The sequence below is a fragment of the Marinobacter sp. SS5-14b genome, assembly GCF_030541005.1.
Taxonomy (GTDB): domain Bacteria; phylum Pseudomonadota; class Gammaproteobacteria; order Pseudomonadales; family Oleiphilaceae; genus Marinobacter.
This window is the reverse complement of sequence record NZ_JASSVM010000003.1, coordinates 1-230686: the sequence shown is the minus strand read 5'-3', so window position 1 is coordinate 230686 and position 230686 is coordinate 1. Positions and strand designations below refer to the sequence as shown.

At 56.8% G+C, this 230686-nt stretch carries 218 protein-coding genes and 5 pseudogenes (1 of these 223 cut by a window edge); 88 read left to right on the top strand and 135 right to left on the bottom strand.

All coding sequences use genetic code 11. From position 1 onward, the window contains the following. The 3 genes in view from QPL95_RS08690 to cmoB are tightly spaced (at most 21 nt apart) and all read left to right on the top strand, a layout consistent with a single transcriptional unit that may run on beyond the window. On the top strand, nt 1-79 hold the 3' end of the coding sequence (locus tag QPL95_RS08690; protein ID WP_303290592.1) for a kinase. Its footprint begins 293 nt before the window's first position; only the last 79 of its 372 coding nucleotides appear in the window; its start codon lies off the left edge, out of view; the stop codon is at nt 77-79. After that, nucleotides 69-824: a carboxy-S-adenosyl-L-methionine synthase CmoA gene (gene cmoA / locus QPL95_RS08685; protein WP_303290591.1), complete on the top strand. Its 756-nt coding sequence runs from the start codon at nt 69-71 to the stop codon at nt 822-824. Before QPL95_RS08690 ends, cmoA begins: the two co-directional genes overlap by 11 nt. A gap of 21 nt (nt 825-845) precedes the next feature. Further along, on the top strand, nt 846-1838 hold the full coding sequence (gene cmoB / locus QPL95_RS08680) for a tRNA 5-methoxyuridine(34)/uridine 5-oxyacetic acid(34) synthase CmoB (RefSeq protein ID WP_303290590.1): 993 nt from the start codon (nt 846-848) through the stop codon (nt 1836-1838). A gap of 67 nt (nt 1839-1905) precedes the next feature. On the opposite strand, the gene QPL95_RS08675 is transcribed toward cmoB, so the two are convergent. The 11 genes from QPL95_RS08675 to QPL95_RS08625 form a co-directional block, all read right to left on the bottom strand. Then, complete coding sequence (locus QPL95_RS08675; RefSeq protein ID WP_303290589.1) at nt 1906-3201, bottom strand: adenylosuccinate synthase; 1296 nt, start codon at nt 3199-3201, stop codon at nt 1906-1908. An 85-nt stretch (nt 3202-3286) separates the two neighbouring features. Then, nucleotides 3287-4468: an ATP phosphoribosyltransferase regulatory subunit gene (locus QPL95_RS08670; protein WP_303290588.1), complete on the bottom strand. Its 1182-nt coding sequence runs from the start codon at nt 4466-4468 to the stop codon at nt 3287-3289. A gap of 175 nt (nt 4469-4643) precedes the next feature. Beyond that, on the bottom strand, nt 4644-5519 hold the full coding sequence (hflC, locus tag QPL95_RS08665; RefSeq protein WP_303290587.1) for a protease modulator HflC: 876 nt from the start codon (nt 5517-5519) through the stop codon (nt 4644-4646). Between the two features lie 3 nt (nt 5520-5522). Next, on the bottom strand, nt 5523-6710 hold the full coding sequence (gene hflK, locus QPL95_RS08660) for an FtsH protease activity modulator HflK (protein ID WP_303290586.1): 1188 nt from the start codon (nt 6708-6710) through the stop codon (nt 5523-5525). Between the two features lie 78 nt (nt 6711-6788). Next, the gene (gene hflX, locus QPL95_RS08655; protein WP_303290819.1) at nt 6789-8090 is read right to left on the bottom strand and encodes a ribosome rescue GTPase HflX; all 1302 of its coding nucleotides are present in this window, start codon (nt 8088-8090) and stop codon (nt 6789-6791) included. A 92-nt stretch (nt 8091-8182) separates the two neighbouring features. After that, nucleotides 8183-8434, bottom strand: coding sequence for an RNA chaperone Hfq (gene hfq, locus QPL95_RS08650; RefSeq protein WP_303290585.1), 252 nt, complete (start codon nt 8432-8434; stop codon nt 8183-8185). A 34-nt stretch (nt 8435-8468) separates the two neighbouring features. After that, nucleotides 8469-9515, bottom strand: a complete 1047-nt coding sequence (gene miaA, locus QPL95_RS08645; protein WP_303290584.1) for a tRNA (adenosine(37)-N6)-dimethylallyltransferase MiaA — start codon at nt 9513-9515, stop codon at nt 8469-8471. Nucleotides 9516-9520: 5 nt separating this feature from the next. Further along, nucleotides 9521-11410: a DNA mismatch repair endonuclease MutL gene (gene mutL / locus QPL95_RS08640; RefSeq protein ID WP_303290583.1), complete on the bottom strand. Its 1890-nt coding sequence runs from the start codon at nt 11408-11410 to the stop codon at nt 9521-9523. 20 nt (nt 11411-11430) lie between these two features. Next, nucleotides 11431-12762: an N-acetylmuramoyl-L-alanine amidase gene (locus tag QPL95_RS08635; RefSeq protein WP_303290582.1), complete on the bottom strand. Its 1332-nt coding sequence runs from the start codon at nt 12760-12762 to the stop codon at nt 11431-11433. After that, nucleotides 12759-13256: a tRNA (adenosine(37)-N6)-threonylcarbamoyltransferase complex ATPase subunit type 1 TsaE gene (gene tsaE / locus QPL95_RS08630; protein WP_303290581.1), complete on the bottom strand. Its 498-nt coding sequence runs from the start codon at nt 13254-13256 to the stop codon at nt 12759-12761. The genes QPL95_RS08635 and tsaE overlap by 4 nt, the downstream gene beginning before the upstream one ends. After that, entirely contained in the window at nt 13253-14809 is a 1557-nt protein-coding gene (locus QPL95_RS08625; RefSeq protein WP_303290580.1) for an NAD(P)H-hydrate dehydratase, read from the bottom strand. Before QPL95_RS08625 ends, tsaE begins: the two co-directional genes overlap by 4 nt. A gap of 130 nt (nt 14810-14939) precedes the next feature. On the opposite strand from QPL95_RS08625, the gene queG reads away from it, so the two are divergent. Then, a complete protein-coding gene (gene queG, locus QPL95_RS08620) occupies nt 14940-16019 on the top strand; it encodes a tRNA epoxyqueuosine(34) reductase QueG (RefSeq protein ID WP_303290579.1) in 1080 nt (359 codons plus the stop codon). Here the strand turns inward: queG and orn are convergent. Further along, nucleotides 16014-16556, bottom strand: coding sequence for an oligoribonuclease (gene orn, locus QPL95_RS08615; RefSeq protein ID WP_303290578.1), 543 nt, complete (start codon nt 16554-16556; stop codon nt 16014-16016). The two genes, queG and orn, sit on opposite strands and share 6 nt — an antisense overlap. Nucleotides 16557-16982: 426 nt before the next feature. Here orn and rsgA point away from each other — a divergent pair, with 426 nt between their 5' ends. Then, a complete protein-coding gene (gene rsgA, locus QPL95_RS08610; RefSeq protein WP_303290577.1) occupies nt 16983-18038 on the top strand; it encodes a small ribosomal subunit biogenesis GTPase RsgA in 1056 nt (351 codons plus the stop codon). A gap of 34 nt (nt 18039-18072) precedes the next feature. On the opposite strand, the gene motB is transcribed toward rsgA, so the two are convergent. Both motB and motA read right to left on the bottom strand, forming a co-directional pair. Then, nucleotides 18073-19032, bottom strand: a complete 960-nt coding sequence (gene motB, locus QPL95_RS08605) for a flagellar motor protein MotB (RefSeq protein ID WP_303290576.1) — start codon at nt 19030-19032, stop codon at nt 18073-18075. Nucleotides 19033-19060: 28 nt separating this feature from the next. Next, on the bottom strand, nt 19061-19912 hold the full coding sequence (gene motA / locus QPL95_RS08600; RefSeq protein WP_303290575.1) for a flagellar motor stator protein MotA: 852 nt from the start codon (nt 19910-19912) through the stop codon (nt 19061-19063). A gap of 143 nt (nt 19913-20055) precedes the next feature. Here motA and asd point away from each other — a divergent pair, with 143 nt between their 5' ends. After that, a complete protein-coding gene (gene asd / locus QPL95_RS08595; protein WP_303290574.1) occupies nt 20056-20925 on the top strand; it encodes an archaetidylserine decarboxylase in 870 nt (289 codons plus the stop codon). Nucleotides 20926-20939: 14 nt separating this feature from the next. Here the strand turns inward: asd and epmA are convergent, their stop codons facing one another. Together epmA and efp are read right to left on the bottom strand one after the other, a co-directional pair. Further along, nucleotides 20940-21908 carry an EF-P lysine aminoacylase EpmA gene (epmA, locus tag QPL95_RS08590; RefSeq protein ID WP_303290573.1) on the bottom strand — a complete coding sequence of 323 codons (969 nt, stop codon included), beginning with the start codon at nt 21906-21908 and terminating at the stop codon, nt 20940-20942. A gap of 6 nt (nt 21909-21914) precedes the next feature. Beyond that, the gene (gene efp, locus QPL95_RS08585) at nt 21915-22490 is read right to left on the bottom strand and encodes an elongation factor P (protein WP_303290572.1); all 576 of its coding nucleotides are present in this window, start codon (nt 22488-22490) and stop codon (nt 21915-21917) included. A gap of 45 nt (nt 22491-22535) precedes the next feature. On the opposite strand from efp, the gene epmB reads away from it, so the two are divergent. From epmB to QPL95_RS08570, 3 genes are all read left to right on the top strand, one after another. Next, complete coding sequence (gene epmB, locus QPL95_RS08580; RefSeq protein WP_303290571.1) at nt 22536-23615, top strand: EF-P beta-lysylation protein EpmB; 1080 nt, start codon at nt 22536-22538, stop codon at nt 23613-23615. A 177-nt stretch (nt 23616-23792) separates the two neighbouring features. Then, nucleotides 23793-25604, top strand: coding sequence for a GTPase (locus tag QPL95_RS08575; RefSeq protein WP_303290570.1), 1812 nt, complete (start codon nt 23793-23795; stop codon nt 25602-25604). Between the two features lie 172 nt (nt 25605-25776). Beyond that, complete coding sequence (locus QPL95_RS08570) at nt 25777-27861, top strand: EAL domain-containing protein (protein ID WP_303290569.1); 2085 nt, start codon at nt 25777-25779, stop codon at nt 27859-27861. 57 nt (nt 27862-27918) lie between these two features. Here QPL95_RS08570 and serB read toward each other — a convergent pair whose 3' ends face one another. Then, a complete protein-coding gene (gene serB / locus QPL95_RS08565) occupies nt 27919-29151 on the bottom strand; it encodes a phosphoserine phosphatase SerB (protein ID WP_303290568.1) in 1233 nt (410 codons plus the stop codon). Beyond that, nucleotides 29144-31438, bottom strand: coding sequence for a DNA topoisomerase IV subunit A (gene parC / locus QPL95_RS08560; protein ID WP_303290567.1), 2295 nt, complete (start codon nt 31436-31438; stop codon nt 29144-29146). The genes serB and parC overlap by 8 nt, the downstream gene beginning before the upstream one ends. A gap of 207 nt (nt 31439-31645) precedes the next feature. Between parC and QPL95_RS08555 the strand changes: the two genes are divergently transcribed. After that, nucleotides 31646-31873: a hypothetical protein gene (locus tag QPL95_RS08555; RefSeq protein WP_303290566.1), complete on the top strand. Its 228-nt coding sequence runs from the start codon at nt 31646-31648 to the stop codon at nt 31871-31873. 105 nt (nt 31874-31978) lie between these two features. Then, a complete protein-coding gene (locus QPL95_RS08550) occupies nt 31979-33616 on the top strand; it encodes a methyl-accepting chemotaxis protein (protein ID WP_303290565.1) in 1638 nt (545 codons plus the stop codon). Nucleotides 33617-33647: 31 nt separating this feature from the next. On the opposite strand, the gene QPL95_RS08545 is transcribed toward QPL95_RS08550, so the two are convergent. Beyond that, nucleotides 33648-34229, bottom strand: coding sequence for a YceI family protein (locus QPL95_RS08545; protein WP_303290564.1), 582 nt, complete (start codon nt 34227-34229; stop codon nt 33648-33650). Between the two features lie 54 nt (nt 34230-34283). Beyond that, on the bottom strand, nt 34284-34832 hold the full coding sequence (locus QPL95_RS08540; RefSeq protein ID WP_303290563.1) for a cytochrome b: 549 nt from the start codon (nt 34830-34832) through the stop codon (nt 34284-34286). A gap of 571 nt (nt 34833-35403) precedes the next feature. Here QPL95_RS08540 and QPL95_RS08535 point away from each other — a divergent pair. Beyond that, nucleotides 35404-36687 (top strand): EAL domain-containing protein, encoded by a 1284-nt coding sequence (locus QPL95_RS08535; protein WP_303290562.1) that lies wholly within the window; start codon nt 35404-35406, stop codon nt 36685-36687. Here the strand turns inward: QPL95_RS08535 and QPL95_RS08530 are convergent. From QPL95_RS08530 to QPL95_RS08495, 8 genes are all read right to left on the bottom strand, one after another. After that, complete coding sequence (locus QPL95_RS08530) at nt 36675-38441, bottom strand: SLC13 family permease (RefSeq protein ID WP_303290561.1); 1767 nt, start codon at nt 38439-38441, stop codon at nt 36675-36677. The genes QPL95_RS08535 and QPL95_RS08530 overlap by 13 nt on opposite strands. 96 nt (nt 38442-38537) lie before the next feature. Continuing rightward, nucleotides 38538-40433, bottom strand: a complete 1896-nt coding sequence (gene parE / locus QPL95_RS08525) for a DNA topoisomerase IV subunit B (RefSeq protein ID WP_303290560.1) — start codon at nt 40431-40433, stop codon at nt 38538-38540. Between the two features lie 94 nt (nt 40434-40527). Continuing rightward, the gene (locus QPL95_RS08520; RefSeq protein ID WP_303290559.1) at nt 40528-41025 is read right to left on the bottom strand and encodes a protease complex subunit PrcB family protein; all 498 of its coding nucleotides are present in this window, start codon (nt 41023-41025) and stop codon (nt 40528-40530) included. After that, nucleotides 41022-43577: a S8 family serine peptidase gene (locus QPL95_RS08515; protein WP_303290558.1), complete on the bottom strand. Its 2556-nt coding sequence runs from the start codon at nt 43575-43577 to the stop codon at nt 41022-41024. Before QPL95_RS08515 ends, QPL95_RS08520 begins: the two co-directional genes overlap by 4 nt. A 188-nt stretch (nt 43578-43765) precedes the next feature. Then, complete coding sequence (locus tag QPL95_RS08510; RefSeq protein ID WP_303290557.1) at nt 43766-45817, bottom strand: TRAP transporter large permease subunit; 2052 nt, start codon at nt 45815-45817, stop codon at nt 43766-43768. A 15-nt stretch (nt 45818-45832) separates the two neighbouring features. Further along, nucleotides 45833-46843, bottom strand: a complete 1011-nt coding sequence (locus QPL95_RS08505) for a putative solute-binding protein (RefSeq protein ID WP_303290556.1) — start codon at nt 46841-46843, stop codon at nt 45833-45835. Between the two features lie 61 nt (nt 46844-46904). Continuing rightward, nucleotides 46905-47969 carry a hypothetical protein gene (locus QPL95_RS08500; protein ID WP_303290555.1) on the bottom strand — a complete coding sequence of 355 codons (1065 nt, stop codon included), beginning with the start codon at nt 47967-47969 and terminating at the stop codon, nt 46905-46907. Between the two features lie 279 nt (nt 47970-48248). Further along, nucleotides 48249-48893: a TetR/AcrR family transcriptional regulator gene (locus QPL95_RS08495; protein ID WP_303290554.1), complete on the bottom strand. Its 645-nt coding sequence runs from the start codon at nt 48891-48893 to the stop codon at nt 48249-48251. 132 nt (nt 48894-49025) lie between these two features. Here QPL95_RS08495 and QPL95_RS08490 point away from each other — a divergent pair, with 132 nt between their 5' ends. The 7 genes from QPL95_RS08490 to QPL95_RS08460 all read left to right on the top strand — a co-directional run bounded on the left by QPL95_RS08490 (nt 49026) and on the right by QPL95_RS08460 (nt 59755). Then, entirely contained in the window at nt 49026-50822 is a 1797-nt protein-coding gene (locus QPL95_RS08490) for an acyclic terpene utilization AtuA family protein (RefSeq protein WP_303290553.1), read from the top strand. Between the two features lie 187 nt (nt 50823-51009). Beyond that, complete coding sequence (locus QPL95_RS08485; RefSeq protein ID WP_303290552.1) at nt 51010-51876, top strand: SDR family oxidoreductase; 867 nt, start codon at nt 51010-51012, stop codon at nt 51874-51876. A gap of 9 nt (nt 51877-51885) precedes the next feature. After that, the gene (locus QPL95_RS08480; RefSeq protein WP_303290551.1) at nt 51886-53502 is read left to right on the top strand and encodes an acyl-CoA carboxylase subunit beta; all 1617 of its coding nucleotides are present in this window, start codon (nt 51886-51888) and stop codon (nt 53500-53502) included. 30 nt (nt 53503-53532) lie between these two features. Next, nucleotides 53533-54693, top strand: a complete 1161-nt coding sequence (locus QPL95_RS08475) for an acyl-CoA dehydrogenase family protein (protein ID WP_303290550.1) — start codon at nt 53533-53535, stop codon at nt 54691-54693. 174 nt (nt 54694-54867) lie between these two features. Continuing rightward, complete coding sequence (locus QPL95_RS08470; RefSeq protein WP_303290549.1) at nt 54868-55683, top strand: enoyl-CoA hydratase/isomerase family protein; 816 nt, start codon at nt 54868-54870, stop codon at nt 55681-55683. Nucleotides 55684-55913: 230 nt separating this feature from the next. Further along, nucleotides 55914-57878, top strand: coding sequence for an acetyl/propionyl/methylcrotonyl-CoA carboxylase subunit alpha (locus QPL95_RS08465; RefSeq protein WP_303290548.1), 1965 nt, complete (start codon nt 55914-55916; stop codon nt 57876-57878). A gap of 47 nt (nt 57879-57925) precedes the next feature. Further along, complete coding sequence (locus QPL95_RS08460) at nt 57926-59755, top strand: long-chain-acyl-CoA synthetase (protein ID WP_303290547.1); 1830 nt, start codon at nt 57926-57928, stop codon at nt 59753-59755. 395 nt (nt 59756-60150) lie between these two features. Here QPL95_RS08460 and QPL95_RS08455 read toward each other — a convergent pair whose 3' ends face one another. Beyond that, on the bottom strand, nt 60151-61131 hold the full coding sequence (locus tag QPL95_RS08455) for an NADPH:quinone oxidoreductase family protein (protein WP_303290546.1): 981 nt from the start codon (nt 61129-61131) through the stop codon (nt 60151-60153). A 166-nt stretch (nt 61132-61297) separates the two neighbouring features. Further along, nucleotides 61298-61867 (bottom strand): BLUF domain-containing protein, encoded by a 570-nt coding sequence (locus QPL95_RS08450; protein WP_303290545.1) that lies wholly within the window; start codon nt 61865-61867, stop codon nt 61298-61300. Nucleotides 61868-62052: 185 nt separating this feature from the next. Here QPL95_RS08450 and QPL95_RS08445 point away from each other — a divergent pair, with 185 nt between their 5' ends. The 5 genes from QPL95_RS08445 (at nt 62053) to QPL95_RS08425 (ending at nt 66752) form a co-directional block, all read left to right on the top strand. Beyond that, nucleotides 62053-62670 (top strand): trimeric intracellular cation channel family protein, encoded by a 618-nt coding sequence (locus tag QPL95_RS08445; protein ID WP_303290544.1) that lies wholly within the window; start codon nt 62053-62055, stop codon nt 62668-62670. A gap of 133 nt (nt 62671-62803) precedes the next feature. Further along, a complete protein-coding gene (locus tag QPL95_RS08440; RefSeq protein ID WP_303290543.1) occupies nt 62804-64102 on the top strand; it encodes an NCS2 family permease in 1299 nt (432 codons plus the stop codon). 23 nt (nt 64103-64125) lie between these two features. Further along, nucleotides 64126-64668, top strand: a complete 543-nt coding sequence (locus tag QPL95_RS08435; RefSeq protein ID WP_303290542.1) for an adenine phosphoribosyltransferase — start codon at nt 64126-64128, stop codon at nt 64666-64668. A gap of 21 nt (nt 64669-64689) precedes the next feature. After that, nucleotides 64690-65352, top strand: a complete 663-nt coding sequence (locus QPL95_RS08430) for a fumarylacetoacetate hydrolase family protein (RefSeq protein ID WP_303290541.1) — start codon at nt 64690-64692, stop codon at nt 65350-65352. Between the two features lie 59 nt (nt 65353-65411). Then, nucleotides 65412-66752 (top strand): AarF/ABC1/UbiB kinase family protein, encoded by a 1341-nt coding sequence (locus tag QPL95_RS08425; RefSeq protein WP_303290540.1) that lies wholly within the window; start codon nt 65412-65414, stop codon nt 66750-66752. A 90-nt stretch (nt 66753-66842) separates the two neighbouring features. Here the strand turns inward: QPL95_RS08425 and QPL95_RS08420 are convergent, their stop codons facing one another. Both QPL95_RS08420 and QPL95_RS08415 read right to left on the bottom strand, forming a co-directional pair. Continuing rightward, nucleotides 66843-67520 carry an NAD-dependent deacylase gene (locus QPL95_RS08420; protein ID WP_303290539.1) on the bottom strand — a complete coding sequence of 226 codons (678 nt, stop codon included), beginning with the start codon at nt 67518-67520 and terminating at the stop codon, nt 66843-66845. Beyond that, entirely contained in the window at nt 67520-68923 is a 1404-nt protein-coding gene (locus QPL95_RS08415) for an FAD-binding oxidoreductase (RefSeq protein ID WP_303290538.1), read from the bottom strand. Before QPL95_RS08415 ends, QPL95_RS08420 begins: the two co-directional genes overlap by 1 nt. 189 nt (nt 68924-69112) lie before the next feature. Here QPL95_RS08415 and serA point away from each other — a divergent pair, with 189 nt between their 5' ends. Next, complete coding sequence (gene serA, locus QPL95_RS08410) at nt 69113-70342, top strand: phosphoglycerate dehydrogenase (protein ID WP_303290537.1); 1230 nt, start codon at nt 69113-69115, stop codon at nt 70340-70342. Nucleotides 70343-70411: 69 nt separating this feature from the next. On the opposite strand, the gene QPL95_RS08405 is transcribed toward serA, so the two are convergent. Beyond that, the gene (locus QPL95_RS08405; protein WP_303290536.1) at nt 70412-71068 is read right to left on the bottom strand and encodes an OmpA family protein; all 657 of its coding nucleotides are present in this window, start codon (nt 71066-71068) and stop codon (nt 70412-70414) included. 54 nt (nt 71069-71122) lie between these two features. Then, entirely contained in the window at nt 71123-72112 is a 990-nt protein-coding gene (locus QPL95_RS08400; RefSeq protein ID WP_303290535.1) for an alpha/beta hydrolase, read from the bottom strand. Nucleotides 72113-72182: 70 nt separating this feature from the next. Here QPL95_RS08400 and QPL95_RS08395 point away from each other — a divergent pair, with 70 nt between their 5' ends. Next, nucleotides 72183-73076, top strand: coding sequence for an alpha/beta hydrolase (locus tag QPL95_RS08395; RefSeq protein ID WP_303290534.1), 894 nt, complete (start codon nt 72183-72185; stop codon nt 73074-73076). Here the strand turns inward: QPL95_RS08395 and QPL95_RS08390 are convergent. The 5 genes from QPL95_RS08390 to QPL95_RS08370 are packed head-to-tail and all read right to left on the bottom strand — an operon-like array spanning nt 73054 to nt 77119. Continuing rightward, a complete protein-coding gene (locus tag QPL95_RS08390) occupies nt 73054-73332 on the bottom strand; it encodes a GIY-YIG nuclease family protein (protein WP_303290533.1) in 279 nt (92 codons plus the stop codon). The two genes, QPL95_RS08395 and QPL95_RS08390, sit on opposite strands and share 23 nt — an antisense overlap. Then, the gene (locus QPL95_RS08385) at nt 73325-74230 is read right to left on the bottom strand and encodes a DMT family transporter (RefSeq protein ID WP_303290532.1); all 906 of its coding nucleotides are present in this window, start codon (nt 74228-74230) and stop codon (nt 73325-73327) included. Before QPL95_RS08385 ends, QPL95_RS08390 begins: the two co-directional genes overlap by 8 nt. Before the next feature lie 15 nt (nt 74231-74245). Beyond that, nucleotides 74246-75049, bottom strand: a complete 804-nt coding sequence (locus QPL95_RS08380; RefSeq protein ID WP_303290531.1) for a mechanosensitive ion channel family protein — start codon at nt 75047-75049, stop codon at nt 74246-74248. 6 nt (nt 75050-75055) lie between these two features. Continuing rightward, nucleotides 75056-76261: a helix-turn-helix domain-containing protein gene (locus QPL95_RS08375; RefSeq protein WP_303290530.1), complete on the bottom strand. Its 1206-nt coding sequence runs from the start codon at nt 76259-76261 to the stop codon at nt 75056-75058. A gap of 18 nt (nt 76262-76279) precedes the next feature. Beyond that, nucleotides 76280-77119, bottom strand: coding sequence for a 23S rRNA (adenine(2030)-N(6))-methyltransferase RlmJ (locus tag QPL95_RS08370; protein ID WP_303290529.1), 840 nt, complete (start codon nt 77117-77119; stop codon nt 76280-76282). Nucleotides 77120-77336: 217 nt separating this feature from the next. Between QPL95_RS08370 and QPL95_RS08365 the strand changes: the two genes are divergently transcribed. From QPL95_RS08365 to QPL95_RS08345, 5 genes are all read left to right on the top strand, one after another. Further along, complete coding sequence (locus QPL95_RS08365) at nt 77337-78632, top strand: imelysin family protein (RefSeq protein ID WP_303290528.1); 1296 nt, start codon at nt 77337-77339, stop codon at nt 78630-78632. A gap of 6 nt (nt 78633-78638) precedes the next feature. Next, nucleotides 78639-80042, top strand: coding sequence for a di-heme oxidoredictase family protein (locus QPL95_RS08360; RefSeq protein ID WP_303290527.1), 1404 nt, complete (start codon nt 78639-78641; stop codon nt 80040-80042). A gap of 9 nt (nt 80043-80051) precedes the next feature. Further along, on the top strand, nt 80052-81086 hold the full coding sequence (locus QPL95_RS08355) for an imelysin family protein (RefSeq protein WP_303290526.1): 1035 nt from the start codon (nt 80052-80054) through the stop codon (nt 81084-81086). Between the two features lie 12 nt (nt 81087-81098). Beyond that, nucleotides 81099-82193 carry a DUF1513 domain-containing protein gene (locus tag QPL95_RS08350; protein WP_303290525.1) on the top strand — a complete coding sequence of 365 codons (1095 nt, stop codon included), beginning with the start codon at nt 81099-81101 and terminating at the stop codon, nt 82191-82193. An 80-nt stretch (nt 82194-82273) separates the two neighbouring features. Then, nucleotides 82274-83587 carry an MFS transporter gene (locus QPL95_RS08345; RefSeq protein ID WP_303290524.1) on the top strand — a complete coding sequence of 438 codons (1314 nt, stop codon included), beginning with the start codon at nt 82274-82276 and terminating at the stop codon, nt 83585-83587. 16 nt (nt 83588-83603) lie between these two features. Here the strand turns inward: QPL95_RS08345 and QPL95_RS08340 are convergent, their stop codons facing one another. The 5 genes from QPL95_RS08340 to QPL95_RS08320 form a co-directional block, all read right to left on the bottom strand. Continuing rightward, nucleotides 83604-83972 (bottom strand): hypothetical protein, encoded by a 369-nt coding sequence (locus tag QPL95_RS08340; RefSeq protein ID WP_303290523.1) that lies wholly within the window; start codon nt 83970-83972, stop codon nt 83604-83606. Between the two features lie 61 nt (nt 83973-84033). After that, nucleotides 84034-85674: a methyl-accepting chemotaxis protein gene (locus QPL95_RS08335; protein WP_303290522.1), complete on the bottom strand. Its 1641-nt coding sequence runs from the start codon at nt 85672-85674 to the stop codon at nt 84034-84036. Nucleotides 85675-85904: 230 nt separating this feature from the next. Next, nucleotides 85905-87938: a PhoX family phosphatase gene (locus tag QPL95_RS08330; RefSeq protein WP_303290521.1), complete on the bottom strand. Its 2034-nt coding sequence runs from the start codon at nt 87936-87938 to the stop codon at nt 85905-85907. A 183-nt stretch (nt 87939-88121) separates the two neighbouring features. Next, the gene (locus tag QPL95_RS08325) at nt 88122-88448 is read right to left on the bottom strand and encodes a hypothetical protein (RefSeq protein ID WP_303290520.1); all 327 of its coding nucleotides are present in this window, start codon (nt 88446-88448) and stop codon (nt 88122-88124) included. A 79-nt stretch (nt 88449-88527) separates the two neighbouring features. Continuing rightward, complete coding sequence (locus tag QPL95_RS08320) at nt 88528-88779, bottom strand: hypothetical protein (RefSeq protein ID WP_303290519.1); 252 nt, start codon at nt 88777-88779, stop codon at nt 88528-88530. 178 nt (nt 88780-88957) lie between these two features. Here QPL95_RS08320 and QPL95_RS08315 point away from each other — a divergent pair, with 178 nt between their 5' ends. Then, nucleotides 88958-90229: an alkane 1-monooxygenase gene (locus tag QPL95_RS08315; protein WP_303290518.1), complete on the top strand. Its 1272-nt coding sequence runs from the start codon at nt 88958-88960 to the stop codon at nt 90227-90229. 239 nt (nt 90230-90468) lie between these two features. Here QPL95_RS08315 and QPL95_RS08310 read toward each other — a convergent pair whose 3' ends face one another. Both QPL95_RS08310 and QPL95_RS08305 read right to left on the bottom strand, forming a co-directional pair. Then, nucleotides 90469-91248: a crotonase/enoyl-CoA hydratase family protein gene (locus QPL95_RS08310; protein ID WP_303290517.1), complete on the bottom strand. Its 780-nt coding sequence runs from the start codon at nt 91246-91248 to the stop codon at nt 90469-90471. Between the two features lie 417 nt (nt 91249-91665). Then, nucleotides 91666-93468 (bottom strand): acyl-CoA dehydrogenase, encoded by a 1803-nt coding sequence (locus QPL95_RS08305; RefSeq protein WP_303290516.1) that lies wholly within the window; start codon nt 93466-93468, stop codon nt 91666-91668. 260 nt (nt 93469-93728) lie between these two features. Between QPL95_RS08305 and QPL95_RS08300 the strand changes: the two genes are divergently transcribed. Then, nucleotides 93729-94721: a GlxA family transcriptional regulator gene (locus QPL95_RS08300; RefSeq protein ID WP_303290515.1), complete on the top strand. Its 993-nt coding sequence runs from the start codon at nt 93729-93731 to the stop codon at nt 94719-94721. A 112-nt stretch (nt 94722-94833) separates the two neighbouring features. Beyond that, nucleotides 94834-94998 carry a hypothetical protein gene (locus tag QPL95_RS08295; RefSeq protein WP_303290514.1) on the top strand — a complete coding sequence of 55 codons (165 nt, stop codon included), beginning with the start codon at nt 94834-94836 and terminating at the stop codon, nt 94996-94998. A gap of 63 nt (nt 94999-95061) precedes the next feature. On the opposite strand, the gene QPL95_RS08290 is transcribed toward QPL95_RS08295, so the two are convergent. Then, nucleotides 95062-97116, bottom strand: a complete 2055-nt coding sequence (locus QPL95_RS08290) for an NADPH-dependent 2,4-dienoyl-CoA reductase (RefSeq protein ID WP_303290513.1) — start codon at nt 97114-97116, stop codon at nt 95062-95064. 344 nt (nt 97117-97460) lie between these two features. On the opposite strand from QPL95_RS08290, the gene QPL95_RS08285 reads away from it, so the two are divergent. Genes QPL95_RS08285 through QPL95_RS08255 form a run of 7 tightly spaced genes read left to right on the top strand, consistent with a single transcriptional unit; the run spans nt 97461 to nt 104922 of the window. After that, nucleotides 97461-100262: a monovalent cation/H+ antiporter subunit A gene (locus QPL95_RS08285; RefSeq protein ID WP_303290512.1), complete on the top strand. Its 2802-nt coding sequence runs from the start codon at nt 97461-97463 to the stop codon at nt 100260-100262. Further along, nucleotides 100262-100630: a Na+/H+ antiporter subunit C gene (locus QPL95_RS08280; RefSeq protein WP_303290511.1), complete on the top strand. Its 369-nt coding sequence runs from the start codon at nt 100262-100264 to the stop codon at nt 100628-100630. The genes QPL95_RS08285 and QPL95_RS08280 overlap by 1 nt, the downstream gene beginning before the upstream one ends. After that, complete coding sequence (locus QPL95_RS08275) at nt 100627-102144, top strand: monovalent cation/H+ antiporter subunit D (RefSeq protein WP_303290510.1); 1518 nt, start codon at nt 100627-100629, stop codon at nt 102142-102144. The genes QPL95_RS08280 and QPL95_RS08275 overlap by 4 nt, the downstream gene beginning before the upstream one ends. Next, nucleotides 102144-102632, top strand: a complete 489-nt coding sequence (locus QPL95_RS08270) for a Na+/H+ antiporter subunit E (RefSeq protein WP_303290509.1) — start codon at nt 102144-102146, stop codon at nt 102630-102632. Before QPL95_RS08275 ends, QPL95_RS08270 begins: the two co-directional genes overlap by 1 nt. Continuing rightward, nucleotides 102629-102898 (top strand): K+/H+ antiporter subunit F, encoded by a 270-nt coding sequence (locus QPL95_RS08265; protein WP_303290508.1) that lies wholly within the window; start codon nt 102629-102631, stop codon nt 102896-102898. The genes QPL95_RS08270 and QPL95_RS08265 overlap by 4 nt, the downstream gene beginning before the upstream one ends. Nucleotides 102899-102919: 21 nt before the next feature. Continuing rightward, the gene (locus tag QPL95_RS08260; protein WP_303290507.1) at nt 102920-103252 is read left to right on the top strand and encodes a Na+/H+ antiporter subunit G; all 333 of its coding nucleotides are present in this window, start codon (nt 102920-102922) and stop codon (nt 103250-103252) included. A gap of 23 nt (nt 103253-103275) precedes the next feature. Further along, a complete protein-coding gene (locus QPL95_RS08255; RefSeq protein WP_303290506.1) occupies nt 103276-104922 on the top strand; it encodes a fatty acid--CoA ligase in 1647 nt (548 codons plus the stop codon). A 63-nt stretch (nt 104923-104985) separates the two neighbouring features. Here QPL95_RS08255 and QPL95_RS08250 read toward each other — a convergent pair whose 3' ends face one another. The 4 genes from QPL95_RS08250 to QPL95_RS08235 form a co-directional block, all read right to left on the bottom strand. Continuing rightward, a complete protein-coding gene (locus QPL95_RS08250; protein ID WP_303290505.1) occupies nt 104986-106239 on the bottom strand; it encodes a D-amino acid dehydrogenase in 1254 nt (417 codons plus the stop codon). A 36-nt stretch (nt 106240-106275) separates the two neighbouring features. Beyond that, nucleotides 106276-106635, bottom strand: coding sequence for a translation initiation factor Sui1 (locus QPL95_RS08245; RefSeq protein ID WP_303290504.1), 360 nt, complete (start codon nt 106633-106635; stop codon nt 106276-106278). A gap of 21 nt (nt 106636-106656) precedes the next feature. Next, entirely contained in the window at nt 106657-107184 is a 528-nt protein-coding gene (locus QPL95_RS08240) for a DUF4136 domain-containing protein (protein ID WP_303290503.1), read from the bottom strand. Between the two features lie 72 nt (nt 107185-107256). Beyond that, nucleotides 107257-107862 (bottom strand): YigZ family protein, encoded by a 606-nt coding sequence (locus QPL95_RS08235; protein ID WP_303290502.1) that lies wholly within the window; start codon nt 107860-107862, stop codon nt 107257-107259. A 10-nt stretch (nt 107863-107872) separates the two neighbouring features. Between QPL95_RS08235 and QPL95_RS08230 the strand changes: the two genes are divergently transcribed. Next, on the top strand, nt 107873-108088 hold the full coding sequence (locus tag QPL95_RS08230; protein WP_303290501.1) for a hypothetical protein: 216 nt from the start codon (nt 107873-107875) through the stop codon (nt 108086-108088). Here the strand turns inward: QPL95_RS08230 and QPL95_RS08225 are convergent. Together QPL95_RS08225 and QPL95_RS08220 are read right to left on the bottom strand one after the other, a co-directional pair. Then, the gene (locus QPL95_RS08225) at nt 108065-109381 is read right to left on the bottom strand and encodes a HAMP domain-containing sensor histidine kinase (RefSeq protein WP_303290500.1); all 1317 of its coding nucleotides are present in this window, start codon (nt 109379-109381) and stop codon (nt 108065-108067) included. The two genes, QPL95_RS08230 and QPL95_RS08225, sit on opposite strands and share 24 nt — an antisense overlap. Next, the gene (locus tag QPL95_RS08220; protein WP_303290818.1) at nt 109378-110067 is read right to left on the bottom strand and encodes a response regulator transcription factor; all 690 of its coding nucleotides are present in this window, start codon (nt 110065-110067) and stop codon (nt 109378-109380) included. The genes QPL95_RS08225 and QPL95_RS08220 overlap by 4 nt, the downstream gene beginning before the upstream one ends. Before the next feature lie 165 nt (nt 110068-110232). On the opposite strand from QPL95_RS08220, the gene QPL95_RS08215 reads away from it, so the two are divergent. The 4 genes from QPL95_RS08215 to QPL95_RS08200 all read left to right on the top strand — a co-directional run bounded on the left by QPL95_RS08215 (nt 110233) and on the right by QPL95_RS08200 (nt 113397). Then, complete coding sequence (locus tag QPL95_RS08215) at nt 110233-110589, top strand: Spy/CpxP family protein refolding chaperone (RefSeq protein WP_303290499.1); 357 nt, start codon at nt 110233-110235, stop codon at nt 110587-110589. A gap of 58 nt (nt 110590-110647) precedes the next feature. Continuing rightward, nucleotides 110648-111814: a GNAT family N-acetyltransferase gene (locus QPL95_RS08210; protein ID WP_303290498.1), complete on the top strand. Its 1167-nt coding sequence runs from the start codon at nt 110648-110650 to the stop codon at nt 111812-111814. 47 nt (nt 111815-111861) lie between these two features. Then, entirely contained in the window at nt 111862-112527 is a 666-nt protein-coding gene (locus tag QPL95_RS08205; protein WP_303290497.1) for a hypothetical protein, read from the top strand. A 99-nt stretch (nt 112528-112626) separates the two neighbouring features. Continuing rightward, nucleotides 112627-113397, top strand: coding sequence for a DUF3750 domain-containing protein (locus tag QPL95_RS08200; protein WP_303290496.1), 771 nt, complete (start codon nt 112627-112629; stop codon nt 113395-113397). A gap of 135 nt (nt 113398-113532) precedes the next feature. Here QPL95_RS08200 and QPL95_RS08195 read toward each other — a convergent pair whose 3' ends face one another. From QPL95_RS08195 to QPL95_RS08185, 3 genes are all read right to left on the bottom strand, one after another. After that, entirely contained in the window at nt 113533-114891 is a 1359-nt protein-coding gene (locus QPL95_RS08195) for a hypothetical protein (protein ID WP_303290495.1), read from the bottom strand. Between the two features lie 86 nt (nt 114892-114977). After that, a complete protein-coding gene (locus QPL95_RS08190) occupies nt 114978-115289 on the bottom strand; it encodes an AzlD family protein (RefSeq protein WP_303290494.1) in 312 nt (103 codons plus the stop codon). Continuing rightward, nucleotides 115279-116019 carry an AzlC family ABC transporter permease gene (locus QPL95_RS08185; protein ID WP_303290493.1) on the bottom strand — a complete coding sequence of 247 codons (741 nt, stop codon included), beginning with the start codon at nt 116017-116019 and terminating at the stop codon, nt 115279-115281. The genes QPL95_RS08190 and QPL95_RS08185 overlap by 11 nt, the downstream gene beginning before the upstream one ends. A gap of 303 nt (nt 116020-116322) precedes the next feature. Here QPL95_RS08185 and QPL95_RS08180 point away from each other — a divergent pair, with 303 nt between their 5' ends. The 3 genes from QPL95_RS08180 (at nt 116323) to QPL95_RS08170 (ending at nt 122510) form a co-directional block, all read left to right on the top strand. Continuing rightward, nucleotides 116323-119835, top strand: a complete 3513-nt coding sequence (locus QPL95_RS08180; protein WP_303290492.1) for an indolepyruvate ferredoxin oxidoreductase family protein — start codon at nt 116323-116325, stop codon at nt 119833-119835. 69 nt (nt 119836-119904) lie between these two features. Then, nucleotides 119905-121005: a Glu/Leu/Phe/Val dehydrogenase gene (locus QPL95_RS08175; RefSeq protein ID WP_303290491.1), complete on the top strand. Its 1101-nt coding sequence runs from the start codon at nt 119905-119907 to the stop codon at nt 121003-121005. Between the two features lie 92 nt (nt 121006-121097). Further along, nucleotides 121098-122510, top strand: a complete 1413-nt coding sequence (locus tag QPL95_RS08170) for a sodium-dependent transporter (protein ID WP_303290490.1) — start codon at nt 121098-121100, stop codon at nt 122508-122510. 19 nt (nt 122511-122529) lie between these two features. On the opposite strand, the gene QPL95_RS08165 is transcribed toward QPL95_RS08170, so the two are convergent. The 6 genes from QPL95_RS08165 to QPL95_RS08140 form a co-directional block, all read right to left on the bottom strand. Next, on the bottom strand, nt 122530-123321 hold the full coding sequence (locus tag QPL95_RS08165; protein WP_303290489.1) for a sulfite exporter TauE/SafE family protein: 792 nt from the start codon (nt 123319-123321) through the stop codon (nt 122530-122532). Between the two features lie 44 nt (nt 123322-123365). Then, nucleotides 123366-124097 (bottom strand): spermidine synthase, encoded by a 732-nt coding sequence (locus QPL95_RS08160; protein ID WP_303290488.1) that lies wholly within the window; start codon nt 124095-124097, stop codon nt 123366-123368. Nucleotides 124098-124317: 220 nt separating this feature from the next. Continuing rightward, nucleotides 124318-124869 carry a DUF1415 domain-containing protein gene (locus QPL95_RS08155; RefSeq protein WP_303290487.1) on the bottom strand — a complete coding sequence of 184 codons (552 nt, stop codon included), beginning with the start codon at nt 124867-124869 and terminating at the stop codon, nt 124318-124320. Nucleotides 124870-125019: 150 nt separating this feature from the next. Continuing rightward, nucleotides 125020-126606: an ABC-F family ATPase gene (locus QPL95_RS08150; RefSeq protein ID WP_303290486.1), complete on the bottom strand. Its 1587-nt coding sequence runs from the start codon at nt 126604-126606 to the stop codon at nt 125020-125022. A 242-nt stretch (nt 126607-126848) separates the two neighbouring features. Next, entirely contained in the window at nt 126849-127133 is a 285-nt protein-coding gene (locus QPL95_RS08145; protein WP_303290485.1) for a hypothetical protein, read from the bottom strand. A gap of 750 nt (nt 127134-127883) precedes the next feature. Beyond that, on the bottom strand, nt 127884-128087 hold the full coding sequence (locus QPL95_RS08140; RefSeq protein ID WP_303290484.1) for a CsbD family protein: 204 nt from the start codon (nt 128085-128087) through the stop codon (nt 127884-127886). 325 nt (nt 128088-128412) lie between these two features. Between QPL95_RS08140 and QPL95_RS08135 the strand changes: the two genes are divergently transcribed. Both QPL95_RS08135 and QPL95_RS08130 read left to right on the top strand, forming a co-directional pair. Further along, entirely contained in the window at nt 128413-129006 is a 594-nt protein-coding gene (locus tag QPL95_RS08135; protein WP_303290483.1) for a cation:proton antiporter, read from the top strand. A 103-nt stretch (nt 129007-129109) separates the two neighbouring features. Then, nucleotides 129110-129658, top strand: a complete 549-nt coding sequence (locus QPL95_RS08130; RefSeq protein WP_303290482.1) for an outer membrane beta-barrel protein — start codon at nt 129110-129112, stop codon at nt 129656-129658. A gap of 287 nt (nt 129659-129945) precedes the next feature. On the opposite strand, the gene QPL95_RS08125 is transcribed toward QPL95_RS08130, so the two are convergent. Continuing rightward, nucleotides 129946-130464, bottom strand: coding sequence for a hypothetical protein (locus tag QPL95_RS08125; protein ID WP_303290481.1), 519 nt, complete (start codon nt 130462-130464; stop codon nt 129946-129948). 247 nt (nt 130465-130711) lie between these two features. On the opposite strand from QPL95_RS08125, the gene QPL95_RS08120 reads away from it, so the two are divergent. Then, on the top strand, nt 130712-130990 hold the full coding sequence (locus QPL95_RS08120; protein ID WP_303290480.1) for a peptidylprolyl isomerase: 279 nt from the start codon (nt 130712-130714) through the stop codon (nt 130988-130990). 46 nt (nt 130991-131036) lie between these two features. Here QPL95_RS08120 and QPL95_RS08115 read toward each other — a convergent pair whose 3' ends face one another. Next, nucleotides 131037-131858, bottom strand: a complete 822-nt coding sequence (locus QPL95_RS08115; RefSeq protein ID WP_303290479.1) for a DUF2059 domain-containing protein — start codon at nt 131856-131858, stop codon at nt 131037-131039. A gap of 167 nt (nt 131859-132025) precedes the next feature. On the opposite strand from QPL95_RS08115, the gene QPL95_RS08110 reads away from it, so the two are divergent. Next, nucleotides 132026-132676 (top strand): lysozyme-like domain containing protein, encoded by a 651-nt coding sequence (locus tag QPL95_RS08110; protein WP_303290817.1) that lies wholly within the window; start codon nt 132026-132028, stop codon nt 132674-132676. 2 nt (nt 132677-132678) lie between these two features. Here QPL95_RS08110 and QPL95_RS08105 read toward each other — a convergent pair whose 3' ends face one another. Continuing rightward, nucleotides 132679-133578 carry a LysR family transcriptional regulator gene (locus QPL95_RS08105; protein WP_303290478.1) on the bottom strand — a complete coding sequence of 300 codons (900 nt, stop codon included), beginning with the start codon at nt 133576-133578 and terminating at the stop codon, nt 132679-132681. 117 nt (nt 133579-133695) lie between these two features. On the opposite strand from QPL95_RS08105, the gene QPL95_RS08100 reads away from it, so the two are divergent. Next, entirely contained in the window at nt 133696-133890 is a 195-nt protein-coding gene (locus QPL95_RS08100; protein WP_303290477.1) for a hypothetical protein, read from the top strand. A gap of 72 nt (nt 133891-133962) precedes the next feature. Here QPL95_RS08100 and QPL95_RS08095 read toward each other — a convergent pair whose 3' ends face one another. Then, nucleotides 133963-135645 (bottom strand): AMP-binding protein, encoded by a 1683-nt coding sequence (locus QPL95_RS08095; RefSeq protein WP_303290476.1) that lies wholly within the window; start codon nt 135643-135645, stop codon nt 133963-133965. A gap of 351 nt (nt 135646-135996) precedes the next feature. Then, nucleotides 135997-136656 (bottom strand): protein-L-isoaspartate(D-aspartate) O-methyltransferase, encoded by a 660-nt coding sequence (locus QPL95_RS08090; RefSeq protein WP_303290475.1) that lies wholly within the window; start codon nt 136654-136656, stop codon nt 135997-135999. Between the two features lie 265 nt (nt 136657-136921). Here QPL95_RS08090 and QPL95_RS08085 point away from each other — a divergent pair, with 265 nt between their 5' ends. The 3 genes from QPL95_RS08085 to QPL95_RS08075 all read left to right on the top strand — a co-directional run bounded on the left by QPL95_RS08085 (nt 136922) and on the right by QPL95_RS08075 (nt 139340). Further along, on the top strand, nt 136922-138604 hold the full coding sequence (locus QPL95_RS08085; protein ID WP_303290474.1) for a murein L,D-transpeptidase: 1683 nt from the start codon (nt 136922-136924) through the stop codon (nt 138602-138604). Beyond that, nucleotides 138604-139056, top strand: coding sequence for a hypothetical protein (locus QPL95_RS08080; RefSeq protein WP_303290473.1), 453 nt, complete (start codon nt 138604-138606; stop codon nt 139054-139056). Before QPL95_RS08085 ends, QPL95_RS08080 begins: the two co-directional genes overlap by 1 nt. Nucleotides 139057-139163: 107 nt before the next feature. After that, the gene (locus QPL95_RS08075; protein WP_303290472.1) at nt 139164-139340 is read left to right on the top strand and encodes a DUF1328 domain-containing protein; all 177 of its coding nucleotides are present in this window, start codon (nt 139164-139166) and stop codon (nt 139338-139340) included. A 65-nt stretch (nt 139341-139405) separates the two neighbouring features. Here the strand turns inward: QPL95_RS08075 and QPL95_RS08070 are convergent, their stop codons facing one another. Beyond that, a complete protein-coding gene (locus QPL95_RS08070; protein ID WP_303290471.1) occupies nt 139406-139645 on the bottom strand; it encodes a TIGR02647 family protein in 240 nt (79 codons plus the stop codon). Between the two features lie 288 nt (nt 139646-139933). Between QPL95_RS08070 and QPL95_RS08065 the strand changes: the two genes are divergently transcribed. Together QPL95_RS08065 and QPL95_RS08060 are read left to right on the top strand one after the other, a co-directional pair. After that, nucleotides 139934-140584 (top strand): lytic transglycosylase domain-containing protein, encoded by a 651-nt coding sequence (locus tag QPL95_RS08065; RefSeq protein WP_303290816.1) that lies wholly within the window; start codon nt 139934-139936, stop codon nt 140582-140584. Then, nucleotides 140584-141372, top strand: a complete 789-nt coding sequence (locus QPL95_RS08060) for a spermidine synthase (RefSeq protein WP_303290470.1) — start codon at nt 140584-140586, stop codon at nt 141370-141372. The genes QPL95_RS08065 and QPL95_RS08060 overlap by 1 nt, the downstream gene beginning before the upstream one ends. A 24-nt stretch (nt 141373-141396) precedes the next feature. On the opposite strand, the gene yeiP is transcribed toward QPL95_RS08060, so the two are convergent. After that, entirely contained in the window at nt 141397-141963 is a 567-nt protein-coding gene (yeiP, locus tag QPL95_RS08055) for an elongation factor P-like protein YeiP (protein ID WP_303290469.1), read from the bottom strand. A gap of 74 nt (nt 141964-142037) precedes the next feature. After that, nucleotides 142038-142535, bottom strand: a complete 498-nt coding sequence (locus tag QPL95_RS08050) for an acyl-CoA thioesterase (RefSeq protein WP_303290468.1) — start codon at nt 142533-142535, stop codon at nt 142038-142040. Nucleotides 142536-142705: 170 nt separating this feature from the next. On the opposite strand from QPL95_RS08050, the gene QPL95_RS08045 reads away from it, so the two are divergent. Next, a complete protein-coding gene (locus QPL95_RS08045; RefSeq protein WP_303290467.1) occupies nt 142706-144934 on the top strand; it encodes a LemA family protein in 2229 nt (742 codons plus the stop codon). A 33-nt stretch (nt 144935-144967) separates the two neighbouring features. Continuing rightward, nucleotides 144968-146833 (top strand): alkaline phosphatase D family protein, encoded by a 1866-nt coding sequence (locus tag QPL95_RS08040; protein WP_303290466.1) that lies wholly within the window; start codon nt 144968-144970, stop codon nt 146831-146833. A 76-nt stretch (nt 146834-146909) separates the two neighbouring features. On the opposite strand, the gene QPL95_RS08035 is transcribed toward QPL95_RS08040, so the two are convergent. From QPL95_RS08035 to QPL95_RS08010, 6 genes are all read right to left on the bottom strand, one after another. Then, nucleotides 146910-147608, bottom strand: coding sequence for a crotonase/enoyl-CoA hydratase family protein (locus QPL95_RS08035; protein WP_303290465.1), 699 nt, complete (start codon nt 147606-147608; stop codon nt 146910-146912). Between the two features lie 87 nt (nt 147609-147695). Beyond that, on the bottom strand, nt 147696-150293 hold the full coding sequence (locus QPL95_RS08030) for a DUF2339 domain-containing protein (RefSeq protein WP_303290464.1): 2598 nt from the start codon (nt 150291-150293) through the stop codon (nt 147696-147698). A gap of 27 nt (nt 150294-150320) precedes the next feature. Then, nucleotides 150321-150695, bottom strand: a complete 375-nt coding sequence (locus QPL95_RS08025; RefSeq protein WP_303290463.1) for a hypothetical protein — start codon at nt 150693-150695, stop codon at nt 150321-150323. Between the two features lie 21 nt (nt 150696-150716). Next, complete coding sequence (locus QPL95_RS08020) at nt 150717-151511, bottom strand: SDR family oxidoreductase (protein WP_303290462.1); 795 nt, start codon at nt 151509-151511, stop codon at nt 150717-150719. A 27-nt stretch (nt 151512-151538) separates the two neighbouring features. Further along, nucleotides 151539-151847 carry a hypothetical protein gene (locus tag QPL95_RS08015; RefSeq protein ID WP_303290461.1) on the bottom strand — a complete coding sequence of 103 codons (309 nt, stop codon included), beginning with the start codon at nt 151845-151847 and terminating at the stop codon, nt 151539-151541. A 114-nt stretch (nt 151848-151961) separates the two neighbouring features. After that, nucleotides 151962-152726, bottom strand: coding sequence for a helix-turn-helix transcriptional regulator (locus QPL95_RS08010; protein WP_303290460.1), 765 nt, complete (start codon nt 152724-152726; stop codon nt 151962-151964). A 155-nt stretch (nt 152727-152881) separates the two neighbouring features. On the opposite strand from QPL95_RS08010, the gene QPL95_RS08005 reads away from it, so the two are divergent. Continuing rightward, on the top strand, nt 152882-153151 hold the full coding sequence (locus QPL95_RS08005; protein ID WP_303290459.1) for a YiaA/YiaB family inner membrane protein: 270 nt from the start codon (nt 152882-152884) through the stop codon (nt 153149-153151). Between the two features lie 4 nt (nt 153152-153155). Then, the gene (locus tag QPL95_RS08000; RefSeq protein ID WP_303290458.1) at nt 153156-153875 is read left to right on the top strand and encodes a PspA/IM30 family protein; all 720 of its coding nucleotides are present in this window, start codon (nt 153156-153158) and stop codon (nt 153873-153875) included. Between the two features lie 49 nt (nt 153876-153924). Here QPL95_RS08000 and trxC read toward each other — a convergent pair whose 3' ends face one another. Then, on the bottom strand, nt 153925-154362 hold the full coding sequence (gene trxC / locus QPL95_RS07995) for a thioredoxin TrxC (RefSeq protein WP_303290457.1): 438 nt from the start codon (nt 154360-154362) through the stop codon (nt 153925-153927). A gap of 161 nt (nt 154363-154523) precedes the next feature. Between trxC and arfB the strand changes: the two genes are divergently transcribed. From arfB to QPL95_RS07960, 7 genes and pseudogenes are all read left to right on the top strand, one after another. Then, complete coding sequence (gene arfB / locus QPL95_RS07990; protein ID WP_303290456.1) at nt 154524-154937, top strand: alternative ribosome rescue aminoacyl-tRNA hydrolase ArfB; 414 nt, start codon at nt 154524-154526, stop codon at nt 154935-154937. Nucleotides 154938-155178: 241 nt separating this feature from the next. Next, nucleotides 155179-155901 (top strand): annotated as a pseudogene (locus tag QPL95_RS07985) (cytosine permease); the annotation flags it as partial. Further along, nucleotides 155901-156431, top strand: a complete 531-nt coding sequence (locus QPL95_RS07980; RefSeq protein ID WP_303290455.1) for a PucR family transcriptional regulator ligand-binding domain-containing protein — start codon at nt 155901-155903, stop codon at nt 156429-156431. The pseudogene QPL95_RS07985 and the gene QPL95_RS07980, both read left to right, overlap by 1 nt. Next, nucleotides 156428-157684 carry a cytosine deaminase gene (gene codA / locus QPL95_RS07975; protein WP_303290454.1) on the top strand — a complete coding sequence of 419 codons (1257 nt, stop codon included), beginning with the start codon at nt 156428-156430 and terminating at the stop codon, nt 157682-157684. The genes QPL95_RS07980 and codA overlap by 4 nt, the downstream gene beginning before the upstream one ends. Before the next feature lie 11 nt (nt 157685-157695). Continuing rightward, on the top strand, nt 157696-157908 hold the full coding sequence (locus QPL95_RS07970) for a penicillin-binding protein (RefSeq protein ID WP_303290453.1): 213 nt from the start codon (nt 157696-157698) through the stop codon (nt 157906-157908). Between the two features lie 7 nt (nt 157909-157915). Beyond that, nucleotides 157916-158452, top strand: coding sequence for an RNA 2',3'-cyclic phosphodiesterase (gene thpR / locus QPL95_RS07965; protein ID WP_303290452.1), 537 nt, complete (start codon nt 157916-157918; stop codon nt 158450-158452). Between the two features lie 131 nt (nt 158453-158583). Continuing rightward, on the top strand, nt 158584-159168 hold the full coding sequence (locus tag QPL95_RS07960; protein ID WP_303290451.1) for a sterol desaturase family protein: 585 nt from the start codon (nt 158584-158586) through the stop codon (nt 159166-159168). Between the two features lie 54 nt (nt 159169-159222). Here the strand turns inward: QPL95_RS07960 and QPL95_RS07955 are convergent, their stop codons facing one another. The 10 genes from QPL95_RS07955 to QPL95_RS07910 all read right to left on the bottom strand — a co-directional run bounded on the left by QPL95_RS07955 (nt 159223) and on the right by QPL95_RS07910 (nt 166220). Further along, the gene (locus tag QPL95_RS07955; protein ID WP_303290450.1) at nt 159223-159546 is read right to left on the bottom strand and encodes a hypothetical protein; all 324 of its coding nucleotides are present in this window, start codon (nt 159544-159546) and stop codon (nt 159223-159225) included. A gap of 91 nt (nt 159547-159637) precedes the next feature. Continuing rightward, nucleotides 159638-160540, bottom strand: coding sequence for a hypothetical protein (locus QPL95_RS07950; RefSeq protein WP_303290449.1), 903 nt, complete (start codon nt 160538-160540; stop codon nt 159638-159640). Between the two features lie 183 nt (nt 160541-160723). Continuing rightward, entirely contained in the window at nt 160724-161419 is a 696-nt protein-coding gene (mtgA, locus tag QPL95_RS07945; protein WP_303290448.1) for a monofunctional biosynthetic peptidoglycan transglycosylase, read from the bottom strand. A 125-nt stretch (nt 161420-161544) separates the two neighbouring features. Beyond that, the gene (locus tag QPL95_RS07940; protein WP_303290447.1) at nt 161545-163284 is read right to left on the bottom strand and encodes an amidohydrolase family protein; all 1740 of its coding nucleotides are present in this window, start codon (nt 163282-163284) and stop codon (nt 161545-161547) included. 89 nt (nt 163285-163373) lie between these two features. Then, nucleotides 163374-163832, bottom strand: a complete 459-nt coding sequence (locus QPL95_RS07935; RefSeq protein WP_303290446.1) for a DUF4112 domain-containing protein — start codon at nt 163830-163832, stop codon at nt 163374-163376. A 37-nt stretch (nt 163833-163869) separates the two neighbouring features. Continuing rightward, the gene (locus tag QPL95_RS07930; protein ID WP_303290445.1) at nt 163870-164301 is read right to left on the bottom strand and encodes a DUF3010 family protein; all 432 of its coding nucleotides are present in this window, start codon (nt 164299-164301) and stop codon (nt 163870-163872) included. A gap of 28 nt (nt 164302-164329) precedes the next feature. Next, on the bottom strand, nt 164330-164674 hold the full coding sequence (locus QPL95_RS07925; protein ID WP_303290444.1) for a PBPRA1643 family SWIM/SEC-C metal-binding motif protein: 345 nt from the start codon (nt 164672-164674) through the stop codon (nt 164330-164332). 139 nt (nt 164675-164813) lie between these two features. Continuing rightward, the gene (locus QPL95_RS07920; RefSeq protein ID WP_303290443.1) at nt 164814-164993 is read right to left on the bottom strand and encodes a hypothetical protein; all 180 of its coding nucleotides are present in this window, start codon (nt 164991-164993) and stop codon (nt 164814-164816) included. A gap of 39 nt (nt 164994-165032) precedes the next feature. Then, nucleotides 165033-165671 (bottom strand): SDR family oxidoreductase, encoded by a 639-nt coding sequence (locus tag QPL95_RS07915; protein ID WP_303290442.1) that lies wholly within the window; start codon nt 165669-165671, stop codon nt 165033-165035. Nucleotides 165672-165764: 93 nt separating this feature from the next. Next, nucleotides 165765-166220 (bottom strand): GatB/YqeY domain-containing protein, encoded by a 456-nt coding sequence (locus tag QPL95_RS07910; RefSeq protein ID WP_303290441.1) that lies wholly within the window; start codon nt 166218-166220, stop codon nt 165765-165767. Nucleotides 166221-166282: 62 nt separating this feature from the next. On the opposite strand from QPL95_RS07910, the gene QPL95_RS07905 reads away from it, so the two are divergent. Then, nucleotides 166283-167176: a patatin-like phospholipase family protein gene (locus tag QPL95_RS07905; RefSeq protein ID WP_303290440.1), complete on the top strand. Its 894-nt coding sequence runs from the start codon at nt 166283-166285 to the stop codon at nt 167174-167176. Between the two features lie 90 nt (nt 167177-167266). Further along, nucleotides 167267-167935, top strand: coding sequence for a glutathione S-transferase (locus tag QPL95_RS07900; RefSeq protein ID WP_303290439.1), 669 nt, complete (start codon nt 167267-167269; stop codon nt 167933-167935). Nucleotides 167936-168060: 125 nt separating this feature from the next. Here QPL95_RS07900 and QPL95_RS07895 read toward each other — a convergent pair whose 3' ends face one another. The 3 genes from QPL95_RS07895 to QPL95_RS07885 all read right to left on the bottom strand — a co-directional run bounded on the left by QPL95_RS07895 (nt 168061) and on the right by QPL95_RS07885 (nt 169700). After that, the gene (locus QPL95_RS07895; RefSeq protein WP_303290438.1) at nt 168061-168714 is read right to left on the bottom strand and encodes a PEP-CTERM sorting domain-containing protein; all 654 of its coding nucleotides are present in this window, start codon (nt 168712-168714) and stop codon (nt 168061-168063) included. Between the two features lie 395 nt (nt 168715-169109). Then, on the bottom strand, nt 169110-169487 hold the full coding sequence (locus QPL95_RS07890) for a nuclear transport factor 2 family protein (RefSeq protein WP_303290437.1): 378 nt from the start codon (nt 169485-169487) through the stop codon (nt 169110-169112). Nucleotides 169488-169538: 51 nt separating this feature from the next. Beyond that, complete coding sequence (locus tag QPL95_RS07885) at nt 169539-169700, bottom strand: hypothetical protein (protein WP_303290436.1); 162 nt, start codon at nt 169698-169700, stop codon at nt 169539-169541. Between the two features lie 354 nt (nt 169701-170054). Between QPL95_RS07885 and QPL95_RS07880 the strand changes: the two genes are divergently transcribed. Continuing rightward, nucleotides 170055-170261: a cold-shock protein gene (locus tag QPL95_RS07880; RefSeq protein ID WP_303290435.1), complete on the top strand. Its 207-nt coding sequence runs from the start codon at nt 170055-170057 to the stop codon at nt 170259-170261. A gap of 134 nt (nt 170262-170395) precedes the next feature. Here QPL95_RS07880 and QPL95_RS07875 read toward each other — a convergent pair whose 3' ends face one another. From QPL95_RS07875 to QPL95_RS07860, 4 genes are all read right to left on the bottom strand, one after another. After that, a complete protein-coding gene (locus QPL95_RS07875) occupies nt 170396-170893 on the bottom strand; it encodes a PaaI family thioesterase (protein WP_303290434.1) in 498 nt (165 codons plus the stop codon). A gap of 158 nt (nt 170894-171051) precedes the next feature. Continuing rightward, nucleotides 171052-172155 carry an SLC13 family permease gene (locus tag QPL95_RS07870; RefSeq protein ID WP_303290433.1) on the bottom strand — a complete coding sequence of 368 codons (1104 nt, stop codon included), beginning with the start codon at nt 172153-172155 and terminating at the stop codon, nt 171052-171054. 16 nt (nt 172156-172171) lie between these two features. Further along, nucleotides 172172-172651, bottom strand: a complete 480-nt coding sequence (locus tag QPL95_RS07865; RefSeq protein ID WP_303290432.1) for a peptidylprolyl isomerase — start codon at nt 172649-172651, stop codon at nt 172172-172174. Between the two features lie 95 nt (nt 172652-172746). After that, nucleotides 172747-174519: a DEAD/DEAH box helicase gene (locus tag QPL95_RS07860; protein ID WP_303290431.1), complete on the bottom strand. Its 1773-nt coding sequence runs from the start codon at nt 174517-174519 to the stop codon at nt 172747-172749. Nucleotides 174520-174770: 251 nt separating this feature from the next. Here QPL95_RS07860 and QPL95_RS07855 point away from each other — a divergent pair, with 251 nt between their 5' ends. From QPL95_RS07855 to QPL95_RS07845, 3 genes are read left to right on the top strand one after another with little or no spacing between them, the layout of a single operon-like run. After that, a complete protein-coding gene (locus QPL95_RS07855; RefSeq protein ID WP_303290430.1) occupies nt 174771-175340 on the top strand; it encodes a hypothetical protein in 570 nt (189 codons plus the stop codon). Next, nucleotides 175333-176238, top strand: a complete 906-nt coding sequence (locus tag QPL95_RS07850; protein ID WP_303290429.1) for a hypothetical protein — start codon at nt 175333-175335, stop codon at nt 176236-176238. The genes QPL95_RS07855 and QPL95_RS07850 overlap by 8 nt, the downstream gene beginning before the upstream one ends. Next, complete coding sequence (locus QPL95_RS07845) at nt 176195-176527, top strand: hypothetical protein (protein ID WP_303290428.1); 333 nt, start codon at nt 176195-176197, stop codon at nt 176525-176527. Before QPL95_RS07850 ends, QPL95_RS07845 begins: the two co-directional genes overlap by 44 nt. Here the strand turns inward: QPL95_RS07845 and QPL95_RS07840 are convergent. Further along, a complete protein-coding gene (locus QPL95_RS07840) occupies nt 176524-176829 on the bottom strand; it encodes a hypothetical protein (RefSeq protein ID WP_303290427.1) in 306 nt (101 codons plus the stop codon). The genes QPL95_RS07845 and QPL95_RS07840 overlap by 4 nt on opposite strands. A 131-nt stretch (nt 176830-176960) precedes the next feature. Between QPL95_RS07840 and QPL95_RS07835 the strand changes: the two genes are divergently transcribed. Continuing rightward, nucleotides 176961-177560 carry a DUF938 domain-containing protein gene (locus QPL95_RS07835; RefSeq protein ID WP_303290426.1) on the top strand — a complete coding sequence of 200 codons (600 nt, stop codon included), beginning with the start codon at nt 176961-176963 and terminating at the stop codon, nt 177558-177560. An 86-nt stretch (nt 177561-177646) separates the two neighbouring features. Here the strand turns inward: QPL95_RS07835 and QPL95_RS07830 are convergent, their stop codons facing one another. From QPL95_RS07830 to QPL95_RS07815, 4 genes are all read right to left on the bottom strand, one after another. Further along, entirely contained in the window at nt 177647-178027 is a 381-nt protein-coding gene (locus QPL95_RS07830) for a ribbon-helix-helix domain-containing protein (protein WP_058092303.1), read from the bottom strand. A gap of 70 nt (nt 178028-178097) precedes the next feature. Then, on the bottom strand, nt 178098-178667 hold the full coding sequence (locus tag QPL95_RS07825) for a DJ-1/PfpI family protein (protein ID WP_064227501.1): 570 nt from the start codon (nt 178665-178667) through the stop codon (nt 178098-178100). A 66-nt stretch (nt 178668-178733) separates the two neighbouring features. After that, a complete protein-coding gene (locus tag QPL95_RS07820; protein ID WP_303290425.1) occupies nt 178734-179405 on the bottom strand; it encodes an ankyrin repeat domain-containing protein in 672 nt (223 codons plus the stop codon). A gap of 92 nt (nt 179406-179497) precedes the next feature. Then, on the bottom strand, nt 179498-179905 hold the full coding sequence (locus tag QPL95_RS07815; protein WP_303290424.1) for a glutaredoxin: 408 nt from the start codon (nt 179903-179905) through the stop codon (nt 179498-179500). Nucleotides 179906-180042: 137 nt separating this feature from the next. Between QPL95_RS07815 and QPL95_RS07810 the strand changes: the two genes are divergently transcribed. Then, complete coding sequence (locus QPL95_RS07810) at nt 180043-180675, top strand: NAD-dependent dehydratase (protein WP_303290423.1); 633 nt, start codon at nt 180043-180045, stop codon at nt 180673-180675. A 250-nt stretch (nt 180676-180925) separates the two neighbouring features. On the opposite strand, the gene QPL95_RS07805 is transcribed toward QPL95_RS07810, so the two are convergent. The 3 genes from QPL95_RS07805 to QPL95_RS07795 form a co-directional block, all read right to left on the bottom strand. Further along, nucleotides 180926-181855, bottom strand: a complete 930-nt coding sequence (locus QPL95_RS07805) for a M14 family metallocarboxypeptidase (RefSeq protein ID WP_303290422.1) — start codon at nt 181853-181855, stop codon at nt 180926-180928. An 18-nt stretch (nt 181856-181873) separates the two neighbouring features. Next, the gene (gene rho / locus QPL95_RS07800; RefSeq protein ID WP_303290421.1) at nt 181874-182926 is read right to left on the bottom strand and encodes a transcription termination factor Rho; all 1053 of its coding nucleotides are present in this window, start codon (nt 182924-182926) and stop codon (nt 181874-181876) included. A gap of 162 nt (nt 182927-183088) precedes the next feature. Next, nucleotides 183089-183355 carry a DksA/TraR family C4-type zinc finger protein gene (locus tag QPL95_RS07795; RefSeq protein ID WP_303290420.1) on the bottom strand — a complete coding sequence of 89 codons (267 nt, stop codon included), beginning with the start codon at nt 183353-183355 and terminating at the stop codon, nt 183089-183091. Nucleotides 183356-183577: 222 nt separating this feature from the next. Between QPL95_RS07795 and QPL95_RS07790 the strand changes: the two genes are divergently transcribed. Both QPL95_RS07790 and QPL95_RS07785 read left to right on the top strand, forming a co-directional pair. Next, nucleotides 183578-185062 (top strand): hypothetical protein, encoded by a 1485-nt coding sequence (locus QPL95_RS07790; RefSeq protein ID WP_303290419.1) that lies wholly within the window; start codon nt 183578-183580, stop codon nt 185060-185062. Continuing rightward, nucleotides 185059-186099: a succinylglutamate desuccinylase gene (locus QPL95_RS07785; protein ID WP_303290418.1), complete on the top strand. Its 1041-nt coding sequence runs from the start codon at nt 185059-185061 to the stop codon at nt 186097-186099. The genes QPL95_RS07790 and QPL95_RS07785 overlap by 4 nt, the downstream gene beginning before the upstream one ends. 17 nt (nt 186100-186116) lie before the next feature. Here the strand turns inward: QPL95_RS07785 and QPL95_RS07780 are convergent, their stop codons facing one another. From QPL95_RS07780 to QPL95_RS07765, 4 genes are all read right to left on the bottom strand, one after another. Further along, the gene (locus QPL95_RS07780; RefSeq protein ID WP_303290417.1) at nt 186117-186611 is read right to left on the bottom strand and encodes a gamma-glutamylcyclotransferase family protein; all 495 of its coding nucleotides are present in this window, start codon (nt 186609-186611) and stop codon (nt 186117-186119) included. A 406-nt stretch (nt 186612-187017) separates the two neighbouring features. Continuing rightward, the gene (locus QPL95_RS07775; protein WP_303290416.1) at nt 187018-187350 is read right to left on the bottom strand and encodes a tRNA-binding protein; all 333 of its coding nucleotides are present in this window, start codon (nt 187348-187350) and stop codon (nt 187018-187020) included. Nucleotides 187351-187371: 21 nt separating this feature from the next. Then, nucleotides 187372-188271 carry a DMT family transporter gene (locus QPL95_RS07770; RefSeq protein WP_303290415.1) on the bottom strand — a complete coding sequence of 300 codons (900 nt, stop codon included), beginning with the start codon at nt 188269-188271 and terminating at the stop codon, nt 187372-187374. 84 nt (nt 188272-188355) lie between these two features. Further along, on the bottom strand, nt 188356-189036 hold the full coding sequence (locus QPL95_RS07765; RefSeq protein WP_303290414.1) for an AraC family transcriptional regulator: 681 nt from the start codon (nt 189034-189036) through the stop codon (nt 188356-188358). A 432-nt stretch (nt 189037-189468) separates the two neighbouring features. On the opposite strand from QPL95_RS07765, the gene QPL95_RS07760 reads away from it, so the two are divergent. Further along, nucleotides 189469-189528 (top strand): hypothetical protein, encoded by a 60-nt coding sequence (locus QPL95_RS07760; protein ID WP_248185651.1) that lies wholly within the window; start codon nt 189469-189471, stop codon nt 189526-189528. A 270-nt stretch (nt 189529-189798) separates the two neighbouring features. After that, complete coding sequence (locus tag QPL95_RS07755) at nt 189799-189945, top strand: hypothetical protein (protein WP_286895402.1); 147 nt, start codon at nt 189799-189801, stop codon at nt 189943-189945. 558 nt (nt 189946-190503) lie between these two features. Here the strand turns inward: QPL95_RS07755 and QPL95_RS07750 are convergent. Genes QPL95_RS07750 through QPL95_RS07740 form a run of 3 tightly spaced genes read right to left on the bottom strand, consistent with a single transcriptional unit; the run spans nt 190504 to nt 196204 of the window. Next, nucleotides 190504-193629: an efflux RND transporter permease subunit gene (locus QPL95_RS07750; RefSeq protein WP_303290413.1), complete on the bottom strand. Its 3126-nt coding sequence runs from the start codon at nt 193627-193629 to the stop codon at nt 190504-190506. Continuing rightward, nucleotides 193626-194972, bottom strand: a complete 1347-nt coding sequence (locus QPL95_RS07745) for an efflux RND transporter periplasmic adaptor subunit (RefSeq protein WP_303290412.1) — start codon at nt 194970-194972, stop codon at nt 193626-193628. The genes QPL95_RS07750 and QPL95_RS07745 overlap by 4 nt, the downstream gene beginning before the upstream one ends. Before the next feature lie 5 nt (nt 194973-194977). Continuing rightward, a complete protein-coding gene (locus QPL95_RS07740) occupies nt 194978-196204 on the bottom strand; it encodes a TolC family protein (protein WP_303290411.1) in 1227 nt (408 codons plus the stop codon). 574 nt (nt 196205-196778) lie between these two features. On the opposite strand from QPL95_RS07740, the gene QPL95_RS07735 reads away from it, so the two are divergent. After that, the gene (locus tag QPL95_RS07735; protein ID WP_153741751.1) at nt 196779-196988 is read left to right on the top strand and encodes a hypothetical protein; all 210 of its coding nucleotides are present in this window, start codon (nt 196779-196781) and stop codon (nt 196986-196988) included. A 266-nt stretch (nt 196989-197254) separates the two neighbouring features. On the opposite strand, the pseudogene QPL95_RS07730 reads toward QPL95_RS07735, so the two are convergent. The 10 genes and pseudogenes from QPL95_RS07730 to QPL95_RS07685 form a co-directional block, all read right to left on the bottom strand. Further along, nucleotides 197255-198199: pseudogene (locus tag QPL95_RS07730) on the bottom strand (IS5 family transposase). 105 nt (nt 198200-198304) lie between these two features. Next, nucleotides 198305-199660: a hypothetical protein gene (locus QPL95_RS07725; protein WP_199458127.1), complete on the bottom strand. Its 1356-nt coding sequence runs from the start codon at nt 199658-199660 to the stop codon at nt 198305-198307. 80 nt (nt 199661-199740) lie between these two features. After that, nucleotides 199741-201159: a hypothetical protein gene (locus QPL95_RS07720; RefSeq protein WP_303290410.1), complete on the bottom strand. Its 1419-nt coding sequence runs from the start codon at nt 201157-201159 to the stop codon at nt 199741-199743. A 260-nt stretch (nt 201160-201419) separates the two neighbouring features. Continuing rightward, nucleotides 201420-202553, bottom strand: a complete 1134-nt coding sequence (locus QPL95_RS07715) for a hypothetical protein (RefSeq protein WP_303290409.1) — start codon at nt 202551-202553, stop codon at nt 201420-201422. After that, nucleotides 202546-205056 (bottom strand): FtsX-like permease family protein, encoded by a 2511-nt coding sequence (locus QPL95_RS07710; protein WP_303290408.1) that lies wholly within the window; start codon nt 205054-205056, stop codon nt 202546-202548. The genes QPL95_RS07715 and QPL95_RS07710 overlap by 8 nt, the downstream gene beginning before the upstream one ends. Next, a complete protein-coding gene (locus QPL95_RS07705) occupies nt 205056-205742 on the bottom strand; it encodes an ABC transporter ATP-binding protein (protein ID WP_092033491.1) in 687 nt (228 codons plus the stop codon). The genes QPL95_RS07710 and QPL95_RS07705 overlap by 1 nt, the downstream gene beginning before the upstream one ends. A 9-nt stretch (nt 205743-205751) precedes the next feature. Next, nucleotides 205752-206498 (bottom strand): outer membrane lipoprotein-sorting protein, encoded by a 747-nt coding sequence (locus QPL95_RS07700; RefSeq protein WP_273046268.1) that lies wholly within the window; start codon nt 206496-206498, stop codon nt 205752-205754. Nucleotides 206499-206516: 18 nt separating this feature from the next. After that, complete coding sequence (locus QPL95_RS07695; RefSeq protein ID WP_303290407.1) at nt 206517-207449, bottom strand: DMT family transporter; 933 nt, start codon at nt 207447-207449, stop codon at nt 206517-206519. A gap of 43 nt (nt 207450-207492) precedes the next feature. Next, nucleotides 207493-208143, bottom strand: a complete 651-nt coding sequence (locus QPL95_RS07690; protein ID WP_286715899.1) for an isoprenylcysteine carboxylmethyltransferase family protein — start codon at nt 208141-208143, stop codon at nt 207493-207495. Further along, nucleotides 208136-208357, bottom strand: a complete 222-nt coding sequence (locus tag QPL95_RS07685; protein ID WP_303290406.1) for a DUF2933 domain-containing protein — start codon at nt 208355-208357, stop codon at nt 208136-208138. Before QPL95_RS07685 ends, QPL95_RS07690 begins: the two co-directional genes overlap by 8 nt. 393 nt (nt 208358-208750) lie before the next feature. Between QPL95_RS07685 and QPL95_RS07680 the strand changes: the two genes are divergently transcribed. Beyond that, nucleotides 208751-210043, top strand: coding sequence for a hypothetical protein (locus QPL95_RS07680; protein ID WP_199453472.1), 1293 nt, complete (start codon nt 208751-208753; stop codon nt 210041-210043). Between the two features lie 156 nt (nt 210044-210199). On the opposite strand, the gene QPL95_RS07675 is transcribed toward QPL95_RS07680, so the two are convergent. Both QPL95_RS07675 and QPL95_RS07670 read right to left on the bottom strand, forming a co-directional pair. After that, nucleotides 210200-210895 (bottom strand): hypothetical protein, encoded by a 696-nt coding sequence (locus QPL95_RS07675; RefSeq protein WP_303290405.1) that lies wholly within the window; start codon nt 210893-210895, stop codon nt 210200-210202. A gap of 15 nt (nt 210896-210910) precedes the next feature. Continuing rightward, complete coding sequence (locus QPL95_RS07670; protein ID WP_303290404.1) at nt 210911-211645, bottom strand: HupE/UreJ family protein; 735 nt, start codon at nt 211643-211645, stop codon at nt 210911-210913. A gap of 512 nt (nt 211646-212157) precedes the next feature. Here QPL95_RS07670 and QPL95_RS07665 point away from each other — a divergent pair. Next, a pseudogene (locus QPL95_RS07665) lies at nt 212158-212259 on the top strand (metal-sensing transcriptional repressor); the annotation flags it as partial. A 45-nt stretch (nt 212260-212304) separates the two neighbouring features. Here QPL95_RS07665 and dmeF read toward each other — a convergent pair. The 4 genes and pseudogenes from dmeF to QPL95_RS07645 all read right to left on the bottom strand — a co-directional run. Beyond that, nucleotides 212305-213027, bottom strand: a pseudogene (dmeF, locus tag QPL95_RS07660) (CDF family Co(II)/Ni(II) efflux transporter DmeF); the annotation flags it as partial. A gap of 254 nt (nt 213028-213281) precedes the next feature. Next, a complete protein-coding gene (locus tag QPL95_RS07655) occupies nt 213282-214865 on the bottom strand; it encodes a BCCT family transporter (protein WP_008169995.1) in 1584 nt (527 codons plus the stop codon). 229 nt (nt 214866-215094) lie between these two features. Continuing rightward, a complete protein-coding gene (locus QPL95_RS07650) occupies nt 215095-216102 on the bottom strand; it encodes a hydroxyacid dehydrogenase (protein WP_091854530.1) in 1008 nt (335 codons plus the stop codon). Between the two features lie 99 nt (nt 216103-216201). Continuing rightward, on the bottom strand, nt 216202-218502 hold the full coding sequence (locus tag QPL95_RS07645; protein ID WP_303290815.1) for a copper-translocating P-type ATPase: 2301 nt from the start codon (nt 218500-218502) through the stop codon (nt 216202-216204). 374 nt (nt 218503-218876) lie between these two features. Between QPL95_RS07645 and QPL95_RS07640 the strand changes: the two genes are divergently transcribed. Both QPL95_RS07640 and QPL95_RS07635 read left to right on the top strand, forming a co-directional pair. Continuing rightward, the gene (locus tag QPL95_RS07640; RefSeq protein ID WP_053114010.1) at nt 218877-219917 is read left to right on the top strand and encodes a type II glyceraldehyde-3-phosphate dehydrogenase; all 1041 of its coding nucleotides are present in this window, start codon (nt 218877-218879) and stop codon (nt 219915-219917) included. A gap of 2 nt (nt 219918-219919) precedes the next feature. After that, nucleotides 219920-221035, top strand: coding sequence for a phosphatidylserine/phosphatidylglycerophosphate/cardiolipin synthase family protein (locus QPL95_RS07635; protein ID WP_303290403.1), 1116 nt, complete (start codon nt 219920-219922; stop codon nt 221033-221035). A 111-nt stretch (nt 221036-221146) separates the two neighbouring features. Here QPL95_RS07635 and QPL95_RS07630 read toward each other — a convergent pair whose 3' ends face one another. From QPL95_RS07630 to QPL95_RS07610, 5 genes are all read right to left on the bottom strand, one after another. After that, complete coding sequence (locus QPL95_RS07630) at nt 221147-221533, bottom strand: DUF302 domain-containing protein (protein WP_289102526.1); 387 nt, start codon at nt 221531-221533, stop codon at nt 221147-221149. 75 nt (nt 221534-221608) lie between these two features. Beyond that, on the bottom strand, nt 221609-223018 hold the full coding sequence (locus QPL95_RS07625; protein WP_273085713.1) for a hypothetical protein: 1410 nt from the start codon (nt 223016-223018) through the stop codon (nt 221609-221611). A gap of 31 nt (nt 223019-223049) precedes the next feature. Next, complete coding sequence (locus QPL95_RS07620) at nt 223050-223898, bottom strand: outer membrane lipoprotein-sorting protein (protein ID WP_273085715.1); 849 nt, start codon at nt 223896-223898, stop codon at nt 223050-223052. After that, nucleotides 223895-226357: an RND family transporter gene (locus QPL95_RS07615; RefSeq protein WP_303290402.1), complete on the bottom strand. Its 2463-nt coding sequence runs from the start codon at nt 226355-226357 to the stop codon at nt 223895-223897. The genes QPL95_RS07620 and QPL95_RS07615 overlap by 4 nt, the downstream gene beginning before the upstream one ends. 18 nt (nt 226358-226375) lie before the next feature. Continuing rightward, complete coding sequence (locus QPL95_RS07610) at nt 226376-226579, bottom strand: DUF2892 domain-containing protein (protein WP_053113999.1); 204 nt, start codon at nt 226577-226579, stop codon at nt 226376-226378. A gap of 224 nt (nt 226580-226803) precedes the next feature. Between QPL95_RS07610 and QPL95_RS07605 the strand changes: the two genes are divergently transcribed. After that, nucleotides 226804-227109, top strand: coding sequence for a helix-turn-helix transcriptional regulator (locus QPL95_RS07605; protein ID WP_008170014.1), 306 nt, complete (start codon nt 226804-226806; stop codon nt 227107-227109). A 43-nt stretch (nt 227110-227152) separates the two neighbouring features. Here QPL95_RS07605 and QPL95_RS07600 read toward each other — a convergent pair whose 3' ends face one another. The 5 genes and pseudogenes from QPL95_RS07600 to QPL95_RS07580 all read right to left on the bottom strand — a co-directional run. After that, nucleotides 227153-227506 (bottom strand): cytochrome c5 family protein, encoded by a 354-nt coding sequence (locus QPL95_RS07600; protein WP_008170016.1) that lies wholly within the window; start codon nt 227504-227506, stop codon nt 227153-227155. Continuing rightward, nucleotides 227503-227817, bottom strand: a complete 315-nt coding sequence (locus QPL95_RS07595) for a hypothetical protein (protein WP_008170017.1) — start codon at nt 227815-227817, stop codon at nt 227503-227505. The genes QPL95_RS07600 and QPL95_RS07595 overlap by 4 nt, the downstream gene beginning before the upstream one ends. A 12-nt stretch (nt 227818-227829) precedes the next feature. Beyond that, nucleotides 227830-229005 (bottom strand): porin, encoded by a 1176-nt coding sequence (locus tag QPL95_RS07590; protein ID WP_303290401.1) that lies wholly within the window; start codon nt 229003-229005, stop codon nt 227830-227832. Nucleotides 229006-229320: 315 nt separating this feature from the next. Next, on the bottom strand, nt 229321-229989 hold the full coding sequence (locus QPL95_RS07585) for an isoprenylcysteine carboxylmethyltransferase family protein (protein WP_008170021.1): 669 nt from the start codon (nt 229987-229989) through the stop codon (nt 229321-229323). 141 nt (nt 229990-230130) lie between these two features. Further along, nucleotides 230131-230686 (bottom strand): annotated as a pseudogene (locus QPL95_RS07580) (xylulose 5-phosphate 3-epimerase); the annotation flags it as partial.

Here is a 230686-nt window from a genome sequence, read left to right as displayed (position 1 = left end):
TGTTCGTTGCAGCCGCCCCTCACCCACCGACATGGACCTGGCATCCGAGCCTGCCGCTGAGGGCGACAATGAGCAGTAACAAATCAGCACCGCAACAGCTGACCGACCGACTGTTTGCCACTGAACGCAACCCCGAAGACTTTCGTTTTGACGCTTCGGTGGCACGGGTGTTTCCGGACATGATCCGACGCTCGGTACCCGGCTATACCACCATCATTCCGATGATCGAGGTCATTACCGAGCAGTATGTGCAGTCCGGCTCGAACTGTTACGACCTGGGGTGCTCTCTGGGCGCCTCCACCCTTGCCATGCGCCATGGCATTCCCTACGCGGATTGCGCCTTGGTTGGGGTAGACAACTCCAGCGCCATGATCGAGCGTTGCGAACATTACATCGCACTGGATGATCACGAATTGCCAATCACCCTGCGGTGCGAAGACATTCTGACCACGGAATTGAGCCGGGCATCCGTCACCACGCTCAACTTTACACTGCAGTTTGTGCCGCCTGAACAACGCCTGGCGCTGCTGAAGCGGATTGCGGATGCAACCCTGCCCGGCGGCGTACTGATTCTTTCGGAGAAAATCCGCTTTGAGTCGGAGCCGGAGCAAGACACCCAGACCCGACTGCACCACGAATTCAAACGCGCAAACGGCTATTCCGACCTGGAAATCAGCCAGAAGCGCGCGGCCATTGAAAAGGTGCTGATTCCCGAAACCCTCGCCGTGCATCGCGAACGACTGAACAGTGCAGGTTTTGATCAGGTTCTGGTTTGGTACCAGTGCTTCAACTTTGTTTCCATCCTGGCCATCAAGAGCCAATAACTCCAGGACAGACCAAAACCCATGGCCGTTTTTGACTGGCGCAATCACTTTACCCCGATACTCACCTACCTGAATCACAACGGCCATGAGGCCTGGGCCAGACTGCTCAGCAGTCAGCTGACGAGGCGCTTTGAGGAAAGTCCCCATGGCGACATGACGCGCTGGCAAGCGGCACTCGCTGCCCTGCCCAAGGTCAAGGGGACAACCGTTGAGCTGAACCGCTCAGCCGTGACCGTCACAGCGCCGGGCACCCTGACCGCTTCCGACGCCGCAAGCCTCGAACAGGGATTGCGAGGGCTGATGCCCTGGCGCAAAGGCCCGTTCGACTTCTTCGGCACTCATATTGATACCGAATGGCGCTCAGACTGGAAGTGGGACCGCGTAGCCCCTCATCTGGCCGATTTAAACGGGCGCACTATTCTGGATGTCGGTTGCGGCTCAGGCTACCACTGCTGGCGCATGGCCGGCGCCGGTGCAAAACGGGTGGTGGGCATCGACCCGGGGCTGCTGTTCATGTTCCAGTTCCTTGCAGTCAAGGGGTACCTTGGCGACGTTCCGGTAGACTTACTGCCCGTGCGCATGGAAGACCTGCCAGGAAACCTTGAACTGTTCGACACCACCTTCTCCATGGGCGTTCTCTATCACCGCCGGTCGCCACTGGATCACCTGCTGGAGCTCAAAGGCACCCTCCGCCGGGGCGGCGAGCTGGTGTTAGAAACGCTGGTGGTGGATGGCCCGGAAGGTTACAGCCTGATGCCAGAAGACCGCTACGGTCAGATGCGCAACGTGTGGTTTCTGCCCAGCTGCCCGACCCTGCTGCGCTGGATGGACCGAGCCGGGTTTATGAGCGCAAGGGTGGTGGACGTGAGCGATACCACAACGGACGAGCAGCGCCGCACTGACTGGATGCGCTTCAATTCGCTGGCCGACTTCCTTGATCCGGACGACCCGACTAAAACCGTCGAAGGCTATCCGGGCCCAAAACGGGCCACAATTATTGCCCAAAAGCCCTGACCGCCACACCAGAAGCAAAAAACCGCCTGCAGCATCAGCGACAGGCGGTTTTTGTTAGCTCTGAAACTTATTCCCCGAAAGGATGCCGCAGAGTAATCGTCTCTACCCGGTCCGGGCCGGTGGAGATGATATCAATCGGCGCTTCGATCTGTTCCTCAAGGAAGCGAATATACGCTTTGGCGTTCTCCGGCAGCTGTTCTACGCTGGTGAGTCCGACGGTGCTGTCACTCCAGCCCGGCAATTCCTCGTAGATCGGCTCAATGTCCTTGTAGCTGTCACAGCCGATCGGCGGGCGGGTGATCTCACCGTTCGGCGTTTTGTAACCCACGCAGACCTTAACGGTTTCCAGTCCGTCCAGAACGTCCAGCTTGGTCAGGCAAATACCGGAGACACTGTTGATCTGGATAGCATGGCGCAGCGCCACTGCATCAAACCAGCCACAGCGGCGTGAGCGGCCGGTGGTGGTACCCACTTCATTACCTTTGACGGCCAGGTGCTGCCCCATCTCATCAAACAATTCCGTCGGGAACGGTCCGGAGCCAACCCGGGTCGTGTAGGCCTTGGTAATACCCAGCACGTAGTCCAGATAGAGCGGACCAAAACCGGAACCGGTCGCAGTACCACCAGCCGTGGTATTGGAAGAGGTGACATAGGGGTAGGTACCGAGATCGATATCCAGCAAAGAGCCCTGCGCACCTTCAAACAGGATGTGCTCGCCGCGCTTGCGGTAGTCGTGCAGAATGTCGGTAACGTCTGCTGCCATGGGCAGAATCTCTTCAGCCATCTGCATCAGTTCTGCCAGAGCGGCATCAATGTCTTCCGCTTCTTCCTTGAAGTACTGGGTCAGCACAAAGTTGTGATAAGACATGATCTCACGCAACTTCACTTCAAAGTCCGCAGGGTTGCAAAGGTCGCCGAGGCGAACGCCACGACGAGACACCTTGTCCTCATAGGCGGGACCGATACCACGCCCCGTGGTGCCTATCTTGTCGATACCCTTGGCACGCTCCCGAGCCTGATCGATGCGAACGTGGGTGCGCAGAATGATCGGGCAGGCCAGACTGATTTTCAGGCGGTCGCGTACCGCCACGCCATTGGCTTCGAGCTCGCGTACTTCCTTGAGCAAGGCCTCTGGTGACAGCACAACGCCGTTACCAATCAGGCAGTGGACGTTGGTCCGGAGAATGCCCGACGGGATCAGGTGCAGGGCCGTCTTCTTGCCTTCGATAACCAGTGTGTGGCCTGCGTTGTGGCCACCCTGGAAGCGCACCACTGCCGAAACTTTATCCGTCAGAAGGTCAACAATCTTGCCCTTGCCTTCATCACCCCACTGGGTACCCAGCACAACAACATTTTTACCCATGATTCTCTCTCACGTCAGGCCGCCCGGAGGCTGGCGCCTTGCACATTTACTCAGGAAAACTCGTAAAACACTGCAGCAGAACGCGTCAGCCCAGCATTTCCACAACCCATTGCCCGTCTTGCTTAACCAGTTGACGATCGCAGCCCCTCTCTCGGGGCTCTGTCGTCGGGTCACCTGGCAACGCTCTGATGACGGTTTCAGTCATTCTCAACCCGGCAATAACGCCCTCCAGTGCGGAGTCGTCCACGGCCGGGGCCCAGATGGCGCCCAATCGCGTGTAGGGGCGCTCACCCAGAGCCACCAGAGCTCGTATATCGAGGCTGAAGCCGGTCGCCGGGCGGGCACGGCCAAAATCACTGCCGATGGCGTCATACCGACCACCCTTGGCCACTGAATCACCGTGGCCAGGCACATAGGCGGCAAACACCAGCCCGGTGTGATAGTTGTAACCACGCAGCTCACAGAAATCGAAACCCAGGCTCACTTCCGGGAAATCCCGACCCAGCATGTCAGCCACCCGGGCAAGCTGCTCAAGCGCTGCATCGAGCGCATCAGACGCTCCGCCCAGAATAGTCCGGGCACTGTCCAGGGCCTCAAGACCACCGCTCACTCGGGCCAGCTCGCGAAGGCGGGCACCGGCAGATCCCGGCGCACAAGCACCCAACAGCTTATCCAGCTCAGGTACCGACTTCCTCGTCATGGCATCAAACACCGCGGCTTCGGTCTCTTTATCGAAGCCAGAGGCCGCAATCAGACTTTCATAAATGGAAACGTGGGCCAAATCGAGGTGGACGCGCGGAAGGCCCGCAACCCGGAGTGTTTCCAGCATCAGGCTGATGACCTCGAGGTCCGCAGCCTCCGAGGTGCTGCCAAACAGCTCGCAGCCTGCCTGAATCGGGGTTCGACCAGTGAGCATGTGTCTGGGCCGGGTATGTAACACATGGCCGGCATAGCAAAGGCGGGTAATACCTTCCTGGCCCAGGGTGTGCGCATCGATACGGGCGGCCTGCGGCGTCATGTCAGCCCGCACCCCCATCATCCGACCGGTGAGCTGATCGGTCAGCTTGAAGGTCTGCAACTCCAGGTCATGCCCGGTACCGGTGAACAGTGACTCAAGATATTCAATCAGGGGCGGAATCACCAACTGGTAACCCCAGCGTTGGCAGGTGTCCATTACATCCCGGCGCAGGGACTCGATCCGTCCGGCCAGAGGGGGCAGAATGTCTTCTACTCCGTCTGGCAGTAACCAGCGATCAGATACTGTCATGAGATTCAGTTGTCCGTTTTTCCGTCACCGGCAAAAGTGCCGGGGGAATGACTCAGGGTTCAGGATGCCCGGGCATAAAAATGCCCGCACAAAACCGCCAGAATTCTACACCCTTGGCAGGCACAAAAAAACCGGAATACCTGAGTATTCCGGTTTTCGTCCTTCGCCAACGGACTTAGTTGGCTCCGGCAGGGTTCTTCAGGAATTTCATGAAGTCGCTGCTGGAGTCGATGACCATGATGTCATCCTTACCAGAAAAGGTATTCTGGTACGCCTGCAAGCTCCGGTAAAAACTGTAAAACTCCTCGTTGCTGCCGTAAGAATCCGCGTAGATCCGGGCCGCTTCACCATCACCTTCACCGCGGGTCGTCTCCGCTTCAGCAAAAGCATTGGCCAGGGTTACGGTTTGCTGACGATCAGCATCCGCCCGAATACCTTCCGCAAGTTCGAGGCCACGGGAACGGAATTCCTGAGCCAGCTTCTGGCGCTCGGTTGCCATCCGGCGATACACGTTCTCGCTGACCGATCCCGGGAACTCGATAGCCTTGACCCGGATATCAATAATTTCAATACCGAATTCTTTCACCGCTGTCTCGTTGGCACGATCGCGAAGTGTGTGCATCAGCTCATCCCGCTGACCGGAAACCACCTCGTGCATGGTACGCACACCGAACTCGTCGCGCAGACCGTTGTCCACACGTGACAGAATCAGCGTTTGCGCCCGCAACTCATCGCCGCCGGTCGCCCGATAGAACTGATCAACGTTACGGATTTTCCAGGCGACGTAGGAATCCACGTCGAGTGGTTTCTTCTCGATGGTCAGATACTGCCTTGAGGGCAAGTCCATCGTCAGAACACGGATATCAAACTCGCGGATCTGGTCAATAACCGGAACCTTGAAGTGGATACCCGCCTCGATGCTGGTCTCAACCAACTCACCAAACCGGAGCTTAACGCCGCGATGGGTCTCTGGAATGATATACACGCTGGACAATACGAGCAGGACGACAATGAGGGCGCCTGCAAGGCCCAATACACCTTTAGGTCCCATAACTTATCTACTCCTCCGGGTATTCACGTCCTGCCGGGTACGCAATTCCTGCAAAACCTGGTCAGTCAGCGTCTGGACATCGATCTGCTGGTTACCTGAGCCGGACGATCCGGAACCGGTGACGGGCAGCCGGCCTTGGGTTAGCCTGTCCAGAGGCAGATACATCATATTTCCACTGCTCTCGGCATCCACGAAGATTTTGCTGCTGCTACCCAGCACCTGTTCCATCGCCTGCAGATACATGCGCTCCCGCGTCACCACCGGCGCGCTCTCATACACGGCGAGCAGCTCGTTAAAGCGGGCGGTTTCACCACGGGCACGTTCGATAACTTCGGCTTTATAGGCATTGGCTTCTTCGATCATACGCTGGGCCTGGCCGCGGGCTTCCGGAACAATCTTGTTACGGTAGGTTTCGGCTTCTTCCTTCAGGCGTTGCTCGTCTTCCCGGGCACGCTGAACTTCACGGAAGGCATCCTGCACCGGTGCCGGTGGCTGAGTGCTTTCAACGTTGACCCGAACGATTTCGAGCCCGGTACCGTACTCTTTCAGGAAGCTCTGCAACCTTTGCTCAACCCTGACCGCTAACTCGGCACGACCTTCGGTTAACACGTCATCCAGTGAAGAGCTGCCCACTTCGTGGCGCAACGCACTGTCCGTCGCAAATGCGAGCGCCTGGTTGGAGTCCCGCACATTGAGCACATAGGCCTTGGCGTCGCCCACCCGGTATTGAACCTGAAGATCCACCGTAACCAGGTTTTCATCCTGGGTCAGCATCTGGCCGGATGACTGGGCCGTGCGCACACTGGTAACCAGAACTTTGGTAGCCGAATCGATCAGCGGCACCTTGAAGCGCAAACCGGGCTCCTCGGTACGATTGTACTCACCAAAGCGAAGCACTACGGCCCGTTCCTGTTCGTCTACTGTGTAGAACGATTGGTATATGACGTAACCAACCACCAGAATCGCCGCAATCGCAAGAATGGCACCGAAGCCACCACTGCCGCCGCTGGATCCGGAATTGCCGTTATTGCCTGAGCCACCCTTGCCGCCCAGCATGCGATTGAGTTTATCGAGCCCCTTTTTCAGCGCTTCGTCCAGGTCTGGCGGACCCTGATCATTGCCGCGACGACCGCCACCGGTTCCCCAGGGATCGTTGTCGTTACGGTTACCACCCGGTTCATTCCAGGCCATAGTTATCTCCGTTCGTGTTTAGTCGAATGGCTGCAAATACTAGGGATTTATCAAGCCCCCGGCAATAGCCGAGCCATTTCAGAGGGGTCTGTCTTCCAATCGGATTTCGTTCTGGCTCACGCCCGCCCGGCTAAGCAGCTGCAACCAGTCACGGCTTTGCAGCCGAACCTCAGCCACTGTATCTCCCGTTTCCCGGTGCTCTTCGCTCAGCACAGAGCCTGCCTCATGCAGCAACGCCCTCAGCTTGCCATCGGCGGGGCTCAGTAGAACGAAGTGATGAACGACGTCCTCTGCTAGCCGCTCCACAATGGCATCAAACAGCAAATCCATGCCTGCACCAGTAACGGCCGACACCCAGGCCCGGACCGGAATACCTTCTTCATTACGATCGACTCTTGGCTCGAAGTCGTCCAGCAAATCGATCTTGTTAAACACCTGAAGCTGGGGAATTTCATCCGCGCCGATTTCTGCCAGCACATTTTCCACCTGCTCGATATTCTCGTCCCGTCGGCCATCATGACAGTCGACCACATGCAACAGCAGCGTCGCCTGCCGGGTCTCCTCCAGCGTTGCCCGGAACGCCTCTACCAGTTTATGAGGCAAGTGGCGAATGAAGCCCACTGTGTCGGCCACTACGACCGGGCCAATGTCCGGAAGTTCCAGCCTGCGAAGGGTCGGGTCCAGGGTTGCGAACAACTGGTCTGCAGCATATACGCTGGACGTAGTAATTCGGTTGAACAGGGTCGACTTACCGGCATTGGTGTAACCGACCAGAGACAGCGTGGAAATATCCGCGCGTTTGCGTGCTCTGCGCCCCTGGTCCCGCTGTTTACGGACCTTTTCCAAGCGCTTGTGGATGGATTTGATTCGCTCCCGCAGCAGCCGGCGGTCGGTCTCGAGCTGAGTCTCACCCGGGCCGCGCAGGCCAATACCACCCTTCTGGCGTTCCAGGTGCGTCCAACCCCGAATCAGCCGGGTAGACATGTGCTCAAGCTGGGCCAGCTCAACCTGCAGCTTACCTTCGTGGGTGCGGGCCCGCTGGGCAAAGATGTCCAGAATAACGCCCGTCCGATCCAGTACACGGCATTGAAGCTCGCGCTCTATATTCCGCTCCTGGCTCGGGCTGAGGGCGTGATTGAACAGCACCACATCCGCCTCGTTGGCCGCTACAGCATCGCGAATCTCTTCAAGCTTGCCCTCTCCTACAAAAAAGCGCGGGCTCGGCTGCTTGCGATTGCCAGTCACCATCGTTACGGGCTCAACACCCGCAGAGGTTACCAGCTCCCGGAATTCACCGGGGTCTTCTGAACCATCATGGGCGGTGAATTCAATGTGCACGAGAACCGCCCGTTCTCCGACGTCAGGACGTTCAAACAAGATATTATCAGCTCCCTAAAAACAAACACCCGCGGCCATTCCAGCTCAGAGGCTGTCCTGGAACGCGGGTGTCAAAACCGGAAACTCCGGGGGTATTAATCTTCAGCCTCTTCCTCTCCTGTCGGGGTCGCCTGCGGCAGCCGTACATTGCGGGCAGGGACGACAGTGGAAATGGCATGTTTGTAAACCATCTGGCTTACGGTGTTCTTCAGCAGAATCACGAACTGGTCAAAAGACTCAATCTGGCCCTGAAGCTTGATGCCGTTAACCAGAAAGATAGAAACCGGAATGCGTTCCTTGCGCAAGGCATTGAGGTAAGGGTCTTGTAAGGAGTGCCCTTTTGACATGTGTATTCTCCTGTTTATAAGTAGGTGCAGATCGTCATTTTTCAGAATTTAATGTGGTGTGTAGACCGGACTTTTTCAAGGTTTCCAGCACCACTTGCGGATTACCGCTGCTCAGCCAGTGAACTTCCGGCCATTTTCGTAACCAGGTGAGCTGGCGCTTTGCCAGTTGACGGGTAGCCGCTGCTCCCCTGTTTACGAAAGTCTCATAATCACAAGTGCCCGACAGGTAATCCCAAGCCTGCCGGTAGCCCACGCAACGCATGGCCGGCAATTCAGGATTCAGATCACCCCGGGCCATCAGGCGCCGGACTTCTTCCAGAAACCCTGCCTCAAGCATCCCCCGAAAACGTTTTTCTATCCTGTTATGGAGAGTTTTCCGCTCGGGTGGTGCAAGGGCAAACTGAAAAACAGTATACGGCAGGTCTGCAGTTTCGTCTGCCTGCCACCGGGTAAAATACGTGTAATTCTCAATGCCTGACCCGTTTTCGCCCGAAGAAGTTCCCGAATCCATCTGCCACAGCTCTGAAATCGGCCTTCCAGTGAGCCGGATCACTTCTATCGCCCGCATCAGGCGTTGCCGGTTGTTCGGGTGGATAAGCCGGGCGGCAACCGGATCTTTCGCCAACAACTCATCGTGAATAGACGCCCAGCCACCCGCACAGGCTTCTTGTTCAATCTGCGCGCGGAGCTCCGGGCTGGCTGATGGCAGGTTCGACATTCCATGCAGCAGCGCCTTGAAGTACATCATGGTCCCGCCCACAAGCAGCGGAATACGTCCACGGCCTGAGATCTCGGCCATTTCCGCCAACGCATCCCGACGAAAATCGGCGGCCGAATAGGTTTCCGACGGATCGCAGATATCAATCAGACGATGCGGGGCCCTGGCCAGCTCCTCGGCGCTCGGCTTTGCGGTGCCAATATCCATGCCCCGGTAGATCATGGCGGAATCTACGCTGATGATGTCGCAGGGCAACAGGTCACACAGGGCAATGGCCAGATCGGTCTTGCCGGAGGCGGTCGGCCCCATAAGAAATATGGCGGGGGGAAGATCTTTCGAGTCTACTCCGGAAGCGCCTGACATGGCTTCTAGCGCCCCCTCAGGAACAGCTTGTCCAGTTCAGACAGGGTCACCAGCGTCCAGGTTGGCCGGCCGTGGTTGCACTGTCCACTGCGCTCGGTTGCTTCCATATCTCGCAAAAGGGAATTCATTTCCGGAATGGTCAGCTGCCGGTTGGCCCGAACCGAGCCGTGACAGGCCATGGTGCCCAGAAGTTCATGGGTCACCGCTTCCACCCGGTCGCTCTGGCCATTCTCGATCAGATCGGCCAGCACATCGCGCACCAACTGCTCGGTGTCGGCACCTCGCAACAGCGCAGGAATCTGGCGCACGGCCAGGGTTTCCGGACCAATACGTTCAATTTGCAGGCCCAACTGCTGCAATTCTTCACCGTGGCTTTCTGCCAGTGCTGCCTCTTTCTGACTGACCGCCAGCGACACCGGCACCAGCAAGGGCTGGCTTTTCAGATCCTGCTCCACCAGAGCCCGTTTCATGCGTTCATAGGTGATCCGTTCGTGTGCCGCATGCATGTCCACAACGATCATGCCTGAACGGCTCTGGGCAAGAATGTAGATGCCGTGCAACTGCGCAATGGCGTAGCCCAGCGGCGGCTCTTCCTCGCCGTCCTGAGGCGGCGTGGTCGCCACCGGTGGTGTAGAAAAGCGGTCAGCCTGGGGCTCGACCGCTACACCACCGCCCGAATTGAGTGAGTTGTAGAACGCCATCTGATCGCTGGCTTTCCACTCCTGTTGCGGTGGCGTAGGCGCGGAGCTTCCAAACCCGCTACTGAACGGGGATGGCTGAATACCGCCTTGGCCAGGCTGCGACTGAAATGGCGGCTGTCCCACGCCAGACTGGACGTTCTCAGGCTCGCGACCGAAAGACTGTGCCACCGCACCCCGCAGATGGTCGTCCGGGCGCACATCCGCCAGCGCACGATGCAGAGTGCGAAAAATGAAATCGTGTACCAGGCGGCCATCGCGGAAACGCACTTCGTGCTTGGTGGGGTGGACGTTGACATCCACAGTGGCCGGGTCAACTTCGAGGTAGAGCACAAACGCCGGATGGCGGTTGTTGTAGAGCACATCCCGGTAGGCCTGTCTCACCGCGTGGGCCACCAGTTTGTCGCGAATAACCCGGCCGTTGACAAAGAAGTATTGAAGGTCTGCCTGACTCCGGGAGAAGGTCGGCAGCGCCACCCAGCCCCACAAACGCAAGCCGCTGGCTTCGGCCTCAATCACCACCGCATTATCAATAAACTGTTGGCCGCAGAGGGCACTGATCCGCCGCTCTTTGTCGATATCCGATTCCGCAGGCCGCAGGCTCTGCACCACACGCTGATTGTGGCGCAGGGTGAAACCGGCATCAAAACGACTCAGCGCCTGTCGGCGAATGCATTCGTCTACGTGATTGAATTCGGTTTTTTCAGTGCGCAGAAACTTGCGACGTGCCGGGGTGTTGAAGAACAGATCCCGGACCTCCACCGTGGTGCCAACAGGGTGAGCGGCCGGGGAAATTTTGGCATCCATGTCTCGGCCTTCGACTTCTACCCGGGAAGCAGCTTCCTGTTCCGCAGTGCGTGAGGTCAGTGACAGCCGGGAAACCGAACTGATACTGGCGAGAGCTTCGCCCCGGAAGCCCAGCGTACCCACGGCCTCAAGGTCGTCCAGAGTCAGAATTTTGCTGGTGGCATGCCGGCTCAGGGCCAGCGGCAGGTCGGCCTCATGAATGCCCGAGCCGTCATCGCGCACCCGGATCAGCTTTACACCGCCCTGTTCCAGCTCGATATCTACCCGGCAGGCACCGGCATCCAGGGCGTTTTCAACAAGCTCTTTAACAACAGATGCAGGACGCTCCACCACCTCGCCAGCGGCTATCTGGTTGGCAAGCCGGGGCGAGAGCAATTGAATGTGGGGCATAGCCGGGAACTACCTCTTGATCAGGATGAGGGAATACGAATGGTTTGCCCTACCATAACACGATCGTCGTTCATCCCGTTAAACCGCATCAATTCACTGACGGTGGTCTGATTCTCCCGGGCCACGCCAGACAAAGTGTCGCCTCGCTGGATGCGATACTGGCTGACCCGGCCATCATCGCGATTGTTCTCTTTTTGCCAGGCGAGCAATGTACCCGGTGGCGGCGTGCGACGGAAATAATCATGGATACCATCCATCATGGCACTGGCCAGCCGGTCGCGATACCACTCTGACGCGAGATTTTTCTCTTCCTTGGGGTTTGAGATAAAGCCGGCCTCAACCAGGATTGAAGGAATATCCGGTGATTTGAGCACCGCAAAAGCGGCCTGCTCAACACCAGGCTTGTGCAGATTTGCCACCCCACCCAACTTACCCAATACCGAACTACCCACACCGAGGCTCGCGTTGATGCTTGCCGTCATAGACAGATCAAGCAACACGCCAGCCAGCATTTCATCCCGCCCTTCTAAAGACAGCCCGCCTGCGCCGCCGATAAGGTCAGAACGGTTTTCGCTCTGGGCCAGCCATCGGGCGGTTTCGCTGGTTGCCCCGCGCTGTGACAAGGCAAACACGGAGGCACCATTGGGCTGCGGCGTCCTGAAAGCATCGGCGTGAACCGATACAAAAAGATCCGCGTTGTATTTGCGAGCCAGAATCGTCCGATTTCTCAGGCCGATGTAGTAATCGCCAGTGCGGGTGAGCTTGGCCGTAAAGCCAGGCTGCTTATCAATCAGTGCCGCCAGGGTTTTCGCCATTTTCAGCACCACGTCTTTTTCACGGGTGCCACGGGGGCCTATGGCACCGGGGTCTTCACCGCCGTGACCGGCATCCACCACGACGATAATATCCCGCTTACCCGCCGAGTCTTTTGTGACGGTCGGGCTGGCTGCGCGTTCCAGTCGGCTTCCCGCTTCATCGATCAGATCAACAACCAGACGGTGGCCATATTGCTGATTAGGTTCCAGCACAAAGCTGCGAGGCTTGATATCGCTTTTCAGATCCAGCACCACGCGCAAATCCGTGCCATTACGGGGCGCGCTGCGAATACGTTGAATAGGGCTCCCCGACAGGTCAACCTGACTGAAATCCGTCTTCAAAGACGTATTTTTCATATCAATCACCAGCCTTGCCGGGCCGGAAAGCGAAAATACGTTGTGATCCACCGTGCCGGCGGTATCCAGCACCAAGCGGGTATGATCCGGCGCAGGCCATATCCGAAGGCCTTCGATCTGGGTGGCTGCATTGACGACACTGGCCATCAGCGCAAACAGTATGAACAGTGCGATTCTCATGAATCCGGCCCTATCAATTCAATCTGGTTCAACAGCGAGGCACCCAGCTCAGAGCGCGCCCTCAACACGACCGAGCGCCCTCTACCTTCCCGCTCCAGGTGCACCTCGATATCCGGCTCCGGCAACACGCCTTTGCCACGTTCAGGCCATTCGATCAGGCAGAAACTTTTACCCGAGAAGTAGTCGCGAATGCCCATATACTCCAGCTCTTCAGGGTCACCAAGCCGGTAAAGGTCAAAGTGGTAGACCGGTGGCTCCAGCTCCTCGTAGGGCTCCACCAAGGTATATGTGGGGCTTTTAACCGCGCCTTTATGGCCCAGCCCGCGCACCACACCCCGGCTGAGCGTGGTTTTACCCATGCCGAGGTCACCGTCCAGAAACACCGTCAGGCTCTGCTCCGACAATTGTGCCAGCCGAGCCAGCTCAGCGCCCAGTTTTTCTGTTTCAGACTCAGATTCCAGGAAAAGCCGGCGCTCATTGCCAAAAACAGTCATCGCTTCCCCCGATTGTTACTGGTGTATTGATAATCTGTGTCTTTTAACACAAGCGGCAAGGTTTCGATAACATCCACCGGCAGCAGGCCCATGTAACCGAGCCTCTCCACCGCCTTGTCGGCCGCGGCCAAGTGCGCTGCCGCCGCAGCCACTGTTGCCACACCGGCGTCCGCCAGCTGACCAATAAACGCACCAATCACGCCAGATAGCACATCACCCATGCCGCCCGTTGCCATGCCAGGATTACCCCCGGCAATAACAAAGGACTCACCGGCACGGTTAACGATGACCGTTCCTGCGCCTTTTAACAGCACCACACCGCCCCACATTTTTTGCAGGTTTTTTGCCGCAGCCAGCCGGTCCGCTTCGATATCTGCAACGGAGCATCCAAGTAAACGTGCAGCCTCACCCGGGTGCGGAGTCAGCACATGGTTACGAGCCGGAACCGAAGCCCGAGCGGCCATCAGATTCAGGGCGTCGGCATCCAGAACACGAGGTTTGGCACTGTCCAGCACCTGCTGCAACATTTGCTGCCCCCAGGCGGACTTGCCCATACCCGGGCCGCAGACCACGATGTCTGCCCGCTGCAGCAGAGGTGCCAGTTCCGAGCCATGAATCAGCCCGTGAGCCATCACATTCGGACACCGAACCAAAGCCGCCGTCACATGCTCGGGCCTCGTGGCCAGAGAGATCAGCCCAGCTCCTGCGCGAGACGCGGCTTCCGCGGCCATGATTCCGGCGCCCCCAAAGCCCCGGTCACCCCCGACGACCAGGACATGACCAAACCGCCCCTTGTGAGCGTTAAGCGGCCGTGCCGGAAACCAGGCCTGACAATCATGCCAGCATGTGAGCTGTGCCACCGGCTGTTCCGGACAACCTTGCATCTGCTCGATGGTCGCCAGTGGTTCGTAGACCACCTGACCACAGGTTGCGGGGCCGGTACCCGTAAACAACCCTGCCTTGGCACCGATAAAGGTCACAGTCAGCGCAGCACGAACAGCCTCACCCTCTGCCGCTCCGGTTGTCGCGTTAAGCCCAGATGGCAAATCAACCGCGAGCACTGGCACTTCGGCACCGTTCAGCTCGCGGATAATACTGGCAAACGGTTCTCTCGGCGCTCCGCCGGCCCCCGTACCCAACATGGCGTCAACAACCACATCGACTGAATCAAGGCAGGTTTTCACACTGCCATTCGGCAAATCGTCAAATTCGGTAACCCGCACCCCCTCCGCCTGGGCTGCCCGAAGTGCCTTGAGGGCATCGCCGGTCAGTTTTTCGCTTGGCGACACCGCAATACAAGTGACGGGAATACCATGACGACAGGCATTGGCGGCCATCAGATAACCGTCACCGCCGTTATTACCAGCACCACATAAAACCAGAATGGCGCCAGGTGTCGACCAGTGTTTCAGCAACTGACGGAATGCCGCCCGGGCGGCCGATTGCATCAACTCAAACCCATCAACGCCCTGCTGATCAATAAGATACCGGTCCATCGCCCGCACAGAGTCGGCGGAATACAGGGCTTCTGGTAGACTGTCCGCGTAGCGCATGGGGCATCCCGCTAAAGAAACCGGTTTAAGAAAATTGGCCAGATACCTGTAAAGCATAGCAAAATAGGAAAAAAGGTCATAACTTAATCAAATTAAATCTCTGCAGGCTTTCACCGCCGAAGGCTCCGTTATGGCCATCCGTCCAGATCACAGCACCCCAGACCCGGCCCTGGACGCCCTGCCAGACCAGATTCGCCAGTGGGCGAAGGAACTGGGATTCGCCGATGCCGGCATCACCCACGCCGATACAGGCCCGCACGCGGAGCGCCTGCAGCAATGGCTGGCCGCCGGCTACCATGGCGATATGGCGTACATGGCGGACCACGGCGACAAACGTTACACCCCGGAGTCCCTGGTGCCCGGCACCCTTCGAGTTATCTCAGTACGGCTGGACTATCTGCATGCCCCGGACAACCCGAAACAAGCGCTCACTAACCGGGAAACGGCTTACATTACTCGCTACGCACTGGGCCGGGATTACCACAAACTGATGCGCAAGCGCCTGGCCACGCTGGCCCAGAAGATTGACGAGGCGGTCAGTGGCTATGACTATCGGGCCTTTGTCGACAGTGCGCCGGTACTGGAGCGTGGCCTGGCCCAACGCGCCGGCCTGGGCTGGATTGGCAAGAACAACATGCTGATTCACCCTAAAGCGGGCTCTTACTTCTTCCTGGGGGAAATCTTTACCAGCGCCCCGTTACCGGTGGACAAACCTTTTGATACACAACATTGCGGCTCCTGCTCCGCCTGCCTGGAGGTGTGCCCCACCGACGCCTTTGTTGGCGCTCACTTACTGGACGCCCGCCGCTGCATCAGTTACCTGACGATCGAACTGAAGGGCCCGATCCCGGAGGAGCTGCGCACAAAAATGGGCAATCGGGTGTTCGGTTGTGACGACTGCCAGCTGGTATGTCCCTGGAACAAATTCAGCAAAGCCACCAACGAAGACGACTTCAAGCCCCGGCACAAGCTGGACAACACCAAGTTGGCGGAGCTGTTCTTGTGGACTGAGCAGGAATTCCTGAAACGCACTGAAGGCTCGGCCATCCGGCGTACCGGCTACGAGAACTGGCTACGCAATATTGCCGTCGGGCTGGGCAATGCCCCAACGACCATTCCGGTGATCGAGGCATTAAAACAGCGGGCGGAGCACCCTTCCGAGCTGGTGCGGGAGCACGTGGCCTGGGCGCTGCGCCAGCACGGTTTATAACTTGAAAAAGTGTTCGCGGTAGTGGCGCAGTTCGTCGATGGAGTCGCGAATGTCGTCCAGAGCCAGGTGACTGCCTTTCTTTTTCACGCCGTCGAGGACGTCCGGACGCCAGCGGCGAGCGAGCTCTTTGACGGTTGAGACGTCCAGATTACGATAATGGAAGAAGGCTTCCAGTTCGGGCATGTATTTGACGAGGAAGCGGCGATCCTGGCCGATGCTGTTGCCGCACAGGGGGGACTCACCGGCCGCCAGGTACTGCTTCAAAAACTCGAGGGTTTGTTGCTCGGCTTCGGCTTCGGTGGTTTTGCTGTCTTTGACGCGCTGGGTCAGGCCGCTGGCGCCGTGGGTGTTGGTGCACCATTCGTCCATGCCGTCGAGCAGACTGTCCGGTTGCTTGATGGCGATGACGGGGCCTTCGGCGACCAGATTCAGTTCCGAGTCGGTGATGATGGTAGCCATCTCGATAATGCGCTCTTTTTCCGGATCCAGCCCGGTCATTTCAAGGTCTATCCAGACCAGTCGATTGCCGTTACTCATTACGTATGAAACCTATGCCGTTATGTTTGGGGGCAGGTGCAGGTGTGGTGCTGCTTTCCGGAAAACGCTCCTTCGGCACATCCTTGTGACGCTTGGGCTCCGCCATCCCTGGCTCCGCACATTTCCGGAAAGCAGCACCACACCTGCACTTCAAGCTACATTACTGGCCGCCTGTCAATCTGAAACCCACTCTGCGGATCGGGGTGCTGGCCGGGTACACCTTTCCGGGAGTATCTGAAGCCATGGATGGCTTCAGCTAAGCGCACACGGATGTGCTCGTAGCGTCTCCCGGAAAGGTGTACCCGGCCAGCACTTGCACCCAAGTCGAGAGTTGCGCGGCCTTACTCGAAAGTCTAGAAACCCTGCCTATTGTCTATGATTCACGTATCATGTGTCACACCACTTTCCCGGAACACTTGAAACCAGATGGCCAAACGCAAATTGAACAACCGCCAGCAATGGCGGATTGAGAAAATTCAGAAAGAGCGGACAACCCGAATGGCCCGGAAAGAAAAGGCCATTGAAGCTCAGACCGAAGCGGGCGAACTGGGGCCGGAGCAAGAAGGGCTGGTGATTGCCCACTACGGGCAGCAACTGGACATTGAAGCCCTGCAGGGGGAGAACACCGGGCAGGTATTCCGGTGCTTTGTTCGGGCGAACATCAGCAGCCTGGTGACTGGCGACCGAGTGGTATGGCGACCAGGCAAGAGTGAGACCGGGGTCATTGTAGCGCGGTGTGATCGCGACAATTTGCTGCAACGGCCAGATAACTTTGGTGCACTCAAACCGGTAGCCGCCAACATTGACCACATCATTCTGGTGATCGCGCCGGAGCCGGAACCCCATGACAGTCTGATTGACCGATATCTGGTGGCGTCCGAAAGCTCTGATATTCCCGCCGTCATTTTGCTGAACAAGACAGACCTGATTAACGATCGTAACCGGGAACACATTGAGACACTGCTGGCCCGCTATGAAGCTTTGGGCTATCAGGTTGAGCGAACGTCTGCGGTGGCCTGTGAGGGCGAGCCGGCAGCGGAAGTCGAGGCGCTGGTCAGGGGCCAGACCAGCGTTTTTGTAGGCCAGTCCGGCGTGGGCAAGTCATCAATTATCCAGACCCTGTTGCCCGACGAATTATTGCGAGTAGGCGCGGTTTCCGAGAGCACTGGCAAGGGTGTACACACCACTACCACGGCCAAACTGTTTCACCTGCCGGCCGGTGGTGATCTGATTGACTCGCCCGGCATTCGGGAGTTCGGGCTCTGGCACATGACCCCTCAGGAAGTGGAGTACGGCTTCCGGGAAATCCGGCCTCTGATCGGCCTTTGCAAGTTCCGCAATTGCCGCCACATGGGCGACCCAGGGTGTGCGCTGGACGCTGCGGCTGAAACCGGAGCGATTTCGAGGGAGCGCCTGAAGAGTTTCCATCGAATTCTTCAGGACATGTCGGAGCAGCAGGCTCGCGGGCTTAAGCTGTCCTGAGTTATCGCTCGCCCTCAATCAGGCCGGCCTGGCCTCACCAGTTCAGCTCGCCCGGCGCTGGCTCAGGGCGTTCTTCGAACCAGTCACCGCCTTCCAGTTGTTCCAGCGCCTGTTCTTCCTGCTCCTCGGTCGGGCGGGTCAGATCGATAAGCGGACGATCTGAGCGGCCAGCACCACTCTCAATACCCTCGGCTGTTTTCTTGTTCAGAACGATGATGGAGATGCGCCGGTTCACCGGGGCCACCGGGTTGTCTTTGTCGAACAGTACCGACTCACTCAGCCCCACTACCCGGGCAATTTGTTCCAGCCTGACACCACCGGCCACCAATGCCCGACGCGCGGTGTTGGCGCGGTCCGCCGAAAGCTCCCAGTTGGTGTAACCGGGCCGGCCACTGAACGGGGTTGCATCCGTATGGCCGGTCAGGCTGAGTTTGTTGTTGACCGAGCCCAGCGTTTTGGCAAGTTCAAACAGAATATCCTGGGAGTAATATTTGAGTTCGGCACGACCACTATCGAACATGGGCCTGCCAGACCGGTCCACAATCTGAATGCGCAGGCCTTCGTCGGTAATGTCTATCAGCAACTGGTCCTTGAACTCCTGCAAGGTTTCATTCTGCTCAATACGTTCTTTAAGCTCCTGAAACAGCTGTTCCATACGGCGCTGCTCAAGGGTCTCGGCCAATTCATCGACAACCTGATCTTCAATCTGGATGGTGCTGGATTCAACGTCCTGCGAAGCCTCGTTGATCACCGATGCGCTGCCCTCCAGGTCGACCGGGTTTGCAGAACCGCCCTCCATAAAGCCGATGGGGTCCTTGAAATAACCTTCCACCGCCAGCTTCTGCTCCGGCGAGGCCGTCGCCGTCAGCCAGAGCACGAGAAAGAAAGCCATCATGGCCGTGGCGAAATCCGCAAACGCAACCTTCCAGGAGCCGCCGTGGTGACCTCCGGCGACAACCTTTTTGCGTTTTATGATAATCGGCTGCTCTTCCACACTTAACTCCGGCTACTGGCGGTCAACATCACTTGGAGCGAACGTGATCGTTCAGTTCCTGGAAGCCTGGCCTTTTGTCTGTGGGCAGGGATTTACGGCCGAACTCGATGGCCATTTGTGGCGCCTGGCCAGACACCGTAGCAACAATGGCGGATTTCACGCACTCGTAGGCTTTCAATTCATATTTCGCGGCGTGTTCAAGCGCAATGGAGGCCGGACCAACAAACCCATAGCCCATCCAGATTCCCAGGAACGTCCCCACAAGTGCCGCTGCGACACTCAGGCCAATTCTCTCCGGCCCTTCCGACAGAAAGTTCATGGTAATGACAATACCCAGCACCGCCGCAACGATACCCAGGCCGGGGAGCGCATCTGCAATCTTGTTGACAGCGTGGGCGGGTTCTTCCAGTTCGTGCTGGCGACTATCGATCTCGTTCTCCATCATGCCTTCGAGCTCGTGGGGCGCCATGTTGCCCGAACTGATAATTCTTAAATAATCCGTAATAAAATCAAGTAGGTGACCGGACTTCATGATGGCAGGGTAGCGGATGAAGATCTGGCTGTTTTCAGGGTTATCGATGTCTTCCTCAATGGCCATCACGCCCTGCTTACGGGACTTATCGAAAACCTCGTACAGCAAGCTGAGCAAATCCATGTAGTAGGATTTATTGAAAGGCGAGCCGGTCAACAATCTCAACAAACCACTGAACACTTCCTTTACGGTGTGCATGGGGTTGGCAATCACAAAAGAACCCAAAGCCGCACCGCCGATGATCAGGATTTCCGTCGGTTGCCAGAGTACAGCCAGGTTTCCACCGTGCAATACATAACCACCCAGAACGCTTGCAATGACAACTACCGCACCAATAATCAGCAGCATAGAGAAGAGTTAGCCTTTTTGTTGTCTGGTCGATAGACCGATAATAGCAAGCCTCTGCCCGAACAGCGAAGCCACGAAACAATTTCTATACACTCGCCCCAGTTTGTTAAACTGCGCCGTTTTAAACCCGAGAGATTTCTCAGATGCTTGATAAACTGTTTGTCCTGAGCCAATACGTCACACCTCAGCTGTCGGTTTCCCGGCTAGCCGGACGCCTTGCCGACAACGACAGGACACCTGCCCTGAAAAACCGTGTGATCAAATGGTTTATCGACCGTTACGGCGTAAACATGAGCGAAGCCGCTGAATCGGACCCGACCGCCTACCCCAGTTTCAACGCTTTTTTCACCCGCGCCTTGAAGCCTGGAACTCGCAGCGTCGATCAGAACCCGGCTGTTTTCGTAAGCCCGGTAGACGGCGCCATCAGCCAGCTTGGTCATGTCATTGCAGACGATCGAGTGTTTCAGGCAAAAGGCCAGTCGTTCAGCCTGACTGAGCTGTTGGGCGGCGATGAGGATCGTGCAGCACCTTTTCGCGAGGGTGAGTTCGCCACCATTTACCTGTCTCCGAAAGATTACCACCGCATCCACATGCCACTGGCCGGCACCCTGAAAGAAATGGTCTACGTGCCCGGCAAACTTTTTTCCGTGAACCCGGTCACCGCAGAAAATGTACCCAACCTGTTTGCGCGGAATGAAAGAGTGGCCTGCATGTTTGATACCGACGCTGGCCCTATGGCGCTGGTTCTTGTCGGAGCCATGATTGTGGGCAGTATGGAAACCACCTGGGCAGGCGTAGTTGCACCCAAGCCAAGCCAGATTACCCAGTGGCAGTATTCGGGCAACGAAGCCGTTCGCTTCGAAAAGGGCGATGAAATGGGACGATTCCGCTTGGGCTCTACGGTGGTTCTGGTGATGCCTAAGGGCTCCGTGGACTGGAATACCGACCAGGTAGCCGGCAAAACCGTACAGATGGGTGAAGCCTTCGGCAAACTGGGCCAGGCGACAGCCTGACCAGAGAGGCCCGGTCAGGCTCGCTCAATCGGGAAAGCCAGCACCTCCTCGATACTCTTCGCACCCACCTTCAGCATCAGAAGCCGGTCCAGCCCAAGTGCTACACCCGAGCAATCGGGCAGGCCGGCTTCGAGCGCGCCGATAAACGCCTCATCCAGAGCCATCTCGGGTTTGCCGGTGGCTCTACGCTGGCCATTGTCAGCCGCAAAGCGCTGCCGCTGCTCGGCAGCATCTGTCAGCTCCCAATAGCCGTTGCAGATTTCCAGCCCGCCGATGTACAACTCAAATCTGTGGGCTACCGGATGATCACCTTCAAGAGACACCTTGGCCAGCGCAGCCTGAGAGGCGGGATAACGCGTGATAAATACCGGCCGATCAAGACCCAGGCCAGGCTCAACAACAAAGCTCATGACCAGATCAAGGCAACCGTCACGGCCAAGCCCTGCAAGCTGCTCAGGCTCCAGCCACTGTTCGCAATACTGACGCAGGTTGTAATCGGACACCGTCATCGGGTCAAAACCGGCACTTGCGATCACCGCTTGCCGGTAGTGCAACTGCTCTGGCCGTTCACAATCCAACCAACCACAAACCAGATCTGACACCTCGGCCATCAAAGCCTGATCATCCAACCCCACCCGGTACCATTCGAGCATGGAAAACTCGGGATTGTGACGCCGCCCTCGCTCGCCGTTACGGAATACCCGGGCGACCTGATAAATAGAGCCAATCTCGGCAGCCAACAACCGCTTCATATGGTATTCGGGGGATGTTTGTAGCCAGCCGCCGTTCAGGCAACCGGCGCTGACTTGCGCAGGAATTCCGTCAAGATTCACATCAGTGACGCCGAAGCGGCCAAGCACCGGAGTTTCTACCTCCAGTACGTTGCGCGCATCAAAAAAGCCGCGCACATAAGCAAGCTGCTGTGCACGGCTTTTCAGGACGTCCCGCGAGGCAGTGGGCTGCCAGACAGGTATCTCAGTCACGAAGAATCAGCTGCTCTTGACGCGGTTAACGTACTCGCCGGTACGAGTATCCACTTTCAGAACCTCACCGATAACGATGAACAGAGGCACGCTCACCACGGCACCGGTAGACAGAGTGGCCGGTTTGGAGCCGCCCTGAGCGGTATCGCCCTTCATGCCCGGGTCGGTATCCACCACCTCAAGCTCAACAAAGTTCGGCGGTGTTACTGACAGTGGAGCGCCGTTGTATAGAGTAACGGTATATACATCCTGTTCTTTGAGCCATTTGATGGTATCGCCAACGGCCTTGGCATCTGCGGCGTACTGCTCGAAAGAGCCGTCAGTCAGCATGAAGTGCCAGAACTCGCCATCGGTGTACAGGTACTCCATGTCCTGATCCATCACATCGGCCGACTCCAGGCTTTCACCGGATTTAAACGTGCGCTCCCAAACCCGGTTGGTCATCAGGTTACGAAGCCTGACACGGTTAAAAGCCTGGCCCTTACCGGGCTTAACGAATTCGTTCTCCAGAATGATACAAGGGTCGCCGTCCAGCAAAACCTTGAGACCGCCGCGGAATTCGTTGGTAGAATATGAAGCCATGAAATGTCCACCTGACATACTGTCGTTAAAATTTCAAAGGTCGCTATGATACAGCGAACCCCTGCCCGTATAGAAGCCCGCGATGTCAGCCATCTGCCAACCAGCTTCTGCACCGCATCTGATGCACCCGCTGAAGGTCAGAGCTGGCAACAGATTCTCAGCAACTCCGTTTGCCGGCCCGAACAACTGCTGGAGCGCCTGGGCCTGCCTGTCGAAACGTGGCTTGAGGGCGCGAAGGGCGGGCACAAGCAATTTCCTGTCCGGGTGCCGGAGCCCTTCATCCAGCGAATGGAGCCCGGAAACCCAGAAGACCCCTTACTGCGTCAGGTTATGCCGTTTGCTGATGAAAGCCTTGAGCAACCCGGGTTTATCAGAGATCCCCTGGAAGAAACAACGGCATTCCAGACGCCCGGATTAATCCGGAAATACAAAAGCAGGGCCCTGCTGATGGTGACCGGCCAATGTGCCATCAACTGTCGCTACTGTTTCCGTCGGCATTTTCCATACGACGATCACAGGCTAAGCCCGAACGACCGGCGCGAGGTGATCACCGCCCTTTCAGCCAGCCCGGAAATCAACGAAGTTATCCTGAGCGGTGGCGACCCCTTGTCAGTGAACGACCGACTGCTGGCCCAGTGGGCAGAGATGCTCGATACGGTGCCGCACCTTCGCCGGTTGCGTATCCATACACGGCTGCCGGTGGTCATTCCCCAACGGGTTTGCAACGACTTGCTTGCCTGGCTGAACCGGAGCCGGCTGCAGAAAGTGGTGGTTGTACACGTGAATCACCCGGCCGAGATAGACAGCCCCACGCGCCAGGCACTGAAGCGACTCAAGGATGCCGGCGTCACCTTGCTCAACCAAAGCGTCATCCTGAAAGGTGTTAACGATTCGAGTGCAACGCTATCGTTGTTGAGCGAAACGCTTTTTGAAGCCGGCGTGCTACCCTACTACCTCCACGCTTTTGATCCGGTTGCCGGTGCGCACCATTTCAACGTGAGCGATTCCCGGGCCGCAGAGATAGTCGGTGAAATGCTGGAACACTTGCCAGGCTTTCTGGTTCCAAGGCTGGTCAGAGAGGTGCCAGGCCAGGCCAGCAAGACTCCGATTCCCGTCAATTCGTGAGACCTGTCGCAGATGTTGGCCCTTTTTCACTTGTTAAAGATTGTCAACTCGTGATTTTCTCGCTTTTTGTCTCTGCTTTGCTATTTTACAGTTCAATGTACAGAAACAATAACGGCCTGTATTTTCGGCGTTTTCGTCGAAAAGCACCTAACGCAATCCAGACACTGGCGTGAGAACATGGATGGCATGATCCTGAAACCCGAACTCAAGGTTCCCGAGCAAAAAACAGCTAGCCTGTCTTTTTGTGACACGACGCCCAAGGCTTTTCGTGCCTGGATTGACCAGCTACCCATGGCCAACATTGGTGAAGCTTCCCGACAGCTTTACCATGCCATTATTGAGCTGAATCACCTGTTCCTGACACCACAGCAACGCATGCAGTTCCTTGAACTGGTTCGGGACAAGATTCATTTCGTATGCAACGAACTTTCCAGGCATTTTCTGGGGCTGGCAATCGCCTTACCGGAAAAGCAGAAGAAAATCGCCAACCTCACCCAGGCACTTCAGCTCCACCTGGCCAGCGGCTACAAGCTCTGCGTACTGGAGTTCATTGATCACGGCGGTGTGGACAAAAACCGCAAGGCGATTGCCACCGCAATCCACCGGGCAATCGCCGAATTGGGCTCTACCATTCTGAGGTCCCACCAACTGTACTGCCCCAGCCCGGCCCAAAGCTGGCTGGAGTGTCACCGCCTGTTCCGGTTTGCCAGTCGCCACAAGCTTGGCACCCAGGATGTGGATGACGACACGCTGACACACCGGCGGTCCAGCACGGTGGCTGATAGCTACAAACGCATACTCTTACTGGGATGCTCACGCCCCAACCAGTTGCGGCAGTCCGAACTCACACACGTTTACGAACTGTTTGAATCCTGGACAACCTGGTGCGAGGGCGGCCCGGACGCAGGCTCGGACAGCCTGTTCATCGTCAACATGGAGAAGGATTCGCCACCGGTCTATCGAAGCCTGCTGGACAGCCAACCCGGCGACGAGAGCGTTGGCTTCGATACCCGGGTTCTGTCCTCACACCTGGCCGATGCTCTGCATGCACGCCGCGACCACAGAACGGCAGACACACCACTGAACATCCCCCCGGCTGTCAGCGATACCTTGCTGACTCACCTGAGCCAGGCACTCGGAATTCTGGCAAAGCGGAACTTCAACCGCATTTCCAGTCAGGGAACGCTCGAAGTGTGTGTCGGCCTGACCTCAGCCCACTATTTTGTGGCAGGCCAGAAAGCCTTTTCCGAGTTCCTTGAGGGCAACGAAAGCGATCACCACGAGCAGGACAACCTGTTTATCCGCAAGGCAAACCGGCAAGCCGATGCCTGGTCTGGCGCCCACGATGCCGGACCACAAGACGACCGACTGCACTCGGCAGATACCCCCATCAACTTTCGGGGTGCCGCCGGCAATGCAGTCACACCCGGGCAGGATCGGGCCCGGCCCAAATCCCATCACGCATTACTGATCAACACCAGCCCGGGTGGCTACTGTGTTGCCTGGGAAACCAATATACCGACCACCCTTCAGGCCGGAGAAGTACTGGGCGTCAGGGAACAACGATCGCACCCCTGGAGCATCGCTGTCGTTCGATGGTTAAGGCAGATTAAAAATCAGGGCACCCAGGTGGGTATTGAGTTGCTGGCACCCAGCGCGTCGCCCTGTGCGGTGCGGCTGATCCAGAAAGTCGGCAACAGCAGCGAATATCTGAGAGGCCTTCTGCTGCCGGAAATCAGCGTCGTCAATCAGGCAGCAACCCTCATTACCCCCCGCTTGCCTTTCCAGAGCGGCAGCCGCATCTCACTGCTGCATGACGGCCGCGAGGACCAGGGGCAACTGCTTAAAAAGGTGTCGGCAACGGGAAGCATCAGCCAGTTTGAACTCAAACTGCAAAGCCCGGTGGCGTTGACCAGTCAGAATGGCGCGCCATCTTCCGGCCCTGGCACTACCGAAGATGAGTTCGATTCCCTGTGGCCTTCGCTCTGATCCAGACGGTGAATGCAGGGTTTGCCAGGGTTGTTATTAAACGCTAACCCCTGCATCATTCAGCCTGAGTGATCAGCCGACTGCTTGTCGTTTATCAAAAACACAGCATCCACCGTCTTCAACAATGAAGGCGGGCCGGCACCATCAACGGGTACCATGAGACGTCTTACGAATGCAGAAAAAAAACGCCACCGTACACCTGCTGATTCTTGACCCAGACCAGAACGACGCCGAAACAATGGTTAGCTTGCTTCGGAACTCCGGCAAAGCCACCCGAGCACACCGCATTACCTCGGAAGAAGACCTCGAAGAAACGCTGAAGGCCTCGAACTGGGACTTGCTGCTTGCCCGGGATCTGGAACAGGAATTCGGGGCCGACGATGCCCTGGCCATGGTAAAACGGATGGACAAAGACATCCCGTTCATTCTTCTTACCAAAGAGCCCAACAGAGAGCGAGAGGTTGGCATCATGCGGGCGGGAGCCCAGGATGCCATCCCCTTCGACTACACCGACCTGCTGGTTCTGGCGGTCAAACGGGAACTGGCAGCGCTGGACGAGCGCCGCAGACGGAGGGTACTGGAATCTCACCTGCGGGAAGCCGAACAACGCTGCCAACTGTTGCTGGAAAGCTCGAAAGACGCCATTGCCTACATTAACGACGGCATGCACATTTACGCTAACCAGTCCTACATGGAATTCCTGGGTTATGAGGATATCGATGACCTCATCTGCATCCCGGTACTCGATACGCTGACACCAGAGAGCCAGGAAAAATACAAAGAATTCATGAAGTCCTTTGCCGAACAAGGCAAAGATGGCGTGACCCTCAATTGCACCGCACGCCGCAGCGACGACCAGGAGCTGAGCGTTACCATGTCAGTTTCGGCCGCCACCTACGATAGCGAAGTGTGCACCCAGATTGTGCTGCAGCCAGAGCACAGTGATGCAGAGCTCGAAGAGAAGCTGAAACAGATCAGCAGCCAGGATCTGCTCACCGGCCTGTATAACCGCCAGTACCTGATGGACGCACTGGCACAGACCATAGCCATCGCCGGTAAGAATAATCAAACCGGCGCCCTGGCCTACATTGCGCTTGATAACTTCCTGACCATGAAGAGCCAGGTGGGCATTTCAGGAGCCGATTTGCTGCTCGGCGACCTGGCAACGCTTCTGAAAGAAAACACCGATGAAGACATCACCCTGGCGCGCCTCAGTGACGATGCCTTCTGCCTGATGTGCCTTCCGTGCGACGACAAAACCATGGAAGCCCGGTGCGAAAAAGTTCGCAAGGCCGTGGAAGACCACCTGTTTGATATCAACGGCCGTACCGTTCCTCTGACGGTGTCCATCGGCGTGGCCGCTATCACCGAGAACTCACCGAAAGCCGAAGAACTGCTTGGCCGGGCCCACACGGCGTCAGCCGAAGTCAAAAAGCAGGCAGGCCACGAAGGCGGCAACGGCATTGTGATCTACAACCCGGCCAGTTATGAGAAGCTGGATGAATCCAACTCCGTTGAAGCCATCCTCAGGGCGCTGGATGACAACCGGTTCCGGTTGCTGTTCCAGCCGATCATTAACCTGAGAGGTGAAGGTGAAGAGCACTACGAAGCGTTTGTCCGCATGCTCAACAAGGACAACGAAGAAGTGTCACCCTACGACTTCCTGCCGCCCATGGGTCCGCAGGATACAGCGATCAAGATAGACCGCTGGGTGATACTGCAGACCATCAAACAGCTGGCCAGCCACCGCTCACGCGGCCACGATACCCGGCTGTTCCTGAACATCACCGCAGAAACCCTGCAGGACAAAACCTTCACACCCTGGCTGAGTGTTGCTCTGAAAGCGGCACGACTGCCCGGCGACTCCCTGATTTTCCAGATTCGTGAAGGTGACGCGAACAACTTCATGAAGCAGGCCAAGGATTTCACCAAAGCCGTTCATGAGCTGCACTGCAAGGTATCCATCAGCCAGTTCGGCTGCGCCATCAACCCGTTCAACACCTTGAAGCACATCGACACAGACTATGTGAAGATTGACGGCTCCTTCACCGAGGAGATCCAGAAGAGCGACAAGGTGAAAGATCAGGTCAAGGAATTGGTGAAGAGCCTACAGAACTCTGGCAAGCTCACCATCATTCCACTGGTGGAAAATGCCAGCGTGCTGGCAACGCTCTGGCAAGCCGGCGTGAACTACATTCAGGGCTATTACCTGCAGGCTCCGGTGCCGGAGATGAACTACGACTTCGGGGACCACTGACCGGAATCGGAAAATCTGAACAGGGGCGGAAGCAAACACTTCCGCCCCTTTTCGGTTTCAGAGGCTGGGATTTTTCAGGGTTTGATTGGTATCGCTCTCACGAAAACCAATCAGATACAAAATAGCATCCAACCCGAGAGTCGAGATGGAATGCCTGGCAGACTCTTTCACCAGAGGCTTGGCACGGAACGCCACGCCCAAGCCGGCCTGGCTTAGCATGGGCAAATCATTGGCACCATCGCCCACTGCAATCACCTGCTCCCTGGAAATGTGTTCTTTTTCGGCAATCTCCAGAAGCAACTCGGCCTTGCGCTTGCCATCTACAACCTGCCCTTTAACCTGTCCCGTCACCTTGCCATCCACAATATCCAGCTCATTCGCATAGACATAGTCGATGCCCAGCTTCTGCTGCAGATGACGAGCAAAATAGGTAAAACCACCAGACAGAATCGCGGTACGATACCCCAGAGCTTTCAGGCTTCGAATCAGGTGCTCTGCACCTTCAGTCATTCGCAGGCGGCTGGCCACGCCCTCAAGCACCGACTCATCAAGCCCCTTGAGCAGTGACAGGCGTTCAGCAAAGCTCTGGCTGAAATCCAGCTCCCCCTGCATGGCCCTTTCGGTGATCTCTGCAACCTGCTCACCAACACCCGCCTCCAGCGCCAACTCATCGATCACTTCCGCCTCGATGAGTGTGGAGTCCATATCAAACACCACCAGGCGGCGGTTGCGCCGGAAGATGGAATCTTCCTGAAAGGCGATATCCACGTTCATCTCGCCAGCGATGTGCAAAAAATCGGCACGCAGCTGCTCCAGATCCGATGGCGTACCCCGCACCGAAAACTCTACGCAAGCGATACGATTGTCAGCGGAATTCAGCGAAGGCCGCGCCGACAACCGGGTAATGTTGTCGATATTCAATCCGTGGCGGGCGGTAATCGCAGAAACCCTCGCGATTTGCTCGGCCTTGATGTCTCGGGATAACAACGTGACGATGTAACAGGCACGGTTCCGCCCCTCGGCCCAGGCCTGATACTCCTCCACCGTAATGGGCGCAAAACGTACCTGAAGGTCCAGGGCATGGAGGCGAAACAACAGATCCCGGATGACCGGAGACGATTTCGACTCGTCCGGAATCTCGATCAAGATGCCCCAGGTCAGATGATCGTGGATCACCGCCTGGCCGATATCCAGAATACGAACATCGTAGCGCCCCATAATCCCGGTTATTTCCGAGGTCAGCCCGGGCTTATCGCGCCCGGACACATTCACCAGTACCAGCTCACTCACTGTCCACGTTCTCCTCTTCCTCGGCTCTGGCAGCAGAGGGAATCACATCAATACCATCCACGCGCTGGAGGCCGCGGGGCAATTTATGGCCACGACGGCCACGCTCACCGAGATAGTGCTCAAGATCGCCAAACCTGAGACCCAGCTTGCGTTTGCCAGCCCGAACCTCCAGCTGATCCTCTTCACCAAACACCGCAACGGCAACCACGTATTCCTCGCGGTTCTGCACCCGCGCCGAGGGGATGCTGATAATCTTGTTGCCTTTCCCTTTGGCCAGCTCCGGCAATTCACTGAGCGGGAACACCAGCATTCGGCCCTCATTGGAAATGGCCGCCAGATAGAGCGTGGTGGCAGTTTCAGGCACCATCACCGGCGACATGATTCTGGCGCCTTTGGGCACCGACACGACCGCCTTACCCGCTCGATTCTTGCTGATCATGTCATTCAAGGAGGTAACAAACCCGTACCCGGCGTCGGTTACCAGCAAGGCCTTACGTTCGGGATCGCCCATCAGCAAGCCGGCAAACGTGGCACCGGGCGGCGGATTGATCCGGCCGGTTAGCGGATCGCCCTGCCCTCGTGCAGAAGGCAGGCTGTGAGCCATCAGCGCGTAGGCTCGCCCCGTTGAATCCAGGAAAATGGTTTGCTGGTTATTCCGGCCTTTGGCAGCGAGCGCGAAGCGGTCACCGGACTTGTAACTGAGGCCCACCGGGTCAATGTCATGACCTTTGGCAGCCCGCACCCAGCCCTTATCTGACAGCACAACGGTCACCGGATCATTGGAAACCAGGTCGGTTTCGCTGAACGCTTTTGCCTCTTCACGCTCAACAATGGGCGAGCGACGATCGTCGCCGTAGGTTTCCGCATCCTGCAGGAGTTCCGTTTTGATCAATTCGCGCAAGCGGTCTTGGGAGCCCAGAATCGACTGAAGTTCGTCACGCTCAATCGCCAGTTCATCCTGCTCGCCCCGAATTTTCATTTCTTCCAGCTTCGCCAGGTGGCGCAACTTGAGCTCGAGAATGGCTTCGGCTTGATCAGGCGACAACCCGAAGCGAGCCATCAGCTCCACTTTTGGCTTATCTTCGGTCCGGATAATCTCGATCACCTCATCAATATTCAGGTAGGCAATCAACAAGCCTTCCAGCAGGTGCAGGCGCGCCAGAACTTTATCCAGGCGATGCTGCAAACGACGGGTAACCGTGGTTTTGCGGAACGCCAACCACTCCGTCAGCATTTCGTGCAGGCCTTTGACGCCCGGGCGGCCATCATTGCCGATGACGTTGATGTTGACCCTATAGGTCTTCTCGAGATCCGTGCTGGCAAACAGGTGAGCCATCAGGCCGTCCAGGTCGACCCGGTTTGACCGTGGCACGATTACCAGGCGGGTTGGGTTTTCGTGGTCGGACTCGTCCCTTAAATCGGCCACCATAGGCAGTTTCTTGGCCTGCATCTGCTGAGCAATCTGCTCCAGCACACGGTTACCGGAAACCTGATGGGGCAAATCGGTGATCACAATCTCACCGCTTTCCTTTATCCAGCGTGCCCTCATCCTCAGGGAGCCACGGCCAGTATGATAAATCTGCCGAAGGTCTTTGCGCGGGGTAATGATCTCTGCATACGTTGGAAAGTCAGGGCCTTTGACGTGCTCACACAGCTCGTCAACGGTAGCATCCGGTTTATCCAGCAGGCGAATGCAGGCAGCCGTCACTTCCCGCACGTTGTGGGGGGGAATATCGGTCGCCATACCCACCGCAATACCGGTGGTCCCGTTCAGCAACACATGAGGCAACCGGGCGGGCAGCACGGAAGGCTCTTCCATGGTGCCGTCGAAATTCGGCGTCCAGTCGACCGTACCCTGCCCCAACTCACTCAACAACACATCCGAAAAGCGCGCCAGGCGAGATTCGGTATAACGCATGGCGGCAAAGGACTTGGGATCGTCCGGCGAACCCCAGTTGCCCTGGCCATCCACCAAAGGATATCGATACGAAAACGGCTGAGCCATCAGCACCATAGCTTCATAGCAGGCGCTGTCACCATGGGGGTGAAACTTACCCAGTACATCGCCCACAGTACGGGCCGATTTCTTGTACTTGGAGGTGGATTTCAACCCCAGCTCCGACATTGCGTACACAATCCGCCGCTGAACCGGCTTGAGCCCGTCACCCACATTGGGCAAGGCGCGGTCGAGGATCACGTACATGGAGTAGTCGAGATAGGCCTTCTCGGTATAATCCCGTAGCGCTACCCGCTCGAAACCTTCATCCGTTGTCTGAAACTCTGGCATGGATGCCCCTTTGCCTTAACTGCCTGTTTTAAAATGTCTCGATGATGCCCGAAAACAATACCGGGCACGTTGGCCGTCATTATATGGACGCCCGCTACGATACACCAATTTCCAATAGCGGAATTCCCGCATGGAGAGTCTGTAAGGTGCGCCGTATTCTCGCTGATGTAATTAGAAGGCCGTTTTTCTCTTAGCAAGCGGAAACCTATGACACCAAATCTCAAAGCCTGCGGGCACGCCATGATAACGGCACTGGTGAACGCCGTTCTCGCGGTGGTTCTGATGTTGCTGGTGGAGTTCGCCATCAGTGGTAACTTTCAGATCCCCGAACCCTATCTTTGGGCCGGACTCCTGATCTGGGTCGTTATTTTCGTGGGTCAGTTCCTGCGCCAACGCCACCTGTGCAAGACCGGTGAGCCGTCCGCCAACGGATAACGGGGCCTGGCGACACCCAGCCCGAAAGACAAAGCCCCATCAAAAGTGACATATTCGCGCCCCCTGCTACTCTTGTGATTAGAAAGAGAAAACCACGGGGGTGACATGAACGTATTAAATAACCTTGGGCTTCGTACCAAGATAGCACTGCCTTTTCTGATAACCGCGACTGCCCTGGTTATCGTAGGCGCATTCAGTGTTCTGACGGCACGAAACCTTGTGTCGGACACCGATGACATAGCCACAACCTACTTGCCCTCTGTGAGCGAAATCCTTAACGGTGACCGGGACTTATATCAGGCACTCGTCGCCCAGATGACACTGGTCGACCAGGCCTTCAATAGCGAAGACACCGCCGACTCGCTGAACGACTTCAATGAAAACGCAGAGCAGGCCAGAAGGCGCTACCAGGAAAGCGCTGAACGCCTGAAAGGCACCGGCATTTCAGATGTAACCCAGGGTTTTTCCAGTGCCTTTGATCGCTGGGAAATGTCCGCCCGCCGGGTCATTGACCTTGCCCGGAACGGAGACCCCGACGAAGCCAGAAATCTGGCCGCCAGTGAAACCGGCCCGCTTTTTGACCAGCTGAGAAACTTCTACGACCAGGCGGGCGCCCATGCCGATGAGCAAGCGCAAAAGCGCTCTTCAGAGGCGTCGGCTGAAGGCACCAGCAGCTCAGCCACCATTCTGACCATCACCCTGATTGCCATTATTCTGAGCGCACTGCTGTTCACTACCTTCCTCAAGCTGATCATTCAATCCATATCCGCCCTGCGCAAACAGCTCGACAACATAGCTCAGGGTGAAGGCGACCTGACCAAGCGGATCCCGGTGGAAGTCGAAGACGATCTTGGTCGACTGGCCATCAGCTTCAACAAAGTACTGGAAAACCTTCAAGGCATGATCGGTTCAATTCAAAGCCTCAGCCGAGACCTCGGTCAGGGCGCCGCCGAACTGGCCTCTGCAGCCAACGATAACAACGAGGGCGTAACTCGCCAGACCGACTCCATTTCCATGGTCGCGACGGCGATCAATGAAATGCAAAGCGCCATTGAAGAGGTGGCGGGTAATGCATCACGAGCCGCGGAAATTACACGAGAAGCTGAAACCAAGGGCAACAACAGCGCCCAGATTATCCGCAGTTCCTCCAAACAAGTGCACCGGTTGGCAGCCCAGATATCCAAAGCCGTTGAGGTCATCCGCAAGCTCTCTGCCGATTCCGACAATATCACGTCCGTACTGGACGTCATCCGAGGCATTGCCGAACAAACCAACCTACTGGCACTGAACGCAGCCATTGAGGCAGCGCGCGCCGGAGAGCAAGGCCGGGGCTTTGCGGTAGTGGCTGACGAGGTCCGCACCCTGGCGCAACGCACGCAGCAGTCTACAGAGGACATTCAGACCATGATTACCTCGCTTCAGACCGGAGTCTCCGATGTGGTGAACGTCATGGAAACAGGCAGTAAGGAAGCAGCAGAAACCGAAAAACTCGCGACCGAAGCGGAGCAGGAACTGCAGGCTATTCTGGAGGCCATTTCCAACATTACCGATGTGAACACCAGTGTGGCGTCTGCCACCGAGGAGCAAACCCAGGTGATCGATGAGATCAACCGCAGCATTACCGACATCAACGATCTGGCAGCGGCAAGCGCCGAACGTTCGCAGGCCATTGACGGCATCAGCAAATCACTGGAAAGCTACGCAACCGAACTGGAAAAACAGACAGGACGGTTCCGGGTATAGCCCGGAACCGCACTTTCAAGGCGGGAACCGATTACTGGCGAATGCCTTCCACCGAAATGTGGAGCTCGACCGTTTCAGAGGCTTTGCCCAGATCCATCGGAATACCGAAATCTTTCAGGCGCAACTCGGTTTCGGCCTCAAAACCCATCCGGTATCCACCCCAGGGGTCTTTACCGTGGCCCAGGAGCTCGGTGTCCAGGGTGACTTCACGGGTAACGCCACGGAGCGTCAGATCACCAATGATGTCGGCCTCGCCCTCTTCATCCAGAACGACCCGCTTGCTCTTGAAGGTCGCCTCACCAAACTCACTCACGTACAGGAAATCCTCACTCCGCAGGTGTTTGTCCCGCTCGGCGTGGTTGCTGTCAACGCTTGAGGTATCGATGGTTACGGAAACCGAGCTGTTCTCGGGGTTAGCGGCATCGTAAACAAACTGGCCGTCAAAATCATTGAACCGACCGTACAACCAGCTGTAGCCCAGGTGGGAAATTTTGAACGTGATGAATTGGTGTGCACCTTGGGTGTCGAATGCATAGGTACCGCTGTGGTCATCTGCCTGAGCGGACGTAATAGCGGCCAGGGAAACAGCGGAAGCCAGTATCAGTTTTTTCATAGTCTTCTCCTTTACGGGTAATTTGGCACTGCAAAATGGCCATTGCGCGGCGATTCAGGACTTCCCGAACATCCGCTTCAAGGTCTCGTCTCTATCAACAAAATGGTGCTTGAATGCGCCAAGGGCATGAATGCCGGCCAGAGCAACCAGAACCCAGGTAATCCAGTAATGCACTGCGCCTGCGGTGTCTTCCATGCCTTTCACGGTTCCGGTGACGGAAGGCACTTCAAACAGGCCAAACACGCTGATCGAAGAGCCGTCGGCGGTCGATATCAGGTAACCACTGATCATCGCCACAAACATCAACAGATACAGCGCCCAGTGCGCCACGTGGGCGGCGAACACTTCCCAGGGTTTATGGTTGGGCAAGGGCCGTGGTGACGGGTTGCTCATGCGCCAAACCAGCCGGACAACCACAACCGCAAACAGCAGAATGCCGACAGCCCGATGGATATCTGGCCCCTTTCGATACCACTCATCGTAATAGGACAGCTCAACCATCCAGAAGCCAAGACCAAACAGCCCAAACACGGCCAGGGCAACCAGCCAGTGCATTGTTATTGCTGCCCAGCCATATCGATTCTCAGAATTACGCATTGCCATTGCGAACAGTCTCCACGGGCAGCCGGCTCATTGATCGTCAATACAGTCTAGAAGCCCACTACGCTCAATCAAATCAAAATGTTTTGCGGCCGTGCATCAGTTTTTCTGAACAAAACCGGCTACCCCTAGCGAGGTATCGCCTCGGGCACTTTAGTCGTATAGGGGTTCTACGGATTGTACGAATCTCAATAGAAGATAAACTTTTCCCATACTTATCAAATGCCCCGTCGCGGGCCTCAGTGACCGAGAGGAAACAACATGGAACTCGAATTCGACGAATCCGTAGTCATCCCCAGCAACAACTGATACACCTGAAGCCCGGCAACGCCGGGTTTTCTTTTTTCTTCCTCCTTCCCCGCCTGCCTGTCGCGGCAGATACAAACTGTTTCCTGTTTCCACAATTAAGCAGTGGTAATCATTCCTGTTTTTTGGCAATCTGACTTCACGTAACTGAAATTCCTTGAAATACAGGTAGCTGTGCCAAGGAGATGGGCACCCTGGCTGACAATTCAGTGACTGTATTCGAGCCAGCACTTAGCTGTTGTTTTTGCTAGATGGTCCAGATTTGCCTATGTCACATAGCCTTACAGACATGCTGCCAGCACCCGAGGTTGACCTACTCTCTCCCATGCTCAGCCAGCAGGGAGACATGTGGACCGCCGATTTCAGGGGCCTCACCCTTCGAACAGCGCTGCAGCCGATCTACAGCATTTCTCACAAGCGAACCGTAGGCTACGAAGCACTGATCCGGGCATTCGACAACGATAACTCGGCCGTGCTGCCGCTCCACCTTTTTGACTTACCCTCATCCGAAGCCGAAAACCTGCTACTGGATCGTCTGTGCCGGTATCTTCACGTCCGCAATTACAGCGGAATTAAAGATCAATTGAACTGGCTGTTTCTGAACGTATCTCCAAGGGTAGTGACAAGCGGCAATCACTCTGACTCCTTTTTCGGGCAGCTCCTCAAGAAGACCGGCTTACCCGCTCATCGCATTGTGATGGAAATTGTGGAGCAGCCAACCGACGACCCGGCAAGGCTGAGGGACACGGTCGACTATTATCGAGAACTGGGCTGCCTGACTGCCATTGACGACTTTGGTGCCGGGCACTCGAATTTCGAACGGATATGGAATCTGTCGCCCGACATTGTCAAACTGGATCGGTCTCTGCTCACCCGGGCTTCCAACGACCACCGGGCCCGCCAGATTCTGAATGGCATGGTTGCTTTGCTGCACCAGTCCGGTTGCCTGGTTTTGCTGGAAGGTGTGGAAACCCGGGATCAGGTGATGATTGCGATAGACGCAGGCGTAGACTTCGTTCAGGGCTTCTATTTCCAGAGGCCCTGCATCAATCTGGGCGAATTGCCACACGCGCCTGCAGACCTGGAAGACCTGCTCACCGAATACAAAAAGAGAAAACAGATTACTCAGGACCCGACCCGGCAGCTGGTGAACTTTTTCAGCGGCCCGTTCGAGCGAGCAATTGATCGCCTCCGGCAAGGCGCGTCGATGCAGCAGGCCTGCACAACACTGCTCGAGCACCCCGCAGTATCCCGGTGTTATCTGGTCGATGACCGGGGCGTACAGATTGCAGACACACTGGTTTCAGACTTCACCATCCGCAACCAGGATCCTCGCTTCAGACCCCTTGAAAATACCGCAAGCGCTGACTGGTTCCGACAGCAGTACCTTCGCCAGGCGCTGGACCAGCCTGACAACCTGCACGTTACCACTCCGTACCTTTGCGTAACCGGTGCTTATATGTGCGTAACCCTCTCGCTCGCGTACAACCACCAGGGCACATTGAAAGTACTGTGCTGCGACATTCTCGCCAATGCCACTCAAACCCCGTAAACAAGAGCAATGACGGCCACCGTCACCCCGCCGATAAACAGGTTCATGGGTAAGCCAACCCGCAGAAAATCAGCGAATCTATAACCGCCTGGCCCAAACACCATCATATTGGTCTGATAGCCCAATGGCGTTGCGAAGCTGGCCGAAGCCGCCATCATCACTGCGATAATAAAGGGCTCTGCCGCCACGCCCATGGCCTGGGTCAGCGAAAGCACCACCGGCACAACCAATACAGCCGCGGCATTGTTGGTGATGACCTCCGTAAGCACTGACACCACCAGATAGACCAGCAATAGCGCCACCAAAGCACTGCCACTGCTCAGACTGAACACCGCATCGGCCATGTACCCGGCCGCCCCGGTATGCTCAAGCGCGCCACCGAGGGCAAAGGAGGCCGCAATGGTGAGAACCACCGGCACATCAACGGCCTTTTGCGCCTGCCCGACCGAACAGCAGCCCGTAACGATCATCAAAAAGGCGCCCACCAGGGCGGCGTTCAGCATGGTCATAATGCCGCAGGCTGCCAGGCCGACCAACACAACCAGAATCGACCAGGACAGCCAGGCACGGTCATGCCGGGGGGCTTCGGTTTCCAGGTCATTGATCAGCAGGAAGTCCTTGTTGTAACGCTGACGACTGACAAAGGCCGGCCGCGCTTCAAGCAACAGCACATCGCCTGGCTTCAGACGAATATTGCCCAAATTCCCGGGCACTCGCTCCCCACCACGAGCCACCGCCAGTACCACCGCACCATAACGGTCACGGAACCTGGCATCCCGAATGGTCTGGCCAAGCACGTCGCACTGGGGCGATAGCACGGCCTCAACCAGGCGCCGCTCGGCCCGGTCTTTGCTCAATGCCGGCTCATCATCGTGAACCGAAGGCACAATACCGTTGATGCGCAGCAAGTCTGAAATGGCCTGGGTATCCCCTGCAAACACCAAACGGTCACCACCTCTCAGGCGCTCCTCCGAAGGCACTGCAGTGACGACACTGCCATCCCTTTCGATTTCAACCAGATACAGCCGCTCCAACTCCCTCAGCCCGGCTTCACCAACGGACTTTCCTACCAACGGCCCATTCAGCGCTACTGCGACTTCCAGAGTGAACTCCTTCACCGAGCCAAACTTCTGGAGGTCTTTTTTATCGGGCAGGAATCTGGGCAAGAAAAGCAGCATCGTCACCACACCGATAATAGCCACAGGTAAACCCACCTGGGTGATGGCAAAGATCGAAAATCCGTCACTACCGGTTAACTGCTGGTACTGGCCATTCACCACCAGATTGGTACTGGTGCCGATCATCGTCAGGGTGCCGCCGAAAATGGCAGCGTAGCTGAGGGGGATCATCAGTTTGGAGGGCGCGATGCCAATTTTCCGGGACCAGGCGTGAACCGCCGGAATCATTGTGGCCACCACCGGGGTATTGTTCAGAAAGCCGCTGAGCAAGGTGACAGGCAACGCAATGCGGGCCTGAGCACCGCGAATTGTTTTCGGGCTGCCCAGAATATAGCGAACGAGGAGATCCACACCGCCTGAATGGTGCACGCCAGAGGCTACCACGAACAAGGCAACAACGGTGATCAGGCCTGGATTGCTGAACCCCATGAGCGCCTGCTCAGGCCCGATAATGCCAGTAGCACTCAACAGCACCAGCACCGCCAGCATCACCAGATGAGGCGCAAAGCGCCCCGATGTCATCAGCACCAGCGCTGCACCCGCCAGGCCGAGAGAAAACCATCCTTGCCAGTCCATAATCCGGTTTATTCCGATCAGAAAACTGGCAGGATAACGAGCTAACGCAATTCTGAGAAAGAATAAAGAACGATGTTTATAGCAGGTAAAGGAATATCAGCCTGCAACGTCCGCCATATTACCGTAGGCTTCAAGCCAGGCCCGGCGATCGGACGCCCGCTTCTTACCCAGCAGCATGTCCATGCACTCGTCGGTATCGTCACCCTCTTCAAGCGTGAGCATCACTAATCGACGGGTATCGGGCGCCATGGTGGTTTCGCGCAACTGCAACGGGTTCATTTCACCCAGCCCCTTGAACCGGGTCACCTGAAGCTTGCCTTTACGGTTCTCCGCCGCCAGGCGGTCAATAATGCCCTGCTTTTCATGTTCATCCAGAGCGTAGAAGGTTTCCTTTCCCAGATCGACACGATACAGCGGCGGCATGGCAACGAACACGTGCCCCGCCGAGACCAAGGGCCGGAAGTGCTTTACAAACAGGGCGCACAGCAAGGTCGCAATGTGCAGCCCATCGGAATCCGCATCGGCAAGGATGCACACCTTGTTATAGCGCAGCCCAGTCAGATCATCCGAACTGGGGTCCACACCGATCGCAACCGCAATGTCGTGTACTTCCTGGGAGGCCAGAATTTCGTTTGAATCCACTTCCCAGGTATTCAGAATCTTGCCCCGCAAGGGCATGACGGCCTGGAACTCCCGGTCACGGGCCTGTTTGGCAGAGCCGCCAGCAGAGTCGCCTTCCACCAGGAACAGTTCGGAACGATTGGTATCTGAACCGGAGCAGTCGGCCAGCTTACCCGGCAGCGCTGGGCCAGATGTCACTTTTTTACGAGCGACTTTCTTGCTGGCCCGTAACCGGCGCTGGGCATTGCTGATGAACAGCTCTGCCAGGGCTTCTGCAATATCCGTGTGTTGATTAAGCCACAGGCTGAACGCATCCTTCACCACACCGGAAACAAAGGCGGCCGCCTCGCGGGAGGACAGCCGCTCTTTGGTTTGGCCTGAGAACTGCGGCTCCTGCATTTTGAACGACAGTACGTAAGCGACACGCTCCCAGATATCCTCCGGGGACAGCTTCACACCCCGTGGCAGCAGACTGCGGAACTCGCAGAATTCCCTCATAGCCTCCAGCAGACCGGTACGCAGGCCGTTTACATGGGTGCCGCCCTGGGCAGTGGGAATCAGGTTTACGTAGCTTTCAAGAACCGCATCGCCACCCTCTGGCAACCATTGGATGGCCCAGTCCACCGCCTCTTTGTTACCGGAGAAACTGCCGGTGAACGGGTCCAGCGGCACCGCTTCGATGTCAGCCAGGGCTGTGCGCAGATAATCCCGCAGGCCATCTTCGTAAAGCCACTCGTCTTTCTCGCCGGTTTTTTCCTGCAGGAAGGTCACCGTCAGCCCCGGGCACAGCACTGCTTTGGCGCGCAGATTATGACGCAAACGGCTGACGGAAAAGTTCGGACTGTCGAAATACTTCGGGTCTGGAACAAACCGGAGGCGGGTACCGGTATTGCGCTTGCCAACCGTGTCGATCACCTCAAGCTCTGAGGCTTTCTCGCCGTCGGCAAAGGTCATCCGGTGCACCTGGCCATCGCGCCGGATGGTGACTTCAAGGTGTGTAGACAATGCGTTCACGACTGAAACGCCGACACCGTGCAAGCCACCCGAGAAATTGTAGTTGCCCTCGGAAAACTTACCCCCTGCGTGCAGCCGGGAGAGAATAAGCTCCACACCGGGAACGCCTTCCTCTTTGTGGATGTCTACCGGCATGCCACGGCCATCGTCTTCCACGCTCAGGGAGTTGTCACTGTGCAGGATAACGTCGATCCTTCGGGCATGGCCAGCCAGCGCTTCATCAACACTGTTGTCAATAACTTCCTGCGCCAGATGGTTCGGCCTTGATGTATCGGTGTACATACCCGGGCGCTTGCGCACCGGATCAAGACCGGTCAGGACTTCAATGGCATCGGCGTTATATTGTTGCTGGCTCATAGAAACGGCATGACTCCGCAAAGGATTGTTGCGCCATAGCTTAGGGATTCGCGCTGAAAGATCAACGGTTGATTTGTGGCTGCGCCAAACCGTTTCACTTTTCGATAAGCTTTACCAACGGCTTTTCAGTGACCCCGGTAACCTCTACCCGCTGCCAGCCACCACTCGCCACGGCCAGCACCACGCAAGGCGAGGTAATCACTTGCGCAACCATCATTCCGGGCGCCGGCTGATTTACCCGCATTTCGAGTTTCAGTGTCGTGCCCTCCTGCGCCGCTCGCTCCAGCCCCACGCTGTAGCCGGCTGTAGGCTTCTGCCCCAGGGTTACGATCACCAGCTGCTCGTTGTCCAGATTGACCTGCCGAATCGCGCCTGTCGACATATTCTGGCCGGCAACACCGAGCAGATCCTCCAGCGAAGCCGGTGAACGAACGTACGCAACACCCGGGCCGGTCAGTCCGCAGTGGGCAGATTGAGTGATCTGACGGACTTCCGGCACCGGTGCGGATGGTGCACTGCCGGTCGCGCTGCACCCTGTCATGGCCAAGGATACAAATGACGCTGCCAATAATTTTGATAGGTACGGTTTCATTGGAACACCTTCACTCCTTCATCGTAGGCTGCCGACCCATTGCGCTCGCGCTTCAACCGGTATCCCTTGAAGTCAGGGCGTGGCAGGACATCCGGAGTGGCTGCTGAAATAGTCGGGCGCGAAAACCCGGTGGTCATACGAACATCGGAAATGCTTTGCCCGGCGCTTATGGTAATGACTTCTCGCAAACCGGAAACCGGATACTCCGCACAGGACTCGCCCGGCTGGCAGATGAACCCGTCACCATCAATATCGGTACCGGCAACCAGATAATAGTCCCCCGGCACTACCTCGTTCAGTTGCCGAGGCTCTTCACCATCGTCTGCTTCAAACCGGAACGGGTATTGGCCGTTTTCAACCGTGGTGGTCACTTGCGCTTCGGCCCAATAGAAGCCATCGGCATCCGGTTCCGTGTTGACCAGCAGCACGAAATGGGCACCCGCGTTACGAGCCTGCTCATCGGTTATCAGCTGGCCAATCACCGGGATACGAAGTTCCTTTGTTCCGTTGTACGTAATCACGATGTCATCCCGTGCGGGCACGTCCGGCTCCAGCCTACTCCGAAGAAGGGTAACCTGAAGGGTATAGGGCAGCTGAGAAAAATCTTCGGTAACCGCCAGCCACTCAGGAAACGAGCTCAGGCTAACGCTGTCTAGACTCGCGGAGCCGTAGGCGTCCAACATCACGCTCTGTGTCTCAGTGCCTTCATTACTCAGCGACAGCACCGCCGGGGACGCCGACAACACAACCCCTGAAAAACCGTTTGTCGCAGCAGACACCGCCTTTGCCGCATCGAGCACCCCATAGCCCAGCTGAACAGAAGGGCTGCCGGAGTAATCCGTCATTTCGCCCTGCCGGAGCAAGCCCAGCACCTCGCCGTAAGTCAGTTGCTGATTCTCTGATTTCATCTTTTCTGATTTCATCAGCGCCAACACGCCGGCGACATGGGGCGCGGCCATGGACGTCCCTTGCAAGCCTCTGTAATCCGGCACATAGCCGTCGGACGTCTGGGTTGCGCTGGTGCTCCACACCAGATCGGCCTCGCCATCGCTGTTGGCATCCCGGCCGGCATCGCCGCCCGGGGCAGCCAAATCAATCCAGCTGCCGTAATTGGAATAGGTTGCGAGATTTCCGGCACCGTCTACCGCGCTGACCGCAAGGACATTCGGCGATGCCGCCGGGTAGGACTTCGCCGTGGTGGCGGAGTTGCCTGCCGCAGCCACAAAGATCATGCCTTTCTCCACGCCGGCCGCAATCACCGACTCCAGCTGTGCAATTTCGGGCAGGCCGCCGAGGCTCATATTGACAACACCGGCTCGGGGCGTGGCTCCGGAAGGGCCGTTGACCAGCCAGCTAATCGCCTCTATGAGGTCGGCGGACGAACCGGTGCCGCCCTCACCCAACACACGGACTGGCAGCAAAGATGAGCCGAACGCTACGCCACCACTGCCACTAGCATCAATCACCGACGCAATGGTGCCCGCTACATGAGTGCCGTGAAAAACATTTCCACCGACACTGTTGCCCGGGTCTTCCGGATCGGCATCACCATCGACGAAATCGTAACCCGCTGCAACGTTGGCTTGCAGGTCAGGATGCCAGGACGTGGGTGAATTTCGGAACAGCCCTGAATCCAGAACAGCAACATTGACCCCAGAACCACCCCCGGGCGCCAACTGCCAGGCGATCGGGCCGTTGATCAAACCGTAGTGCCACTGCCGGTTATACAGCGGCTCACTCACCGGTGAATGAGCCACCACCTGATAGTTGGGTGCAGCGGATTCAACACCCGGCGTTTGCCGGAGCTGCTGAATCCACGCCAGCGTGGCAGAAGATTCCCGCCCTGCAATGGCCGTTTTGGAAGTAGCTGCCATGGAAGCCAGCCAGGCCCGATCAGCGAGCCTGCGCGGACCCACGCCGTTGGCCTGGGCCATCGCCGACACCGGCCCCAGTTGGGTTTCAGCCAGAGTGATTATCGCTTCACCCTCAACGAAGCGATGATCCGGCCAATAAAACGCAGCGGTATCCTGCGAAGTGCCGGCGGTTTTCAGCAGCACGTAGCGCGCCGGAATTCGCCCGAGATTCCGTACGCGTACCCGGTAGTCCCGCTCGTCGCCAGCACTCAGGGTAAACTTCGCCACACCCACGCTATCGGTACCCGTCTGCGATAACGCCCCCTCTACATCAAGTTCCAGAACCGCTGCATTGGCACAGGTGCCAAAGCTCTGAAGCACGATGGTCTCCCCCGGGGCCATGGGCACCAGAAAGTCATCAAGGGGGTCGGCACGGTACTCAAGCGGCTGACACGCCGTTGAACCGTCTGGATAGAACCCACTGGCATTGCTCACATAACCGGCCAAAACAAAACTGGCAGGCAGGGTTTGCGGAACAACAGCGGGCGTGGCACCGCCAAGGCCCAGCTGATCCATCGTATCCTGGTCAACCCGGCTGTTGGCCTCAATCGCAATCACTCCGGACAGGGGACTGGCCGGCAAAAGGGGTGTGGCGGCACCAGAGCTGCTGCCACCACCACAACCGGCAAGCATCACCATCCCTGGTATCAGAAAACAAAGGGGAATCCGTACTCTCACTGGCGACTCTTTTTGTCAGGTGGCTTAAGGCTTCATTCAGATTATACGGTCTGACATCCGTGATCGACCCATTCTGAAGCAAGTCCGTTACCACATCACGAAAAAACCCGCGCAGCCGGGCTGTCGCGGGTTATTCCAGACTACTGTGCTTACAGCGCGTAAAACAGCATTGGCACAAACGCTGCCAGCAACAAGGTCGGGATCATTACCGCCAGCGGCAGCAACAAACGCTCATACCGGTGCCAGAAGGTTCCCGTGCGCTCGGCCGCCAGCACTTCAGTTTCACCCACCACCTGACGGGTAAGCAGATGGTTCAGCGCCACCGGAGGGCTCAGGTACCCCAACTCAAAGGCAACCAGGCACACAATCCAGAAGTGCAAAGGATCAATACCGATCTGAATCGCCGGCTGGGCGATGGTTGCAGACACCAGAATCACTGCCCCGAATGGATCCATCACCATACCGATGACCGTCAGCATCACCACGATAACCAGCATGGCCAACCACGGACTGGTCAGACTTTCCGGAAACAGATAGTGCACAATATCCGAGCGCTCCAGAATACCGCCCAGACATATTGAGAAACCGATCAGTGCCAGCAATGCACCGATGTGCACAGCGGAATCGCTGGCCGCTGCGCTGCTTCGGGCGAAAAAGGCCTGCATCCGCGTCTCAGACGTTTCATCCCGCTCTCTTCCTGCATCCAGCATCAGCAAGGCCAGCATGACCAGCGGTAGGATCAGCGGGGCGCTGTATTCATTGAATTGCAGACCAAGTACCGCCCAGATGGCCAGAATCACGGCCGAGCCAACCACCACATAAGGCAGCAGAGGCCGGGTTGCCCGCAATGAGGCACGGAACGCCCCTGGCGCAGGCCTGGGCTTCCAGTTGCCTTCGGTCTTGCACACGATAAAGGAAAACAGACTGGCCGACATAATGAACACCCAGAAGCCCCAGCCATACATCTCGGTTGTGGTGACTTCCTTGTTCAGTGCCGCAACCACAACGATCAGCAAGCACGGGTTCAGCACAACACCCAGGCTACCCGACATAGCGGTGGTCGCCAGAGAAAGCTGCCGCCCGGCACCGGCCCGGCGAAGCTCGTCGTACACCACACCGCCCACGGCGAGAATGAAAATACCGGAGGCACCGGTAAAGGCCGTGGGAAAGGCGGTGGCAAAGATAATCACTGAGGCCAGCATGGGTGCCGGCAAGTTGTACGGTTTGATCAGGCCCAGCAGCAGTTCCGGAACACGGGTCTGCTTCAGCATCATGCCCACCAGCACGTACAGGCCGATGTTGATGAACATCGAAGACAGGTTGGACATCATGCCAAAGTAAATGGCCAGCCCCGAGGAATAGCCGTCCACGAAAAAGAAGTAACTCATGGCAATCAGCCCCATGGTGCAGTACAGCGGCACCACAAGTCCGGAAGCGAGATCCAGGCTTCCCGCTCTCATCCGTTCCGGTATATAGAAGAAGCGTATCGCGTTGATCACCATGAACAACCCGAACACAAAGCCCCAGGCATACTGGAGATCCATGGCACTTGCCGAATCGGGCGTTCGCTCCAGGTTACCGAGATAGGCATTCAATGAAAGCAGCATAAGCCCGTTTACAACAAACTGAACACCCTGGCTCAAGCGCCACTCAGCCCGGTTGCGGGGCAACCTCAAAGCGATGTGATCGGCATCCAGTGCTGAAATGGCCGCGGCCATGGCAAACATACCAATAAACAGGAACTTGGTGAGATCAATGTTGCTGAGCAGGAAGTTAGCCAGGCCCTGCTCTATGTCCTTGAAAACACCCAGCCCCCATGTGGCATTTTTCTGGTTTTCAGCAAACTGCAGATGGCGCTGCTCACACAGTGCAAGATTGCTTTCCAGTGACTGACGGATTGCCTGCGGGTCCGGAGGTGAGCTGAAGAGATCGTCCGGGTCCGGCTGATAGGCCTGAACCCGGCGCTGCACTTCTTTGTCGACATCCATAACCAGATTGCAGGTGGGCTCAACCGCATCGGGATTGAGCAGGTAGTAGTTTGGCCACACCTGTTCACCCACCCACAGCAACCGGGAGTGAAGCGAATTACCCATCCCGAGCAACAGAGTCGCCAGGAGTAACAGCAGGAGGATAACCCCGTGCAACCTGTGCACGGGGTACAGTGTCCTTACGCCTGTCGCAGTCATTGCACGCCAGTTCATGGTCAGGGTCTCCGGTTATTCCCGATTTTCCGCAGTGCACTCGGATGCACCCGGATTACTGGCACACCGAATTTTGCTCAGCAGGCTCAACATCTTCGGGTGGTATACATCGGGTGCGCCGTTTACGCCGTCACGCATTTCCAGGCGGTTTTCCCGGAACATTTCCTGGTAACCGGTAATATCTTTGTCGGGAATACGGATCCACTGGCCATCCGGAATGGCCTTTTCCTGGGTATCGATCAGGTTCATGGCTTGTGGGTACATGCCCCAGGCGACTTCCCGAGCCTTCTGGGCGAGGCCGTCTTCAAGCACATCGTCCCGGGCCACCACCTGAATGGTCAGTTGCGCCAGCGGGTAGTCAACAATACCGCCCTTGTCACCAATGCCTTTATAGAGCTCCAGTGCCTCATAGGCGAAGGCTGGTGCGTAGGCAGTATCAACCGAGCCATTGTTGAACTTGCCGGCGAAATTGGTGATGTCCGAGGGCACGACAGTCGCCTTGACGTAATTCACCATGTGAATCGCGTCTTTCTGATAATCCAGAGTGGCAACACGCTTGCCGGCCAATTCTCCGGCGGTATCAATGCCCCTGTCGTTGACGAACAGGTAGCCCGCACCCGCAGGCACGATACCCAACACCTCGTAGCCGTTTTCCTTCATCAGGGAAGCTGCCTTTGGCTGCGCCAGTGTCGCCAGCAGGGTTTTGAGATCGTCGTAGGTTGGCAGCGCACCGACAGCACTGATGCTTCCGGTAAAGCGGTTGAACGGGCGAATCCGAATATCGGTCGCCGCCACTGCATCACACTGGCCGGCGTTGAAATCACCAACCGCAACACCTTCATCGGTATAGGGTTTAAGCTCGAAATCAACACCGTGCGCCTTCATTTCAAGGGCGTAGTCTTTGACCATGTTGAACACGTCACCGTTGGCACCGATCACATCGAACACGCACATCGAAACGGTTTGTGCAGAAGCCAGGGGGGCAGCAACTGCAAGGGTGAGGGCTGCAAGGGAATTGCGGATCATGACGACCTCCGGGTCACTCTTGTGTTTATCGGTTCAGTTAAAACGTTGCCGGGCGGCTCTGTCAGAGCAGGCCGTCCAGGCTCATGGTTTCTACGTTGCTGGTATCGCGCTCTGCGGTCATTTTCCCGAAGAAGCTTGCCGGTGTGCGATGGCCGTAGTTCCTGGTCCAGTGCTTATCCGATGAGAAGGTGACAACGCTGCGGGCAACATGGTCAACCAGCCGGTATGTATCCCACACATCGATCTGCTCTTCGGTTTCGGCAAATTCGGCTATGGTGCTCGCCAGAACGTCCGGGCGGCCAAAGGTTTCAGAGGCCACCACCTGAACGGCGTGGGACGCTCTGATGCCCGCTTTCACACCCATTTCGGCACTGTTCTCAAGCACCACCCATGGGTCGGGAGACAGCTCAGGACGGGTATCGGGAATCAGCAGCCAGACCAGGGCTCTGACAGCATTGGGCAGGCCACCCCATTTCTCGTTATCAACACACTGCGCGGCACGCTCGGCACGGGGCGCAATGTTACGGGGCACGCCGGCGAGGGCACCGGAATTGGCATCATTCACGATGGCCTGTAATCCGGTCAGCAGCCCCAGAAGAAACGTCAGCTCATCCTGATCGGTAAACAGGAACGGGCACTCCATGGGCTCGGCCGCCGGGTCAAAGTCATAGGCAGCCATGGCGCGCTGATAGGCTTCGTAGCGGCGCTCAGCCGTTATCGCGTAGAGGCGCTTCGACATTTCCCGGGCATCTTTGGCGGCGGGCACGTTGCCATGATATTCCGCCCTGAGGTAATCCAGCTCGGCTTCCCAGGCCCGGTATTCCATGCAGTTACCGGCCAGCAGCATCAACAAGGAACCGGTGCTGTCGGGTGCGTCGATGATTCTGGAAAAGGAATACATCAGCGCATCCGTGCCCTCACCCAGCGCACAGGCCATGCGGGGATCTGACATCTGCATCACATAGGGTGTAGCTTCAGATTCGGAGTAATTGGAGAGCACAATCCCGGTGGTCTGGTATATCGGATTGGCTGAGCAACCCGCCAGCAGAATAACCACGCTGGCAGCTACCATTGCGCGAAGGCGTGCCAGTACATGGCGCACCTGGGTGAGCATTGAGAAGATCATAATGTGACCCGTCTTTCTTTGTTTTTGTGTGTAAGGGATTGCGAGATGTTTTTTATCACATAAGGTTCTCGCCAATCCGTGAATCAGATCCCTTGGTTTGGGGAAACTGTATCCAGCGGAACGAAGAATGCGGGGAATCTTGTCAGACAGAAATGGCTTGATTGCCGAAACTGCCATGCCGATCAGGCCAATGGCTGGTATAAAATACGAGGGAGTTTGAAATTATTGATTTAAAACAATGCGTTCTGTGTGGGACATTTTTCGGGACAATCGTGCCATTTATGACAAAGCGGCATGACCATCCACAAAACCCAACATGGCCATAACCTGATCCGTCAGGCCGTCCAGTGTCAATCCGCCACGCTCAGGGCGATACCAGGTAACTGTCCAGCTAAGAGCGCCCGTTAGCATTCTGCGAACGATAAAGGCATCCGCTGCCAGGCGCCCTGACTGGCTCAGCTCCTCCAGTATGGAGAGCCACAGATTCTCGTATATGTCCCGCAGCTCAAGCACTTCCCCTTGCGAGTGATCCGACAAACTGCGCCACTCATACACGAGCACCGCCATGGCTTCGCCAGTCTGACCGTTAATCGACTCAAGCTCGGCACGGATCAGCGCCCGAAGCTTGCCCTGTGGCGAGTCCACCTGATCGGCTGCTGCTTGCATCACCGCGGTGTTCAACCGAATGGTTTCAACCATAACGGCTTTCAGTATTTCTTCTTTGGTCCGGAAGTGATGGAACAGACTGCCCGACTGAATACCTACGGCAGCCGCCAGGTCCCTGACTGTCGTGCGCTCATAGCCCTTGTCCCTGAACAAAGTGGCGGCTTCTTTTAACAAGCGTCCACGGGCACTGGCAGGATCAGAAACCAGCTGGTCTTGAATAAGGGACTGAAGAATCTCGTTCTGGTTCACAAAGGCCATCCGGTTGTCTTGCTGGGACTTTTTATTCTACCCGAGATTTGCCTGTTTACAAACCAAGCGCTTGCTTGGTATTGTCGATGACATCGTTGCACCAGTCCGCAATCGCCGGGCGCAAAGAACAAGGCAAACAACATGGCACAACCCGACAACCCTATCCGCATCGGCTGCTCCGCCGCTTTCTGGGGCGACACAGAAACCGCCGCCGCCCAGCTGGTTCATCAGGGCAACATTGATTACCTGGTGGCCGATTACCTGGCCGAGATCACCATGTCGATCATGGCCGGCCAGAAGATGAAAGACCCCTCTCAGGGTTATGCCCGGGACTGCGTTGAAACCGTCATGGCTCCGCTGCTGGGCGACATCAAGGCGCAAGGCGTCCGGGTACTGACCAACGCCGGCGGCGTGAACCCGGCTGCCTGCCGCGATGCCTTGCAGGCCCTGTGCGAGCAAGCGGGCGTGGACCTGAAAATCGCCGTAGTACTGGGCGATGACCTTCTGATGAAGAAAAAGAAGCTGGCCGATGCCGGCATCACCGAGATGACCACCGGACAGCCCTTCCCCGGCATGATGGTCAGCCTGAATGCCTATCTGGGCGCGCCCGGCCTGGTGGCCGCGCTGGAACAGGGTGCAGACATCATTATCACCGGCCGGGTGGCGGACAGCGCCCTGGTGCTGGCGCCGCTGATGCATGAATTCGGCTGGCGCTGGAACGACTACGACAAGCTGGCTCAGGGCAGCCTGGCCGGGCACCTGCTGGAGTGCGGTGCCCAGTCCACCGGCGGCAACTTTACCGATTGGGAACAGGTGGCCGAGGGCTATGCCAATATGGGCTTCCCGATTGCCGAAGTAAGCGCCTCCGGTGACTTTGTGATCACCAAGCCAGAAGGCACCGGTGGCCTGGTCAGCCGGGGTACCGTGAGTGAGCAACTGGTGTACGAGATTGGTGATCCGCGGGCTTACCTGCTACCGGATGTGACCTGTGATTTCACCCGGGTAACGCTGGAAGAGATCGGCAAGGACCAGGTTAGTGTTACTGGCGCGAAGGGCCTGCCCCCAACCGACAGCTACAAGGTGTCCGGCACCTGGCCGGATGGCTTCAAGTGCACGGTGACCTTCCTGCTGGGCGGCATCGATGCCAAGGCGAAGGCGCAGAAAGTGGCCGAAGCCATTCTGGCGAAGACATCCGCGATGTTTGCCGAGCGTGGCCTGCCGGACTATTCCGAAACCAGCATCGAGCTCTTGGGCACCGAAACCACTTACGGTGCCCACGGCCGGGGCGACCAGTGCCGGGAGGTGGTGGTGAAGATTGCCACAGCCCACCCGAACAAGAAGGCGTTGGTGCTGTTCTCCAGGGAAATTGCCCAGGCGGCTACGGGCATGGCGCCGGGGATCACCGGTATTGTCGGTGGCCGGCCGACGGTGTGGCCGAAGATTCGGTTGTATTCCTGCTTGGTGCCGAAGCCAGAAGTGGCGGTTTCGGTGGAGTTGGCTGGTGAGAAATCCCAAGTGGCCGTAGTTACCGACGGGGGATTTGATCCGGGTTCGCTGGCTGCTGAGCCAGAAGCCCGGATGGAGGTTTCAACAGACACCACGGTGCCGCTAATCAAGCTGGCCTGGGCGCGGTCTGGTGACAAGGGTGATCACAGCAATATCGGGGTGATTGCGCGGGAGCCGGAGTTTTTGCCGTTTATTGAGGCGGCGTTGACGGAGCAGGCGGTGGCCCAGTGGATGAGTCATACGCTGAATCCGGAGTCTGGCAAGGTGACGCGCTGGGCGATGCCGGGGTTGCATGCGTTCAATTTCTTGCTGGAGCACAGTCTGGGTGGTGGTGGCGTAGCTTCCCTTCGGATTGATCCGCAGGGCAAGGCCTTTGCGCAGCAGCTTCTGGAGTTTCCGGTGCCTGTGCCTTCGAATCTGGTGCCTCAGTGAACTTCGTAATCAAACTGTGGGGCAAGCGCCCCGATGGGGGAGAGCCCTACAAAAAACGCTCCTTCGGCACATCCCTGTGGCGCTTGGGCTCCGCCATCCATGGCTCCGCACATTTTTGTAGGGCTCTCCCCCACCGGGGCGCTCCGACTTTTTACGTGGATTCAGCTTATTTTGATAAGGATTTTTTATGAGTTATCAGTCTGTTCTTCGGCCGGGGCTGTTTGAAGGCCAGGTGTTTATTGTGACCGGCGGTGGTTCTGGAATTGGCCGTTGTACCGCCCACGAACTGGCGGCCCTCGGTGCTCAAGTTGCTCTCGTTGGTCGTAAGCAGGAGAAGGTCGATTCGGTAAAAGCCGAGATTGAGGCCGACGGCGGCATTGCCAGCGCCCACGCTTGCGATATTCGCGAGGAGGAATCGGTCAAGGCCACGGTGAAAGCCATTATTGCGGAACACGGCCGGTTGGACGGGTTGGTGAACAACGCCGGCGGGCAGTTTGCCTCGCCGCTGACGGGGATTAACCAGAAAGGTTGGGAAACCGTGGTGCGCACGAATCTGACCGGTGGTTTTCTGATGTCCCGGGAGGCCTATACCCAGGCGTTGAGCAAGACCGGTGGTTCGATTGTGAACATTGTCGCGGATATGTGGGGCGGCATGCCTGGCATGGGCCACTCGGGTGCGGCCCGGGCGGGGATGGTGAATTTTACCCAGACGGCGGCGGTTGAATGGGCGCCTTCCGGGGTGCGGGTGAATGCGGTCGCGCCGGGGTGGATTGCGTCCAGCGGGATGGATAACTACCCGGCTCATATGAAGTCGTGGATTCGTAGCCTGGCGGATGCGGTGCCGATCAAGCGGATGGGGACGGAGTCCGAGGTGAGTTCGGCGATCTGTTTTCTGCTTAGCCCGGGTGCGGCGTTTATCAGTGGTGACTGCCTGCGGATTGACGGGGCGGCTTCTCAGGGCGGGCGTGTTTGGCCGATGCCGAAGGCGAAGAACAACGAACCGTACAACGGTTTTCATCGGGCGGTAACGCCGAAAGTTTTGAGTGACGACTGAGGATTCCCCATGCAGGTACTGGAAACAACAATAACCCCCCAGTCCGACGAGTTCCGGGGCAATGTCGAGGCCATGGAAGCGCACATCACCACCTTCCGGGATGTGGAGCAGAAGGTTCTGGACCTGGCGGAATCGGCCCGGGAGAAGTTCACCAAACGGGGTAAATTACTGCCCCGGGATCGCATCAACCGTCTGCTGGACCGGGGCAGCGAGTTCCTGGAGCTATGTTCCCTGGCCGGCTACAAGATGCACGATGACAAAGACGGCTCCATGGCCGGTGGCGGGATTATTGCCGGCATTGGTCGGGTAGCGGGAGTGCGCTGCCTGGTGGTGGCCAGCAACAGCGCCATCAAGGGCGGAACCATTACCCCCGCCGGCCTGGACAAGACCCTGCGTCTGCAGCAGATCGCCATGGAGAACAAGCTTCCAGTCGTATCGATGTCGGAATCCGGTGGCGCCAACCTGAACTACGCCACCGACATTTTCGTGCTCGGCGCCCGGGGCTTTGCCAACCAGGCCCGCATGTCGGCTGCCGGTATTCCGCAAGTAACGGTGGTTCACGGCAACGCCACCGCTGGGGGCGCCTATCAGCCGGGGCTGTCCGATTACGTGATCACCGTACGTGAGCAGGCCAAGATGTTCCTGGCCGGCCCGCCGCTGCTGAAAGCGGCCACCGGTGAAATCGCCACCGACGAAGAACTGGGCGGTGCAGAAATGCACGCCACGGTAGCCGGCACCGCCGAATACCTGGCCGAAGACGACGCCGACGGCATTCGCCAGGCCCGGGAAATCCTCGGCGCCCTGCCCTGGAATGAAAACCTGCCGCTGCGCCAGGAACCCCAGTGGGATGAGCCGCTGTATCCGGCTGAAGAGCTGCTGGGCGTGATTCCTTCCGACGCCAAGAAGCCCTACGACGTGCGCGAGATCCTCGCCCGCATCGCCGACGGCTCCCGGTTCCTGGATTTCAAGAACGACTACGACAACCAGACTGTGTGCGGCACCATCCGGATTCAGGGCCACAGTGTAGGCATCATCGGCAACAACGGCCCGATCACCCCGGCCGGTTCCACCAAGGCGGCGCAGTTTATCCAGCTCTGCGACCAGGCCGGCACCCCCATCCTGTTCCTGCACAACACCACCGGCTTCATGGTAGGCACGCACTCGGAGCAGAACGGCATCATCAAACACGGTTCCAAGATGCTGCAGGCCGTAGCCAACTGCCGGGTGCCGAAAATCGCCGTGGTGGTCGGCGGCTCCTACGGCGCTGGCAACTACGCCATGTGCGGCCGGGGCCTGGACCCGAGATTCATCTTCGCCTGGCCCAACAGCCGCACCGCCGTTATGGGCCCCGCCCAGGCCGGCAAGGTGATGCGCATCGTGGCGGAAGACAAACAACGCAAAAGCGGCATAGAGCCCGACGAGAAAACCCTGGCGTTTCTGGAACAGGCCACCGCCAAGAAACTCGAAGACGGCTCCACCGCCCTGTTCGGCACCGCACGGCTTTGGGACGACGGTTTGATCGATCCTCGGGATACCCGGCGCGTACTGGCCATGGCGCTGTCGGTTTGCCGTGAAGCCGAACAAAGACAACTACGACCCAACGTTTACGGCGTCGCCCGCTTCTGATTTCCACACTGATTGACTGGGAGAACAACAATGAAATTCACAGCCGAACACGAAGCCCTCAGAAAAACCGTCCGCGATTTCGTGGAAAAGGAAATCAACCCACACTGCGACGAATGGGAAGAGGCCGGCGAGTTTCCGATTCACGACCTGTTCAAAAAACTTGGCAACCTGGGCCTGCTCGGCATCCAGAAGCCGGAAGAGTACGGCGGTATGGGCCTCGATTACAGCTACAACCTGGTGGCCGCCGAGGAACTGGGCATGGCCAAATGCGGTGGTGTGCCACTGGCGATCGGTGTGCAGACCGACATGTGCACCCCGGCCATTGCCCGCTTCGGTTCCGACGAACTGAAACGGGACTTCCTAGCCCCAGCCATCGCCGGCGACATGGTGGGCTGTATCGGCGTCAGTGAAGTGGGTGCAGGTTCCGACGTAGCCGGCCTGAAAACCACGGCGAAGAAAGACGGCGATGACTACATCATCAACGGCTCCAAGATGTGGATCACCAACTCCCCGAAAGCCGACTTCATCTGCCTGCTGGCCAACACCAGTGATGACAAGCCCCACAAGAACAAAACCCTGATCGTCGTGCCCATGAACACGCCGGGTATTTCCTTCAGCCCGCACCTGAACAAACTGGGCATGCGCTCATCGGAAACCGCCCAGGTGTTCTTCGACGACGTGCGCGTACCCCAGCGCAATCGCATCGGCGCGGAAGGCACCGGTTTCATGTGCCAGATGATCCAGTTCCAGGAAGAACGCATGTGGGGCGCCGCGAACGTGATCAAGGCGCTGGAGCACTGCATCGACCAGACCATCGAATACTGCCGCGAGCGCAAGACCTTCGGCCAGCCGCTGATCAACAACCAGTACATCCACTTCCGCCTGGCCGAACTGCAGACGGAAGTTGAAGCCCTGCGCGCCCTCACCTACCAGGCCTGTGAACTGCACATTGCCGGTAAAGACGTGACCAAACTCGCGTCCATGGCCAAGCTGAAGGCCGGTCGCCTGGGCCGTGAAGTCACCGACACCTGCCTGCAGTACTGGGGCGGCAACGGCTACATGTGGGAAAACCCCCTGGCCCGCGCCTACCGCGACGTGCGCCTGGTGTCCATCGGCGGCGGCGCCGACGAAATCATGCTGGGCATCATCTGCAAGCTGATGGGCACTTTGCCTGGCAAAAATCGCGACTAACGTTTGGAGTAGGGCCTCATGGGCAGATAGAGCTTTCCGGGACACGCTGTGAATACATCCATGTACGCTTGACTGCAGCATCCCTGCTGCAGACAGTCCCGGAAAGCTCTACCTGCCCACAAGGCCCCGAACATTGCCATTGGTACCCTATGCCGGCCTGAAACGGAGCCTGATATGGAAAAGCAACTACCACATTGCGAAACACTGATTCTCGAGAAACAAGGCCCGTCCCTGTTTCTCACCATCAACCGCCCGGACGTCCGCAACGCCATGAGCCTGCAGATGGTCGCGGAGTTGGCCGCCCTGTTCACCGAAGTTGAAAACGACAACAGCATCCGCGCCGTCGTCATCCGCGGCGCCGGCGGCCACTTCTGCGCCGGCGGTGACATCAAGGACATGGCCGGCGCCCGGGGCCAGAAAGGCGAAGGCAAGGACGACCCGTTCTACAAACTCAACCGCGCCTTCGGCCAGATGATCCAGCAGGTCAACGAATCCTCCAAAGTCGTCATCGCCATCACCGAAGGCGCCGTCATGGGCGGCGGCTTCGGCCTGGCCTGCGTCTCCGACCTCGCCATCGCCGGGCCCACCGCAAAATTCGGCATGCCGGAAACCACCCTCGGCGTCATCCCGGCCCAGATCGCCCCGTTCGTCGTCGAGCGCATAGGCCTGACCCAGGCCCGCCGGCTGGCGCTTCTGGGTTTGAGAATCGACGCAACGGAAGCCTGCGCACTGGGTATCGTTCACCAGGTTGCGGAATCCGAAGAGCAGCTGAACGACATGCTGAACCAAGCCCTTGAACGGGTTCGGCTGTGTGCCCCGAATGCCACGGCAGAAACCAAGGCGCTGTTACATCGAGTCGGCCATGAAGCCATGACCGGTTTGCTGGATGACGCCGCTGAAAAATTCGCCGCAGCCATCAGCGGGCCAGAAGGCACTGAGGGCACCATGGCATTCATGCAAAAACGTGAGCCAAAGTGGGCTGAGAGCTAGAAAACGACAACAAATAGACACTGTTCACTAACTGTTGAGCAGGCACGAACAAAGTCAGCGGAAGCGCCGCTGGCGGGGAGGGCCTCCGGAAAATCTCGGAGGCCATGGATGGCCGGAGCGAAGCGCCACAGGGATGTGCCGCAAGGAGCGTTTTTCCGGAGGCCCTCCCCGCCAGAGGTGCGCACGAGAACCCAAACACGCAGGCGCGTATCAAGGCAGGTGACATACAAATGCTAAAAAAACTACTCATCGCTAACCGAGGCGAAATCGCCGTCCGGGTCATCCGCACAGCCAAAGCGCTGGGCTATCGAACCGTTGCCGTCTACTCCGAAGCCGACGCCAACGCCCTGCACGTTGAACAAGCCGACGAAGCCGTCTGCATCGGCCCGGCCCAAGTCGCCGCCTCCTACCTGAACACCGAAGCCATCCTCGATGCCGCCGCCAAAACCGGCGCCGACTGCATCCACCCCGGCTACGGCTTCCTCTCCGAAAACTCAGGCTTCGCCAAAGCCATCAAACAGGCCGGCCTCACCTTCGTCGGCCCGCCCGAAAACGCCATCGAACTCATGGGCAGCAAACGCCGCTCCAAAATCGCCATGCAGGAAGCCGGCGTGCCCGTAGTCCCGGGCTACGAAGGCAACAACGCTAGTGATGATGAACTCATCGCCGCCGCCCAGGACATCGGCTACCCCCTCATGCTCAAAGCCTCCGCCGGTGGCGGTGGCCGGGGCATGCGCCTGGTCGAGAGCGAAAGCGAGCTGGCCGACAACATCAAACGGGCCCGATCCGAAGCCAAACAGGCCTTCGGCGACGACGAACTGATCATCGAAAAAGCCGTCATCGAACCCCGCCACGTGGAAATCCAGGTCTTCGCTGACCGCCACGGCAATGCCGTGTACCTCGGCGAGCGGGACTGCTCCGTACAACGCCGGCACCAGAAAGTGGTCGAAGAAGCGCCCTCACCTTTTGTCACCCCGGAACTGCGCAAGGCCATGGGCGAAGCGGCCGTCAAAGCCGCCCTGGCCTGCGGCTACGACGGCGCCGGCACTGTGGAATTCCTGGTCGACAAAGACCGCAACTTCTACTTCCTGGAAATGAACACCCGCCTGCAGGTGGAACACCCTGTCACCGAACTGATCACCGGTCAGGATCTGGTAGCCTGGCAACTGATGGTCGCCGAAGGCCGGCCACTGCCGCTGGCCCAGGATGAGATCGAACTCAATGGCCACGCCATCGAAGTGCGCCTGTACGCCGAAGACCCTGCCAACGGCTTTACCCCGCAAACCGGCACCCTGCACGAATTCACTCCGGCCGAGGGAGAAGGCCTGCGATTCGACACCGGCGTGCGCTCCGGCGATGTGGTCAGCCCCCACTACGACCCCATGCTGGCGAAAGTCATCGCCTGGGGCCAGAACCGGGACGAAGCCCGCCGCCGCCTGATCCGGGCGCTGGAAGACACCACCGTGTTCGGCGTGACCACCAACCGGCATTTCCTCAGCCGCATCATCGCCGACGACACCTTCGGTGCCGGTGAAGCCACTACGGCGTTCCTGCAGCAGGCGTTCAAAGATGACCCATCGCTGGCACCGCAAGCACTGAGCATCCGGGAACTGGCCCTCAGCGCCTGCGCCCTGAGCCTTAACAGCACTGGGCAGGAAGGCTGGAGCAACGCACCAGCGTCCATCATCCCCATGAAGCTCGAAGTGGACGACGAAACCACCGAATTGCTGGTGCGCCACACCGGCAAAACGCTCACGGTTTCCCACGGCGAAGCCCATTACCAACTGGTCCTGCAAAGCCACCAACCTGGCCTGTTGTGCATAATCGACAACGGCATTCGTCAGCGGTGCCAATATCACCGCGCCGGGGATTCCCTATATTTACAGGCGTTCGGGCGCTCCTGGTCGGTCACTGACCGAACCCACCAGCCAGCCTCCGGGGCCCAGGGAGCCGGCAGCGGCCGAATTCAGGCCACAATGGATGGCGCCATTATTGATGTACTTGTCGCCGAAGGAGACGCCGTAACCCAGGGCCAGACCCTGGTCGTGCTGGAAGCCATGAAAATGGAACATCCGGTAAAGGCTGACCGGGATGGCGTAGTCGCCGGATTACATACCCGGGCAGGAGATCAGGTGAAGCGCAGTCAGCTGCTGGTAGAGCTGGGCGCCCCGTTACAAACAGAAAAAACAACATAAACCGCGAACGTTGAACACCATCGCGTGACGAACGAAATGGAATCACCATGAGCCAAGACATAGTAACCGCCCGCGACCTGATCCGCAGCCTCCCTGCAGTGCTGCGCCGGTTCCCCTTCATTGCACGGGGGCTGTACTACTACGCCGTCAAGGATGGTAAAAAAGAGCTTACCCTTGGCAAACTGATCGCCCGCAACGCCACCAAGTATCCAAACAAACCGGCCATTCTCTTCGACGACTGCACGATCACATGGCGAGAGTTCGATGCCTGGAGCAACCGAGTTGCCCACTACCTGAAGGATCAGGGATTGGTAAAAGGCGACGCCATCGCAGTGCTACTCGACAATCGCCCGGAGTTACTGGCCGTCGTTGCCGGCGCAGCAAAAGTAGGTGTTGCCTGCGCCATGCTGAACACCTCCCAGAAAGGCAAAGTACTGGCCCACAGTATTAACCTGATCGAACCCAAAATGCTGGTGGCCGGAGAGGAACTTCTGGAACACGCCGAAGGCGTTCGCCCAGACATTCAGCTGCCTCACGCAAACCCGCTGCTGTACCTGGCCGATGCCAACACCCTGAACATTTTCGGTGATGCCCCGGACGGTTACGTCAACATGGCGGTGGAAGTCAGTCAGCGCCCATCGTCTCAGCCAAGCCTGAGCAATCCGGTGGTGATGGGCGACACCGCGGTGTATCTGTACACCTCCGGCACCACCGGACTGCCCAAGGCAGCGCCAGGATCGCATCGCAAATTTGTTCGCGCCTACGGCGGCTTCGGGATGCTGTCGCTGGCCATGGAGCCAGAAGACGTTCTCTACTGCACCCTCCCGCTTTACCACGGTACCGCCTTACTGGTGTGCTGGGGCTCTGTGCTGGCCGGCGGTTCCGCCATCGCCCTGCGCAGAAAGTTCTCCGCCAGTGCATTCTGGGATGACATCCGAAAATACAAAGCAACAACCTTTGGCTACGTGGGCGAACTCTGTCGATACCTTCTGAACCAACCCGCCAGCGATCAGGACCGGAACCATTCTCTCACCAAGATGATCGGTAACGGCCTTCGGCCTTCCATCTGGAAGGAGTTCAAAGAGCGCTTTGGTGTGGCCATGGTGGCTGAGCTGTACGCCTCCTCGGAGGGCAATATCGGCTTCAGCAACTTCTTCAACATGGATAATACCGTCGGCTTCTCCACCGCCCCCTACAAGCTCGTGAAATACCACGAAGGCACCCGAGACCCGATCCGAAACGAAAGCGGCCGCATGGAGGAGGTCGACAAGGGCCAGCCTGGTTTGCTGATTGGCGAGATCACCAAGAAGTGGGCTTTTGAAGGCTACACCCAGAAAGAGGCCACTGAGAAATCGATTCTGCGGGATGGTTTCAAGAAGGGCGACGCCTGGTTCAACACCGGTGATGTTCTGAAGGAAATTGGCTGCCGCCACCTGCAATTCGTTGATCGTATGGGGGACACTTTCCGTTGGAAGGGGGAGAACGTGTCGACCACGGAGGTGGAGAACATCATCGACGGCTCCGACATGGTGCAGGAAGCCATCGTGTATGGTGTGGAGATCCCGAACACCAACGGTAAAGCCGGCATGGTGACGCTGGTACCCCACGACCCGGATAAAGCTTTCGACGCCAACAGGCTGTTCGCCTATCTGCAGGACAACCTGCCGCCTTACGCGGTGCCGGTGTTTATACGAGTCACCCATGCCATCGAGAAAACAGGAACGTTCAAGTACCGGAAGGTGGATATCCAGAAGCTCGGTTATTCGCTCGACCGTCCCCATGAAGAGGTTTACGCATGGCTTCCGGGCACCTCCGGGTATACGCAGCTTACGCCTGAGTTGGTGGCCGATATCGATTCTGGCGGAGTTCGGTTTTAACGCATGGCATATGCCTTCAGGGTTCGGCCCTAGCCTTTTTGCGTCGGAGTTAGCCGGGTTGGGGACGTCTTCCAAAAAAACGCTACGAGCACATCCATGTGCGCTTCGTTCGGGCCATCCCTGGCCCTCAAGATTTTTTGGAAGACGTCCCCAACCCGGCACTCAAGCATCGAGTAATAGTCGGAAAACCCATTCTTAATTCAGTTTTTAGCCTGCGCGAAATGCAGACTACAACTGACCGGTTGAAGGGACGAGTGGGTGGCCCCTCCCAAAAATCTCGGAGGCCATGGATGGCCGGAGCGAAGCGCACATGGATGCGCTCGTAGCGTTTTTTGGGAGGGGCCACCCACTCGTACCCAGCACCAGAACTAACAGGCTAGGAGCCCAAGCCAGACCTAAGCGCCAACGCGAAGAACGATCTTGCCGGTGGCGCGGCGACCAGTCAGGGCACCGAGCGCCTCGGCGTACTGGTCGAACTCGAACACCTGGCTGACTTTCGGATCGATTTTACCCTCCGCGTAGAGTGTCAGAAGGTCCATCATGTTCTGGGCACTGGCTTCTGGTTCACGCTGGGTGAAGCTACCCCAGAACACACCTACTACCGAGCAACCTTTTAGCAGCATCAAGTTCGCAGGCACTTTCGGAATATCGCCAGCCGCGAAGCCAATGATCAGGTGGCGGCCGTTCCAGGCCATTGAACGCAAAGCCTGCTCGGTGAAATCACCACCGACCGGATCATAGACCACATCCACGCCCTTGCCCTTTGTGAGCTTCTTGACGGCTTCTTTCAGCGATTCTTCGGAATAGTTAATCAGCTCATCGGCACCCGCCGCCTTGGCCACCGCCAACTTCTCCGCCGTGCTCGCCGCAGCGATGACCCGCGCACCCATCGCCTTACCAAGCTCTACCGTTGCAAGGCCGACACCGCCGCTGGCACCTAGCACCAGCAGCGTCTCACCGGGTTGGATATTGGCACGTTGCTTCAAAGCATAATAAGACGTGCCATACACCATCATAAATCCGGCGGCCTGTTCGTAAGACATGCCATCCGGCAGCGGCAACAGGTTAGACTCCGGGGCAACCACTTCTTCCGCGAACGCGCCCCAGCCAGTCAAGGCCGCAACACGGTCACCCGGTTTAAAACGGGTGACCTTTTCACCGACCTCAATCACCTCGCCCGCCAATTCACCACCGGGTGAAAATGGCAGCGGCGGCTGCAGCTGATACTTGCCTTCAATGATCAAGGTGTCAGGGAAATTCAGACCGGCGGCCTTGACCCGGATTTTGACACCCCGGCCCTTGGCTTCCGGACTTGCTATGTCTTCGATGACCAGCTTTTCAGCAGGCCCGTGTTCCTTACAGAGAATGGCTTTCATGATCTCTCCTGGTATTTGGGGCCGAACCATCAGAGACACATCGTCCGAGGGGCACCAAATGCGATTTTGTTCAGCTTATTTTTGACTGACATCAAGCTAAACGCACTCGCACCGCGAAGCAAATCAAGATCGCTTATCGTTTCGTATAAACATCACTGATGGGACATCAGAGCAGGGTTGCGGCAACCGCCAATGCCACTACCAGGCCCACCGCAGCAACCACCAGTCCGACCTTGAGTCCCGAAGACAGTGTTTGTGGAGGCTGGGAAGCCATGCGAGTTGTCTCACCATGGTTCACCAGTTTCTGATCCTGGCTGGAGCGGCGAATCAGGCCGATCATCTCCTCACACTGGCTGCTGTCAAACGCCTGCGGATTGAATTCCGACAACTGATTGCGCTCGAGAAAAGCTTTTACATCGCCTGATGCGGGCACGTATTTCATCGACCAGTTGGTGAAGGTCCGATCTTTCAGCGGCTCTTCGATCAGCGTGCGAACGTTGTGGTGCCGGGAATCTTGTTGAATGCGTTCATAGGTTTCGCGAACAGCAGATTCATCGCCCTCAAGGTACTGAAAGAAACGGTTATCACCGTAATACAGCCCGCCCACAATGTTTACTTTGCCGTTGTTTCGCCTGGAGGCCATAAGAATTCGGGCAACGTGAGGCTCCACGCCTTGTTCGAGGGGCTGGGCCTCAAAGGTTGCATCACTGGCGTAGGCTAGGCGAATAAGTGGCATTTCAGGTACTCCGGTTCAATGGACACAGGGGGCGCCAATAACTACGCCCACATGTCTTCAAACAGATCACTTTTGACCGACCATCCAAAGGTCGGCCTGGATGAATCGATCCTCAATTTCGGCTATGCTTCGCGCACCTGATATGGACGCCATAGGTCCCGCAAACTTTATCCCCAGAGCCAGCCATGTTCGACATCATCTATATACTTGAAATGATAGGAATCGTGGCGTTCGCCATTTCCGGCATGATCGTCGCACGCTCGAAGAACATGGACCCTGTCGGGATATTTGCCATCGGATTTATCGCGGCACTGGGCGGGGGCACCTTGCGGGACTTGATCATGGATAATCATCCGTTGTACTGGATCAAGCACCAGGAACAGCCCATCCTGATTCTCGCTATGGCCATTATCTTCAGTTACTGGAGCCGTGCTCACAGCCTTAAGGAATCCCGCATTGTTTTTCCGGATGCCATCGGCCTTGGCATCTTTTCCATTCTTGGCGCCCAGCTGGCGCTGGACCTTGGCCACTCCTGGTTTATCGCATCCATGCTCGGCGTGATGACGGGCACGTTTGGTGGTGCGCTGCGCGACACCTTGTGCAATGAGGTGCCGTTTATTTTTCGGAAAGACCAGATCTACGCGTCCATTTCGTTTGCAGGCTGCTGGCTCTACTTTGTCTGCCAGTGGCTCCTGGAAAGCGAGACTCTGGCATTGACCATCGGCTTGCTGTTCATTGTGATTGTCCGGATGCTGGCGGTGCGCTTCGATATCCGACTGCAACGAGATCCGATCCAGAACTGAGCGGTGAATCATTCCTTGGCCTATGGCCTTCTAGCCGGTAACATTGCTGTTTTTTCACACAGTCCACATTTTCTGCACGCAATCAGACTTTCAAACCCCCAACTCAAGGCATCCCGAGAGGCAGCCCCCCGTCATGCTTGAACGACTGTTTCAACTCCAGGCCCACGGCACTAATGTTCGTAAAGAAGTGATAGCGGGCATTACCACCTTCCTGACCATGGCTTACATCATCGTGGTCAATCCCAGCTTACTATCAAACACCGGCATGGATTTCGGCGCGGTGTTCGTTGCCACCTGTCTGGCCGCGGTTATTGGCACACTGATTATGGGCCTGTGGGCCAACTACCCCATCGCCCTGGCCCCGGGCATGGGCCTGAACGCATTTTTCTCGTTCACGGTGGTCGGCAGCATGGGCTACAGCTGGCAGGTGGCGCTGGGGGCCGTGTTCCTTTCCGGCCTCCTGTTCTTCCTGCTCAGCATTTTCAAGGTGCGGGAATGGATCATCAATTCCATTCCTCTGTCATTGAGGTTCGGTATTTCAGCGGGTATCGGGTTCTTCCTCGCGCTGATCGCCCTGAAAAATGCCGGCATTGTGGTAGACCATCCAGCCACACTGGTCAGCCTGGGTGACGTAAAAGTTCCCGAGGCCCTGCTGTTCTTCGCCGGTTTCGTACTGATCTGTGCTTTGTCATTCCGTCAGATCACCGGCTCAGTGATGATCGGCATTATTGCCGTGACCGTTGTCGCCATGATGCTGGGCATGGTGGAGTACCAAGGCCTGGTGTCCGCGCCGCCAAGCATCGCACCCACGTTCATGCAACTTGACCTGGCCGGCGCCCTGAACGTCGGCATGATCAGTGTTGTGTTTGCCTTTTTGTTTGTGGACCTGTTCGACACATCGGGCACCCTGGTGGGTGCAGCCCAAAAAGGCGGCCTGCTGGATAAAGACGGCAAGCTGCCGCGTTTGGGACGCGCCCTGATGTCAGACTCCGTCGCCACCATGTCGGGTGCAGCCCTGGGCACGTCCACCACCACCAGTTATGTGGAATCAACCGCTGGCATCGCCGCCGGTGGCCGCACTGGCCTGACGGCTGTTGTTGTCGCCCTGTTGTTTCTGGCCTGCCTGCTGTTCTCACCCATTGCCAGCGTCATTCCGCCCTATGCCACGGCGCCAGCCCTGCTGTACGTGGCCTGCCTGATGGCCAGCGGTCTGAAATTAATCGACTGGGATGACATCACTGACACGGCTCCGGCCATCGTCACGGCCCTGATGATGCCACTGACCTTCTCCATTGCCCACGGCATTGCCCTTGGTTTCATCACCTATGTGGCAGTGAAAGCCCTGGCAGGCAAGTGGTCTGATCTCAACTGGAGCGTGACCACCATTGCCATCGTCTTCGTTCTGAAATTCATGTTCCTGGACCTGGCGTAAGCCACGTCCGCCATAGGTGAGTTATGGATTATTTTTCTCAGAGTATTAAAAAAGCCATTCGCACGGTTCCGAACTGGCCCAAGCCCGGCGTGTCGTTCCGCGATATCACCACCGTGTTGCAGGACAAAACGGCGTTTCGCAAGCTGATTGATGCCTTCGTTCACCGCTACCATGGCCAGCACATTGATGCTGTTGCTGCCGTGGATGCCAGGGGCTTCATCATCGGCTCTGCCCTGGCCTACGAGCTCAATGCGTCGCTGGTGCTGGTGCGCAAGAAAGGCAAACTGCCGTTCGACACCATGGTGGAAGACTACGAACTGGAATACGGAACAGCCTCCGTTGAATTGCACAAGGATGCCTTCAAACCAGGCGATAAAGTTGTGCTGGTAGACGACCTGATTGCTACCGGCGGCACCATGCTGGCGGCTACTCGCCTTATCCGCAGGATAGGCGCCGAGATCGTTGAAGTTGCAGCCATGATTGACCTTCCTGACCTGGGTGGCTCCCGCAAGCTGCAGGAAGAGGGCCTGCAGGTCTATACTGTGTGTTCGTTCGAGGGAGAATAATCACTGTTTCAGGAGGCGACCATGCCCGAGTATCAGCACCACTGGAAAGACGGCACACCGGTTCACCTGCCGCTGGGCAAAATCGTGTGCATTGGTCGCAACTACGCTGAACATGCCCGGGAACTGAACAATCCGGTACCGGATGAACCGCTGCTGTTTATAAAACCATCAACATCAGCGGTTTATATCACCCGCCCTCTGGACTTCCCGCGTGACCGGGGCGAGGTTCATTTCGAAACCGAGCTCGCGGTTCTGATCGGCCGCCCCCTCACCAACGCATCGGCCAGCGAAGCCGAGAACGCCATTCTCGGCTATGGCCTGGCGCTGGACCTGACCCTTCGGGATGTCCAAAGCCGACTCAAGGACAAGGGCCAACCCTGGGAGCGCGCCAAAGCGTTTGACGGTGCCTGCCCCCTGTCGCCCTTTGTCGGAAAGGACCGGCTTCCCAGAGACCGCATACACTTTACCCTGGACATCGACGGCCAACGCCAACAGTCCGGCGACACCCATGATATGCTGAACCCGATAGTTCCACTGATCGCCTTTATGAGCAGCCAGTTCACCCTGCTGCCCGGGGACGTTGTACTGACGGGCACACCGAAAGGTGTCGGGCCACTGGTGTCCGGGCAGACCCTGTCACTGGAACTGGAAAACGCACTGTTCGTCGAAACCACAGTGGTCTGATTTGTCCACCTGAACGCACAGTCAGGTGAACCATTTGTTTCAGGGATCCCAATGCCACCATGGCCAAAAAACCGGTAACCTCTCGCTCAGGTCGATTCTTCAAACTGGCAGGCATGACCGCCTCCGTAGCCGGTCAATACGCTGGCCAGAAAGCCAGGCGCATGTTCCGCTCTGTCGATGACGAAAGCGCCAAAAGTGAAAGCTATACCCGAATGGCCGGCCAGATTGCCGACACCCTTGGCGAGCTCAAAGGTGCAGTCATGAAGGTCGGTCAGATAGCCTCCCAGACTCAGGACTTCCTGCCTAAAGAATTCTCGGACGCATTGGAAAAACTCCAGAAAGAAGCGCCCCCCATGCCCTTCGAGGTCATTCTGGAGCAAGTGGAAAGTGAGCTCGGCAAGCCGGTGAGCGAGCTGTTCGAGTACCTTCAGGAGACACCCTACGCCTCTGCCTCCATCGGTCAGGTCCACCGCGCAAGGCTGTACGACGGCACCGACGTTATTGTCAAAGTCCAATACCCGGGCGTGGATGAATCCTGCGACTCCGACCTGAAACAGCTACGCCTGGCTCTGAAGCTGGGCGGCCTGCTGAAAATGCCCAAAGAAACCGTCGACCAGCTGTTCGGCGAGATCCGGGAACGCCTGAAAGAAGAACTGGATTACGAAAACGAAGCCCGTAACCTAAAGCTCTTCCACGAGTTCCACAGGGACCAGCCGTGGGTCATTATTCCTGAAGTGGTGGAAAGCCACTCGACCCGCCGGGTTCTGACCCTCGAACTGGTTGAGGGCGACCACGTCAGCAAGGTCACCCCGGATCGGTACAGCCAGGACACCCTGAACCTCATCGGCCACCGCATTTTCACCATCATGGCGGACCAGCTGTTTCGGTTTCAGTGCATTCATGGCGACCCCCACGCCGGTAATTTCGCCTACCGCCCCGATGGCACCATTGTCATGTATGACTTTGGCTGCGTGAAAAAGTTGAAACCGGAGATTGTGCAGGCCTACCAGAACGCCCTCATCGCTGCGCTGAATGAGGACTACCAGGCCTTGGACAAGTACCTGATTGATCTGGGTGCGCGCGTTGACAACCAACCCGCAGTTGATGAGGCGTATTACGCCATGTGGCGGGACATTCTGATCATTCCGTTTGTGGACGATGAGCCGTATGATTTTGCCGAGGCCGACATCCACAAGCACGTAGCCTCTAAAACCAGTACGGTGTTCAAGTACCTGGACTACTTCAAGCCACCGGTAGAGAGCATTTTCATTGACCGGATGATTGCCGGGCATTACTGGATGCTGAAGCGACTGGGCGTTCAGGCGGCCTTTCGCTCGGAACTGCAAAAGTACCTGAGTGAAACGCCGGGCAGCCACGCCCGGCACGACGTTTCTGGCTGACCAGACTGGTCAGGGCCTCTGCTTCAACAAATCCCGGATTTCCGGCGGGGCGGATGTACTGTTTCGGATAGGGTGCACCGAACTTCAGTATCACCCCAGCATTTTAACCCACTCAGCAACGCCTTCGCTGGCCCCTTTTCGGATGACTCTGGCCCGGGACACCGAGGCCGGTTCCCCAGGATCAATAACCGTGATGGGGACATCAATGTCGACTTCATAGACCAGTCCGGCGGCCGGGTAGACCTGCAGTGATGTGCCTACGATCAGCAGCCGATCAGCAGTGCGAACCACTTCCGAGGCCGCATCCAGCATGGGCACTTCCTCTCCGAACCAGACAATATGAGGGCGCAGCTGGGCGCCCCGATCGCAGGTGTCGCCGGGGTGAATGTCGCGATAACCGATATCGTAAATCAGGTCAGGATAGGCAGAGCTTCTGGCTTTGGTGAGTTCTCCGTGCAAATGCAGCACATGGCTGGAGCCTCCCCTCTCGTGCAGGTCGTCCACATTCTGGGTAACCACGGTAACCCGGTAACGGCGCTCCAGTTCCGCCAGCAAACGATGAGCCGGGTTAGGCTGCACCGACTGCAGCTGGCGCCGGCGTTCGTTATAGAACCGCAGCACCAGGTCACGGTTGCGCTCGAACGCCTCCGGCGTAGCCACGTCGTACACACTGTGCTGCTCCCACAACCCGCCGTTATCACGGAAGGTGGAGAGCCCGCTTTCGGCGCTGATACCAGCGCCGGTGAGTACCACGATATGCTCTTGCATCAGTCGAAGATTTTACCCGGGTTCATGATGCCGTTCGGATCGAATACCTGCTTGATGCCCCGCAAGTAAGCTATTTCAGTCTCGCTGCGGGTGTACTGCAGATACGGTTTCTTGGTCATACCAACGCCGTGTTCAGCGGACACGCTGCCCTGGTAGCGCTCAACGATCTCGAACACCCATTTGTTGACCTGCTGACACTTCTCGAAGAAATCTTCTTTTGCCAGGGTTTCCGGCTTGAGTATGTTCAGGTGCAAATTGCCGTCGCCGATGTGGCCAAACCAGATGATCTCAAAATCGGGATAGTGCTCGGCCACCACATTGTCAATTTCCTGCAGGAAGCCTGGAACCTTGGAAACTACCACCGAAATGTCGTTCTTATAGGGAATCCGCGGCGCGATAGATTCGGAAATCCGCTCCCGCAGCTGCCACAGATTCTGAGCCTGGGTTTCGCTCTGGCTGATCACGCCATCCAGCACCCAGCCTTCTTCGACGCAGTGTTCAAACAACGCCATGGCGTCGTCCATCACCTGGTCAGACACTGCCTCAAACTCCAGTAGTGCGTAATAAGGCGCTTCGGTCTCGAACGGTGCCTGAACCTGGCCATGAGCCAGCACATGCCCCATGGCCTGATGGGAGAAAAACTCGTAGGCGGTCAGGTCCAGCTTGCTCTGGAACTTCTGCAGCACGTCCATGGTGTTGGTCAGGTCCGAAAGGCCCAGTACCAGCACCGTCAGGTTATCCGGCTGGCGTGTGAGCTTCATGGTCGCTTCGGTAATGAACCCCAAGGTACCTTCAGCTCCGATAAACAGATGGCGCAGGTCATAACCGGTGTTGTTCTTGGCCAGATCTTTATTCAGATCCAGCACATCGCCCTTACCAGTGACCACTTTAAGGCCGGCTACCCAGTCCCGGCTCATGCCCCAGCGAATGACCTTGATACCACCGGCGTTGGTAGACAGGTTACCGCCCAACTGGCTGGAACCGGCGGAGGCGAAGTCCACCGGGTAATACAAGCCGTTTTCCTCGGCAAAATTCTGCAGCTGCTCAGTAACCACGCCGGCCTGACAGCGAACCAGCCGATCGCTGGCATTGAAATCCAGGATCTGGTTCATGTTATCGAAGGCCACGACCACCTCACCGTTTGCCGCCACGGCACCTGCGCTCAGGCCGGTACGACCGCCAGATGGCACCAGGGCGACCTGGTTCTCATTGGCAAACCGGACCACCGCCTGCACCTGCTCGGTGGTTTTCGGCAGCACAATAGCCAGTGGCCTCGGTGGATATATTTTGGTCCAGTCCTTGCCATAGGTGTCCAGGTCAGAAGGATCGGTCAATACCTTGCCCGGGTTTTCACCGGTAGCAACCAGCTCTTTGAGGGCAGCAATGATCTGTTCGGAACTCATGGGTGCGTCAGTCTCGTCAAGGTTGGGCCAGAGCCTGTTCAGAATCCGTGCAAAAAGAATTGATCCAGGCAAACCGGCGCGCTGTGAAAATCTGCGTTTATGGTATCATACCGCCCCTGTTCTGTGAGCCAGGCCGACGATCCCTGGCTGCAGGTCATTTCACGTGACGAAAGGTTCGGAAGCAAGCCCATGTCAAATACGTCTCTCGAAAAGAGCAAAATCCGGATCCTGCTGCTGGAAGGCGTTCATCAATCTGCCGTTGATACCCTGAATGCTGCGGGCTACACCAACATTGAGTATCTGAGCCATTCTCTTGGCGAAGAAGAGCTGATCGAGAAGATTGCCGATGCGCACTTCGTTGGCATTCGCTCTCGCACCCAGTTGACAGAGAGCGTGTTTGACGCCGCCAAAAAGCTGGTGGCTGTAGGCTGTTTCTGCATCGGTACCAACCAGGTTGACCTGCAAGCCGCCACCCGTCGCGGTGTCGCGGTGTTCAACGCACCCTTCTCCAACACCCGCTCAGTCGCTGAGCTGGTGCTCGCTCAGGCCATTCTGCTGCTGCGCGGCGTGCCTGAGAAAAACGCCAAAGCTCACCGCGGTGAGTGGCTGAAGTCTGCCAAGAACAGCTACGAAATCCGTGGCAAAAAACTGGGCATCATCGGCTACGGCAACATCGGTACCCAGTTCAGTGTTCTGGCCGAAGGCCTCGGCATGGATGTGTACTTCTATGATGTGGTTTCAAAGCTGCCGATCGGTAACGCAACTCAGGTAGGCTCCCTGCAGGAGCTGCTGAACATTGCCGATGTCGTTTCCCTGCACGTCCCGGAAACACCGGCCACCAAGTACATGTTCAAAGCTGAGCAGCTGGCTCAGATGAAACCCGGCTCCATCCTGATGAACGCTTCCCGCGGCACCGTTGTGGATATTGACGCGCTGGCCGACTCGCTGCGCTCCGGTAAACTGCTGGGCGCTGCCGTCGACGTATTCCCGGTTGAGCCCAAGTCCAACGACGAAGAGTTTGTGTCTCCGCTGCGTGAGTTCGACAATGTGATCCTGACCCCTCACGTGGGCGGATCCACCATCGAAGCGCAAGAAAACATCGGGCGTGAAGTGGCCGAAAAACTGGCGATGTACAGCGACAACGGCACCTCCGTCTCTTCTGTGAACTTCCCGGAAGTGGCGCTGCCGTCCCACCCGAACCAGCACCGCTTGCTGCACATCCACGAGAACGTGCCGGGCGTGATGTCCGAGATCAACCAGGTGTTTTCCGAGAACGGCATCAACATTTGTGGCCAATACCTGCAGACCAAAGAGGATATTGGCTACGTCGTTGTTGACGTGGACAAGGCTTACGGTGAACTGGCCCTGGAGAAACTGCGCCAGGTGAAAGGCACTATCCGCTGCCGCGTGTTGTTCTGATCTGATCAGCAGCCGTAAAAAAACCCCGCAGGCTTTCGCCTCCGGGGTTTTTCTTTGCCGGTTACGCTGTTACTGCATCGGCACCAGCGTCAGCTCAACCCGACGGTTCTGCTCACGGCCAGCTGGCGTGTCGTTGGACGCAACCGGGGATCGCTCACCGTAACCCGTGGCACGGGTACGAGCAGGCTCAATGCCCTGGTTCAGAAGGAAGTCACGAACCGAAGACGCGCGACGCTCACTCAACAGCTGGTTGTAGCTATCAGAGCCAGTGCTGTCGGTGTGGCCTTCAATCTGGATGATGGTTTTGTCGAACTCTTTCAGAACCAGACCAACAGATTCCAGTGTGCCGGTAAAGCCGGACCGGATCGTGGACTGGTCCGTATCAAACGTGATGTTGCCAGGCATAACGAGTTCGATCTGATCGCCATTTCGAACCACACGAACCCCGGTGCCTTCAAGCTTTTGGCGCAACTGCGCTTCCTGGCGATCCATGTAGTAACCGATACCACCACCCACAGCGGCACCACCGGCGGCACCAATCAGGGCGCCCTTACCGCGGTCACTCTTGCTGGAAGTGGCTGCACCAATTGCTGCACCGCCAATGGCGCCAATAATACTGCCCTTGGTGGCACTGGAGGTTTTCTCTTCCCCGGTGTACGGGTCATAGGTCATACAGCCACTGAGGCCAACTGTAGCGACTGCAAAGGCAAGGATGGTTTTCTTCACGGTAATCTCCTGCTTCGTTTTATTGCGACTCGACCCTATCCCGCGCCGGTCGTTTCACTCCGAGAATGTTTCAATAATGGTGTTAAACACCGTCGCCTGCAAATCCTGGGCTTCGTTCACTAAATGATGACGCCCGTCCGGAATTCTTCGTTCCCTTACGGATGAAAATTTGTTCCTGATGATCCGCAGATTGTGTTGCCAGTCCACCGTTCTGTCTTTTTCACCCTGCACAACCGTCACGGGGAAATCTACAGGCCGTGCGGACTCAATATGAGGCACCCACTTGCGCAGTGCCGTGACCCAGTCCACATGCACGGCCCGGGCCTGCAACGGGTCATGCTCCCGGAGGAAGCTCAGGAACCGGGTATTGCCACTGTTTGCGCCAAAAGCCCGCCGCCACCGGCTCAGAAAGGGCTTCATCACACTGTGAAGCACTTTAGCGCCAAGCCAGCCCATCGGGCGCACCAGTGGTGCCAATAAAACCACCTTACGGAACGCCGAGGTTTCCTGATCATGGTGATTGGACAGCAGGTAGTCGATCAGGATCGCGCCTCCCGTGCTCTGACCTACTGCAAACCATGGCCCTCGAAGCTTGTCATCCACCTCTGCCATCACTTCCGACAGCACGGCCTGATATTCCAGAAAACTCCCGATAGCCGCAGGCGTCCCACTGGAAAGACCATGCCCAGGCTGATCGTAGGCCAGTACATCAAAACCAGCCCCAAGGCAGCGATCAACCAACTGGGTATAGAGCCCCACATGGTCAAAATAGCCATGAAGAATGAACACGGTACCTTTTACCGGCACCGAGTCTGGCAGTTTGAAGTAATGCACCATGACTTCATGGCGGTCGGCCTTGATGTAGCCCTGATGGTAGGTAACGTCCGGGTGCTCGACCCAGAGATCCAGCCCATAGAACCGACAGTAGGCTTCCATTTCGGCACTCAATTCCCTGCGCACAGCCGGGTTGAACGGCTCCAGCCGTTCCAGCAAGGAATGTCTGTCCCAGTTCGGTATTTCTATGGTATCTGTTTTCCAGTACACGTAGAGTTAAACGCCTGTCATGAGTCAATATTTGACCGTCATCCTAACGCATTCACGAGGGAGAACACAGATGTTCCAGCCGCTTCTTGAAGCCGGGTTGCGCCAGACCATGTACCGCCTGGTGCGCCCCATGCTCTCGAACGCTGTCCCTTTGGCACTGCAACGCCGACTGATCCAACAGGCGTATCGCAGCTCCCCTCCGCCCCGCGACACCCGCTTCAGCAGGGATGATCTAGGCAATGTTCCAGTCCTGAGAGCCCGGGGCAAGGACGAGCCGGTGGGTACCCTGGTGTACCTGCATGGTGGCGGTTACATCATCGGTTCGGCAGCCACCCATAAGGGCATCGCCGGGCACCTGGCCAAACTGAGCGGTTGTGAAGTCATCATTCCGGATTACCGGCTGGCTCCCGAGCATCCCTACCCGGCAGCGGCAGATGACGCGGAATCGGTTTACCTGGCCCTGATCAGTCAGGGTAAGGCGGCCGAGAACATTGCGGTGGCGGGGGACTCTGCCGGTGGTGGCCTGTCGTTGGCTCTGGCCATGCGATTGCGCGCGCACGGCCACCCGTTACCTTCGTCGATTACCTGCTTTTCGCCCTGGACGGATCTGACGGAGCAACACCTCTACAGTCCAGAATGCGAACCGGTTTTGCACGCCAGCTGGACCCAGAACGCCGCCAGAATGTACGCAGGAGATACGCCGCTGACCAACCCGCTGATATCACCGGTGTTCGGCGACCTGACCGACCTTCCGCCCCTGCTGATTCAGGTCGGCAGCCAGGAAATCCTGCTCAACGATGCCACCCGACTGGCTGAAATTGCCAAACGGGATGGCGTGGCAACCACCCTGGAAATATACAATAACCTCTGGCACGTATTTCAGGTCCACGGCGGCCAGATGGACCGGGCCACCAACGCTCTAAAAGTCGCGGCGGAGCACATCAGGCATCATCTGGCAGGCTGATATCACCCCGGACCAGCGCCTCTTTACGAACCCGGGGCCAACGCTTGACCTGCCACTCCAGCCTGGACGCCCGGCTACGATCGCCCGCCGGCACCTGGAACTCCAGTGTCAGCGGGCCCTTACCGCGCAAACTGCGGGCACCTTTGGGCGCACCGGCCTGATGTTCACTAAAACGCCGTGCCACATCTGTGGTGATACCGGTGTAAAGGCTACCACCCGCGGTGCGCACCAGATACAAGTACCACTGATCAGCCATTGTCCAGGGCCTGCACCCGATCCCGGGTTTTCTTTTGCTGCAGCCAGAGCCCGGCAAGGATCAGCAGCAACCCCACGTAGGTGGACGGCAGAATGACCTCCCCCAGAATGAAATAGATAAACACCAGTGAGAGAAACGGTGAAATAAAAATCAGGTTGCTGACCTTTGAGGTGTTCTCCGCTTTTTTCATCGCCTGGGACCAGAGAACAAAGGCGATGCCCATTTCAATCACCCCCACATACAGCGCCGCGGCCAATGAGCCCCCTACAGGGAGCTCCAGGCCAGCCGTGTACCCGCACACCACCGCAATCACTGGCAGCCCGAACAGAAAGTTCAGGAACAGGCCAACAACCGGGTCCCGGGTATCCCGGGTGGCAATAATCCAGTAAGACGCCCACACCAGCGTGCTACCCAGGGCCAGCGAAACCCCGAGCGGGTCAGAGAACGTCAGCGAGGTAACCGCTCCCCGGGTGGCGATCACCACCACACCCGCATAGCACACGAGGCCGGCCAGAATATCGATACGGCGCAGCTTCTGCCCGAGAAACGGCACCGACAGGTAGGCCAGTACCAGCGCCCAGGTGTAATTCAAAGGCTGGGCCTCCTGAGCCGGCAGGCGGTCAAAGGCACCAAAAAGAAGAAAATAATACAGGCAAGGGTTGATCAGCCCCATGCCGACAGACTGCAGATACTGGCGCCTGCTGAGCTGGAACACTTGCTGCCAGCGCCCCATGATCACCAGCGCAATGGCCATGACAATGATCGAAGCGGAGCATGCCACGAGCAACATCTGCACCGGCGCCAGGTCTGCCAGCGCCAGCTTGAAAGCCGTAGCTACCGTAGACCAGAGCAACACCGTACCCAGGCCGTACATCATGGCGTGTTTTTGATTGGTCACTATCAGCATGCGCACCTATCGCTGTACATCCGGCCAGGAGATCATCCGGATCCCTTCGGCCCTGCAGATTTCGGCAGCCCGGGCAGTCAGGTCGGAGATAAACGGCACCTGATATTTCGGTTCCAGAGGATAACCTTTCAGGCGGTATTTCATACCGGTGTCCTGAGCCGCAACCGTGACCACCACCGGCTGATAGGTTTTGGTGAGCGGGCAGGCGTATATGGCATCACGGAAAAGTGACTGCATGCGCGCCACGTCGTGATTTGGGTCAAGATAGAGCTCCGCGACACACATCAGGTTATCCGTACCGTCGTTGCCGTTGGCCAGCAGCGTGTTCCAGAGCAGGCTGTGCGGAATCACAATCACGGTGTCATCGAGTGTGACAATCTCCGCAGCCCGGGTGCCGATCGACCGCACCTCACCGTACTTGCCCTCCACTTCGATCCAGTCGCCAGGCCGATAGGGCATTTCGTAGAGCGTAACGATGCCGGCAATCAGACTGTTGGCGTAATCCTTGAACGCAAAGCCCAGTGCCAGGCCCATGGCGCCAAAGATCGCAAGCATATTCTCGAACGAAGGCTCCACCAAAATCGGCACCACCATCACGATGGTCAGAATAATAATCAGCAATCTCAGTAGCGGCACCGACGCCAGCAGGTACAACCGCACCTTGCCGGACAACTTGCCCGCCAGCGCCGGCAGTAGTTTCTGAATAGCCAGAATCAGCAATGAGGCCGCAACAACAACGGCAATCGCCTCCAGTACCGCACCCGAGGTGATGGATGACAACGCATCCTTAAGCCCGAAATCTCCCATCATCTTCTCCTAGAAGCCATCAACCGGATAACCCCGGGATTGCAGGTATTTACGCACCGCAGGATACCCCAGGGGCGTAAGCCGGTAACGGTTGGCGGGTTCATCCCGGGTAATCAGCTCCGCCCGGAGACAGCGGGCCAGCGTGAGGCTGATTTCCGGCCCCGGGAGGCCCGTCACCAGCGCCAGCTGATCGGCGGTTAAACCACTGTGCAATAAAAGCGCATGCAGAATATGCCCGGGTTGGCGCCCGGCACTCTGGGGCACTGCAGGCAAACTCAGCTGCTCCAGCGGTGTTACCCAGCACTTGGGACCATTGGTGGGTGTTTCACCCTCGTGCTCGGCATTTTCTTCCGGCTTGGCCCGCAGAGCGCGCTGCCAAATCGCCAGCGCAACGCCCCGATTTCCTCGGGCCATGCAGGCCAGATCGTTACTGAAGCTACTGTATTTAACGCTGGGATCATCCGACGGCGGTGGCAATACATGCCGGCCATCGTGAGTCATCCGGGCAGTGAGCTGCCGCCTGCCGTCGCCGGCAGCCAGATAGTCCAGCCAGTGGGTGAGCCGCTCGCCGGTCAACGGCGCCAGGGTTATGGGGCCCACGTGAAGTTCCGGCAGATATTGGCACCAGAACTGCCAACACCAGCTGGAACAACCTACCAGGCCGTCACCGGCCTCTTCCACGGCCACCCGGGCGAAGAACGCCTTGAGCAGACTCAGGCCCGACCGGTGCCGCAACCAGAAATCGGCCAGCTCTGGCACCACCCAGCTGTCGCCGCCCAGTTGTTCATCCCACCAGCCCGATACATCTTGCTCAGACATCAGCAGGTTATCCGGTGGTGTGATCACCCGGCGTTTTGTGGTGGCCAGCGCTTGCGCAACCCCGGAAAATGGTGGCGCCACGATAAAAGACACTTTGCGGGGGTGGCTGCTGGCCATCTGGAGTTCAGCAATCTGCTGATTCAACGTGTCCGCCAACTGCCCGGCATCCGGTTCCGGGGCATAGCGACTGAGCTTGTGCGAAGACAGGGCTGGCAGATCATCCAGGCTTTCAAAAGCCTGCTCCTCCGGGCTGATCCCCACCCGGAGCTGACGAACAATATCCTTGAACACACCCCGCACGGTTTTATGCACGGACGTTTCGGGCATCTTCCACTGATCCAGCGGAATCAGCCCACCTGGCAGGCAAGGGTTATCCTGAACCGTTTCCGTAGTCAACGAATTACTCCAGCCAGATTATTCGGGAACCAGCCATGTCAAAGATGACGACAGGCCCAGTGCTTCATTGCCTTGCAGTTCATCCATCATCGCAGAAAAACGCTGCTCGAACCCCCAGGGCGGATTAATCATCAGCATACCGGACCCCACCATGCCCCGCTCAGGAGGATGGTCCAGCATCACTTCACTGCGCAGAACCTTGCGCACCTCGCCACTTTCCAGAGCCGTGATCAGCCGCTGCTGCAGGCCACTGGTGAGGATGGGGTACCAGACAAGATAGACCCCATGACGGCACTTTTTCCACGCCTTGATCAAGGTAGCGGCCACGTCTTCATAGTCGCTTTTGATTTCGTAGGACGGATCAATCAGCGTGAGCAAGCGGGGCTGGTGCGGCGGAAGCTTCTGCAGCAGGCCCTTCAAGCCATCCTGATGCAGCACGCGCACGCCGGCCCGGCGGGCCCAGGTGTCAAGCTGCTGGCCTTCAGCAGGGTGCAGTTCGAACGCGGTCACAACGTCGCCTTCGCGGGCGAAGTCGGCCAGCCATGCTGGGGAGCCCGGATACGTCGTCAACTCATCGGCATTGCGATTAAAGCTCGCCAGAGTCGACAGCATCGGCTGCCAGTCCGGTGACTTCAAACTGCTCTTGACCCGCCACAGGCGCTGCACACCGGCATCTGCCTCGGCGGTTTTACGGGCGCGCTCGCCGGTGAGGTCGTACACGGCACTGCCCGCGTGGGTATCGAAACAGGCAATCGGGGTTTTCTTGGTCTGCATCATAGCCAGAGTAAGGGCCAGAGCAGCGTGTTTCTGAACATCGGCAAAGTTGCCGGCATGAAAGGCGTGAAGGTAACTCAGCATAAAGGGCTCCTGCTGTCAGGGGCCCATTAAGCCGCAGTCGCCTTGCACGCGCAAGCAGCACCCGCCAGTAACCCATGACCGGCGCCAGCCTGAGCGCGATGACCCCAAGCAGGAATTATCAAAGATCAAAACCCTTGCTTCGCAGGCCTTACAAAAGCATAATCTGAACGCTAATCTTTCGTATTTGCAAAATCTTATCGATAACATGGAGTTTTAAATGAACACATTGTTTCGTCCGGTCCCGCTGGCACTGGCCATCGCCGTTACCCTGACCGCAGGCTGTGCCAATGCACCCTGGGCCGCAGACTCGTCCGGGCCTGCTACCAAAGCCGCTGTGGTAGACCACTACGCCGACCTGGCCCATGCCAACTTTGAAGACGCCCTGATCACCGCCAGGGCATTGGACGAAGCAACCGATCGACTGATTGCCAACCCGACTGAAGCCAACCTGAAAGCAGCTAAAACTGCCTGGTTAGCCGCTCGCGTGCCCTATCAGCAGACCGAGGTTTTCCGCTTCGGCAACGCGGTTGTGGATGACTGGGAAGGCCAGTTGAACGCCTGGCCGTTGGACGAAGGCCTGATCGACTACGTCAAAGCCGATGACTACCAGCACGAACTGGGTAATGCCGGTGCAACCGCCAACATCGTTGCCAGCAACAGCATTAATGTCGGCGGGGAAACTCTGGATGTGGCAACTCTCACCCCTGAACTGCTGGCCGACCTGAACGAAGTGGGCGGTTCCGAAGCCAACGTGGCCACCGGTTACCACGCGGTTGAGTTCCTGCTCTGGGGCCAGGATCTGCACGGTTTTGAAGGTGGCGCAGGCGAGCGCCCGGTTACTGACTACGCCAAAGGCAACGACTGCACCAACGGCAACTGTGAGCGCCGTGCCCAGTACCTGGATGCCGTGACTGATCTGCTGGTCAATGATCTGGAGTGGATGGTTGCCCAGTGGGCCCCAGGCACCTCGGATAACTACCGTGCCCAGCTGATGTCCGCAAACGCCGACGAAGGCATCCAGAAAATGCTGTTCGGCATGGGTTCCCTGTCACTCGGCGAGCTGGCCGGTGAGCGTATGAAAGTTGCTCTGGAGGCCAACTCCTACGAAGACGAGCACGACTGCTTCAGTGATAACACCCACAACTCGCACTACTACAACGGCCAGGGCATCCAGAACGTGTACACCGGCACCTATCGCCGCGTAGATGGTTCGGTGGTTTCCGGCCCTTCCCTGTCTGACCTGGTTGAGCAGACCAACCCGGAACTGGACGCTCGCCTTAACCGTCAGTTGGATGCATCGATGGAAGCCCTGGCGCTGATGAAAGCCCGCGCCGAAAGCAGCCAGAACCCGATGGCCTTTGACACCATGATCGCCCCGGGCAACGCGGAAGGCACCCGCATTGTCAACGGTGCCATCATGGCGCTGGTTGAGCAGACCGGCTCTATCGAGCAGGCTGCACGGCAACTGGGCATTGAAGCCCTGTCACCGGACGATGCGGGCCACGCGTTCTGAGGTAACATGAAATCACTTCTGTTATTGGGAACGCTGGCCTTGTCCAGCGTTCCCGTTTTTGCCGAGACTCACGCTGGTTACCCGATACAAACTACACCGGCCACGGGCGGTGAAGGCACGGTCAATCAGGCCGACACCAACGCCTATTCCCTGCCCCAGGGCAACCTGTCCATGACCAAACGCCTGGATTTCAGCGTTGGCAACAGTTTCTTCCGCAACCCCTGGGTGGAAGCGCCTGCCAGCACCGATGCCCGGGACGGGCTGGGCCCCCTGTTCAATACCAACTCCTGCCAGGGTTGTCACATCAAGGATGGCCGCGGACACCCGCCAGGCGTTGATGAACCCCCGGTCTCCCTGTTCCTGCGGCTGGCGGTACCCGCCGATCCAGTCAAGGATGCAGAGCTCCTTCGCAAGCACGGTTTCAAACCCGCACCGGTCTACGGCAGTCAATTGCAGACCGCGGCCCTGCCGGCGGCAAAACCGGAAGCGGATCTGGTGATTGACTGGGAGCCGGTTCAGGAAACATTTGGTGATGGAACCGTGGTTGAACTGCGCAAACCGGAATATCGCATCGAGAACCCCAACTATGGCCCTATGCCGGCGAATTTGCTGGTTTCGCCCCGGGTGGCACCACAGATGATCGGCATGGGTCTGTTGGAAGCCATCCCCATTGTCGATCTTGAAGCCTTGGCCGACCCGGAAGATGCCGACAACAACGGGATTTCCGGCAAGCTTAATCAGGTCTGGGATGTCGCCAGTCAGCAAACGCTGCCGGGCCGGTTTGGCTGGAAAGCCGCGGAACCGGATGTGCACCAGCAAAGCATGGGCGCCTTCGCCGGCGATATGGGCCTGACCTCGTCCATCAAGCCCACCACCGACTGCACCCCGGAACAACAGTGCGAACGGTTTACTCACGGTGGTGAGCCCGAAGTGAGCGACAAGGTCGCCAACTTTGTCACCTTCTACGCCAAGAGTCTGGCGGTACCTGCCCGGCGGGATCTGGACGCTGAATCTGTGCAGAAAGGCGCCAGGCTGTTCAATGAAACCGGCTGTGCCGGATGCCACACCCCGAAACACCAGACCGGAGAAGTGGCCGACCGCCCGGATCTGAGCAACCAGACCATCTGGCCCTACACCGACCTGCTGCTGCACGACATGGGCCCGGCCCTTGCAGACGGTCGGGACGAATTCCTCGCCAACGGCAACGAGTGGCGCACGCCCCCCCTCTGGGGCATCGGCCTGGCCCAGGTGGTCAACCCTCAGTCCGGTTTCCTGCATGACGGCCGCGCCCGCACGCTGGAAGAAGCCATTCTCTGGCACGGTGGCGAAGCCCGGCCGGCGGCTGACCGCTATCGTCAGATGGCAGAGCCAGACCGTAGTGCGCTGATCGATTTTCTGAATTCACTCTGAGGATCCACTATGCAACCGATCACCAGACTGTTCTGCACCTCTGCCCTGCTCGCCTGCACCACGGCTGCGTTCGGGGCCAACGCAGATACCCAGGCCCGCGAACAGTGGCATGGCGAAATTCAAAACGGATACGAATCGCTGGCAACCGAAACCGAACAACTCGCATCGGCGACGGCCGGCTACTGCAATGCGCCGACGTCCGGCAGCCGACCGGCCCTGAACGATGCCTGGCTCGATGCCTTCCTGGCCTGGCAGCAGGTCCGCTTTGTTGACTTCGGGCCGGTAGAGAACAACAACCTGTCCTGGCAATTCCAGTTCTGGCCAGACCCGAAGAACCTGGTCGCTCGCAAGGCCCGCTACCTGCTTGACACCGAAGCACCCGTTAACGCCGACGTGATCAACCAATCCGGGGTGGCGGTTCAGGGCTTTCCCATGGCCGAATACCTGCTGTTCGATGAGCAACTCAATAGCGGAGAAAACGCCCTGCCCACAGCCAAAAACTGTGAGGTGCTCTCGGCGGTCACCCGGCATATGGCACGTAATGCCCGGGATCTCGCAGACAGCTGGGTGAGTTTCAAACAACACTATCTGGACACCGAGCCGTACCGCGATACCACCATCAAAGCCGGCATGACAGCGCTGGAAATACTGGAAGAGCGACGGCTGGCTCAGCCCATGGGCCTGAGAGGCAATGGCAAACGCAATCCTTACATCACCGATGCCTGGCGCAGTGGCAAGAGCCTGATGGCGGTGGAGGCGACAGTGGCAGGGCTTGAGAAATTCTATCTGCCCGGGCTGACGACGTTACTGAAAGCCGCTGGCGAGGCCGAACTGGCAGATCGCATCCAGAGGCAGTTTGAGAAAGTGGCTGATAACTTTCCCGAAGCTCATGTTGCCATGACAACATTGATGGGAAGCGATGATCAGTTCCGAATCCTGCAAGGGCTCTACGTGGATGTTTCACAGCTTTCAACGCTGATTAATGACGAGGCCGCCGTAGCCCTTGGCGTGGTTCGCGGTTTCAATTCAAGCGACGGGGACTGAACAGGTATCAACATGCCCATCCATCGCAGAACCCTGATCAAAGCCGCAGTCGCCGGAGGTATAGCTGCCAGCCTCACCGGCTGCTCGTTGCTCCCCCGCAAAACCGGCCCTCAGCCCGAACGCTATGCCGGCGCGGTTGGCCTGCCAGGTGGAAGCTTTGGCGTGAGTGCCTTCGATCGCTCCGGTAATGTTCAGTGGCAGGCGCCGGTGGGTACCCGTTGCCACAGCGGCTGCAACCGGCCGGGACAAAAAGACATTCTGTTTTTTGAGCGCCGGCCGGGCTGGTCGTTCTATGTTTTCGATGCAGAAACCGGCCAACGCAGACACCGCATCATGGCCCCGGAAGGCGAGCACTTTGTCGGCCACGGCGTGTTCTCACCCGATGGCCGATGGCTCTATGCCACGGCCAGCCGCTACCAGCCCGGCGAAGGCATTGTCGCCGTCTACGACGCCGAGCAAGGCTACAAACGGGTGGACACCTTTGAACTGGCCGGCATCGGGCCACATGAGCTCACCCTGCATCCGGACGGCAACACCCTGATCATCGGCCTCGGCGGCATTCTGACCCACCCGGATTACGACCGCATCAAACTCAATCTGGATACCATGCAGCCGGCCCTGATCCTGATGAACCGGCGGTCTGGCCAGATCGTTGGCCGCTTTGCCCCTGCCCACCACCAGCAGAGCTCCCGCCACGTCAGCGTCAGCGCCGAAGGGAAAGTCTATGTTGCCTACCAGTATCAGGGGCCGCTCTACGAGACACCACCGCTACTGGCACGCATCGAAGATGGGCAACTCCGGGAATATCACTTTGACCCGGAAACCCAGGCCGCCCTCGGCAACTACATCGCCAGCGTGGTGGCCCATCCTGAAAATGATCTGATTGCCGCCGCTTCCCCCGTGGGCGGTACCGCCATCCTCTTTCGCGGCAAGACCGGAGAACTGATTGCCAAAGCCCGCATCACTGACTGCGCCGGCATTCAGACCCTGGCAGGAGGCGATTTCCTGGTGTCCTCGGGACAGGGCCGACTGGTGCAATTGAGCGCCGGACAACCTGCGAAAGACATCGCGCGGCTACCGGTTCAGTGGGACCACCACCTGGTTTAACGGGCACCGGCTGATCCTCCGGCTTAAGCACACCTGAGCTAACTGGTATGCTTGGCAAACATTTTCCGGAGGACGGCCCTTTGCCAGCAACCAAACCAGACACTATCGACCAGCTCTATGGACTGATTGCCAACGAAGAGGACGCACGGGTCTGCAAGGACATCCCGGAGGAAGCCTGTCGGGAAGTCCCCCGAAACTTCTTCCTGATTCTGTTCAGCAATGTGCTGACTAAGCTCGGGGATTTGCTGATCAGCCCCAAGACCGTGCTGGCCTGGCTGATGAGTGCCGTTGGCGCACCGGCACTGGTGGCCTGGTTGGTGCCCATCCGGGAATCCGGCTCCATGGTGCCGCAGATGGTGATCGCCGCCTGGGTGCGTCGCAAGGCGGTGCGCAAATGGTTCTGGACCCTGGGCAGTTTCGGGCAGGCGATCAGCGTGGCAGCGATGGCGGCAAGCGTGTGGTTTCTTGAAGGCTATGCGGCCGGTGGCGGTATTGTCGCGGCGCTTATTGTGTTTTCACTGGCCCGGGGATTCTGCTCGGTCTCCATGAAAGACGTTCAGGGCAAGTGCATCCCCAAAACCCGCCGGGGCCGGCTGTCTGGCCTGGCAACCACCATTGGCGGCACCGCCACGGTGGTGCTCACGGGGTTACTGTTCTGGGACCGGGGCGACCCCACCATTGCGTTCTATACCGTACTGCTACTGCTGGCCGCTACGCTGTGGGTGATTGCCGGGTTACTGTTCGCCAATGTGGAAGAATACGCTGGTGAAACCGGGGGTGGCGGCAACGCTATCGACGAGGCGTTTCAAAGCCTGTCGCTGTTGCGGGACGATGCGCCCTTCCGGCATTTTGTCATCACTCGTGCACTGCTTTTGTGTTCAGCTCTGGCGTCGCCCTATTTCGTGGTGCTCGCCCAACAGGAATCCGATATCGGCTGGATGTTGGGTGTGTTTCTGCTCGCCAGCAGTCTGGCCAGCTCTCTGAGCGCCAGCTTCTGGGGTTGGGCCGCCGACACCTCCAGCCGCCGGGTGATGATTCGGGGTGCCGCCATGGCCAGCTCGGTCTGCCTGGTGGTTGGTGTTCTGGCACTGGTGCTGGGCACCGGGTTTGGCGGTGCCTGGTTCTATCCGATCGCATTTTTTGTGCTGAGTGTGGCCCATGCCGGTGTGCGCCTGGGGCGCAAGACCTATCTGGTGGATATGGCCGGTGGTAACAAACGGACAGACTACACAGCGGTCAGCAATACCGTTATCGGCGTATTGCTGTTGGTAACCGGGGCCTTCACCGCGGCCATTTCCATGATCTCGGATGTGGCGGTGATTCTGGTATTGGGCCTGATGGGGCTGGCAGGCATGCTGAGTGCGTTACGCCTGAAAGAAGTGACCGAAGACTGAGCCAGTCAAGGCTCCGCTAAAGCGGAGTCTTGCCATCGTTCAGGGCCAGGGCGCCTTTGACGATGCGATAAATCACCCAGATCGCGATACCCAGCAGAATAAACCAGCCCACGATCAGCACGGTGGTAATCAACCCGATGACTGTCCACAGCAAACCAATCCAGAAGGTGCGGATCTGCCAGCGGAAATGGGGCTCTATCCAGGTACCACGCACATCATCCAGCTTGACGTAGTTGATGATCACACCCACCAGCGCCGTCACGCCTCCCAGGAAGAAAGACAACGCCTGCAGGATATAAACCACCACAGCCAGGTTCCTCGCGGAGCTGGGTTCCTGTGATTGCTGACCGTCAGGTTTTGCGGGGATGTACTCGGTTTCAGGCACGGGCGTTCTCCTTGTTACGTCCCCGGCAGTCTATCACAGCGTTTGCCAGTGCCCAGTGCGATCAATGCCTCGCCGGCCGGTAGCCCAGACGGAAGCCACCCCAGTGTTTGCCGTTCACAAACACAGGCACTGAGACGTCATGCATGATTTCGCCTGTGTCGCGCCGATAGGTTTGCAGCAGCATGTCGTCGGTATGGCGGCCGCAGCGAATGCCGGTGCGGTCATTGAAGAGCCGTTTACTCCGGCTTTTTAACAGGTCAACGTCATGATTACCGGTAGGCGCGTGCGCGAAGTCTCGGTTATGGGTCGGCACGTAGCCATCCGGCGCACAGGCAATGGCGAATACCACGGCATCGAGGGAATTTTTAATCGCTTCCTGCACCGCGGGCAGCGCCTGATCGGTAAACCAGTCAAAACTGCTGGCGTACTTTTGCGGATCGGTCTTTGGAATGGGCTCGCGCTTTTTGTCAAACAACGCCGCCTCCGTCAGTTTGCCGTCTCGAACCGCCTGCTCAAACAAATGGCCAATCTGGTCAGCGCCCCGTTTTGCCTGTTCATAGAACTGACGGTGGTAACTCTGGCTGCTGTTCAGCGCGAGTGCCGCATTGGCTTGCTCCGCCACCTCCATCAGCGTAGCGGCCTGCTCTGCCAGAGAGGCGACACTGTTATCACTCTCAGAAATATGATCCCGCACCGATTTAATCACCGAAAACATCTGGGCCAGGCTTTGCTCGTTGGACTGGTCAATCTCGGCAATCCGGGCAACCTGTTGCTGAACCCGGTCTGACTGATCTCGGATTTGATCAAGCTGGCCGCCAACACTCTCTACAGACTCAAGTCCCTGTCCGACACTGCGGGCCAGGCCCTCAATGCCAGCCACAATCGTTTCAGTATCGGCCTGAATTTCAGCCAGCGTGCCAGCCACTTCGCTGGTTGCCTGCGACGTTCTACCGGCAAGCTGGCGCACTTCGTCTGCGACAACCGCGAAACCCCGGCCCTGCTCACCGGCCCTGGCTGCCTCAATAGCGGCATTCAGCGCCAACAAATTCGTTTGTTCGGCAATGCCCTGAATGGTGGCCGTCACGCCTTGAATTTTGGTGGACTTCTCGTTCAACTGCTGAATAAGGCGCAGGTTTTCCTCGGATTGTTTGTGCACTTCCCGCACACTTTCAATGGCCGAAACCAGCGCTTCTCGCCCCTCAACGCTGACCTCACGGTTCTGCAATGCCATGGTGGCCGCATCGGTAGCCTGAGCTGAGGATTCGTGAACAGACTCCATAATCTGGCCGGCATAGTCCGCCAGCTGAGCGGTTTCCCCGACCTGCTGGTCGAGGCGCTTTTTGACCTGCTCTGCAGCAAAGGCTACTTCCGCAGCCGAAATGGCATTTTCATCGGCGCTACCTGAAAGGGTTTCCGCCAATACCCGGCCCGCACGGGCTTCGGTCAGCAGTTGATGACACTGCTTTTGAAGGGGGTGTTCTGCAGGCAGGGAACCATCGTTAAGCCCATCAATTCCCCGTTCAATGGGCTCGAGCACACGAATGATGAAATATCCGGCGGCGGCCACCAGCCCCACCACCAGGCCAATCATCAGTGATGCCAGGTCGAGGCCTAACATTGGCGCCAACAGAACGCCGGCAATGCCAAGTGCCAAGGCAATGCACGCTCCCCAAAAAACCACATTGCGATCGAGCAAGCCCATGGAGCCCTCGCTTTTATTGTTATGCCCGCAAACAGTCGGTGCTTCAAATCGAACCCTGAGAGTAAAGAATTAAAGTAAGTTTATAACTGCTACTTTAGTGGATTCGCCACCACTATGATCCGGTTATCGGCCATTTCCAGGATGACTGAAATCAAAAAAAGACAAAGCCCGCATTTCCTCCGTTGGAAAATGCGGGCTTTAGCGGGTTCTCAGCTTTGTGTTTAAGCGCCTCAGGCGCCGATCACACCACCATCATCACGGGTTACGATGACGACGGCATCACGGGGATGATCGCCCTCGGTGCCAAACGGCCAGTCCTTCTCCGGGTGCTGAATATTGACAAACATGGTCTTCGAATCCGGTGTTGTGACGACACCCGTCACCTCACAACCCTGCGGCCCGACGAAGAAGCGTTTGATTTCACGGGTGACCGGGTTTGCGGCGAGCATCATGTTGTTCTGATATGGCGCATCATCAGAACCGTCGGTCTGAATCCAAAGCCGTCCGTTATAGTCGAACCAGAGACCATCCGGGCTGTTGAAGATGTTGTCGTCGGTCAGCGCAACGATTACCTGGTCATCCACCACCGTTTCCGTGCCTTGCTCACCCGCAAACACAAAGATGTCCCAGTCAAAGCTGCCCGATGTGTGGTCATCTCCAGCCGGAGTCCAACGGATAATATGGCCCGTGGTATTGCCGGCAACCGGGTTTGCGCCGTTCGTCTGCGACTCCAGGCGTTCACTGTTGTTGGTCAGTGTGAAATAGACTTCACCACTGACGGGATCAACCGCACCCCACTCCGGGCGATCCATCGGAGTGGCACCGGCGATATCCGCCGCGAGGCGAGTATTCAAAATAACGTCAGCCTGATTTTCAAACCCGTTGAAACCAATACCTCCAACGGTTCCCCTTGCCGCAGCGGCATCGACCTTGGCTTTGAAACCGGCATCATCCAGAGATAACGGCAACCATTCACCGGAGCCGTCGTCGTTAAAGCGGGCAACGTAGAGCGTGCCGGTGTCGAGCAGCGAACCGTTCGCTGTGTCCGCGTAATAGGGCTGATCAGACACAAACTTGTAGATGTACTCGAAGCGCGAGTCATCACCGGAGTAGCAGACAACTGGCTTACCTTCTTCAACCGGCCCGAAAATCACGCCTTCGTGGCCAAAGCGACCCAGCGCTGTGCGCTTGACGGGGTTGGTCTCGGGAGAGAAGGGATCAATCTCTACCATGAACCCAAACGTGTTCGCCTCGTTGCGATAATCCGTTTCCGCACTGCCATTCTCAACCGGCGTAACATCAAACCGGATGTATTGGTCTTCGCCAGTATCTGCCAACTCCCAATCGTAGCGTGAGGCACTGCCGACACCATGGCGAACCTGCTCTTTCGGGCGAGATCCCTTATTGGCAAAGTAACCGTGCCAGTTTTCCTCAGCTGTCAGATAGGTGCCCCAGGGCGTAGCGCCCATGGCGCAGTTATTGAGCGTACCGCGGGTCGCAGTTGCATTCGGGCTAAAGGGTGTAACCAGCTTGCTATAGCCCTTCAGAGGGCCACTGATATCGATTTCCGTGCCACCGGTGACGCGACGGTTCAAGCCATTCCTGACCACATCCCAGACGCCGTTGCCATCGCGCTTGATGTGAACAACTGAAACGCCGTGAGCAGCAATTTCCTTACGCACCTGGTCGGCCGGGCGCACACCGCCGTTATCCTGAGCCTTCACCGGGCCGTTGGCATGAAGGGCTTTTTGATTAATGTATTCATGGTTCATCACCAACAGGCCTTCGGAAGAACTGTTGCCACCGGCCGGGAGGTCAATCGGGAAGAAGTGAACGCCATCGTGGTGCATGCCAACCTGCTGCTCCTGGTCTGCGCCACCGTTCGAGGCATCTGCAAAAAACTCCGGATAGCTGCCGGTTAAAGGCGTTCCCCAAGGCAAGAATGCCTCAGCAGTATACCCCTCCGGAACCACAACCGTATTGGCGTTGGACACAGGAACCGCCTTGAATCCCAGCGCTGTTGCTTGTGGATCCCGGGCCTCAGCGTTGATATCGCCGGTGCTGTCGTCATCACTGTCACTACCACAGCCAGCCAGCCCAAGCCCCATAACGCTTGCCAGCGCCGCGCCTACCGTACCTTTCATGACAGTTCGGCGCTGCATGCGTGTAGACAAGACTTCGTGGAATGGGGTGTTTTCGGAGTGATTGACAACAGGTTCGTAATTCGGATCCAGATAATTGGGATCAACGTCGTGCTTAGCCATGCTCTGTCTCTCTCAAGTCGTTGGGTAAACCAGATCGGTCGAGAGAACAGTCTCCGTGGCGTTTGTGTCAGAAAGACACAAGTTTTATTTCGCTTTCTTTAACATTATTTGACAAGGGGGCGAGAATGCAAAAAAGGGGCCCCCACACGGGAGCCCCTTTTTTCAAGGACCATCACCAGCGACTTATTTGGTGGCTTCGTCGTAGGCTTCGTCCATCGCTTGACCGGCTTCGTCCGCCGCTTCGCCAATGTTATCCGCTGCGTCATTGGCAGCATCACCAACGGAATCAGCTGCCTCTTGGGCGCCCTCTTTTACTTCACCCCAGGCGCTTTCATCCTGGCCGGTCGCTTCTTCGTATGTTTCCTCTGCAGAGTTGGCGGCGTCGTCCATCATTTCCGCAGCATTGTCACCGGCTTTTTCGAGGTCTACGCCTTCCTCATTTTCAGAGCTGCAGGCAGCCAGACCCAGAGTCATTAACAGTGCCAGTGCACTCAGCGAGAGCTTATTCATAACATGTCCTTCTGTTCGTAAGTGTTTACAACGCCTACAGAGTAGAGCCAGGGCGCGGCCATTGGCAATTACCGGGTGATTACTCTTTCGTTAACCGCTGGCCGTCAATCATGATCACATGCTCAGCGCCCACTACTTTGCCTGTCCCCAGAACAAGAAAATCATGGCCCGCCCGGCTCAAAAGATCTCGCACTACTTCGTGGACGATACAGACCTGTCCGGACGGATCCTGGTAAACAATTTCAGCCAGCTGTCTTGAGCGGATGTACTCCCGGAGCATTTCCTGAATGGTCCAGGAGATCGTCTCCGGCGTGGGATTGGTGGCACTCATCTCGGGTTCTTCCCTGTTTTTGTTGTTGCCGAAAGTCTGGACCAGAAATGCCAATTACGCCACTTACCAATGGCAAGTCATTTCAGGCCATCATCACGTGATTTTTCTCAATTTTGTTGTATTGCCAGATTGTCCGACATAAATTATTTCAAACAACGAACAAGATGGAGAATCCCGTATGAACGCCAAGGTCAACAAAGCGGTCAATCAACCACAGCCAGAACCCTCCGCCGCGCTGGAAGGCAAAGATTGGAAAGATCCAAAAAGATACCTTTGGCTGATGGGCCCCGCCCTGCCCGGCATCGGGCTTGCGGCGCTGACTGGTTATGCGCTGGCGCCCAAAAAACTCAAAGCCCTTGCCTGGACGGGGCCTGCCCTGGTGCACGGCATTATTCCAGCGCTTGACCGTGCGATTGGCGAGGACAAAAGCAATCCACCTGAATCCGCCGTTAAGTCTCTGGAGCAGGACAAGTACTACGACCGGATCGTGAAGGCGTTCATCCCGACCCAGTACGCTATGACGTTACTGGGTGCCTGGCTGGCCAGCCGCAAGAACACGCCACTTGAGGACAAGATCGGGCTGACACTGACGGTGGGCGCCATCAACGGCGTGGGCATCAACACGGCCCACGAGCTGGGCCACAAATCCAACAAGCTGAATAAACTAATGGCGATGGCGGCGCTGGCACCGACCGGTTACACCCATTTTGTGGTGGAGCACAACTTTGGCCATCACAAACGGGTGGCAACACCTGAAGATCCGGCCAGCAGCCGGATGGGCGAGAGTTTCTGGAAGTTTTTGCCGCGCACGGTGTTTGGCGGCATGAAGTCGTCGGTGAAGATCGAGAAGGCGCGGCTGGAGCGGAAGGGCAAGAGTTTCTGGAGCTTGGACAATGAGCTGTTGCAGGGCTGGGCGATGACCGCCGGGTTCTTCGGCGCGACCACCCTTCTCTGCGGCCCGCGTGCGGTTCCGTTCCTGGCTGCGCAGGCGGTTTATGGCGCCAGTTTGCTGGAGAGTGTGAACTACATTGAGCATTACGGTTTGCTGCGCCAGAAGGATAAGTCTGGCAAGTATGTGCGCACGCAGCCGGAGCACAGCTGGAACAGCAATCATGTGGTGACCAACCTGTTCCTGTATCAGTTGCAGCGGCATTCAGACCATCATGCGCATCCGTCGCGGAGTTTCCAGGCATTGCGCCACTTTGAGAAGGCACCGCAGTTGCCGGGCGGTTATGCGTCGATGTTGTTGCCGGCTTATTTGCCGCAGTGGTGGTACGAGACGATGGATAAGCGGGTGATTGATCACTATGAAGGTGATCTGACGAAGATTAACTGGGATCCGGATCGTAAGGACGAGCTGATGGCCAAGTATGCGGATTATGCTGCGAAAGTGGCGGCTGAGGCTGCGGCGCGACAAGCGGGAGACAAAACTGAGTCTGAGGCTGCCTGAGGTCTGACTATTTTATTGGTTTGATTGCCGGCCCTAGCCTGTTGGTTATGGTGCCGGCTTCGGGTTGGGGCCACCCTTCCGGGAGACGCCGTGAACCCATCCGTGGGGGCTTGAGCGCAGCATCCCTGCTGCGCACACTCCCGGAAGGGTGGCCCCAACCCGCCGCTTACGCTTCCGTGGGATAGTCACTGATTCAACAAATCGCTTCGAACGAAATCCCGATCAACGGGGCAAGCCCGCTACTTTCCCTGGAACACGGCTTCCCGTCTTTCCAGGAACGACTGGATACCTTCTTTTACATCCTCACTGGCCATCACCGGGCGTAGTTCCGGGAACAAGCGTTCCTTGGCCACTTCCTGGCCTTCGGACACGGCAATCTTGGACGATTTCAGACTGCCCCGAACGCCCAGAGGCGCAGCTTTGGCGATCTTTTCAGCGATTTCCATGGCTTTGTTGAGCTGTTCGCCGGGTTCAACCAGTTCCTGGATCAAGCCCCACTGATACGCCTGTTCGGCGGTCCATTCGTCGCCAGTGAGCAAGTAGCGCTGGGCATTGCCCCAACCGATTTCGCGCTGCAGGCGGATGGTGGCGCCGCCGCAGGCGAAGATGCCGCGTTTGACTTCCAGCTGGGCGAATCGGGTGCCTTTGGCGGCCACGCGAATGTCGGTGTTGAGCATCATTTCGACGCCGCAGGTGAAGCAGATGCCCTGGGCGGCAAAGACGACGGGTTTGGTGAGGCTTTCGCCGGTAATATCGAACGGGTCGAGTTCGCCTTCGCCGGGCTCGATGCCTTTGCCATTGGCGAACACGCCGGCCCAGTCGTCCAGTTGCAGGCCGCTGGTGAAGTGGTCACCTTCGGCGTACATGACGGCGACGCGCAGTTCCGGGTCGTTCTGGAGCTGAAAATAGGCGGCAGCAATTTCGTGGTACATGGCCCGGTTCATGGCGTTCATTTTTTCCGGGCGGTTCAGGCCTATCTTCAGGATGTGGCCCTGTTTTTTTATGTTTACCAGTGACATATGTTTGTCCTCGACTTTGGGAACCTAGCCTGCTTGTTTTGGTGGCGGCACGGTCAACGGGGTGGTCGTTCCGGGACACGCCCACGAGTACGTCCCTGTAGGCTCGTTTCGGGCCGTCCATGGCCCTCAACGGTCCCGGAACGACCACCCCGTCGCCCGCGCGTCGTGCTTATGCGATATATCAAACAGCAGGCTTAGAAATAGAAATCAAATTTTTTCGAATTCCGCATCACTAGCTAGCGAACCGCACCATTGTCTGGGTGTGAGCGGCTGGGCGCCCTTTCAGGGACCGTCTGTGGCCATGGATGGCCACAGTCGAGCGCACATGGACGTGCTCGTAGCGTGTCCCTGAAAGGGCGCCCAGCCGATCGCACTATCCCCAACACTCGCAGGCTAGTGATACAAAGAGCACCAAAACTAGAACCAATCGGCCTTCATATTCAGGCACGTATCATCCTGATTCCGCAGCAACACCAGATCCTGGGCCACAGTGGGTAATTCCCAGTGGAAGAAGTACTGGGCAGCCTGCAGTTTGCCCTGATAGAAGTTGCGCTCGCTGTCGCTGTTGGCAGACGCCAGAGCGTTGGCAGCCGCATTGGCCTGCCGCAACCACATCCAGGCGACGATGATGTGGCCGAACAGGTGCAGGTAGCAGCTGGCGTTGGCCAGGGTTTTGTCTACCTCGCCGCCCATCAGGGACTTGCCCAGGCTCTGGGTGACTTTCACGGCCTGCTGCAACGTCTCACTCAGAGACAATGCCCATTGCTGGCAGCGGTCGGTGGTGGCCGCTTGCAGGTCTAGCTGCATTTCCTGCATCAGCAGCTGCAGGCCGTGACTTTGGTCTTGCCAGATTTTACGGCCCAGCAGGTCCAGGGCCTGGATGCCATTAGTGCCTTCGTGGATGGGGTTCAGGCGGTTGTCGCGCCAGCATTGTTCGACCGGGTATTCCCTTGTGTAACCGGCGCCGCCATAGACCTGGATCGCCAAGTCGTTGGCTTTAGGGCCGAACTCGGAGGGCCAGGCTTTGATCACCGGGGTGAGCAGGTCCAGCAACTTGCCGGCTTCCATTCGTTTCTGTTCGTCCGGGTGGGTGTGCTGGTCGTCCATCAAGCGGGCGCCATACAGGCACAGGGCCAGGCCGCCTTCGCTGTAGGCTTTCTGAGCCAGCAGCATGCGGCGCACGTCGGCGTGGTCGATGATGGGCACTTGCGGGCTTTCGGGGTTCTTTTCGCTGGCTTTGCGGCCCTGCAGGCGGTCTTTGGCGTATTCCAGGCTGTGCATGTAGCCGCGGTAGCCGATCACCGCCGCGCCGAAACCGACGCCGATGCGGGCTTCGTTCATCATCTGGAACATGTATTTCAGGCCCTGATGGGGCTCGCCCACCAGGTAACCATGGCAGGGAGCATCGTCGCCGAAGCTGAGGGCGGTACTAGTGGTGCCGCGATAGCCCAGCTTGTGAATCAGGCCGGCGAGGCTGACGCCGTTGCGTTCGCCAGGGTTGCCGTTTTCGTCCACGTGGAATTTCGGGACGATGAACAGGGAGATGCCTTTCACACCCGCCGGGGCGCCTTTGATCTTGGCCAGTACCATGTGAACGATGTTTTCGGTGATGCTCTGCTCGCCACCGGAGATGTAGATTTTGGCGCCTTTTATCAGGTAGTGGCCGTCGTCGGTGGGCGTGGCAGAGGTGCGGATGTCCGCCAGGCTGGAGCCGGCGTGGGGCTCGGTCAGGGCCATGGTTCCGCTGTAGCGACCGCTGAGCATGTTGGGCAGGAATTTGGACTTCTGTTCTTCGTTGCCGAACACGCGTATGAGGTTGGCGGCCGCGGTGGTCAGAAACGGGTAGCCTGCGGTGCCGGGGTTGGCGGCGGTGAAGAAGCCGTTGCAGGCGGCCATGACAGATTCCGGGAGTTGCATGCCGCCGAGGTCGTAGTCGTATCGGCCGGCCAGGAAGCCAGCTTCGGCGTAGGCGTCAAAAGCCTGTTTGACCTCAGGGAGCATTTCGACCTGGCCGTTGACGAATCTGGGTTCGTCTTTGTCGGCAGCGCTGTTGTGGTTGGCGAATTTTTCTTTCGCCATTTTGTCGGCGGTTTCGATGACGGCGTCGAAGGTGTCTTTGCTGTGTTCGCTGAAGCGCTCGCGCTGGGTGAGGGCTTCGGTGTCCATGACTTCGTAAAGTTGGAAGGCGAGGTCGCGGCGGTCGATCAGGGTGTCGGTCATTCTGGGTCTCCTGTTTATTGCGTCTAGCCTCTCACATCCTCTGTAGTTGTTGGAATTGTCATTTCTGACTTATTCTTGGCCGATTCCGACACTTTTCGATATGGCAAGACGTCCACTGTCATGGGTACCGCCTTCCGGGAGACGCCGTGAACCCGTCCGTGGGGGCTTGAGCGCAGCTTCCCTGCTGCACACACTCCCGGAAGGCGGTACCCACGCCAGTGGCCTGATTGAGAGATTGCCGCCATACAGGAACCGAACCATTGAAAACCGTCACTATCATCGGCTTCAACGGGGCTCTCGCCAGCGCCATCACCGGGATGATCGATTTATTCCGCATGGCCGGGGTGACCTGGGCCCGGATTCACGGGGAGCAGCCCCATGCACAGTTCAGAACCCGGCTGCTGACCGAGAACGGCGAGCCCTGCCGGTGCATTAATGGTGTGACATTGCTGGCCGACGGTTCCTGGCAAGAGGTTGACGGGCTGGGTGCGGATGACTTGCTGATTATTCCGACCATTGGCGCGCCCATTGATGAGATTCTGCAAACAAACAACTCGTTAATTCAGTGGCTTTCACAGCTTCAGGACACAAATCCCGGCGATGTCCGCGTAGCAAGTAACTGTACCGGGGCGTTTTTGCTGGCAGCGGCAGGGTTGTTGGACGGACGGGAGGCGACAACCCATTGGGGCTTCAGTAATCAGTTCCGGGAGCGGTTTCCAGCGGTGGATTTACGGCCGGAGAAGCTGGTGACGGTTGACGGGGCGGTGGCCTGTGCCGGGGGCGGTATGGCCTGGTGGGATTTGGGGGTGTATCTGGTGGAGCGGCTTGCGGGGGCGCAGGTGGCCCGGGAGTTGGCGAAGGCGTTTGTAATTGATGCCGGGCGCACCAGTCAGGCGCCATACAGTGCTCTGCAAGCTCGGCGTTACCACTCTGACAAGCCGATCCTGAAGCTGCAGGACTGGCTGGATGATCATTTCCATCAGGCCGTTACTTTGCCATCGTTAGCCGCCATGAGCGGGCTGACGGAGCGTTCTTTGATTCGCCGCTTCAAAGACGCAACGGGCGATACACCCACGGGTTACCTGCAAACCCTTCGAATTGAGGCGGCCCGGCAGTATCTCGAGAATTCGCGGGTGTCCGTGGAGGCGATCACTCGTCTGGTGGGCTATGAGGACGTCAGTTCTTTCAGCCGTCTGTTCAGGAAACACACCGGCATGGCACCGGGGGTTTATCGGTCACGGTTTGGGCGCTGAGTATCGCAACGAGGCTTTCTGGCGCGGGTTATGCAGCGGGTTTGGCAGAAGGCCGGTGTTCCGGCCTGTAGCGTAAAGAATACCGACAGGTGCACATAGGGGGAGGTCCGCCATGAACGCACTGATGAGACAAAGCCAGTCAGACATTCTGAGCCGGCTGTACGACATGAAGCGCAAGCAGATTGAACATGCGCTTCAACAGGGTCAAAGCCTGCGGTGCCAGGTGCTCGAAGCAGAGGCGGAGGCCATTGCGAGCGCATTGAAATCCATTCGGTAGCCGGCTGACCCAGCCGGCTACCAAGTGCCTTTTACGGTCACCTTTTGCCGTTTTTCGGCGGCTTCAGATGCCCGCGGCCACTTCGGTGCCCTGACGAATAGCGCGTTTTGCATCAAGTTCTTCAGCCACATCCGCACCGCCGATCAGGTGCGCTTTCACGCCACACTCTGAAAGCTGGTCGAACAGTTCCCTGAAGGGCTCCTGACCCGCGCAGAGGATCACATTATCCACAGGCAACACCTTCTGCCCCAGAACCTTGCCATCTTTATCCGTCAGGGTAATGTGCAACCCTTCGTCGTCGATGCGGTCGTAACGGCAGCCCCTGAGCATTTCAACCTCCCGGTGTTTCAGGCTGCTGCGGTGAACCCAGCCGGAGGTTTTACCCAGGCTGCCGCCGACTTTGCCGGTTTTCCGCTGCATCAGGTAAACCTTTCGCGGCGAAGGCGTTGGCAGGCGCTCGGCGAGGCCGCCCGGCCCTTCGAATTCGGGGTTAACACCCCACTCCGCCTGCCAGTCCGCAACACTGACCTGCTCCCCTTCCGGGTGCCGGCCGAAGTTTTGGGTCAGGAACTCACTGATATCAAAACCGATGCCGCCAGCGCCGATGACCGCCACCGTATCACCTACCGGTTTGTTATGACGGAGCACATCCAGGTACCCCAGGACTTTCGGGTGGTCGACACCGGGAATGTTGGGTGTTCGGGGTTTCACACCGGTGGCAATAATGACGTCATCAAAGCCCTGATCTGACAAAGACTGTGCATCCACCCGGGTGTTGAGCTTCAGGTCGATTTCCAGCAATTCGATCTGGCGCTGGAAATAGCGCAGTGTTTCATAGAATTCTTCCTTGCCCGGAATGCGCTTGGCGTAGTTGAACTGGCCGCCAATCTTGTCGTCAGCTTCGAACAGGGTCACTTTGTGGCCGCGCTTTGCGGCGGTGGTAGCCGCGGCCAGGCCAGCAGGACCGGCACCAACGACCGCAACCCGACGCACGACCGGTGCCACGGTGAGCACCAGCTCCGTCTCATAACAGGCCCGGGGATTAACAAGGCAGGAAGCACGCTTGGCCTGGAACACGTGATCAAGGCAGGCCTGATTACAAGCAATGCAGGTGTTGATTTCATCACTACGGCCCTGTTCCGCCTTGCGCACAAACTCACTGTCCGCCAGCAATGGCCGGGCCATGGACACCATATCAGCCTTACCCGCGGCCAATATCTCTTCACCTTTCTCCGGCGTATTGATGCGGTTAGTGGTACACAAAGGAATGCCAACCTCACCGTAAAACTTGGCCGTCACGTCGGCGAAGCCACCTCGCGGCACCGACGTGACAATGGTGGGTACCCGGGCTTCGTGCCAACCAATGCCGGTATTGATTATGGTTGCGCCCGCCTGTTCGATCGCCTTGCCCAGTGAGACGATCTGATCCCAGGTTTGACCACCTTCCACCAGGTCCAGCATCGACAGGCGGTAGATAATGATGAACTCGGGGCCGACGGCTTCGCGCATACGCCGGACAATTTCCACCGGCAGTCGCATACGGTTCTCGTAGGGTCCACCCCACTTGTCTTTGCGCTGGTTGGTGCGCTCGCAAAGGAACTGGTTGATGAAGTAGCCTTCTGATCCCATCACTTCAACGCCGTCATAACCGGCAAATTTGGCCAGTTTTGCAGCATTCACGAAATCGTTGATTTGCCTGTCGACCCCTTTTGTCGACAAGGCCCGCGCCTTGAACGGGCTGATCGGGGCTTTCGTCGCCGACGCCGAGACAATCAGCGGTTGGTAACCGTAGCGGCCCGCATGCAATAGCTGCAGGCAGATCTTGCCTCCGGCTTCATGGACGGCACCCGTCACGTGTCGGTGCAGCAAGGCGCTGGCCCGGTTATTCATGGTTGACGACAGGGGAGCCAGCTGACCGACGAGATTGGGCGAGAACCCGCCCGTCACCATAAGACCAACACCACCTTCAGCCCGCTCGGCAAAATACCGGGCGAATTTGTGGATGTTCCAGAACCGGTCTTCCAGGCCGGTGTGCATAGAGCCCATCAACACCCGGTTTTTCAGCTCAGTAAAGCCGAGGTCGAGAGGTTTCAGCAGGTTGGGATAGGTTGCGCTCATAGGGCTCTCTCAAAAGAATATTTATGCGCAGTATACACTTGATCAATGGCAAGTTGACTTGACCTTCCGGACGGGGCACGTATCATCGGATTTCAAGTTTGACTGACGGAGCACCCATGACCGCAAGGTCCCACGGCTGCACAGATTCCCCGGGGTATCCCCTGACCGCCGATATCGTATTGCAGCGGGGGCGTCTCCCCTATTTCCCTGACCCGCCTTTCCACGGCTGACACCTGTCAACGCCTGGGCTTGCCCGGTTTCTGTGCAGGACGACAGACCGACCGCTAAACTTCTCTGGTCCGTCGTCTTAATTCACGCCTGAGAACACCAACATCGAGGTTGCGATGTCGCTACCGCTGGTTGTACTACTGCCTTTTCTGGGCGCGATTGCGGCCCCCCTGTTTGCACAGGGCGGGCGCACCGCAATTGCCATCGCGTCTTCCGTGCCGGCTCTGATTGCCCTGGCTGCACTGTTTCCACACTGGGATACACTGGCAGACGGCGGCGTGGTGCTGCACAGTTATGAATGGCTGCCAGCAATAGGGCTTTCGCTTTCATTCCGGCTGGATGGTCTGGCGCTGATGTTCGCGCTGCTGATTCTGATCATCGGGTTGCTGATCATTCTTTATGCCCGCTATTACCTGAAGCCCAATGAAAACGTCGGTAAGTTTTATGCTCTTCTGTTGTGCTTCAAGGGGTCAATGCTGGGCATTGTGTTGTCGGGCAATTTGCTGCTGATGCTGATTTTCTGGGAACTGACCAGCCTGACCTCGTTTCTGCTGATCAGCTTCTGGAGCCATAAACAGGATGCCCGCCGTGGCGCCCGGATGGCGCTTGCCGTGACCGGCGGTGGCGGTCTGGCGCTGATGGCCGGCATTCTGATCATCGGCAACATTGTCGGAAGTTTCGAGCTGGATGACGTACTTGCCGCCGGCGACCTGATCAAGTCTCACGCGATGTATCCAGTGGCGCTGACGTTGGTGCTGTTAGGCGCGTTCACCAAATCGGCCCAGTTCCCATTCCATTTCTGGCTGCCCCACGCCATGCAGGCGCCTACTCCGGTGTCGGCTTATCTGCACTCTGCCACCATGGTTAAGGCTGGGGTATTCCTGATGGCGCGGCTCTATCCGGCTCTGGCCGGCACCGAACAGTGGTTCTACATGGTGAGCTTTACCGGTATGGCCACCCTGCTTATTGGCGCCTATGTCGCGATGTTCAAGCACGATCTGAAAGGCTTGCTGGCACACTCCACGGTGAGTCATCTGGGCCTGATCACCCTGTTGTTCGGCATGGGTACAAATCTGGCGGCGGTGGCGGCGCTGTTCCATGTCATCAACCACGCCACCTTCAAGGCGTCCCTTTTTATGGCGGCCGGCATTATCGACCATGAAACCGGCACCCGGGATATGCGACGGATCAACGGTCTCTGGCGTTATATGCCGCACACCGCCACGCTGGCCATGGTAGCGGCTTCTTCGATGGCGGGTGTACCGCTGCTGAACGGCTTTCTGAGCAAGGAAATGTTCTTCGCCGAAGCCCTGGAGTTGAACCTGCCAGGCTTCTGGGCCTGGATACCCCCCATCGTCGCAACGCTGGCTGGCATTTTTGCGGTGGCCTATTCCGCCCGCTTTATCCACGACGTATTTTTTAACGGTAAACCGGTAAACCTGCCTATCTACCCGCCCCACGAACCCCCCAGGTACATGAAAATCCCAGTGGAAATCCTGGTTTTTGCCTGTGTCATGGTGGGCATGTTCCCCGCGATTTCGGTAGGCCCGCTGTTGTTTTCTGCGGCCCAGGCCACGCTTGGCGGTGAGGTGCCCGACTATCAGTTGGCCGTCATGCATGGCATTAATCTGCCTTTGATGATGAGCCTCGCCGCCTTTGTGGGTGGCTTACTGATGTACAGCCAGCGCCAGCGGTTTTTCGATTTTCACGCCCGGTTCAAGGAAGTGGATGAAAAAGCCGTGTTCGAGGCGGTGGTTTCCCGCTTTGTTGATCTTGCTCAGCGCTTCACTGCACTCGTCGAGAACGGTTCGCTGCAGCGCTACGCCGTGCTGCTGGTTGCCAGCGTTATAGCGGTAGCCGCTACGCCCCTGATTGACCTGGGAGTGTTCGTCGGTGAAAACGGCTTGTCACCCGTCGACTGGCCAACAGGCATCAGTGCCGTAGTCTTGATAGTCTCGGCACTGGCGACCGCCTTTCTGCACCGCGAGCGCTTTACCGCTCTGGTACTGCTGAGCGTTGTCGGGCTGATTGTAGCGCTGGCCTTCGCCCGGTTCTCCGCTCCCGACCTTGCCATGACACAGCTATCGGTTGAAGTTGTAACCATTGTGCTGCTGATGCTGGCGCTGTATTACATGCCCTCCTGGACGCCGCTGGAAACGTCACCGGGGCGGCGTACCCGGGATGTAGCCCTGGCTCTGGTGGCTGGTGCAGGTATGACCCTGATAACCCTGGCCATGCTGACCCAGCCGTTCTCGTCTATTTCCGAATTTTTCCTCGCCAACAGCAAGCCAGGCGGCGGTGGCACCAACGTGGTTAACGTTATTCTGGTGGACTTCCGGGGCTTCGATACCCTGGGTGAAATTACTGTGCTGGCCATTGCAGCCCTCGGAATTTACGCCATGCTCAAGAATACCGCCCTCACCCCGCCACCGGGGGATGGTCAGGGCCACACCTGGACCCGGGACGCCCATCCGTTGATGCTGAAACAGATCGCGCGCCCCATGCTGCCACTGGCCCTGATGATTTCCGCCTACATCTTCCTCCGGGGTCATAACATGCCCGGTGGTGGCTTCATTGCCGGCTTGATCACCTCGGTTGCGCTGGTCATCCAGTACATTGCCAGCGGCATGGACTGGACTCAGGACAGAATTCGCATCAAGTACCACAACGTCATCGGCCTTGGACTGCTGTTTGCCACCATTGCCGGAGCCGGCAGCCTGGCCTTCAGCTATCCGTTCCTCACCTCCACCTTCGGCTACATTACCTGGCCGGTGGTTGGCAAGTTCGAAGTAGCGTCGGCCCTGGTCTTTGATCTCGGGGTGTATCTGGCGGTCATTGGCGCCACCATGCTGGCACTGGTCAGCATCGGCCGGCTGTCGCCCCACTCGGCGATCAAAAGTCCAAGGGAGGATTCGTAATGGAACTGATATTCGCGTTGGTCATCGGCGCACTAACGGCGTCTGGTGTTTACCTCCTGCTTAGGGCCCGAACCTTCCCCGTGGTGATGGGACTGACCTTGCTGTCCTATGGCGTCAACCTGTTTCTGTTTGCCTCCGGCCGGCTCAGCACCGGCCAGCAACCGATCATTGGCAGTACAGAGATCTACGCCGACCCTCTGCCCCAGGCTCTGGTGCTGACGGCCATCGTCATCGGCTTTGCCATGACCGCATTTGTCGTGGTGCTGTCTTTGCGCAACCTGGCTGACAACGAAGACGACCACGTAGACGGCTGCCCGCCGGAACATCCTGCCGATCGCGCGCAGGAAGAGGAGGAACCCGGCAAATGAACCACTGGCTTATCGCACCCATTGTTATTCCGCTGCTCGGTGGCATCGTTCAAACCTTTATGGGTTATGCTCCGATCAGCCTGCGGCGCACACTGGCCATTGCCACCACCGTGCTGATTCTGGTGTCCTCCCTGATATTGGTCTCGCTGGCCAATGACGGCAGCTATCGCATTTACGCGTTCGGTAATTGGCAGCCACCCTTTGGCATTGTGCTGGTTCTTGACCGATTGGCGGCGTTGATGCTGGTGATGACATCCGTGCTGGCGCTGTTCGCCCACCTGTTTTCGATCGGTGGTGCCGATGAAGGCAACCGACAATTCCACACGCTGTTCCTGTTCCAGCTGATGGGCCTGAACATCGCGTTCCTGACCGGGGACCTGTTCAACCTGTTTGTGGCCTTCGAAGTACTTCTGATCGCCTCTTACGGATTGTTGATGCATGGTGGCGGCACGGTTCGCACCGTTCCAGGGCTTCACTATGTGGTGCTGAACCTGGTCGGCTCGGCCATCTTTCTGATCGCCGTTGGCATGATCTACAGCGTCACCGGCACCCTGAATATGGCAGACCTGGCGGTGAAAATACCGCAAGTCACCGGTGAGAGCCGGAACCTCGTCGAAGCAGGCGCCATGATGCTGCTGGTGGTCTTTGCCCTGAAGGCCGCCCTGTTGCCCCTGTGTTTCTGGCTGCCGAAGGCTTATGCCAAGGCTACCGCACCGGTCTCTGCGCTGTTTGCGGTGATGACCAAGGTAGGCGTTTACGCGATCATTCGCATTTATGTGCTGATGTTCGGGGACGATGCCGGCCAACTTGCAAATTTGGGCATGGATTGGCTATTTCCTCTTGCACTGATCACCCTGGCGATGGGTGTTATAGGCGCTCTTGGGGCGGACAACCTGAAAACCCTGATTGCCTGGCAGGTCATTATCTCGGTTGGCACGTTACTGGCCCCGGTGGCGCTGGGCTCTGAAAAAGGGCTGTCTGCAGCCATGTTCTATCTCGTCAGCACCACCTGGACAGTCGCCGGGCTGTTTCTGGTTGCAGAGCTGGTGTCCAGCCAGCGAGGCAGCGCGGGTGACCGGATCATCACCGCACCGAAAATGCGCCACCGGACATTCCTGAGCGTTCTGTTCATGATGGGTGCCGTAGCCGCCGCCGGGCTGCCACCCCTGAGCGGTTTCTTTGGCAAGGTGCTGATTTTGAAATCCGTGGAGTCCGGGCCGCAAATGGCCTGGCTGTGGTCGGTGCTTCTGATCGGCAGTTTCCTGTCGCTGATTGCCTACAGCCGCGCTGGCAGCATTGTGTTCTGGCGCACCGTGGATGGTCACCTGGAAAGCCCGCAGCCGCTGAAAGGCACGGTGTCTGTGTCTGCCGGTGCTCTGATCGCCCTGACGGTCGTTATTGTTGCTCTGGCCGGCCCGATTACCGAGTACACCGACGCCACCGCCGCGCAACTGTTTGATGCTTCGGCCTACACCGAGATTCTTCAGACCCGAATGGTCGGGGAGGACAACTGATGCTTGACCGTCTGAGTTTCCCTCAACCCTGGCTCAGCCTGATTCTCTTCACCATCTGGCAATTTCTGAGTGAAGGTGTCTCCGGCGCCAGCGTGGTTATGGGGCTGATCCTGGCATGGCTGATCCCGCAGATTACCCAGGGCTTCTGGCCGGAACGGCCGGCATTCATGAAAGCCTGGCGAATGCCGGTTTACCTGATTGTGGTCCTGTGGGACATCGTGATCGCAAGCTTTTCCGTCGCGAAGCTGATCCTGAGCCCCCGCAAACCGAACCCGTTTTTCGTCTGCTACCCGCTTCAGCTGGATCACCCACTGGCCATATCCATTCTTGCCAGCACCATTTCACTGACCCCCGGCACCGTAAGCGCCGACATCAGCGATGACAACAAAACGCTGCTGATACATGCTCTGGATGCCGACGACGATCAGCAGGTGATTGACGCCATCCACAAACGCTACGAAAAGCCGTTGATGGAGATGTTCCAATGATGACCATTGCACTTTATTTGACCATTGCCATGGTCATTGCCGCTGCGCTGCTCAACGTCTTTCGCCTGATCGTCGGCCCCGATGCCCCTGACCGGGTGCTGGCCCTCGACACTTTGTACATCAACGCCATTGCCCTGATTATTTTGCTCGGTATTGCACTGAGCACACGCATGTACCTGGAAGCCGCGCTGCTGATCGCCGTCATGGGCTTTGTGGGCACGGTGGCCATGGCCAAATACCTCAAACGCGGCAGCGTGATTGAATAACCGGGCCGAAGGAGATTTGCTATGAGTCAGCTTGCTGAATATGTGATATCTGCCCTGCTCGTCCTCGGCGGCGCCTTTACCTTGATCGGCGCCATTGGGCTGGCCCGATTGCCCGACTTCTTCACGCGGTTGCACGGGCCCACCAAGGCCACCACACTGGGGGTGGGCGCCATCATGCTCAGTTCCGTTATTTATTTCAGCAGTACCGGCCAGGGTCTTGGCATATCGGAAATACTGATCACCGTATTTCTGCTGATGACCGCCCCGGTCAGCGCGAACATGCTGGCCAAAGCCGCCATGCATATCGGCGTGAAATCCATGGAGAACACCCAAGGCAACCCCTGGGACCAATAACAAAAGACAAGAGGTATTCCGAGATGGCACAAACCCGAATTCTCCAGCCAGCAGACAATGCCTACCCGTATCCCCTTCTGATCAAGCGGTTGCTGATGTCCGGCCCCCGATACAACCCGGACCAGGAAATCATCTACGCCAACCGCAGCAAGTACACCTACACCGACCTCGTTGAGCGCATCCACCGGCTGGCCAATGCACTTACAGATGCTGGCGTAAAGCCCGGTGATACCGTAGCGGTGATGGACTGGGACACGCCCCGGTATCTTGAGTGTTTCTTTGCCATCCCGATGATCGGCGCCATTCTCCATACGGTGAACGTGCGCCTTTCCCCGGAACAGATTGTCTATACCATGAACCATGCCGAAGACGACGTAGTGCTGGTTCACGACGACTTCATGCCCATCATCGAAGGCGTTATAGATGAGGTCAAAACGGTCAAAACCTGGATTCAGGTCACCGACAACGAGACGGCCAAGGCAACGGCTATCAATACCCTGGGTGAATACGAAGCTCTGTTGGCCAAATCAGACAGCCGGTTCGACTTCCCGGATTTTGACGAAAACAGCGTGGCCACCACCTTCTACACCACCGGCACGACCGGCAACCCGAAAGGCGTTTACTTCAGCCATCGCCAGTTGGTACTGCACACGCTGGCCATGACCGGCAGCCTTTCCGCGTACGATGAGATGCCATTGCTGCGCTCATCCTCCGTGTATATGCCGGTCACGCCGATGTTCCACGTCCACGCCTGGGGCGTGCCCTACGCAGCCACCATGTTGGGAGTAAAGCAGGTTTATCCCGGCCGCTACGAGCCCGAATTGCTGGTTGACCTGATCAAGACCCACAAGGTGAGCATGTCTCACTGTGTACCGACGGTGATGCAGATGATGATGGCCACGGAGTCCATCAAATCCGCGGACCTGAGCAACTGGCATGTCCTCATTGGCGGCAGCGCATTGACCAAGGGCCTTTGTGACGCTGCTGCCAGGCTGGGCATCCGCATGTACACGGGTTATGGCATGTCGGAAACCTGCCCTCTGCTGAGCACCACCCATCTCACGCCGGAGGACCTGGAGCTACCCCTGGAAGAACAAACGGCCATTCGGGTGAAAACCGGTATTGCCGTGCCTATGGTCGAACTGGAAATTTTCGATCCGGATGGCAACCCCGTTGCCCACGATGGCGAAGCCAAAGGTGAAGTGGTTGCCCGGGCACCCTGGTTGACCCAGAGCTATTTCAAGGAACCCGAGAAAGGCGAGGATCTCTGGCAGGGTGGTTGGCTGCACACCGGCGATGTCGCATCCATGGAAGCGAACAACATGCTGACCATCAAGGATCGCATCAAGGATGTGATCAAGACCGGCGGCGAATGGTTGTCGTCACTCGACCTGGAAAACCTGATCAGCCAGCACCCATCCGTAGCGGGTGCCGCAGTCGTCGGCGTTCCTGATGAGAAATGGGGAGAGCGGCCCTATGCCCTGGTGACACTCAAGCAGGGTGAGGATGCATCCCTGGAAGACATCCAGAAGCACCTGAATCAATTTGTAGAGTCCGGTGAAATCAACAAATGGGCAATCCCTGAACACATTGATTTTGTTGAAGACATTCCGAAAACCAGTGTGGGCAAAATCAACAAGAAGCTGATCAGGGATCAGCTTAAAGACTGATCAGCCAGAAACGACAAAGCCGGCATCCTGAAATCAGGGCGCCGGCTTTTTTGTGGGTCTGGTTTACAGCCCGGAGAAAGTGAAGTCCACATCGGGTGTGCGCCCGGCAACAATGTCTGCCAGTGCCGCCGCAGAACCACAGGCATGAGTCCAGCCCAGAGTCCCGTGGCCGGTGTTCAGGTAAAGGTTATTGAAATGGCTTTTACCGATGTAAGGCACATTGGACGGTGTGGCTGGCCGCAGCCCTGTCCAGAACTCCGCCTGGTCCCACCACCCGGCCTCCGGCATGATTTCTGCTGCCCTGCGAACGATGGCCTGGCATCGGGTGTAGTTGAGGTCCCTTGAATAGCCATTCAGCTCGGCGGTACCCGCGATCCGAATGCGGTCTCCCAGCCGGGAATAGACCAATTTGAACTCATCGTCTGTCAAGCTGACTTTAAACGCTGCGTCCTGATTTTTGACCGGCACAGTGACCGAATAGCCCTTGGCCGGATAAATATTCAGAAAGAGCCCTAATCTACGGGCAAGCACGGCGCTGAAGCTACCCAGGCTCAACACATAACTGTCGGCCCGAAGGATCTGGTGTTTGCCCTCATTCAGGCACTGCACCCCCAGAATCCGGTCCCCGGCTTTGTCAAAACCCAGCACCTCGGTGCCGTGCACAAATTCGACACCCGCTTCCTGGCAGCGCTTGGCCAGAGCCTGGGTGAACTTCCGGGCATCGCCACTTTCATCTTCCGAGGTGTAGGTGGCACCGGCAATACGGTGGCGAATGGCGTTCAACGCCGGTTCCAGCTCCACAGCGCGATCAGCATCAATAACCTGCCGGTCGCAGCCGAGATCTCGCATGATGCGCGTCGGCTCCAGGGCTGCATCAAACTCCTGGGGATTGGTATAAAAATGCAGAATGCCGCGTTCAAGGTGGTCGTACTCCAACCCCGCATCCTTGCGCAAAGCTTGTAACTGGCTTCGGCTATAGGTCCCCAGGTTGACCATCTGACGAATATTGTGGGCTGCCTTGGCCGATGTGCACTGGGTGAGAAACGACAACGCCCATCGCCATTGGTATGGGTCTAACCGGGGCCGGAACAGCAAAGGCGCATCGGGCTGAAACAGCCATTTAAGCACTTTCAGTGGTGCTGAAGGATTTGCCCAGGGCTCCGCATGGGAGACTGAAATCTGGCCACCATTGGCATAACTGGTTTCCAGCCCGGACGCGTTTTGACGATCGATCACCGTCACCTGGTGCCCTTGCGCCTGAAGATACCAGGCCGTTGTAACACCAACGACCCCAGCGCCCAGTACCAGTACATGCATGCCTGACTCCCCTCGATAATCGCCTTTGATAAAGCCTCAGCCGCCGGAGCGTTTAACCGTCCAGCCTTTTTGCTGAAGAAGTGGCACCAGAATATCCCTCTGATCTCCCTGGATCTCCACCACACCGTCCTTTACTGTACCACCCGTGCCGCATTTCGCTTTTAACACTTTGGTGTAGGCTTTCAGTTCGTTGTCATCCAGAGGAATTCCGGTAATCAGCGTAACGCCCTTGCCTTTACGCCCCTTGGTTTCCCGGCTGACCCGAACAACGCCATCGCCCTGCGGCCTCGCTGGCTGCCCGCAGGAGCACTCAGCAACCGGGTTCCGGCACTCCGGACATATACGGCCCTGCTCAGTGGAAAAGACCAGGCCACCTTCCCGCTTTTTCATACCCATGAACGCAATCCTGTCTGGTAATCAGTTCAGGCCCGGAGGGTATTTGGAAAACATTTCCGAGACAACCTCGTCAATCAACTCGCGACGGGATTCCGGAGACTGGTTTTCGTTCAGGTACCGACGGCTGGCTGCACGCCAGACCACTTCAGAGCTTTGACGATCAGCTAACTCAACCACCAGTTTACCTTCGGTGATCTCGCGAACCGGCGGCGGTGCAGACAGCGCCCATCCGAAATTGCCTCGGCCGATGCCAAAACCCAGCCCTACGCCGGTCTGCTCCAGCCGCTCCTCCGGCACTATCTGCCAACTGACGAGCAAGTCCGCATCGGTATCAGACACTTGTTTCATGGCCTTCCGATTGAATTCCCGCTCAATCGCCGTGCGAACCCTCGCATCATCCAGCGACGTGAACGCGGCGTCCTGTTGCGACGGCGCATAAGCCCAACTGCTGTAATTGCCAAACACCGTCGCCGAGTTGTAATCGGTCACCACATTACCTGCACACCCTGCCAGCACGGCAACCATGGCAGCTATAAACAGAGCACGCATAAGTTTCTCCTGCATTGGCGGTTATGGATACAAGTATACGCCCGGAAGCGACGGTTCGGCGCACATCACGGATCAGGTTTCAAAACGGTAATCCAGCTTTTGCGCATCACAAAACGCCGCGAACTCACCCTGTCGGGTTTCAGGCACCGAAACAAGCGCGTTTACTCGGGCACTGTAGTCGATCGATTCGATGTTGCCATCATGCCCGTCGCACCAATGCCGCAAAGGCTGCTCATCGGCAAAATCCAGCTCGACCTGCGCCTGAACCCGCACCTGTTGAACAACCCGCCCAACCTCGGAAAGCACACTCTCGGCGGCACCGGCATAGGCCCGGACCAATCCGCCGGCACCCAGCTTGATGCCACCGAAATAGCGAATCACAATCACCAGAACATCGCCCATATCTTTGTGCTGGATTACATTCAGAATGGGCTTGCCAGCGGTGCCGGACGGTTCGCCATCGTCATTCATAGCGGCCTCTGCCGCCGCCCCCGGCCGGCCAATCTGATACCCCCAACAAACATGCCGGGCATCCGGATATTGCTGATGCGCCTCAGCGACCCGCTCTCGCACCTGATCACGACTGCTGACAGGGTACACCCGCGCAATAAAACGGCTTTTCTTCACTTCCGTTTCGCGCTCAAGGTATCCTTCAGGAACCGGGTAATCTTTACTCATGAGGCACCCTATGACATCCGACCATGACAACCACAAGCCAGGAACCGCCAGCCCGGCAAAAATCCGAAAAGCCGCCTGCGGCATTCGCTATGATGAAGACGAGTTACAGGAAGGCATCGACTTCTCAGCCGCCGTTCACCTTAAACCCGATGACGACGATGCCGAGCCAGAACACGCAGCGACGCCCCACCAAAAAAGATCATCAGCCGCCGATAAAAATCGGTAACTGAACAGTTACCTGCAACCCGCCATCCTGCAAGTTGTCCGCCGTAATAGTACCGTCATGGGCGTAGACAATATCGCGGGCAATCGCGAGACCAAGTCCCCAGCCCTTGCCGCCACGGGACTTGTCCGCTCGGAAGAACGGCTCGAACAAGTGCGACAACAGCTCGTCCGGCGCACCCGGGCCCTCATCGGCAATCGATACTTCGATCACCCCCTGCACCCTGGCCACCGACACGTGTATCGACTTGCCCGGTGGCGTGTGATCCAGCGCGTTCTGCAGCACATTATCGAAGGCACGCTGCAACAGGCCAGCGTCGCCCAGTACCGACACGGCCTTGGTATCCTCCCCGGCAATCAGCTCACAGTCCACGCCCCGATGTTCAGCATAATCGGCCGCATCTACCAAAACCCGGTTAACCACGGTTAATGGCTTGACGGGTTCTCTGGCAATAGAGCCACCGCTCTCCGAAACCCGGTACAGGGTCAGAATCTGGCCTGTCATAGTCTCCAGCCTTTCGTTCTGGCGCACGATGCTGTCCATCAATGCGGCATCGGCGCCGGCATCACTGGCCAGTTCAATGGCTACTCGCTGCCGCGCCAGAGGGGTTCTCAGATCGTGGGAGATATCCCGTAACAGGTGATTCTGGCGATCAAGTAACTGGCACAGTCGGTCTGTCATGGCGTTGAAGGCCGTGGCCAGCAAACCCACTTCGTCGCGGCGACCCGCAATCCGTTGGCTCACCCGCAAGTCAGTATCACCCTCGGCAATTGAGCGAGCAGTCCCTTCCATATGGCGGAGCGGCCTGGAGACCAGACGGGCAATCCACCAGCAGGCCAGAGAAATCAACACAAACGCCAGGCCCAGCTCGATGAACCTGAAAAACCGCGGGTCCAGCCAACCGTCACCCCCCATTCGGGGCCAGGCCACCAGTTGATAGCCCTCATCCAGGTCAATCACGGCAGGCTTGTTCGGATACCAGCCTGACTGAATGCGCTCCTGGATGCTGCGGGGCAAGCGGTGCTGCCCCTGCTCCTTCTCGATAAGCATCAGGTGCAACTCCAGGCGTTCGCCTTCGGATCTGAGGAACCGCCAGGCGTCCCCACGCCCTTGTCGCTCTCGCAGGTTCAGAGCCTCGCGAGCCAGCTCCTGCAGGCCCACCTGCCGTTCGATTGCTTGCCGCTCACGATCAAGCAGGTAGCGCGTGGCCAGGTTGCTGGCAATCACCGTCACCGCCATGGCCAACCAGATCGACAGAAAAATACGCCAGAACAGGGGGAACATGAAGCGCTTCATACGCCAGGCACCCGATAGCTATAGCCCAACCCCCGTACCGTCTCGATTCGGGGCGGATCATCGTTCCCCAGTTTCTTGCGCAGATTACTGACGTGCATATCCAGAGTGCGGTCATAGGCCTCAAGCCGGCGCCCCAGCGCCCATTGCATCAAATCCGTTTTACGAACAACGCTGCCCGCATGGGCCAGTAAAACCTGCAAAACCTCGTATTCAGTGGCGGTCAATTCAAGGGGGGTATCGTTTTGATAGATGCGGCGCTGGCCGGGTTCAACCCGAAGATCTCCGTAGGTACGGGTTGCATCCATATCGGCCTTCTGGTCCCAGGCAATCCTCCGCAACAAAGCCTGCAGGCGAGCAACCAGCTCCCGGGGGTTGCAAGGTTTTGGAATGTAATCGTCGGCACCGACTTCAAAGCCGACAATCCGATCTGTCTCATCACCCCGGGCGGTCAGCAGAACAACCGGTAAGTGGGTATGGGCACGCAACTCCCGCAGCACTTCAAGGCCATTGATGTCAGGCAACATGATATCCAGAACGACAATATCGCAATCCTGGCCCAGAGCAAGGGCAAGACCATCGCGACCATTGGCCGCCTCTCTGACACTGAAACCCTGCGTCGCCAGATAACGAGCCAGCAATTGCCTCAACTCTTCATCGTCTTCGATGAGCAATACCCGGTTCTGCATATTCATCCCTCTTTTAAGATCCGAACACAGTCTACCACGGTGTCCTGGCGCTTCTGACGCCCGGCATTTCTCCTTTACGGAACCTTTACACCGGCCTGACACTGCCTGACGCTGGTCAGGAGTACGATGGCTGCTATAGAACGACAACCCCGAGAGGTAACACCAATGAACGCTAAAACAGCTTTGCTTACAGCCGGTATTCTGATGACTGCCATGGTCACCGCCAGCCCTGCCGCCCTGGCACAAAACCAGGATATGCGGCAAAAAGGGGGCAATTGGCAGCAGAACGAAAGGTGCGAAAACTTCCGCGACGGTAAAGGCAAGTTCAGTAAGGAGTACCGTGCTGAGCGGCAGGCGGAAATGCAGAAGCGTCATGCTGAAATGGCCGACCGCCTGAAACTGACCGACGAACAACGCGAGACCTGGGATGAGATTCACCAGGAACGCAAGCAAAAGCATCAGGAGCGCATGGGCAAGTGGCAGCAGAAGATGGAAAAGCGCTGCGCTGATATCGAGAAGTGATCACAGGCTGGGTTCTGTCGTATGGTATGGGGACCGTTAACTGAGTCTGAACACCACCATGGCAGAACCCGCTTCACCCGAGATCACCCTGGAAACCTGCGCCAGCATTGCCGATATTCCGCAACAGGACTGGCAACGGCTGGCCGGCCGGAGCCATCCATTCCTGCGCTATGAGTTTTTCCAGGCTCTGGAAAGCTCAGGTTGCACCACCGCGGAGACAGGCTGGACGCCCAGCCATCTGATTTTCCGGATGAACGGTGACATCTGTGGCGTAGCGCCTGCCTTCCTGAAAAACCATTCAATGGGTGAATACGTTTTCGACTGGGGCTGGGCCGACGCTTACCAGCGCCATGGCTTGCCCTACTACCCCAAGCTGTTGATTGCTGTGCCGTTTACACCGTCCCAAGGGCCAAGATTGCTGCTGAGCGACAACCTGCGGGCACAATTATCACCCCGGATAATCGACGATCTCCTGACCAGGCTGACCGCCGAGGTTGGTGCCCATTCCTGGCACTTGCTGTTCCCGAACCAGGCAGATCAATCGCTGCTGAATCATGACCAGGAATTGCACCGCCTTGGCTGCCAATTCCACTGGCACAATCGGGGCTACCAACATTTTGATGATTTTCTGGCAGTACTCACCTCGCGCAAACGCAAATCCATTCGCAAAGAACGGCGCCAGGTTGCGGACCAGGGAATTCGGTTTCAACGCTTACATGGGCCCGATATTTCAGACCAGGCTCTGTCAGCCTTCTACATTTTTTATCAAGCCACGTATTTGAAGCGGGGCCGCCCGCCCTACCTGAACAAACCCTTCTTCGAACAGCTGCGAGAAGCCATGCCGGAGCATTTGCATCTGATTCTGGCAATCAAAGAGGGCGAGATCATTGCCGGAGCGCTATTCCTGGCCGGTGAAAATACGCTCTATGGCCGTTACTGGGGCTGCCTGGAAGAATACAATCATCTGCACTTTGAAACCTGTTACTACCAGGGCATCGAACTTGCTCTGGCGCTTGGCCTTCAGCATTTCGACGCCGGAGCCCAGGGCGAACACAAGCTGGTACGCGGGTTCGAGCCGGTCATCACCCATTCCTGGCACGGCATCCTGCACCCGGGATTCCGCGACGCGATTGCACACTTCATCAGCGAAGAATCCGAGCAGGTAGCAGGCTACTTTGAAGATGCACAATCGGTTCTGCCTTTCCGACAGCAAGACCAGGATTAAGCTCTATACTGTAGAACCAAGACAGGATTTCGACGGGGTCAAACACCATGGACACAGGCCCGCTTTGGAGCATGCTCTCATCCGATAGCGTGCCGCTTGCGCTTGCGACCGTAGCGCTGCTGCTTGCGCTGATTGCCATCACCCTTACTCTGGGCGCACGGCGCCGAAACCAGGCACAGCTGGCGACTCTGCGTGAGCGCTCTGACACACTCTGGCGGGAAGTGGACGACATCCGCGTGGCGCAATTCAATCGCCCCGGAGAACCCGGAGCTCAGGGCGAGAATTCGTTGCTGGACGAAGCGCTCTACCGCACCGAAAAAGAAGCCTATGATCGAATCTGGCCACAAGTTTGGCACCTGCACGAACGGCTGGGTATGTTTCTAAGGGCCGTTGAAGCAGGTGAAGCGACGGGGGAATTGCGACTCGAAGCCCGACATGCCGCCATCGAGGCCAGAAACCTCCTGAACCGCAACCGCCCATTCTGCAGCGAAACCATCGAAGGCCTGACCACCCAGCTGATCGATACCGAGATCAAGGCGCACCTGTCGGCCTGCCAGCATCTGGACCTGCAGAAGGAAGTGACCAGCGCCTCATCCAGTCACGACCGCCGGGTGCTTCAGGACAAATGCCACAGCCTGCACGAGGGTGATGCCCGAGAACTGATCAACCAACTGGCATCATCCATCCGCCGCCGGACCATTCGCAGCTCATAACCGCCAGCCCCTTTTGGAAAGTATTGTTTTCGGGTGATCCGGAACTTACCTGAGTGGGTAGAGTCTCTGTATTCTCCTATCTTTATCAGGAACCCATGAATGAAACGATTTGCCCTATATTCTGGCTGGATTCTCGGCGCGCTCCTGTTACTGCTGTCTGGTCCCATTTTGCTTGCCGCCAGCGGCAGCCAACCAGAACGCAACAGCTGGCAGACCGCAACCCGGGAAAGCGCAGGCATCGCGCCCGACCCGGCACAGGTTCACGAGGCAATCGTACAGGTCTATGGCGCCCGCGCCTGGAGCTGGCGTGGCTATTTTGCGGTGCATACCTGGGTAGCCACCAAGGAGGAAGGTGCTGATCACTTCAAGGTGCATGAGGTGACCGGGTGGCGCCGGCATGTTGTGAACTCGCGCCCGGATGATCCGGACCGACACTGGTACGGCGCAAAGCCGGAACTCTATGCGGATATACGGGGCAAGCAAGCAAAGGCCCTGATCCCCGACATTTACACGGCTGTGGCCTCCTACCCATATGCAACAGAGTACGAAGCCTGGCCCGGCCCCAACAGCAACACCTTTGTGGCCTGGGTCATTCGTGAAACGCCAGATTTGAATGTAGCCTTGCCCAATCATGCCATCGGTAAAGATTATCTCGGCAGCCGGATCGGCGCATCAACGCCGGGCGGTGGGGGTTATCAGCTTTCTCTGGGGGGTTATTTCGGGGTATTGGCGGGAGTGCGCGAAGGCGTGGAGCTCAACATTCTGGGCCTGTCTCTTGGTGTTAACCCTTTGGCCCTTGGCATCAAGCTGCCGGGAATTGGCGAATTGGCTCTGCGCAACACCAATCCGATGTCGGAATCCACTCCGTAGGTTCGGGAGAACCGGTCGGGTGGGCCTTCCCAAAAATGTGCGTAGCCATGGATGGCGGAGCCAAGCGTACACGGACGTATTCACAGCGTTTTTTGGGAAGGCCCACCCGACCGGTTCAGACTCCCAAGCTGCATATCAGAGCTTTGCGAATTCCAGGTAGCGACTGGCCGCCTGCTTCTTCTCATCCTGGCTGTTCAGCAGATGCTGACGTAACCGGTCGATGATATTGAGATAGTCATCCAGCGGGGATTTCTCTTTGTCTTTCCCTTGTGACGCTTCAATGAATTCCTGTTGTTTTTCGCGGATCTCGTTTAGCTTTTCCAGGGCCTTTTGTATGGCTTCAATGCGGGCATCTACCGGACCGGTACCGTCAGAATTACCATTGGAACCTGAATTACCGTTCGAGTTTCCATTACCCACGCCATTGTCGCCGCGAAAACCGAGCGACGTTATCTCTGCCGGAGCCTTCTCCGTGTTCTGCTCAGCCAGATCCAGTTCTTCCAGCGTGCGGACTTCACCATCGGTGGTCAGGTAAATGCCGGACGCTTTAATCTGCCCAAGGGGCACGCCTTGCGGATTAGCCAGAGTGAATCGGTCAGCCGCACTGTCTACATATAATGCCTGCACACCTACCTCATCCAGTGACCGCAGGGCACCGCCGCCGTCGGCCGTTTGTACCCAGACCGACAGGGATTTGAACACTTCGTCGTTAGCGTCGATCCAGCGGTTGCCGTCGTCATCAAAACTGGTCAGTTCACCAAAACCGGAACCGGATTGGGGGCCGAACAGTTCGGAGCCGTCGTCCACTTTGCCGTTACCGTTGCGGTCGAACACCAGGTAGCCACTGCCGGCTCCCAGACTGGCAAACTGGCTGGTCTGGCCGTCGCCGTTCATATCAAATTCAAACAGGGTATCGGTGAGGCGGGCGGTGGAGGCGCCGAAGTTGATCACCAGAGGGTCGGTGAGCGGGCGTTCCTGAATCTGAACCAGTTCGGAGTATTCGTAGGTTCTGGACTGAGACTGGCGCAGAGACAGGGTGAAATCGATGGTCTCACCATTCTCAAGGCTGATGCTGCCGGTTGACGCAAAACTGCGGCTTTCGCTCTCCGAGTAGAACATATACTTGCCTGCTGTCACCGACAAGCTGCCCTGGGCTTCGCCTACGGCGTCGCCCCCCAGTGCCGCACGGCTGACGGTCAGGGCTTGCTGGCCCAGGAGAAACAAATCGGCGGATTTCTCGATCAGTTCGGCGCTGGAAAAGGTAGCGGTGCGGTTATCGCCGTTGACCTGGCTTGCGCCGCTGAACGCCAGTTGTTCCTGGCTGCTGTAGCGATACGCCGCCTGCCGGAACAGCGACAATTCAGTCGCACCTGCCTGCTGTCCCTGTTGGGGCAAGCCGCCATTTTGCTGGATGATGCGCAGCTGGCTGCTGTCCATCGCCGAAACCTGGCGGGTGCTGTTCTGAAACAGGGAAATCTGACTGGATGAAATCATGGTTTGGCGCCTCCACTAACCTGACGCGGTTAACGGCACCAAACCGGAAAACTTGAGTGGTTTTTAATCAACCCTGAATCAAAACGTTACCCGAAATAACGCACCAGGGCGGCGGCCAGAAGGCCGATGGCAATGGCCGGCAACGGCTTGCGGAGCATCAGCATCGACACCCCGGTCGCGACCAGTGCGGCCAGGGCACCGAGATCACCGGATACCGCCATGGGCACAATGATCGCGATCAGCACCGAGCTGGCCATGGTGTTGATAAAGCTTTCAATCCGGGGACTGATACGCAGGAACGACATGATGAACACGCCACCAAAGCGGGTCACCAGAGTGGTCAGGGTCATGATGGCAATCAGCCCCAGTACGCCCAGGGTGGTGGTTTCAATGGCCATGATCACCCTCCGCCTCTGGCTGTTTTTCCTGAGGCTTTGGTTCCAGCCAGAACAAACCGATGACACCACCGGCAAGCGCGCCCACCACCACGTGCATATTGGGCGGCAACCATTTCCAGGCCGCCAGCGAGGCTACGCCGGCAACCAGCCAGGCCACCAGCACCCGCGGTGATTTCTTGCCACCCAGCGCCATGGCAAACAGGAAGCAACCCAGCACCATATCCAGCCCCAAAGCCTTCGGATTCTGCAACAGGCCGCCGAAATACACGCCCAACGCCGTGCCGGCGATCCAGGCCAGCCAGAGCACCAGGCCGCCGCCAAGAATCACCTCAAGGTTGCGCCGGCCATTCTGATAATCCTGGGCCGACACCGCCCAGTTGGCATCGGTCAGCAGTAACAGCAGTCCGTATCGCCGGCCTGTTGGCACGTCTTTCAGCATAGGATAAAGCGAGGCACCCATCAGCAGGTGCCGGGAGTTGATTGCAAAAACCACCGCCATCATCGGCAGCACAGACACCTGCGCGCCCCACATATCAACCGCCGCAAACTGCGAGGCGCCGGCAAACACAGTGGTACTCATAAGAATGGCTTCAAGCGGCGACAGGCCTTTCTGGATCGCCGCCAAACCAAAGGCAGCACCAAACGCCACCACAAACAATGAGATGGGTAATAAACGAAGAAACTCGAGGCGCACATTGCGCGACTGAAACTGGTATGGGTATGCAGGCATCTATTGAACTTATGACGTAACGCACAAAAACGCGAATAGGTATTAACCGTGACCCGGAAAATTTTTATACCGCAAGCTCAACCAGTTACATGAGGTAATCATATTTAAAGCCAGATGGAGCAATCGCCGCTTGTTGACGTTCACGTAAACTTGATCTAGCTTGTTTTCTGTCCAGCCCCACAAGGGCATCCCGGCCAATCCTTCGGGACGGACACTGAAATCGACACGCCGGTCAAAAGCCGGAACGACAAAAACAAGATGAGCCTACCGCCGAGATCCGGCCAGGTGGGAGAGGATTTCAAAATGTCTGATCTTTCACGCACCCTAACGGGGCTGCGTCCTGTCAGCCTTGACGACGTCTGGGAAAAAGACACCGGCTCTGTCTACATGAACGGCAGCCAGGCTCTTGCAAGACTCCCGCTACTCCAAGCCCAACTCGACCAGCAGAACGGACTGAACACCGCAGGATTTATCTCCGGTTACCGCGGTTCGCCCCTGGGTGGGTTCGACAAAGTCCTCTGGAAAGCCCGCGACTACCTCAGCAAAAAGAACATCCACTTCCTGCCTGGCGTAAACGAAGACCTCGGCGCCACCGCCGTCTGGGGCAGCCAGCAGGTGAATATTTTTGAAGGCGCCAAATACGACGGCGTATTCGCCCTCTGGTACGGCAAGGGCCCCGGTGTTGACCGCACCGGCGATGTGTTCAAACACGCCAACGCCGCTGGCACCTCCCGTTTTGGCGGTGTGCTGGCCGTCGCCGGCGATGACCATGCCTGCAAATCGTCCACCCTGCCCCATCAAAGCGACTACGGCTTCATGGATGCTTCCATGCCGGTTCTGAACCCGGCCGGGATTCAGGACATTCTGGATATGGGCCTCTATGGCTGGGCCATGTCCCGCTTCAGCGGCTGCTGGATCGGCTTCAAGGCACTGGCGGAGAACATGGATTCGTCCATTTCTGCCAATCTCGATCTCGGCCGCATCAACATCCGCATTCCCCGGGATTTCCAGATGCCCGAAGGCGGACTGAACTCGCGCTGGCCAGACAAGCCCATGGCGCAGGAAGAACGCCTGCAACGCTACAAGCTGGAAGCCGCCAAAGCCTTCTGCCGGGCCAACCGGCTGGACCACACCGTACTCTCCGCCAGCCGTCCAAGGCTTGGCATTATCACCACGGGCAAGGCCTACCTGGACGTTATTCAGGCTTTAGCAGACCTTGGCCTGGGCGAGGACGAGCGCGAGGCCATTGGCCTGGCCGTTTACAAGGTCGCGATGCCGTGGCCACTGGAGCCCGAGGGCATTTTCGAGTTCGCCACCGGTCTGGAAGAAATCTTGGTCGTTGAAGAAAAGCGCGGCCTGATTGAAGATCAGCTCAAGGCTCAGCTCTATGGCTGGCAGGATGCCAGGCGTCCCAACGTCATTGGTAAGCGGGATGAGCAGGGCAACGACCTGCTGCCCACCATCGCCGAACTGACACCCGCCATGGTGGCCCGCGCCATCGCCTCACGGCTGGACGGCCGCTACTGCAACGACACGCTGCAGAAGCGGCTCGACTTCCTGACCGAGAAAGAAAACAGCCTTGCCAGCCCCCGGGAGCGACTGGAGCGCACGCCGCACTTCTGCTCCGGCTGCCCCCACAACACCTCGACCCAGGTACCGGAGGGCAGTCGCGCCCTGGGCGGTATTGGCTGCCATTACATGGCCACCTGGATGGAGCGAGGCACCGACACCTTCACCCAGATGGGCGGCGAAGGCGTCACCTGGCTGGGCCAGGCACCGTTCACTCACCAGAAGCACGTGTTCCAGAATCTCGGCGACGGCACCTATTTTCATTCCGGCGTACTGGCCATTCGTGCCGCCATCGCTTCCGGTGCCAACATCACCTACAAGATCCTGTACAACGACGCCGTAGCCATGACCGGCGGCCAGCCGGTAGACGGCACCCTCACCGTGCAGCAGATCAGTCACCAGCTCTATGGCGAAGGCGTGCGCCGCATTGCCGTGGTCAGTGACGATATTGACAAATACCCGTCCCGAGCCGACTTCGCCGACCGCACCACCTTTCACGATCGCGACGATCTGGATGCAGTGCAGCGGGAGTTGCGCGACATCGAGGGCTGTTCGGTGATCATCTACGACCAGACCTGCGCCGCCGAGAAACGCCGCCGTCGCAAACGCGGCACCATGGCCGACCCGGAACAGCGGGTGATGATTCACTCCGACGTGTGCGAGGGCTGCGGTGATTGCGGCATTCAATCCAATTGCCTGTCGATCCTGCCCAAGGAAACCGACGCGGGGCGCAAACGCACCATTGACCAGTCCTCATGCAACAAGGACTTCTCTTGCGTGCGCGGGTTCTGCCCCAGTTTTGTCACCGTCAAGGGCGGAAAACTGAAGAAGCCGGCCGGTGTGCGATCGGATGTGGATTTCCCGACGCCGCCCGAACCCACACCGGTTTCCGGCAACAACCCTTACAGCATTCTGCTGACGGGCGTGGGCGGCACCGGGGTAGTAACCGTCAGCGCATTGCTGGGTATGGCGGCGCATCTTGAAGGTAAAGGCGTGTCGGTACTCGATCAAGCCGGCCTGGCCCAGAAATTCGGTGCGGTGGTCAGCCATATTCGCATCAGCGATCATCAGGAAGACATTCATGCCGTGCGCATTCCCGCTGGCGAGGCGGACCTGATGCTGGCGTTTGATCTGATGGTCGCCGCCACCGATGACGCCCTGGCCAAGCTGGACACCCGCTTCTCCCGCGCGGTGGTCAACGCCGAACCGTCTATGCCCGCGGCCTTCACCCGAGACCCAGACATTCAGTTCCCCGGTGAGTCCATGCAGCAGAGTGTGCGGGAAGCCTGCCGCACCGACGACAGCTGGTTCCTCGACGCCGGCGGCCTGGCCAAGGCACTGATGGGCGATGGCATGGCGGTCAACCTGTTCACCGTGGGCTTCGCCTATCAACAGGGCCTGCTGCCCTTGAGCGCTGAAGCCATCGAGCGGGCCATCGAACTGAACAACGTGTCCATCGACAAAAACAAACAGGCATTTCTCTGGGGCCGCCGAGCTGCCCATGACCTGGACAAGGTCAACGCCCTGGCTTTTCCGAAGCCCAAAGGCGCCGGGGTGCAAACGGTTCAGGTGATGGAAACCACCGATCAGCTGATCGAGCGCAACAAAGCGCACCTCACCGAGTATCAGAACGGAGCCCTGGCCAAACGCTACGAAACTCTGGTTCGCCATGCCGAGCAAACCATTACCAAAAGGCTGGGCCGGGACCCGATGCTGCTCCGGGCGATCGCCGAAAACTACGCCAAAGTGTTGGCGTACAAGGATGAATACGAGGTGGCCCGGCTGTTCAGCAACGGCAGCCTGCGCAAGCAGCTTGAAGCAGAGTTTGAAGGTGAGGTGGAACTGGAATTCAATCTTGCCCCACCGCTGCTGAGCCGCAGCAAAAACGGTGAACGCCCCAGAAAACTCAAATTCGGCCCCTGGATGGAAACCGCGTTCGCGCTACTGGCAAAAGCCCGGAGCCTGCGGGGCACTCCGCTGGACCCCTTCGGTTACACCGCCGATCGCCGGCTGGAGCGCAAGATCATTCGGGAATACGAAGCGGATGTGGCTTTTCTGCTGAAACACCTGAACCAGGATCAGGCCAACGCGGCCCGTAACCTCGCCACGCTGCCCGCGAAAATTCGTGGCTATGGCCCGGTGAAAGAGCACGCCTACCAGGCAAGCCGCAAGGAGCGCAGCCAACTGCTTGCAGAACTGAACCCGAATGCCCGGGCTCATCAGCGGATCGCCAACGCCGCCGTCTGACCAAAACAACAAACAGCCACGGCAGGCCTCACAAGGGTAGCCGTGGCCATCGAAGAGAGGCAAAACGCCATGAACGTATTCAGCCATCCCGAGTTTGACAACCACGAACACCTGTCGTTTTTCTGTGATCCGGAAACCGGTCTGAAAGCCATCGTCGCTATCCACAATACCTCACGGGGCCCTGCCCTTGGCGGTTGCCGGATGTTTCCCTATACCTCCGATGAAGAAGCCCTGCGCGATGTATTGCGCCTGTCCCGGGGCATGACCTACAAATCCGCGCTCGCCAATCTCGACCTGGGTGGCGGCAAATCGGTGATCATCGGCGACCCTCGCAAAGACAAAACCGACGCGCTAATGCAAGCCATGGGCCGACACCTGGAAAGCCTGGGCGGCCAATACATCGCCGCCGAGGACTCCGGCACCAGCGTGCCGGATCTCAAGGTGATGGGCCAGCACACCAGGCACGTAGCCGGCATTGCGGCCCGCACTGGCTTTGATGGCAAGCCCAGCAACGGCGACCCCTCCCCGGCCACCGCGTACGGCACCTTTATTGGCCTGCAAGCTGCGGTTCAGCACAAGCTGGGCAGAACCGATCTCACCGGTTTGAAAGTCGCCATCCAGGGCATTGGCAACGTCGGATACCGGCTCGCCCAACACCTTAAACACGCCGGGGCGGAGCTCTGGGTCTATGACATCCACGAAGACAACATGCGCCGGGCGGTAGAACAATTGGGCGCAAAACCGGCGACCGCCGAAGACATTCTGTACCTGCCCGTCGATGTGGTCGCACCCTGCGCCATGGGCGCGGTATTGAACGACGACAGCATCCCGCAGCTCAGGGCCACCATTGTCGCCGGCGCAGCCAACAACCTGCTCGCACACCCAAGGCATGACGCCATGCTGCAAGAGCGCGGCATTCTCTATGCCCCGGACTTCGCCATCAACGCCGGGGGCATCATCGATGTGTTCTACGAGCGCACCGGTGCGACACCGGACACGGTGCGCGCCCATGTTGAACGCATTGGCGACACCCTGACCGAAATTTTCAATCGTTCCGACCGAGCGGCCCGCCCGACCGGAGCCATCGCCAATGAACTGGCCGAGGAACGGTTTCAAAAGCATACCGCGGGTGCCGGGCTGGCGCCTGAGCGGTTGGCATGCGCCGGGTAACCTGACTCCGGCGCGCCTTCCTGGGTAGCTGTAAAGGTTTGCAGCTACCCCTTTTTAATTCCTGACAACAACAAGTACCGCAGGAGATTGTCATGTCTGTCACGTCATCAGGTTCGGCCACCTTTTCAGGTGAGCTTGAAGGTTCCAACGCCAAACGCGGCCTCTGGTCGTCACGCCTTGCTTTTATCCTTGCCGCTACGGGCTCTGCCGTAGGCCTGGGCAATATCTGGAAGTTCCCCTATGTTACCGGCGAGAACGGCGGCGGAGCCTTTGTTCTGGTGTACCTGCTCTGCATCGCCATCGTCGGCATTCCCATCATGATGGCGGAAGTCATGATCGGCCGCCGTGGTGGCCGCAGCCCGGTTAACAGCCTGCGCCTGATTACCGAACGCGACCGGCTGAAACCGGCCTGGAAACTGGTGGGCGTGGTGGGCGTTCTGGCCGGCTTCCTGATTCTTTCGTTCTATTCGGTGATCGGCGGCTGGGCCATTTCCTACGTCGGCACCACCGCCAGCGGCCAACTCGCCGGCCAGTCGGCCGAGACGGTTGGCGCGATCTTCTCAGGACTGCTCAGCGATCCGGCCACCCTGCTGACCTGGCACACCCTGTTCATGGCGCTGGTAATGGTCGTGGTTGCCAGAGGTGTGCGGTCCGGGCTGGAGCGGGCAGTGAGTATTCTGATGCCCGCGTTGTTCGTTCTGCTGCTGATCGTCGTGGGCTATGCCATGACCACCGGGCACTTTGGCCAGGCCGCGGCCTTCCTGTTCCAGCCTGACTTCTCCAAACTCACCACCTCCGGCATTCTGGTCGCCCTCGGCCATGCGTTCTTTACTCTGAGCCTCGGTATGGCGGTGATGATGGCTTATGGCTCCTATTTGCCCAAAAACATCTCCATCGCCAAAACCTCCATTACCGTATCCGTCATCGATACCGGGGTTGCGCTGCTCGCGGGCCTCGCCATCTTCCCGATTGTCTTTGCCAACGGTCTCGAGCCCGGCGCCGGCCCCGGATTGATCTTCCAGACCCTACCGCTGGCCTTTGGCCAGATGCCCATGGGTGCGCTGTTTGGGACTCTATTCTTTGTGCTGCTGGTGTTTGCTGCCTGGACGTCGGGGATTTCGCTCCTGGAGCCGATTGTGGAATGGCTGGAAGAGCAGAAAGGCATGAACCGCACCGTCAGCACCATCGCGGCCGGCACTGTCTGCTGGGCCCTGGGCATTGCCTCGATCCTGTCCCTGAATCTGTGGGCGGATTTCGCTCCGCTGGGCTTCGTGCCCATGCTCGAAGGCAAGACCATCTTCGACCTGCTGGACTTCTTCACCGCTAACATCCTGCTTCCGTTAGGCGGCTTGCTGGTTGCCCTGTTCGCAGGCTGGGTGATGTCGCGCCAGGCCATGGAGAACGAGCTGTCTTTGTCACCGGCGATGTTCAACCTGTGGTTTGTAACCGTGCGCTTCATTACCCCGGTGGCGGTTGCTGTGGTGTTTATCTACAACCTGCTGTAAACGGGCATCGGCGGGCGAGTCAGCCCGCCAACCCCCGCCACAATCCCAATGAACTCACAACCAGCAGTACAACACCCAGAAACCGGAAAAACATCCGGGGTTCAGACTTAAGCATGTGGTCGTGGAACCACAACCCCAACATATGCCCTACGGCGGCACATGGCAGCAGCCACAGGTGATGAATCAGCTGCAGGTCAATGCCCGCCCAGATGAACGCGGCCATCTTGATTGTCACCAGAATGAACCAGAGCGCAAACAAGGTGTCCCTTAAACGCTCTTTCGGAAGATGCTGGGCCACTACCGCAATGATCAACGGGGCCCCGATCAGCGAGGTACCACTGATATAGCCGCCCAACATCAAAAACACCGTGTCCACAAAGGGGCTTTTGCTGCGAAAAGGCCTGTTGAGGATGTAAGAGACGGCGTACACCGAAACAATCACGAAAATGATCGAGCTCATCACCGCTGATGGCAGGGTAATCAGACCGAACACTCCGATCAGTTTGGGCACGATCATGATGGCGAGAATTTTTCGCAGGTAGGTCCAGTCCACCGTGCCCTCAGGCCGGACACCATCACCCGGTGCACTCGGGACCGCACGCCTGCGATTGTTCATCCAGATGGTCAGGGAGGAGAACACCAGCAGGTGTACCGAAATGATCGGCAAATACACCAATGGATCGTTATGGATCAGCAACAGAAATGGCAGCGACAGCACCGCACCGCCGAACGCCAGCCCGGAGCGAACGAAACCGCTCCAGACAAACACCAGCGCAATCAGCAGATACTGGGTCAAGGAAAGTTCAGTCATTAACAGGTCACATATCGACGAATCAGGCGAGGGACGAAGGAGTATCAGTCCGGCTTGCGGGCCACGTAGACGGTATTGAACGATTCCCGGTTCTGGAACGGGTTAAAGAAGCTTACAACGTGGCAGTCTACCTCAATGAACACCTCCCTCAACACGGCCATGAACTCCTCATCTTCACCTTCGTTGGACCACATGGCAAAAATCCCCCGGGGCTTCAGTTGCCGGGCCATCAGTCTGATGTTGTGTGTGGTGTAAAAGCTGGCACTGGAGTCGTGCAGCAGGGCCCGGGGCGAGTGGTCGATGTCGAGCAGGATGGCGTCGAATTGTTTGCCAGGGGCTGCTGGGTCAAAGCCGCCGGTTTTGGGGTCGGCAATGGCCATGTCGAAGAAGCTGCCATGGATGTAGCGGCTGCGCGGGTCGGCATTAAGGTCTTTGCCGAGGGGCACGAACTCCTGCTGGTGCCAGCCGATGACGGGCTGCAGGTATTCGACAACGAGCAGTTCGCTAACACGTGGGTGTTTGAGCGCCGCAACGGCGGTGTAGCCGAGGCCCAGACCACCCACCACAACGCACAGGTTGTCGCCTTCGGTTTCTGCCAGCCCGAGGTCTGACAGGGCCACTTCGGCATCCACGAACATGCTGGACATGAGGAACTCTTCGCCCAGCTTTACTTCGTAGATGTCGCGGTCACCCAGTGCCGGAATCTTGCGGCGGCGCAACGTGATTTCCCCGATCACCGAGGGTTGGCTGTCAATTTGTTCGAAAAGCAGTCCCATTGGCTCTCGCTCTTATATTTGGTCTGGATTGCGGGCAAGGTTCTAGTTCGGAGTTTCTTACTCCAAGCCGTCTAGTCTGTGCGGTCACGGTTGGGGAGGCGCTTTCAAAACACGCTCCTTCGGCCCATCCCTGGGGCGCTTGGGCTCCGCCATCCATGGCTCCGCACAGTTTTGAAAGCGCCTCCCCAACCGTTCCTCTCTATTATTTTGCCGGCCGCCCTTAAACTGAACTCTTAAGGCATGCCGTAAGAATACTCCGCATCTTATCCGCACCAAGCTCATTCATCAGCGCGATGTTTCGGTCGGGAATGCCATCCACGTCCGGATAACTGTCAATCGCCGCCTCAAGACTCGCTTCCCGCAACAAGTGCAGCATTGGGTATGGAGAACGATTGGTGTAATTCTCCGCCGCATCTGTCTCGGTCTCGGCAAACTGGTAGTCCGGGTGAAAACTGGCGACCTGATAAACCCCTTCCAGCTCGAGATACGCCACCAGGCCTTCGGCGGTGTCCAGAAACTCGTTGTAGGTCTCAAAGTCCTGCAACACACCCGGATGAATCAACAGCGTGGTCTCGATATCCGGTTCGTCTTCAAGGCGCTGCAACTCGGCATGCAGGGCTTTCAGTAAATCGTCTTCGTTCGCCGCGTCCGTCACCACAAAGCGAACCCGGTCTTTCACCAGCTCCCGCTTCGCAAACGGGCAAAGGTTATAGCCAACCACAACGTCTTCAACCCATTTGCGGGTAACATTCACAATTTGAGCTTCGCTCATCTTCATTTCCTTAATTCAGTCGACGCCCACTCAAAAGCATGAGCGGGCGTGTGGGTAGAGCCTTCCAAAACTGTGCGGAGCCATGGATGGCTCTACCCACACGCCCGCCGGCACCCAAGTGGAGATGAGGCCGGGCTACCAAGCTAAAGCTTAGAAGTAACCCTGACTCCGAAGATAGTCATCATAGGTACCACTGAAGTCGGTAATGCCATCCGGCTTCAACTCGATGATCCGAGTCGCCAGCGAAGACACAAACTCCCGGTCATGGCTGACGAAGATCAGCGTGCCCGGATAGTTCTCCAACGCCAGGTTCAGCGCCTCGATGGACTCCATATCCAGGTGGTTGGTGGGCTCATCCATCAGCATCACGTTCGGCCGTTGCAGAATCAGCTTGCCGAACAGCATGCGACCCTGCTCACCACCCGAAATCACCCGTACCGATTTACCGATGTCATCGCCGGAAAACAGCATCCGACCCAAGGTACCACGCACCAGCTGCTCGCCACCGGTGGTCCACTGCGCCATCCAGTCAGACAACGTATCGTCCTGGGCAAAGTCTGCCGTGTGATCCTGGGCGAAATACCCCACTTGCGCACTGTCGGGCCATTTCACCTCACCGCTGTCCGGCTCGTAGGCTCCGGCCAGACACTGCAACAGCGTGGTTTTACCAATACCGTTGGGGCCGATAATCGCCACGCGCTCGCCGGCCTCAATCTGCAGATTCAGGTTCTTGAACAGAGGGCCTTCATCGAACCCCTTGGTCAGACCGTGCAGCGTCACCGCCTGGCGATGTAGCTTCTTGTGCTGTTCAAAGCGGATAAACGGGCTTACCCGGCTGGAGGGTTTGACCTCTTCCAGCTGGATCTTGTCGATCTGCCGGGCACGGGACGTTGCCTGCTTGGCCTTGGAAGCGTTGGCGGAGAACCGGCTGACAAACTGCTGCAGCTCGGCGATCTGGGCCTTCTTCTTGGCATTGTCTGACAGCATGCGCTCGCGGGCCTGGGTGGCGGCGGTCATGTATTCGTCGTAGTTGCCCGGGAACAGGCGCAGCTCACCATAATCCAGATCCGCCATGTGCGTGCAAACGCTGTTCAGGAAGTGACGGTCGTGAGAGATGATGATCATGGTGCTGTTACGGGCAACCAGAATGCTTTCCAGCCAACGGATGGTGTTGATGTCCAGGTGGTTGGTGGGCTCATCCAGCAGCAGCACGTCCGGGTCTGAAAACAGGGCCTGGGCCAGCAATACGCGCAGCTTCCAGCCGGGAGCCAAGGCGCTCATGGGGCCATTGTGCTGTTCCAGCGGAATGTCCAGGCCCAGCAGCAGTTCGCCGGCACGGGATTCGGCGGTGTAGCCATCCATCTCGGCAAACTCCACTTCCAGGTCCGCGACCGCCATGCCGTCTTCTTCGCTCATTTCCGGCAGGGAATAAATGCGGTCACGTTCTTTTTTTACGTGCCACAGATCTTCATGCCCCATGATCACGGTATCGATCACCGTGCAGTCTTCATAGGCGAACTGGTCCTGGCGCAATTTACCCAGGCGAACGTTTGGCTCCAGCATAACCTGGCCGGCAGAAGGCTCCAGGTCGCCACCCAGGATCTTCATAAGGGTGGACTTGCCGCAGCCGTTGGCGCCGATCAGGCCGTAACGATTACCGCTGCCAAATTTGGCAGACACGTTTTCAAACAGGGGCTTGGCCCCGAATTGCATGGTGATATTGGCAGTGGAGATCAAGAAAGGAACCTATCAACGTGAGGGCCGGCACCGCGCCGGCAAAAGAAAGCCGGCATTGTACAGGTTTGCACGCAAGACTGTGAGGCCGTAGAAGCACAGACAGGCAGTGCAACCACAAACTGGCCGAGTATAGCCGGAGTATGGTGTTATCGATCCGAAGTGTGATCTCCAGCTTTTAAACAAAAGCGAACGTTCGAGTCAGGTCTTTCCTCGGTCATCCTAATTGTCGCCGAACACCCCCGCTAACGCTGCCGCACCATCTCGCCCCACGGGCTGTCAAAGTTGCCATTTTCAAGGCGCGTCAGCACCACCCTTCCCTCCGGCGTAACCAACTTAATCTCGTTATCGGCAACCTCATAATCAAAATCGACAGCCTGATCAAAAAAACCAATCATCCGCACAGTTCCATCGCCATCAAAAATGAACTCAAAGCCCGATTGGTCAGCCACATAGGTGCCTTCAATACCCGGCCCGGAATCGCAGCCTGCCAGTAGAAACGCCAGCCCGAGTGTATATAGCGTTCTCATAAATCCCCCTACCCAGAGCCATCATAACTAAATACCTATGCACCACCCGTACCTTTTCCGAAAAGCACTTTACAGGCCACCGGTTACCGAGGTTCCAGAGGGGCTTTCCGGGGGTAAACGTAAAAAAAGCTGACAATACAAGCAAGCAACAAGCCAGTGCCTGTTTGGCCTTGTTGGAATTCAGGAAATAATCATACAGCGCCGCCTTCATGAAGCAGTTTCTGGAGTTAACACCCCTTAGTGATAAAAAGCCCACAACTAGCGCAGTTACCAAGATCCCCGCATAAAGCATAATGCCTGAGTAGACCATGATCCCTCTCACTGATAGCGCACAGTGCACCTTCTAGATGCTCTGTGCGGACCTGGCATCAGGGGCCAAGCGAGTCCCGGGTTCAACCGTTGACTTGTGCCCCTCTCAATCCGTCTCGGCTTAGCGAAAACCGAGGAAGGAGAGAATTGCCAGAACGATAACGACTGCACCAACGATATAAACGATATTGTTCATAAGTGATGACCTTTTCTAGAACCTGTAATTTTGGTTGCGCCGCGTTCCCTGCGGCGGATGATGCAACTCCCTGTACTGGCTGATCCATTGCCACATCGGAATTTAGATTGAGGTATCCGCGTTGTCGGGTCTGTACGCTGGCCCACAGAGCGGAAGAAAAATGCTGGCACGTATGGTTTGGTCGTTGAAATGCTGCCTGCGAAACAAGCCTGCAGGCAGCTAAATTAACGCAGGGTCCGGGTCTATCAGCGTTTGGAGAGTTGTTCGAAGTCTTTGATTTGCTTTTCCGCTTCGTCTCTGGTGACGCCATAAGCTTGCTGAATCTCGCCGGATAGCTGTTCACGCCGGCCAGCAATCTCATCGAGGCGGTCATCCGTTAGCTTACCCCATTGCTCTCTCACCTTGCCCTTCAGTTCTTTCCAGTTGCCTTCGATGGTGTCCTTGTTCATATCAGCTCCTTTGGCCCTCTGGCCAGACAATCGGTTCATGTGACGGTGGCCCATTTCGAGACAGAGCCTGTGCCACCGGTGTTTCATCGTGCGTAGAAACCGGGCCACGGTCTGTGCGTTAACAAACACAGCCCGGTTCAGGTGTGGTAGCGCACAGAGGCCGGACCTGCGTCTCTGGCGAATTAGTGACGAACTGCTTGGAAGATGGGTTCTTAAGGACGTCTTGTCGTCAACGGTGTCGGCCACTGTGGTCGGGCTTTTGACGGGTCGGTTGCTGGCTCAGCTTGTGCGAGGGCATCGATCCCTCGAGAGAACGGTTCCTTTGTTGGACGATTTCCTTGGTCTTGGACTAATTGGCCTGACCTATGGCGTATGCCTGCTGATCAATGCCTGGGTATTTTTGTTACCGCCATTTCCCTGCGACAATCCGAAATCACTCTGGCTAGGGATGAAGAATCTAACCAGCGCCGGTGTGCGTCTTCAGCCTCTTGAGCGCTTGTCCGAACTGGTCTTGGTGGTCTTGGTGGGTGGCATGTTGTTTACCGACTCCTGGAGCCTACGGGCTGTAAGCCTGGGGTTATTTTTTTTGGTTGTTCTGCCGGTCAGCGTATTTCTTGGTTTGCTTTGCTCTGGAGCACCTTGGCGGTTGCAGATGCTGGTGGGCTGGTTCGGGGTTCGGGGAACCAGTTCTCTCTACTATTTGATGTTCGCCGTTGTTTTCGGCCTGCCGGAAGAGCTGGCCCTGGAGCTTACCCATATCACGCTGGTGGTCGTTGTACTCTCGATAATCATTCACGGGTTGACCGTCAAACCGATGATGACCCGGTGGTGGGGGGCCCTGAAAGCCTTTCTTCACCCTGTGTGTGCTTGCGTACAGACAGCGCAGCTGTCCAAACCTGATCCTGGGAAGGTGGGCTAGCACCGAATCGACGTTACACCATTCGCTGCGCCACAACCCGCGTCCGATCTTCATTGACGCATTATGGAAATGCAATCTGAGTAATGTAAGCAAGGAGCTTCTCATGATCAGAATCAAGACTGCTGCGATCACTTTATGTCTTCTGGGTGCCTTGCCCCTGGAGGTATCTGCACAATCCGCCGAGTTTGGCCCGCGCGAGGGCGACCGTGAACTATCCCTCTCCGGAACAGGCAGCAACGACCGGGACTTTAACAGCGGAAGCTTCGGTGTGACCGGTGACTTGGGCTGGTATTTACGGAAGGATTTCGTCGCCGGTATTCGCCAGAGTCTCAATTACGCCGATATTGAAGGCGAGGGCGTCAATGATGATTTCTGGAATGGCTCAACTCGGGGCTACCTCGACTATCAGTTCCTTGACGATCGGGCCCGCCCCTTTGTCGGCGCGAGTCTAGGCGGCATTTATGGTGATGGCGTCAAGGATAGCGCCTTTGCTGGCCTTGAAGCCGGGTTAAAGTACTATGTGCAGACCAAGACCTATTTCCTGGCGCGCGCCGAGTACCAGTTCCTGTTCAGTGACACCGACGATGCCACGGACGCGTTCCAGGATGACGGCATTTGGGCCTATACCGTGGGCCTGGGTTATAACTTCTGAACAAGGTTACAGTGCTGATTCGGTAAGATCGTAGGTCTCCGTGTCGCCACCAAAGCGAACATTTGCCTTTCCATGATTTCGAAATTCAAGCGGGATGCAGCCTATTAGCTATTAGTGCAGCGGTGATAGGGGTAAGTTTGGATTTGTTCGCTGAAAACGCAACCTGCGCTGGTGGCAGCGTCACCACCTCCTCAATCTCGTTATTACTGAGCAGCGTTTCGAAAAACAGGGAGGGTGACTTCAGCTGCTTACGAAATTACTCTCGCTCAGGCTTTCCGTGAAACCACCTACTGGGGCGAGAGTTTTGCGAAATAGACTGGCTCAGCATGTTCCGGAACAGGCCAAAGAAGTGGTGAGCGACTATCCTTTGGATCTGCATCGACCAGCAAGCCTTGATCGCGAAGCTTTTTAAGTAATCGCCGGGCAGTCCGCTCATCACGCTCCCCAGTTAGTGTCAGGGCGTCAGACCGTGAGATCGATCCCTGAATGAACGCTTGATACAGAACCCATGTAGAAGCGGGTTTCAGGTCACCCCTGCTCGCCACGAAGTCTTCGATTCGACGTTTCATCGATTTCAGGTTCAGAAGTTCTGAAATGTAGCTGACTGGGTCACGGAGTCTGTCAACGTAGATGTCATCTGATACCTTAATTTGCGTGGTGATTCTGAGTTTCTGACCGGCAGTTTGTCCGGGTACTTGTCCGGTTGGTGGCGACGGCACAGGATTCCGGATGATGGCAATATATTTCCCTTGAGCCAGTATAGATAGGCACTTACACCATTTCCAGTTTTTGGAATTCAGTTTCATCGGGTCATACTTGCTGTTTTCCTGTCCGGCCAGGTGACCGGCAATTTGTCCAGCAAAATCTTGTTTGACTCTCTTGATCTTTTACGGAGGGAAAAATGCTCAACAGTTAAGCCAGAGGGGAGCAGGTTATAGTTTCAATAACTCAGAAACACGGATAAAAAGCACTTGCCTCCGGCGGGCTAGGCGGGCAGCATTCGGGTCTGACGTTTCCGTCCATTCACCACCATTCAACCACAGGATATTGATCATGGCACAAGCAACCGCACGCCACATTTTGGTAGACAGCGAAGCAAAGTGTGAAGAACTGAAAAAAGCCATTGAAGGTGGCCAGGATTTCGCAGAAGTCGCCAAGCAGCACTCTTCCTGCCCCTCCGGCCGCAGCGGCGGCGACCTGGGCTCATTTGGCCCGGGCCAGATGGTTCCTGAATTCGACAAAGCGGTATTCAGCAGCGATCTGAACACCGTTATTGGACCGATCAAGACCCAGTTCGGTTATCACCTGCTGGAAGTGACCTCCCGCAGCTAAGGTCTGTCAGCCCGCCTGCAGCCGATGGCCCGCAGGCGGGCTGCCTTTATCTTTGCCCGAGGCTCATAAACCGGCTTAGCTGGCTGCCAACATTCTCAATCGGTTCGGTCACGGCCTGCTGAATACTCTCTGTCACCACTTTGGTGAACTCTCGCCCCGCATCACTTTCCAGAAAGTTCAGATACAAATCCATCTCTTGTGCACTGATATCCTGGTAGGTAAACAGATAGCTGTCATAAACTTGCTGCCCCACCATTCCCTGCAAGGCCGGGCGTTGCGCTTCAAGCTGCTGACGCATTTGTTCATGATGCACGGAGTCACTGCTCAACGCGGCCATAGCCGACGAAAGCCCCAACTGAACGGCGATGGCGGTATCCACTGCACTTTCTGTCGCACGGGATGCACGGTCGAACCGATCAAAAAGCTTCTCCCGGTCTGTTCCCTTGTGGGCTTTGTTCAGCTCCGGTGCGCGACTACGAATTTCTGGCCAGACTGCCGGTGCGGAAGCGGCTATCTCGGCCCGGGCAATCTTTTTTGCCACCGGAGTCTGGTACCACTCATGCACTTCAGACAGCTGTTTGGCGGTCAGAGCAGCGTCAAGATTCGAGACGATTCGCTGTTCAATATCCTCTGCCCTGAAGCTGTTGCTCACCACATACCCGATGGTGTCTGCCACCATGGGCGGCACCTGGCCACTTTGCTTCAGACCATCGCGAATGCCGCGGCTCATCATCTCCGGATACTGAACAACAATGTCATCGACTGGCGATGCCTCAAGCACCGTGCGGGCCTCTGGCGCAGCATAGGTCAGTCCAGACGCATAAAGCCCCGCGATTAAAAGAGGTTTAATTAGGGTGGTCAATCTCATTTCACTATTATCCTGTGGCAGCAATAACCGTTTTTATGACACGCCGACAGGCTCTGCGGCAAGCATAGACAGGCCCTGGAGATGACAGTTTGGTAGGGATCTTTCGCAGAAAAACCCGAAAACGCCGAAAAATCCGCGACAAGCGATTTAATGTGTGGCGCGCTCGCCTGAGCTGGTACGGCCTGCCGCTACTCGGGTTGGTGATTGGCACCTGGGCGACACTGCGCTTCAGCCTGCTGGCGCCAGACCCTCCCGCCAATCCGGACGATATCTGTGAGATTTTCAGGGAGCATACCGAGTGGTACGACTTCGCCCACGACTCACAAGAAAAATGGGGCACGCCCATCGCAACCCAGCTGGCTTTCGTCTATTACGAGTCGTCGTTCCGAAGCCACGCCAGGCCACCCCGCACGCGGCTCTGGGGGCTGATCCCCTGGACAAGACCGAGTACGGCTTTCGGGTACGCACAGGCACTGGACCCGGCCTGGGGCGAATACCTGATTGCTAACGATAGCAACTGGACAACCGTCCGTACCGACATGAAGCACGCCCTGGATTTTGTTGGTTGGTACAATCAACTGAGCCACACACACCTCGGCATAGCGCTCACAGCGCCAAAACAGCTATACCTGGCCTACCACGAAGGCCGCGGGGGTTATGCGCGCAGGAGTTTTGATCAAAAGCCCGCAATCAAAACACTGGCACAACACGTTCAGAACCGCGCTTTTCGCTATCACAATCAATTGCAGTCATGCGAAGCCGAGTTCCAGTGCTGGCGCTGGTACCAGTTCTGGCCCTTTTGCAGCGCAGAAGGCTAGCCTCAAAGTGTGCTGCTGATCTCGATAGCCGACTCCAGCGCCTTTAACCGCTCCGCCAGAAACTCCATCACAATCCGCACTCGCGCCATCTGCTGGGTATCCTGGTTTACGTGCAGCCAGAGATCCACGCTTTCACCTTCAAGGGGATCGGAAATCCGACGCAGCTCTTTGGCAGGCTCACCGAGGTAGCAGGGTAAAACGGCCAGTCCGGCTCCCGACCTGGCCAATGCAACCATGGACTGCAAACTGTTGCAGCGAATCAGTGAGCTCGCGTTTTTGAGGTGCTTGCGGTACCACCTGCCAGTCGCCAGATGGCTGAAGGTTTCATCCGGCACAATCCAGGTGCAGTCTTCCGGGCGATTTTCGATGTCCATTGCCCGATGTTGTCGGCAGTATTTCGCTGCTCCGTAGACTGCCGAATCAATCGCCGCAATACGCTCGCCTTCCAGCGTAGCCTGGGGCTTGTTCTCCGGGCGTAATGTCAAATCCGCTTCTCGGTGGCTCAGGTTGGCGACGTCGTTATCGGTAAGCACCTCCAGCTCAATGTCCGGGTACTCACGAACCAGCTCAGCAAGAATCGGGCTCAGCAGCTCGTTCATCAACGTATCTTCAGCCGCAATTCTGACTTTGCCAATCGGGGCTCCGTCCTGGCCCACCAGCTTTCGCTCAAGGTTCTCCATGTCCACCGCCAGCCTTTCGGCCTCGCGGTAGGCCATTTCACCAACGGGTGTCAGCTGCAAGCCATCGCGATTTCGCTCAAAAAAGCGAAGCCCCAACGAGTCTTCCATCTGATCAAGTCGTCTTAAAACAGTGGTTTGATGCACACCCAGCAATTCACCAGCCTTAGCGAAGGTGCCGCCTATTGCCAAAGCTCTTATATATCGAAGATAATCCCAGTCCATAGTTACTGCATATTCGCAACATGAGTACGGATTTTAACGTATTCAAACTGCAAATAAGAACCCCTAAAATAGTTTGCAAGTTAACGATTCCAGCCACCCGTTAAGGAGGAAGGCGCCATGATTCAGAAGCACACCGCGAGCGTTAGCACGCTGCCATCCAGCATCCTCCACAATGGTGTAGAGATGCGGAGCCAGTATACCCGCGCTGCCGTAAAACAGGGGATCCAATTCATCAGCCGCAAGCTGAGAATTGCCAACCGCAAGGCTGCAGCCGTGGCTCAGGATCTGCCCCAGGTACAAGGCGGCGTCTGATTTCCATAGCGAACCCCAAAAAAAACGCCGGCATGAAACCATGTCGGCGTTTTTTTTGGCCAAAGGTCAGCCTCAAAACTCCCAGATCACCTTCCGTTTCTGAGCAAACCACTCGTCCATTTTCTGGTTATAGAAGTCTTCAATCACGTTACGCTTGATCTTCATCGTTGGCGTCAGCATTCCGTTCTCCATGGTCCAGGGTTCCCTGACCACAACCACAAACGCGACTTTCTCATGGGCTTCGCTGGCCGCGTTGACGGCATCCAGTTCTCGGGCGAGCTCCTGTTCCAGCTCGGCACGATCCGCGCCCCGGTCCAGCTCGCCCCGAACATCCTCTGACAACAATACCATCAGACATGGCTGGGGCTGATTGGCGCCAGCCACACACACCACCTCAGCCATCGGGTGATTAAAACGGTTTTCGATAGGCACCGGTACCACATATTTGCCCTTGGAGGTTTTGAACAAATCTTTTACCCGGCCAGTAATACGCAAGTAGCCTTCCTGATCAATTTCGCCCATGTCACCGGTTTTCAGAAAACCGTCGGCGGTAATATCTTCACGGGTTTTCTCTTCATTATTGAAGTAGCCGAGCATCTGCCCCGGGCTTTTCACCTGCACCTCGCCGCCCTCGCCAATCCGGTGTTCCACGCCCGGGTTCGCCATACCGACACTGCCGGCTTTGGCCTGGCCGGGGCGATTGGCATGGGAGTAACCAAAGTTCTCAGACATGCCGTACACCTCCAGCAGCTCTAACCCCAGCCCCCGATACCAGCTGATAATCTCAGCGGACAACGGTGCCGCACCCGTAAGCGCTGCACGGCAGTGGTCCAGGCCAAGCTGCCGGAGCACTTTCTTCTTCACAAGGGAACGGACAATCGGAATATTAAAAAGCACTTTCTGCTTTTTGGGCGGCAACTTGGCGTTCACCCCCAGATAGAACTTCATCCACAAGCGGGGCACCGAGAAGAACAGCGTTGGCCTGGCACGCTGCAGATCCTCCTGAAACGTTTCCAGGGAATTAGCGAAGTAAAGGTGAAAACCGTAGTACAACGATTGAGTTTCTACCGCTGCCCGCTCCGCCACATGAGCCAACGGAAGATAAGACAGCATGCGTTCGCTGGAAGAAACCGGAAACAATTGCTGTAATCCGTCCGCCACCGAAATCATGGTGCGGAAACTGTGCATCACGCCCTTCGGGCGACCGGTACTCCCGGAGGTATAAACAATCGTCGCCAAATCATCCGGATCAGGCAGCGTTGGCACCGCCGGCGATTGCCCGGCAACGATATCCAGCCATTTCGGCGTGTCATTCCGGGGCGACAAAGGCAGGGAGATAATCGGCAGTTCGGCCGGGATATAACCCTTGATATCGTTCCAGCCATCAGCCGTGCCATCCAGCTTACCGAGAAACATCAGCCTTGCACCGCTGTGCTCAAGAACGTAGGCCGCTGTTTCACCATTAAGGGTCGGATAGAGAGGCACACTCACGTGACCGGCCGCCCATATTGCGAGGTCGGCCAGAACCCAGTGGGCGCTGTTCTTTCCTAGAATCGCGATGCTGCTACCTTCTGGAAGATTGAGCGTTCCCAGGTAGGCCGCCATCCGGCTTACCTGATCGGCCGCCTGCGCCCAGGTGATGTCCTCAACGGAACCATCCGGGTATGGCTGAGTCAGATAAACCTTGTCAGGGGTCTGCTCTGCCCAATAGAACAGGCTGTGAACAGAGGTCTTTTTTTGAGGATCGATAGCCATTACGGCTCCTTATTATTGTTATAGGCACGTTGTCTGGAAGTGACTTCGTCAGGTTCATTCAATACTAGCCGACTTTGTGGCAGCCTCAATGACAATAAACGCCTCAGTCACTGACCATTTTGCTCCCAGATGAGACCTGCTGCTCAAAAACCAGTTCGTGACATTCGTCAATCCTGGTCTACAGTGAAAGGGTCAGCGTATAGATTAGCCATACCGAAGGAGGTAGCTATGAACAAGCCGACCCGTTCTTTGATGATCATCCCCGCCTGGACTTTCATTCTGGCCGGGTCCTGCGCGTTCTTCTACTCAGCCTATGCCGGCATGCTCGGTTCCTGATGGGCGGGCGGGCAACTACTGCCACCCCTCTTCACCCAATAACGGAACAAAGCGGACGCTACCGTAGTCTTCGCGGGAAAACTCGGTTTCCGAGACGCGACGAATGCACGTAAGCTGCTGGCCCGAGTACTCCTCTCCAATCGGAATAACCAGCCTTCCGCCGACCGCCAGTTGCTGTTTGAGAGCCTCCGGGATTGAGGGCGCACCCGCAGCCACGCAAATTCCATCGAACGGTGCAGCTTCAGGCCACCCCAGCGTACCGTCACCACAGCGTAGATACACCTGGCTAAACCCCGCGCAATCAAGATTCGCCCGGGCCTGATGAACCAGCTCCGGAATCCGCTCGATCGAGAACACTTCCAACGCCATACTGGCTAACACCGCCGCCGCATAGCCTGAGCCCGTGCCTATGTCGAGCACTCGCTCCCTTCCTTGCAGAGCCAAAGCTTCCGCCATCAGAGCAACAATGTAGGGCTGAGAAATCGTTTGCCCATAGCCGATGGGCAACGGATGGTCTTCGTAGGCCTCATCCGCCAGGTGCTTTGGCACGAAGAGCTCTCTTGGCACCCGCACCATTGCCTCAAGCACCCGTTTGTCACGTACGCCGCGCCGTGCAATCTGACGGTCAACCATAGATCGCCGCAAGGCGCTGAAATCGGGGTTATTTTCAGTCATCGACCTGCCCCCCACTATCATTCGTTACAAACCAATCACGCTTTTACTGCAGCGAAACCCGAGAAACTGATCACTTTTTAAACACAGGTTACTCCTCTGCCAGCCCGAGCAGAACCTGAAAAAAAACAATAACGGTAAAGCACCCCTTTCCCTCAACTCATCGGGTTACCACCATCTGGCACAAAGATGCTTGCATCTCAGGATATACTGAACAACAGTCAGATCAGACAGACCCACCAGCGAGCCAGCTCACAAGGAGAAAATCATGCAGGATGCCAGAGGCCGGATTCACGGGCCGCCCTATTTGATGCTATCCATCCTGTTGATGCTTACTCAGAACGCCTTCAGCGATGACAGCATCATCAATCGCATCGAGGCAATGCAAGCGGGCTACCCGGTTACCGTTCACGACGCACCCCTGTATGCACAAGAAGCCTTGACGAAATTCTACGAAGCCAGGAATTACGAATCCGCCTGGCATTCCCGGGCGGCTCAGGATGAACTCGTCCGTGCCATTAGCGAAATCGCAGACGAGGGCCTGAATCCTGCCGACTACCACCAGAAAACGCTGCAGGCGATTTCGCAGACATCATCGGACGATAGCGAACCGGAACTGCAGGCAGATATTGACCTGGTCTTCTCCGATGCTTTTCTGATACTCGCGTCGCACCTGCTGGAAGGCAAAGTTAATCCGCAAACCATTCATGCTGAGTGGACAGCCAACCGCAGAGAACGGGAAGTACACATCATCCTGAGCGATGCACTTCAAAGCGGCTCGGTCTACCAGACCTTACAGTCTCTCAAACCACCGGCGCCGGCCTACCAACGCCTGATCAGCTACCGGCGCCAGCTTTCAGAACTGCTGGGTCGACCCTGGCCACTGAATGAACCCGGAGTCACTATACGCCCCGGCGACACCGACCCACGCCTGCCCGCTATCCGTGAACAGCTGATATTGTTGGGTGATCTGCCCATGGCCGATAACGATACCCTACAGGAATCCGGCGAAAACCCGACCGACCACCTCTATGCAGGAAACCTGATCCAGGCCATTCCCGCCTTCCAGGCCCGTCACGGGCTGGACCCTGATGGCATCATCGGCCGCAAGACATTGGCCGCACTGAACCTGATGCCCATAGAACGCATCCGCCAGATCGACGCCAACCTGGAACGTTGGCGATGGCTGCCCGATTCGCTGGGCGATACCTATGTGCTGGTGAATATCGCCGGTTTCGAGATGATCATGGTAGAGAACGGTGAGGAAGTATTGCGCCAGAGAGTGATCGTAGGCGGCCCGTTTCGGCAAACACCGGTGTTCAGCGACCGTATTCGCTACCTGGTGTTCAACCCGACCTGGACCGTGCCACGCAAACTAATGATCGAGGACCAACTGCCGCTGATACAGTCAGACCCAGGCTATCTTGAGCGCCTGAACTTCAAGGTCTATCAGGGCTGGGGCGCAGATCGGGTGGAGATAGACCCCGCCGAGGTAGACTGGGCGGGACTATCCGCTAACAATTTCCCCTACCAGTTAGTGCAACAACCCGGGCGAAGTAATGCCCTGGGGCAGGTAAAATTCATGTTCCCGAATCAGTATGAGGTTTACCTTCACGACACGCCGGGGCAGTATTTATTTAACCGCATAGAGCGAACGTTGAGCTCGGGGTGCATACGGATAGAGCGGCCCTTTGAACTGGCCGAACGATTGCTGGCCGGCAACAGCGACTGGGACCGAAACCGCATTGAACAGGCGATTGACCAGGAAGAGCCCGCAAATGCTGTACTGGAAAATCCGGTGCCGGTACACCTTCAGTATTGGACTGTCTGGGTTGATAGCGCGGGCCGCCTCCAGATCCGGAGTGACATTTACGGGCGCGACCGCCGTTTGATTGATGCGTTAAGGTCTGACTCAGAAGGAAATCTGCAGCTAACCCCCAGGAGCCAATAATGATCAGAGCCACCTATACTCTCCTGCTGGCGCTCACCCTGACTGCCTGTCAAAGTATGCCCGGGCAGGATTCAGGAGTTGCCGAGGACATAATTCTGCTGAGCGCCCATCACTGCCTGGAGGAAACCGTGGGAGACAGAAACCGGGTTCACTTCGGGCCCTGCCTCAAGATCACGGATGTTAACGGCCGGGAACCCGTCGTCCGGGACGACGGCTTCATCGCTCTGCCAGCCGGCCAGGCATTGAAGCTGGGCACCTCCTGTGTATACCGTCACGCCGACGGCACACCCATTCCCGCGACGGTCGAAACCGAAGTCTTTCAGGTGCAAATCACGACATTCACCCGCGGAGGCCAACGTTGGTATCTTCACCCCCACAAACAGGCCCGGGGGGTTATAGGCTGTGAGCCTGTACTGTCCCGTTCCGTTTTTCCTACGGAAAAAACAGACTGAGAACCTGACACCACGATTACCATTCATCAACACTGACTGGTTCTCAATTGCACTATCGCCAACGGTGTGCCACGTTTAACGTGTAACCCTGAAACGGAGGATAGGAAATGCTCTACTGGGCTATAGTGTGTCTTGTTGTGGCTATAATTGCGGGTGTTCTGGGGTTTGGAGGCATTGCCGGAACCGCCGCAGGATTTGCGAAGATTCTGTTTTTTATCTTTCTGGTGCTGCTTGTTGTATCCGTGCTGTTTAACGTCATCAGAGGGAAAGGCCCCAAAGTCTAGGGGCTTTTCAAACCAGCTACACGTGGCCCTGAGTAACACAACAGGGCCACGCTAAACCCCTGCCTTCAGTCGCCTGCCAGCATTGACTGTAATTTCTGGGTCAGCTCAACAGCCTCACAGCCCATCGGCGTGAGATAGCCGCCATCATTCCGGGATATGAGCCCTTTAGCGAACAAGGATTCAGCTGCCGCAACGGTTTCTGCGGCTGCGGTGTGGGCGTGTACCTTAATGCCTTCCTGAGTTGAAGTGGAAGGAAACTGCAGTAACAGATTCAGTTCAGCAAGATGATCCGGAGAGAAAGGCATAAGAAACTCCTGTTTAGGTAACTTAACTGCAGTCTAGCGGAAATAAAGCCTGACGGGCGAAAATTCTCATCGGCCTGTCAGAATCTGGAGTCCGGCTGCGTGAAGGGTTTTGTGAAAGACAGAACATTCCGTATCATCCCGGCACGAAACTCCTACACAGGCGGCTACATCTGCCGCGATAATAGCGGTACATTGAAGCATCCGCATCTGAAGTCCGGGCCCGAAATGACGTTTGACCTTACAACACCACAAACCAGCGTAATAGCCGCCGTTGCCATATGGCTATGTATGGCCAGTGGCAGTGTAATGGCCGATACCATCAAGCGTGTGGTTCACCCGGATGGCCGGGTGGAATTTACCAACGTCAAAAGTCAGAGCCAGCCCCGGGCCTCAAGCAAGAACGAAACCGTTTATCGCTACACCGATGAGCACGGCGTTGTCGCCTACAGCAGCATGAGGCCGGCGGATTCAGATTTCGACGTCATCCGCTTCCATTGCTATGCCTGCGACCCGGGCTCAAAGGTCGATTGGCGGAAAACGCCGCTGTTTCTTCGCCCCTATCAGGAAGAAATCCTGACAGCGGCACAGGAGTTTGATGTGGATCCGGCCCTGGTGCGGGCCGTCATTCACGCAGAATCGGCCTTCAATCCCAAAGCACTATCCCCGGTCGGGGCCCAGGGCCTTATGCAACTAATGCCGGGAACCGCCAAAGAACTGGGGGTTCAGAATCCCCTGCAGGCTGCGGAAAACATCCGCGGAGGAGTGAACTACCTCGCCCAGATGCTGGCACGTTTCGGCGGCGACACCCGGCTCGCTACCGCGGCCTACAACGCAGGCCCCGGTGCCGTCGGTCGATACAAGGGCATTCCCCCCTACGCAGAGACCAAAGCCTACGTAGAGCGGGTAGGTATTTTGCACGAACGTTACGCTGCCAACTGATGGGCACCATCATCAACCACCTCGCCATTGCGGGCGACATTGTTCATGTAGACCGCGACAATTACGGAAATATCCTGGTTATTGATGATCGCAAACACCGCATACTGAGTTTTGACTCCATTTTCGAACAGAGCAAAATCGTCCGCTCGGCGCCCCACCTTCCTGTGCATGAATACAACCGAGCGATGCTGCTGCCCATTGCCTTTCGGGAGCCGGCACACATTACGGTACTTGGTCTGGGTGGAGGGGTTTTGGCGCACGGCTTACACAGGTTACTGCCGGAAAGCGATATTCAGGTTTTTGAGCTGCGGGAGAAAGTCGCGAGCATTGCCCGGGACTGGTTTGCCCTGCCTGAAACCGACCGGTTGAAAGTCACCATTCAGGATGCTCGCCTGGCGGTGGAAAATCTTCCGGAATGTGGCACTGAAATGATTCTGACCGACCTCTACAGTGCCGACAAAATGAGCCCGGCCCAAGCACAACGGCAATTCATCAAAGCCTGCAGTCAGGCTTTGACTGACAACGGCTGGCTGGTACTGAACTACCACCGCATGCCGGAACCTCAGGGCAACCTTGTGCGGGAACTCAAGCGTCAGTTCCCTCTGCTGCTGACCTTCAAGAGCAAAACCAACAACTGGGTGATTTACGGCAGCAAACAAGGTTTCGACCCAGCAGCGCTAAAGCCCTCGCGGCTGAACGAACTGGAGAAGCGACTGCCCATCGGGTGGCCCAAACTCATGAAAAAACTCGATAAGCTGACCCATTCAAGCTCACAATCCGGGGCTTGAACGGGTCGCCAAACGCCCGGGCAATTACGCCCGGCTCAGGAATCTGCGCTCTTCGACGTTCACCTTGATGCGGTCGCCCGTAGAAATATGCTCTGGCACCTGCACAACCAGCCCGGTTGTCAACCGCGCAGGTTTGGTGCGAGCTGTGGCGGAGCCACCCTTAACGGAGGGGTCAGTCTCCTCGATGGTCAACTCCACCGTCGGAGGCAGATCCAGAGCCACTGGCGTATCACTGACCAGAATGGCCATCACGCCCTGGGTGTCCTCGGTGATGAACATCAGCTCATCCTCGATGGCGCTTTTGTTCAGCATGTACTGAGTGAAATCTTCGTTATCCATGAAGACGTACTCATCACCATCGGCATAGGAAAAGGTGACCGCCCGGCGAACCAGATCCGCCAGGTTGAGCATGTCTGAATCCTTGAAGGTTTCATCGAGCTTCTGGTCGGTTACGACATCGTACATCCGCATACGGTAGAGGCTGCCACCGGCACGGCCCTGGGGCACAGAGCGTTCGATGTCCTTTACAAAATACACACGTCCGTCGTATTCAACAGCCTGGTTCTTTTTAATCTCACTCGCTTTTGGCATAACACCTGGTTCCAATTAAGTTGTTCATCAGTGGCGCTGATATACCACGACTGGCAACAAGATGCGATAGCTGCTCATCGGTTTGCACGGGAAAGTTCTTCACGAGTCTTCAGGCGCCCTGCCCGTCGAATCTCGGCATTGGCATAGCGCCGATTCTGTTCATCGGTTTCCGGCGTAACGGCCGGCACATCCACCGGCCTGCCATTCTCATCCAGAGCCACAAACGTAAAAAATGCAGAAAGGATATGGCGGGTATCCCCTGTGTAGCTGTTCTCGGCCTCCACCTTTGCCCCAATCTCCATGGAGGAGCCCCAGCTGCGGTTCAAAGCCAGGCTGAACAGTAACGTATCGTTACCCTTTGCCGGCGCACGAAAATGTATGGAGTCTACAGCCGCAGTCACACACACATGAGCTGAGTGCCTCTCAGCCACCACCAGGGCCAACCTGTCGCACTTGGCCATGATCATGCCGCCAAAGACGGTATTGTGTGAATTCATGTCGTTTGGAAACACTTTATAGACATGCTTCTCAATGGCTGAAGCGGAAACCGGCTTGGCTGACTTCCCAGACATGACATCAATTCCTTCTGTTACTTACCCACAGAAACTGTGGATAACTATGTTAGCAAGGTAAGGACACTCCGCTGCAAGTAGCGGCCCTGCTGCCTTCGAGACTCATGCAGGTAATTTGATCAGGTATACTGCACTTTTCAACCGCCAACAACAAAGGGATTTGAAACGGGATGCAGCGCAGGACGGCACTCAGTACTCCTGGCAGTCTTATATTGGTCATTCTCACCGTGGCATGTCTTGTCGGCAGTTACGATTTCATGGCCCGAGGCCTGAACGAACTGGCCGAAGCCCGACAGGTTCAACGCTTGCCCATTACCCCCTTATCCGCACTGGCCAAAGGCCCCTACCTTGTTGAAGGCCAGGTGACCGATGACCTGGGCACCCACACAGGGCCTTACTCAGACACCCCGTCTGTTTATGTGTTCTACAAAGAACAACGCGAGTACCGGGATTCAGACGGCGACCTGAAGCTGGAGACTGTGGACTCCGGACACATAGGCAGCCGTTTTCAACTCCAGGACGACACTGGCACCGTAGTGGTCAACCTGGGCGCCAATACCGGGGATATCGAGTGGCGCCTGCGCCGAACCTGGCACCATCGGTCCGGCTCTTATATTTATTCCGAATGGACCCTCAAGCCCGGAGACAACGCGACGGTTATTGGCCAGTTTGATCAGAAACAAAACGACCTGACCTTCTCCGCGCTGGATGCCTTTAACCTCCCGGCAGTGGTCTCCCGCTTCGGCCCGGACACTGACATCGGCGAACAACTTTACGACGCCGGCGCAAAAATTTCTCTCGCTACCGGTCTATTGGCACTGGGAATTGCCCTGGGCCTGATTATCCTGAGAATTCATCGCTTATGGGTGTACGTACTGGCCATGACTGTCGCCGTATCCGGCACCCTGACCATCATCGGTGTTTACCGGCTAACGGCAGAATGGTCTGCCATAGCCAATCTCTACGAAGGGCGTTACCAACAGCTGGCGAAAACAGAGCCTTCAATGGCGGCACTGGTTGATGTCGCTGCGCTGAATCATCGAATTCGCCAGAGCACCAGCGGCTGGCTCGACCGCTGGATGTTCCGGCGCTTGCTTGAGAATCGCCTGCCCTTGCCAGAACTGAACGTATCCGCTCGGGAACAGGTCCAGCAAATACTGGCCAACCACCCGCCCGTAAAACGCCAATACAGTGGTATCGGGCTGTTACTTGCCCTTGGCAGCCTGGTTCTGGCCATACTCCTGATGCGCAGGGTTATAAGCTCCATCAAGCTCAAACGGCTGATCGAAGCGCTGCCCACCAGCAGCACCCAGGGGCTCAGTTTCGGTCTGGCCGAGCTGAAAGGCCGTGTGGAGCTGGACAACAACTATCCACCGCTTCGTGAGCCCTTGAGCGGTCAGGACTGTGTAGCCTACCGCCTCGAGATCGAAGAAAAACGGGGGTCAGGCAACGACGCCAAATGGACCACGGTTGAAACACGCACAGAACATGTTCCCTTTCGCCTCAGAGACGACCAGCACCACGTTCTGGTTTACCCGGAAGGCGCACAGTTCGGCTATTCGGATGTGGATATCAAGCAACTGGGCAAACAGCGCCATACCGTCAAGTTTCTGGTGCCGGAAGCTAGCATCTATTGTCTCGGCTTTGCCGGGCTGGATCAGCACCAACCCGACCACCTGAGTATTCAGCACGAGAAGGATTTGCCGTTCCTGATCAGCAATTCCGATGAAGACGGGATCGTGATGCGCCGGGGAGCCTGGGGGTTTGTCGGCATAGCCGCCAGCCTCGGGCTCTTGCTGTTTACTGCCACCACCATGCTTGCGGCCGATGGCCGATTCAGCCCGGACAACCTGTTGATCTCGGCCTTGGTGGTACCACTGGCTCTGTGCGTTTACACAGGCATTCTGCATTACAACGATCTGGTGTTCCTGAAGAACCGGGTTAACCGCGCAAGGGCGAACATTGACACCATCCTGCAGCAGCGCCATGACCTGTGGCCCAGGCTTGAAGACACGGTCAAGGCTTCCATGGCCCATGAACGGGACCTGTTAACCGCGATCGCCACGCTCCGTTCCGAGCCGCCGGCCACCATGGACTCCACCAACAACGTTGGCCGAACCATCAGCCAGGAGCAGGCGGCCACTCAGTCATTGAAAGGCAGGCTTGAAGACTACCCGGAGCTGAAAAACCACCAGGTGGTCCGTCGCTTCATGGAGATCATGGCAAGCACGGAGAACCATTTGTCCCTGCTACGCAACAGCTACTCCGACAGCGCCATGATCTACAATACCCGGCTACAAACCCTGCCCGACTTGCTGCTGGCCTGGCTGTTCAGGTTCAGGCCGGCACAACAGTTCACACACAGTCATCAAGAGGCAGACCAGACACTGCCCCGCTAACAACGGAATCAAAACCAGGAAAAGGAGCTTCCAATGATTATCTGCGGCCCTGTGGTACGCCATGCCAACCGTTCAGAACTGAACCTGTGGCTGGCGCTCGATCAGCCACCAGAACATCTCACGCTGACCACCTACGCTACCGACAACAAGCAGCAATCCATCACCACAAGCTGCGAAACAACCGTTATCAAAGCCGGAGAGCGTTGTTACTTCTGCCTGGTGCATACCCCCCTGCCACTGGACAAGGCTCCGGAGCATCAGAGCCTGACCGAAGTGTTCTACGAACTCGAGCTCGACGGCCAGCCCTTCGGCGATTCTGACCTGCTCAAAACGCTCTGCCTGGGAAACGACAAGCTGCCTGGCGTCTATCTGCCACGGGAACACCGACACTTCCTCCAGGCGTCTTGCCGCCGGCCCCACTCACCCTGTCAGGTTAAGGGGCCGGACCAGCTGGCACGGGCCGCATCCGTATTGCAGGACAACCTCCGGCAAGACACCCGCCCAAGCCAACTGTTTCTGACCGGCGACCAGATCTACGCGGATGACGTATCGCCCCTGTTACTGGATTACCTGCGCAAACTGCAAACCGCTCTGGGCATGGAGGACGACCTGCCCAACATACCCTGCGGCAATGACCTCCACCGACTGTCCAAGCTGGATGACCGGCACTGGGTAACCCGCAGTCCATCGGGTTTCAGCTCCAGTGCGAAAAAATCACACCTGCTGACGCTCCAGGAATACCTCTGCATGTACCTGTTTGCCTTCTCCGGGGCCGGCCGGGAATACGGACTGACATTTGCTGACCACGATGCCCTGAAACCCCGTCTGGCACACCAACCCGCCAATACCCGGGATGGCCGGAACCCACCCACGCAGTACGTCTATACCGAATCCCAACACAAAGAAGACCTCGATAACCTGAGCCGCTTTGCGGCGTTCGCACGCAGCGACATCCGAAAACTGCTGGCCAACATTCCGACCTACATGATCTTTGACGACCATGAAGTCACTGATGACTGGAACATTTCCAAGAAAAACGCCCGCCAGCTCAGCAGTTCCGCCGTCGGACGTTATGTTCTGAGTAACGCCCTGGTGGCCTACTTCATTTGCCAGCACTGGGGCAATCAGCCCTCGCAGGTGGTCAACGAAGTCGCTGATATTCGCGCGTTACTGGACCGAAAATGCCCGGCGGGAAGCCCGGACTACGACTGGTTACTGTCAAGATACTGGGGCTATGAGCTGGCACAGGTTCCCCCGGTGGCGGTGCTCGACACACGCACCCACCGGGAGTTCAGTAAACGAGGCAAGCACTCCCTTGGCCTGATGTCCGACGACCAGATCGAGCAATTGGGTCAGCGGCTGTCTGCGCTTCCCAACTGCCAGACCCTGATCGTGGTCTCACCAACACCCACTTATGGTTTCAGCCATATCGAGTATCTGCAACTCAAATTCCCCACCTTCAAACGCACACTGGACCGGGAACCCTGGAGTGCCGACCCGGCCTCGCTGACCGCTCTGGAATCCACCTGTTGCCAGGTGCCCGGCGTTCAGCATGTGGTCATCTTTTCGGGTGACGTTCACTACGGCTTTGCCAGGCGCAGAGAAACCCCGGAGGGGGTGGTGCTGTGGCAGATCTGCAGCAGCGCCTGCAACAACGTACCACTGGGGGAAAGCATCGGGCTGAAGATGATCAATAAACTGGGTGAAATGCTGGGCAGGGACAAGGAGCGGTATCTGAAACCGGAAGACAGCAGCTTTTTTCTCACCAGTGACCGGAATATCGGAACACTGACGCTGGATGACGCAGGACTACCCCACGAAGCGGTGCTGTTGTGTGCCGGCGATGGGAAAACCTACCGCAAACACTACGACCTTAAACACGTCAAAGAGACCACCTGAAGGGAAATTCAACTGACTCTCTGCGTCAGACCAATACAAGAGGCGGCCAGCACAAGCGCCAGCCGCCTCTTGTCCATCAACCCAGTACGTCGAAGTGGGCAACGTCCTGTTCAATGCAGCGGTCCAGCAGTGCCAGATAATCCGCTTTTACCTTAAGCTTGGTTTGCTTATGGGCTTTCATGTTCAGCTGCTTGAACTGCGTGGCCACCGCCTTTGCACGTTCCATCAGCTGCTCCGGAGCAACAACCTCATCCAGGAATCCGGCCGAGATGGCACCTTCCGGATTGAAGATTTCCGCATTCACAACCGAACGATAGAAGTAAGGCGCAGGCATACGGTGGCGAGCGATTTCAATACCGGCGTGGTGCATGGTCATACCAATCGCCACTTCATTCAGGCCCAGCTTGAAGCTGCCTTCAACACCGATGCGATAGTCCACTGACAGCAGAACAAACGCACCTTTGGCGATGGCGTGGCCACTGCAGGCGCCGATCACGGGCAGCGGAAAAGCAGACAGGCGGCGAGTCAATGTTGAACCGGTTTTCACCAGCGCCATGGCCTCCTTCGGGCCCTTCTGCATTTCCTTAAGATCATACCCGCCGGAGAACATGCCTGGCTGGCCGGTAAGAATGACGATGGCCTTGTCCTGCTCAGCGCGGTCGAGCGCAGCATTCAGCGCTTCAAACACGTCATGGCTCAGAGCATTGGCCTTGCCGTTATTCAGGCTGATCGTGGCAATGCCGTCGTTCAGTTCGTAAGTTACGAGTTCTGTCACCTGGGTGTCCTCATCTACTGCTAATCAATTAAGTGAGTGTTTGTTAACTGTATAGATAACGCCTGCCATCGGCAACGCTGTCGGGCGTCAAGACACATCAGAGTTTTCTGCCAACTCTGGATCAGTGCGCCGGGTTCTTCGGTACATCCACGCCAGCCCCAGCAATGCCAGGCCAAGCCCCATAAAGGCGGCTACCCGCCAAAGCCCCTGCAGGCCGCTCATATCAATCAGGAAGATCTTTGCGATCACCACACCCAGCAGCGCCATTCCGCCCTTGTACAGCCATTCTCCGCCCGAACGGGTCGACCATAGAATGGCCGCCACGGCATACACCATACCGATCACAGAATAGGTATAAAGCTCGCCCTCACCCACTCCGTGCCACCAGGCCATGGCACTCCCCTGCCATAGCTGCCGGATTTCCAGAACGGTGAACAACAAAAAGCCTGCCGAAGCCACACACAGAACCCAGCGGCGTGGTACCAGGTCTGAAAACCGACTGATGGCCAGGGCCAGCACAACCGGTGCGCCGTAAGCCAGTAAAAGCAGGTTGAACACCGGCGTAGCGCCAATCGTCCCGCTATGCCACCAGGGGTTATGAACCGTCACCGCAACCAGATAACTGATCGCCGAGAGGATGGTCAGCACCGAAGCAAATAACCGGTATAACCAGACGAGAGACTGACTGGCGCGGGCGCGCACCACATAAACAATGCCCAGCGCACCCCACAGTACGGTATTAAGCGCCGCCTCGGTAAGGCTATACTCCCGCGCAAAAATGTCGCCATCGTAGAGCCAGTACCGCAATTCGGCGCCCAGAAACAACACCAGCAAATGCAAAGTGGCACCTTCCAGCCAGGGCCGGATGGCGCTATTTCTGCCCGCCATCCAGGTGGCGACCGCTGCAAACAGTGTAGTCCCACCGTAAGTCCACAAAGACCAGTGCACACTGGCATCATAGCTTTGCAACCAGGGGTTGAAGGTGAGCCGCGCAACGACCACCGCCAGAATCACTTTTAACAGCAGATGGAGCTCCAACGCCTGATAGCGCCGGGCCAGCCATACCAGGCTGACAAACTGGACAGACAAGGCAAGTGTCAGAGAGGCTTCCCGCAGCCACATCACCACTGCCAGGGAGTAACAGGCGTGGGCCGCCAGAATAGCCCACACAAGCCCCGACCGGTACGCTCCCCGGCGCTCCATCAACCAGGCCAATGCACCGTAAACAGCGCCAGCGAGGAGGGCAACAAGAGCCCAGGCACCCGAAGGGGAGCCGCCCTGCACCAGCAACCAGCCGACCACCAGCCACACCACAGGCGAAAGCAGGACCAGTGAGCCCCAGCGCCTGAGATCCAGCTGCTGCCGCCATTGCCATAGCCCGGACAACACGGTTGCGATCGCCGCAAGCACCAGATAGATCAGTAAGCCCGCATGATGTTCAGCGCCCAAGGGCAACAACAGAGCATGTCCCGAACTGCGTCCGGCATAGCCGAGCCAGCCGGCGGCGGTTGCCAACACGGCTGCCCAGGGCAGGTACCAAAGCGCACCGCGACTGACCGGCGTCAGAATTGCAACCGGCAGCAGCAATAACCATGCAGCAAACAAAGGCATTGCCAGCGGCTGCTGAGCGATGGAGGCACCCCAGGCCAGCAACAGAATAATGAAGATTTCCCGCCGCCGGCTGGCATCAATCCTCGGCTCTCCGGGAGCCACAGAGAACAACACGAACAAGGCAGACAGATAGCACGCCAGCGCCACCGCATCATGAGCGGCGGACACCACGAGCAACCACCACAACAAGGCACCTGCCAGCGTGGAGTACCAAAGCCAAGGGCGGAACACGAACCCCATCAGCAAGGCCGAACTGAGCGTGATCAGAAAGCTGTAAGTGAGCACAAACGCCGCACTGCCGTCTTCACCGCCCACCAGCACCGGCACCAGATAGGCACCACCCAGACCCATCACTGCGAGCAAAGGGCCGTGCAACAACGACAGCACCATGGTGACAAGAGATACCACAGCGAGGCCCACCAGAGCGGTGACCGGCCCGATCAAATCATAATGATGGACACCCGCCAGCAGAGCCGCATACAGCGTAATACTGCCGCCACCCGCCAAGGCCGCGAACACCTGATCGGTGCCCATATGGCGACGCCGAAACACCTCTGCAGCACCGTGCAATGCCAGACCACTCAAGATGGCCAGCAGGAACTGCTGCACCGGGCCGATCAACCCGGCATTGATGGAGTGACTGACCATGAAGATGCCCGCCAGGCTGACACTCAGGCCACCAAGCCAGACCATCCAGTTTTCTTTAAGCGCGGCAATAACCCGGCTTTCGATAGTGGGGGATGAGCGCAACGACTCAACGGGCACGGGACTGGATACCGGCGCCGCCTCTGACGATTCAACCGGCTCCGGATATGAAGAAGGGGCGCTCGCAGTATGCACTGAAGGCAGCGGAGCAAGGTCAGCAGCGTGGGGCTCGGGATCAGCAGAGGAAGGCTCGGGAACCGCACGTTTCAGGTCAGCAACCTGACTGCGCAAGTAATGAACTTCACGCCCCAGTTCTTCGATCCGGAAATCCTGTTGTTTGCGCTGGCTGAACGCCAGAAGCCCCAGCAATGAACCGATGGGAACGAGCAGGGCAATACCTGCAAGTGCGAGATAGAGAATGGCTTCCATGCGTATATCCCGAATCCTTTAACAACCTCAGGGCTGAACAACCCCGGAGTGACGTACCAAACAGTTCATCATGGTAATCGATACATCCCGGAATACCGCATCCGATGTCACGTTATCCGGAAAGTTGTCGTACACCAGTCTGCGGCAGGATGATGTGCGGGAGTCGGCGAGCTCAACGCACTCGGCATAGGCTTGCGAATCACGGCCTTTAGTGGCTTGCGCGCACAGCTCGGGGATCTGGGCAATGGCCAGATCCACCACATCGCTGCGCTTGGCCGGCTTTGTTGCAAGCTCTGTGAAACTGGCGGGATCGGCAGGAGCGGAAGGCTCCCGAGTCTGGCTCCAGAGTACATAAATAAGTGCACCAGTAACCAGAGTCACCGTAACAACAGGAAACTTCATCAGCACAACTCGCCTTGTGGGTTATTTCATCGAACGGGTGAGCCGGAATATCAGCTCCGGTGACAGGCGCTTCACCCAAAGTGCCGCCATTTCTTTGCCTTTGCCGACAGGGATTTCGCGCTTTCTGGCTTTCAGGCCTTTGAAAATCACCTCAGCACAATCATTCACATCCATGCCCCCGGCAATGTCATCATCCAGCTTGCCGTACACCGAGCCGTCTGCCGCCAGGGCATTCCTGGAAATGTCGGTTCGAATAAAGCCCGGCACAATGGTCGATACATAAAGCCCTTCGTCTTCTACCTCAGCCCGCAGAGCATCGAAAAAACCCATCACCGCGTGCTTGGCCGCGCAATAACCGGACCGCTGAGGCACGCCAACCTTACCCGCGACGCTGGCGGTTACCGCCAGGTGACCGGAACCGCGGTTCAGCATATGCGGAAGCACCGCCTTGGTCAGGGCAATCTGGCCCATGACATCCACATCCATCAGCTTCTGATAGACCGCCAGTTCGGTATCCTTGCAGAGTGACCGCTGAGACACCCCTGCGTTATTCACCAGCAAATCAACCGCACCAAAACGATCCAGAACGGTTTGCACGGCGCCGGGAAGAGCGTCCCACTGGGTCACATCCAGCGGTAACACCAGAATGTGATCCTCCGGCAGCCCCGCTTCAACACAACGGTCTGCCACTCGTTTCAACTCGTCTTCGCGACGGGCAGACAACACCAGCCCGGCGCCATCTTTGGCGAACTGGAGGGCCAGGGCTTCGCCAATGCCAGATGAGGCACCGGTAATCCAGACAGTTTGAGACGACATAAGCTGACCCTCCAATGGGTGAAACGATTAGTTGACCGGCTGGCAACCGCGAACGGCCAGCGCAATATTCGCACTGGCTTTGATCTGCTCATAGTACTTGGACGCCTGGTTCACACCCATTTCGGCATATCCGCCGGCGGTGGGGTTCACTAATTTGCCAAGGTCCGCCAGTGCATCGGCAGATTGCCGGTCTCGGCTGTAGGCATCAAAGGCCTGGTAGATTTCATCACAGGTTACCCCGTCGCCATCCGTTGCGGCAGAAGTCATGTAGGTTGAGGTCTGGCATCCCGCCAGCAGGGATACAACGGCAAGTACTGCAAAATAAGAGGTTTTCACGTAGTAGGTTCTCCGAAGGCCTGAATGGTCTGTTCAGAAGGTTCACGGATACTAGCAGAAAAGGTTCCCGATCACCGAGCACAGCCGCGCCGCGCAAAACAGCCCGCACTGACTTTAGCGGGTGGGGCCAGGATAGGATTTGCCGGCCTCAGGCCGTCGAAGGCTGGCGAACGCGTCTATCTCCCATGGCCGCATCGCCATCAACAGGCTGACGCCAAAACGCTGGTCCAGCGGCAATGCCAGATCCTCTTCATGGCAGTGCCGGAACTCCAGCGCCAGTCTCTTCAGTTTCTGCTGAACCGACTCATTGGACTGCGGCGAAAGCATACCGCTCACAAACAGCCTTAACTCACCGGGCTGGGTGAACCGGCACTTGAGAAAATCCTGCTGCACCTCGGTTTCAAAAAAGCGCTGTATCGGCCCGCCGGGCTGCCACGTGAAATCATGACTCACCAGCAGCTTGATCCGATTGCCAGGCAACAACTCCACCACCCCCATTCGATCAAGGCGGGCGAGATAGCGAATGAGATCGGTCTCCGGCAGTTCATAATTCCGGTGAATCTCATCAAACTGCCACCGATTCATCGCACACACGGCAGTCAGCAACAGACGCGCATCCGACACCAACTCCCGTTCCTGCTCCAGAGTCAGCTGCTCTACTCTCGGCTCTGGTGCCAGCTTCCGTACCAGATCACTGATTTCCATGCCCATCAGGGTGCAAATCTGGTCCAAACGTTTCAATGAAAACTGCTTGTCGGAAAACAGGCGCTTAACACTCGCTTCCGAAAGCTCAAGCGCCTGGGCAACATCCTGGTAGGTCAAACCGTGAGACCTGAGCTGCCGCTTGAGTTCACTGACAATCGCACTCGTTTGCGCCATCGCTGCACCTCCTTGTTTGTGCGGGACCGGTCAAACGTATCATTATTCAATACGCCACGCATAGACTACCAATACCTTTCTGGAAGCGCTCGCACCGCCCGGGGCGATATCGCAAAGTTCAGTCGTCCCAACCACATGGTCAAAAGGAGCTCATCATGGACAGCGAACTGAAAAGCAATTCCGCATCCTGGGTATTTTTTGTGAAAGTTTCATTTGCCGTTGCGCTGTTTGCCGCCGCCGCTGGCGTGGTACTCGCCCCGGTGGACCTGGTGCTCAAGGGCTACATGGCAATCAGCGCCCTCTTTCTGGTGAGCACCACTATTACTTTGTCCAAAACACTGCGCGATGAGCACGAGCAGCACCGGATTGTTAACCGCATATCCGAAGCCCGAACCCATCAGCTACTGAAAGAATACGGGGAGTAATCTCATGAGCATCTGGCGCAAACTGGAAACCCTGTTTCGGGCCTCGGCCCACGAGCCGGTGGCGAAACTGGTCGATGCCAACGACATCCGTATCTTTGAACAGGAACTAAGGGATGCCGAGCAGGCCATTGCACGCTCCAAACGTGAGCTGGCTTGCCTGATGGCTGAGAAAACCCGCCTGGAGCGCGATAACGAAGCCTTGCAGTCGGTCGTTAACAAGCGGGAGCTACAAGCCAGCCAGGCCCTGGAAAAACGCCAGGACCCACTGGCCCTCGAACTGGCCAACCTGATCGCCGAAGATGAAACTCTGCTACAACGCCAGCAGCAACAACATGCACGGCTGCAACAGCAGGAAGCCCAGCTCCGGCGCCAACTCCGGGACTCCAGCCGGGCACTGAAGCACTTCTACAGTGAAATGCGCCTGGCGAAGGCAAACCGGCATGCCGAACTGGTCACCCGCCAGCTACAAGGCCACGCACGAGGCTTGCACAGCCATATGGAAGAACTGAACCTCTCGGCAACCCGGATTCGAGCCAGGCAAACCGAAGCCGAAGATGTCCAGGCAGCATTGACCGAACTGGAACACGAACAGCAAAACGGCGATCTGGATGCGCGCCTGAAAGCTGCCGGTATCGACAACGGCGCCAGTGATGGCGAGAAAGTACTTGCCCGACTCAGGTCGGCACAAAAACCTAACCCTGAAGGTCATCAACCTCAGCCCTGATCCCCAGGTCAGGCCGCAGAAAGCCGGCCTGACCTGCCCCCCATAGGCTTTACAGCTGACTTTGCAACCACTGGTTGATCTGGGATTCGCTCATGGCGCCGCTCTGGCGGGCGACTTCCCTACCGTTCTGAAACAAGATCATGGTGGGAATACTGCGAATACCGTATTGCCCGGAGGGCCCCTGGTGTTGCTCGGTATTCAGTTTGGCGAAACGCACTTTACCCTGCCACTGTCGTGATGCCTGCTCGAACTGCGGCGCCATCATCTTGCAGGGGCCACACCAGCTGGCCCAGAAATCCACCAGCACCGGCACATCACTGCGCCCGGTATGGGCTGCAAAGTTCTGCCCGGTCAACTCCAAAACCCGATCCGGCCACAAGGGTTGTTTGCAGGCTCCGCAGTTGCCACCGGCGGCCAGCTTGTCCTCTGGTACTCGGTTTACTTTGTGGCAATGGGGGCAGACAACATGTTTGATATCAACTGACATAACGTTTCCTCACGAGCATCTGTTCTCTTCAAGATCGAGGCTGAATACCTAAAAATCAAGCACTAGCCGCTGATTCATCACTTCTGATCGGGTGATTGATTGCGTAGGATGAGACCCGCAAGAACCCGAAGATAAACATCACTCCAACCGTGTGCCCGATTATGCTGAAAATTTCCAATGCCGTAGAACTTGCCGACTGGGAAATCGAAATCACCCAGATTCGTGCCCAGGGAGCCGGCGGCCAGAACGTCAACAAAGTGGCCTCAGCAGTGCACCTGCGTTTCGATATTCAACGCTCCACCTTGCCGCCTTTTTACAAAGAGCGCCTGATGGCACTGTCCGATCAGCGCATCAGCAAAGACGGTATTGTGGTGATCAAGGCGCAGTCATTCCGCACCCTCGAACTGAATAAAGAGGATGCCTTGGCGCGTCTGCGAGAACTTATTCAGGAAGCGGTAAAGTTTCAGAAAGCCAGGCGCCCAACCAAGCCTACGAAAGGCTCCCAACGGCGACGTGTTGATAGCAAAACCCAGAAGGGAAAAACCAAAGCACTCCGCGGCAAGGTGAAACTATGAAGGAAACCAGAGATTACGCACCATTACGGAGAATCCTGCATTAAACCGCACCAATACAACGCAAAACCCAATCAATAACACGTTCACAGCGCCTGCCATTGTGCAGAATGCACATTAGCGGCTTCGTCATCTGAGTCCTTTCACCCAAAAGACCGCCTCATGGCACAAAGGTTGCGATCTCCTCATGCGTTGACTCATGATACGGAGAGATCCCAATGACTGCTCAGGTTACCCCACAAGAACAGGATTACTCGCCATCACTCCGACCAGCGACATGACTGTCGCCGCAGCCATCACCCTGGTGTTCGGCACCTTTGTCAGCGGCGGCACACAGGCTACTAACTGGACCCGTTTCGCCAAATCCGGCAAAACCGCGGTCATCGCAACCCTGCTGGCGTTTTTTCTGGGCAACGGCCTGATGACCCTGATCGGCGCCTTCGGCGCACTGGTGTATCAGCAGGCCGATATCGTGGACATTATGGTTGCTCAAGGGCTCGCAACCCTCGGCATCCTGATGCTGTTCCTGAACCTCTGGACCACTCAGGACAACACCGTCTACAACTTTGCCGTAGCCGGCTGCAACCTGATCCGTACACGTCGGCGCAAGATGGTCACCGTTGTTGGCGCTGCCATTGGCACCGTCCTGGCGGTAGCTGGCATGTATCAGTGGCTGATTCCGTTCCTGGTACTGCTGGGCACCTTTATTCCGCCCATCGGCGGCGTGATCATGGCCAGTTACTTTATCGGCTACAAACGCCAATACCCGAACCTGGCTACGACAACACTGCCAGCATTCAACGTGCCCGGCCTGGCGGCTTATGCCATAGGTTCCGCTGCAGCCTATACCTCGCCGTGGATCGCCCCTATTGTCGGCGTACTGGTGGCGGCCTTTAGTTACAGCGTGGTTTTGGTGGTCAGCCAGGCCGTGCGTGAACGCCGTGCGCTGGTTATGGGAGCTGCCTGATGGTACTTCGATGCCTGGACGTACCCAAACTGCCGGGGCTCAACGCCATCCGGCTTCGCGGCGGGACCGCCGCCGCAAACAATCCGGTGCGCTGGCCCTATCTGGCCGAGAACCGTTCCTTCAAAGATTGGGTCAAAGGTGGCGAACTGGTGTTCGTCACGGGCATCAGTCGGCATCGCAGCCCCCAGAATCTGGCCGAATGCCTGTATGAGGGCAAACAATGCGGAGTTTCCGGACTGGTGATGCTGACCGGCGACGCGTACATTGGTCAGTTACCGAATACTTTGTGCCATTTGGCCGACGACCTGGCCATTCCATTGTTTGAACAGCCCTATTCCCTGCCCATGGTCGAAGTCACCGAAGCCATCAGCAGGGCGATTGTCTGGGCTGAGCACACCGGTCGCGAGCCCCTCGATGCCGATACACTGCCCGACGAGCCCGACCGGGCAGAGCGCTTTAAAGCACAGCTACTGGCTCACCTGCTGATGAAACCAACACCACCCGTGAGCCGTCATCAGGAGACACTATGACTGAACAACTGACCGCCATCGTAAATGCCCGCCTGCCCGGCCGCGAAGGACTGCACAAGCTTAGCATCGCCAACGGCTGCTTCACCGACATCACCGCCTTGTCCGAACTGACCACCGCCGGCAGCAACGAACTGGACGCCACCGGCAATCTGGTCACCCCGGCCTTTGTCGAACCCCACATCCACCTGGATGCCGCCATGACCGCTGGCGAGCCACGATGGAACCAGAGCGGCACCCTGTTCGAAGGTATTGAGTGCTGGGCAGAACGCAAATCCACCCTCACCCACGACGATGTGATCAAGCGCGCCACCCAAACACTCAAATTGTTCGCCGCCCATGGCATCCAGTATGTGCGCACCCACGTGGACGTAACCGATCCCAGCCTGACCGCCCTCAAAGCGATGCTCGAGGTACGTGAGCAAACCGCCGGGTTCGTCGATCTGCAGATTGTCGCGTTCCCTCAGGAAGGCATCCTGTCTTTCAAGAACGGCCGTGAACTGATGGAAGAAGCCGTGCGCCTGGGCGCCGATGTGGTAGGTGGCATCCCACACTTCGAATTCACCCGGGATTATGGCGCAGAGTCTGTTCGCTGGCTGATGGAGCTGGCCCACAAGCACGACCGGCTGGTCGATGTGCACTGCGATGAAATCGACGATCCGGAATCCCGATTCCTGGAAGTGCTCGCCGCTGAAGCCTTACGCCTGGATTACGGCTCCAGAGTAACCGCCAGCCACACCTGTGCCATGGGTTCCTATAACGATGCTTATTGCAGCCGCTTGTTCCGCCTGCTGAAAAAATCCGGCCTGCGGTTCCTGTCCATGCCCACCGAAAGCCTGCATCTGCAGGGCCGTTTTGATGGCTACCCAAAGCGCCGGGGCCTCACCCGCGTACCCGAACTACTGGACGCTGGCCTGAAAGTCGCCTTCGGCCAGGATTCCATCCGCGATCCCTGGTACCCCATAGGCAACGGCAACATGCTGCGCACTCTGGATGTTGGCCTGCACGCCTGCCACATGCTGGGCATGAGCCAGATTGAACGGTCGCTGGAACTGATTACCGACAACGGTGCCGCCGCACTGGATCTGAAAGACTATGGTATCGCCAAAGGGCTGCCTGCACGGTGCATTGTTCAGCAGGGGCAAACGCCCTATGAAGTATTGCTCGGACAACAACCCGTGCTGGCATCTGTCCGTGACGGAAAATTGCTGATCAAGAGGGATATCGTAAAATACGAGACTGACCTGACTTTTTGAGGAACAGCCCAATGACTGACGAAGACACACTCACCGCCCTGAAAACCGCATTTACCTTCATGCCCCAGCCGGTGGAGGTGAATCGGTTCGAATACGGTGACGATGCTGATCGCATTCTGGCGCAAGTGAATTTTGTGCGGGAGGTTCTGATCAGCCACGGGATTGACCCGGAAGAAGTCGCAGGCGACATCAATCCGGACTCTTCACCGAATTCCTGTTACTGAAGGGCTTATGCCAAAACTGTTTTTCGGGCTCGATATCCCCGAAGCGCTCAAGCCAAGCCTGCTACGCGTTCAAACGCCGATTTGCGGAGCACGCTGGCAGAGCGAACAACAGTTGCACCTGACGCTGGCCTTTCTTGGTCAGGTGAAGGAGCAGCAAGTCGCCCTCGCCCTTGCTCTGGCCCGGAAGGTAACCGCCTCATCGCTGGAACTGAACGTGCGGGGCGTAGGTTGCTTCGGTTCGCCAGAACACCCGAAAATCTTATGGGCCGGTATAACACCGGAGCAACCGCTGAAAGAACTGCAGCAAAGCCTGGCAACACAGCTGACCAACGGCGGGTTCAAGCTCGAAAACCACCCCTTCAAACCCCACATCACCCTGAGCCGCTTCAAAGCCCAGGCAGGCTCCGTTGCAACTTTGCTGAAAGCCCACGAAAACACGTTCTTCGGAAGACTGCCGGTTCATGATTTCGTGCTTTTTAGCAGCACGCCCGGGCCAGACGGGTCGGTTTATACGGTGCTTGAGCGGTTTTCTTTGGCGCCCTGACTGGCACCAACGAAAACCGCTCACCAATGTCCATTCCCGCCAACCGGCCGGAAAATCTGACGTAAAATAGCAACCGGCTTTGCCCGGCCACGTGGCAGGATAGCACTACACTGTCCGTAGGATGCGACCCCATGATTGGTTTTCCCATTGCTTTGATCTTCGCCAATGGCTTCGAATGGTACGCGCACAAGTACATCCTGCACGGCACCCCTCGTCCGGGCCAGCCTCGCTACAGCCCGATCCCCAAATCCATGAAAAGCCACTGGCAACACCACAAAATCGTGCGCACCACTGACTACCAGGATGAGGGGTACGAGGAGGGGCTCGACAACTGGCGCACACGGGATGAAGTCACGTCACTGCTCAAGCTGACCGCCATTACCTCACTGGCCATGCCGGTTGCACCGTTCTTCACTCTGGGCACCTATTACGCAGCGGCGCGCTATTTTTACGTTCACAGGCGTTCGCACCTGGAGCCGGAATGGGGCAAAAAAACCATTCCGTGGCACTACGACCATCATATGAACACCAACCAGGATGCCAACTGGTGTGTCACCCGCCCGTGGTTCGACTACATTATGGGCACCCGGGTCATTGCCAACCCGTCTCTCGCCGAGAGCAACCCACTGGGCATTCCGATGCCCAAGGTCATTGAACGTCCGTTCAACAGCATCTGCAGGAAGCTGCTCCCTGACCGCTGCATTGAAGCCGTCTAGGTCTCAGTGTGGCCAGGGGCCGTTCACTGGCGAGGGGCACCAGCAGGTATAGCCTTAGCCAAAGTAATCCTGCATCCAGTCGACCAGCATGCTGGCGTTCATATCGGCAAGAGCCATCTGCTTGAAATCGTTACCCACCTCGTCCTCCATGGTGACAAACTGGTAGAGCAACACACCGGGTTGCTCATCATGGAGAATAAGCGTGATACGCCTGCGAGTGCGCAGGCAGTCAATCGTCATCACATCCGCAGGAATGCCGGCATCTCGCATGCCTCGGCGCACCTCCACCACCGGATTGATAGACTGATGCGCCGCCTGGATTCGGGCATGCGCATCGCTGGCCATGTCGGAGAGAGACTTCAGGGGATCTTCATGCATGGGAACCGGCTCACTCTGAAGCTATGTGATTGGCGAAAAGCCCATACTAGCCCAATCGTGAGCGCGGATAAAAAACTGTTCAACAGCCCCTTCAGGCCAGAGCAGCATCCCCTGCTTCTGCCTCATCTGCCGGCAGAGGGTCTGCCAGCAGAATATCGCGGAAAGACAGGTAGTAGGCACCACTAATAACCGCTCCGGACACGAACAACACGAGGAATGCCATCACGGTGATAAAGATCGCCGAAGCGCTTGATGCACTGACCAGAATGAATGGAGCAAACAACAGCTGGCTGAACGCCAGCGCATTCACTGCAAAAAACATCAGTACGAACAGGTTCTTGAAACTGGCACGGAAGCTGTTAACCGTGGCATTCATCGCCCCCTGGCGCGAGACAACAATCAACGGAATCGCATAGCAAAACAGTGCGAAAAACACCGTTAGAGCAGCAAAGCCGGCAACGACTGCAAGCACCACCCAAACCATTCCGCTCTGCCCGCCGGAACTCGGTCCCATATAGCCGCCGTATTGCCCCATGCCGGACATCCAGCTCGATATATCGATAACACTGAATACCCAGTAGCCGACGCCCGCCATGGCTAATGATGCCACTGCCATCAAAACGACCATCAGGAGAATATGAAGTAACGAATGTCCTCCGAAGCCTGCAAACACCTGAGAGAATCGGGGACGACCTTCAGCCACCGAATGAAACATGGCGATCAAACCCGCATTGAGCAGCAGCGTCAGGAGTATGATGGCCGCTACGATCAGGACGATCGTGCCGAAACCACTTCTGGAGATAGTACTGAACAGCCCGACTTGTGCCAGAACCGGTGCCAGAATAACCAGAAAATAGGCGGGTAGAATCACGCCCCAATTCTCGCGAAGTAACCGCAAAGACCCTGAAATCCAGCTCAGCGGTGGTCCGGCCTTTATTTTGCGCGGTGTCACAGGGGGGCGTTGGGACAAATAGGTTTCAGATTGGGTAGTCACAGCAGGAAGTCCTTAATTTGTTTTCCAAAATCAATGACCAGAACTCTGGTCGCTCCAAGAGGCCGCACGGTAACAAATCATGTCCCGGATGGTTGCGCAAAATTGTCCCCTACCAGTGTGAGATATTGCCCCACCGGCATCGGGGATCGCATTTCCGGTTCCCTGCTTTGCATTGATCACTGACTAAAGCCCTTCGAGATACCGCAGCCCGGACAGCTGATCCATCTGCCCGAGAATCCAATCTACCCGCTCCTGCACATAAGTCGTCGGCGAGGTAACACTCAAAACATTGGGGTTTGGCAATACCGCTGCCAACCGGGCGGCCTGATTTTCCGAGAGAAACCTCGCCGGAATGCCGAAGTAAACCTGACTGGCGGCCTCCACCCCATAGATGCCGGGGCCGAACTCGGCAATGTTCAGGTACACCTCCAGCACCCGCTGTTTTGACCACAGGCCGTCGATGGCCACGGCCAGGCCGGCTTCGATGGCTTTGCGAACAAAACTGCGGCCATTCCAGAGAAAAAGATTCTTGGCCGTTTGCTGAGTGATTGTACTGGCACCACGAAGCCCCTCACCCGCCTTGTGTTCCGATACGGCCTTACGGATGGCCTCAAAGTCCACCCCCAAATGGTGCGGGAACCGCTGATCTTCACTGGCAACCACCGCCAGAGGCATCCAGGGCGAGATCTCGGTCATCGGCACCCACTCATGCCGTATTGGCTGGGGCGCACTGCCGACCTGATAAGCCAACATGAAGGCCGATGTGGGAGGATTCACAAATCGCAACAACAGGATCAGCACGAACAACAGCGCAATCAAGCCTGCGAATGTGAGCGCGAGCCAGCGCACGGATGTGCGGACCAAAGACGTTTTCGCCATTAATTGAACCTATTGAACCACGGATGAACCGAACAAAGCCGAGTAAATCGCAGATGTTAGCGGATGAGACCAGGGCCAGCCGTTACGAAATGGAAAGCAGAACCCCTCGCCCCCCGGTTTCAGATCTATTGGGCGGGAATAAATGCACCAAAACCCATAGCGCGACCAAACTCCGGCGAAAACTCCTCCTCATCCACTGCCAGCTTTCCGTTAATCAGCACCGTCTTCACAATGCCCGGGTTGCGGTTGACCAGGCGTTGCAAGTCAAAATTTTCCATCTCGCCCCAGTACACCGCTTCCAGGTTCTGGCCAAAGCCTGCCGGGTCCAGCACTACCACATCAGCCCGATCACCTTCGCGGATCTTGCCGGCGTCTATGCCGAACCAGTCGGCCTGGTCACCGGTAAGCCGATGTACGGCCTGCTCCATGGTCATTATCGGATCGCCTTCCTCGATGGACTCGTGCACCAGCTTCAGCATTCGCAGTGGCAGGTTGTAGAACGCCATATTGCGGATATGGGCACCGGCGTCGCTGAAAGTGATCAGAGAGCGAGGATCTTTAACGATGCGTTTGAGCACCTGCTTACGATGGTTACCCACGGTGGTATACCAACGAATTTTCTTGCCAAACTCCACCACCAGATCCAGGAACAGATCCACCACATGAATGTTGCGAGCCCTGGCGACCTCTTCAAAATTTTTGCCGATCAAAGATGAGTCCGGACAATCAATGATCGTGGCGTCGCCGAAATCCCGCTGCCACACCCGGGGGCTAAGCTTCTCGCCGTAGAATTTTCGGAACTTTCGGCGGTAAGCCTCATCTTTCAGCAACTCATTGCGCTCGACAGCGTCTTTCAGGTCCAGAGCCATTTCACCAGCCCCAAACTCTTCGAAAAAGACCACATCAATGCCATCGGCATAAACGGTGAACGGCGTGGGTAATACCTGCCACCGAAAATCACCACGCAGGGCGTTGGTAAACAGTGACGTCAGCTTGGTGAGGTTCGTCAGGTAGGCGCTGCCTTTGAGATCCATCTGGCTGATCAGGGTGGTTTTCAACGGTCGACGCAGCCAGCCCAGGCATTCACGCACATACTGAAGAATCTGCAACGGTGTGGCGGCATTCGGCGCGCCCTGATGCACCCGATTATACTGGCGCACCAGCTTGTTCAGACGGGCGATTTCCGCCCACTGAGCGTAGGTGCTGGGCAGGCTCTTGGACCACTCCCGGTCGCCGTCGATTTTGTCCCACTTCAGACACATGGTCGACAGCCCCAGAAAGCCCTGATCGAGGGCTTCCTTGAGATGCGTCTCCATGGCCTGCATTTCCGCTTCGGTTGGCCGGATTTCAAGATCGGTGGCCCGGCTCAACCCCATCACGCCAACCCGTAAATCACTGTGCCCCAGAAAGCTGACCACGTTCGGGCCGAGGGGCATCTGTTTTATATGCTCCACCCACTGTTTCGGAGTGGACCAGGTTTTGTGGGCTTTCAGGATGGGGAGCACACGCTCCCGGGGAACAGTTTCCACCCGGGTAAAAATGTCGGAGGCATCTTCGTAATCACTGCAAATCATGCTCAGAGAGCAACTGCCCACGAGCACCGTGGTCACTCCATGGCGCACAGACTCCGACAGGCTCGGGCTCACCAGCAACTCAGCATCGTAATGAGTATGGGTATCCAGAAACCCCGGGGTGACCCACTTCCCCGTAGCATCGATCACACGTTTGGCATCAGTATGAGCAATGGGGGCAGCGGTGACCTTGGCGATACGGCCATTTTTGATTGCGAGGTTACGAATAGCAGAAGGAGCTCCGGTGCCGTCGAAATAGCGGCCGCCTTCGATGATGACGTCGTATTGAGCCATGACTGTGTCCCTTCAGGGTCTTGTTATTGTAGGAGTTCAGCGCTTTCAGGATAGACGAAGACGAAAAAAATAGCCCCGCAAAAAAGGCCTTACAGAAAAAGTGTGAGTCCGCCGGTCACAACGGCAAAAAGAATGGACAACCAAATCAGCGTCACCCAGGGAAATGGCGGTGGAGGCGGCTCTATCTCCAGCTGTTTTTCGAGGTAGTTCTTCAACAAACGCGTATTACGGGTATTGGCTTTGAAAATGGCGTCAAACGCATCACCCACCACCGGCAGCATCCCGCCAATAAAATCGACTCCCATGTTACGCAGCATGTTCAATTTGACGGCCTTGCTGGCTCCAGCGCGCTGCGCCTCGACCAGCACGTAACCGGACAGCACCAGGCCCGCCAGGTCGCCCACCACCGGAACCAGACCGATGATTGCTTCCACCCCGAACTTGAAGCGTGTGAAAGGAATACCAATACTGCTATCCGTGAAACGGCTGAAGGTCTCGAGCCGTTTCAGGATTGCCCTTTGCCGGGCTTCGGTGGGTGGTTGTGCCATGCCGTCTCCAAGTGCCACTCAACAAAAGGGTTGCGGGTTATTTCGCCATCAAACCAACATACGCGGCGATAAAAGCAGTTTCCTGAAATACCTTCAGGCCGGTCTCAGAGAACGGAATGGGCAGCGGTTTGGCGGCCAAGGTGGATTTGATCAGCGCAGGTGTCAGCAGCCTTACGTCCAGCTCAGGATCGGCAATCAGCTGAATAGTCGCTTCCAGCTTGAAGCTGATGGCGCCACCGGCAAATTTACCCTTCGGCATCCGCTCTTTGATCGCGACACTGGACACCTCATGCTCCACCATCAACGCCGCGAACGCCGCCTGAAACTGTTTCAGATCCTCCCGTGTGTGGTTCTTGCTCAAAGAGAGCTTGCGTACCTTGCACTCCGGCAGGCTGAACTGCCCACGGTCCAGGCTCAGCAAACACACCACGGCATCACTGCCCGTCAATTCAACACCACAAATAGTCATTAGAATTCTCTCATTAACCGAAAAACCATCAGCCGCAGCACTTCTTGAACTTAAGGCCACTACCGCAACTGCAGGGGTCGTTCCGGGAAGGTGCTTTGGTTGTGGTAATGGTCGAAACCTTGTTCAGAATGACGGTCAGCTCGGCAATGGATTCAACTGCGCCTTCACGGGTATCCACTGTAATAGTCGCGTAGAGACCTGCCTCAGCCACCTGGGCTTCAATCTCTTGTTTGCGCGCCTCACTGGTCACCACCAGCGTTAATGGGTACTTCTTACTTCCACTTTTCTGGCTGGCCTTGGTCTTGAAGCCGCCGTGGGCGGTGTGGTGCTGGCGAGCGTCCTGCCGACCCTTGTAGAAAAATTTGTCTGACATGCTGAGATCCTGATGAATGGAAGAATACCCGGTTACTCCAGGAAACACTGGCGACGGCTGGGCGACGACGTTTTAGCATGCTTACGGGGCCGGAGATATAGGCGTTACCCTTTAATTCTGAGGCCGGCACCAAACAACATCACATAAAGTAATGCCGAAGCAGCTGCAGCACTAGAGCCAGCGCCATCAAGGGTATAAACCACCGCGTGATCTTTCCGAAGTCCCGGGCTTCGCCTTTTGGAGCATACTTCTCCACCAACGGAATAATAACGATGAGAGCAAGAAACAGAAGCGCCAGAATGGTCAGTAAGGTGCCCATCAATATCTCCCGGTTGCTTTCATTTGCCAGCTGACATGGTTACAAACTTGCCAGCGCATCTTGTACCGGCGTACCCCCCGCCACCACATCAAACACCCGGTTATCGGTATTGTCGGAGTCCAGAACCGCCAGCAACACACGGGCAACATCCTGACGTGGAATTTCACCAAACGTCTCCAGCCGGGTGCTCACTTCCACTTTGCCACTGCCATCATCATTGGTCAGCCGCCCCGGGCGCACGATGGTGTAGTTCAGACCGCTGCTCTTCAGATGTTCATCCGCGTTCCGTTTGGCCTGAAGGTAATGGCGGAGTTTTTCGGGCCCTTTCTCGGGCTCTTCCGCTCGCATAGTGCTCACCATAATAAAGCGTTTAATACCCATGGCCTTGGCAGTATCCACCAGCTGGATGGCACCGTTCTGATCCACATCAATGGTTTTATCCGGCCCGGTATGGGGCCCGGAGCCTGCAGTAAAAATAACCGCGTCGCAGCCTCTCATGGCCTCGCTGCAATCGTGCTCCAGATCACCCAGTACCGTTTCTGTGGCGCCCAGCTTTTGCAAGTCGGGCCCCTGGTCCGGGTGCCGAATCAAAGCCCGCGCCTCATGACCGCTGTCTGCCATTTCCTGCAACAAGTGCTGCCCAATTTGTCCATTGGCTCCTGCGATAAATACGTGCATGGCGGATCTCCATATTGGCGGATTTGTGTCACTAACTCCTGGAGCTGAGTGCGCTGAGCACTCAATTCAAGGCATCGAAGACCGGTGCTCGCATCAGCCTGCCAGCGCCACCCGCACTTTCTTGCTCAGGTGCCCCATATCAACCCTGCCGGTTACCTGCGGACGCAGCTCATTCATCACACTACCCATGTCCTGCATACCCTGGGCGCCGGTTGCGCTGACAGCCGCACCAATCAGGCCGTCCAGTTCATCATCAGACAACGCAGCAGGCATAAACTCTTCAATGATCAGCATTTCTGCCCGCTCCTTGTCGCCCAACTCCTGGCGACCGGCATCGTCGTATTGACTGGCTGCATCACGGCGTTGTTTGAGCATCTTGTCCAACACCTTCAGAACATCGTCATCCGTCAGTTCGCGGCGCTCATCAATTTCAATCTGTTTGACGGCGGCTTGCGCCATCCGCAAGGTGACCAAGCGAACCTTATCCTTGTTCCGCATCGCATCTTTAACTGCGTTGCTCAGTTGTTCCTTGAGTGATAGATCCGCCATACTCCACCTCCGTTAACATTAATTTGAAGTTTTTAATCTGTAATATCATCAGGCTCTCATGCATGAAACTCAATCCCTTTAATACCCGCATCGGCCTGGCTCTGGGTGGCGGTGCCGCCAAGGGTATTGCTCACATCGGCGTTCTTAAAGCCTTTGAAGAAGAGAACATTCCCATTCATTGCATTTCAGGAACCAGCGTCGGAGCACTGGTCGCAAGCTATCACGCCTTCGGTCGCCCCGCAGAGTCGATACTGTCCATCTGCTCCACGTTAAACCTGTCCAAAATCCTTAACTTCACTCTCGAACGTGGCGGGCTGTTCAGCACCAACGCCATTCGCGACATGATCCACCGGGACCTGGGGGATGTCCGGATCGAAGATGCCAACATTCCCCTGGCCATTTGCGCAACGGATATCGAAACCGGCGAGCAACTGATCTTCCGGGAGGGAAACCTGGCAGATGTCGTCTGTGCATCCATGGCGGTGCCTGGCTTGTTTGTGCCCGTAGAGATCAATGGCCGGACCTTGGTCGACGGTGGGTTGGTCGAAAATGTCCCCATATCCCCATTGGCTAAAATGGGTGCTGGCATTACCGTGGCCGTTGACCTTAGCCATGTCAGCCGGTACCCAAAACCGGACAACACTTTTGATGTGATCACCAACGCCATCAATATTGGTATCGACTTCAACACCCGAAAACAGCTGAAAAACGCCGATATAGCAGTGCCGTTGGATCTGAGTGGATACAGCCTCACCAACAATGCCGACCGGGTGGACGAACTCTACCAGGAGGGCTACCAACCCATGAAAAAAACGATACGCCGAGTACTCTGGTACAAGCGGATGAATGTTGTTATCAACCTGATAAAAGCAGCCAGAACCCTGTTACCGTTTAAAGTGCCTGAGATTATCAAGGATCTGAAACGCCATATCTTTGCGGCAAAAAATCACAGTTAAAGCGGCAGAGCACATTATTGGTGAACCAAAAAGCCGTTTTAAGACTACTTTACTGACGTGCCCATTTTCCAATGCGAACGGAGTTTCTGCATGATTACACTTCACCACCTAAACAATTCACGCTCACAACGTATCCTGTGGATGCTGGAAGAGTTGGGTGTGCCCTACGAAATCCAGCACTATGAGCGTGACCCCGAAACCATGCTGGCCCCTGCCAGCCTCAAAAAAGTTCACCCACTGGGCAAATCACCGGTGATCACCGACGGTGATCTGGTGGTGGCAGAATCGGGCGCCATCATCGAATACCTCGCCCACACCTACGGCAAAGACACCATGCGGCCCGAAGGAAGCGGCCAGGCCTGGCTGGATTACACCTACTGGATGCACTACGCCGAAGGCTCTTTGATGCCGCCGCTGGTCATGCGCCTGGTATTTGAGAAAGTAAAAACCAGCCCGATGCCGTTCTTCATCAAGCCCGTGGCCAAAGGCATTGCCGACAAAACCAACCAGATTTTCATCGGCCCGATGATCAAAACACACCTGGATTTTGTGGAAGCCCACCTAGCGAAAAATACCTGGTTTTTGGGGGATAAGCTGAGCGCGGCCGATATTCAGATGAGCTTCCCGCTCGAGGCGGCCGTAGCCCGGGGAACTGTTGGTAGCAGCCGGCCCCACATCACCGCCTGGGTTGATCGGGTGCACGCCAGACCGGCTTATCAGACGGCTCTTGAAAAAGGTGGTGAGTACGATTTTGCGTGAGTCATGACAGATTTAAGTCATGAGCCGATAAAGGCGACTATTCTGATCAAAAGCCAGCACGGACTCATCAACAGCTTCGGGGTGCTTCGCCAGTACGGGCAAAGCACCCTTCACCTGTCTCATTCTCAGGTCGCGGACTTCCTGCGGCGCGACAAAGCCATACCGAACAGCCCTAGACCAATCAGCCCCAAGGTAGCCGGTTCCGGTACCTGAACAGCTTCTGCATTCACTTCAATAGCATAGCCGGTGCTTCCGCCATGGTCAGCGCGGAGAATTTGCAGCGCGTGATTGCCAGCGGCGATGCCCGAGAGGTTAATGTCGTACTCATTTAGGTTGGCGCCGCCAGAAGCCGTTGCGCCAAACAGGAATGTGCCGTCGAGCCACAAAACGATGCCGTTATCCACGCCCACGTCTATGGTCAGGTCAGAGAGGCTACCAAGAAAGAAGTCGTAAACGATGGCGGTTTCAGTATTGACCGTCCAAGAGCCAGGAATAGCTGCGCCCGCAGCACTCCAGGTACCGCCGGTGTAGTCGCCATTCAACCAATCCGCACCAAACTCCGGAGTAAAGGTAAAGCCGGGGTCTGCCGCCAACACAGTCGTTGGGTCACCCTCACTGCTACCCGCCCCCAAAAGAAAGCCGCCCGGGCCATCCATAGCAGCAAGATCACCGAGCCCTGAGTTGTACCGCCCGGTCGTTGAGTTGTCGATGATCAACACCGCATGAGCCTGAACTGAAGCCGCAAACAGAGCACTGGCAATCGCAATTTTAAGTTTCATCGGTTGCTTTCCTATAAGTGGGCGCCAAGTAAGGCACAAGACAAAATATGATCAAGCAACGCGCATACCAAAAAATAACTTTAATGAAACTAAAAGCTTGCCGGAAAGCAAAATTGATTCTGCAAAATAGCCTGACACTTTGAGCGCATCGTAGATGCGACTCATTTGCAGTAACGAAACCATTTCAATTGCCGACCCTATCAATCTGGAGACTCTAAACGGAGTCACCTTTCACCATTGACCACGGGAGCTTTGACAGAAGGGTTGTGGGCGGACACAGCATCATCGATATTGACGACGTGAAGCAAGAAAGCCAGACAGGAAGCGTCGTTAGAACCAGCGAAGCTTCCGCCTGCACGCGCGCGGAGGATATCCAGAGAGTGGTGCTTTGGTCTTCACCCCGCTGACGGCAGAGTACCTCCCAACATGTTTTCAACCACTGCGGCATTGTAAAAAGTTTCGACGCTCCGGATTTTACCGTCCCGAACCCGAAACCACACGGCAAGGCGCACGTCTCCGATGGGTTCGAAGTGGGTGCGGTAATCAAGAATCGCAAACACATGTTCACCGTCAGCACTCAGGTGGCGGAGAACCAGATCCTTCTGGATAGCAAACATACCAAACTGATAAGTCAGCATATCGTCCCGACTGAGGAACCGCATGTTCGGCCCCACATATTCAAAGCCTTCCGCCGCCAGCCAGTCTTTCGCCTCATCCAACCGCTGCGCACGAATATCGGCAATGAATTGGGCCACCATCTCCTTTGGCTCCATACACACACTCCAACTTCAAGAATGCCAAACTGACCGCCGGCGCCAGCGGTTTTAGCTGGTTTTAAGGTTAATCTGTTTCGAACCTGTAGAAGCGTATTGCCCACTCTTACCTTTAACAACCTGCTCAACAACGCCGCCAGATTTCAAAAAAGCAGCCGTTTGCTCTTCAATCATCGCAGTCGTTAATGTCGCTTTTGCGGGTTTCTTACTCATAGTGTTCTCCAGGTCAACGGTTGGCTTGGTCGCCAACCTGAGCCATCCATCATAGCTGAAATGGGGAAAAATTGTTTGGTGTACGCGTTACTCATTGGGCGCATCCTGCACTCCACCTTGCAAACCATTCATAAAATAAACTACAACTTCGCTATGCACAGCCCATTAATTAGCGTACTGTCTCAGTTGTTGGAAAGATTTAGCAAAGCATTTCACGAATAAGACCTTTTGAGTTGACATACTTCTCGTCCTGTTTTTGATCCTGCACGTTTTTTTGTTTCCCGCATATCGCTGATCAAAGATCACAACGATCTTTTGACGGCACTTTAATGATTAATTTCAGGATATCTATTTATGTCGACAATTACTGGCAACGTTAAGTTCTTCAATGAAGCAAAAGGTTTTGGTTTTATTACTCGTGAAAGCGGCCCGGACGTATTTGTACACTACAGTGCGATTCAAGGTGGCGGTTTCAAAACTCTGGCCGAAGGCCAGGAAGTTGAATTCAGCGTAACCGAAGGCCAAAAAGGTCCTCAGGCAGAGAACGTTATTGGTCTGTAAATCACAGCCAATACGTGATTAAAAAAGGCGGCCTCTTCAGGCTGCCTTTTTATTGAGCGCAAGAAAACTTCAACCCACCAGGAAGAGGGCAGCATCCAGCCTTCGCCCCAATCCGGATTCATACCTCCAGTTCATCAGGCCCGCCCGTGAGCCTGCGATTTCAATTGCTCAGTGTCTACCCGAACAAAGATCGAGTCAGCGGTTACCGTAAGAACGTCACCAGCCCACACCTCGCAAATCACCCGGCTCTTGCGCCCCACCTCACCCTCCACTCGGGCCTTGAGCGTCAATTCCACGCCCATGGGAGTAGGCTTAAGGTAAGTCAGGCCCAGCTTGCCGGTGACGCAATCAATGCGCGGCAGAGTGCCAGGCTCACGGCCTTCGGCACGGTAGTGATAGGCCATGGCAGTCCAGTTAGAGTGGCAATCCACCAACATGGCCAGCAAACCGCCGTAAACCAACTCCGGCCAACCATGGAATTTCGGGTCAGGGGTGTGAGTACACACCACGTGAACACCGTCCTCATGCCAATAACTCTTTATCTGCAGGCCCTCAGGGTGCGCACTTCCGCAACCGTAGCAAACCCCGTCTGGGGCCGCCATGTCCTGCAAGGCGATGGAAACGTCGTTCATGATCACAGGCTCCTTCATAAATCTACTTGCTATAACGGCGAAAAAGCCGCAACCGGGTTGAATCATACCCAAATAGAAAGAGCCACAGCGGGACACTAGACGGAAGTATAAGAAGGGAATGATTTTCTCTACCTGAACGAGCTCTCTTGCTGAGCCGCCTAAAGAGCACCAAGGGCAATCGCAATGAGCCAACCACCCAGCAGGGCCGGGACCGACCAGTAGTGAAACTCCCTCCACAGGCCCGGCTGTCGGGCTAAGCGAAGGGCGATCAGGTTGGCCAGCGAGCCGATTGCCAGGCCGAACCCACCTACCGTTACGCCCCAGGCCAGGTCACGCCACTCCTCAGAAAAAGACGTCAGGAAAATAGCGGCAGGCACATTGGACATAACCTGGGAACCGAGCACAGCGGCGGTCAACGTCTGCCCGGGCATCTGCAGCAAACCATCGGCCGCATCGCGAACAACTGGAAGCCTGGCCAACAAGCTCACATCGATAAACATCAGGGCAAAAACCAGCAGCAACAACCAGTCCACGCCCGCCAGCAAGCGCCTACGGTAAACCAGAAAAAACACTATGAGGCCAACTGCGGCGAAGGCGGCATAACCCTCATCTGCCAACAGTAGAAACGGTGAATACAAAAGCAGGGAAACCCAGAACAACCCGCGCTCCCGCGGCACATCAACAGCCACACCACACACTGAAATCACCCCGCCAGAAAAAGCCAGTGGAACAACGATGATCAGCAGCACCGTGAGCGCCAATGCCAAAGGCGCCATCATCAGCATGAACTCCAGGAACCCGGCTCCGGATGCCTGCCATAAAAAAAGATTCTGAGGATTGCCTACAGGGCTGAGTGCCGATCCTGCATTAACGGCAAGCGCCTCGAATATCACCAGCCGCCCCACCGGAATATCGGCGATCCGACGAAGACTCAGGGTAAGCGGCACCACAATGAATAACGCCACATCGTTAGTGATAACCGCAGCGAGGCACGCCGAGAAAAGCACCAGAACAATCGCCAGCAACCGCACTCCCCGGACCCGCTGCAGGAGCCACTGCCCCGTGTACGCGAGATAGCCACTCTCCTCCAGCCCGCGGCTGAGCATCATCAGCCCAGCCAGCGCACCCACAGTTTTCCAGTCGACAAGTTGATGCAGGGCCCAATCAGACTCTGGCGTAAACCACAGCAAGGGGACCAGAGCAGCCAGGAGGACAAGCAAAAGCCGATCTTCACTGGCCCGTGCCAGCACACGCCGGAACATGGAGTATGGGGGCGCCTTAGTGGTGACCACCCGGCCCATGGGCGTGGCCGTGCGCTAACTCTTCCGCATCGGCAGCGCGGACTTCGAGGATTTCGATATCAAAGGTCAGGGTTTTGCCGGCCATCGGATGATTGGTATCGACATCGGCAAACTTGTGGCCAACCTTGGCGACAACCACATGGCGCCGGCCATGCTCGGTTTGCACCTGGGCAACCATGCCCGGCTTCCAGCGCTTGGCACCCATCAAGTGCTTTATGGGCACCCGCTGAACGGCGTCCGGCTTGCGAGGCCCGTAGGCTTTATCCGGAGATACGGTAACACTGAAGGTATCGCCAGCCTCGCGGCCTTCCAGAGCCTCTTCCAGGCCCCGGATAATGCCGCCATGGCCATGCAGGTACGCGTTCGGCTGGCCGCCCCGGGAGGTTTCAACAACGTTGCCCTGTTCATCACTGACGTTGTAATGAAACAGGACCACTTGATTTTTTTCTATGGGCATAGGGTTCTCCGCCACGATTAAAAGTACGCCATTATAGCCGGCGGACAGGCTCCGGTATCTATCGGGCTGATCGCATAAGGCGGCCCGCTCACTTTTTAAAGGCCTCTCACCTCATTCGCCTTGCGATACGGCCCCCGATAATCAAACACCCGCTCCTGCACACGCCAATAATGCTTCTGCTTCCGCGCGATCACAAAATCCGGCGCCGGCAACAGGGCTTGCATCTCAAGCACCTCATCTGCCTTGCCGAACGTTCTTGGGGACTGGCCATTAGCGAACCTGCGGCCAAACAGCTTGTTGAACACGGAACGCTGAGCAGGCTTGGTGAAATCAAAAGACTCCTTCAGCTCTTCGCCGTCCTCACCGTGATAGGTAATCCTCAGCTTAGAGGCTTCCGCACTCATCGAGATCCCGGCACAACGAATCACCATGGCATCCTTCAGTTTCAGGGCATCCCGAAGCTGATCATCCGGATCAATAATCGCTAGATGACAGTGCCCGCAGTTACGGGCCGCAATGTCATTCTCACCACCACAGTGCGGGCACTCTTTGAAGCGGAAACGGTAGTCACATTGTTGGGCACGCGCGCTATCCCCATCCGCAGGCTCCAGCAGCCCCTGGCAACGGCGTCCGTAGTGTTCGATCACCCGGCCGTCGCTATCGGTTTTGCCCCAGAAGATGTTGGCAAACCCACAGCCCGGGCAGAACACCTGCACCGGTTCACTGTCCGGGTTCGGTTTCGGCTCCCCCACCTCCGGGTGATGCAGATTCACATGGTTACCCGCGTAATCAATCACCAGGCAATCGTATTTGCCCTCGTCCAACCGCAGGCCGCGGCCCACTATCTGCTGGTACAGACTCACCGACTGCGTAGGCCGAAGAATGGCGATAAAGTCCACATGGGGCGCATCAAAGCCGGTGGTGAGCACCGACACATTCACCAGATACTTAAGTTGCCGCTGTTTGAAGCGCTGAATCAGCAGGTCCCGATCTTTCATATTGGTGGCGCCAGTCACCAGAGCGGTTTCGTGCTCCGGCAGATAGCCAGTGATCTCCCTCGCATGATCCACCGTGGCCGCAAAAATCATCACTCCTTTCCGCTCAGTGGCCAGCTCCATCACCTGCTCAATAATGGCGCGGGTCACCCGCTGGTGTTTGCTCAGCAGCTGATTGACGTCTTTCTCGGCGTATTCGCCAAAGCGGTCCTGAGCCAACGCGGAGAAATCGTATTGAGCCACCGCCGCGTTCACCAACTCCGGCCGAGTGAGATAGCCCCGGTTAATCATGTAGCTCAACGGCAGTTCATAGATACAGTGTTGGAATGGCTTATCCTGGTCTTCACCGGTGCCCCGCACAAAACCCCGGTAGTGGTAGCGATAGATCCAGCCCATAGCCAGGCGGTAAGGCGTGGCGGTCAGCCCGAGCACTTTGAGGGAGTCGTTCTGCTGTTTTAGCAGGTCAATGATTTGTTGATACTGGCTGGTTTCTTCACCGCTGACCCGGTGGCACTCATCAATGATGACCAGCGAGTACTCATCCCGGAATTGATCCAGGTTCGCCGCGACCGACTGCACACTGGCAAAGGTCACCTGATGCTGGTTTTCTTTACGCTTCAGCCCTGCTGAAAAAATGCCGCCCGATAACCCATAACTCTGGTACTTGGTGTGATTCTGCTCAACCAACTCCTTCACATGAGTCAGTACCAGGATTTTGCGTCTGGCAAGGCGTGCCAATTCGGCGATGACCAGGCTTTTGCCTGCACCGGTCGGCAGCACAATAACCGCCGATTCATCGGATTTTCGGAAATGCCTCAAGGTGGCATCGACAGCTTCTTGCTGGTATGGCCGCAGCTTGAAAGGAGCGTTCATTTGGAGGGGCTTAACCATTCAGTGGGAACAGAATTCTCTGCAGCGGAACAAAGTGCACCATTATACTCAGCAGCGACCCTGCCTGCAGAAACGCAAAACCCTGCAACACAATTGCAAAACCCTGCAAAAACCTCACCGGGTTCGAGAAAACGCCCTGCAAGCACAGGAAATTACTGATAATCTCCCGAAAACTATGACAACTGCCGCGATCTTTTTCGCGCGCATACCGCGTTCCTGACTACAAAATAGCCATGAAAGTAGCCCTGAAGATCACCGAAAGTATTCTTGCCTGGATTGTCACCCTGATCGTCGTGCTGGCATTTTCACGTAAAGTTCGATTCGATCTAGCCTCAGAAATCATCATTGACGCCCTAATGTTGCTAGCGCTGCCGTTGGTCTGGGGCGTGAGCTCACTAACCTTCTGGCATCGCGAAGAAACAGCTTTCTCCTATTCCCAGGCACTCGCCTTTCCGGCGTCGTTGGTATTGGGTGTGATTTTGTCATTGTTGATCGGATTACTGCCTGGTATCGATCTGTCATCAATCGAGTACCTGTTATCTATCGTCGCGTTCGTGATCATTGCGGAGACTTATATCGAGAAGCGCATAGCGCAAGGTCGGCAACCGGTAGCAGACCCGCTGTCCAAGACCTTTTACGTCGGCGCTTGCACCGTCATGCTGGGAGGACTCGTCGGTCTATTCAGCGCCCTACTGTACGGCCGCCTGCGGATGGAAGGCCTAATCGCGGGCTATCCGACGGCAGATAGCATCTCCCTGTTTATTTTCAACGATGCCTACGATTGGTTTTTAAACAATGGTTAGATTTCTGATTCTATGCGCCCTTCTCTCGATTGGGGTTTACAGTTACTCCGCCTCATTGATCAGTGCCGGTCGGCAAATTTTCGAGGCGATTCCGTTCCCCAAAGCAGCAAGAGCCGTGTTCCAACAGGTGCATGAGCTCATCGAGCCGACGAAAATCAAGTTTCCGGAGACCAAATTAAAAGATGCCGTGCGTTCCAGCTTGCGAGAGGGCGTTTCAGCTGTAGCCTCTGCGGGGGCAACCAGGGCTTTGGCAAATACCACCCCGGAGACCCACGAGTTGAGCGTAAACACCAATGTCGACAACCCTGATATCAAGATTATGAATATCGGCCCCAAGTATAGGGATGGGATAAAACTGCCCCCGGGTGATTACGACATACTGGTCGAGAAAAATGGCTATCGTTCCAGCCGCTTCTGGATCGAACTCGAAAACAGCAAAACCAGTGACAGTAAAGTTGCTCTGGACGTCACACTCGATCCACTCGGGCTGCCCGGTTGCACAGACAAGCTGGTCATCGGCAACCATGCCGGTGCATTCTCGGGTGATGGCGGAAACATAGTTCAGTATCAGGTGGTGTTTGAGAACGTCGACATGAACGATCTCTATCAGTCATATGCAAATACGGCTAAAACAACGGAATACTACTACGTGTACGACACGGTCGTTTTCTCCGACTATGTCGAGTTTCACATTGCCAGCCCAACAAGCCTGAGCAAGAGCGACATCACAGGAAACCTGTCCATCAATGTGGATATGGATCGGTTTATTGTCAATAAGGTCATCTTTGAGCAGCAAGGCTCAAACGTGCTGTTCACCACACAAATGTTTATGCCGCCCGGAGTTGCCATAACCGATGTTGATAAAGGTTTCATCTGCGAAAATGTGTTCACTTTCTAAATTCAGCATTGTTCTTCTGATGGCGCTGCTGTCTTATGGATGCGCGTCTCAAAACTTTGTTTCCAGTGACGGTTTTGAAGTGTATGTGCCTGAGAAGCGCTACCTGAATGAATCGTGCAGCAACCTTGAACTGATGAAAAAAGAATTCGACAGCAATGCCAGGCGCGCAACCCGCAAACACCTCGGGCTAGAGCCGTTCAAGCATGATATTGCAAGCCAGCACGAACGCGAAATGATCAACAAAAACGGCCGCTATATAACCTATGCGCTGGCTACCAACTGCCGTTAAGCTTCTCGCTCAATAAACAGCTTGATGTATACCAAGTACCCCGAAAACAAGAACAACGGTGCCGTGTACCAAAGGTACGCTAACTTACCCGCCCCCATTCGATATAGCACAATCACAACGACAGCACTGACAATGCAGCTTGCCGGCACGGAATACATGGCGGAGTCCAACACCGAAAAGTCAAACGGCGTGGGTCGGTGGGAGTTACCTATCGCACTGAATCCAAAAACCACCAACATAAACATCATGTACGCCAGTAGAACCTGACCAACGGTACCGGCTACCACCCATCCTAGAATCATCCGTATTTCCTTTTACTAATAGATCGATCGGCAAAGCCCCAACGCTTGTGCTTTCTGTAGTGGTTCAATTATACCGGCCTCATTGGCCGAACACGGTTTTATGATACCGTTCCGGAAAAGGAGACGCACTGATGACCACCCACCTGCCCTTTTCCCAAGCCTGCGAAAACAATAAAAGCCCCATACTGGAAAGACTGCGCGAGATCTTCAATGCACCGGGCACCGTGCTGGAGATAGGAACCGGCACCGGTCAGCACGCCGTGCATTTCGCAGCGGCCATGCCCCACCTGCAGTGGCAACCAACGGACCACCCCAGGGCCGCGCACCTGGCGATTGCCCGGCTGGAACAGGCGGCATTGCCCAACATACTCCCCATGCGTGAGTTGGACGTGAGCACCACCCCGTGGCCCTCGCAGGCATTCAGGTGGGCGTTCTCGGCTAACACGGCCCACATCATGTCGTGGACAGAAGTGGAACAGATGTTCCGGGGCATCGGAGCAGGCCTGCCAGAAGACGGCGCGTTTTGCCTGTACGGACCGTTCAAGCACGAGGGCAAATTCACCAGCGAAAGCAACCAGGCGTTCGACCAGTCGCTGAAATCCAACGCGCCCCACATGGGCATTCGCGATATCGAAGACGTGTCTGCGCTGGCCACGGAGGTTGGCCTGGTGCTGCGAGAAGACTATGCAATGCCGGCTAACAACGAAATGTTGGTGTTTACTCGAGGGTAATCGCACAGGACAAGACCGATACCTGATGATCGACGGCTTTATCCGCGAATAAGGCAATCGGGATCGCCTCGCCAACGGTCACACAGTCAGTGGCTTGCCTTGCTCACGACTTTCGGTGTTGCCGATTTACCGCGTTTACCAGCAAGAATACGGTCTGCATCCAGCGAAGCGATTGGCACCCGGGTATCCCTCGGCACGTCGCCACTCAGTTGTAGCTCAAGATAGCGCAACGCGCAGACCCGAAGGAAGGATGTGAAATTGCCAAGATCATGGCCGGCATCAATGGACTCGTGATAAAGCCGGGTGATCATCTGCGGCAGATTCATACCATCCCGCTCAGCCAGCTCCGACAGTACCTGCCAAAAGGCGTTTTCCATCCGCACACTGGTGACCATGCCGTCAATACGCAAGGAGTGGGTCCGGCTGACCCAAAGCTCCGAATCGGCGTTGATAAAGAGCTTGCACATGACGGCCTCCCCGAGATTGATTGATGGCACTTGAGTGTGCCAAGGAGCCAGCGGCCTGGCGCCTGCAGAGTTACTGATCCAGCAATTTGAAGAACTGTGCAAGCCAGGCCGGATGGGCAGGCCACGCAGGTGCTGTTACCAGATTAGCATCGGTGACCGCCTGATCAACCTCGATAGCAGCAAAGGTACCACCGGCCAGCTCCACTTCCGGCTGGCAGGCCGGATAGGCAGAGCACTTACGGCCCTCCAGAACCCCCGCTGCGGCCAATAACTGAGCGCCGTGGCAGATCGCGGCCACCGGCTTGTTGGTTTCGAAGAAATGGCGAACCAGATTCTGCACATCCTTGTTGAGCCGCAGGTACTCGGGAGCGCGGCCGCCGGGTACCACCAAGGCGTCGTAATTCGCGGGGTCCAGTCCGTCAAAGTCTGCATTCAGGGCAAACCGGTGGCCGGGCTTTTCAGTGTAGGTCTGGTCGCCCTCAAAATCATGAATGGCGGTGGCGACCGTGTCACCCGCCTTTTTGTCCGGGCAAACGGCGTGAACCGTATGGCCAACGGCCTGCAGTGCCTGGAACGGCACCATGGTTTCGTAGTCTTCGGTGAAATCACCGGTAATCATCAGAATCTTCTTCCCGCTCATGGCTGTCTCCTTGTGCTTGTGTTTCCAGGTCAGGAAACAGTAGCAGCGGCGATGGCCGGGCGGGTATTAAGGGGTTACTACAGGCATCTCCCGCTCTCCACTCTCGCCAAGCTCATATAACGCTTCAAGCTCTGCCTGGATATCCAGATAAATTTCTTGATTACGGGACTCCAAAAACGTCGCGAATTCAAACGCGTCAAAGCCGTGGTAGTCCTTTTCCGGCATATCAATCGGCAGGTTCGGGTCCGCACCCAGCTCCAGCAAAGCGCGAAGGTAGTCCACATTGGCATAGAGAACGGCTTCATGTACCGGTGTAAACCCTTTGTAATAGCCGTTAATCGGCTCGCCCCTTGCCGCAAAATGTCGGAGTAACCCGTAGCCTCGGCGCGTCATGACCGAATCAGATTCGTGCGCATCCAACGTCGTGCCCACGAAATTGATCAAAGGTTGCGAACAGCCATCCATCGCAGTCATTGCCCTACCGCAGCGTTCATAGGGCCAGTCGAAATGGGTCAGAAGCCAATAAGCCACTGCAGGACGGATCGCCAGACTGTTGAAATCCGAGGGGCTCCACGGCACTTCTTCGGGATCAAGAACCGCTATGACGGACAGGCCCCAGGCATCCGAACCAAAAGCCCAGGTGCGATAGATCATCGGGTACAGCGTCAGGGCGATCACCAGGACACCCCCGCACAGAGTGAGTGCCTTTTTGTGACCCTGGAAATATTTGATAAGCACGTTACTCCTCCTTGAGCATTGTGTGTTGCAGGATTAACCCTCTCGGGCAAAAGATTTGCCGTCAACAGGTACATCAGGGCTACTCTGGGCAATCATGCCCGGCTTACTGCACACGGCTCGAATCGTTCCTGCAGCCAGGCCTTGATGTCATCAGACTCGTACAGCCATTGCTCACTGCCGTCATCCTGACGAATCTTCAGGCAAGGCACCTTGATCTGGCCACCGCCAGCTTCCAGCGCAGAGCGGTGCTGCGGGTCATGCTGGGCGTCCCGGGTTTCAATGTTCAGACCCAGCCGGGCGATTTCTTTACGTACCTTGATGCAGAATGGGCAGGCCTTGAACTGATACAGAGCGAGGTCCTTACTGGCCTCATCGACGATGGCCTGCTGTTCAGCACTGCGGGTGATGCCTTTGGGCGTGCTGAGTTTTTCGCTGAGCAGCATAAATGGCGTCAGGATAAGGCGCAGAGCGCGGAAAAAATAACGAATAATGATTCTCATGGGTAATACTCAAACTTCGGATTGAAGGTAACCTACCGGGTGCCGGCACTTTGGCTTGATTTACAGACTTCACAGTCGGAGCTGAGGATACCATTTCCGCCGGTAGGCCCGGTACCACTCACTAAAAGGAGTTCCCGATGAAGCTGATGATCCTTGGTGCCACCGGTGCCGTTGGCAGCCAGGTGCTGAACCAGGCCCAGAAGGACTGCCGCTTTGAAACCATCGTGGCGCCCACACGGCGGCCTCTGGCGAACTCCGGGCAGGTTCATAACCCGGTCATTCCGTTTGATTTGCCACTGCCGGAGGCCGACTGGTGGGCGGTCGATGCCGTTATCTGCTGCCTTGGCACCACACTCAAACAGGCTGGCTCAAAACGGGCCTTTTACCGGGTTGACCACGACCTGGTACTTGCCTGCGCAGCGCAAGTCCGGGCCGCTGGGGCCAGCGTGTTTGTGCTGAATTCGTCGCTCGGCGCGAACGAGAAAAGCCGGACTTTTTACCTACAAACCAAGGGCGAGGTGGAGTCGGCCGTCGCCCGAATGGGTTTTGAGCGCGTGGTACTGGCAAGACCGTCGCTGATCGATGCCGAGCGGGAACACAGCCGCCCAGCCGAAAAAATGGGCCTGATCACCAGCCGTCTGCTGGCACCCATCATTCCGAAACGCTATCGCCCGGTCAGCGCCGCCACCATCGCTGCCGCACTCTTACGCGAAGTGGCGGGAGCGCCAGGAGTCATCATCCTGGAGTCCGAACAGCTCGCTCCTACCTGAGCCAACGGCCGCCACAACCCGCCAATCGACAGCCATAACAAGAAAAAAGCACTCGCAAGAAGCACCACAGCACCATGAACAACCAGGTTCTTCTGAGTAGTTGGGGCTGGTTTGGGGGCGAAGTTGAAGAAATCCTCACCAAACAACCCCACACCGCAGCCCTCGCAGTAGTTTTTTGAGTAAGAAACCCTCAGCGCAGATGGCTCAAACTTCTTCCGACAGCTGTAACAACTCGGCTTAAACATCTGGGTTACGGCTTCCCTGCTGACAACGCATAGTCAATCGCCGCACACACCGCGGCAACCTGCGCGGCATTGCATTGCTCCGGGGTCGCTCGGTCGCTGTCCGGGTATACCTCGGTGGTGGTTCTGTAGCGAGCGTTGGTCATGCTGGTGCAAAGGCCAAGCTGCGCCAGCGGATACTGAATAACGCCCCGGGCGGCCGCCGGCGAGCCGAGAATCTCGCCCTTGTCATCCGCCGGCGCGATATGGGTGATCTTCTCCACCGCCTCAATCACTGCCTGCTGGAATTCAGGCTGCGGGCTCTCGGTGTCATCCACCAGATAGAAGCCGTCTGGAATGTCACACGGTTCAAACGGTTTGCCGTCACGGGCCGCAAGGGCTGGGCGGAACTCGGATTCGTCGGTATCGGTGGTCTCGTGCAGGTCGATGTGTAGCAGTATTGGCTCGTCTATCGAAGCGACCAGTTGCATGAGCGCCGCAGACTCCCCGGCCTGGCCGTCATTACGAAACGAGCGGTTGGGATCAATCGCGTTCGCGTTCCAACGATGAATACGCTCGTAAGCCCAGGGGCTGACGCAAGGCGCGACCAGCAGGTTTACACGGCGCGCATAATCCAGTGCATGTTGCTCCACGAACTGCAGCGCTCCATGGACACCGCTGGTTTCATAGCCATGCACGCCGCCCGTAATCAGCACCACCGGCCGATCGGCACGCCAGTCGCGGCTGCGGATTGCCATCAGCGGGTAAACGTCCGGGCCGTATTCCAGACGGCCATACTCTTGCACGTCGAAGCGCGAACACAGACGCTCGATCACGCTCAACACGTCGGAATCGTAACTGCGTTGACGGGTCTGCCGTGACAGCCACTGGGCACGTTCCGCTTCGCCCCAGGGAATGCCGGGTGTGCCGATTGGATAGGCCGCTGAAGCGGTGCTCATATCACTTTTCTCCTTCGCTTAGTCACTAATGCTGTTCAGAAGCTCGGCATTTGTGGGGTACATCTCAAGCAACTCAACCAGCTTTCTCGCGCCCTCTAACGGTTTGAGGCCGCCAAGCGCCCGGCGCAACACTCTTACTTTGCTTAAATATTTCGGATCTAACAGCAGCTCTTCGCGGCGGGTACTGCTTTTCGAAATATCCAGCGCGGGGAAGATTCGCTGGGTCGCAACGTCTCTGGATAGAACCAGCTCCATGTTCCCCGTGCCCTTGAATTCCTCAAATATCACCTGGTCCATACGGCTGCCGGTATCCACCAGAACGGTGGCCAAAATGGTCAGCGAGCCGCCATTCTCAATGTTTCGTGCCGCGCCAAACAACCTGCGCGGGATCTCCATCGCTCGCGCATCCATCCCGCCCGACATGGTGCGGCCGCTGCCCTTGCGCTCCGCATTATGCACACGCGAAAGCCTCGTGAGAGAATCAATCACAATCATCACGTTGTGACCTTCGCCGGCTTGTTGGCGGGCGATATCAAGAAGCTCATCGGCAACGCGAACGTGATGAGCATAGCTTTCATCAGAAGAAGCGTGGACCTCAGCCGGGACGCTACGCCTGAAATCAGTAACCTCTTCGGGTCGCTCATCGATCAATAACGCGTAAAGTTTAATGTCGGGATACGCCTTTCCCACCGCCTGACAAATGTCTTTTAAAATCGTCGATTTTCCAGACCCCGGCGGTGCAACGATCAAACCTCGCTGCCCCATGCCAATCGGCGTGATCAAATCCATCGCACGAACCGTGAGTTTTTCTGAACCTGACTCCAAACGAATCGCCGGCGCTGGATTAATCGCCACACCGTTTAGAAAACGTTTTTGTGGATCAGCCTTCATCTCAACCAAAGCTTCGGCTTTCTCAGCCACTGGTTTAGGGTCTTTATTTCGTGTTCCGGTTAAACCTAATGTCTTTCTCGTCATGTCTGTTTGATAGCTCTTGGTTGATTGATATTTTTCGACATGGGCTGATAACGCCAAAAAACAGAGTGCATGAAATAAGTTTGTTCCGGCTTCCACATCGCTTCAGCTCGCTAGCCGTCGCGGTCATGGCGGCGCTGACGGATGGGTTGGATGCGTTGTATGGGATTATTGATCGGGTGTGAACAAACGCCGAGAAACGAAGCTGATCAGAAAAACAGTACCAGAGACACCCCAAACCGCTTTTCGCAGGAAAGGAAGTCACCTCAACTGGCTATCTTTGCTGCCCCGTCGATTAATCCCTCGCGACGTCGACTGCTGTTCTTCGCGGGCAGACTGGCAGGCAATACAAAGCCTCACCCCCGGAATAGCCTTGCGGCGGGCTTCAGGAATAGCGCGGCCGCATTCATCACAATCGACGGCGCTCTCGCCACCGCTGAGCTGGCTCCGGGCACGTTTTACTTCGTCATCAATACTCGCGTCAATCTGATCCTGAACGGCACCATCCCGCGACCATCCGCCTGCCATAGCGTTCTCCCCTCAACAATTGATTGCTGCCTGGCACTGAGTGACATACATCATAGTCCTTGGCTTCAATAATCTCACCCAACACACTGGGGTAACGACCTTAAGGATCAAACGCGCGGTTTTTAGCCCTTACTCATATCGCTTTTACCCTTCGATCAGTCACTCGCGCACCCTTCATTTCCGCTACTATCAAAGTAAGCCAGCGCCAAAGACACAACCGCTATGGGACTGTCGATACAACAATCGGAATTTACACCGGAAGAATTTGACCGGTTTGCGGCCAAGGTGCGAACGGACCTGACCGCACTCACCCGCCTTCTAGGCCGGCCCGGCTTTGGTGAAGGAGAATCTTCCATTGGGGCCGAAGTCGAGTTCTACATCGTTAACCCGGACCTGCGTGTTCAGCCGATCAACACAGAAATCGCCGCCAGCGTTCAGGATCCGCAACTGACGGTTGAGCTCAATCGCTTCAATCTTGAATACAACCTCAGCCCCCAGGCCTTCAAAGGCACCCCCTTTGCCAGAACCGAGCAGGAACTGCTCGAGGCCATGCAGCGAATCAACCAGCACGCCGCCCCATTGAATGGCGAACTGGTCCCCATCGGCATTCTACCTACCTTGCGCCAGTCCGATATGGGCGCGAAAGTGATGACAGACGAACCCCGCTACCACGCGCTATCCAATGCATTGCTCCAGCAACGGGGAGAGCCCTTCAGCATCCATATCGGTGGCAATGACGTCATCGACCTGGAATCAGACGACGTCACCATGGAAGGGGCGAACACCTCGTTCCAACTGCACTGGCGCGTTCCTGCCCACCGCTTTGCCGACTACTTCAACGCCGTGCAGCTGGTGACGCCCATTGCGCTGGCTCTGGCCAGCAATTCGCCCAGCCTGTTCGGCCACCACCTCTGGGACGAAACCCGCATCGCCCTGTTCAAACAGTCCGTCGACAGCCGGTCGCCCAATCACAGAACCTGGAAACACCCGCCACGGGTCTATTACGGCAACGGCTGGGCGCGCAGCGCCTGGGAACTGTTTGCGGCCTCGGCCTCCCTGTATCCCCCCATCCTTCCATTGATGTCGGAAGAAGATCCGATGGCGGTGATTGATCGGGGAGAGGTACCGGAACTGGCCGCACTGCGACTGCACCACGGCACTACGTGGCCCTGGAACCGGGCCATCTTCGATCACACAGACGGCGGCCACCTGCGCATTGAGATTCGGTCCATGCCGGCCGGGCCAACGGCCGTGGATATGTGCGCGAACGGGCTATTCGTGATCGGGGCGGCGTTGGCGGTGCTCGAGGATATACGTCACCTCACGTCGATACTTCCCTTTCACTACACCGAACACAATTTCTATCGTGCCGCCAAATACGGCATCGGTGCAGACATTATCTGGCCCCACAAAGACCAGGTACAGTTACAGGATACCCCCCTGTTGAACGTTGCCCGTGACCTGCTGCCGCGCGCCCGGGAAGCCTTGCAACGAACCGCGGTGGACGAGGCGGAGATCCACCGCCTGCTCGGAATCATCGAAGGCCGCATTCAAACCAGGATGACGGGCGCCCGCTGGCAGCGCCAGATCACCGAGTCTTTTTTCCGGTCCCAGACTCCCGACGAGGCGTTCAAGAGTATGCTGTCTCTCTACATGGGCAATCAGAAGACAAACACACCATTGCACGAATGGACCTTGTCACCATGAGCCACTCGAACATCTTTGATTATCTCAACAACCCGTCACCCCAGACCCTGGGCCGCGCGCCCCTGGAGTGGCTGGACCGGCTGCAACGGCCCACGGTGATTCGCGTTGCTGGCCGCGATCCGTCAAGAACCCGGGCCATGGCAACGCTGCTTCACGGCAACGAACCCTCAGGGCTGTTCGCGATTCACCGATGGCTACTGGAGCAGCACACCCCGGAGGTCAACCTGCTGTTCCTTCTGGGCGGCGTCCACCCCGCGAAAATCCCGCCGGTATTGTCGCTGCGCCAGGTGCCCGGCGGGCGTGATCTGAACCGGTGCTTCAAAGAGCCGTTTGAAGGCGAAGAAGGCGACATTGCCAAGGCCATGCTGGCCGAGCTTCAGACCGCCAACCCTGAGTGCCTGCTGGACGTGCACAACACCTCCGGCACCGGCCCTGCCTTCGCTGTGACCATCACCAACGATGCTGCCCATCAAGCGCTGGCGTCGCTCTTTACCGACCGGCTGATCATGACCGATCTTCGCCTGGGGGCACTGATGGAATATTCCGAACAGGAGGTGCCCACGGTGACCATCGAGTGTGGCGGGGCTCAGGATGATCACGCGCACCAACTGGCGTACGAAGGGCTTGTTCGGTATGCCTCGCAATCTGACGTGCTATCGCTGGAAAAAACGGAATGGAACGTTGCGGTACTGCGCAATCCGATTCGGGTGGAATTGGCACCCGATGCGACGATCGAGTACCGATTAACGCCCAGCGGACAGGCGGACCTCACGTTTCCGCCCGACATCGAACACCGCAATTTCGGGATTGTGTCGCCGGATGAGCCTCTCGGATGGGTTGGGCAAAAAGGCCTGGACGTGCTCACGGCCATCAGCCACAACCGGGCCGAGAACATGGAACAGGTACTGCAAATCCGGGATGGGCGAATCTACCCTGCCCAGGCCATCAAGACCTTCATGATCACCACCAACCCGGTGATTGCGAAGAGCGATTGCCTGTTCTATGCCGTCAAGGCAACGGGCGATCCTATTTTTTAGACCCTGGCGAGGCGCTTTTAATCGTAGATGGCCCGCTCTCTCGCATCCCGTTTTCGATCAGGGTCTTCCTGGCTTCGCGTGGCTGAAATGGCATCGAGGTAGTCAGCGGGAACGCCGGTTTCTTTCGCACCAACGATAACGTGATTCAAATACCAGGAGTGAGGCAGCAAAGATGGATCCGTTGACGTTGCAAAGTAGGTAAAAGCGTCAATGGAATTGCCGAAAGCATCCGTAACAGTGACCCGCTTTTCGTCGTAACCGAAGCCCAAACCCTCAGCCCTGTCCAGCGGGCCTTTCTCGTCACGCGGTATCTCAAACAGTGCGCCAATGACGAAGTCCTCCGGATTGCCGGTAAACAGTGCGTCGCATTTTGCGGATTGGTCTTTCCTGCTCCACTTATGAAACCGAAGGGCATGCTCAACCAGCGTGAACATACCGATTCGCTCCGCGTTTGGAACCCTCGCTCTTAATCTGAGGAGTGACATATTCGATCCGTAGGCAAAATACTTCATGCTGGCTCCGTGTCTGCACTGTTCACTCAGGAACTGGGAGTCATGATCTTAGCAAAACCGGGACAGGTCTATTTTTCCAAATTCATCTATGAATTTGTTACCGACGGTCCGGGAAAATAAATCTGTCCCGGTTTATCACAACAGACATCGTACTAACGGGCACCTAACCTGCTCTCCTCTAGCCAACAATTCATCGTTCGGTTAGGTCGCAAAGCGGACATTTGGATTTGACGATTACGCGGAGCTTTGCGGCTATTTTGGATCCGCGAATCGGAGGGAAGTGCATTGGAGCGCTGCAACGGTGAGCTTTCCGCTCACCATTGCCAGCACAAGAGACTCTGTACCATGCATCACCCTCACTTGGACTCGAATACCGGTTGGCCTGTGATGTGTAAGCCGCCGAAACTCAGAACAAGCGTTCCCCGTTATCCACCTGCGCGTCCGGTCTTACCAAGGTAACTGCGCCCTTCTCCGCCTGCACGCCAGTGACCAGGCACTCCGACAAAAAAGGGCCGATCTGTTTAGGCGGGAAATTGGTGACGGCAAGAACCTGCTTGCCGATGAGATCCTCCTTGCCATATTGGTTCGTAAGCTGTGCACTCGATTTACGAATACCAATGTCCGACCCGAAATCCACTCGCAACTTATAAGCAGGTTTGCGCGCCTCGGGAAAATCCTTCACGTCAATGATGGTCCCGATCCGCAGTTCAACCTTCTCGAAATCGTCCCAAGTAATCATCTCACTGCTCCTTCGACGTAGTTAGTCTGTTAACAATTCTGGCTCGGCGACCGTCAAGCTTTTCGCACGACCCGCGATCAAAGAACCAATGACGATCAGAATGCTGGCACTCAACACCGCAACCGTAGCCTCGCCGAATCCGGCAAGGATCAAAAGGATCACTGAAATGAGTGGCGCACTGTATGCCAGGGTTCCCAGTAACTGGATGTTTCCGTGTTTTACACCATGGTCCCAGGTGAAGAATGCTACGCCCACCGGTCCGAGGCCCAGTCCGACCACGCCAATCCATTGAAGTACGCCTTCTGGCCATACCGTTTCCTCCCACAAAAGGTGGCAAATCAACGCCAGAATGGCCGTAACACCGCAGAACCAGCCCACTGCATCGGTCGGTACCGAGCGAACCAGTCTGCTAAGAACGGAATAAGATGACCAGATCAGAGTACAGGATAGAGCCACCAGGTAACCCGGCAGGTTTTCCCAGGCAAATCCGTCGGCATTACGGCTGATCAACAACCAACAACCTGCCAGGGCAACCAGGGCCCCAACGATGTACTGAGCTCGTAGTTTCTCGCCCGGCAGGAAGGCCGACAGCAGGACGATCAGCAGCGGCCAGAGGTAAGCCAGCAGGCTGACTTCAACGGCCGGGGCCAGTGTCATGGCCTTGAAGTAGGCAAAGTGATAACCGAACAAACCAACGATGCCGATGCACCATGCAAGCGGCGATTGCCGTAAATAATGCGCACCGGAATGTCCCGAGAAGACCCAACGGCCGCACATCAACAGGAAAGCGATGCCGAAGGTCATGGCCATGAGCTGGAACTCTGGAATCTCGCCACCGGAAAGCTTGGTCAGCAATGCCAAAGTGCCCCATAACAGAACGGAAATCGACCCGATCCAGGTTGCCGCGTTAACGGATGCCATGAAACCCTCCCAAAATTCTCACGGGTGAATGATTTCAGAAGGGTATCCAGTGCGAAGGAGAGGAACTTTCAAATCCTGGCGGAACTATTTCGAAATACGGCGGAAGTGGCTGGGCGCTTTGCCGAAGTGGGCTCTGAACCGGTCGCTAAAGGCCGATAACGATGAATAGCCGACAGCGTCGGCAACTCGCTGGACGCTGAGCCCCGACTGCTCCAAAAGCCGCCAAGCTTCTTTCATTCGTATCTCTGTGAGGTATTGATGCGGCGTCATGCCGACCTGGCGCCGAAACAGATCGTTCAACTGCCGAATGCTCAGATGTGCCACGGCAGCCGCCTCGGCCAAGGACAGCGGTCGGTTGAAGTGTTCGTCCAGAAATTGTTTCGCGGCGTGGACTCTGCGGTCCAGCTTCAGCTGACTTCCATGGCGCTCCTGAAGCAACTGAATCAGCAGGAGTAGCATTTGATGTTGGGTAAAATCCGACTCTGTCCCATTATGGAGCTGTGCGTGAAGGAACTGGATGTAGTGGAGCAATGCTGGATCCAAGTCTACGAAACAAGGTAGCTTGTCCAGCGCCGCGGCATACCCATGGCCAATTCCCGCGGGAATAATTGCCGCTCGATGCTGAGCCACTTCCCCTTCGATGGCATCTACCGACAGAGATAACGTTCCCACCAACGGCAATACCAGTTGATGATGGTCGTGGGAGTGGCTTTTTCCCTCATCCTCGTAGGTTCGTATATGCAAGCCGATCTCAGAATGCTTCATGCGACCAGTATAATCAGGAACATTTGAAAATCCTCACAGAACGACCCTTTCATTCATCTCTCATCCGGGATCGGACCGGTTCATAGTGAAAACGCGGGAAACTGGCAGTGACGAAGTATCTTGTGAACCACGCCTAAACGGTTTATGGCTAGAATTTCCGCTTTTTTTAGGAATTGCCTGAGATGCGGGACGGTCGCAATGCGAACATTGGAAGCAACCAATTAACGCTTCTTCCCGCATTACTTCGAAACCTATATGAGGGAAAGCACACTTTTTCAGTATACAGCTATTTCACATTCCCCCTGAAACCAAGCATAAACGGGTTGCAGTAGCCATCTGGGCAAACGGCATCCTGACTCTCGTCCAGATCGCGGAAAGGACTTTGCCGGCAGCTTGGCGCTGATTGCCGATGCTATACATAACTTCTGGGACATGGCATCGCTGATTATCGCGTTCGCGGCCCGTAAGATTGCGCGTCGCCCGGCTGAATAAAAGCTGACCTTCGGCTACGGGCGAATAAAGGTAGGTGTTGCGCTGTTAAATACACCACCTTGATCATGATAGGGCCCTACCTGATATACGAGGGTGTCATGCGGTTCCCAGATCCGCTGGAACTCAAGGGGTGTTGGGTAGTCTGACTTACATTGTTGCACTGATAATGGACGCGTTGAGCGCGCTGCTGACCTACTCAATGCAGAAGGGCAGCGTTAATATTCATGCGTTGTTTTACACAACTTGTCTGATGCGTTTGCGTCAATAGCAGTGTTTATAGGCGGAGCTCTTATCTTGCTCTACGACATGCGCTGGGTTGATTCCGCAATCACCATTGGCATGGCCAGCTATATTCTCTACCTGGACCTGACAGAAATTGGCGGGACCATCAGAACACTCATGCTGGGGAGTCCCTAGGATATCGGCACAGATTCCGTCATTGGGGCAGTATCAGACTTAGAAGGAGTTATCGACTTCACCCCGTACATTTTTGGCAGGTGGGTGAGCATGATGCCTCGCTCGACGCCCGTGTGGTTGTCGAGATGAGTGCGTGGAATGAACTTGAGAAACTCAAGGACAGGATAAAACAGGCTCTGGTGAAAGAATTCAACATAACTCATTCAACACTGGAATTTGAACACCCTGACTACAAGCACGAGGGAGCTCATACCTATGGGCATGGTTAACAGACGCGCTACGTAACATACCTTATCATGCAGAATCCAAACGAATGGCGAATCACAAAGGCACGAGGACTTCATGCAAGACATGATTGAGCGCCATCAAGTTTGCCTACCTCATCGCTGTTGTTCTCGGCCTTTTAGAGGGCCGGAAACCTCCCCAAGCAATATGATGCCAGAATATCTGCCTGGGACAATACCCAGGCTCTTGCTTTATAACAACATTACCCAGACACCAATGCATCATCAGACCTCGCCAGAATCTCGAAAGCAATATGGCGAGGTCTAGTTTTCTTTACCCTTCGGAAATACTCCTGCATTTCCAGAGATAGTAACCTACCGGTATCACCAACAGCGCCAAAATCACAGCAGATATCATCCCACCGACCATTGGTGCAGCTATGCGCCCCATGACTTCGGAGCCGGTACCAGTGCTAACCATGATAGGCACCAAACCTCCGATAATAGCAGCAGCAGTCATCATTATAGGCCGCACGCGCAATCCGGCACCATGAAGCACGGCAAGGCGCAACGTCTCGCGTCTTGGAGTCGCCCCCTTCTCCTTACAGGTTTGCAACATTTCCTCGTAAGACTGGTTCAGATACACCAGCATGATCACACCAATCTCCACGGCAACGCCGGCCAGCGCAATGAAGCCTACACCGACCGCAACCGAAAAGTTATAGCCCAGCAGATACATCAGCCAGATTGCGCCAATCATGGCAAACGGCAGCGTACCCATGATGATGCCCACTTCCGCAAAACGGCGGAAGTTCAGGAACAGCAGAATGACGATAATCGCCAGCGTCAGCGGCACCACGTAGGTGAGCTTTTCCTTGGCACGCAGCATGTACTCATACTGGCCAGACCAGGTAACCGAATAGCCCGCAGGCAGATCGAGCTCCTCGTTAACGGTGGCCATGGCCTGCTCCACATAAGTGCCGACATCGACCCCTTCAATATCCACGAAGGTCCAGCCATTGAGGCGGGCGTTTTCACTTTTGATGGCGGGAGGACCGTCTTCAACCCGAATATCGGCGACGTCGGCCAGCGCAATCCGTTGCCCCGTTGACGTAACGATTGGCAACTGCTCGAGCTTCTCTGGGGAATCCCGGTAGTCCTGGGGATAGCGCAGATTGACCGGGTAGCGCTCAAGCCCTTCGATCGTCCGTGATACATTAATACCGCCGATCGCCGAAGCAACAATCTGCTGAACATCCGCTATGTTCAGTCCGTAGCGGGCTGCTCGCTCGCGATCGATATCCGCCTTGATGTATCGACCACCGGCAACCCGCTCTGAATAAACAGAGGCGGTGCCGGGAATATCAACGATGATTTCCTCAAGCCGTTTGCCAATGTCCTGGATAATGGCAAGATCCGGACCTGCCACTTTGATACCGACTGGCGTTTTAATACCCGTCGCCAGCATATCGATGCGGGTTATGATGGGCATGACCCAGGCATTAGTTACCCCCGGGAAACGGATCAGGGTATTGAGCTCCTGCTTGAGCTTTTCCGTCGTCATCCCTTCCCGCCATTCATCCCTGGGCTTTAACTGGATAAATGTCTCGATCATCGTCAACGGTGCTGGATCGGTCGCGGTATCCGCCCGCCCGACTTTGCCGAATACCGTTTTTACTTCCGGTACCGTGGCAATCAGTTTGTCGGTTTGCTGCAGCAGCTGCCGGGCCTTGCCAATTGAAATACCCGGGTAGGTGGTTGGCATGTACATCAGGTCGCCCTCATCCAGCGGAGGAATGAATTCACTCCCGATTTTGGTGGCCGGCCACAGGCCCACAACCAGTGCAAGCAGTGCGGCCATAACCGTACTTTTCGGGAATCGAAGGACGAGCTTCAGCGCCGGCATATAGGCACCGACCAGCAGACGATTCACGGGATTCTTGTGTTCCGGCAGCACCTTGCCGCGAATGAAATAGCCCATGAGCACGGGAACCAGCGTCACCGCCAGGGCCGCACTGGCTGCCATGGCGTAGGTCTTCGTGAAAGCCAGCGGTGCAAACATCCGGCCTTCCTGCGCTTCCAGCGCAAATACCGGCACAAAACTGACGGTGATGATCAGGAGCGAAAAAAACAGGGCTGGCCCGACCTCGGAGGCCGATCTGGCCACGACCTCCCATCGGTTCTCAGGGGTTAACGGGGTCCGCTCCATATGTTTGTGCATGTTCTCGATCATGACGATGGCGCCATCGATCATCGCCCCGATCGCAATCGCAATCCCCCCGAGGGACATAATATTGGCGTTGATTCCCTGCCAGTACATGACAATAAAGGCCGCCAGAATGCCAACCGGCAGGCTGAGAATCGCCACCAACGACGAGCGAACGTGGAACAAAAAGATGATGCACACCAGGCCCACCACCAGAAACTCTTCAAGCAGCTTGAACCCGAGATTATTCACCGCCCGCTCAATCAGACCGGAGCGATCATAAACCGTTACCACCTCGACACCTTCCGGCAAACTGGATTTCAGTTCCTCCAGTTTCGCCTTCACGCCATTGATGGTTGCCTGGGCGTTTTCACCGAAGCGCATCACTACTATGCCACCGACGGTCTCGCCTTCGCCATTCAGCTCAGCCACCCCGCGCCGCATCTGCGGCCCAATCTCAACAGTGGCCACGTCTTTCAGGAGCACGGGGGTGCCGTTGTCATCAAGCCCCAACGGAATCGACAGCAGGTCCTCACGGGACTGGATGTAGCCGGACGTGCGCACCATGTATTCCGCCTCCGCCATCTCGATGACGGAGGCGCCCACTTCCTGGTTTCCTCTCTTGATGGCGTTCTGGATGTGAGCCAGAGGAATACCCAACGCCCTGAGTTTTTCCGGGCTGACCTTGACCTGATACTGCTTCACCATGCCACCAAGCGCGGCCACTTCGGACACGCCTGGCACTGTTTGGAGTTCGTATTTCAGAAACCAGTCCTGCAGGCTGCGCAGCTGGCTCAGATCGTTGTTCCCGGTGCGATCCACCAGAGCGTAGAGGTAAACCCAGCCAACCCCGGTTGCGTCCGGCCCCAGTTGCGGGCGGGCCGAGTCTGGAAGGCTCGGGGCCACCTGGGACAGGTACTCCAGCACCCGGGAGCGAGCCCAGTACATGTCGGTGTCTTCATCGAAGATCACATAGACGTAGGAGTCCCCAAAGAAGGAGTAACCCCGGACCGTCTTGGCACCCGGCACCGACAGCATGGCGGTGGTCAGTGGATAGGTCACCTGGTCTTCCACCACTTGTGGTGCCTGGCCCGGAAAGCTGGTTTTGATAATGACCTGCACATCCGAAAGATCCGGCAGCGCATCTACCGGCGTCTTGCTCAGCGAGTAGAGGCCAAGCCCTGTAATAAGCAAGGTGGCCAGCAATACCAGAAATCGATTACGAACAGACCAGTGAATGATGGCTGCGATCATGATTCGCCTCCGCCATGATTCATGGAACTATGGTCCATCGCCTCAGGTTCGCTTTTGGGCTCCGCTTTCTCCGGATCCATGACGTGCCCCGAATGATCCATCTGTGAATCCATGGCGTTGCTGCCTGATGCCGACATTCGCTGGAAATCCGAAGTCTTGCTGGACTCGGAGTCGATCAGGAACTGCGCAGAGGTCACCACGGTATCGCCAGGCTTAATGCCTTCCAGTATTTCTGCGTACTTGTCGCCAATCCGCCCTACCGTGACGTTGACGGACTTGAAGGCACCCTGTTCCAGCGCCACCACCAGACGGTCGCTTTGTCCAGTGCGGATGATCGATTCACGCGGCACCAACAGGCGTCTTTGCCCACGATCCCCCTGGACCTCCAGGCGAGCAAACATGCCGGGCAGCAAAGCTCCGTCGGAATTGTCAAACCGCATCCGGACCCGGGCCGTCCGGGTTTCCGGATTAACCTCGGGATACACATAGTCCACTTTTCCGCGCCACTGGCGCCCGGGCATGTAATCCAGGGTCATCATCACCCGGCTATCGCCCTCCACGGCCGAGAGCTGGCTTTCAAATACCTCGCCAATCACCCAGACTTCATCCAGTGCAGCAATCGACAAAACCCGGTCTCCGGGCTTTATGAACATGCCCTCGCGAACGTTCAGATTGTCGATAACGCCCGAGCTTGGGGCGTATACGGTCATCGTTCTCTGTATGTTTCTTGTCTGGCGCAGCTGCCGTATCAGGCTAGCCGGCACATTCAGAGCAGCCAACCGTTCCTCAGCGGCATTGATCAGTCGCTGATTCCCCCGGTTCAGTGCCAGGAGCAACTCCTCCTGAGCATTGACCAATGTGGGTGAATAGAGGGTATACAGAGGCTTGCCTTTTTCGACTGGTTCCCCCTCAGCTTTCACGTAGAGCGCTTCGATCCAGCCCTCTACTCTGGGATGCACGTGGGCCATCTCATCTTCGTTATATTGGACGTAGCCCACAGTAGTGATGGTGTTCGGCAAGCGTCCCTGGATGACGGGCTCGGTGCGAACTCCCAGGTTGTTGACCACGGCAGGCGAAATACGAACGGTACCGGCCGGGTCGTCAGCTGACCCGGCATCCTCAAACACTGGAATCAGGTCCATCCCCATAGGTGATTTCCCGGGTTTGTCGCTTTTAAAATTAGGGTCCATGGGCGCCACCCAGTAGAGCGGCTCCTTTTCCTCGTTACCGACCCCATCTACGGTTGGATCTGAAACCATTCCCGGTGCCAGCCAATAGGCGGCACCGACGCCAGCGATCCCGCCGAGCACTATAAAGCCCAATGGACGAATGAAATTAGCCATGATGATCAATCCTGCAAATCGGTCATTGAAAAGGAGGGAATGTTTGAGGCTTCCGTGGTCAAATAACGGAAACTTGCCAGAGTTTTGGCCCGCTCGGCCATCATCTGGATCAATTCGACCTCGGCATTGAGTTCGGAGATCCTTGCGCGTACCGCCTCAGCAAAATCACCGTCGTCATTGTTATAGGCGGTCAGCGAGGCATCGGCCTGCTCTTCCATCTGCGGAAGAAGAGTTTGCTGATACAAGTCAATCCGATCATCCAATCGCTCAATGCGGGCCAACGCCGAGCGCGCCTTCGCCTGGAGCGATCGGATTCTCAGAACCCGATCCGTTTTTTCGGCTTCCAGTCTGGCTGCAGACGCGTTGAGCCGTCGGTCTTGCCGGTTTCCTGTGAATATGGGCAGGTCAAAACCGATACCAATAGAAAACAGGTCTGCCCTGTCCTGGCCGTTCGGAGCTCGGTCACGGTAACCATATTGTGCGAAGACCGACCACTCTGGTTTGTAGGCTTCCCTGGCAAGGTCTACGTCAATGTCCTGTACATCAATCAGTTGATCTGTGGCGCGAACCGACGGGTGACGGATGACAGACTCCACACTGGTCTCCGGCCAGCTGCTGGAAACATCTGCCAATAACAGAGGAGGAATGTTTTCGGCGACCGAGAGCTGGGCCCGCCTGGAACCGATCCATTCCCCTAGAGCTTCTCTGCTGGAAGCCAACTGAGTATGCAAAGCGGTCAGCCGATCTTCAAGCCGAGTCAATTCCAGCGAAGCACGAATAACATCTTGTTGTCTGGAGCCCATTGTCGCGGAGGTATATCCAGCTTCCGCAACATCCGCCAATTGCTCGAACAGCCCCCGGTTCTGTTCAATGAGGCGGATGCTTTCCTGGGCTTTCCAAAGATCGAGCCATAGGTGGGTCGCCGTTTCGGTGACCTGCGCACGACGATTCTGTCGGAGGTAAGGCTGTACACCGGCCAGTTCTTCTTTCTTTGCGCTAGCCAAGCGGCGGCTGTCTCCACGAGGAATTCGCTGTGTAATGCCAATCATGCCCTGGGTCATGGGCTCTTGCCCGGTATCAAAAGTATCCAGAGGCAGATTTGCCGCGCCGATCGTTACCCGGGGATCGGGAAGCGCGCCCTCAGCAACAGACTCCTCCATCAACGCATTTTGTTTATAAGAGCTTTGGCCAAGCCAGGGATCGTTTTCAGTTGCTGCTTCGATGACACTCATGAGCTCCAGTCTGGGCTGGGCCCACGCAGAAATGCTGCTAAACAGCAACACACCCAAAATAGTCTGCTTAGTAAAAAAGGTGCGGATGGACAACTTGAGATCTCCGTGGAAAGCATATAAGAGCGCTTATATTAGATCTCAAAGCTGAAACGAAGCTGAAATTAAGTGCGCACAAATTTTATATTGATCTGGCTCAACTATTTTTATCACTAACAAAAGTTATCAAATCGTTAATAAACTTTTTTTGTTTTTTCAGTCAGGTTTCAGGAACTAATGATCTAATGAAACCATCAACCAAACAGGAGGTGAAACTATGAAATCATTAATAGTATTCGCCGCAGCAGCGACTCCACAAAGAAATGACACGCTATGGATTGTCAGAAGTTGGAATGGAGGCGCGAAGACAGATGATAAGTGAAGAAGGACGAGCCTACCATCGTGCTTTAGAGAAGAAACAAATGGAGCAGAAGGTAACGTACAGCAAATGATAACAGAAATACCGCTGGTGGGCATCAGCGGTATCTACTAGAGGCCCAGTTGCATGGGCCTGGAGCAACAAATCAAGGAGTTCGTCATGAAGAGCATCATTACAGCCATAGCAATGACAGCACTGTTTAGTTCCTTTGCCTACGCCGATTCTGGCTTAGCCGACAGGATTAACGAGGCAAGGAGCTATCCGAACAAGACCGTGGAAACCGTTGACAGGCAAGAACTCTGCCTGAAACATCAAAAATTACACAAGCAGATGAAGGAGGCGGGAATAGCAGATTCAAGTGACGACTAGTACGTTCCGCTTAGGCAGAGCTAACAAGCGAAGCTTGCTTCTCATACAAAGAACGTTGCCAGTCATGAAAATAGCATGACTGGCTATAGTATTGATTTACTGGAATCTCGGCGTAAGGAGGGTCTGATTAATGCCTGATTTCTTGCCGAATAACTTTATTAGCTCAAAAAAAGCTATTCAAAGGCAATTTAGGCACGATCAGCCCCTCTATTTGTTCATTTTTTGCCCGTTTCCCGCCATTCCGGCGGAAAACAGGCGCACTGGCACTACGCCAGCAGGTATTTTTCACCCATCAGCAGGTTGCTGAACGCGGCCAGCAAGTGTAATCGGTTACTGTTTTTAGCCAGGCCGCGATAGCGAACCTTGCTGTAGCCAAAGACCTGTTTGATGTACCGGAACGGATGTTCCACTTTGGCACGGGCGCTGGCTTTGAGCTTTTCAGCCTTCAACTTTCGGTCGTCCAGTTTTTTACGAGAACCGGGGCGTTTGGCAATGAACCAAGAGACGTTTTTGCGATCCTTATGCTCATCCCGCTTTTGAATGCCAAGATAACCGGCATCACCGAACACGCGCTGCTCGTCACCGTGAAGAAGGTTGCCGGCCGGCACAATGTCGTGGACGTTGGCGGCCGTCGTGTCGATGCTGTGGATCAGTCCGAGCGTGTCATCAACGCCGATGTGCATCTTCATGCCGAAATACCATTGATTGCCCTTCCTGGTTTGGTGCATCTCTGGATCCCGCTGACCACTTTTGTTCTTGGTGGAACTCGGTGCCGAAATAATGCTGGCATCCACAATGCTGCCTTCGCGCAGCATCAGGCCGTTCTTTTCCAAGTGCTTGTTAACTTCTTTGAACAGCACCTTGCCGAGTCCGTGGCGTTCAAGGAAATGGCGGAACTTGAGAATGGTGGTTTCGTCCGGCAGGCGGTCCAGCTTCAGACCAGCGAAGTGCCGCATGGATTCGATCTCGTAAAGAGCGTCTTCCATGGCTGGGTCGCTGAGGTTTTAGAACAACTGCATGCAGTGGACTCGCAGCATGGTCGGCAGCGGATACGGTGGTCGGCCGGTCTGGCCCTTGGGATAATATCGGGCTACCTTCTTCTCCAACTGCTTCCACGGAATCAGCTTGTCCATCCGCTCCAAAAAGATCTCGCGGCGGGTCTTGCGCTTCTTGGTCTGGTACTCAGCTTCGGAGAAGGTAATCTGATCCATGGTGGCAACGAATCCTGTGCGGTTGACGGTGACCGTATTATCGCTGATTTTGAGACTTATTCAGAGCCTCCCTAAATTTATTACCGTACCGCAAACCTTAAAATGTCAATAGATGTATATTTGACTTGCGCCTTGACTATCATCTTCTTCATTAGTCAATATTAATAATCGAGATTCTCCTTTAGATTTAACATACGAAAAATCAATAATAAAGGAACTTAACTCATACATGGGGAAAACTGTAAACCCCGATTCGAGCTCACTATTATCCCAGCGGGCTCTGATTAACATATCTGACCCTGAAGCGGGAGCTAACCCAGAAAAACCCGACCTTCTCTTTCTGAGATAGGTCAAAACAGATCCATTATTAACGACCACCTTCCTGGGAATAGACAGATGCTCCTCGTTAACGGAAAAGGCGTAATCAGGTGATGTAGTGATTTCCCTATCCTCCAAGCGTTTAGTTAGCCTTGGCGACGAAACCTTGCCCAAGTCTAGCCGTGGCCAGGACTCCCAGCCACGGTCCCGCAATTCAAGACTGTCTTCATTCACCACAATAGAGACTGTGCTATCAATAGGGAAAATGGAGAAAATCATATTCTCAGCATTAGACAAAAACATTGAATCATCCAGAACATCCTTTCCCTCCTCAGAAGCTGATGTTAGTTTTCCAATGTCACCATGCAAAAAGTCGTATCGCTGGGAGTACAGTCGATTGTTGATAAACCGTAAAGCAGTGTTCTCCGATTTTTTGGTTTCTTCCTGCAACTTTTCCCCAGATATTTCAAAGAGTTGAGAGAAGACCTTCGTATATTGCCCCTTGCCTGCAATATCTCGGTCCTGACCCCATACTACAGCGACCTCCGGATTCGGATCTGAGTCTGACTGACCAACCGACAAGAAAATCGCTTTCGAATTTTTGATGTTAGATGTTAGCGCATCAACTCTTTTTATCCTGTTTTCATCGAAGACGCCGAGCACCAATGTGGAATCTGACAGAAAAACCAGTTCACCGCCTTCGCGGTTCGACGTGGGGAGCGCCTCAACCATTTTCGGATTGAAATCTGCTGGCAAAGGAAGGACGCCGCGAAAATCACCCCCCTCTCGCACTTCACCTCCACTTTGATCGCCCTCGTCAATCAAGACGGAAAGTAAATATCTTTGAGCATCGGTGGACTTAATTGACACTGCAATCTTATCGCTGACCTGAAGAACCTCCAGAATCAGCCCTTCATCGGTGGATCCGGAATCGCCAAACTTAACATCGAATCCCTCAACATTGAGCCGACCCAATAGTGCAAGAAACTCTTTGTCGGTATTCAGGCCATCAATATTCGATACGACCCTGATACTCCTCTCTCCCGCCCATTCCGACAGCGAGTCCAAGGGTAAGTCGTAGCCTTGAGCCTGAGCACCTGACACTGCAAAAAAAACAAGAAAGATCACGGAAATTGGCTTCATAATATGCCCCTCAAAAAAATTGAGGCCCCGTCTCCGGCGCCTCAATCACATTACCTCCAGTCGCAATTAGTTCCCTGGGATCAGTAATTCCAGTTCAGTTCGAGCATTGCAACATAAGCTGCATCGTCTGCACCAGTTGCGTCCTCAACGCCTTTGCCTGGCAGGAAACTGGAGAGCACCAGTCTTGGAGCAAAATACTGGTTGGCCTGGTATTTTACAGCCACATCCAGTTCGGTACCGGCATAACTATCCACAGACCCACTGGCAGTGCTGAGCGTCTCAAGCCCCCCCGTTTGCTGGAACCACATCGGGAAAATCTGCGCCTGATAAGACAGCTTTGGCGAGATCGACGCCAAATTTCCCGAACTGCCAACTGAGAGCATGATCTGGCCCGGGTTGTTACCAGTACCGGCATTGGAGATACCACCGTACCCTGCGCCACCAGGACCAGCTTGATCAAGAGCGAGACCGAAAAGGCCTGATGCTATCGCTTGGTTTGAGTTGGGCTGCCACCCCAAGAACTGGCCATCAATACCAATCAGGGGCGAGTATCTACCGATGTCTGTAATACCCAGCCAGCCCTCTACATCATTATCGGCAGGGTCGTCATCCCCACTGGCAACTCGTAGTGCAATAAAGGGATTAAAGGATTCACTAAGCGGGTACTCAAGCCCGGCGTAGCCAGCAAAGGCGCTTATGTCATCACCGTTGTCGAAACTCCCGGTCACACCTAGTGCCTCGGCCCGAATCTTCATGGCGCCAATATTCCCGATGTATTCGACACCATAATAGGTTGCTTTCGCACCTTGCTGCTGGTTGTCGCTATAAGTCAGGATCGGAGAAATACGACTACCTCTCCCCAGATCGATATCAAACTTTGAAGCAAACACATCCCAATCCAACTCTCCGTTGGCGGGGTTGGCCCCAGGGGCCTGGATGTCCGAAATCAATCCATCTGTAATTGGCATCCAGTAAACATCGTAACTGCCCCACGAGGTTTTTCCCGTGGCGCCGAACAGCGGATGGTCATCACCGTAAAGCAAACCGCCGGAGGCCATGTCCAGATTCTTGAAAGTCCAGCCACCCTGAAGTGTAAAGGCCGGATCGAAGGTGTAAGTGAAGAAGGCCTGCTCCAAGCCAAATCTCTCGCCTCGGTATGCGCGATCGACCGAATTGGCATCAAGGGCAAAGTCATTCTCGAGAAGCAGTTTACCCGTCCAGTTATCGCCAGTCGCCACTACACCAAGCCTGACCTCAGCCCTGACGTGCTCATCTCCAACCTGAACAGCACCCGCAGACGTTCCTGTGGCACCATCATCGACGCTGCTGTCCAAATCGAAATTAGAGAAATAGGTTGGTTGAAATTTGCCCTGGGTAAGAATATCTAGCTTGATTCCTGAGGCTGTGGGAACCTCCACCGCTAATGCTGCAGGCACTCCGTTTGCGGCTATCAGGACCCCCAGAACTCCCTGGCTGATTCGCTTTCGTATTATTGTCATTGATCCTCCAACGTCTCTGGTATGAGATCTTAGTTGTTGCAGCCCAATCGCTATAGACTTTTTAACGAATACCACAGAAGCCTGAAATGAACCTGAATTCCAAGCATTTCTTACACAATATAATTTAAATCTTTCAATTGCCTAGTCTAAAAGTGTTTACTTAATTGATCAAAGCCCGTCCGTTGAAAGTGCTTCTCCCTACAGACTAAATAGATGCCAACGCGGTCATCTTCACGTTCATGGCACACTCGATAAATATCTTAGAAAAACCACTGCAGCTCCATCAGCCCTAATGGCTCCAACGCCCCATACTCGCTGTCGTCGCCACCCCCAAACCATTGGGCCCCGACAGTGACATAGATCTCCCGATCAAGTGGCAGTATCCATGTGGATCTCGGATAAAGTACCCAGCTGGCATCATCGGCATTCAGGATGGTCACCACCCGGTACTGCCAGAACGGGTTGATATCCTGCCATACCAGTAGTCCGGCATAATGACGACCGGCATACAGGGGCCGTGCGGACACAAGATTGGCCAGGCCTGTCGTTCCCGGCGGTACCGGCTGACCGTTATAGAAATATTCAACGGCCAGATTGAGCCCGTTGCGAAACGCCCAGTTCAGATCCGCGACTCCCTGCCAGTAACTGTCTCCCGCGCCTGGCTTGCTCCAGACGAGTTCTGTGCGCCAACCGGTGCCAGCCACGGAGCCACTGCCGCTGACACCCGCTTTGGTGACGTCGGCGAACTCGCCCATCATCACGCCGGCATCGACCCCGGCAACGAAGCGCTTGGCCCGTGCCGCCGTGCTGGCATTCTGGCCCCCGTGTTGCGGCGCATGCACGGCGCTTACCCGGCCCGTTGCACCCCAGGATCTGTCCCATAACAGCGCGTCCACGCCAATGCGCTCGTCCGGCTCCAGTTGGAGTGGGCTGACAGGATTGAGAATGTCCATGGGGTTCCAGATCAGGGCGGTTGACCAATTCACCTGCTGGCGACCAAATCGGAAATCACCGACCGGTGAGCGCCACTGTATCGTGCCACGATAGAGCTGATGGCGCGCCAACATATCTCCCGATTCATGGACGTCCCCCTGAAGATCCCAGTAGCGCGGATCAGGAGCATCCCTGAGCAGGGCAAACTCCGGGCTGTCCAGGAAACTGCCAGCCACCAGTTCCAGATCGTAGGCCGCATCCACAACCCAGTCCTCATATCGGTAACGGGGCTCAATACGCAGGCGGGTCAGGTTCGAGAAGTAGGGATTGTCGTCAATCAACGAGCGCGAGCCAACGCTCAGGTTCTTGAGCGATCCCGAATAGCTGTACTCCGCCTCAGCGCCTGAAGCCAGCACCAGCCAGGCCATCGCGACCAGCATCAATGGAGATCGCCTAACCATGGCGGATGGCCTCCACCGGATCCAGTCGCGAGGCCCGCCAGGCCGGATACAGAGCCACCAGCACCGAACACAGGAACAACAGCAGGCTGGGAAGCCAGACATGATCGAAAATCAGCACCGGATAGATACGGTCAGTGATACCGGGGATGGCTTCCAGAGCGCCGCTGATCGAGGACAGATCAATGCCGGTAGTGCCAAGCCAGACAACAAGCAGTCCGCCAACCACCGTTCCTACCAGCATTCCCAGTATTGCCAGGAAAAACGCCTCAAACAGAATAGTCAGTTGCAGCTGCGACCCTCTGGTGCCCAGTGCCAGCATTACGCCCAGTTCCGGGGTACGCTCCATCACTGACATCACCATGGTGTTCATGACACCTATGGCGACCACAACAAAAACCACCGACAAGATGAGATAGAAATCCACCTGACTCATTTCCACCATCTGCACCACCACCGGAAGCAGGCTTTCCCAGCCCTGGGCCACCAGTCCGTCGTTGGTCAGAAGCGGCGACTGATTCAGGATTCGCGCCAGGCCGGCACTCTTCGCCCGATCTGAAAGCCTCAATACGATCCGTGAAACTTCACCTTTCAGCAGGCCACCCAGGCGGCGCGCGGCGTTGATATCGGTGAAGACATACTCGGTGTCGAACAGGTCACTGCCAGTGCGATAGATACCGCGGATGGCCTGGGCACTGGAGGCAAGATCTCCGCCAGCCTGCTGGACCGTAATGACCAGCTTGTCCCCCAGCCGGGCGCCCAGCTCCTCAGCCAGCTTCTGGCCAATGACAATGCCCGTCTCCCCGGATTGAACGTAAGTGCCCTGCTCCATGTACCCGGAAAGCTCGGTAACCGCCCTTTCCTGCTCCGGTGCAATACCCACCAGCTCCACCGGCAGGCTCTTCCCGGGGTTGGCCACCATGGCACGCAGCAATACCCTGGGCGCGGCCGCCTCAACCTCAGGATGCTCCTGCAATCGCTGTTGCAAGGTTCGATTGTCGGCAATACGTAAATCTGGCGACAGATCCACGTCGTGACCCTTTGCCATCACCTGCACATGCCCGCTGAGCTGCTGGGTCGAGTTCTGGATCATCTGCTCGAAGAAACCATCGGCGAAGGCGTACAGGAATAGATAGGCCGCCAGCCCGAATGCAGTGGCCGAGGCGGTAATCATCGACCGTCGCGGGTTTCGGAATACCGAACGGAGTGCCATTTGTGCAAAAATCAGCAGCCGATGATCAGACGTCACCTGCCAGTGGATCCGGCGGATACGGTTGATCATAGTTCGCCGTGCGCCCATCGCCTCCAGCGGGCTGTTGCGACCCGCGTTCCAGGCCGGGAGGGCGGCCGCCAGCAGGGCTACCGACACCACCACAATGCCAATCACAACCAGGCGCTGAGCTTCGATGGTGGGATAAACGATGCCACTGAGCCCCGGCATGGTATCCATGGCCTTGATGTAGGCGCTGAAATCCAGCCCATTGCTACTGAAATAGCCGGTCACCGACAACCCAAGTACCAACCCCAACAGGTAGCCGAGACCGGCCAGAACCGTTGTTTCGAGAAGCACCAGCCAGACGATGCGACTGCTGGGTGTGCCCAACGCCATCATTACACCGAATTCGCGGCCACGCTCCAGTACCGACATCAGAATGGTGTTAACGATACCGGCCGCCACCACCACAAACACCACGAAGATCACGATGTAGGCGACGGCGTCGTGAAAGGCAACCATCTGCACCAGCGATGGCATCAGCGCCGGCCAGCCCAGCACTTCCACGTTTCGATCGCGCAACTGATTCCCGACAGTACCGACCACCTCGTCGAGCCGGTCAGCATCCTGCACGCGGGCCGCGATCTCGGTAAACCGCCCCTGAAAGGCATACAGCGACTGAGCGGCCGCCAGGGGCATCTGGGCCACGAAGCCATCAATACGCTTGATACCGGTCTCGAATACGCCCACCACTTCGAACCGGTCGGCGCCAATAGAGCCGTCCGACGCCTGCACCACCAGTACCAGCTCGTCGCCCGGGGAGACATCCAGGGCACCGGCGGCATCGACGCCAACAAGAATTTCATTGCCGCGTTCCAGGTAGCGACCACGGACAATCGACCGGTCAAGCCGGGTGACCCGTGATTCCGTCGCGCTGTCGACGCCCATCACCTGTAATGCCCGTGACTGGTCTTCACGGCTGGCCAGGGCATGGCTCGTCACCCGGGGGGTGGTTGCCGCCACACCGGCTACGGCCGATACCTCCTCTGTGAGATTCCAGCGCTCGGCCAGGGCAATGTTCATCTCCCTGTCATCGTGAAAGCCCCGCTGATGTACCTTCAGGTCGCCGGTCACATAGCCCGTCATGTTGTTGATCATCTGGGCGTTGATGCCATCAATGAATGCCCAGAGAAACACTAGCCCACCGACACCGACGGCCACCGACAACAGTGTGATGGCCGTACGCCGACGATTGACCCGAAGGTTGCCAAAAGCCAGACGTAGCCACGCCATCACGACCGTATTTCCTCACGCTCGACGCGGCCATCGCGGAGATGGATTACCCGCCGCGCGCGTTCCATCACCATCGGGTCATGGGTGGAGAAGACAAAGGTAATGCCATGCTCGGCATTGAGCTTACGCATCAAGTCCAGTAGCGCCGCGCCGGTCGTGGAATCGAGATTGGCCGTGGGCTCGTCGGCCAGGACAATCGCGGGCTTGCTGACAATCGCCCGGGCCACCGCAACACGCTGTTGCTGGCCGCCAGACAGTTCATGGGGCAGGCGCCGCTCCAGCCCTTGCAGGCCGACCTCCACCAGAATACGCCGGGCCTCGGCACGGCGCTCCCGAAACGGCACTCCGCGCAGCATCAGCACATACTCGACGTTCTCCTGAGCCGACAGCACGCCAATCAGGTTGTATTCCTGAAATACAAAGCCAACCTTCCACAGCCGCAGAAGGGTCCGCTTCTTTCGGCTAAGCCCGGTGATTTCCTCACCCGCCACCTGAATGCGCCCGCTATCCGGCTCGTCCAGGGCTCCAATCTGATTCAATAGCGTGGTTTTACCCGATCCAGACGGGCCCACCAAGGTTGTGAACTCCCCGGCCTCGATCGCGACCGACACCTCATCCAGGGCCTTGACGGCGATGGAATCCTGACGGTAAATTCGCGAGACTTTCTCCACATTGACGATGCTCATGCCGGGCCCTCACTGTGGGTTGCGCAGCCGGCGCAATGAAAACACCTCTTCATCGATCGACAGGTCGAATTCAATAGAGTCAATCGTGATCACCGTGCGGGACTCGGGGTTATCGGCGTCCACCATCGTCCAGCGGGTGGGTATCCGCCGCCCATCCATGGTTTCGATCTGCTCATAGGTCATGCGTTTGACGATCTGATCGCGCTCGTCGTAGTAGGCAAGCGAAACCGGGATCGAGTCCTCCCGAACATTGAATTCAAGACGGCTCCACACTACCGGGGCATCAGGTCGGGGCGTCGAGACAACACGATACACAGGCACCTCACCGGAATCGTCGGTTTCGACCAATTCGTGGGTGTAGTCCTCGACGAACGAGCTTTCCTTGACCAGGTCGTCGTTGCTGAAGTTGGAGCCCATCCATGGCTGGAGCATCATCGACGGTGGGATCTTGATGGTGCGATCAACTTTGGGCAAGTAATTCCACATGGCATCGCCGATGCGCAGCGAGCCGATGCCGGCCTCTTTTTTGGGCGCGTGAATGCGAATCAACGTATGCTCCGGACGATTCATCCAGGCTTCCAGTTCCAGTGTGCGAGTCCAGTACTCAGACTCGATCCGCATAGTGAAACGCCCGTGATTGCTGTCGGACCACAGAGTCTGTTCCATGCCTTCAATCAAGGAAACTGCCGAGGGAGGGCCCGCGACAAGACGGCCTGATGCGGCAAACAAAAGGATAACGCTGATCCAGACTCTCATTGACTACTCCCTTTTCTACTATGAGCTACGGATCACCTTTGCCTCTTCCCCGACAGCGGAACCGCCATCTGTTTTCCCAGGCGCTTTAACAACGATCACCAAGCCAACAATTGTGATTCCTATCCCGGTCATCTCCAGTGATGTGAAAGTTTCGCCGAACAAAAGCATTCCGATAGCGAGACCGAAAACAGGCGTTAAAAAGGTAAACGAATTGAGGCTGTTCAAGGGCGCGCTGGCGAGCAAGGCATACCAAAGCACAACCATCATTGCCGTTGCCGGAATGGCCAGAACGAACATGGCCGTCGTAAATGACCAGGTCCAATCAATCTCGAAGCCCTCGCCCAAGCTCACGGATGCTATTCCCAGAAACACTGAGCCTATGACAAGCTGGATGCCCATTGACCAATAGATATCATCGCTGCCGGCCTGGTATTTAAGCAGCACATTTCCAATGGCGGTTCCGATGGCTCCACCAAGAACATAGACGGCCCCTGAAAATCTGGCGTTACCAAACTCCATCTCTGGCATCGCTAGCACCACAACACCAATAAAACCAATCAAAAGGCCCACAAACACACGCCCGGTCACCACCTCTCGAACGATAAAAAACGAAAGAACCGCCGCAAACAGTGGTTGCGCATTGGCCAGAACCGTTGCAAGCCCCGGTCCCAGCTTGCCAGCACCGAGAAACATCCCTCCAAGCCCCATACCCGTGTAACTGAGGCCAATTACGGCCAGCATTAGAAGCTGGCGAAGTGAATAACTGGGCCGACCGCCTTTTGTAAAAGCGAGCAGAATCAGACAGAGCCCTGCCAGCAATGCGCGTAAAGCGGCAAAAAGCAAAGGTGGCGCGTCCGGCAACCCCACCACAATAAAAGGAAAGCAGATCGCCCAAAGAAAGGCGACAAGAACCATCCCAGCGACTGCACGTATCGAAAGTGATTGGTTCACCAACGGCTCCTTTATCTACCCATCAAATGAGTAGAGCTTTTGTTCAAGCTTGCCGCCCCAATCCGCGCAATCGCGGCAAAAACCTGGGAGTGTTGTCTGCATAGTGTCTCCAGGCTTCCCCGAACGTTTTCTCTGCCTCCCGCTCCTCACTGATCGATAAGCGGGCATACATCCAGAGCAAAACCGGAAACATCGCCAGAGTTATAAGTGTTGGCCACTGCAGAAGGAAGCCAAACATAATCAAGACAAAGCCGACATACTGAGGATGCCGAACATACGAATAGAGCCCACTCGTAGCCAGCTTTCGCTCTTTTTGCGCCGCGTACAGGGTTCGCCACCCGGCGGCAATCAAGTAAAAACCTCCACCAATAAACACCGTACTCAACAAGTGGAAGGGGCCGAAATGGGGAGAACCCTGCCAACCAAAGAGCATTTCAAGCAAGTGCCCGCTATCGTGGGCAAGCCAATTTACATCGGGGTATTGAGTCTGAAGCCAACCGGATAGAAAATAGAGTGTCAACGGGAACCCATACATCTCAGTGAATAATGCCACGAGAAACGCGCTGAACGCGCCGAAGGATCGCCAGTCTCGTTGGGTCTGTGGCTTAAAAAAACTGAAAGCGAAGAAAATAAAGATCACCGAGTTAAGAACCACCAGCCCCCAAAGGCCGTAGTCGGACGAAGCATCAGTCATCGCGTTGGCCTCCGTTTTTGCCTTCTGGTTGATCGTGGTGGTTGTGGCCACCGTGATTCCCATGCCCTCCGTGCATAAACATATGAATAAACGGGCATGCCAGAAGGATTAACCACGGCAAAGCACCCAGAAGGTGAACCTTATGTTCGCCCCAGAGCAAAACCAAAGCGATGACCGCAAAAATTGCCAACGTAATCTTGAAACGCTTATCCATATAGATTCCCTTTGGGAAAAGCTTGTCAGTGGGGCTTACTGGCTAGTATGCCTCTAGCGATATTTGGTGACCTATCCCTTCCAAAGAAACGTCATCGATAATCTCCAGAGAGCCCGGATCAAGCACCCAGAGCTTGGCTTCGGCCCGACTGGTGATCAAAAGGCTGCCATCGACGGGAGAGATCGCCGCCCATTGTGAGAGTCGAAGATAGATGGCAAGCACCAATTTACCTAGCAGTAGTTCAACACGCGGAACTGAAACAGACCTGAAAACAGACCTGAAAACAGACACAAGATGTGGATCTATTTGACGCAAATCACAAATGCAAGATAGATTCTTCGAGCATTAAGTAAGCCGTTTCAACCATTGCAAACCTCGAATGACGGACTCCAGATGCCGGAACCTATTTATGAGAACAGACGAATAGCAAACAGCCGGGCCAACGAACTCAACCGCCAATGCTACTGCATCACTCTTGACCGAATAGCCCTCAACAAGAGCCTCCACAACCAGCTTTCAGATGCTGGAAGCGAACTGTCAACGCTCCCGGAGTTCGATCACCTTTTTTCAAACACACCGGTTTTCGTACCCCGAGCCGACATAGCGGAGATGGAGAGGATCGTTCAGTCGATTGAAGCGGCCTCAGAGCTTCCCTCGTACCGAGAACGAGTACTTTCCTGGGCACCGGAAATCGCACAGTTCAATCCAGGGCCCATCGGGGCGTTCATGGGCTATGATTTTCACATGGGTCCCGACGGCCCCCGGCTGATCGAAATCAACACCAACGCCGGTGGCGCCTTCCTGAACCTTGTCTTGTCGAGAGCCCAGCGCAATTGCTGCGACCCATCTCAACAACCCACAACACCCCAGCAGCCGCTCGACGGATTCGAGGACGCGGTGTTCTCAATGTTCAAACAGGAGTGGCAAAGCCAGCACGACAATTTCGGGCCCAGTTGCCTGGCCATAGTAGACGATGCCCCAAAGACACAATTTATGTTCCCCGAATTCCAGTTGGCCCAACAGATTCTCCGAGCCAAAGGAATTGATACATTGATACTCGATCCACAGGAGCTTCAGTATGCCGGCGGTACGCTGACAGCCCGCGGTAAGCCCATTGATATGGTCTACAACCGCCTGGTGGACTTCGCATTGGACGCCGCGCCCCATGCGGCATTAAGGCATGCCTATCTGGATGGCGCCGTGGTGGTAACGCCTAATCCCCATGTGCACGCTGTGCTGGCTGACAAGCGAAACCTGGCCCTGCTATCCGCACCCCACTCCCTTCGAGACTGGGGGCTCAATGAGGCCGATGCAGGCTACCTGGAGAGAGCCGTGCCGAAAACCAGGCAGGTTTCGAGGAACGACGCGGCTGAGTTGTGGAGTGCGCGACGTCATCTGTTCTTCAAGCCGGTTGCCGGCCATGGCAGCAAAGGCGTCTACCGGGGCGACAAACTAACCCGGCGCGTTTTCGAGAACATCCTGAATGGTGGCTACATCGCCCAGGACCTTGTCCCCGCTGGAGAACGAACCCTGAGAATTGACGATGCAGTAGTCACCCGAAAAGTCGACATTCGGCTGTATACCTACGCCGGCAAAAGTATGCTGGTTGCGGCGAGGATATACCAAGGCCAGACAACCAATTTTCGTACCCCCGGAGGTGGATTCGCTCCGGTTTTTCAGGTGTGATTATTACCTTTTCAATGAGCCAATATTTGATCGCATTAATGAAGAATTCCAGATTTTTGGTTTAGCGAACTGTAGAACATTAAGTTACTTAAGCACGGTCCGGACCTATGAAGACATAGGCCCGGAGACCCCTCGGCGCTTATTCGTTGGTGAACGTCACAACATCTTTTTAAACTGCCCGTAGTCTCCTCCGGTACGCAGTACCAGAGTGATGTCGTTGTCGTTCCGGTTTCTGAAGAACCAGCCGTGATTGCCGGTAAAGGCTGCTTTCAACTCGCCCTCGTCTTCAGGCACGCCCCGGCCTTTTTCGTAGGAAATTGACTGACCACTTCCATCACCATGGGTATCGAAGTTGATCGGGCCACCCTCTGATACCCAGGAGAATCGGGCTGTAGCGCCTTCCTCCATAGTAAGTTTGAACTCTGTGCCTTCTCCCGGTGTGAGAACCACGCGCACTTCATCCTGCCACTGCGGTTCCACAACTTCTGGTGCAGGCGCAGGTTCTGGCTCGGCAGGTGCAACCTCTGCTTCAGGTGAGGGAGCTGGCTCCTCAACGGCTTCAGCCACGACAGGCTCTTTGACTTCCGGGGCCTCTCGCTCAGTTGAGGATTGAACAGCAACCATCTGAGCAGCCTCGTCAGCAGCAGCCTCTTCGGCGAGCTGCTCTTTGATTTCGCCCATTTCAGTCAGGCCCAAAAGGCGACCTGCGCCGGTTGGGTCCAGGGCATACTCGGCGGGCATGACCACGGTTACAAGCAGAACCAACGCCACAATTGCCGCAATGATGGTTGATCGAACCAGCTTGGCAGTGCTGGGCAGTTCTTCACGGTTGGGAATATCGGTGTTGTACATAAAAAATCTCCAGAATCAGGCGACGAAGTAACCGGTGAGCTGATAGGCAAAGAGCAGAAAACCTGCACTCATCATGGCCACGTTGGCGGTGTAGGCATGGCGGAAAAATCCGTCGGTTTTTCGCCAGAAGCTGATGACAATCAGGATCATGGCCAGGGCGATCAATTGTCCGATTTCCACGCCCACATTGAAGGCGAGGAGGTTCGGAATCAGGCCGTCCTGTGAGATGTCGTATTCGATGATCTTGGTGGACAGACCAAAGCCATGGAAGAACCCGAAAATCAACGTGGCGGCTTTGGTGTTGGGCTGGAAACCAAACCACCGCTGATAGGCACCGATGTTGTCCAGTGCCTTGTAGACGATGGACAGACCGATAATCGCATCAATGATGTAACTATTGATGCCCACGTTGAAGTACACCCCCAGCAGCATCGTGGTGGAATGCCCCAAGGCAAACAGGCTCACGTAGATCGCGATGTGCTTCATCTGGTAGAGGAAGAAAATGACACCCAGCAGGAACAGCAGGTGGTCATATCCGGTGACCATGTGTTTGGCCCCCAGATAGATGAACGAAATAAGGTTTATCCCGGTAATTTCCTGGATGTACCCCTTGTCGCCCTGGGCGACGGCATGAGCGAGTACATCGGTACTCAGACCCAGCAAGCCCAAAGTCAGAAATATCCAGAGTAGGCGATTGCCTGTGCCCGTTGAGGACACACCACGGCATCGGCCTGTCAAGTTTGACAACATAAAGACTCCAATCGAATGTGTTTTCTCGGGCCGCCTAAGCGGCAAGAATCAAGCAGGAAGGAGTGCTTTTGGAGGGCGTTCAAGCCGATAGCGCAAACTGCGGGGAGAACCTCCGACAAAGGGCACGGGCTGCCGGAGAACGGTCAGGCTTTGGGAAACAAACGGAACCCTGAGGTGGTCCACGGTCTCGTGGGTATGATTGCCAGCATCATGATGCACTGATGATGTCTCTGGCTCTTCGTCAAAATCATGGGTGTGTCCATGCGCACCATGACTGCTCGCTTGGCCGTCAAACTGCGATTCCCAGTCGCCTGCCAAGTTGGCCACACCATGAGAGAATGACTCGCCAATCACCGATAGTGACAGGCCCGCCAATGCAAGGAGTATGACGAGCGTTGGAAGCAGTTTTCTCGGGTGAATGGCCGAAATCATCAATCTACTGCGTCGAGTCTGTGGTTGGATTTCAACGAGAACGGAGGATACCATCCCCCCGTGGGGGATAGGAATTAAAAATGGTAAATGATCACACGCATCAATCTCACCCGAACATTATCAAACGTCTGAAGCGGGCAAACGGCCATCTTGAAAGCGTGATTGGCATGATTGACCAGGGACTGGCAGTGTGCCTGAATGCGCTTTTTATAGACTGTAGGCGACTCGGGCTGATGCGAGACGACTGAGACAATAGCCGCATGAATGTTTGGGCCTATCGCCCACACATGCAGATCACTGACTTTGGCATCGTCGTCTTCGACGGCCTGTCTGACGGTTTCCTCCATGTCCTGATGCTGCTCGTCGAGGAGGACCTTTGAGGTCTCTTTCAGCAGATGCCAGGACCAACGGGTTACCAGAATCGCACCGATAATCCCCATCATCGGGTCCATCCAGTTCCACCCGGCATATTTACCCGCCAGAAGGGCAACAATAGCAAGGACTGACGTCAGCGCATCCGCAAGTACATGAAGGTAGGCCGCACGGCGGTTGTGGTCATGGTGATGATGGTGGTGACCGTGATCATGGCCGTGACTGTGACCATGATCATGGCCTGCATCCCCCAGTATCCAGGCTGACACCCCGTTGACCACCAGGCCAATGATGGCCACAAAAATAGCCCCATCGAAAGAAATGGGGACGGGCTGAATAAAACGCCCGACGCTCTCGATGACCATGTAGAGCGCAAAGACAGCCAGCAGAATCGCGCCGGTAAAGCCGCCCAGCGCATTGACCTTCCCCGTCCCGAAAGAGAACCTGGCGCTGCCCGCGTTTTTCCTGGCATACGCATAGGCGAAGGCGGCAATACCCAGAGCCACCGCGTGCGAACCCATGTGCAGGCCATCAGCCAGCAAAGCCATTGAGCCATAAACGATCCCGGCCAGGATCAAAACCAGCTTTTGACCTATCCCCCCTGGGGGGATGGCATGAGAATGCTACTGTAGCCAGATGGCTTCAACAACCTTGACAGAGGGGGGCAGTGTCCAATTCGGCATACTCTCACCCTCCCCCCCATGAAGACGAGTAAACCAAGGTGCTATCGCTTTCCAACATGGCTTACGATCTGGAAGACCTCATCAGCCCTGCGCTCACGGGGCCAGGGGTCATGTCGCTGAACCTGGTTGTGAGCTTTTCAGGGGTGCAGTCATGCCTTATCCGATCCGGTCCATGGCTCAGCGGCCCGGTGTTGCTTACAACCCTCCCGGGGTGCCGTCAGCGGCTCATGATGCAGCGCCTTCAACAGGCCAGCTGTCATAGCAACGATAACCAGCGAGAATGGCAGGGCCGCGAGGATGACCGCATCCTGGAGGACGGCAATACCTCCCGCCACTAGCAATACCGCGGTCAATACTCCGTTGCCAATGGCCCAGCCTGCTCTCGACGCCTTGGGAGGCTCAAGCTGCCCTCCCGACAAAATGATATTGACGACCAATGCGCCCGAGTCAGCAGACGTTATAAAGTAGATGCTGATAAGGAGCGTTGCCACCAGACCCATCAAAAATTTAATTGAGTCAGTCGTCTGCAGGTGCTCAATGGTCGCGAAAAGTGCATAGGCGATGTCTTTATTGACCGCCTCAACAATTCCGCCACCCCCGAATAGCTCGCTGTGGAGTGCAGCGCCCCCCATCACCGAGATCCATACAAAAGTCACCAGCGTTGGTAAGAGAAGAACCCCGAAAACAAACTCTCTCAGGGTGCGGCCGCGGGATATCCGGGCGATAAACAACCCGACAAAAGGTGACCAGGCCAGCCACCAGCCCCAGAAAAACACCGTCCAGGTCGATTGCCAATTTCCCGGTTCATTGGCGCCAACATAGAATGTCATGATCAATAGACTATCCAGGTAACCGCCAATTTCCTGCACCAACAACCCTGCCATGTAATCAAAGGGGCCAATAATCATAAAGGCGGCGAGTAAAATCAGCGTTAGCCAAAGATTTACCTCACTCAATATTTTCACGCCCCGCCTGACCCCAGAAACCACCGAAATCGTCGCGATTACAGTAACCACGGCGACCACCGACAGCTCCACCCAAAGAGACGCCTCCACGGAGAAAAGCCACTTGAGCCCCGTGCCAGTCTGACGGGCTCCCAGCCCCAGCGTCGTCGCCAGACCAAATACAGTCGCAAAAACAGCGAGCGCGTCAACGACGTGCCCCCAAAAGCCAAAGATTCTTTCACCAATAAACGGGTACAGCGCTGATCGTGGCGCGAGCGGGAGATCATGGCGATAGCTGAAGTATCCGAATGCAATCGCGACCAACGCAAAAATAGCCCATCCGTTCAGACCCCAGTGGAAAAACGACAATTGAATTGCAGTAGACGCAGCGGAGGGAGTAAAGCCCTCCGAAGTAAAAGGGTTACCCTGAAAGTGCATGATTGGCTCGGCGATGCTCCAGAACAGCAGCCCCACACCCGTGCCGGCCGCAAACAGCATCGCCAACCAGGGAAAAAGCCGGTATTCCGGTTGTTCGTAGTCTTTACCAAGGCGCACGTTCTTGTAACGCCCCAGCCCTAGCCAAATAACAAATGCCGTCAGAAACGCAACCAGTGCCACATACCACCAGCGCAGCAGACCATCCACGTACGAGGAAACATAATCAAGCGCATACGCAAACTCAGACTGCCAGATCAGCGCGCCAGCGAGGGTCAAACCAATGGCGCCAATGCTGAATAGTGACGGCAAGATGGGTTGTTGGAGATGGCTATTGCCTTTTTCGTTCCACATGATGATTAGCCTTTTATTATGTCCTGGTCTGCCAATAGCGATGCTCGTATAAATTACGAAAAATGCTGCAGTTATTATCTGAATTCACGACCCCAGGGGAGCGGTACCAAGGCTCATCCTCAGCATCTTCTTATTGCAGGTAACAACAAGAACCAATCCCGACAGCAGCACCAACAACACACCCCAGATCAAATAGGTATAGAGCATCGGCATAAAAAACCATCCTGGCTCAGTGTTTATTCACAAGATTGCGGGGGGCACCCTCGATGAAGCCAACAATGTTTTCGCCAGTGGTCTTGAGGATTCTTTCGACAGCCTCTTTCGTATTGAACGCACTGTGGGGGGTGACGATGACGTTTCTCATGTGCTGAAGAACATGGTTGGCAAACAGCGTTTCCAGATCATGTTCCTTGTCAAAAAAAGAGCGGATCAATTCCACCTCTTCCCTGATGGAGGGCTCATCCGGCAGTACATCAAGACCGGCAGCCGACACCTTCCCATCCGCCAGCGCGTGCAGCAAAGCCTGGGTATCAACAATGGAGCCGCGAGCGGTATTAATCAGGACAACCCCGCGCTTCATCCGGGCGAACTCCCTGTCCGACAGAAGATGCTTGGCCGATTTACTGCCAGGAACGTGCAGCGTCACAACATCGGACTGCTCAAGAAGACCATCCAAATCGACGTAAGACACGTTATATCGGTCCGCGAATACGTAATCCGGCTTGGGATCGCAGGCAAGAACGTTCAGACGAAACCCTTGCGCGATTTCCACAACACGCTTACCGATAGCACCGGTACCGATCACTCCAAGGGTTTTGCCTTGCAGATCGAATCCCTGCAGGCCTTTCTGCGAAAAATCCCCCTTGCGAGTGCGATTGATCGCCTCTGGAATCTTGTGGCTAATGGCAAGGAGCAGCGCAAAAACATGCTCCGCAACAGTCTGGTCACCGTAGACGGGCACATTGCTGACTGGAATCGCATTTCTGGTGCAATACTCCAAATCGATATGGTCGTATCCCGTCGACCGGGTAGCGACAAATTTCAGATGCTCAAAGCACTCAAGTACCGAACGATCCAGGGCTGAATGAACGAAGGGTGAGATGATATCGGCGTCCCTGTATAACCCAACGTTGTCTATTCCGAGTTCCTCGTCCGTGAAGACAACCTCATGATTGCAGCAGGCATGCTGCAAAATATCGCACTCCCACTTCTCTGCCTCAAAGAACACAATTTTCATTAGCTTTCCCTGGCCAAACTCATTTTTACTCCGACCTCAGCACTGAGAGCCACAGGATAGGGCTACCAGTGAGAGGTCATCGATATGGTCGTTTCGCGCCTAGACTTTCTCTCGACGCAAACGCAGGGAGTTCATTACCACCGACAACGAGGACGCACTCATTGCAAAAGCGGCAAAGATAGGTCCTATCAGGATGCCAAAGAATGGGTAGAGCACACCAGCAGCCACCGGCACACCCGCACCGTTGTAGACCAAGGCAAAAAACAGGTTCTGCTTGATATTTCGCATCGTCGCCTGGGACAACCGTCTGGCGCGGACAATGCCATCGAGGTTACCCTTAACCAAGGTAAAGCCCGCGCTCTCAATGGCGACATCCGCGCCGGTTCCCATTGCAATACCAACATCGGCCTGGGCCAGGGCGGGTGCGTCATTCACGCCGTCCCCTGCCATCGCTACCTTGCGCCCCTGGCTCTGAAGTTCGCGAATGATGCTGGCCTTGTCCTCTGGCAGCACATCGGCACGAATCTCATCGATACCGAGTTTACCCGCCACCGCCTTTGCCGTGCGCTCATTGTCGCCAGTTGCCATAATTATGCGGAAGCCAGCGGCGTGGAGGGCCTTGAGCGCAGCGGGTGTCGTTTCCTTGACCGGGTCGGCTACGCTGACAAGGCCTGCAACGGCGCCGTTAAGCACCACAAACATGACCGTTTCGCCTTCATCGCGTCTGCTATTGGCAACCTCCATCAGATGGCCACCGTCCAAGCCCAGCTCTTCCAGTAGTTTGGCATTGCCCAAAGCCACTGGCTTGCCATCCACAACACCCTTGACCCCCTTGCCTGTAACGGCTTCAAAGTCATCGGCCTTTCCAAGCATCACGTTACGTGCCTCGGCGCCTGAAACGATGGCTTCAGCGAGCGGATGCTCTGACCCTTTCTCCAGTGTGGCCGCAAGCCTGAGGACCTCGGTCTCGTCATGATCCGATTCCGGCAGCACCGCCACTAGTCTGGGCTTACCTTCGGTCAAGGTACCAGTTTTATCCACAATCAAGGTGTCCACCTTGGCAAAACGCTCCAGCGCTTCGGCGTTCTTAATCAGCACACCTAACTGGGCACCGCGCCCCGTAGCCGTCATGATCGACATAGGCGTAGCCAACCCCAATGCGCAAGGGCAAGCGATGATAAGCACCGCAACCGCAGACACGAGCGCATACGACAAAGCTGGCGCCGGCCCCCAGATGGCCCACGCCACAAAGGACAGGGCCGCCACGGCAATAACCGCTGGTACGAACTTGCCGGCCACCATATCGGCAAACTTCTGGATAGGCGCGCGGCTGCGCTGTGCATTGGCAACCATCTCGACGATCTGACTGAGAGTCGTGTCTGCGCCAACTCGGGTCGCCTCCATAACCAGACTTCCGGTACCGTTGATGGTCGCCCCGGTTACTTTGTCTCCCTCCACCTTCTCTACCGGAACTGGCTCTCCGGAAATCATTGATTCATCAATGGAAGACCGGCCTTCAACAACCACACCATCCACCGGCACCTTGTCACCGGGGCGTACCCTCAGATGATCGCCAACCTTCACATCCTCAAGAGCAACCTCTGTTTCGGTTCCATCGGGCCGGATCAGGCGCGCCGTTTTGGCGGCCATATCCAGCAACGCACGTATGGCTTTACCGGTGCCCTCACGGGCCCTCAGTTCCATCACCTGGCCCAGCAGGACCAGCGTGACGATAACGGCTGCCGCCTCAAAATAAACGCCGACGTTTCCTCCAGAATCCCGGAAGCCTTCCGGGAAGATCCCTGGCACAAGGACCGCTACGATGCTGAAGATATAGGCCGCCCCAACTCCCATGCCGATCAGGCTGAACATATTCAGGTTCATTGTCCGAAACGAGATGTAACCGCGAGCAAAGAAGGGCCAGCCGGACCATAGGATTACAGGAGTAGCAAGCACCAGTTCAATCCAGAGTGACAAACGCTCACCGAAGAAGTCGCGAACCGCCATGACACCGATATAGGGAGTCATGGTCAAAATCAGCAAGGGCACTGAAAATGCCAGGGCAACCCAGAGCCGATGAGAAAAGTCCACCAACTCCGGGTTGGGCCCCTCATCTTCCGCGGTGGCCGATTCCTGCTCCAGTCCCATACCGCACAGAGGACATGCCCCGGGCTTTGTCTGTCGGACTTGAGGGTGCATGGGACAAGTGTAAACCACCCCCGAATACCCGGGTGGTACACGGTCATATGTTCGATCGTCGCCTGACGGTTTTTCATGATCTCCAGAACAATGGTGAGAGTGATCTGAATGAGAACTCACTTTATTGTTTTCCAGAGGCACAAGGTGCATCCCGCATTTCGGGCAATTCCCAGGCTCATCAGATATGACCTCCGGATGCATCGGGCAGGTATACTGGCCCTCCGACTCCTTCCCAGCACTATCTTTGATAGCAGAACTATTTTCTTTGGCAGACATCTTCCGATCATCCTTTCGATGGTTTCATACCATTCGAGCCTCTCAAGGTTCGACCCGGTCATAAGCAATGTAGTTGCCCTCTACTGCACCCCATTCCACTACACCCGGCTGAACTGAACCTGAAAAGCACTTCTGCGCTTTGCATTTTTTTGATCACCATCAACTTTTCGGTAAAGCCATTGCCCTGAGGTACACGTCAAACCGGACTTTCAGCTGAAATTCAGTCTTTGTCTATAATCTGGTCACTTAAGCAACATAACAGTTCGCTCGCCCCTTTTCAGAAGCTGGAGATACAAAAGATGGTCGGTCAGAGAATTATTCGCGTCGCGGTCAACGGTTATGGCGTTATCGGCAAACGGGTAGCGCAAGCCGTTGCGGTACAAAAAGACATGGCTGTGGCTGGCGTAGCTGATGTCGCGCAGGACTGGCGAGTGAGGGCCGCGCTGAGTAGAGGGTATGCCCTGTACGGCGCGACTGAAGAGCACGCCGTTGCCATGGGCGCAGCCGGGCTTGATGTTTCCGGCACACTGGATGACTTACTTGAAGCCGCGGACATCGTGGTGGACTGTACACCGAAACACCTGGCCAGCAAGAATATCGAAACCTACCGGCGGCTCGGTATCAGGTTCATCGTTCATGGCGGCGAGAAACATCAAAGCACGGGCCATTCATTCGTTGCCGAGGCCAACTACGCCAGCGCTGTCGGCCGTGACTGCACGCGCGTCGTATCGTGCAACACGACGTCGATCATTCGTACCCTGTCAGCGCTCAAACGCCACGGCTTGCTGGACCGGGCACGGGGAACCCTTCTGCGCCGGGCCACCGATCCCTGGGAGAGCCACCAGGGCGGGATCATGAATACCGTCGTGCCAGAGCCGGAGATTCCCAGTCACCAGGGCCCGGACGCCCAAAGTGTCGACCCGGACCTGGATGTGGTAACCATGGCGGTCAAGGTTCCGGAGACACTGGCCCACCTGCACTACTGGTCCGTTCAACTGACACGTGAGGCGAGCAAGGACGAAGTGCTCGATGCGTTCCGCACCTCCTCCCGCATTGTTTTCCTCCGGAACAGCGACGGGCTAAGCGCGATCAACAGCGTCAAGGAGTTGATGGCCGACCTTGGCCGACCTCACGACAGCCTGTATGAAGTCGCGCTTTGGGAAGACATGCTCAAAGTGCAGGGCAATGAGCTGTTTTATGCCTATATGGTCGACAACCAGGCGATTGTTGTTCCGGAAACCATCGATGCCATACGCGCACTGACCGGGGCCGAACCCGATGCGGAAACGTCGATCAGAGACACCAACGACAGCCTGGGTATCGGCTCTTTGGGGTTATAGATATGGACGGCAACCCCGGCGACGTCGCCTGTGAACCCGAGGGCGGGGCCGTGAAGGGTGTGTTCAGGCTGTTCGGTGAGGGAGACGAACTCTATGCGGAGATGATTCGCTCGGTCCGTGCTGCCACCCAGCGTATCTTTCTTGCTTCGTATATCCTCGCGGCGGACGAGGTGGGGACTGAACTGCTCGATGAACTGATGAAGCAGTCCCGCCACGGCCTCGACGTGCGAATTCACGTTGATGCGCTGGGCTCAAGTGGCGTCCTTACGCGGCTGCACCGGCGCCAGCTCAGGGCCGCCGGCGTCCGTCTACAGCGCTTTCACCGCTGGAGCTGGCGGCAACCGATGCGTTACAACCGTCGCGACCATCGCAAGCTGCTGGTCATTGACGGCAAAACAGCGTACCTCGGCGGCTTCAACATTCATCGCGAGGGTTCAAGGCGCTTCTACGGCCCCCAGCGATGGCGCGATATGCATGTCTGCATCAACGGGCCCCTGGCCACAGTATCTGACACTCTGTTCAACGCCTTCTGGTGTGGTGACACGCAATGGAGCCCAGACAGTCACACCGTCGGCGACAGCCGGATCATTCCCAATACAACACGAACCTGTCGCATCCAGCTACGGTGTGCCATCAAAGACCGGTTGGCCAGAGCGTCAGACAGAATCTGGCTGGCGACGCCCTATTTCGTACCGGACCGGGGATTACGCAAACAACTTGCTCTCGCGGCCCGCCGGGGAGTCGATGTGCGGATCCTGACCACCGAAAAGACCGACTCGACCCCCGCACAATGGGCTGCCCGCGCCATTTACGGGGAACTGCTGGAACACGGCGTTCGCATATTCGAGTACACACCCCGGCTATTGCATTCCAAAGTACTGCTCGTTGACGATGCCTGGGGCAGCATAGGGACCGCGAACTTCGACTACAGAAGTTTGTTTATTAACTATGAACTGACGCTGATTTCCACAAACGAAGCCTTGAATGGCCAGTTAAGAAACGAGTTCGTAACTGACTTGCAGGATGCCAGTGAAATCACTGGCATCGCCTGGAAACACCGCGGCTTCATAAAAGCCGTGTATGACACGCTTGGCCTGTTGCTACGCAAGTGGCTTTGACGTGGGCCGACTTAGATCGGGGCTCAACTTGCCTGGTATGCCGAACCAGGGGCCCAGCCACCCGGTGCGGCAATGATTAAGGACGCAGCGAGTGCTTTGGTGCGAGTCGAGTCATACCGCCTTGATAATCTCCGACAGCCTATCTCTCACCTCACCCGCAATATGCTTGAGTTGCCCATTATCGATCGCTGTCATGGATAACACGGGATCAACCGCACTGACTTCAACGCCCTCCGGGGTCTCGCGCAGGATGACATTGCACGGCAACATAGCGCCTACCCGGGGTTCCACGCCAATCGCTTCCCAGGCCATGGCCGGATTGCAGGCACCGAGAATTCGGTAGGCGAGCATGTCCTTGTCCAGTTTCTTTTTCATGGTGGCCTTAACATCAATTTCTGTCAGAACCCCGAAACCCTGATCGGCCAGGGCCTTGCGGGTTCGCTCATCCACTGTCTCGAAATCCACATTCTGAATTACGCGATTCATTGTGTAAGACATATACATTTCCTTTTCTTTGGGTAAACCGAGTGAGGCCTATAGTAGCCAGCCCTTCAATATCAACACCTAACCTTTTCAGAACCCATAGCGTACCCCCAGATACAGGTTATTGTTGTCCTCAAACTGACCGAAGAAGGTTTCCTCCTGGGCGCCGAAAAACAGGTTTCCGCCGGCTTCAACAGAGAGATGGTCATCAACCTGATAGCCCACCCGGGGGCGCAGGTACGCGTCCCGGTCCGAGGGCGAGTAGAACAGGAACAACGACCACTCCAGATTCTGGCTGTGTGTCAGCCATGTCAGCCGCTGGGTGAGGACGTGGCGATTCTCGTCCCGCACCGGGGCACCCGGGGGCAAGGCCCGCCGGTAGGCCTCAAACTCGCCCATGCGCTCAAGGTAGTATTGCAGGCCCAGGGTCAGGTTACGGGCAATTTCCTGCTCATAGCCGAGCAGCAGGCGCAGCTCGCTGTTGCGCACCGTGGGATCGTCGCCATCGCGGTCGGCGCGGGAATCGTAATAGCCCAGCTCGACGTTGCCGATGCCGGGCCCCACCGGCCCGCGCAGGCTGGCGCCGAGCACCGACAGCGGAGGAAACCTGGCCCGACCGCTGGCCGGATCAGCCCCGGCCGGGCTCTTCCAGAAGCCGTCGTAGCCGTAGAGCGCGACCTCGTAGGCGCCAAGGTTACGGTACAGCCGGGCGGCCCACTCGTCGTCTTCGAACGCGTCCGCCGGGCGGCCCGCCAGTACAACCGCATTGCGCCCGGTCAGCCGCCCTTGCCCTGTGTTGAAGAAAGAGAGACGGCGGCCGTCGATGAAGCGATCCGCGTCAAACCGGGGGGTGTAGACAAGGTCAAGATTGGCCCAGCTGGAAAAAGCCGAGACCTTCAGCGCGTCCGAGGGCGCCTTGAGGTACTCCACATCGCGGCCGATAAAAAACGAGACCCAGTCCTTGGGAAACAGATCGTTGATGAACACCAGGTCGCCGGTTCCCCAGGTTAGTATCTGGCGCCCCAGCTTGACATCGGTGTCCGCGCTCGGCGAAAACACCAGGCTGGCCTCGCGCAGGTCGAACGCGCCCTCACCCGATTCCAGGTCCACCGACCGATCATCGTCCAGGTCGTCATAGAGAAAATCGCCGGTAAGGCGCAGCGTTACTCCCTTGAAATACTTCTCCGCCTCGAGCTGCAACCGGGTTTCGGCGATGGAGAGATCGCGCTGGTGAGGATCATCGCCCAGCCGGGTTCCGCCGCGGGCCTCCCAGAAGCCGCGCAGACGAAATGGCAGCGCCGCCGCAGCCGATCGGTCGGTGGTCTGTTCTGCTCCGGTCTCACCCCCGAGGCCCGCTGGCAGGGCCGGTTCTGCGGTATCACTGGCTGGCGCACCCAGCCCCTCCGGCAGCTCGGGCGCGGCCGCCCATAGCGCCCCGGGCGCTGCACCGAGAACGATACCCGCCAGCAACATGCCCCAGAGCAGGCTTCTGGTGTTCATCCACGCCCTCCTGCCCTCAGTGCACCGGTGGTCACTGCAAGTACTCCCTCGGTGCCCGGCGCAGATACCGCTCCGAAAACACGTCTTCCGGCAGGCTCAGGTCATAGTCAATGCCGCTGTAGGTCAGCTCCGTAGTGCCACCGTTACGCAGATTCTCCATCCTCGCCTTGACGACCGTGGGGTAACCCTGCACCTTCTCCACCGCCAGCGCGGTGTAACGCCGGTAGAGGTTGCCACTGTCGTCGACATACTCGGTGCGAACCGGCAGGAACGACTGCTTGTGAATATAGACATCGTAGTAGGCGAACTCAACCTCCCCGGGCCTCTTGGGTTTGTTGCGCACTACGTAGTAGTTGTCCGTGGTTTCAATCAGCTCATGGCTGTCGGCATCAATACTGCGCCCGGAGATATCCTCGTAAAAGAAATCCGAGCCAACGAAGCTGGTGCGTTTGTCGGAAGCGGCAATTCGCTTAACCAGATCCAGCGCCGGCAGGTACAGCCAACGGTCGTCGTCCCGGTCCTGGTGTTTCCACACCAGCAGCGTCATCTGGCTCACATCCGCCGGCCGCCGGAAATAGACATAGTACTTCTGCTCGCCACGATAGGCGCTCCCCTCAATGGCATCTGTCTCCGGGCCGTCCCGCCGCAAAATGGTAAGCTCGCGACTGCGGGTACGGCCCTGGCGGTCGGTGATGCTCATGGCGACCCTGGCGCGGCCATCACGGCCCTGAAAGTAGGAGACCATATTGGCACGGTTGACAATGCGCTCCACCGAGGGCGCAGCGCCGGCATCCTGGGCCAGGGCAATGGGCGTGATGCCCAGAGCGATCACCACCAGGGCCAGCTTTTGGAACAGGGTAACAGGCCAGTATCTACTCATTGCACGCCTTCCTCTTGGTTTTGCGGATTCGGGGCGGCCCTGCGGGCACCGGGAAACAGCCATCGTTGCAGCAGGGTTACCAGTGCCGGCAGGATCAGCAGTGTGCTCAGGCCGGCGGTCAACAGAATGGCCGCGATAAATACCCCCACCGTCTGGTAGGGCACGAGCGGTGCGGCCAGCAGCGGCAGGAAACCAACGCCAAGCACGATGGCGTTGCGGGTTATCGCCCGTGCCGGCTCGCCGAACATCGGCGCCACCGAGCGACGCCAGGAGCCTGTCTCAGCCTGGGTGGCGCGGGCGCGGGCCAGGAAGTGGATGGCGTAGTCCACGGCGAGTCCCAGACTCAGGGCGCTCAGCACGGCGACCGGCATATCGTAGTTCTTGCCGATGATACCGATCAGACCGTAGATGGCCCCGATGGTCACAGTCAGGGGAATCATGCACAACAGTCCCCAGAGCAAAGAGCGGAACAATAAGGCCATCAGCAGGAGCACGACCACGAAACTGCCGAACAGGGCCATGGCCATGCCGCTGACCATTTTGTCCTGCCAGACCACATTGATATAGTTAAGACCAAACCAGCGTGCCTGGATCGACGCAGGCGGAGGGTTGGCCGCGATGAAGTCGTCGAGCGCCTGAACCACCCGGCTCATATCCCGGTTGTCGCCACTGGTAAGCTGAACCCAGATGCTGGCACGGCGGTAGTCGGGGGTAACGAAGTGCCAGAGATCCTGGGGGCGGTGGCCATTCTGGTAGGTGAGCAGGGTCTGCGCAACCGCCGCCGGACTGTCCGGAATGCGAAAGGCTCCGGCATCGCCGCCCAGCAGTTCGCGGTGAACGGTTTTGACCAGATCGGCGACGGAGTTGGACTTGCCGACCACGCCGGTCTCGCCCAGCCGCTGCTGCAACCTGGCGATGTAGCGCAGGACTTCGGGGCGTTTGAAGATCTGGTTGTCCTGGGCCGCGTTATCCCCCTCCGGAACCAGCGCCAGATAGGCCATGTAGGTGCCGCCGAAATGTTCGTTGAGCACCCGGTCTGCCACCCGGATGGGGTGCTCGGGCTCGAACCACTTGACCGGGTTATCGTTGATGCGGATCAGGCTGATGCCATAACCGGCGGCCACCACCACGACCATGGTAACCACCAGCACCGCCCTGGCGTGGCTGACCACGCCCTCGCCGAGGCGACGCAGCCAGCGCCCCATGACCGTATCCTGGTCCGGGTCCCCGGCGGCGTGACCGAAGCCGGTGAGCCGCCGCTCCGGCATCAGCATGATGTAAGCCGGAATGAAGGTCACCGTGCACAACCAGGCCAGGAACACACCAATCGCGATAAAGATGCCGAACACCTGAACGGGCGGGATCGGGGTGAGTGCCAGTGAGGCAAACCCCGCCATCGTCGTCAGGGTGGTGAACAGCATCGGTTTGAACAGTATCCCCATAACCTCCCGGATGGCCCGGTGGCGGTCACGATGCAGGGGATAGCGGTCGAAGAATTCCGAGAGGATATGCACCGCGTCCAGCACCGCAATGGGCATGATGAATACGGGGATCATCGAGCTCATGATGTGGACGGTGCTGCCGCTGATCACCAGCAGCGCCATGGTGCTCGCGGCCGCCACCATCGCCACGATCATCGCCGAGGTAATGAGCCGGATGTGGCGGAAGAACCACCACATCGCCAGGAAGATGACCAGCATTGCCAGTGGCGCCGAGATCGCCATCTGATAGAACATCTGCACACCGAACGTGTCCTCCGCCACGGGCAGCCCGGTGATGTAGACCTGGTCGCCGGTATCTTCCCAACTAGCGACTTTGTCAAGCAGGGCTTCGCGGACCCGGTAACTCATGTCCTTGCTGGTCAGCGGCAGGTAAAGGGCGACTGCCTTACCATCGGCGCTGACCAGGGTATTGTCGAACAGCGGAATGCGTTGCGCCCGCTCAAGAATAGCGAGCGCCTGGTTGCGGGTATCCGGCGGCTCTGGCATGAGCCAGCTGAAACGAACCGAGCCGACCCCCTCCTGCTCAATGTTGTCGACCCGCGAGAGCGCGAGCATATCCTCCTCAACCACGCCCTCCTGCCGGCCCGGGTTGTCCGGATCGGGCCACCTGAGCGTACTGGCATACTCCGTCAGCTCATAGATGCGCCGCAGCGAGCCGACATTGAATACCCCGTCAGGGTTGCTTTCGTTGACCACACCCACCACGACCATGTCATAAAGCGAGAATTGCTCCTTCATGTCGTCGTGGAAAACGCGCACGGGTTCGTCGGAAGAGAGCATGTTCTCGGGGTCGGTATCGATGGTCAGCGGATTAAGCAGACCAAACCGCTCGGGCCAGACGCTTGGCAGCGCCGCCAGCGCCACCAGCGCCAGCGTGGCAACCACCATGGCCCAAACGGTCAGGCGAGGACGGTCAGTGGCGAACTGTAGCCACGAACTCTCGGTGTTTTCAGACATTTACAGTGCCTCCGTGCGTCAATCGAAGGCGGCGCCGGGCTTCTTGCCCAGGGCCTTGAGGATCTTCGCCAGAGGGCAGAATCCGCTGAAGGCAGCCTGCAGCATGTTGGCGCCCACAAACGCGGTGAACCACAGCCAGTAAGGCGAGTGGAGCTGGGAGAGAGCCAGACTTACAAGAATGAAAGATCCTGCGAAGGCGAGTACAAGGCGGTCGATAGACATATGCCCCTCCTGTTATAGTAGCGCGTTCCGGCACTTTCAGCAGATTGCGCACTGCGCTGGCTGCACTGAAAGCACCCGTACACAATACCTGGCATGGCCACGTGCCGGACCATGGAGAGCCGGGGCCTGCCAGACGACGACGGGCAACACTTGACTACCTGGCCAAGAGCAGCCGATCATCTGAACCAAGCCTAACATGTTCACGATTGCAGAGCTATGAATGTATGAATAAAAATCAGATGTCGGAAGCGGCGGATCAGGCCACCAATCTGCTAAAGGCCCTCTCCGGGCGGAGCCGGCTGATGATCCTCTGCCAACTGGTCGACGGCGAGCAGGCGGTGAGCGAACTTGCGGATGCACTGGAGATGCGCCAGGCGGCCGTCTCCCAGCAACTCGCCCTGCTGCGCAAGGACGGCCTGGTATCTGCGCGCCGCGAAGCGCGGACCATACACTACTCCCTGGCGGGAGAGGAGGCGCGCCGGATCATAGAAGTTCTGTATGAGCTGTTCTGCGATAACGACGCATGCTAAGAAGTAGGGCAACAAGGAGTTTCGAGTTGCCCTACTTCAACTACTAATTGCTGGCAAAGGCCTGGCGCATGTATAGAACCATGGCCTCCGCCTGCTCCTTGGTCAATGAGCTGATGCCACCCTTGGCGGGCATCGCCATGGATGAGCCGGGGCTCTTGAAACCCTCCATGATATTGGTAACCAATACATCGTCACTCTTGGTCAGCCGGCCATCGCTCTTTGTGAAGTCAGGAACGCCGGGCAGCTTGCCCTTTCCGTCTGCGCCATGGCAGGCAACGCAGGTGGAGTTATAGAGCTTTTCGCCGGCTTCCACGCTGTCCGCCTGAGCCGCGGCTCCGCCTGAGTAGGCAAAGCTCCCGGCGACCAGGCTGGCGATCAGAAAAGACGATCGTTTCATTTATTCTCCCCCTTATTATCTGCCGGATCATTGGCTTTCTGGAGGAAGGTCAGGATATCCCTTGTTTCCTGCCCGGTTAAGCCCGCTCTGAGACGCATGTGAAGCACGGATGGCTCCCAGAAATCGTCACGGAACTCGGCCGGGTCGCGCATGTTATGACACCGTGCGCAGTTGTCGGCCCATGACTGGGCGCCCCGGACGAACGCCATGGGATCGTCGGCGTCCTGGGCAGCGGCTGAACCTGCGCCACCGAAGAAAAGCGCAGCCATGAGTGCAGCATTACTGATGAGGTTGCGGTTCATTAGTTTCATGTTAATACCCTCTTAAAAGCCGTAAGCCAACTGAATGTTGAAGCGCTCGTCATCGTCGATAGCGTTGTCATCGTAATCGTCCACGGTGTAGGCCGCCTTGATGATAACGTGGTTTGCGAACAGGTAATTCACCCCAACGGACCACTGGGAGCGGTTTTCATCGGCATCCGGGGTGTCCAGGTCACCTATGCGGGCAACACCTTCCCACTTGGTATCCGGCACCCGGTAAGCGGCCTGCGCATACCAGGCAGTGTATTCGAGTTCTTCGGTCACCGCGCCACCGGCAACCGCGCTGTTGGCTTCGCTTCCCACGGTCTGCTGGATGAATTCACCGCGCAGCTGCAGGGTGTCAAGGTTGTAAATGGCGTCCGCACCCAGGACTGTGTAGTCACGGTCCGGCTCTCCCGCCGCCAGGTCAGACACATCGTGCCCCCCGGCCACTCCGATCTTGCCCAGGGCGCCGGACAGGCCCAGCTCCAGCGCAGGCACCGGCAGGAAGCCTACCCGGCCACCGTAGACAAAATTGCCATCGGCATTTGATGAAGCAGCCTCGGCTTCCAGTTTCACCTCACCATCACCTTCATCGACAACCAGCGTCGGGCCGTTAGAGGTAAAAAGCGCATAGTTGGCGCGCATCGACCCGCTCAGCGGAATGCCGCCACGCAACTGAACGCCCAGGTCGGAGAGCGGGGCTGCGCCCCCGTGACCAAAGCCCACGGGCGCGGTCGGCAGCTTGTTGATCCAGCTTGGGTGGACATTCTGGCGGAACTGGCCGATCGGACTCAGGAACTTGCCCGCCACCAGCGCCATGTAATCGTTCAGCATGAGATCGATGGTCGCATATTCTGCTGCGATTTCGGTTTCACCGTCCGCATTCGTCTCGATTTCAAGTTCGCCTTCAAACAGCACCCTGTCGGAAAACTGAAAATGAAAGATCGGCGCAAATCGTGCTGCCGTAAAACCGTCTTCCTGTCGATCAGAGCCCGCTATGGCATCAACGTTGGCGTATCCGGCCATGTGCAGCTTGGACAGCGTATCGAGGTTGTTGCTCTTTACATCCTCCCGCAGTGCCGCCATCTGCGACTCAAGGTTGGCAATTTTTGACTCAGTATCTTCGTTTGCGATTGCAGTCCCGCTGGCGAGTACGGAGGCCGCAAGCGACAGCTTGATAAAATGGAGTTTTTTCATAGGTGCACCCTTCTGGGTTAGATGAAGAGACGTATATAGCTGTTCCGGAAAAGGCTTTCGAATAAAGCCATCGATCCAAAACATGAACAATTAGACACCCTTGACCTGAAACGAAACTGAAATTGTCAGTTGTGCCGCCCTGATCTTGATGCAAGTCAGTTTTTACAATGGCCGGATATCATGAGATTGAGCCAGCACCGTATGTGGGGGCGCCACGCAGTATAGTCAGACACCCGGGAATGATCGCTCCTGTACGCCGTCTCAACGGAATCGAGCCTGATGCGAACCAGTCGACCGGCAAAACCAATACCTGCGTCACACCGTATCATTTTCACTACTATTTCGTGACGCAGCGGCGAGCTGACGCCACCGCCCCCAGCGGGGGATGAACATCGGCACCTGCCGCTGGTAGGCACGGTACTCCTCACCGAACTCCTTGAGCACCTGCCGTTCCTCACGTCGAGCCAGCCATGTGTAGACAAGCACGATCACCGGAAAAAGGCCGACCGAGAATAACGTCGGCCAGTGCACCACCCCTTCTCCAAACAGAGCGATGAATAGCCCCGTATACTGCGGATGCCGCACATACGCATACAAGCCGTCTTTCACCAAACGGTTTTCACCTCGCGCCTTGTGGACCTGACGCCACCCCTGAATAAAGAGGCCGATCCCGGTGAACGCGAGCGCATAGCCGAGCAACATTGAGACCAACATCCCGGTTTCGCCCAGCCCTATCAGGGTCGACCACAGGCTGGCGCTGACATACTCACTGTCGAGGCCAAAAAAACGCACCAACAGATAAATAGTGAGCGGAAAACCGTACATTTCCGCATAAAGTGCAATGATGAAGGCCTGCACCACTCCGGCGCCGGCCCATTCCCGCCAGTTTTTCGGCGCGAAGTAACGGTAAAAGAACCAGGACACCAGAACGATAACGATCAGTGTGATGCCCCAGGCCCCAGCGTGATTGAACGATTCATTCATAGCATGATTGACCTGTATGTGGGGCGGCTAGCTGAATCGGTTGCCGCCCAGATTGTTTTAGTGTGAGAATCAGCACGGTGATCACCAACGCTTTACTTTTCCCCGTAAAGACTGTTGTAAATCGATCCTCGCGCTCTATCGCTACAATGTCGCCTTATCAGCGCCTGAGGAGCCACTTTTTGACAGGATCGCCTGCACTATCGAATGGGCATCACATTTGTTGGCCTGCAGCAGCCCCGATGTATCCAGGGTGCCACCATGGTTTTCATAACCAAACGCCAGCGTCCGGTCGGGCCCGAGATCGAGAGGACGGCAGAGTCCCAGCAATGCCTCTGGGCGCATATGGCACACGAACACTCTGAGTTTTGTATCGTGAGGAAACAGCTCGGCCCTGTAAGAACTACCAGACTGATGCCCTGACTCGATTGGATCCCGGGGACTCCGGAATCGACCGGGCTCGAGAAGGCAGACCACACCACTCGAAAGCCCTCTCTGAGCCAGCGCTTCGGCAACCTCAAGGCAAACCCGGAGTTGATAGGCGCCGACAGCGATCAACTGCACATCACCGGCTTCACTAAGAGCGATGGCACCATCCCGGAGCAATTGCACAGCCTGACGGCCGTCAAAAACGGCAGGCAGTTTTGCCTTGGGAACCGTCATGGCCCAGAACTGCCCCTGGGTTCGAAAACACTCGTTA

What these genes read in the sequence shown, in the direction of transcription:
- cmoA (WP_303290591.1), top strand. Translation starts at nt 69, where the DNA reads ATGAGCAGTAACAAATCAGCACCGCAACAGCTGACCGACCGACTGTTT.
- cmoB (WP_303290590.1), top strand. Translation starts at nt 846, where the DNA reads ATGGCCGTTTTTGACTGGCGCAATCACTTTACCCCGATACTCACCTAC.
- QPL95_RS08675 (WP_303290589.1), bottom strand. Translation starts at nt 3,201, where the DNA reads ATGGGTAAAAATGTTGTTGTGCTGGGTACCCAGTGGGGTGATGAAGGC.
- QPL95_RS08670 (WP_303290588.1), bottom strand. Translation starts at nt 4,468, where the DNA reads ATGACAGTATCTGATCGCTGGTTACTGCCAGACGGAGTAGAAGACATT.
- hflC (WP_303290587.1), bottom strand. Translation starts at nt 5,519, where the DNA reads ATGGGACCTAAAGGTGTATTGGGCCTTGCAGGCGCCCTCATTGTCGTC.
- hflK (WP_303290586.1), bottom strand. Translation starts at nt 6,710, where the DNA reads ATGGCCTGGAATGAACCGGGTGGTAACCGTAACGACAACGATCCCTGG.
- hfq (WP_303290585.1), bottom strand. Translation starts at nt 8,434, where the DNA reads ATGTCAAAAGGGCACTCCTTACAAGACCCTTACCTCAATGCCTTGCGC.
- miaA (WP_303290584.1), bottom strand. Translation starts at nt 9,515, where the DNA reads ATGTCAGGCGCTTCCGGAGTAGACTCGAAAGATCTTCCCCCCGCCATA.
- mutL (WP_303290583.1), bottom strand. Translation starts at nt 11,410, where the DNA reads ATGCCCCACATTCAATTGCTCTCGCCCCGGCTTGCCAACCAGATAGCC.
- QPL95_RS08635 (WP_303290582.1), bottom strand. Translation starts at nt 12,762, where the DNA reads ATGAGAATCGCACTGTTCATACTGTTTGCGCTGATGGCCAGTGTCGTC.
- tsaE (WP_303290581.1), bottom strand. Translation starts at nt 13,256, where the DNA reads ATGACTGTTTTTGGCAATGAGCGCCGGCTTTTCCTGGAATCTGAGTCT.
- QPL95_RS08625 (WP_303290580.1), bottom strand. Translation starts at nt 14,809, where the DNA reads ATGCGCTACGCGGACAGTCTACCAGAAGCCCTGTATTCCGCCGACTCT.
- queG (WP_303290579.1), top strand. Translation starts at nt 14,940, where the DNA reads ATGGCCATCCGTCCAGATCACAGCACCCCAGACCCGGCCCTGGACGCC.
- orn (WP_303290578.1), bottom strand. Translation starts at nt 16,556, where the DNA reads ATGAGTAACGGCAATCGACTGGTCTGGATAGACCTTGAAATGACCGGG.
- rsgA (WP_303290577.1), top strand. Translation starts at nt 16,983, where the DNA reads ATGGCCAAACGCAAATTGAACAACCGCCAGCAATGGCGGATTGAGAAA.
- motA (WP_303290575.1), bottom strand. Translation starts at nt 19,912, where the DNA reads ATGCTGCTGATTATTGGTGCGGTAGTTGTCATTGCAAGCGTTCTGGGT.
- asd (WP_303290574.1), top strand. Translation starts at nt 20,056, where the DNA reads ATGCTTGATAAACTGTTTGTCCTGAGCCAATACGTCACACCTCAGCTG.
- efp (WP_303290572.1), bottom strand. Translation starts at nt 22,490, where the DNA reads ATGGCTTCATATTCTACCAACGAATTCCGCGGCGGTCTCAAGGTTTTG.
- epmB (WP_303290571.1), top strand. Translation starts at nt 22,536, where the DNA reads ATGATACAGCGAACCCCTGCCCGTATAGAAGCCCGCGATGTCAGCCAT.
- QPL95_RS08575 (WP_303290570.1), top strand. Translation starts at nt 23,793, where the DNA reads ATGGATGGCATGATCCTGAAACCCGAACTCAAGGTTCCCGAGCAAAAA.
- QPL95_RS08570 (WP_303290569.1), top strand. Translation starts at nt 25,777, where the DNA reads ATGCAGAAAAAAAACGCCACCGTACACCTGCTGATTCTTGACCCAGAC.
- parC (WP_303290567.1), bottom strand. Translation starts at nt 31,438, where the DNA reads ATGCCAGAGTTTCAGACAACGGATGAAGGTTTCGAGCGGGTAGCGCTA.
- QPL95_RS08555 (WP_303290566.1), top strand. Translation starts at nt 31,646, where the DNA reads ATGACACCAAATCTCAAAGCCTGCGGGCACGCCATGATAACGGCACTG.
- QPL95_RS08550 (WP_303290565.1), top strand. Translation starts at nt 31,979, where the DNA reads ATGAACGTATTAAATAACCTTGGGCTTCGTACCAAGATAGCACTGCCT.
- QPL95_RS08545 (WP_303290564.1), bottom strand. Translation starts at nt 34,229, where the DNA reads ATGAAAAAACTGATACTGGCTTCCGCTGTTTCCCTGGCCGCTATTACG.
- QPL95_RS08540 (WP_303290563.1), bottom strand. Translation starts at nt 34,832, where the DNA reads ATGGCAATGCGTAATTCTGAGAATCGATATGGCTGGGCAGCAATAACA.
- QPL95_RS08535 (WP_303290562.1), top strand. Translation starts at nt 35,404, where the DNA reads ATGTCACATAGCCTTACAGACATGCTGCCAGCACCCGAGGTTGACCTA.
- QPL95_RS08530 (WP_303290561.1), bottom strand. Translation starts at nt 38,441, where the DNA reads ATGGACTGGCAAGGATGGTTTTCTCTCGGCCTGGCGGGTGCAGCGCTG.
- parE (WP_303290560.1), bottom strand. Translation starts at nt 40,433, where the DNA reads ATGAGCCAGCAACAATATAACGCCGATGCCATTGAAGTCCTGACCGGT.
- QPL95_RS08520 (WP_303290559.1), bottom strand. Translation starts at nt 41,025, where the DNA reads ATGAAACCGTACCTATCAAAATTATTGGCAGCGTCATTTGTATCCTTG.
- QPL95_RS08515 (WP_303290558.1), bottom strand. Translation starts at nt 43,577, where the DNA reads ATGGTGATGCTTGCCGGTTGTGGTGGTGGCAGCAGCTCTGGTGCCGCC.
- QPL95_RS08510 (WP_303290557.1), bottom strand. Translation starts at nt 45,817, where the DNA reads ATGAACTGGCGTGCAATGACTGCGACAGGCGTAAGGACACTGTACCCC.
- QPL95_RS08505 (WP_303290556.1), bottom strand. Translation starts at nt 46,843, where the DNA reads ATGATCCGCAATTCCCTTGCAGCCCTCACCCTTGCAGTTGCTGCCCCC.
- QPL95_RS08500 (WP_303290555.1), bottom strand. Translation starts at nt 47,969, where the DNA reads ATGATCTTCTCAATGCTCACCCAGGTGCGCCATGTACTGGCACGCCTT.
- QPL95_RS08495 (WP_303290554.1), bottom strand. Translation starts at nt 48,893, where the DNA reads ATGGCCTTTGTGAACCAGAACGAGATTCTTCAGTCCCTTATTCAAGAC.
- QPL95_RS08490 (WP_303290553.1), top strand. Translation starts at nt 49,026, where the DNA reads ATGGCACAACCCGACAACCCTATCCGCATCGGCTGCTCCGCCGCTTTC.
- QPL95_RS08485 (WP_303290552.1), top strand. Translation starts at nt 51,010, where the DNA reads ATGAGTTATCAGTCTGTTCTTCGGCCGGGGCTGTTTGAAGGCCAGGTG.
- QPL95_RS08480 (WP_303290551.1), top strand. Translation starts at nt 51,886, where the DNA reads ATGCAGGTACTGGAAACAACAATAACCCCCCAGTCCGACGAGTTCCGG.
- QPL95_RS08475 (WP_303290550.1), top strand. Translation starts at nt 53,533, where the DNA reads ATGAAATTCACAGCCGAACACGAAGCCCTCAGAAAAACCGTCCGCGAT.
- QPL95_RS08470 (WP_303290549.1), top strand. Translation starts at nt 54,868, where the DNA reads ATGGAAAAGCAACTACCACATTGCGAAACACTGATTCTCGAGAAACAA.
- QPL95_RS08465 (WP_303290548.1), top strand. Translation starts at nt 55,914, where the DNA reads ATGCTAAAAAAACTACTCATCGCTAACCGAGGCGAAATCGCCGTCCGG.
- QPL95_RS08460 (WP_303290547.1), top strand. Translation starts at nt 57,926, where the DNA reads ATGAGCCAAGACATAGTAACCGCCCGCGACCTGATCCGCAGCCTCCCT.
- QPL95_RS08455 (WP_303290546.1), bottom strand. Translation starts at nt 61,131, where the DNA reads ATGAAAGCCATTCTCTGTAAGGAACACGGGCCTGCTGAAAAGCTGGTC.
- QPL95_RS08450 (WP_303290545.1), bottom strand. Translation starts at nt 61,867, where the DNA reads ATGCCACTTATTCGCCTAGCCTACGCCAGTGATGCAACCTTTGAGGCC.
- QPL95_RS08445 (WP_303290544.1), top strand. Translation starts at nt 62,053, where the DNA reads ATGTTCGACATCATCTATATACTTGAAATGATAGGAATCGTGGCGTTC.
- QPL95_RS08440 (WP_303290543.1), top strand. Translation starts at nt 62,804, where the DNA reads ATGCTTGAACGACTGTTTCAACTCCAGGCCCACGGCACTAATGTTCGT.
- QPL95_RS08435 (WP_303290542.1), top strand. Translation starts at nt 64,126, where the DNA reads ATGGATTATTTTTCTCAGAGTATTAAAAAAGCCATTCGCACGGTTCCG.
- QPL95_RS08430 (WP_303290541.1), top strand. Translation starts at nt 64,690, where the DNA reads ATGCCCGAGTATCAGCACCACTGGAAAGACGGCACACCGGTTCACCTG.
- QPL95_RS08425 (WP_303290540.1), top strand. Translation starts at nt 65,412, where the DNA reads ATGGCCAAAAAACCGGTAACCTCTCGCTCAGGTCGATTCTTCAAACTG.
- QPL95_RS08420 (WP_303290539.1), bottom strand. Translation starts at nt 67,520, where the DNA reads ATGCAAGAGCATATCGTGGTACTCACCGGCGCTGGTATCAGCGCCGAA.
- QPL95_RS08415 (WP_303290538.1), bottom strand. Translation starts at nt 68,923, where the DNA reads ATGAGTTCCGAACAGATCATTGCTGCCCTCAAAGAGCTGGTTGCTACC.
- serA (WP_303290537.1), top strand. Translation starts at nt 69,113, where the DNA reads ATGTCAAATACGTCTCTCGAAAAGAGCAAAATCCGGATCCTGCTGCTG.
- QPL95_RS08395 (WP_303290534.1), top strand. Translation starts at nt 72,183, where the DNA reads ATGTTCCAGCCGCTTCTTGAAGCCGGGTTGCGCCAGACCATGTACCGC.
- QPL95_RS08390 (WP_303290533.1), bottom strand. Translation starts at nt 73,332, where the DNA reads ATGGCTGATCAGTGGTACTTGTATCTGGTGCGCACCGCGGGTGGTAGC.
- QPL95_RS08380 (WP_303290531.1), bottom strand. Translation starts at nt 75,049, where the DNA reads ATGATGGGAGATTTCGGGCTTAAGGATGCGTTGTCATCCATCACCTCG.
- QPL95_RS08370 (WP_303290529.1), bottom strand. Translation starts at nt 77,119, where the DNA reads ATGCTGAGTTACCTTCACGCCTTTCATGCCGGCAACTTTGCCGATGTT.
- QPL95_RS08365 (WP_303290528.1), top strand. Translation starts at nt 77,337, where the DNA reads ATGAACACATTGTTTCGTCCGGTCCCGCTGGCACTGGCCATCGCCGTT.
- QPL95_RS08360 (WP_303290527.1), top strand. Translation starts at nt 78,639, where the DNA reads ATGAAATCACTTCTGTTATTGGGAACGCTGGCCTTGTCCAGCGTTCCC.
- QPL95_RS08355 (WP_303290526.1), top strand. Translation starts at nt 80,052, where the DNA reads ATGCAACCGATCACCAGACTGTTCTGCACCTCTGCCCTGCTCGCCTGC.
- QPL95_RS08350 (WP_303290525.1), top strand. Translation starts at nt 81,099, where the DNA reads ATGCCCATCCATCGCAGAACCCTGATCAAAGCCGCAGTCGCCGGAGGT.
- QPL95_RS08335 (WP_303290522.1), bottom strand. Translation starts at nt 85,674, where the DNA reads ATGGGCTTGCTCGATCGCAATGTGGTTTTTTGGGGAGCGTGCATTGCC.
- QPL95_RS08330 (WP_303290521.1), bottom strand. Translation starts at nt 87,938, where the DNA reads ATGGCTAAGCACGACGTTGATCCCAATTATCTGGATCCGAATTACGAA.
- QPL95_RS08325 (WP_303290520.1), bottom strand. Translation starts at nt 88,448, where the DNA reads ATGAATAAGCTCTCGCTGAGTGCACTGGCACTGTTAATGACTCTGGGT.
- QPL95_RS08320 (WP_303290519.1), bottom strand. Translation starts at nt 88,779, where the DNA reads ATGAGTGCCACCAATCCCACGCCGGAGACGATCTCCTGGACCATTCAG.
- QPL95_RS08315 (WP_303290518.1), top strand. Translation starts at nt 88,958, where the DNA reads ATGAACGCCAAGGTCAACAAAGCGGTCAATCAACCACAGCCAGAACCC.
- QPL95_RS08310 (WP_303290517.1), bottom strand. Translation starts at nt 91,248, where the DNA reads ATGTCACTGGTAAACATAAAAAAACAGGGCCACATCCTGAAGATAGGC.
- QPL95_RS08305 (WP_303290516.1), bottom strand. Translation starts at nt 93,468, where the DNA reads ATGACCGACACCCTGATCGACCGCCGCGACCTCGCCTTCCAACTTTAC.
- QPL95_RS08295 (WP_303290514.1), top strand. Translation starts at nt 94,834, where the DNA reads ATGAACGCACTGATGAGACAAAGCCAGTCAGACATTCTGAGCCGGCTG.
- QPL95_RS08290 (WP_303290513.1), bottom strand. Translation starts at nt 97,116, where the DNA reads ATGAGCGCAACCTATCCCAACCTGCTGAAACCTCTCGACCTCGGCTTT.
- QPL95_RS08285 (WP_303290512.1), top strand. Translation starts at nt 97,461, where the DNA reads ATGTCGCTACCGCTGGTTGTACTACTGCCTTTTCTGGGCGCGATTGCG.
- QPL95_RS08280 (WP_303290511.1), top strand. Translation starts at nt 100,262, where the DNA reads ATGGAACTGATATTCGCGTTGGTCATCGGCGCACTAACGGCGTCTGGT.
- QPL95_RS08275 (WP_303290510.1), top strand. Translation starts at nt 100,627, where the DNA reads ATGAACCACTGGCTTATCGCACCCATTGTTATTCCGCTGCTCGGTGGC.
- QPL95_RS08270 (WP_303290509.1), top strand. Translation starts at nt 102,144, where the DNA reads ATGCTTGACCGTCTGAGTTTCCCTCAACCCTGGCTCAGCCTGATTCTC.
- QPL95_RS08265 (WP_303290508.1), top strand. Translation starts at nt 102,629, where the DNA reads ATGATGACCATTGCACTTTATTTGACCATTGCCATGGTCATTGCCGCT.
- QPL95_RS08260 (WP_303290507.1), top strand. Translation starts at nt 102,920, where the DNA reads ATGAGTCAGCTTGCTGAATATGTGATATCTGCCCTGCTCGTCCTCGGC.
- QPL95_RS08255 (WP_303290506.1), top strand. Translation starts at nt 103,276, where the DNA reads ATGGCACAAACCCGAATTCTCCAGCCAGCAGACAATGCCTACCCGTAT.
- QPL95_RS08250 (WP_303290505.1), bottom strand. Translation starts at nt 106,239, where the DNA reads ATGCATGTACTGGTACTGGGCGCTGGGGTCGTTGGTGTTACAACGGCC.
- QPL95_RS08245 (WP_303290504.1), bottom strand. Translation starts at nt 106,635, where the DNA reads ATGGGTATGAAAAAGCGGGAAGGTGGCCTGGTCTTTTCCACTGAGCAG.
- QPL95_RS08240 (WP_303290503.1), bottom strand. Translation starts at nt 107,184, where the DNA reads ATGCGTGCTCTGTTTATAGCTGCCATGGTTGCCGTGCTGGCAGGGTGT.
- QPL95_RS08235 (WP_303290502.1), bottom strand. Translation starts at nt 107,862, where the DNA reads ATGAGTAAAGATTACCCGGTTCCTGAAGGATACCTTGAGCGCGAAACG.
- QPL95_RS08230 (WP_303290501.1), top strand. Translation starts at nt 107,873, where the DNA reads ATGACATCCGACCATGACAACCACAAGCCAGGAACCGCCAGCCCGGCA.
- QPL95_RS08225 (WP_303290500.1), bottom strand. Translation starts at nt 109,381, where the DNA reads ATGAAGCGCTTCATGTTCCCCCTGTTCTGGCGTATTTTTCTGTCGATC.
- QPL95_RS08220 (WP_303290818.1), bottom strand. Translation starts at nt 110,067, where the DNA reads ATGCAGAACCGGGTATTGCTCATCGAAGACGATGAAGAGTTGAGGCAA.
- QPL95_RS08215 (WP_303290499.1), top strand. Translation starts at nt 110,233, where the DNA reads ATGAACGCTAAAACAGCTTTGCTTACAGCCGGTATTCTGATGACTGCC.
- QPL95_RS08210 (WP_303290498.1), top strand. Translation starts at nt 110,648, where the DNA reads ATGGCAGAACCCGCTTCACCCGAGATCACCCTGGAAACCTGCGCCAGC.
- QPL95_RS08205 (WP_303290497.1), top strand. Translation starts at nt 111,862, where the DNA reads ATGGACACAGGCCCGCTTTGGAGCATGCTCTCATCCGATAGCGTGCCG.
- QPL95_RS08200 (WP_303290496.1), top strand. Translation starts at nt 112,627, where the DNA reads ATGAAACGATTTGCCCTATATTCTGGCTGGATTCTCGGCGCGCTCCTG.
- QPL95_RS08195 (WP_303290495.1), bottom strand. Translation starts at nt 114,891, where the DNA reads ATGATTTCATCCAGTCAGATTTCCCTGTTTCAGAACAGCACCCGCCAG.
- QPL95_RS08190 (WP_303290494.1), bottom strand. Translation starts at nt 115,289, where the DNA reads ATGGCCATTGAAACCACCACCCTGGGCGTACTGGGGCTGATTGCCATC.
- QPL95_RS08185 (WP_303290493.1), bottom strand. Translation starts at nt 116,019, where the DNA reads ATGCCTGCATACCCATACCAGTTTCAGTCGCGCAATGTGCGCCTCGAG.
- QPL95_RS08180 (WP_303290492.1), top strand. Translation starts at nt 116,323, where the DNA reads ATGTCTGATCTTTCACGCACCCTAACGGGGCTGCGTCCTGTCAGCCTT.
- QPL95_RS08175 (WP_303290491.1), top strand. Translation starts at nt 119,905, where the DNA reads ATGAACGTATTCAGCCATCCCGAGTTTGACAACCACGAACACCTGTCG.
- QPL95_RS08170 (WP_303290490.1), top strand. Translation starts at nt 121,098, where the DNA reads ATGTCTGTCACGTCATCAGGTTCGGCCACCTTTTCAGGTGAGCTTGAA.
- QPL95_RS08165 (WP_303290489.1), bottom strand. Translation starts at nt 123,321, where the DNA reads ATGACTGAACTTTCCTTGACCCAGTATCTGCTGATTGCGCTGGTGTTT.
- QPL95_RS08160 (WP_303290488.1), bottom strand. Translation starts at nt 124,097, where the DNA reads ATGGGACTGCTTTTCGAACAAATTGACAGCCAACCCTCGGTGATCGGG.
- QPL95_RS08155 (WP_303290487.1), bottom strand. Translation starts at nt 124,869, where the DNA reads ATGAGCGAAGCTCAAATTGTGAATGTTACCCGCAAATGGGTTGAAGAC.
- QPL95_RS08145 (WP_303290485.1), bottom strand. Translation starts at nt 127,133, where the DNA reads ATGAGAACGCTATATACACTCGGGCTGGCGTTTCTACTGGCAGGCTGC.
- QPL95_RS08140 (WP_303290484.1), bottom strand. Translation starts at nt 128,087, where the DNA reads ATGAACAAGGACACCATCGAAGGCAACTGGAAAGAACTGAAGGGCAAG.
- QPL95_RS08130 (WP_303290482.1), top strand. Translation starts at nt 129,110, where the DNA reads ATGATCAGAATCAAGACTGCTGCGATCACTTTATGTCTTCTGGGTGCC.
- QPL95_RS08125 (WP_303290481.1), bottom strand. Translation starts at nt 130,464, where the DNA reads ATGAAACTGAATTCCAAAAACTGGAAATGGTGTAAGTGCCTATCTATA.
- QPL95_RS08120 (WP_303290480.1), top strand. Translation starts at nt 130,712, where the DNA reads ATGGCACAAGCAACCGCACGCCACATTTTGGTAGACAGCGAAGCAAAG.
- QPL95_RS08115 (WP_303290479.1), bottom strand. Translation starts at nt 131,858, where the DNA reads ATGAGATTGACCACCCTAATTAAACCTCTTTTAATCGCGGGGCTTTAT.
- QPL95_RS08105 (WP_303290478.1), bottom strand. Translation starts at nt 133,578, where the DNA reads ATGGACTGGGATTATCTTCGATATATAAGAGCTTTGGCAATAGGCGGC.
- QPL95_RS08100 (WP_303290477.1), top strand. Translation starts at nt 133,696, where the DNA reads ATGATTCAGAAGCACACCGCGAGCGTTAGCACGCTGCCATCCAGCATC.
- QPL95_RS08095 (WP_303290476.1), bottom strand. Translation starts at nt 135,645, where the DNA reads ATGGCTATCGATCCTCAAAAAAAGACCTCTGTTCACAGCCTGTTCTAT.
- QPL95_RS08090 (WP_303290475.1), bottom strand. Translation starts at nt 136,656, where the DNA reads ATGACTGAAAATAACCCCGATTTCAGCGCCTTGCGGCGATCTATGGTT.
- QPL95_RS08085 (WP_303290474.1), top strand. Translation starts at nt 136,922, where the DNA reads ATGCAGGATGCCAGAGGCCGGATTCACGGGCCGCCCTATTTGATGCTA.
- QPL95_RS08080 (WP_303290473.1), top strand. Translation starts at nt 138,604, where the DNA reads ATGATCAGAGCCACCTATACTCTCCTGCTGGCGCTCACCCTGACTGCC.
- QPL95_RS08075 (WP_303290472.1), top strand. Translation starts at nt 139,164, where the DNA reads ATGCTCTACTGGGCTATAGTGTGTCTTGTTGTGGCTATAATTGCGGGT.
- QPL95_RS08070 (WP_303290471.1), bottom strand. Translation starts at nt 139,645, where the DNA reads ATGCCTTTCTCTCCGGATCATCTTGCTGAACTGAATCTGTTACTGCAG.
- QPL95_RS08065 (WP_303290816.1), top strand. Translation starts at nt 139,934, where the DNA reads ATGGCCAGTGGCAGTGTAATGGCCGATACCATCAAGCGTGTGGTTCAC.
- QPL95_RS08060 (WP_303290470.1), top strand. Translation starts at nt 140,584, where the DNA reads ATGGGCACCATCATCAACCACCTCGCCATTGCGGGCGACATTGTTCAT.
- yeiP (WP_303290469.1), bottom strand. Translation starts at nt 141,963, where the DNA reads ATGCCAAAAGCGAGTGAGATTAAAAAGAACCAGGCTGTTGAATACGAC.
- QPL95_RS08050 (WP_303290468.1), bottom strand. Translation starts at nt 142,535, where the DNA reads ATGTCTGGGAAGTCAGCCAAGCCGGTTTCCGCTTCAGCCATTGAGAAG.
- QPL95_RS08045 (WP_303290467.1), top strand. Translation starts at nt 142,706, where the DNA reads ATGCAGCGCAGGACGGCACTCAGTACTCCTGGCAGTCTTATATTGGTC.
- QPL95_RS08040 (WP_303290466.1), top strand. Translation starts at nt 144,968, where the DNA reads ATGATTATCTGCGGCCCTGTGGTACGCCATGCCAACCGTTCAGAACTG.
- QPL95_RS08030 (WP_303290464.1), bottom strand. Translation starts at nt 150,293, where the DNA reads ATGGAAGCCATTCTCTATCTCGCACTTGCAGGTATTGCCCTGCTCGTT.
- QPL95_RS08025 (WP_303290463.1), bottom strand. Translation starts at nt 150,695, where the DNA reads ATGAAGTTTCCTGTTGTTACGGTGACTCTGGTTACTGGTGCACTTATT.
- QPL95_RS08020 (WP_303290462.1), bottom strand. Translation starts at nt 151,511, where the DNA reads ATGTCGTCTCAAACTGTCTGGATTACCGGTGCCTCATCTGGCATTGGC.
- QPL95_RS08010 (WP_303290460.1), bottom strand. Translation starts at nt 152,726, where the DNA reads ATGGCGCAAACGAGTGCGATTGTCAGTGAACTCAAGCGGCAGCTCAGG.
- QPL95_RS08005 (WP_303290459.1), top strand. Translation starts at nt 152,882, where the DNA reads ATGGACAGCGAACTGAAAAGCAATTCCGCATCCTGGGTATTTTTTGTG.
- QPL95_RS08000 (WP_303290458.1), top strand. Translation starts at nt 153,156, where the DNA reads ATGAGCATCTGGCGCAAACTGGAAACCCTGTTTCGGGCCTCGGCCCAC.
- trxC (WP_303290457.1), bottom strand. Translation starts at nt 154,362, where the DNA reads ATGTCAGTTGATATCAAACATGTTGTCTGCCCCCATTGCCACAAAGTA.
- arfB (WP_303290456.1), top strand. Translation starts at nt 154,524, where the DNA reads ATGCTGAAAATTTCCAATGCCGTAGAACTTGCCGACTGGGAAATCGAA.
- QPL95_RS07980 (WP_303290455.1), top strand. Translation starts at nt 155,901, where the DNA reads ATGGTACTTCGATGCCTGGACGTACCCAAACTGCCGGGGCTCAACGCC.
- codA (WP_303290454.1), top strand. Translation starts at nt 156,428, where the DNA reads ATGACTGAACAACTGACCGCCATCGTAAATGCCCGCCTGCCCGGCCGC.
- QPL95_RS07970 (WP_303290453.1), top strand. Translation starts at nt 157,696, where the DNA reads ATGACTGACGAAGACACACTCACCGCCCTGAAAACCGCATTTACCTTC.
- thpR (WP_303290452.1), top strand. Translation starts at nt 157,916, where the DNA reads ATGCCAAAACTGTTTTTCGGGCTCGATATCCCCGAAGCGCTCAAGCCA.
- QPL95_RS07960 (WP_303290451.1), top strand. Translation starts at nt 158,584, where the DNA reads ATGATTGGTTTTCCCATTGCTTTGATCTTCGCCAATGGCTTCGAATGG.
- QPL95_RS07955 (WP_303290450.1), bottom strand. Translation starts at nt 159,546, where the DNA reads ATGCATGAAGATCCCCTGAAGTCTCTCTCCGACATGGCCAGCGATGCG.
- mtgA (WP_303290448.1), bottom strand. Translation starts at nt 161,419, where the DNA reads ATGGCGAAAACGTCTTTGGTCCGCACATCCGTGCGCTGGCTCGCGCTC.
- QPL95_RS07940 (WP_303290447.1), bottom strand. Translation starts at nt 163,284, where the DNA reads ATGGCTCAATACGACGTCATCATCGAAGGCGGCCGCTATTTCGACGGC.
- QPL95_RS07935 (WP_303290446.1), bottom strand. Translation starts at nt 163,832, where the DNA reads ATGGCACAACCACCCACCGAAGCCCGGCAAAGGGCAATCCTGAAACGG.
- QPL95_RS07930 (WP_303290445.1), bottom strand. Translation starts at nt 164,301, where the DNA reads ATGACTATTTGTGGTGTTGAATTGACGGGCAGTGATGCCGTGGTGTGT.
- QPL95_RS07925 (WP_303290444.1), bottom strand. Translation starts at nt 164,674, where the DNA reads ATGTCAGACAAATTTTTCTACAAGGGTCGGCAGGACGCTCGCCAGCAC.
- QPL95_RS07920 (WP_303290443.1), bottom strand. Translation starts at nt 164,993, where the DNA reads ATGGGCACCTTACTGACCATTCTGGCGCTTCTGTTTCTTGCTCTCATC.
- QPL95_RS07915 (WP_303290442.1), bottom strand. Translation starts at nt 165,671, where the DNA reads ATGCACGTATTTATCGCAGGAGCCAATGGACAAATTGGGCAGCACTTG.
- QPL95_RS07910 (WP_303290441.1), bottom strand. Translation starts at nt 166,220, where the DNA reads ATGGCGGATCTATCACTCAAGGAACAACTGAGCAACGCAGTTAAAGAT.
- QPL95_RS07905 (WP_303290440.1), top strand. Translation starts at nt 166,283, where the DNA reads ATGAAACTCAATCCCTTTAATACCCGCATCGGCCTGGCTCTGGGTGGC.
- QPL95_RS07900 (WP_303290439.1), top strand. Translation starts at nt 167,267, where the DNA reads ATGATTACACTTCACCACCTAAACAATTCACGCTCACAACGTATCCTG.
- QPL95_RS07895 (WP_303290438.1), bottom strand. Translation starts at nt 168,714, where the DNA reads ATGAAACTTAAAATTGCGATTGCCAGTGCTCTGTTTGCGGCTTCAGTT.
- QPL95_RS07890 (WP_303290437.1), bottom strand. Translation starts at nt 169,487, where the DNA reads ATGGAGCCAAAGGAGATGGTGGCCCAATTCATTGCCGATATTCGTGCG.
- QPL95_RS07885 (WP_303290436.1), bottom strand. Translation starts at nt 169,700, where the DNA reads ATGAGTAAGAAACCCGCAAAAGCGACATTAACGACTGCGATGATTGAA.
- QPL95_RS07880 (WP_303290435.1), top strand. Translation starts at nt 170,055, where the DNA reads ATGTCGACAATTACTGGCAACGTTAAGTTCTTCAATGAAGCAAAAGGT.
- QPL95_RS07875 (WP_303290434.1), bottom strand. Translation starts at nt 170,893, where the DNA reads ATGAACGACGTTTCCATCGCCTTGCAGGACATGGCGGCCCCAGACGGG.
- QPL95_RS07870 (WP_303290433.1), bottom strand. Translation starts at nt 172,155, where the DNA reads ATGTTCCGGCGTGTGCTGGCACGGGCCAGTGAAGATCGGCTTTTGCTT.
- QPL95_RS07865 (WP_303290432.1), bottom strand. Translation starts at nt 172,651, where the DNA reads ATGCCCATAGAAAAAAATCAAGTGGTCCTGTTTCATTACAACGTCAGT.
- QPL95_RS07860 (WP_303290431.1), bottom strand. Translation starts at nt 174,519, where the DNA reads ATGAACGCTCCTTTCAAGCTGCGGCCATACCAGCAAGAAGCTGTCGAT.
- QPL95_RS07855 (WP_303290430.1), top strand. Translation starts at nt 174,771, where the DNA reads ATGAAAGTAGCCCTGAAGATCACCGAAAGTATTCTTGCCTGGATTGTC.
- QPL95_RS07850 (WP_303290429.1), top strand. Translation starts at nt 175,333, where the DNA reads ATGGTTAGATTTCTGATTCTATGCGCCCTTCTCTCGATTGGGGTTTAC.
- QPL95_RS07845 (WP_303290428.1), top strand. Translation starts at nt 176,195, where the DNA reads ATGTTGATAAAGGTTTCATCTGCGAAAATGTGTTCACTTTCTAAATTC.
- QPL95_RS07840 (WP_303290427.1), bottom strand. Translation starts at nt 176,829, where the DNA reads ATGATTCTAGGATGGGTGGTAGCCGGTACCGTTGGTCAGGTTCTACTG.
- QPL95_RS07835 (WP_303290426.1), top strand. Translation starts at nt 176,961, where the DNA reads ATGACCACCCACCTGCCCTTTTCCCAAGCCTGCGAAAACAATAAAAGC.
- QPL95_RS07830 (WP_058092303.1), bottom strand. Translation starts at nt 178,027, where the DNA reads ATGTGCAAGCTCTTTATCAACGCCGATTCGGAGCTTTGGGTCAGCCGG.
- QPL95_RS07825 (WP_064227501.1), bottom strand. Translation starts at nt 178,667, where the DNA reads ATGAGCGGGAAGAAGATTCTGATGATTACCGGTGATTTCACCGAAGAC.
- QPL95_RS07815 (WP_303290424.1), bottom strand. Translation starts at nt 179,905, where the DNA reads ATGAGAATCATTATTCGTTATTTTTTCCGCGCTCTGCGCCTTATCCTG.
- QPL95_RS07810 (WP_303290423.1), top strand. Translation starts at nt 180,043, where the DNA reads ATGAAGCTGATGATCCTTGGTGCCACCGGTGCCGTTGGCAGCCAGGTG.
- QPL95_RS07805 (WP_303290422.1), bottom strand. Translation starts at nt 181,855, where the DNA reads ATGAGCACCGCTTCAGCGGCCTATCCAATCGGCACACCCGGCATTCCC.
- QPL95_RS07795 (WP_303290420.1), bottom strand. Translation starts at nt 183,355, where the DNA reads ATGGCAGGCGGATGGTCGCGGGATGGTGCCGTTCAGGATCAGATTGAC.
- QPL95_RS07790 (WP_303290419.1), top strand. Translation starts at nt 183,578, where the DNA reads ATGGGACTGTCGATACAACAATCGGAATTTACACCGGAAGAATTTGAC.
- QPL95_RS07785 (WP_303290418.1), top strand. Translation starts at nt 185,059, where the DNA reads ATGAGCCACTCGAACATCTTTGATTATCTCAACAACCCGTCACCCCAG.
- QPL95_RS07780 (WP_303290417.1), bottom strand. Translation starts at nt 186,611, where the DNA reads ATGAAGTATTTTGCCTACGGATCGAATATGTCACTCCTCAGATTAAGA.
- QPL95_RS07775 (WP_303290416.1), bottom strand. Translation starts at nt 187,350, where the DNA reads ATGATTACTTGGGACGATTTCGAGAAGGTTGAACTGCGGATCGGGACC.
- QPL95_RS07770 (WP_303290415.1), bottom strand. Translation starts at nt 188,271, where the DNA reads ATGGCATCCGTTAACGCGGCAACCTGGATCGGGTCGATTTCCGTTCTG.
- QPL95_RS07765 (WP_303290414.1), bottom strand. Translation starts at nt 189,036, where the DNA reads ATGAAGCATTCTGAGATCGGCTTGCATATACGAACCTACGAGGATGAG.
- QPL95_RS07750 (WP_303290413.1), bottom strand. Translation starts at nt 193,629, where the DNA reads ATGATCGCAGCCATCATTCACTGGTCTGTTCGTAATCGATTTCTGGTA.
- QPL95_RS07745 (WP_303290412.1), bottom strand. Translation starts at nt 194,972, where the DNA reads ATGGCTAATTTCATTCGTCCATTGGGCTTTATAGTGCTCGGCGGGATC.
- QPL95_RS07740 (WP_303290411.1), bottom strand. Translation starts at nt 196,204, where the DNA reads ATGAGTGTCATCGAAGCAGCAACTGAAAACGATCCCTGGCTTGGCCAA.
- QPL95_RS07735 (WP_153741751.1), top strand. Translation starts at nt 196,779, where the DNA reads ATGAAGAGCATCATTACAGCCATAGCAATGACAGCACTGTTTAGTTCC.
- QPL95_RS07725 (WP_199458127.1), bottom strand. Translation starts at nt 199,660, where the DNA reads ATGAAGCCAATTTCCGTGATCTTTCTTGTTTTTTTTGCAGTGTCAGGT.
- QPL95_RS07720 (WP_303290410.1), bottom strand. Translation starts at nt 201,159, where the DNA reads ATGACAATAATACGAAAGCGAATCAGCCAGGGAGTTCTGGGGGTCCTG.
- QPL95_RS07715 (WP_303290409.1), bottom strand. Translation starts at nt 202,553, where the DNA reads ATGGTTAGGCGATCTCCATTGATGCTGGTCGCGATGGCCTGGCTGGTG.
- QPL95_RS07710 (WP_303290408.1), bottom strand. Translation starts at nt 205,056, where the DNA reads ATGGCGTGGCTACGTCTGGCTTTTGGCAACCTTCGGGTCAATCGTCGG.
- QPL95_RS07705 (WP_092033491.1), bottom strand. Translation starts at nt 205,742, where the DNA reads ATGAGCATCGTCAATGTGGAGAAAGTCTCGCGAATTTACCGTCAGGAT.
- QPL95_RS07700 (WP_273046268.1), bottom strand. Translation starts at nt 206,498, where the DNA reads ATGAGAGTCTGGATCAGCGTTATCCTTTTGTTTGCCGCATCAGGCCGT.
- QPL95_RS07690 (WP_286715899.1), bottom strand. Translation starts at nt 208,143, where the DNA reads ATGACTGATGCTTCGTCCGACTACGGCCTTTGGGGGCTGGTGGTTCTT.
- QPL95_RS07685 (WP_303290406.1), bottom strand. Translation starts at nt 208,357, where the DNA reads ATGGATAAGCGTTTCAAGATTACGTTGGCAATTTTTGCGGTCATCGCT.
- QPL95_RS07680 (WP_199453472.1), top strand. Translation starts at nt 208,751, where the DNA reads ATGCCGGAACCTATTTATGAGAACAGACGAATAGCAAACAGCCGGGCC.
- QPL95_RS07675 (WP_303290405.1), bottom strand. Translation starts at nt 210,895, where the DNA reads ATGTACAACACCGATATTCCCAACCGTGAAGAACTGCCCAGCACTGCC.
- QPL95_RS07670 (WP_303290404.1), bottom strand. Translation starts at nt 211,645, where the DNA reads ATGTTGTCAAACTTGACAGGCCGATGCCGTGGTGTGTCCTCAACGGGC.
- QPL95_RS07655 (WP_008169995.1), bottom strand. Translation starts at nt 214,865, where the DNA reads ATGTGGAACGAAAAAGGCAATAGCCATCTCCAACAACCCATCTTGCCG.
- QPL95_RS07650 (WP_091854530.1), bottom strand. Translation starts at nt 216,102, where the DNA reads ATGAAAATTGTGTTCTTTGAGGCAGAGAAGTGGGAGTGCGATATTTTG.
- QPL95_RS07645 (WP_303290815.1), bottom strand. Translation starts at nt 218,502, where the DNA reads ATGCATCCGGAGGTCATATCTGATGAGCCTGGGAATTGCCCGAAATGC.
- QPL95_RS07640 (WP_053114010.1), top strand. Translation starts at nt 218,877, where the DNA reads ATGGTCGGTCAGAGAATTATTCGCGTCGCGGTCAACGGTTATGGCGTT.
- QPL95_RS07635 (WP_303290403.1), top strand. Translation starts at nt 219,920, where the DNA reads ATGGACGGCAACCCCGGCGACGTCGCCTGTGAACCCGAGGGCGGGGCC.
- QPL95_RS07630 (WP_289102526.1), bottom strand. Translation starts at nt 221,533, where the DNA reads ATGTCTTACACAATGAATCGCGTAATTCAGAATGTGGATTTCGAGACA.
- QPL95_RS07625 (WP_273085713.1), bottom strand. Translation starts at nt 223,018, where the DNA reads ATGAACACCAGAAGCCTGCTCTGGGGCATGTTGCTGGCGGGTATCGTT.
- QPL95_RS07620 (WP_273085715.1), bottom strand. Translation starts at nt 223,898, where the DNA reads ATGAGTAGATACTGGCCTGTTACCCTGTTCCAAAAGCTGGCCCTGGTG.
- QPL95_RS07615 (WP_303290402.1), bottom strand. Translation starts at nt 226,357, where the DNA reads ATGTCTGAAAACACCGAGAGTTCGTGGCTACAGTTCGCCACTGACCGT.
- QPL95_RS07610 (WP_053113999.1), bottom strand. Translation starts at nt 226,579, where the DNA reads ATGTCTATCGACCGCCTTGTACTCGCCTTCGCAGGATCTTTCATTCTT.
- QPL95_RS07605 (WP_008170014.1), top strand. Translation starts at nt 226,804, where the DNA reads ATGAATAAAAATCAGATGTCGGAAGCGGCGGATCAGGCCACCAATCTG.
- QPL95_RS07600 (WP_008170016.1), bottom strand. Translation starts at nt 227,506, where the DNA reads ATGAAACGATCGTCTTTTCTGATCGCCAGCCTGGTCGCCGGGAGCTTT.
- QPL95_RS07595 (WP_008170017.1), bottom strand. Translation starts at nt 227,817, where the DNA reads ATGAAACTAATGAACCGCAACCTCATCAGTAATGCTGCACTCATGGCT.
- QPL95_RS07590 (WP_303290401.1), bottom strand. Translation starts at nt 229,005, where the DNA reads ATGAAAAAACTCCATTTTATCAAGCTGTCGCTTGCGGCCTCCGTACTC.
- QPL95_RS07585 (WP_008170021.1), bottom strand. Translation starts at nt 229,989, where the DNA reads ATGAATGAATCGTTCAATCACGCTGGGGCCTGGGGCATCACACTGATC.